Annotated in this window: 206 protein-coding genes, 1 rRNA gene and 3 pseudogenes (1 of these 210 running past the window's edge); 87 read left to right on the top strand and 123 right to left on the bottom strand. The window is 69.1% G+C overall.

What is annotated here, in order from left to right:
- Together efeU and ACWEQQ_RS24500 are read right to left on the bottom strand one after the other, a co-directional pair.
- Positions 1–917 carry the 5' end (the start) of an iron uptake transporter permease EfeU gene (gene efeU, locus ACWEQQ_RS24505; protein ID WP_452349828.1) on the bottom strand. The gene continues 1,174 nt to the left of window position 1, outside the view, so the window shows 917 of its 2,091 coding nt (coding positions 1–917); its start codon is at positions 915–917; its stop codon lies off the left edge, out of view.
- A gap of 107 nt (positions 918–1,024) precedes the next feature.
- Positions 1,025–1,528, bottom strand: coding sequence for a GtrA family protein (locus ACWEQQ_RS24500; protein WP_452342954.1), 504 nt, complete (start codon positions 1,526–1,528; stop codon positions 1,025–1,027).
- Between the two features lie 303 nt (positions 1,529–1,831).
- On the opposite strand from ACWEQQ_RS24500, the gene ACWEQQ_RS24495 reads away from it, so the two are divergent.
- Positions 1,832–4,030: a phosphocholine-specific phospholipase C gene (locus ACWEQQ_RS24495; RefSeq protein WP_452349848.1), complete on the top strand. Its 2,199-nt coding sequence runs from the start codon at positions 1,832–1,834 to the stop codon at positions 4,028–4,030.
- 49 nt (positions 4,031–4,079) lie between these two features.
- Here ACWEQQ_RS24495 and ACWEQQ_RS24490 read toward each other — a convergent pair whose 3' ends face one another.
- Complete coding sequence (locus ACWEQQ_RS24490; RefSeq protein WP_452342952.1) at positions 4,080–4,832, bottom strand: hypothetical protein; 753 nt, start codon at positions 4,830–4,832, stop codon at positions 4,080–4,082.
- Between the two features lie 6 nt (positions 4,833–4,838).
- Positions 4,839–6,287, bottom strand: a complete 1,449-nt coding sequence (locus tag ACWEQQ_RS24485) for a lipase maturation factor family protein (RefSeq protein ID WP_452342951.1) — start codon at positions 6,285–6,287, stop codon at positions 4,839–4,841.
- Positions 6,288–6,573: 286 nt separating this feature from the next.
- On the opposite strand from ACWEQQ_RS24485, the gene ACWEQQ_RS24480 reads away from it, so the two are divergent.
- Both ACWEQQ_RS24480 and ACWEQQ_RS24475 read left to right on the top strand, forming a co-directional pair.
- Positions 6,574–8,865, top strand: a complete 2,292-nt coding sequence (locus ACWEQQ_RS24480) for a sensor histidine kinase (protein ID WP_452349827.1) — start codon at positions 6,574–6,576, stop codon at positions 8,863–8,865.
- Positions 8,862–9,509, top strand: a complete 648-nt coding sequence (locus ACWEQQ_RS24475) for a response regulator (protein ID WP_452342949.1) — start codon at positions 8,862–8,864, stop codon at positions 9,507–9,509. The genes ACWEQQ_RS24480 and ACWEQQ_RS24475 overlap by 4 nt, the downstream gene beginning before the upstream one ends.
- Here the strand turns inward: ACWEQQ_RS24475 and ligD are convergent.
- Positions 9,506–10,471: a non-homologous end-joining DNA ligase gene (gene ligD, locus ACWEQQ_RS24470; protein ID WP_452342948.1), complete on the bottom strand. Its 966-nt coding sequence runs from the start codon at positions 10,469–10,471 to the stop codon at positions 9,506–9,508. The genes ACWEQQ_RS24475 and ligD overlap by 4 nt on opposite strands.
- 111 nt (positions 10,472–10,582) lie before the next feature.
- On the opposite strand from ligD, the gene ACWEQQ_RS24465 reads away from it, so the two are divergent.
- A complete protein-coding gene (locus tag ACWEQQ_RS24465) occupies positions 10,583–12,199 on the top strand; it encodes an FAD-binding protein (RefSeq protein WP_452349826.1) in 1,617 nt (538 codons plus the stop codon).
- A gap of 21 nt (positions 12,200–12,220) precedes the next feature.
- Here the strand turns inward: ACWEQQ_RS24465 and xdhC are convergent, their stop codons facing one another.
- From xdhC to ACWEQQ_RS24450, 3 genes are read right to left on the bottom strand one after another with little or no spacing between them, the layout of a single operon-like run.
- Positions 12,221–13,039, bottom strand: coding sequence for a xanthine dehydrogenase accessory protein XdhC (xdhC, locus tag ACWEQQ_RS24460; protein ID WP_452342975.1), 819 nt, complete (start codon positions 13,037–13,039; stop codon positions 12,221–12,223).
- A 1-nt stretch (position 13,040) separates the two neighbouring features.
- Positions 13,041–15,410: a xanthine dehydrogenase molybdopterin binding subunit gene (gene xdhB, locus ACWEQQ_RS24455; RefSeq protein WP_452349825.1), complete on the bottom strand. Its 2,370-nt coding sequence runs from the start codon at positions 15,408–15,410 to the stop codon at positions 13,041–13,043.
- On the bottom strand, positions 15,407–16,858 hold the full coding sequence (locus tag ACWEQQ_RS24450; protein ID WP_452349824.1) for a xanthine dehydrogenase small subunit: 1,452 nt from the start codon (positions 16,856–16,858) through the stop codon (positions 15,407–15,409). Before ACWEQQ_RS24450 ends, xdhB begins: the two co-directional genes overlap by 4 nt.
- A gap of 397 nt (positions 16,859–17,255) precedes the next feature.
- Here ACWEQQ_RS24450 and ACWEQQ_RS24445 point away from each other — a divergent pair, with 397 nt between their 5' ends.
- Positions 17,256–18,647 carry a nucleobase:cation symporter-2 family protein gene (locus ACWEQQ_RS24445; RefSeq protein WP_452342944.1) on the top strand — a complete coding sequence of 464 codons (1,392 nt, stop codon included), beginning with the start codon at positions 17,256–17,258 and terminating at the stop codon, positions 18,645–18,647.
- 4 nt (positions 18,648–18,651) lie between these two features.
- Here the strand turns inward: ACWEQQ_RS24445 and ACWEQQ_RS24440 are convergent, their stop codons facing one another.
- Entirely contained in the window at positions 18,652–19,659 is a 1,008-nt protein-coding gene (locus ACWEQQ_RS24440; protein WP_452349823.1) for a bile acid:sodium symporter family protein, read from the bottom strand.
- Positions 19,660–19,742: 83 nt separating this feature from the next.
- Here ACWEQQ_RS24440 and ACWEQQ_RS24435 point away from each other — a divergent pair, with 83 nt between their 5' ends.
- From ACWEQQ_RS24435 to ACWEQQ_RS24425, 3 genes are all read left to right on the top strand, one after another.
- Positions 19,743–20,612 carry a LysR family transcriptional regulator gene (locus tag ACWEQQ_RS24435; RefSeq protein WP_452342942.1) on the top strand — a complete coding sequence of 290 codons (870 nt, stop codon included), beginning with the start codon at positions 19,743–19,745 and terminating at the stop codon, positions 20,610–20,612.
- Between the two features lie 168 nt (positions 20,613–20,780).
- Positions 20,781–22,028 carry a glycosyltransferase 87 family protein gene (locus tag ACWEQQ_RS24430; RefSeq protein ID WP_452349822.1) on the top strand — a complete coding sequence of 416 codons (1,248 nt, stop codon included), beginning with the start codon at positions 20,781–20,783 and terminating at the stop codon, positions 22,026–22,028.
- 110 nt (positions 22,029–22,138) lie between these two features.
- Positions 22,139–22,333 (top strand): hypothetical protein, encoded by a 195-nt coding sequence (locus tag ACWEQQ_RS24425; RefSeq protein WP_452342940.1) that lies wholly within the window; start codon positions 22,139–22,141, stop codon positions 22,331–22,333.
- 21 nt (positions 22,334–22,354) lie between these two features.
- Here the strand turns inward: ACWEQQ_RS24425 and ACWEQQ_RS24420 are convergent, their stop codons facing one another.
- The gene (locus ACWEQQ_RS24420) at positions 22,355–22,693 is read right to left on the bottom strand and encodes a winged helix-turn-helix transcriptional regulator (protein WP_354841679.1); all 339 of its coding nucleotides are present in this window, start codon (positions 22,691–22,693) and stop codon (positions 22,355–22,357) included.
- A gap of 69 nt (positions 22,694–22,762) precedes the next feature.
- On the opposite strand from ACWEQQ_RS24420, the gene ACWEQQ_RS24415 reads away from it, so the two are divergent.
- Positions 22,763–23,089, top strand: a complete 327-nt coding sequence (locus ACWEQQ_RS24415; protein WP_213557582.1) for a YciI family protein — start codon at positions 22,763–22,765, stop codon at positions 23,087–23,089.
- A 7-nt stretch (positions 23,090–23,096) separates the two neighbouring features.
- The gene (locus ACWEQQ_RS24410; RefSeq protein WP_452349821.1) at positions 23,097–23,738 is read left to right on the top strand and encodes a cysteine hydrolase family protein; all 642 of its coding nucleotides are present in this window, start codon (positions 23,097–23,099) and stop codon (positions 23,736–23,738) included.
- Here the strand turns inward: ACWEQQ_RS24410 and ACWEQQ_RS24405 are convergent.
- Positions 23,722–24,996, bottom strand: coding sequence for a cytochrome P450 (locus tag ACWEQQ_RS24405; RefSeq protein ID WP_452349820.1), 1,275 nt, complete (start codon positions 24,994–24,996; stop codon positions 23,722–23,724). The genes ACWEQQ_RS24410 and ACWEQQ_RS24405 overlap by 17 nt on opposite strands.
- A gap of 154 nt (positions 24,997–25,150) precedes the next feature.
- Here ACWEQQ_RS24405 and ACWEQQ_RS24400 point away from each other — a divergent pair, with 154 nt between their 5' ends.
- Positions 25,151–25,747, top strand: a complete 597-nt coding sequence (locus tag ACWEQQ_RS24400) for a TetR/AcrR family transcriptional regulator (RefSeq protein ID WP_452349819.1) — start codon at positions 25,151–25,153, stop codon at positions 25,745–25,747.
- 163 nt (positions 25,748–25,910) lie between these two features.
- The gene (locus ACWEQQ_RS24395; RefSeq protein ID WP_452349847.1) at positions 25,911–27,383 is read left to right on the top strand and encodes an AIM24 family protein; all 1,473 of its coding nucleotides are present in this window, start codon (positions 25,911–25,913) and stop codon (positions 27,381–27,383) included.
- A 16-nt stretch (positions 27,384–27,399) separates the two neighbouring features.
- On the opposite strand, the gene ACWEQQ_RS24390 is transcribed toward ACWEQQ_RS24395, so the two are convergent.
- A complete protein-coding gene (locus tag ACWEQQ_RS24390) occupies positions 27,400–28,143 on the bottom strand; it encodes a class I SAM-dependent methyltransferase (RefSeq protein ID WP_452349818.1) in 744 nt (247 codons plus the stop codon).
- 101 nt (positions 28,144–28,244) lie between these two features.
- Here ACWEQQ_RS24390 and ACWEQQ_RS24385 point away from each other — a divergent pair, with 101 nt between their 5' ends.
- On the top strand, positions 28,245–29,051 hold the full coding sequence (locus ACWEQQ_RS24385) for a DUF1460 domain-containing protein (RefSeq protein ID WP_452349817.1): 807 nt from the start codon (positions 28,245–28,247) through the stop codon (positions 29,049–29,051).
- On the opposite strand, the gene ACWEQQ_RS24380 is transcribed toward ACWEQQ_RS24385, so the two are convergent.
- On the bottom strand, positions 29,048–29,446 hold the full coding sequence (locus ACWEQQ_RS24380; RefSeq protein ID WP_452349816.1) for an ester cyclase: 399 nt from the start codon (positions 29,444–29,446) through the stop codon (positions 29,048–29,050). The two genes, ACWEQQ_RS24385 and ACWEQQ_RS24380, sit on opposite strands and share 4 nt — an antisense overlap.
- Positions 29,447–29,570: 124 nt before the next feature.
- Here ACWEQQ_RS24380 and ACWEQQ_RS24375 point away from each other — a divergent pair, with 124 nt between their 5' ends.
- The gene (locus ACWEQQ_RS24375; RefSeq protein ID WP_452349815.1) at positions 29,571–30,185 is read left to right on the top strand and encodes a TetR/AcrR family transcriptional regulator; all 615 of its coding nucleotides are present in this window, start codon (positions 29,571–29,573) and stop codon (positions 30,183–30,185) included.
- 13 nt (positions 30,186–30,198) lie between these two features.
- Here ACWEQQ_RS24375 and ACWEQQ_RS24370 read toward each other — a convergent pair whose 3' ends face one another.
- From ACWEQQ_RS24370 to ACWEQQ_RS24355, 4 genes are read right to left on the bottom strand one after another with little or no spacing between them, the layout of a single operon-like run.
- Complete coding sequence (locus tag ACWEQQ_RS24370) at positions 30,199–30,990, bottom strand: DeoR/GlpR family DNA-binding transcription regulator (RefSeq protein ID WP_452349814.1); 792 nt, start codon at positions 30,988–30,990, stop codon at positions 30,199–30,201.
- Positions 30,987–31,811: a carbohydrate ABC transporter permease gene (locus ACWEQQ_RS24365; RefSeq protein ID WP_354841645.1), complete on the bottom strand. Its 825-nt coding sequence runs from the start codon at positions 31,809–31,811 to the stop codon at positions 30,987–30,989. The genes ACWEQQ_RS24370 and ACWEQQ_RS24365 overlap by 4 nt, the downstream gene beginning before the upstream one ends.
- A complete protein-coding gene (locus tag ACWEQQ_RS24360) occupies positions 31,808–32,644 on the bottom strand; it encodes a carbohydrate ABC transporter permease (protein WP_452349813.1) in 837 nt (278 codons plus the stop codon). Before ACWEQQ_RS24360 ends, ACWEQQ_RS24365 begins: the two co-directional genes overlap by 4 nt.
- Before the next feature lie 59 nt (positions 32,645–32,703).
- On the bottom strand, positions 32,704–33,945 hold the full coding sequence (locus ACWEQQ_RS24355; RefSeq protein WP_452349812.1) for an extracellular solute-binding protein: 1,242 nt from the start codon (positions 33,943–33,945) through the stop codon (positions 32,704–32,706).
- 158 nt (positions 33,946–34,103) lie between these two features.
- On the opposite strand from ACWEQQ_RS24355, the gene ACWEQQ_RS24350 reads away from it, so the two are divergent.
- The 6 genes from ACWEQQ_RS24350 (at position 34,104) to ACWEQQ_RS24325 (ending at position 40,671) form a co-directional block, all read left to right on the top strand.
- Positions 34,104–35,057 carry an SIS domain-containing protein gene (locus tag ACWEQQ_RS24350; protein ID WP_452349811.1) on the top strand — a complete coding sequence of 318 codons (954 nt, stop codon included), beginning with the start codon at positions 34,104–34,106 and terminating at the stop codon, positions 35,055–35,057.
- A gap of 13 nt (positions 35,058–35,070) precedes the next feature.
- On the top strand, positions 35,071–36,009 hold the full coding sequence (locus ACWEQQ_RS24345; protein WP_452349810.1) for an ROK family protein: 939 nt from the start codon (positions 35,071–35,073) through the stop codon (positions 36,007–36,009).
- Positions 36,006–37,163 carry an N-acetylglucosamine-6-phosphate deacetylase gene (locus ACWEQQ_RS24340; protein ID WP_452342926.1) on the top strand — a complete coding sequence of 386 codons (1,158 nt, stop codon included), beginning with the start codon at positions 36,006–36,008 and terminating at the stop codon, positions 37,161–37,163. Before ACWEQQ_RS24345 ends, ACWEQQ_RS24340 begins: the two co-directional genes overlap by 4 nt.
- On the top strand, positions 37,160–38,101 hold the full coding sequence (locus ACWEQQ_RS24335; protein ID WP_452349809.1) for a hexose kinase: 942 nt from the start codon (positions 37,160–37,162) through the stop codon (positions 38,099–38,101). Before ACWEQQ_RS24340 ends, ACWEQQ_RS24335 begins: the two co-directional genes overlap by 4 nt.
- Positions 38,098–38,955, top strand: coding sequence for a class II fructose-bisphosphate aldolase (locus ACWEQQ_RS24330; RefSeq protein WP_452349808.1), 858 nt, complete (start codon positions 38,098–38,100; stop codon positions 38,953–38,955). Before ACWEQQ_RS24335 ends, ACWEQQ_RS24330 begins: the two co-directional genes overlap by 4 nt.
- Positions 38,956–39,018: 63 nt before the next feature.
- Entirely contained in the window at positions 39,019–40,671 is a 1,653-nt protein-coding gene (locus ACWEQQ_RS24325; protein WP_452349807.1) for a sulfatase-like hydrolase/transferase, read from the top strand.
- On the opposite strand, the gene ACWEQQ_RS24320 is transcribed toward ACWEQQ_RS24325, so the two are convergent.
- From ACWEQQ_RS24320 to ACWEQQ_RS24300, 5 genes are all read right to left on the bottom strand, one after another.
- Complete coding sequence (locus tag ACWEQQ_RS24320) at positions 40,658–41,506, bottom strand: NmrA family NAD(P)-binding protein (protein WP_452349806.1); 849 nt, start codon at positions 41,504–41,506, stop codon at positions 40,658–40,660. The two genes, ACWEQQ_RS24325 and ACWEQQ_RS24320, sit on opposite strands and share 14 nt — an antisense overlap.
- Before the next feature lie 11 nt (positions 41,507–41,517).
- Positions 41,518–42,522: a saccharopine dehydrogenase NADP-binding domain-containing protein gene (locus tag ACWEQQ_RS24315; RefSeq protein WP_452349805.1), complete on the bottom strand. Its 1,005-nt coding sequence runs from the start codon at positions 42,520–42,522 to the stop codon at positions 41,518–41,520.
- 132 nt (positions 42,523–42,654) lie between these two features.
- Positions 42,655–43,845 (bottom strand): cytochrome P450 family protein, encoded by a 1,191-nt coding sequence (locus ACWEQQ_RS24310; protein WP_452349804.1) that lies wholly within the window; start codon positions 43,843–43,845, stop codon positions 42,655–42,657.
- Between the two features lie 20 nt (positions 43,846–43,865).
- Positions 43,866–44,597, bottom strand: coding sequence for a DJ-1/PfpI family protein (locus tag ACWEQQ_RS24305; RefSeq protein ID WP_452342919.1), 732 nt, complete (start codon positions 44,595–44,597; stop codon positions 43,866–43,868).
- Between the two features lie 15 nt (positions 44,598–44,612).
- The gene (locus tag ACWEQQ_RS24300; RefSeq protein WP_452342918.1) at positions 44,613–45,569 is read right to left on the bottom strand and encodes a GlxA family transcriptional regulator; all 957 of its coding nucleotides are present in this window, start codon (positions 45,567–45,569) and stop codon (positions 44,613–44,615) included.
- Between the two features lie 139 nt (positions 45,570–45,708).
- Between ACWEQQ_RS24300 and ACWEQQ_RS24295 the strand changes: the two genes are divergently transcribed.
- The 3 genes from ACWEQQ_RS24295 to rplL are packed head-to-tail and all read left to right on the top strand — an operon-like array spanning position 45,709 to position 46,969.
- On the top strand, positions 45,709–46,092 hold the full coding sequence (locus ACWEQQ_RS24295) for an acyl-CoA thioesterase (RefSeq protein ID WP_452349803.1): 384 nt from the start codon (positions 45,709–45,711) through the stop codon (positions 46,090–46,092).
- Positions 46,092–46,544, top strand: a complete 453-nt coding sequence (locus ACWEQQ_RS24290; RefSeq protein ID WP_452349802.1) for an acyl-CoA thioesterase — start codon at positions 46,092–46,094, stop codon at positions 46,542–46,544. The genes ACWEQQ_RS24295 and ACWEQQ_RS24290 overlap by 1 nt, the downstream gene beginning before the upstream one ends.
- Positions 46,545–46,585: 41 nt before the next feature.
- Positions 46,586–46,969, top strand: a complete 384-nt coding sequence (rplL, locus tag ACWEQQ_RS24285) for a 50S ribosomal protein L7/L12 (RefSeq protein ID WP_357001394.1) — start codon at positions 46,586–46,588, stop codon at positions 46,967–46,969.
- Positions 46,970–47,101: 132 nt separating this feature from the next.
- Here rplL and ACWEQQ_RS24280 read toward each other — a convergent pair whose 3' ends face one another.
- Positions 47,102–47,710: a MerR family transcriptional regulator gene (locus ACWEQQ_RS24280; protein ID WP_452349801.1), complete on the bottom strand. Its 609-nt coding sequence runs from the start codon at positions 47,708–47,710 to the stop codon at positions 47,102–47,104.
- A 285-nt stretch (positions 47,711–47,995) separates the two neighbouring features.
- A complete protein-coding gene (locus ACWEQQ_RS24275) occupies positions 47,996–48,157 on the bottom strand; it encodes a hypothetical protein (RefSeq protein ID WP_354841596.1) in 162 nt (53 codons plus the stop codon).
- Between the two features lie 142 nt (positions 48,158–48,299).
- On the opposite strand from ACWEQQ_RS24275, the gene ACWEQQ_RS24270 reads away from it, so the two are divergent.
- Positions 48,300–49,622 carry a hypothetical protein gene (locus tag ACWEQQ_RS24270; RefSeq protein ID WP_452349800.1) on the top strand — a complete coding sequence of 441 codons (1,323 nt, stop codon included), beginning with the start codon at positions 48,300–48,302 and terminating at the stop codon, positions 49,620–49,622.
- On the opposite strand, the gene ACWEQQ_RS24265 is transcribed toward ACWEQQ_RS24270, so the two are convergent.
- From ACWEQQ_RS24265 to ACWEQQ_RS24240, 6 genes are all read right to left on the bottom strand, one after another.
- On the bottom strand, positions 49,614–49,844 hold the full coding sequence (locus ACWEQQ_RS24265) for a hypothetical protein (RefSeq protein WP_452349799.1): 231 nt from the start codon (positions 49,842–49,844) through the stop codon (positions 49,614–49,616). The two genes, ACWEQQ_RS24270 and ACWEQQ_RS24265, sit on opposite strands and share 9 nt — an antisense overlap.
- Positions 49,841–50,350, bottom strand: a complete 510-nt coding sequence (locus ACWEQQ_RS24260) for an MsnO8 family LLM class oxidoreductase (protein WP_452349798.1) — start codon at positions 50,348–50,350, stop codon at positions 49,841–49,843. The genes ACWEQQ_RS24265 and ACWEQQ_RS24260 overlap by 4 nt, the downstream gene beginning before the upstream one ends.
- Positions 50,351–50,401: 51 nt before the next feature.
- Positions 50,402–56,446: an amino acid adenylation domain-containing protein gene (locus ACWEQQ_RS24255; RefSeq protein ID WP_452349797.1), complete on the bottom strand. Its 6,045-nt coding sequence runs from the start codon at positions 56,444–56,446 to the stop codon at positions 50,402–50,404.
- Between the two features lie 117 nt (positions 56,447–56,563).
- The gene (locus ACWEQQ_RS24250; RefSeq protein WP_452349796.1) at positions 56,564–57,757 is read right to left on the bottom strand and encodes a DUF1501 domain-containing protein; all 1,194 of its coding nucleotides are present in this window, start codon (positions 57,755–57,757) and stop codon (positions 56,564–56,566) included.
- 13 nt (positions 57,758–57,770) lie between these two features.
- Positions 57,771–59,075 carry a DUF1800 domain-containing protein gene (locus tag ACWEQQ_RS24245; RefSeq protein WP_452349795.1) on the bottom strand — a complete coding sequence of 435 codons (1,305 nt, stop codon included), beginning with the start codon at positions 59,073–59,075 and terminating at the stop codon, positions 57,771–57,773.
- A gap of 64 nt (positions 59,076–59,139) precedes the next feature.
- Positions 59,140–60,012, bottom strand: a complete 873-nt coding sequence (locus ACWEQQ_RS24240) for a class I SAM-dependent methyltransferase (RefSeq protein WP_452349794.1) — start codon at positions 60,010–60,012, stop codon at positions 59,140–59,142.
- A gap of 65 nt (positions 60,013–60,077) precedes the next feature.
- On the opposite strand from ACWEQQ_RS24240, the gene ACWEQQ_RS24235 reads away from it, so the two are divergent.
- Together ACWEQQ_RS24235 and ACWEQQ_RS24230 are read left to right on the top strand one after the other, a co-directional pair.
- A complete protein-coding gene (locus ACWEQQ_RS24235; protein WP_452349793.1) occupies positions 60,078–60,785 on the top strand; it encodes a haloacid dehalogenase type II in 708 nt (235 codons plus the stop codon).
- Positions 60,786–60,841: 56 nt separating this feature from the next.
- Positions 60,842–62,182 (top strand): TerD family protein, encoded by a 1,341-nt coding sequence (locus tag ACWEQQ_RS24230; RefSeq protein ID WP_452349792.1) that lies wholly within the window; start codon positions 60,842–60,844, stop codon positions 62,180–62,182.
- Positions 62,183–62,252: 70 nt separating this feature from the next.
- Here ACWEQQ_RS24230 and ACWEQQ_RS24225 read toward each other — a convergent pair whose 3' ends face one another.
- Entirely contained in the window at positions 62,253–63,593 is a 1,341-nt protein-coding gene (locus ACWEQQ_RS24225) for a hypothetical protein (protein ID WP_452349791.1), read from the bottom strand.
- Between the two features lie 177 nt (positions 63,594–63,770).
- Positions 63,771–64,865, bottom strand: a complete 1,095-nt coding sequence (locus ACWEQQ_RS24220) for a TerD family protein (protein ID WP_452349790.1) — start codon at positions 64,863–64,865, stop codon at positions 63,771–63,773.
- A gap of 283 nt (positions 64,866–65,148) precedes the next feature.
- Between ACWEQQ_RS24220 and ACWEQQ_RS24215 the strand changes: the two genes are divergently transcribed.
- The 3 genes from ACWEQQ_RS24215 to ACWEQQ_RS24205 all read left to right on the top strand — a co-directional run bounded on the left by ACWEQQ_RS24215 (position 65,149) and on the right by ACWEQQ_RS24205 (position 73,609).
- Positions 65,149–65,781: an N-acetyltransferase family protein gene (locus ACWEQQ_RS24215; protein ID WP_452349789.1), complete on the top strand. Its 633-nt coding sequence runs from the start codon at positions 65,149–65,151 to the stop codon at positions 65,779–65,781.
- A gap of 101 nt (positions 65,782–65,882) precedes the next feature.
- Positions 65,883–72,221, top strand: a complete 6,339-nt coding sequence (locus tag ACWEQQ_RS24210) for a beta-ketoacyl synthase N-terminal-like domain-containing protein (protein WP_452349788.1) — start codon at positions 65,883–65,885, stop codon at positions 72,219–72,221.
- Positions 72,218–73,609: an aminotransferase class I/II-fold pyridoxal phosphate-dependent enzyme gene (locus ACWEQQ_RS24205; RefSeq protein WP_452349787.1), complete on the top strand. Its 1,392-nt coding sequence runs from the start codon at positions 72,218–72,220 to the stop codon at positions 73,607–73,609. Before ACWEQQ_RS24210 ends, ACWEQQ_RS24205 begins: the two co-directional genes overlap by 4 nt.
- On the opposite strand, the gene ACWEQQ_RS24200 is transcribed toward ACWEQQ_RS24205, so the two are convergent.
- Positions 73,582–74,844, bottom strand: coding sequence for an MFS transporter (locus ACWEQQ_RS24200; RefSeq protein ID WP_452349846.1), 1,263 nt, complete (start codon positions 74,842–74,844; stop codon positions 73,582–73,584). The genes ACWEQQ_RS24205 and ACWEQQ_RS24200 overlap by 28 nt on opposite strands.
- Before the next feature lie 103 nt (positions 74,845–74,947).
- Here ACWEQQ_RS24200 and ACWEQQ_RS24195 point away from each other — a divergent pair, with 103 nt between their 5' ends.
- Complete coding sequence (locus ACWEQQ_RS24195) at positions 74,948–75,829, top strand: LysR family transcriptional regulator (protein ID WP_452349786.1); 882 nt, start codon at positions 74,948–74,950, stop codon at positions 75,827–75,829.
- Here the strand turns inward: ACWEQQ_RS24195 and ACWEQQ_RS24190 are convergent.
- Positions 75,816–78,104, bottom strand: coding sequence for a molybdopterin-dependent oxidoreductase (locus ACWEQQ_RS24190; RefSeq protein WP_452349785.1), 2,289 nt, complete (start codon positions 78,102–78,104; stop codon positions 75,816–75,818). The two genes, ACWEQQ_RS24195 and ACWEQQ_RS24190, sit on opposite strands and share 14 nt — an antisense overlap.
- Before the next feature lie 248 nt (positions 78,105–78,352).
- Here ACWEQQ_RS24190 and ACWEQQ_RS24185 point away from each other — a divergent pair, with 248 nt between their 5' ends.
- The 3 genes from ACWEQQ_RS24185 (at position 78,353) to ACWEQQ_RS24175 (ending at position 81,746) form a co-directional block, all read left to right on the top strand.
- Positions 78,353–79,030, top strand: coding sequence for a TetR/AcrR family transcriptional regulator (locus ACWEQQ_RS24185; protein ID WP_452349784.1), 678 nt, complete (start codon positions 78,353–78,355; stop codon positions 79,028–79,030).
- A gap of 2 nt (positions 79,031–79,032) precedes the next feature.
- Positions 79,033–79,893 carry a 3-hydroxyacyl-CoA dehydrogenase gene (locus ACWEQQ_RS24180; RefSeq protein WP_452349783.1) on the top strand — a complete coding sequence of 287 codons (861 nt, stop codon included), beginning with the start codon at positions 79,033–79,035 and terminating at the stop codon, positions 79,891–79,893.
- An 89-nt stretch (positions 79,894–79,982) separates the two neighbouring features.
- Positions 79,983–81,746, top strand: a complete 1,764-nt coding sequence (locus tag ACWEQQ_RS24175) for an oleate hydratase (protein ID WP_452349782.1) — start codon at positions 79,983–79,985, stop codon at positions 81,744–81,746.
- A 64-nt stretch (positions 81,747–81,810) separates the two neighbouring features.
- Here the strand turns inward: ACWEQQ_RS24175 and ACWEQQ_RS24170 are convergent, their stop codons facing one another.
- Complete coding sequence (locus tag ACWEQQ_RS24170) at positions 81,811–82,143, bottom strand: LysR substrate-binding domain-containing protein (RefSeq protein WP_452349781.1); 333 nt, start codon at positions 82,141–82,143, stop codon at positions 81,811–81,813.
- Positions 82,140–82,235, bottom strand: a complete 96-nt coding sequence (locus ACWEQQ_RS24165) for a helix-turn-helix domain-containing protein (protein ID WP_452349780.1) — start codon at positions 82,233–82,235, stop codon at positions 82,140–82,142. Before ACWEQQ_RS24165 ends, ACWEQQ_RS24170 begins: the two co-directional genes overlap by 4 nt.
- A 285-nt stretch (positions 82,236–82,520) precedes the next feature.
- Between ACWEQQ_RS24165 and ACWEQQ_RS24160 the strand changes: the two genes are divergently transcribed.
- Together ACWEQQ_RS24160 and ACWEQQ_RS24155 are read left to right on the top strand one after the other, a co-directional pair.
- On the top strand, positions 82,521–82,958 hold the full coding sequence (locus tag ACWEQQ_RS24160) for a nuclear transport factor 2 family protein (protein ID WP_452349779.1): 438 nt from the start codon (positions 82,521–82,523) through the stop codon (positions 82,956–82,958).
- Between the two features lie 76 nt (positions 82,959–83,034).
- Positions 83,035–83,814 carry an SGNH/GDSL hydrolase family protein gene (locus ACWEQQ_RS24155; protein ID WP_452342894.1) on the top strand — a complete coding sequence of 260 codons (780 nt, stop codon included), beginning with the start codon at positions 83,035–83,037 and terminating at the stop codon, positions 83,812–83,814.
- Here the strand turns inward: ACWEQQ_RS24155 and ACWEQQ_RS24150 are convergent.
- The 5 genes from ACWEQQ_RS24150 to ACWEQQ_RS24130 all read right to left on the bottom strand — a co-directional run bounded on the left by ACWEQQ_RS24150 (position 83,811) and on the right by ACWEQQ_RS24130 (position 89,932).
- Positions 83,811–84,386 (bottom strand): TerD family protein, encoded by a 576-nt coding sequence (locus ACWEQQ_RS24150; RefSeq protein WP_452349845.1) that lies wholly within the window; start codon positions 84,384–84,386, stop codon positions 83,811–83,813. The genes ACWEQQ_RS24155 and ACWEQQ_RS24150 overlap by 4 nt on opposite strands.
- Before the next feature lie 393 nt (positions 84,387–84,779).
- Positions 84,780–86,234, bottom strand: coding sequence for a dynamin family protein (locus ACWEQQ_RS24145; RefSeq protein WP_452349778.1), 1,455 nt, complete (start codon positions 86,232–86,234; stop codon positions 84,780–84,782).
- Positions 86,234–87,997: a dynamin family protein gene (locus ACWEQQ_RS24140; protein WP_452349777.1), complete on the bottom strand. Its 1,764-nt coding sequence runs from the start codon at positions 87,995–87,997 to the stop codon at positions 86,234–86,236. The genes ACWEQQ_RS24145 and ACWEQQ_RS24140 overlap by 1 nt, the downstream gene beginning before the upstream one ends.
- 82 nt (positions 87,998–88,079) lie before the next feature.
- The gene (locus ACWEQQ_RS24135) at positions 88,080–88,985 is read right to left on the bottom strand and encodes a hypothetical protein (RefSeq protein WP_452349776.1); all 906 of its coding nucleotides are present in this window, start codon (positions 88,983–88,985) and stop codon (positions 88,080–88,082) included.
- Between the two features lie 356 nt (positions 88,986–89,341).
- Complete coding sequence (locus ACWEQQ_RS24130) at positions 89,342–89,932, bottom strand: hypothetical protein (RefSeq protein WP_452349775.1); 591 nt, start codon at positions 89,930–89,932, stop codon at positions 89,342–89,344.
- On the opposite strand from ACWEQQ_RS24130, the gene ACWEQQ_RS24125 reads away from it, so the two are divergent.
- Entirely contained in the window at positions 89,916–90,683 is a 768-nt protein-coding gene (locus ACWEQQ_RS24125) for a hypothetical protein (protein ID WP_452349774.1), read from the top strand. The two genes, ACWEQQ_RS24130 and ACWEQQ_RS24125, sit on opposite strands and share 17 nt — an antisense overlap.
- A gap of 363 nt (positions 90,684–91,046) precedes the next feature.
- Positions 91,047–92,426 carry an Hsp70 family protein gene (locus ACWEQQ_RS24120; protein ID WP_452349773.1) on the top strand — a complete coding sequence of 460 codons (1,380 nt, stop codon included), beginning with the start codon at positions 91,047–91,049 and terminating at the stop codon, positions 92,424–92,426.
- Between the two features lie 23 nt (positions 92,427–92,449).
- Here ACWEQQ_RS24120 and ACWEQQ_RS24115 read toward each other — a convergent pair whose 3' ends face one another.
- Positions 92,450–94,045 (bottom strand): carboxylesterase/lipase family protein, encoded by a 1,596-nt coding sequence (locus ACWEQQ_RS24115; protein ID WP_452349772.1) that lies wholly within the window; start codon positions 94,043–94,045, stop codon positions 92,450–92,452.
- Between the two features lie 183 nt (positions 94,046–94,228).
- On the opposite strand from ACWEQQ_RS24115, the gene ACWEQQ_RS24110 reads away from it, so the two are divergent.
- The gene (locus tag ACWEQQ_RS24110; protein WP_452349771.1) at positions 94,229–95,449 is read left to right on the top strand and encodes a cytochrome P450; all 1,221 of its coding nucleotides are present in this window, start codon (positions 94,229–94,231) and stop codon (positions 95,447–95,449) included.
- Positions 95,450–95,533: 84 nt separating this feature from the next.
- A complete protein-coding gene (locus ACWEQQ_RS24105) occupies positions 95,534–95,944 on the top strand; it encodes a hypothetical protein (protein WP_452349770.1) in 411 nt (136 codons plus the stop codon).
- Between the two features lie 59 nt (positions 95,945–96,003).
- Here ACWEQQ_RS24105 and ACWEQQ_RS24100 read toward each other — a convergent pair whose 3' ends face one another.
- The gene (locus ACWEQQ_RS24100) at positions 96,004–96,465 is read right to left on the bottom strand and encodes a PaaI family thioesterase (protein ID WP_452349769.1); all 462 of its coding nucleotides are present in this window, start codon (positions 96,463–96,465) and stop codon (positions 96,004–96,006) included.
- A gap of 149 nt (positions 96,466–96,614) precedes the next feature.
- On the opposite strand from ACWEQQ_RS24100, the gene ACWEQQ_RS24095 reads away from it, so the two are divergent.
- Both ACWEQQ_RS24095 and ACWEQQ_RS24090 read left to right on the top strand, forming a co-directional pair.
- Positions 96,615–97,265: a GntR family transcriptional regulator gene (locus ACWEQQ_RS24095; RefSeq protein WP_452342885.1), complete on the top strand. Its 651-nt coding sequence runs from the start codon at positions 96,615–96,617 to the stop codon at positions 97,263–97,265.
- Complete coding sequence (locus tag ACWEQQ_RS24090) at positions 97,265–98,491, top strand: MFS transporter (protein ID WP_452349768.1); 1,227 nt, start codon at positions 97,265–97,267, stop codon at positions 98,489–98,491. The genes ACWEQQ_RS24095 and ACWEQQ_RS24090 overlap by 1 nt, the downstream gene beginning before the upstream one ends.
- 78 nt (positions 98,492–98,569) lie before the next feature.
- On the opposite strand, the gene ACWEQQ_RS24085 is transcribed toward ACWEQQ_RS24090, so the two are convergent.
- Positions 98,570–99,730 (bottom strand): acyl-CoA dehydrogenase family protein, encoded by a 1,161-nt coding sequence (locus tag ACWEQQ_RS24085; RefSeq protein ID WP_452342552.1) that lies wholly within the window; start codon positions 99,728–99,730, stop codon positions 98,570–98,572.
- Between the two features lie 5 nt (positions 99,731–99,735).
- A pseudogene (locus ACWEQQ_RS24080) lies at positions 99,736–100,070 on the bottom strand (CoA transferase); the annotation flags it as partial.
- 161 nt (positions 100,071–100,231) lie between these two features.
- On the opposite strand from ACWEQQ_RS24080, the gene ACWEQQ_RS24075 reads away from it, so the two are divergent.
- The gene (locus ACWEQQ_RS24075) at positions 100,232–100,816 is read left to right on the top strand and encodes a TetR/AcrR family transcriptional regulator (protein WP_354841517.1); all 585 of its coding nucleotides are present in this window, start codon (positions 100,232–100,234) and stop codon (positions 100,814–100,816) included.
- A gap of 29 nt (positions 100,817–100,845) precedes the next feature.
- Positions 100,846–100,983 carry a hypothetical protein gene (locus tag ACWEQQ_RS24070; protein ID WP_452349767.1) on the top strand — a complete coding sequence of 46 codons (138 nt, stop codon included), beginning with the start codon at positions 100,846–100,848 and terminating at the stop codon, positions 100,981–100,983.
- A 16-nt stretch (positions 100,984–100,999) separates the two neighbouring features.
- On the opposite strand, the gene ACWEQQ_RS24065 is transcribed toward ACWEQQ_RS24070, so the two are convergent.
- Both ACWEQQ_RS24065 and ACWEQQ_RS24060 read right to left on the bottom strand, forming a co-directional pair.
- The gene (locus ACWEQQ_RS24065) at positions 101,000–101,689 is read right to left on the bottom strand and encodes a dienelactone hydrolase family protein (RefSeq protein WP_452349766.1); all 690 of its coding nucleotides are present in this window, start codon (positions 101,687–101,689) and stop codon (positions 101,000–101,002) included.
- Positions 101,690–101,806: 117 nt separating this feature from the next.
- Positions 101,807–102,130, bottom strand: coding sequence for a rhodanese-like domain-containing protein (locus ACWEQQ_RS24060; RefSeq protein ID WP_452349765.1), 324 nt, complete (start codon positions 102,128–102,130; stop codon positions 101,807–101,809).
- A 79-nt stretch (positions 102,131–102,209) separates the two neighbouring features.
- On the opposite strand from ACWEQQ_RS24060, the gene ACWEQQ_RS24055 reads away from it, so the two are divergent.
- Both ACWEQQ_RS24055 and ACWEQQ_RS24050 read left to right on the top strand, forming a co-directional pair.
- Positions 102,210–102,683, top strand: a complete 474-nt coding sequence (locus tag ACWEQQ_RS24055) for a MarR family winged helix-turn-helix transcriptional regulator (RefSeq protein WP_452349764.1) — start codon at positions 102,210–102,212, stop codon at positions 102,681–102,683.
- Positions 102,683–103,675 carry an LLM class F420-dependent oxidoreductase gene (locus tag ACWEQQ_RS24050; protein ID WP_452349763.1) on the top strand — a complete coding sequence of 331 codons (993 nt, stop codon included), beginning with the start codon at positions 102,683–102,685 and terminating at the stop codon, positions 103,673–103,675. Before ACWEQQ_RS24055 ends, ACWEQQ_RS24050 begins: the two co-directional genes overlap by 1 nt.
- Before the next feature lie 162 nt (positions 103,676–103,837).
- On the opposite strand, the gene ACWEQQ_RS24045 is transcribed toward ACWEQQ_RS24050, so the two are convergent.
- Positions 103,838–105,151, bottom strand: a complete 1,314-nt coding sequence (locus ACWEQQ_RS24045; protein ID WP_452349762.1) for a family 1 glycosylhydrolase — start codon at positions 105,149–105,151, stop codon at positions 103,838–103,840.
- Between the two features lie 67 nt (positions 105,152–105,218).
- Here ACWEQQ_RS24045 and ACWEQQ_RS24040 point away from each other — a divergent pair, with 67 nt between their 5' ends.
- Positions 105,219–105,800: a TetR/AcrR family transcriptional regulator gene (locus ACWEQQ_RS24040; protein ID WP_452342545.1), complete on the top strand. Its 582-nt coding sequence runs from the start codon at positions 105,219–105,221 to the stop codon at positions 105,798–105,800.
- Between the two features lie 47 nt (positions 105,801–105,847).
- Here the strand turns inward: ACWEQQ_RS24040 and ACWEQQ_RS24035 are convergent, their stop codons facing one another.
- Positions 105,848–108,337 (bottom strand): aminotransferase class I/II-fold pyridoxal phosphate-dependent enzyme, encoded by a 2,490-nt coding sequence (locus ACWEQQ_RS24035; protein WP_452349761.1) that lies wholly within the window; start codon positions 108,335–108,337, stop codon positions 105,848–105,850.
- A complete protein-coding gene (locus ACWEQQ_RS24030) occupies positions 108,334–109,353 on the bottom strand; it encodes a helix-turn-helix domain-containing protein (RefSeq protein ID WP_452342543.1) in 1,020 nt (339 codons plus the stop codon). Before ACWEQQ_RS24030 ends, ACWEQQ_RS24035 begins: the two co-directional genes overlap by 4 nt.
- Before the next feature lie 342 nt (positions 109,354–109,695).
- On the opposite strand from ACWEQQ_RS24030, the gene ACWEQQ_RS24025 reads away from it, so the two are divergent.
- Positions 109,696–110,073, top strand: coding sequence for a hypothetical protein (locus ACWEQQ_RS24025; RefSeq protein ID WP_452349760.1), 378 nt, complete (start codon positions 109,696–109,698; stop codon positions 110,071–110,073).
- Positions 110,074–110,127: 54 nt separating this feature from the next.
- On the top strand, positions 110,128–110,769 hold the full coding sequence (locus ACWEQQ_RS24020) for a hypothetical protein (protein WP_452342541.1): 642 nt from the start codon (positions 110,128–110,130) through the stop codon (positions 110,767–110,769).
- Here the strand turns inward: ACWEQQ_RS24020 and ACWEQQ_RS24015 are convergent, their stop codons facing one another.
- On the bottom strand, positions 110,770–112,047 hold the full coding sequence (locus tag ACWEQQ_RS24015) for an ROK family transcriptional regulator (protein ID WP_452349759.1): 1,278 nt from the start codon (positions 112,045–112,047) through the stop codon (positions 110,770–110,772). It lies immediately after the preceding gene.
- 67 nt (positions 112,048–112,114) lie between these two features.
- On the opposite strand from ACWEQQ_RS24015, the gene ACWEQQ_RS24010 reads away from it, so the two are divergent.
- Complete coding sequence (locus tag ACWEQQ_RS24010; protein WP_452349758.1) at positions 112,115–113,674, top strand: carboxylesterase/lipase family protein; 1,560 nt, start codon at positions 112,115–112,117, stop codon at positions 113,672–113,674.
- A gap of 64 nt (positions 113,675–113,738) precedes the next feature.
- On the top strand, positions 113,739–114,437 hold the full coding sequence (locus tag ACWEQQ_RS24005) for a hypothetical protein (RefSeq protein WP_452349757.1): 699 nt from the start codon (positions 113,739–113,741) through the stop codon (positions 114,435–114,437).
- 8 nt (positions 114,438–114,445) lie between these two features.
- Here ACWEQQ_RS24005 and ACWEQQ_RS24000 read toward each other — a convergent pair whose 3' ends face one another.
- From ACWEQQ_RS24000 to ACWEQQ_RS23990, 3 genes are all read right to left on the bottom strand, one after another.
- Positions 114,446–115,498: an aminotransferase class V-fold PLP-dependent enzyme gene (locus ACWEQQ_RS24000; RefSeq protein ID WP_452342537.1), complete on the bottom strand. Its 1,053-nt coding sequence runs from the start codon at positions 115,496–115,498 to the stop codon at positions 114,446–114,448.
- Positions 115,499–115,588: 90 nt separating this feature from the next.
- Positions 115,589–117,091, bottom strand: a complete 1,503-nt coding sequence (locus ACWEQQ_RS23995) for a flavin-containing monooxygenase (protein ID WP_452349756.1) — start codon at positions 117,089–117,091, stop codon at positions 115,589–115,591.
- Positions 117,092–117,223: 132 nt separating this feature from the next.
- Positions 117,224–118,234, bottom strand: a complete 1,011-nt coding sequence (locus tag ACWEQQ_RS23990; protein ID WP_452349755.1) for an AurF N-oxygenase family protein — start codon at positions 118,232–118,234, stop codon at positions 117,224–117,226.
- 257 nt (positions 118,235–118,491) lie between these two features.
- Between ACWEQQ_RS23990 and ACWEQQ_RS23985 the strand changes: the two genes are divergently transcribed.
- Positions 118,492–119,202: a Mut7-C RNAse domain-containing protein gene (locus ACWEQQ_RS23985; protein ID WP_452342534.1), complete on the top strand. Its 711-nt coding sequence runs from the start codon at positions 118,492–118,494 to the stop codon at positions 119,200–119,202.
- 78 nt (positions 119,203–119,280) lie between these two features.
- Here the strand turns inward: ACWEQQ_RS23985 and ACWEQQ_RS23980 are convergent, their stop codons facing one another.
- The 6 genes from ACWEQQ_RS23980 to ACWEQQ_RS23955 form a co-directional block, all read right to left on the bottom strand.
- Positions 119,281–119,670 (bottom strand): MarR family winged helix-turn-helix transcriptional regulator, encoded by a 390-nt coding sequence (locus tag ACWEQQ_RS23980; RefSeq protein ID WP_452342560.1) that lies wholly within the window; start codon positions 119,668–119,670, stop codon positions 119,281–119,283.
- Between the two features lie 122 nt (positions 119,671–119,792).
- Positions 119,793–120,797 carry a pyridoxal phosphate-dependent aminotransferase gene (locus ACWEQQ_RS23975; protein ID WP_452349754.1) on the bottom strand — a complete coding sequence of 335 codons (1,005 nt, stop codon included), beginning with the start codon at positions 120,795–120,797 and terminating at the stop codon, positions 119,793–119,795.
- Between the two features lie 13 nt (positions 120,798–120,810).
- A complete protein-coding gene (locus ACWEQQ_RS23970; RefSeq protein WP_452349753.1) occupies positions 120,811–121,821 on the bottom strand; it encodes a 3-oxoacyl-ACP synthase III family protein in 1,011 nt (336 codons plus the stop codon).
- Positions 121,822–121,823: 2 nt separating this feature from the next.
- Positions 121,824–122,483 carry an SRPBCC family protein gene (locus ACWEQQ_RS23965; RefSeq protein ID WP_452349752.1) on the bottom strand — a complete coding sequence of 220 codons (660 nt, stop codon included), beginning with the start codon at positions 122,481–122,483 and terminating at the stop codon, positions 121,824–121,826.
- Positions 122,480–124,228: a thiamine pyrophosphate-binding protein gene (locus tag ACWEQQ_RS23960; RefSeq protein WP_452349751.1), complete on the bottom strand. Its 1,749-nt coding sequence runs from the start codon at positions 124,226–124,228 to the stop codon at positions 122,480–122,482. The genes ACWEQQ_RS23965 and ACWEQQ_RS23960 overlap by 4 nt, the downstream gene beginning before the upstream one ends.
- A gap of 232 nt (positions 124,229–124,460) precedes the next feature.
- Entirely contained in the window at positions 124,461–125,672 is a 1,212-nt protein-coding gene (locus ACWEQQ_RS23955) for a serine hydrolase domain-containing protein (protein WP_452349750.1), read from the bottom strand.
- A gap of 231 nt (positions 125,673–125,903) precedes the next feature.
- On the opposite strand from ACWEQQ_RS23955, the gene ACWEQQ_RS23950 reads away from it, so the two are divergent.
- Both ACWEQQ_RS23950 and ACWEQQ_RS23945 read left to right on the top strand, forming a co-directional pair.
- Complete coding sequence (locus ACWEQQ_RS23950; RefSeq protein WP_452349749.1) at positions 125,904–127,142, top strand: MFS transporter; 1,239 nt, start codon at positions 125,904–125,906, stop codon at positions 127,140–127,142.
- Positions 127,139–128,341, top strand: a complete 1,203-nt coding sequence (locus tag ACWEQQ_RS23945; RefSeq protein WP_452349748.1) for an amidohydrolase — start codon at positions 127,139–127,141, stop codon at positions 128,339–128,341. Before ACWEQQ_RS23950 ends, ACWEQQ_RS23945 begins: the two co-directional genes overlap by 4 nt.
- A gap of 29 nt (positions 128,342–128,370) precedes the next feature.
- On the opposite strand, the gene ACWEQQ_RS23940 is transcribed toward ACWEQQ_RS23945, so the two are convergent.
- The 5 genes from ACWEQQ_RS23940 to ACWEQQ_RS23920 all read right to left on the bottom strand — a co-directional run bounded on the left by ACWEQQ_RS23940 (position 128,371) and on the right by ACWEQQ_RS23920 (position 132,057).
- Positions 128,371–128,922, bottom strand: coding sequence for a GtrA family protein (locus ACWEQQ_RS23940; RefSeq protein ID WP_452349747.1), 552 nt, complete (start codon positions 128,920–128,922; stop codon positions 128,371–128,373).
- Between the two features lie 69 nt (positions 128,923–128,991).
- Complete coding sequence (locus ACWEQQ_RS23935) at positions 128,992–130,059, bottom strand: 2Fe-2S iron-sulfur cluster-binding protein (RefSeq protein WP_452349746.1); 1,068 nt, start codon at positions 130,057–130,059, stop codon at positions 128,992–128,994.
- Entirely contained in the window at positions 130,056–130,265 is a 210-nt protein-coding gene (locus tag ACWEQQ_RS23930; RefSeq protein WP_452349745.1) for a hypothetical protein, read from the bottom strand. The genes ACWEQQ_RS23935 and ACWEQQ_RS23930 overlap by 4 nt, the downstream gene beginning before the upstream one ends.
- A 9-nt stretch (positions 130,266–130,274) precedes the next feature.
- Positions 130,275–131,156, bottom strand: coding sequence for a metal-dependent hydrolase (locus ACWEQQ_RS23925; RefSeq protein WP_452349744.1), 882 nt, complete (start codon positions 131,154–131,156; stop codon positions 130,275–130,277).
- A 31-nt stretch (positions 131,157–131,187) separates the two neighbouring features.
- Complete coding sequence (locus tag ACWEQQ_RS23920) at positions 131,188–132,057, bottom strand: metal-dependent hydrolase (RefSeq protein ID WP_452349743.1); 870 nt, start codon at positions 132,055–132,057, stop codon at positions 131,188–131,190.
- A gap of 115 nt (positions 132,058–132,172) precedes the next feature.
- On the opposite strand from ACWEQQ_RS23920, the gene ACWEQQ_RS23915 reads away from it, so the two are divergent.
- Positions 132,173–132,874 carry a TetR/AcrR family transcriptional regulator gene (locus ACWEQQ_RS23915; protein ID WP_452349742.1) on the top strand — a complete coding sequence of 234 codons (702 nt, stop codon included), beginning with the start codon at positions 132,173–132,175 and terminating at the stop codon, positions 132,872–132,874.
- Here ACWEQQ_RS23915 and ACWEQQ_RS23910 read toward each other — a convergent pair.
- Positions 132,864–133,406, bottom strand: coding sequence for a TetR/AcrR family transcriptional regulator (locus tag ACWEQQ_RS23910; protein WP_452349741.1), 543 nt, complete (start codon positions 133,404–133,406; stop codon positions 132,864–132,866). The two genes, ACWEQQ_RS23915 and ACWEQQ_RS23910, sit on opposite strands and share 11 nt — an antisense overlap.
- Before the next feature lie 337 nt (positions 133,407–133,743).
- Between ACWEQQ_RS23910 and ACWEQQ_RS23905 the strand changes: the two genes are divergently transcribed.
- Positions 133,744–135,543, top strand: a complete 1,800-nt coding sequence (locus tag ACWEQQ_RS23905; protein WP_452349740.1) for an alkyl/aryl-sulfatase — start codon at positions 133,744–133,746, stop codon at positions 135,541–135,543.
- A gap of 55 nt (positions 135,544–135,598) precedes the next feature.
- Here ACWEQQ_RS23905 and ACWEQQ_RS23900 read toward each other — a convergent pair whose 3' ends face one another.
- Positions 135,599–136,246, bottom strand: coding sequence for a TetR/AcrR family transcriptional regulator (locus ACWEQQ_RS23900; protein ID WP_452349739.1), 648 nt, complete (start codon positions 136,244–136,246; stop codon positions 135,599–135,601).
- A gap of 104 nt (positions 136,247–136,350) precedes the next feature.
- Here ACWEQQ_RS23900 and ACWEQQ_RS23895 point away from each other — a divergent pair, with 104 nt between their 5' ends.
- Both ACWEQQ_RS23895 and ACWEQQ_RS23890 read left to right on the top strand, forming a co-directional pair.
- A complete protein-coding gene (locus tag ACWEQQ_RS23895) occupies positions 136,351–137,601 on the top strand; it encodes an oxygenase MpaB family protein (protein WP_452349738.1) in 1,251 nt (416 codons plus the stop codon).
- Positions 137,602–137,656: 55 nt separating this feature from the next.
- Complete coding sequence (locus ACWEQQ_RS23890) at positions 137,657–138,634, top strand: NAD(P)H-dependent flavin oxidoreductase (protein WP_452349737.1); 978 nt, start codon at positions 137,657–137,659, stop codon at positions 138,632–138,634.
- A 108-nt stretch (positions 138,635–138,742) separates the two neighbouring features.
- Here the strand turns inward: ACWEQQ_RS23890 and ACWEQQ_RS23885 are convergent, their stop codons facing one another.
- Entirely contained in the window at positions 138,743–140,470 is a 1,728-nt protein-coding gene (locus ACWEQQ_RS23885; protein ID WP_452349736.1) for a GMC oxidoreductase, read from the bottom strand.
- Positions 140,471–140,525: 55 nt separating this feature from the next.
- Positions 140,526–140,648, bottom strand: coding sequence for a hypothetical protein (locus ACWEQQ_RS23880; protein ID WP_452349735.1), 123 nt, complete (start codon positions 140,646–140,648; stop codon positions 140,526–140,528).
- A gap of 439 nt (positions 140,649–141,087) precedes the next feature.
- On the opposite strand from ACWEQQ_RS23880, the gene ACWEQQ_RS23875 reads away from it, so the two are divergent.
- Both ACWEQQ_RS23875 and ACWEQQ_RS23870 read left to right on the top strand, forming a co-directional pair.
- The gene (locus ACWEQQ_RS23875; RefSeq protein WP_452342516.1) at positions 141,088–141,243 is read left to right on the top strand and encodes a hypothetical protein; all 156 of its coding nucleotides are present in this window, start codon (positions 141,088–141,090) and stop codon (positions 141,241–141,243) included.
- 94 nt (positions 141,244–141,337) lie between these two features.
- Positions 141,338–142,399: pseudogene (locus ACWEQQ_RS23870) on the top strand (YeiH family protein); the annotation flags it as partial.
- A 52-nt stretch (positions 142,400–142,451) separates the two neighbouring features.
- Here the strand turns inward: ACWEQQ_RS23870 and ACWEQQ_RS23865 are convergent.
- Positions 142,452–143,609 (bottom strand): lipase family protein, encoded by a 1,158-nt coding sequence (locus ACWEQQ_RS23865; protein ID WP_452349734.1) that lies wholly within the window; start codon positions 143,607–143,609, stop codon positions 142,452–142,454.
- 227 nt (positions 143,610–143,836) lie between these two features.
- Between ACWEQQ_RS23865 and ACWEQQ_RS23860 the strand changes: the two genes are divergently transcribed.
- Complete coding sequence (locus ACWEQQ_RS23860) at positions 143,837–144,406, top strand: NADPH-dependent FMN reductase (protein ID WP_452342514.1); 570 nt, start codon at positions 143,837–143,839, stop codon at positions 144,404–144,406.
- A gap of 79 nt (positions 144,407–144,485) precedes the next feature.
- On the opposite strand, the gene fadD32 is transcribed toward ACWEQQ_RS23860, so the two are convergent.
- Together fadD32 and ACWEQQ_RS23850 are read right to left on the bottom strand one after the other, a co-directional pair.
- Entirely contained in the window at positions 144,486–146,363 is a 1,878-nt protein-coding gene (fadD32, locus tag ACWEQQ_RS23855) for a long-chain-fatty-acid--AMP ligase FadD32 (RefSeq protein WP_452349844.1), read from the bottom strand.
- A 167-nt stretch (positions 146,364–146,530) separates the two neighbouring features.
- Entirely contained in the window at positions 146,531–147,775 is a 1,245-nt protein-coding gene (locus tag ACWEQQ_RS23850) for a KasA/KasB family beta-ketoacyl-ACP synthase (RefSeq protein WP_452342513.1), read from the bottom strand.
- 303 nt (positions 147,776–148,078) lie between these two features.
- Between ACWEQQ_RS23850 and ACWEQQ_RS23845 the strand changes: the two genes are divergently transcribed.
- Positions 148,079–149,077 carry an acyl-ACP desaturase gene (locus tag ACWEQQ_RS23845; protein WP_452349733.1) on the top strand — a complete coding sequence of 333 codons (999 nt, stop codon included), beginning with the start codon at positions 148,079–148,081 and terminating at the stop codon, positions 149,075–149,077.
- Positions 149,078–149,159: 82 nt separating this feature from the next.
- Here ACWEQQ_RS23845 and ACWEQQ_RS23840 read toward each other — a convergent pair whose 3' ends face one another.
- The 5 genes from ACWEQQ_RS23840 to ACWEQQ_RS23820 all read right to left on the bottom strand — a co-directional run bounded on the left by ACWEQQ_RS23840 (position 149,160) and on the right by ACWEQQ_RS23820 (position 154,634).
- Positions 149,160–150,521, bottom strand: a complete 1,362-nt coding sequence (locus ACWEQQ_RS23840) for an MFS transporter (RefSeq protein WP_452349732.1) — start codon at positions 150,519–150,521, stop codon at positions 149,160–149,162.
- A 114-nt stretch (positions 150,522–150,635) separates the two neighbouring features.
- Positions 150,636–151,406 (bottom strand): ArsR/SmtB family transcription factor, encoded by a 771-nt coding sequence (locus tag ACWEQQ_RS23835; RefSeq protein WP_452349731.1) that lies wholly within the window; start codon positions 151,404–151,406, stop codon positions 150,636–150,638.
- 56 nt (positions 151,407–151,462) lie between these two features.
- On the bottom strand, positions 151,463–152,296 hold the full coding sequence (locus ACWEQQ_RS23830; RefSeq protein WP_452349730.1) for a DUF72 domain-containing protein: 834 nt from the start codon (positions 152,294–152,296) through the stop codon (positions 151,463–151,465).
- Positions 152,297–152,311: 15 nt separating this feature from the next.
- Positions 152,312–153,844, bottom strand: coding sequence for a glycerol kinase GlpK (gene glpK / locus ACWEQQ_RS23825; RefSeq protein ID WP_452349729.1), 1,533 nt, complete (start codon positions 153,842–153,844; stop codon positions 152,312–152,314).
- A gap of 25 nt (positions 153,845–153,869) precedes the next feature.
- Positions 153,870–154,634: an IclR family transcriptional regulator gene (locus tag ACWEQQ_RS23820; RefSeq protein WP_452349728.1), complete on the bottom strand. Its 765-nt coding sequence runs from the start codon at positions 154,632–154,634 to the stop codon at positions 153,870–153,872.
- Positions 154,635–154,782: 148 nt separating this feature from the next.
- Between ACWEQQ_RS23820 and glpK (ACWEQQ_RS23815) the strand changes: the two genes are divergently transcribed.
- A complete protein-coding gene (gene glpK / locus ACWEQQ_RS23815) occupies positions 154,783–156,309 on the top strand; it encodes a glycerol kinase GlpK (protein ID WP_452349727.1) in 1,527 nt (508 codons plus the stop codon).
- Between the two features lie 45 nt (positions 156,310–156,354).
- Entirely contained in the window at positions 156,355–158,031 is a 1,677-nt protein-coding gene (gene glpD, locus ACWEQQ_RS23810) for a glycerol-3-phosphate dehydrogenase (RefSeq protein WP_452342505.1), read from the top strand.
- Positions 158,032–158,243: 212 nt separating this feature from the next.
- On the opposite strand, the gene ACWEQQ_RS23805 is transcribed toward glpD, so the two are convergent.
- Complete coding sequence (locus ACWEQQ_RS23805) at positions 158,244–158,747, bottom strand: PaaI family thioesterase (RefSeq protein WP_452342504.1); 504 nt, start codon at positions 158,745–158,747, stop codon at positions 158,244–158,246.
- A 215-nt stretch (positions 158,748–158,962) separates the two neighbouring features.
- The gene (locus ACWEQQ_RS23800) at positions 158,963–161,569 is read right to left on the bottom strand and encodes an ATP-dependent Clp protease ATP-binding subunit (RefSeq protein WP_452349726.1); all 2,607 of its coding nucleotides are present in this window, start codon (positions 161,567–161,569) and stop codon (positions 158,963–158,965) included.
- A gap of 197 nt (positions 161,570–161,766) precedes the next feature.
- Between ACWEQQ_RS23800 and ACWEQQ_RS23795 the strand changes: the two genes are divergently transcribed.
- Positions 161,767–163,047: a M20 metallopeptidase family protein gene (locus ACWEQQ_RS23795; RefSeq protein ID WP_452349725.1), complete on the top strand. Its 1,281-nt coding sequence runs from the start codon at positions 161,767–161,769 to the stop codon at positions 163,045–163,047.
- A gap of 51 nt (positions 163,048–163,098) precedes the next feature.
- Here the strand turns inward: ACWEQQ_RS23795 and ACWEQQ_RS23790 are convergent, their stop codons facing one another.
- On the bottom strand, positions 163,099–163,323 hold the full coding sequence (locus tag ACWEQQ_RS23790) for a hypothetical protein (protein WP_452342501.1): 225 nt from the start codon (positions 163,321–163,323) through the stop codon (positions 163,099–163,101).
- Positions 163,324–163,596: 273 nt separating this feature from the next.
- On the opposite strand from ACWEQQ_RS23790, the gene ACWEQQ_RS23785 reads away from it, so the two are divergent.
- Positions 163,597–167,121 (top strand): BTAD domain-containing putative transcriptional regulator, encoded by a 3,525-nt coding sequence (locus ACWEQQ_RS23785; protein WP_452349724.1) that lies wholly within the window; start codon positions 163,597–163,599, stop codon positions 167,119–167,121.
- Between the two features lie 112 nt (positions 167,122–167,233).
- On the opposite strand, the gene ACWEQQ_RS23780 is transcribed toward ACWEQQ_RS23785, so the two are convergent.
- The 3 genes from ACWEQQ_RS23780 to ACWEQQ_RS23770 form a co-directional block, all read right to left on the bottom strand.
- Positions 167,234–167,581, bottom strand: coding sequence for a histone-like nucleoid-structuring protein Lsr2 (locus ACWEQQ_RS23780; RefSeq protein ID WP_040860441.1), 348 nt, complete (start codon positions 167,579–167,581; stop codon positions 167,234–167,236).
- A 135-nt stretch (positions 167,582–167,716) separates the two neighbouring features.
- Complete coding sequence (locus ACWEQQ_RS23775; protein ID WP_452349723.1) at positions 167,717–168,064, bottom strand: Rv3235 family protein; 348 nt, start codon at positions 168,062–168,064, stop codon at positions 167,717–167,719.
- 573 nt (positions 168,065–168,637) lie between these two features.
- Positions 168,638–170,134, bottom strand: a complete 1,497-nt coding sequence (locus ACWEQQ_RS23770; protein ID WP_452349722.1) for a flavin-containing monooxygenase — start codon at positions 170,132–170,134, stop codon at positions 168,638–168,640.
- Between the two features lie 70 nt (positions 170,135–170,204).
- Here ACWEQQ_RS23770 and ACWEQQ_RS23765 point away from each other — a divergent pair, with 70 nt between their 5' ends.
- On the top strand, positions 170,205–171,215 hold the full coding sequence (locus ACWEQQ_RS23765) for an AraC family transcriptional regulator (protein WP_452349721.1): 1,011 nt from the start codon (positions 170,205–170,207) through the stop codon (positions 171,213–171,215).
- 112 nt (positions 171,216–171,327) lie between these two features.
- Positions 171,328–171,555 carry a hypothetical protein gene (locus tag ACWEQQ_RS23760; protein WP_354850320.1) on the top strand — a complete coding sequence of 76 codons (228 nt, stop codon included), beginning with the start codon at positions 171,328–171,330 and terminating at the stop codon, positions 171,553–171,555.
- Here the strand turns inward: ACWEQQ_RS23760 and ACWEQQ_RS23755 are convergent.
- Positions 171,552–172,358 carry a nuclear transport factor 2 family protein gene (locus ACWEQQ_RS23755; protein ID WP_452349720.1) on the bottom strand — a complete coding sequence of 269 codons (807 nt, stop codon included), beginning with the start codon at positions 172,356–172,358 and terminating at the stop codon, positions 171,552–171,554. The genes ACWEQQ_RS23760 and ACWEQQ_RS23755 overlap by 4 nt on opposite strands.
- 57 nt (positions 172,359–172,415) lie before the next feature.
- The gene (locus ACWEQQ_RS23750) at positions 172,416–173,282 is read right to left on the bottom strand and encodes an LLM class F420-dependent oxidoreductase (protein ID WP_452349843.1); all 867 of its coding nucleotides are present in this window, start codon (positions 173,280–173,282) and stop codon (positions 172,416–172,418) included.
- Between the two features lie 129 nt (positions 173,283–173,411).
- On the opposite strand from ACWEQQ_RS23750, the gene ACWEQQ_RS23745 reads away from it, so the two are divergent.
- Together ACWEQQ_RS23745 and ACWEQQ_RS23740 are read left to right on the top strand one after the other, a co-directional pair.
- Positions 173,412–173,957: a YdcF family protein gene (locus tag ACWEQQ_RS23745; protein ID WP_452349719.1), complete on the top strand. Its 546-nt coding sequence runs from the start codon at positions 173,412–173,414 to the stop codon at positions 173,955–173,957.
- Positions 173,958–174,062: 105 nt separating this feature from the next.
- Positions 174,063–175,658, top strand: coding sequence for a GMC oxidoreductase (locus ACWEQQ_RS23740; RefSeq protein ID WP_452349718.1), 1,596 nt, complete (start codon positions 174,063–174,065; stop codon positions 175,656–175,658).
- Between the two features lie 64 nt (positions 175,659–175,722).
- Here ACWEQQ_RS23740 and ACWEQQ_RS23735 read toward each other — a convergent pair whose 3' ends face one another.
- From ACWEQQ_RS23735 to ACWEQQ_RS23690, 10 genes are read right to left on the bottom strand one after another with little or no spacing between them, the layout of a single operon-like run.
- Positions 175,723–176,304, bottom strand: coding sequence for a hypothetical protein (locus ACWEQQ_RS23735; protein ID WP_452349717.1), 582 nt, complete (start codon positions 176,302–176,304; stop codon positions 175,723–175,725).
- Positions 176,305–176,326: 22 nt separating this feature from the next.
- The gene (locus ACWEQQ_RS23730; RefSeq protein WP_452349716.1) at positions 176,327–177,283 is read right to left on the bottom strand and encodes an MlaD family protein; all 957 of its coding nucleotides are present in this window, start codon (positions 177,281–177,283) and stop codon (positions 176,327–176,329) included.
- Positions 177,280–178,449: an MlaD family protein gene (locus ACWEQQ_RS23725; RefSeq protein WP_452349715.1), complete on the bottom strand. Its 1,170-nt coding sequence runs from the start codon at positions 178,447–178,449 to the stop codon at positions 177,280–177,282. Before ACWEQQ_RS23725 ends, ACWEQQ_RS23730 begins: the two co-directional genes overlap by 4 nt.
- On the bottom strand, positions 178,446–178,772 hold the full coding sequence (locus ACWEQQ_RS23720) for a hypothetical protein (RefSeq protein WP_452349714.1): 327 nt from the start codon (positions 178,770–178,772) through the stop codon (positions 178,446–178,448). Before ACWEQQ_RS23720 ends, ACWEQQ_RS23725 begins: the two co-directional genes overlap by 4 nt.
- Positions 178,762–179,529: an MlaD family protein gene (locus ACWEQQ_RS23715; protein WP_452349713.1), complete on the bottom strand. Its 768-nt coding sequence runs from the start codon at positions 179,527–179,529 to the stop codon at positions 178,762–178,764. The genes ACWEQQ_RS23720 and ACWEQQ_RS23715 overlap by 11 nt, the downstream gene beginning before the upstream one ends.
- A complete protein-coding gene (locus tag ACWEQQ_RS23710) occupies positions 179,529–180,584 on the bottom strand; it encodes an MlaD family protein (RefSeq protein WP_452349712.1) in 1,056 nt (351 codons plus the stop codon). Before ACWEQQ_RS23710 ends, ACWEQQ_RS23715 begins: the two co-directional genes overlap by 1 nt.
- Entirely contained in the window at positions 180,572–181,564 is a 993-nt protein-coding gene (locus ACWEQQ_RS23705) for an MlaD family protein (RefSeq protein WP_452349711.1), read from the bottom strand. The genes ACWEQQ_RS23710 and ACWEQQ_RS23705 overlap by 13 nt, the downstream gene beginning before the upstream one ends.
- Before the next feature lie 56 nt (positions 181,565–181,620).
- Positions 181,621–182,649, bottom strand: coding sequence for an MlaD family protein (locus ACWEQQ_RS23700; protein WP_452349710.1), 1,029 nt, complete (start codon positions 182,647–182,649; stop codon positions 181,621–181,623).
- Positions 182,650–182,652: 3 nt separating this feature from the next.
- Positions 182,653–183,516: an ABC transporter permease gene (locus ACWEQQ_RS23695; protein WP_379387864.1), complete on the bottom strand. Its 864-nt coding sequence runs from the start codon at positions 183,514–183,516 to the stop codon at positions 182,653–182,655.
- Positions 183,516–184,352, bottom strand: coding sequence for an ABC transporter permease (locus ACWEQQ_RS23690; RefSeq protein WP_452342486.1), 837 nt, complete (start codon positions 184,350–184,352; stop codon positions 183,516–183,518). The genes ACWEQQ_RS23695 and ACWEQQ_RS23690 overlap by 1 nt, the downstream gene beginning before the upstream one ends.
- 398 nt (positions 184,353–184,750) lie before the next feature.
- Here ACWEQQ_RS23690 and ACWEQQ_RS23685 point away from each other — a divergent pair, with 398 nt between their 5' ends.
- Positions 184,751–184,966, top strand: a complete 216-nt coding sequence (locus ACWEQQ_RS23685; protein WP_452342485.1) for a nuclear transport factor 2 family protein — start codon at positions 184,751–184,753, stop codon at positions 184,964–184,966.
- Here the strand turns inward: ACWEQQ_RS23685 and ACWEQQ_RS23680 are convergent, their stop codons facing one another.
- Entirely contained in the window at positions 184,967–186,052 is a 1,086-nt protein-coding gene (locus tag ACWEQQ_RS23680; protein ID WP_452342484.1) for a calcium:proton antiporter, read from the bottom strand. It lies immediately after the preceding gene.
- A gap of 105 nt (positions 186,053–186,157) precedes the next feature.
- Between ACWEQQ_RS23680 and ACWEQQ_RS23675 the strand changes: the two genes are divergently transcribed.
- Positions 186,158–186,892 carry a VIT1/CCC1 transporter family protein gene (locus ACWEQQ_RS23675; RefSeq protein WP_452349709.1) on the top strand — a complete coding sequence of 245 codons (735 nt, stop codon included), beginning with the start codon at positions 186,158–186,160 and terminating at the stop codon, positions 186,890–186,892.
- Here ACWEQQ_RS23675 and ACWEQQ_RS23670 read toward each other — a convergent pair.
- The 3 genes from ACWEQQ_RS23670 to ACWEQQ_RS23660 all read right to left on the bottom strand — a co-directional run bounded on the left by ACWEQQ_RS23670 (position 186,889) and on the right by ACWEQQ_RS23660 (position 189,100).
- Complete coding sequence (locus ACWEQQ_RS23670) at positions 186,889–187,311, bottom strand: hypothetical protein (RefSeq protein WP_452349708.1); 423 nt, start codon at positions 187,309–187,311, stop codon at positions 186,889–186,891. The genes ACWEQQ_RS23675 and ACWEQQ_RS23670 overlap by 4 nt on opposite strands.
- A 33-nt stretch (positions 187,312–187,344) precedes the next feature.
- The gene (locus ACWEQQ_RS23665) at positions 187,345–187,899 is read right to left on the bottom strand and encodes a hypothetical protein (RefSeq protein ID WP_452349707.1); all 555 of its coding nucleotides are present in this window, start codon (positions 187,897–187,899) and stop codon (positions 187,345–187,347) included.
- Between the two features lie 157 nt (positions 187,900–188,056).
- On the bottom strand, positions 188,057–189,100 hold the full coding sequence (locus tag ACWEQQ_RS23660; RefSeq protein ID WP_452342480.1) for a zinc-dependent alcohol dehydrogenase family protein: 1,044 nt from the start codon (positions 189,098–189,100) through the stop codon (positions 188,057–188,059).
- Between the two features lie 133 nt (positions 189,101–189,233).
- Between ACWEQQ_RS23660 and ACWEQQ_RS23655 the strand changes: the two genes are divergently transcribed.
- The 3 genes from ACWEQQ_RS23655 to ACWEQQ_RS23645 all read left to right on the top strand — a co-directional run bounded on the left by ACWEQQ_RS23655 (position 189,234) and on the right by ACWEQQ_RS23645 (position 192,167).
- Complete coding sequence (locus tag ACWEQQ_RS23655) at positions 189,234–190,031, top strand: helix-turn-helix domain-containing protein (RefSeq protein ID WP_379400634.1); 798 nt, start codon at positions 189,234–189,236, stop codon at positions 190,029–190,031.
- An 85-nt stretch (positions 190,032–190,116) separates the two neighbouring features.
- A complete protein-coding gene (locus tag ACWEQQ_RS23650; RefSeq protein ID WP_452342479.1) occupies positions 190,117–190,779 on the top strand; it encodes a PadR family transcriptional regulator in 663 nt (220 codons plus the stop codon).
- Between the two features lie 188 nt (positions 190,780–190,967).
- On the top strand, positions 190,968–192,167 hold the full coding sequence (locus tag ACWEQQ_RS23645; protein WP_452349706.1) for an FAD-dependent oxidoreductase: 1,200 nt from the start codon (positions 190,968–190,970) through the stop codon (positions 192,165–192,167).
- A gap of 72 nt (positions 192,168–192,239) precedes the next feature.
- Here ACWEQQ_RS23645 and ACWEQQ_RS23640 read toward each other — a convergent pair whose 3' ends face one another.
- Together ACWEQQ_RS23640 and ACWEQQ_RS23635 are read right to left on the bottom strand one after the other, a co-directional pair.
- Complete coding sequence (locus ACWEQQ_RS23640) at positions 192,240–194,276, bottom strand: MDR family MFS transporter (protein ID WP_452349705.1); 2,037 nt, start codon at positions 194,274–194,276, stop codon at positions 192,240–192,242.
- A 97-nt stretch (positions 194,277–194,373) separates the two neighbouring features.
- On the bottom strand, positions 194,374–195,030 hold the full coding sequence (locus ACWEQQ_RS23635; protein WP_452349704.1) for a TetR/AcrR family transcriptional regulator: 657 nt from the start codon (positions 195,028–195,030) through the stop codon (positions 194,374–194,376).
- 121 nt (positions 195,031–195,151) lie between these two features.
- Between ACWEQQ_RS23635 and ACWEQQ_RS23630 the strand changes: the two genes are divergently transcribed.
- The 3 genes from ACWEQQ_RS23630 (at position 195,152) to ACWEQQ_RS23620 (ending at position 197,007) form a co-directional block, all read left to right on the top strand.
- Positions 195,152–196,027 carry an oxidoreductase gene (locus tag ACWEQQ_RS23630; protein WP_452342475.1) on the top strand — a complete coding sequence of 292 codons (876 nt, stop codon included), beginning with the start codon at positions 195,152–195,154 and terminating at the stop codon, positions 196,025–196,027.
- Positions 196,028–196,117: 90 nt separating this feature from the next.
- Positions 196,118–196,594 (top strand): transcriptional regulator, encoded by a 477-nt coding sequence (locus ACWEQQ_RS23625; RefSeq protein WP_452342474.1) that lies wholly within the window; start codon positions 196,118–196,120, stop codon positions 196,592–196,594.
- A 47-nt stretch (positions 196,595–196,641) separates the two neighbouring features.
- Positions 196,642–197,007, top strand: a complete 366-nt coding sequence (locus ACWEQQ_RS23620) for a DUF3817 domain-containing protein (RefSeq protein WP_452342556.1) — start codon at positions 196,642–196,644, stop codon at positions 197,005–197,007.
- 190 nt (positions 197,008–197,197) lie between these two features.
- Here ACWEQQ_RS23620 and ACWEQQ_RS23615 read toward each other — a convergent pair whose 3' ends face one another.
- The 10 genes from ACWEQQ_RS23615 to clpS form a co-directional block, all read right to left on the bottom strand.
- Complete coding sequence (locus ACWEQQ_RS23615; protein ID WP_452349703.1) at positions 197,198–197,806, bottom strand: non-canonical purine NTP pyrophosphatase; 609 nt, start codon at positions 197,804–197,806, stop codon at positions 197,198–197,200.
- The gene (gene rph, locus ACWEQQ_RS23610; RefSeq protein WP_452342472.1) at positions 197,803–198,573 is read right to left on the bottom strand and encodes a ribonuclease PH; all 771 of its coding nucleotides are present in this window, start codon (positions 198,571–198,573) and stop codon (positions 197,803–197,805) included. Before rph ends, ACWEQQ_RS23615 begins: the two co-directional genes overlap by 4 nt.
- Before the next feature lie 72 nt (positions 198,574–198,645).
- Entirely contained in the window at positions 198,646–199,410 is a 765-nt protein-coding gene (locus tag ACWEQQ_RS23605; protein ID WP_452342555.1) for a cyclic nucleotide-degrading phosphodiesterase, read from the bottom strand.
- A gap of 68 nt (positions 199,411–199,478) precedes the next feature.
- Positions 199,479–200,183, bottom strand: coding sequence for a rhomboid family intramembrane serine protease (locus ACWEQQ_RS23600; protein WP_452342471.1), 705 nt, complete (start codon positions 200,181–200,183; stop codon positions 199,479–199,481).
- An 88-nt stretch (positions 200,184–200,271) separates the two neighbouring features.
- Positions 200,272–201,234: a cysteine synthase gene (locus tag ACWEQQ_RS23595; RefSeq protein ID WP_433564876.1), complete on the bottom strand. Its 963-nt coding sequence runs from the start codon at positions 201,232–201,234 to the stop codon at positions 200,272–200,274.
- Between the two features lie 2 nt (positions 201,235–201,236).
- Positions 201,237–201,515 (bottom strand): MoaD/ThiS family protein, encoded by a 279-nt coding sequence (locus ACWEQQ_RS23590; RefSeq protein ID WP_452342470.1) that lies wholly within the window; start codon positions 201,513–201,515, stop codon positions 201,237–201,239.
- Positions 201,516–201,565: 50 nt separating this feature from the next.
- A complete protein-coding gene (locus tag ACWEQQ_RS23585) occupies positions 201,566–201,997 on the bottom strand; it encodes a M67 family metallopeptidase (RefSeq protein WP_354850204.1) in 432 nt (143 codons plus the stop codon).
- A gap of 115 nt (positions 201,998–202,112) precedes the next feature.
- Positions 202,113–203,180 carry a P1 family peptidase gene (locus tag ACWEQQ_RS23580; RefSeq protein WP_452349702.1) on the bottom strand — a complete coding sequence of 356 codons (1,068 nt, stop codon included), beginning with the start codon at positions 203,178–203,180 and terminating at the stop codon, positions 202,113–202,115.
- Between the two features lie 33 nt (positions 203,181–203,213).
- Entirely contained in the window at positions 203,214–203,783 is a 570-nt protein-coding gene (gene aosR / locus ACWEQQ_RS23575; protein WP_364621944.1) for an oxidative stress transcriptional regulator AosR, read from the bottom strand.
- A gap of 22 nt (positions 203,784–203,805) precedes the next feature.
- Positions 203,806–204,162: an ATP-dependent Clp protease adapter ClpS gene (clpS, locus tag ACWEQQ_RS23570; RefSeq protein ID WP_379387882.1), complete on the bottom strand. Its 357-nt coding sequence runs from the start codon at positions 204,160–204,162 to the stop codon at positions 203,806–203,808.
- Positions 204,163–204,299: 137 nt separating this feature from the next.
- On the opposite strand from clpS, the gene ACWEQQ_RS23565 reads away from it, so the two are divergent.
- Complete coding sequence (locus ACWEQQ_RS23565; protein ID WP_452349842.1) at positions 204,300–205,610, top strand: nicotinate phosphoribosyltransferase; 1,311 nt, start codon at positions 204,300–204,302, stop codon at positions 205,608–205,610.
- Here the strand turns inward: ACWEQQ_RS23565 and ACWEQQ_RS23560 are convergent.
- Positions 205,540–205,773, bottom strand: coding sequence for a hypothetical protein (locus ACWEQQ_RS23560; RefSeq protein ID WP_452349701.1), 234 nt, complete (start codon positions 205,771–205,773; stop codon positions 205,540–205,542). The genes ACWEQQ_RS23565 and ACWEQQ_RS23560 overlap by 71 nt on opposite strands.
- Before the next feature lie 157 nt (positions 205,774–205,930).
- Between ACWEQQ_RS23560 and ACWEQQ_RS23555 the strand changes: the two genes are divergently transcribed.
- Together ACWEQQ_RS23555 and ACWEQQ_RS23550 are read left to right on the top strand one after the other, a co-directional pair.
- On the top strand, positions 205,931–206,500 hold the full coding sequence (locus ACWEQQ_RS23555; RefSeq protein WP_452342468.1) for an isochorismatase family protein: 570 nt from the start codon (positions 205,931–205,933) through the stop codon (positions 206,498–206,500).
- 115 nt (positions 206,501–206,615) lie between these two features.
- Complete coding sequence (locus tag ACWEQQ_RS23550; protein WP_452349700.1) at positions 206,616–208,667, top strand: ATP-dependent DNA helicase; 2,052 nt, start codon at positions 206,616–206,618, stop codon at positions 208,665–208,667.
- Positions 208,668–208,825: 158 nt separating this feature from the next.
- On the opposite strand, the gene ACWEQQ_RS23545 is transcribed toward ACWEQQ_RS23550, so the two are convergent.
- The gene (locus ACWEQQ_RS23545) at positions 208,826–209,344 is read right to left on the bottom strand and encodes a DoxX family protein (protein ID WP_452349699.1); all 519 of its coding nucleotides are present in this window, start codon (positions 209,342–209,344) and stop codon (positions 208,826–208,828) included.
- A gap of 164 nt (positions 209,345–209,508) precedes the next feature.
- Positions 209,509–210,870, bottom strand: coding sequence for an NCS2 family permease (locus ACWEQQ_RS23540; protein ID WP_452342465.1), 1,362 nt, complete (start codon positions 210,868–210,870; stop codon positions 209,509–209,511).
- 270 nt (positions 210,871–211,140) lie between these two features.
- On the opposite strand from ACWEQQ_RS23540, the gene ACWEQQ_RS23535 reads away from it, so the two are divergent.
- Positions 211,141–213,195, top strand: a complete 2,055-nt coding sequence (locus ACWEQQ_RS23535; RefSeq protein WP_452349698.1) for an AMP-binding protein — start codon at positions 211,141–211,143, stop codon at positions 213,193–213,195.
- A gap of 3 nt (positions 213,196–213,198) precedes the next feature.
- Here ACWEQQ_RS23535 and glgP read toward each other — a convergent pair whose 3' ends face one another.
- Complete coding sequence (gene glgP / locus ACWEQQ_RS23530; protein WP_452349697.1) at positions 213,199–215,766, bottom strand: alpha-glucan family phosphorylase; 2,568 nt, start codon at positions 215,764–215,766, stop codon at positions 213,199–213,201.
- Between the two features lie 223 nt (positions 215,767–215,989).
- Between glgP and ACWEQQ_RS23525 the strand changes: the two genes are divergently transcribed.
- The 3 genes from ACWEQQ_RS23525 to glgB are packed head-to-tail and all read left to right on the top strand — an operon-like array spanning position 215,990 to position 220,843.
- On the top strand, positions 215,990–216,649 hold the full coding sequence (locus tag ACWEQQ_RS23525) for a PaaI family thioesterase (protein WP_452349696.1): 660 nt from the start codon (positions 215,990–215,992) through the stop codon (positions 216,647–216,649).
- Between the two features lie 22 nt (positions 216,650–216,671).
- Complete coding sequence (locus tag ACWEQQ_RS23520; protein WP_452349695.1) at positions 216,672–218,675, top strand: maltotransferase domain-containing protein; 2,004 nt, start codon at positions 216,672–216,674, stop codon at positions 218,673–218,675.
- Entirely contained in the window at positions 218,672–220,843 is a 2,172-nt protein-coding gene (glgB, locus tag ACWEQQ_RS23515; protein WP_452349694.1) for a 1,4-alpha-glucan branching protein GlgB, read from the top strand. The genes ACWEQQ_RS23520 and glgB overlap by 4 nt, the downstream gene beginning before the upstream one ends.
- A 50-nt stretch (positions 220,844–220,893) precedes the next feature.
- Here glgB and ACWEQQ_RS23510 read toward each other — a convergent pair whose 3' ends face one another.
- Complete coding sequence (locus ACWEQQ_RS23510; protein WP_452349693.1) at positions 220,894–221,514, bottom strand: TIGR03086 family metal-binding protein; 621 nt, start codon at positions 221,512–221,514, stop codon at positions 220,894–220,896.
- 119 nt (positions 221,515–221,633) lie between these two features.
- Here ACWEQQ_RS23510 and ACWEQQ_RS23505 point away from each other — a divergent pair.
- Positions 221,634–222,990: pseudogene (locus ACWEQQ_RS23505) on the top strand (TrpB-like pyridoxal phosphate-dependent enzyme).
- 72 nt (positions 222,991–223,062) lie between these two features.
- On the opposite strand, the gene ACWEQQ_RS23500 reads toward ACWEQQ_RS23505, so the two are convergent.
- From ACWEQQ_RS23500 to ACWEQQ_RS23490, 3 genes are all read right to left on the bottom strand, one after another.
- Entirely contained in the window at positions 223,063–223,923 is an 861-nt protein-coding gene (locus tag ACWEQQ_RS23500; RefSeq protein WP_452349841.1) for a tetratricopeptide repeat protein, read from the bottom strand.
- 58 nt (positions 223,924–223,981) lie between these two features.
- Positions 223,982–224,353, bottom strand: a complete 372-nt coding sequence (locus tag ACWEQQ_RS23495; protein ID WP_354850166.1) for a DUF3817 domain-containing protein — start codon at positions 224,351–224,353, stop codon at positions 223,982–223,984.
- Positions 224,354–224,491: 138 nt separating this feature from the next.
- Entirely contained in the window at positions 224,492–225,676 is a 1,185-nt protein-coding gene (locus ACWEQQ_RS23490; RefSeq protein WP_452349692.1) for an acetyl-CoA C-acetyltransferase, read from the bottom strand.
- Positions 225,677–225,789: 113 nt separating this feature from the next.
- Between ACWEQQ_RS23490 and mce the strand changes: the two genes are divergently transcribed.
- Entirely contained in the window at positions 225,790–226,260 is a 471-nt protein-coding gene (gene mce / locus ACWEQQ_RS23485; RefSeq protein ID WP_452349691.1) for a methylmalonyl-CoA epimerase, read from the top strand.
- An 86-nt stretch (positions 226,261–226,346) separates the two neighbouring features.
- The gene (locus ACWEQQ_RS23480; protein ID WP_354850157.1) at positions 226,347–227,318 is read left to right on the top strand and encodes a coiled-coil domain-containing protein; all 972 of its coding nucleotides are present in this window, start codon (positions 226,347–226,349) and stop codon (positions 227,316–227,318) included.
- Positions 227,319–227,531: 213 nt separating this feature from the next.
- On the opposite strand, the gene ACWEQQ_RS23475 is transcribed toward ACWEQQ_RS23480, so the two are convergent.
- The 4 genes from ACWEQQ_RS23475 to rrf form a co-directional block, all read right to left on the bottom strand.
- Positions 227,532–227,837, bottom strand: a complete 306-nt coding sequence (locus ACWEQQ_RS23475) for an ATP/GTP-binding protein (protein ID WP_364621610.1) — start codon at positions 227,835–227,837, stop codon at positions 227,532–227,534.
- Between the two features lie 10 nt (positions 227,838–227,847).
- A complete protein-coding gene (gene nucS / locus ACWEQQ_RS23470; protein WP_354850151.1) occupies positions 227,848–228,525 on the bottom strand; it encodes an endonuclease NucS in 678 nt (225 codons plus the stop codon).
- 23 nt (positions 228,526–228,548) lie between these two features.
- Positions 228,549–229,271 (bottom strand): rhomboid-like protein, encoded by a 723-nt coding sequence (locus ACWEQQ_RS23465; RefSeq protein WP_452349690.1) that lies wholly within the window; start codon positions 229,269–229,271, stop codon positions 228,549–228,551.
- A 158-nt stretch (positions 229,272–229,429) separates the two neighbouring features.
- Positions 229,430–229,505 (bottom strand): 5S ribosomal RNA (gene rrf, locus ACWEQQ_RS23460); the annotation flags it as partial.

Raw genomic sequence — 229,505 nt, 5'->3', positions numbered from 1 at the left:
CGCTCCCACCAATCCGCGTGCGCGGGTCCGGTTTCCGGCTTCTTGTCGGTGGGCTCGGTTTCCGGCTTCGTCACCGGCTCGGCCTCGGTCGCAGGGGTGCGGCCCGCCCGGACGAACAGCGGAATCACAGTGGCCAGGTACGCGATCCACGCCACCACCTGCAGCACCGTCATCTTCGGCGACAGGTTGGTGATGCCGGTGATGATCGAGACCCACCACGAGTTCGGGTCGACGTGCGCGGTCAGGTCGAACGCGATCCAGCGCGCGCCCGGCAGCCAGCCCGCCTCCTGCAGGTCACCGAGGCCGTAGGCGAGCACGCCCGCGGCGATGATGATGAGCAGCACGGCGGTCCGGTTGAAGAAGACACCGAGGTTCAGCCGCACCGCACGCCGGAACAGCAACCAGCACAGCACGATCGCGATACCCAGTCCGAGGGCCGCGCCGACCAGCGGGGCGGCTGTCGATCCGGCCGCCTTGATGGCTGTCCACACGAACAGCGTGGTCTCCAGGCCCTCGCGCCCGACGGCCAGGAACGCTGTCACCGCGAGCACACCCGCGCCCAGTCCCGCGGCCCGCGCGACCTCGCCGCGCAGCTGTCCCGACAGCGAGGCCCCGGTGCGCCGCATCCAGAAGATCATCGCGGTGACCAGGGCCACGGCCAGCACGCTCAGCACGCCTGCGACGGCGGCCCGGGCCGAACTGGTCAGTGCGGCAGTCGAATACGTCAGCACGGCGGCGAAACTCCCGGCCACCGAGATCGCGCCGAGCACGCCCAGCCAGACCGGCGTGGTCGAGACCGGGCGTCGAGGTGTGGGCAGCCGGCGCACGGCGGCCAGCAGGATGGTCACCACGAGCCCCGCCTCCAGGCCCTCCCGCAGGCAGATCAGCAGATTCGGCACAGCCTCGGCAACACTCACGGGTGCCAAGGTAAGCCATACCTATATGCCCGTCCAGCCCGCCCCCGTCCAGCCCCGCTGACTCGTCGTCGCTGGTAGCGCTGGTGGCCGGGTATCGAACACTCGCGCTAACGACGCGAGCGGCGGCTGGACAATGACCAGGTCCGGAAGACGAGCAGCCGCATCGACGCGTACATGAACAAACCCTCGCCGAGACCGCCCAGGACGCGGGCGATTCGGTAGTCGATGCCGAGGGCGGCCACACCGCTGGTCACGCCGAGGATGAACACCAGGTAGTTCACCGCGACCACCACGACATAGATGGCGACCTGCGGACCGACCGCGGCGTGCGACTCGAAGTTGAGGGTCCGATTCAGCAGATAGCTCGCGCCGAATGCCGTGCAATAGGCCACGGTCACCGCGACCGGCAGCGCCAGGCCCGCGACCCCGTGCAGGGCGGTCAGCACCACCAGATCCAGCGTGAAGGTGAACCCGCTCACCAGCAGATAGCCGACGAAGGTCGGGGCCACGAACCGGCCCAGCCCGAACGGCAGCCGCGCCACCACCCCATCGCACACCAGGTGGAACCAGCGCATCGCGCGCACCGGCCGCGCCTGTGTCTCCGTCCACACGCGACCACCGTGGCACCTCTACATGACCCCGGGGTGATCATCCGACCAACTTCTTGGGACCGATTTTTCCGCGACGGCACCCTCACCATCCGCGCTTATAGCGAAAAGCGCTGGCCAGGACACGTTTCGGACGCTGCGGACCGGCGGGCGTGCCGGTAGCGTCTGCGGCGCCGCGATGGCTGGGGACAGACGACGGATCGGAGATTTCTGATGGGGCGTGGATTCGCCAGGACAAATCGGCGAACGGTGCTCGGGTCGATGCTGGCCGCGGGCGCGGCGGGCGTGACCGGGCTGCCGGAGGGCATGGCGGAGGCACTGGCGGAACCGGGGCGCTCGGGCTCCCTGGATCAGGTCCAGCACGTGGTGATCCTCATGCAGGAGAACCGATCCTTCGATCACTACTTCGGAACCATGAGCGGCGTACGGGGTTTCGGTGACAAGCGCGCCCTGCGGCTGCCCGCCGGCGGCTACGACCCGATCCTGCAGGCGGCCATGGACACCGCCCTCGCCGGCGGGCCCGGGACCGATCTGGGGAGCGGGTCGGCGGGCACCGGGAGCGCCAGCGGGTCGGCGAGCGGTTCGGCGAGCGGTTCGGGCAGCGGGAGCAGCAGCGGGTCGGCGGGCGGCGACAACCGGGACGCGTTCCATCAGCCGGATGCGTTCAGCAGCACCGGGTTCCTGCTGCCCTGGCACGTCGACACCAGCCGGGTGGACGGGCAGGATCTCGGCGATCTGGCGCACGACTGGAACACCACGCACATGGCGTGGGCCGATGGCGCCTACCACTCCTGGATCGCGGCCAAGTCCAAGATGACCATGGGCTACTTCACCGAGGCCGACATTCCCTTCCATCGCGCACTGGCCTCCGCGTTCACCATCTGCGATCACTACTTCTGTTCGATCCAGGGACCCACCACGCCGAATCGGCTGTTCCACTGGACCGGCACCATCGACGCCGCCGGCCGAGCGGGCGGGCCCGCCGTGTCCAATCCCCCGGACTATCGGCCCGTCTACACCTGGACCACCTATCCGGAACGCCTGCAGCAGGCCGGGATCTCGTGGCAGGTGTACGCCGACTCGCACAGCGGCGGCGACTTCCTCGCCGACTTCGGCGACAATCCGCTGTGGCTGTTCCGCGCATATCACGACGCGGCGGCCTCGTCCGATCCCGCGGTCCGCCAGCTGGCCGATCGCGCCAAGGTGACCACCACCGGTATGACGCCCGCACCGGCCGGCACCGACGGCACCAATGTCGACTACGTGCTGCAGCAGTTCATTTCCGATTGCGCCGCCGGCACCCTGCCGCAGGTGTCCTGGGTGGTCGCGCCCGCCGGCTACTCCGAGCACCCCGCCTACCGTCCCGCCGACGGCGCCGCCTACATCCAGCGCGTCCTGCAGGCCCTGTGGGACAACCCGAAACTGTGGGAGTCGACGGTCCTGCTCGTCAATTACGACGAGAACGACGGCTTCTTCGACCACGTGGTGCCGCCGACCGCGCCGCCCGGCACCCCCGACGAGATCCTGCCGTCGCTGGAGATCACCGGCACCGACCTGAATTCCGGTTCGGCGACGCTCGGGCTCGCCTCGGGCTCGGCGACCATGGACACCCTGATCAGCCGGGCCGGAGCGCTGCTGGGCGGGAATTCGCCCATCGGCCTGGGACCGCGGGTACCGATGCTGGTCATCTCACCGTGGAGCCGCGGCGGCTACGTGAATTCCCAAGTGTTCGACCACACTTCGGTGCTGCGCTTCCTGGAGCAGTGGACCGGCGTCGCCGAACCCAATATCTCGGCCTGGCGGCGCGCGGTGTGCGGCGACCTCACCAGCTGCTTCGATTTCGGCAGACGCGACACCAGCATTCCCACCCTGCCCGACGCCGATGCCGAGCGCGCCCGCGCGGCCGGTCAGAAGAACCTGCCCAAGCCGGCCCCGCCCGCCCCCGCCGGGCAGCAGATGCCGGTCCAGGACGCGGGCCGCGCCAAGGCCCGGCCGCTGCCCTATCAGCCGGTCGCCTGGGTGGAGGTCGCCGGGAACGCCGCGACGGCCCGGTACGGCAACCAGGGCGCGGTGGCCATGCCGTTCCAAACCTTTGCCTACCACGACAATTCGATCCGCCAGACCGTGGTCGCCCCGGGCGGCACCGCTCAGGAGCGATTCCAGCTCGGCGGCTCCTACGACTTCGCGATCCACGCCCCCAACGGGTTCCTCGTCGAGGCCGCGGGCACCGCCGATACCGCGGCGCTCACCGCCACCGCCGCTGTCGGCGGCACCGCCGATCAGCCCACTTTCATTGTCACCGTGAGCAATTCCGGCGGTTCGGCACTGACGGTCCAGGTGAGCGGCGGTTCCCCGGCCACGATCGACGCCGGATCCAAACGCGATATCACCGCCCCGCTCGACCAGGGCTGGTACGACCTGACGGTCAGCCTCTCCGGAAACTCCAACTGGCGCAGGCACTTCGCCGGTCACCTGGAGAACGGCAGCGCGAGCAGCACCGCGTAGTCGCGGCCGCACGGCCTTCGGATCCGGACTTCCGGATCCGAGGCCGGCTTCAGGATTCGAACGCCGCGGCGCGCCAGCCCGGGAGGGCGTCGGGGTTGGCGCGCAGGTATTTGAGGGACTGCTTCATGTAGACACGGGGGTTGGTATCGAGGTGGGACGACCAGGCGGGGCGAGGGTCGCCGCGCATGACCGTCCAGCAGGCCAGGGCGTAGCCGTACATGGGCTGGGAGAGGTAGCCCAGGCGCTGGGAGCGCCAGCCGCGGCTGTTCTGCGAGAACTGGAAGGCCGCATTGGCATTGAAGACGCCGAGGCCGAGGTAGACCGTGGCCAGATCGGTGAGTTGTTCGCCGTCGTGCCGGTCCGGTGCGATGCGCTGCTCACCGAGCAGCCGCTCGTGGGCGAGTTCATGGGCGACGGTCGCCACCAGGGTGACCGGTGAGCGCAGGCGCGCCAGTTCGAGCGTCACCACCGCCCGCCCGTGCTCGAGCCGGTAGTGCCCGGCCTCGCCGCGGGCCGCGCCCTCCAGCTGCATGAGCTGGTCGGGCGGCGCCGCACCGGCCGAATCGAGTTCCACGACAATGCGATCCCGCCCCACCCCCATGTACCGGACCACCCGCTCCACGACAGCGAGCGCCTGCGATTCGGCGCCCGAGTAGGTGTCCGGGAAGTAGTCGGAGGTCGGGAGGATGACGGGGGTGCGCAACGTCCTGGTCCCGAATTGGGTGGCGCACCAGGACAGCATCTCCTCGACCCAGAGCCGTTCCACCTCCCCCACCGGGCAGCGCGGCCTGAAGAAACCCATGCCGCATTATGTCCGGGTCACGCGCGAGACGCGCGGCGAGAACATCGGCGGCGCGTATTCGCCGACCAGGGTTCGAACCCACCAGGCGTGGGTCTCCAGCAGTTCACGGGGACTGGTGAAGCGGTACTCGTAGAGCCGGGCGCGGATGTAACGGGGCGGGACGTCCGGGAAGGGATTGCGGCGCAGCAGGCGCAGGGTGGCGGGGTCGTTGCGCAGCAGGCGCTGGAGGAGGCCGTCGAACCACGGCCGGGCATAGCTGGACGAGTGGGCCGCGAACCACATGAGCCAGTCCAGGCGCAGGTGGTACGGGGCCCACTGGCGGGGCAGCCGACGGGGGTCGCCGGGCTTGCCCTTGAATTCGTATTCGCGCCAGTGGGTGTGGGCGGTGAGCGCGACTTCGTCGGTGCCCTCGACGACCACCTCGTAGCGGATGCGATCGACGACCCCGAACGCGCCGAACGTATTGATCAGATGGAAAGGATTGTAGGACTGGTTCATTCGCTGATGGCTCGACAGCATATTGCGGACCGGCAGGTAGCTGAGCACCACGGTGCAGGCCGCGAAGACGAACACCGGCACCGTGAACCAGAGCGGCGAGTCCGGCAGTGCCGGCGCCGCGGGTATCGGAAACACCGTTGCCGCCGCGGAATCGGAGACGGCGGACCAGGCGAGCACGATGACCAACCAGTTGAGGAAGGCGAAGTTGCCCGACAGCACCAGCCACAGCTGCGTGACGATGATGATGCCGGCGGCTACGCTCGCAATCGGCTGTGGCGCGAAGAGCCCGAACGGCACCACCAATTGCGCAACGTGATTGGCCCCCGCCTCGATCCGGTGCAGCGGCCGCGGCAGCTGGTGGAAGAACCAGCTCAGCGGGCCGGGCATGGGCTGGGTCTCGTGGTGGTAGTAGAGGCAGGTCAGATCCCGCCAGCAACTGTCACCGCGCAGCTTGATCAGTCCCGCCCCGAACTCCACCCGGAACACCAGCCACCGGGCCAGCCACACCACCAGCACCGGCGGGGCCACCCGGTCGTTGCCGAGGAACGCGACCAGGAAACCGGCCTCCAGCAGCAGCGACTCCCACCCGAACGAATACCAGACCTGCCCCACGTTGACGATCGACAGGTACAGCACCCACACCAGTAGCCACACCACCACGGCCGCCCACAACGGCAGCAGATCCGCGGCCCCGGCCACCAGGGCCGCCGACACCGCCGCCCCGCTCCAGGCCACGGTCGCGTAGAACCGGTCGGTGTAGTGCAGTTGAAAGACGCTCGGCGCCACCCGGAACGGCCGCCGCGCCACGAACCGCGGTACCGGCAACATGCCGTGCTCCCCGGTCAGCGCCCGGAACTGCCGGGCCGCCGCCACGAACGCGATCAGATAGATGGCCGCGATCCCGCGCTCGATCACCTGCCGCGCGAACCAGTATTCCGGTGCGATGAACCACTCCATCCCGCGCCTCCTGCGCCGGCCGTGTCACCTCGGGCACTAAGTCCGTCCACTTGGAAGCGTACTCAACCTCCGCGCGCACCGGCCCGGGTCGCTGACCCGGGCGGCCGTTGACTCCCCGCCCGCCAACGGCCGCGGGCGCAGCCGGTGTGCGGGCCGGACCCGCACACCCCGCTGCACGGTTCACTTTTCCGTAGCCGGACGGGTCTGTCTGTCGGATGTTCGACGGACACCGCGGCGTCCGCCGGGATGCCATGCTGGCTCGAATCCGGTTCGGTACCGTGACCGGGTGCTGCGCGAAGCCGACCCGACCCACGCCGCGGTCGCGCAGGAGGCGACATGGCTGGCCATCCGATTCCGGCACGCCGCTTGCCTGCTGCTCACCGTGGTGCATCTCGCCGGCGGGGCCGTCGATCCGGGCGCGGGGCGCACGGTCACCGTGCTGCTGGCGATGTGGTCGGCGGGCCGGCTGTGGGGGCGGCGCCTGGGGCCGTGGTGGACCGCGGCCGATGTCGCGGTGGTGGCGATCTACCTGCTGGGCACGGTCAGTGTGGCCGCGTCCGGCGTCGGCACCGGAGACCTCATCGATGTGAAGGTCGTGGCGGCAACGGTGATCTCGGTGGGTATCGCTGAGCGGGTGCGGATATCGGCGGCGGTGACCGTGCTGGTCCTCGCCGCGCTCTACTGGGCCAATCGCGGTACGCCCGGTCTCACGCCCTGGGGGTTCCTGTCCGATCTGGCCGTCGCCTACCTGCTGGTGGAGTGGCTGCTGGCGGTGGGGGTGCGCCGGGTGGTGCTGCGCGCGGCCACCGTGCACGACCAGACCGTGACCGCGGCCGCCGACTCTCGCATCGCCGGTGAGGTCGCCGCGGCCCGGCGGCGCTACGAGCACGAGCAGTGGGCGGTCATGCACGACACCGCCGCGGCCACCCTGCTGATGGTGGGTCAGGGCGCAGCCGCCGATCGCGAGCGCATCGCCCGCCAGGCCGCGCGCGATCTCACGGTGCTGGAGTCGGGAATCCCGCTGCCGGGCGATGATTCGCCGGCCGACCTGTCGGAATTGTTGCGCGAGTTGAGCATCGAATGCCCGGTCCCGGTCACCCTGAGCACACCGGGTCCGCTGCCGATCCGCCGGACGCTGGCGTGGACGGTGACCGCGGCCGCGCGGGAGGCGCTCACCAATATCGACCGGCACGCCCAGGCCTCGAACGTGGTGATCAGCGCCGGACCCGGGACGCTGCTGATCACCGACGACGGCATCGGATTCGCCGGCGCGCCCGGCGAGGACCGCTACGGCGTCCGGCATTCGATCATCGAGCGCCTGCGGGCCGTGGGCGGCGACGCCGAGGTCACCGGCACCCCGGGGCGCGGCACCGAGGTCCGGCTGCGTTGGCCGGTCGCCGCACCGGTTGCCGCCGAGGATCATTCGTTCGGCGCACCGGCGGCCGCCTCCGGAATCGACCGGCTCGGGCGCAGTTTCGGGTACGGCATGGTGGGCATCGCGGTCGCCGACACCCTGCTGCAGTCGACCCTCACCGCCGCCGCGGCGACGCCCCCGGCGGCAGTGAACGCGCTGCTGGTCGGGGTGAACGTGGCCTGTGCCCTGGCGGCGCTGGCGCCGCGCCGCCGCCACGAATCGGTGACGCTGGCGCTCATGGGCGTGGCGATCGCCGCCTCGCTGCTGCTCATCGTCCTGCTGCCGCCGGAGGCCGGACTGGCGGGCGCGAACTGGTCGATCGGCGCGTCCGGCTGGACCGTGGTCGCGCTGGGCTTCCGGCTGCCGCCGCGGCTGTCGCTGTCCGCGCTGAGCGTCTGGTGGGTCCTGGTGTGCGCGCTGGTCCTGGCCCGCGCGCCGGGCGTCGAAACCCTCACGGTGCTGGGGTATCACACGGCGGCCATCTTCTTCCTGCAGATGCTGACGGCCTGGTTCGCCGCCACCCTCGATCGGGCCACGCGGCAGGCCGCCGCCCTGCATCGGGAACGCCTGCGGCACCGCACCGCCGACGCGGTCGGGCGCATGACCGAGCAGGAGTGCCTGCGCCGCTATCGCGAACTGCTGACCGAATTCACCCCGCTGCTCGCGGGTCTCGCCGACGGCAGCCGGGATCCCGGAGACCCGGCCGTCCAGGCCGCCGCCCGCACCGAGTACGCCCGCCTGCGCCGCCTGTTCACCCAGCAGGACGGTCTCGGCCATCCGCTGCTGTCCGACCTGCGCACCGGTATCGACGCCGCCGAACGGCGCGGGGTGGCGGTGACCGTCGAGGCGGACGTCGACGTCGGTCGCGGCATCGGGCCCGCCGGGCGCGACCTGCCCGACGTGGTCCGCGGCCATCTGGTGGCCGCGACCCGGATCATGCTGGACGCCAGCCGTTCCCGCGCCCGGGTGGTGGTGACCGCGGACGCCGCGGGCTGTACCGTAAGCGCGCTGGGCGACTGCCCGGCCGACACGCTGGACCGCCTGTCCACGCTGTCCGGCACCGCCCTCGACGCCGCCGGGGCGGTGCACACCGAGGTGGTCACCGCAGGCGAATTGCTGTGGGCGCGACTGCATCACCGTTTCCAGGTCGAGGGGGCCCGATGATCCGTATCGCCATAGTCGACGACCACCCGCTGATCCGTGACGGCGTGCGCGGCTGGTGCGCCGCGGCCGAGCCGCGCATCGAGGTGGCGGCCGACCATCCGGATCCGGCGGCCTTCCTGGCGGCGGGCGGTCCGGATCGCGGCGACCTGGACGCCATCGTGCTGGATCTCCAATTCGACCAGCGCGCACCGGATCTGAGCGCGCTGGGCACGATCTGCGCGCGCGGTCACCGGGTGGTGGTCTATTCCCAGTACACCGAGCCCCACCTGGTCCGGGACTGCCTGGACCTGGGCGCGGTCACCTATCTGTCGAAAACCGAAGGGCGCGAACACCTCATCACCGCCCTGCACGCCGCCGCCGAGGTGCGGCCGTATCTGAGCCCGACCATGGCCCGGGCCATGAGCGCCGACGGCGACGACCGGCCGCGACTGTCCGGCCGGGAGCGCGAGGTGCTGCTGGCCTGGTTCCAGACCGAGTCCAAAGCCCTGGTCGCCCAGCAGCTCTACATCACGGTCGGCACGGTCAACACGTACCTGGAACGCATCCGCGCCAAGTACGCGGCGGTCGGGCGCACGGCCCCGACCAAGGCGGCGCTGGTGGCCCGCGCCATCCGCGACGGCCTGATCACCACCGACGAGCTCTAGTCGCCGCTGTCCTCGTCGAGGTCGACGGCGATCCGGTCGCGGTCGGCCCACTCCAGCAGCGGTTCGATGTCGAACACCGCCTCGTCGATGCCGGCGTGCAGGTCGCCGAGTTCGGCATAGCGCGCCGGCACGGTCTTCATGGTGAAGTCGCCGGGGCGCACCTCGGGAATCTCGGTCCAGCGCACCGGAGTCGACACCGTCGCCTCGGGCACGCCGCGCACCGAGTACGCCGCGGCGATGGTGTGGTCGCGCGCGTTCTGGTTGTAGTCCACGAACAGCTGCGCCGGATCGCGATCCTTGCGCCACCAGGCGGTGGTGACGTCCGCGGGCGCGCGCCGCTCCACCTCGCGGGCGAAGGCCAGCGCGGCCCGGCGCACCTCCTGGAATCCGAAGCGGGGCGCGATGCGGACGTAGACGTGTAATCCCTTGCCGCCGGACGTTTTCGGCCAGCCGACCGCACCCAGCTCGTCGAGCACCTCGTGCACGACCCCGGCCACCCGCTGTACCCGCGACCACGGGCAGTCCGGCATGGGGTCGAGGTCGATACGCCATTCGTCGGGGAGCTCGGTATCGAAGCGGCGCGAGTTCCAGGGGTGGAACTCGACCGTCGACATCTGCACCGCCCAGATCACGTCGGCGAGCTTCTCGACACAGAGCTCGTCGGCGGTGCGGCCATAGCGCGGGAAGTACAGCTGGACAGTCGGAATCCAGTCCGGCGCACCGCCGGGCAGGCGTTTCTGGTGGACCTTGCCGCCGGGCAGGCCCTTCGGGAAGCGGTGCAGCATGCACGGCCGGTCCCGCAGCGCGTTGACGATCCCGTCCCCGACGCTCAGGTAGTACTGCACCAGGTCGAGCTTGGTCGCCCCGGTCTCCGGGAAGTACACCCGATCCGGATTGGACACGCGCACCGTGTGTTCGCCCACCGGCACCTCGATCGCCGGTGCGGCTGACTTGCTGGCCACCCGTCCGACGGTAACCGGCCTTCCGGTCATCCGCGACCGGCTCGCCGCGAACCGCGCACCGAATTAGAACACGTTATAGTTCACCTCGCTGGGATTTCTTCACTCGGGAAGGTGGACGCAACGGTGCGGACCTGGGACTCTTCGGCCGATGTGGTGGTGGTCGGATACGGCGGCGCGGGTGTCGCGGCGGCGCTGGCCGCGCGGGAGTCGGGCGCCGACGTGCTCGCCCTGGACCGCTACCTGGGCGGCGGGGCGACCGCGCTGTCCGGCGGAATCGTGTACGCGGGCGGCGGCACCTGGGTGCAGCGCGCGGCCGGGGTCGAGGACGACGTGGAGAACATGCTCGCGTATCTGCGCGCCGAGGTCGGCGACACCGTGAGCGAGCGGACGCTGCGCAGGTTCTGCGAGGAGTCGCCCGCACTGATCGATTGGCTGACCGGGCACGGGGTGCCGTTCCAGCCGTCGCTGTGCCCCTTCAAGACCTCGTACCCCACCGACGACTACTACCTGTACTACTCGGGCAGCGAAAACTCCGGCGGCTTCCGCGAATTGGCGCGACCGCGGCAGCGCGGGCATCGCGCGCACGGACGCGGCGTGTCCGGCAAGAAGCTGTTCGGCCCGCTCGCCGAGTCGGCGGCGAAACACGGCGTGCGCGTTCGAACCGGTACCCGGGCAACGCGACTCGTGGTCGAGCACGGCCGGGTGGTCGGCATCGAGGCGACCACGATCAGCGGCGCGCCCGCGGCGGTGCAGCGCAGGTTCGCCGCGCTGGCCCGGATCTCGGCGAAACCCGGTGTGTACCACCAGGGTTTGCGCCAGGCCGTGCAGGCGCTGATGGCGCGCATCGAGCGTCGCTACGGGGCATCGGTGCGCATCCAGGCGCGGTCGGGGGTCATCCTCACCACCGGTGGCTTCATCGCCAATGGCGCGATGGTCGCCGAGCACGCGCCCGGCTATCCGTGGGCCGAGGGCCTGCCGCTGGGCACAGCCGGTGACGACGGCAGCGGTATCGCCATGGCCCAGGCGGCGGGCGCGGCCACCGGTCGCATGGACGCACTGTCCACCTGGCGTTTCATCGCCCCGCCGAGTGCCTACTTCGGCGCGATCGCCGTGGATGCCAACGGGCAGCGCATGATCGACGAGTCCCGCTACGGTGCGGCGCTGGGCGCGGCCATCGCCGCCAGTCCGGGGCATCGGGCCTGGCTGCTGGTCGATGCGCGGCTGGCCGCCGAGGCGCGCCGCCAGATCGGGAAGCAGTCGGTGTGGTTCCAGCGCATGCAGGCCGAGCGACTGCTGCGGTTCGGCAGCGTGACCGGCCGGACCGTCGAGGAGGTCGCGGCCCGGGCCGGTATCGACTCGGCGGCCCTGCGCAAGACCGTGGACGCGCACAATCGCGCCATCGAGCAGCAGCTGCCCGACCCCATGGGCAAGCCCGACGACATCCGCCGCCCGTTGCACGCGGGACCCTTTGCACTGCTGGATATCTCGTTCAAGTCCCGGCTGACCTACCCGATGCCCATGCTCACCCTGGGCGGGCTGCTGGTGGACGAGGAGACGGGCGCGGTCCGCACCGAATCCGGTGCGGCCATCCCGGGTCTGTTCGCGGCGGGCCGGGCCGCGGTCGGGGTGTGCTCGAATTCGTACGTGAGTGGCCTGTCCCTGGCCGACTGCGTCTTCTCGGGCCGCCGCGCCGGCACCCACAGCGTGGAGCTCGCGGCCACGCACTGACCCCGGCGGCCGGCGGCGGCGTCAGTCGGTGGTGCGTGCGCCGAGTTCGAAGGTGTGCAACAGATCCGCCGCGACGCTCACCGCGATGACGGCCGGTTCCTTCCCGGTGATATCGGCCAGCCCGATGGGAGTCTTGATGCGGCCCAGGACTTCCGGCGAATGACCGCCCTCGGTGGTGAGCCGCTTCCGGAACCGCGCCCACTTGGCCGGGGATCCGATCAGGCCTATGGTGCCGAGGTCGTCGGCGCGCAGGGCCGCATCGCAGAGGGCGGCGTCCTCGGCGTGATCATGGGTCATGATCAGGATGTGGGTGCCGGGCGGCAGCCGGTCGAGGACCTGCTCCGGCAGCAGCGGCGTGTGATGGGTATGAACCCGCGCGATGGCGTCGTCCAGTGGCGCGAGCCGTTCCCCGGTGAGCACCTCGGGCCGGGAGTCGATCAGGTGCAGGTCGACATCCTGACGGGCCAGGATGCGGGCCAGTTCCAGCCCGACATGACCGACCCCGAAGATGGCCACCGCCGGGCGTACCGGCAGCGGCTCGAGCAGCACGGTCACCGTGCCGCCGCAACATTGGACGCCGTGCTGGCCGACGACCTTGTCGTTGAGGGCGAATTCCATCAGCTCGGGTTCGGCGTGCGGTTTCGCGATCAGCTCGCGGGCGCGCTCGACGGCGACGGCCTCGACATTGCCGCCGCCGATCGAACCCCAGATATCGGACTGTCCCACCACCATTTTCGCGCCCGCCCGGCGCGGCGCGTGGCCGCGCACGGACGCCACCGTCACCAGGACGCCGGGTTCCCGCCGGTCGCGCAGGCGCGCGACCGCGGTCACCCAGGTCATGTCACGCACGGGCGGAAACGCTTTCCCCGGTGGCGAATTCGCGGGCCCGCCGGGCCGCGTCGAGGGCCCAGTACACCGCCTCCGGCGTGGCGGGCGCGCCCAGCTCGACGCTCACCCCGTCCGGTCCGAAGGCCGCGGCGGCCTGGCGCAGCGCCTCGCGCACCGAGAACGCCAGCATGAGCGGCGGCTCCCCCACCGCCTTGGACCCGTACACCACGCCCTCCTCGTGCGCGTGCTGCAGCAGGGTGACATTGAAGACCTCGGGCATCTCCGAGAAACTCGGCAGCTTGTAGGTGCTCGCCGCCTGGGTGAGCAGCCGCCCGCGGCCGGGTCCGTCACCGGTGTCCCAGCGGATGTCCTCGAGCGTCAGCCAGCCCGCGCCCTGCACGAAACCGCCCTCGATCTGGCCGATGTCGATGAGCGGGGACAGGCTGTCGCCGACATCGTGCACGATGTCGACGCGGCGGATGTGGTACGCGCCGGTGAAACCGTCCACCTCCACCTCGGCGGCGGCGGTGCCGTAGGCGAAGTACTTGAACGGCGAGCCGTGCATGGTCTTCGCGTCCCAGTGCAGGCCCTCGGTGCGGTAGAAACCGGCCGCGGACAACTGGACTCGCTGCAGATAGGCCGTCCGGCACAGGTCGTTCCATTCGACGACCGCGTCACCGGGCCCCAGGGCGCGGGCGACGCCGTCGGCGATGCGGACGTCGGAGGCATGGACTCCCAGCCGGGCCGCCGCCACCTGCAACAGGCGTTCGCGCAGTTGCTCGCAGGCGTTCTTGATGGCCGCGCCGTTCAGGTCGGCCCCCGAACTCGCCGCGGTCGCGGAGGTGTTGGGCACCTTGTCCGTTCGCGTCGGCGCGAGCCGCACCTTGTCCAGCGGGATGCCCAGTGTGGTGGCCGCCACCTGCAGCATCTTGGTGTGCAGGCCCTGCCCCATCTCGGTGCCGCCGTGATTGATCAGCACCGACCCGTCCTTGTAGATCAGCACCAGCGCCCCGGCCTGGTTGAAGGCCGTCATATTGAACGAGATGCCGAACTTGACGCCGGTGACGGCCAGCCCGCGCTTCACGTGCGGATGCGTCGCGTTGAAGGCCGCGATCTCCCGTGTGCGCGTCGCGATCTCACCGCGTTCGAGCACCTGGTCCCAGGTGGCGGTGATGCGTTCGGGGTGGCGCACCTGCTGCCCGTAGGGCGTGGTCTGCCCGGCACGGTAGAAGTTGCGGCGGCGCAGTTCCATCGGATCCAGGCCGAGCAGCGGCGCGCACCGGCCCAGCAGGTCCTCCATGACGAGCATGCCCTGCGGACCGCCGAAGCCCCGGAAGGCGGTATTGGAGGGCTTGTTGGTCTTGGCGATGCGACCGGTGAAGCGCGCGTTGGGAATCCAGTACAGGTTGTCGACATGGCAGAGCGCGCGGGCCAGCACCGGTTCCGAGAGGTCCAGGCTCCAGCCGCCGTCCGAGGTCAGGGTGGTGTCCAGGGCCTGAATGTGCCCGTGGGCGTCGAATCCGACCCGCCACTGCGCGTGGAATCCGTGCCGCTTGCCGGACATGGTCAGGTCCTGGGTTCGGTTGAGCCGCAACCGGACCGGACGCCCGGTGAGGGTCGCGCCGAGCGCCGCGATGGCCGCGAAGCCGTGCGGCTGCATCTCCTTGCCGCCGAATCCGCCGCCCATGCGCAGGCACTGCACGGTCACCTCGTGACTGTGCAGCCCGAGTACGTGGGCCACGATCTCCTGGGTCTCCGACGGATGCTGGGTGCTGGACTGCACGAACACCTGCCCGCCCTCATCGACATGCGCCAGGGCAGCATGGGTTTCGAGGTAGAAGTGTTCTTGATCGGAGAAGTGGATTTCACCGGTGAACACGTGCGCCGAGGCCGCGAACCCGGATTCCAGGTCGCCGCGCCGCACCTGGGGATGCGCACCCTGGAAGCTGCCGGCCGCCGCGGCTTCCTCGATCGTGATCAGCGAGGGCAGCGGCTCCAGCTCCACCTCGACCGCCGCCGCGCCCAGCCGCGCGGCCTCCAGCGTCTCGGCCAGCACCCAGCAGACGGCGTGGCCGTGGAAGCAGACCTCGTCGGGGAACAGCGGCTCGTCGTGCTTGACGCCGGCATCGTTGATGCCGGGCACGTCCGCCGCGGTGAGCACCCGCACCACGCCCGGCACCCGCAGCGCGGGCGCGGTGTGCAGGGCGGTGATGCGCGCGTGCGCGTGCGGCACCTGCACCGGATACGCGTGCAGCACATCCTTGGTGCGGTACACCAGGTCGTCGGTGTAGAGCGCGGCCCCGGTGACGTGCAGGGCGGCGCTCTCGTGCGGCAGCGCCACACCCACCGCGGGATTCTCGGGCCGTTGCGACAGGTGACTCATGACAGCACCCCCGCGGGTTCGGTGGTCTCGGCGAACAGTTTGCGCAGGCTCTCCCCGAGCATGGCGCTGCGATACCGCGCGCTGGCGCGGTGATCGTCGAGTGGAGTGCCCTCGTCCCGCAGGACCTGCGCGGCCGCCATCACGGTCGATTCGGTCCAGGGCCGGCCCACGAGGGCCGCCTCGGTGTCGTAGGCGCGCACCGGGGTGGCGGCCACACCACCCAGCCCGATACGCGCGGTGCGGACCAGACCATCCTCGATGTCGAGCGCGAAAGCCACTGCGACGCTGGAGATGTCGTCGAAGCGGCGCTTGGCGATCTTGTGGAAGGCGGTCACCGGCGCCAGCGGCAGTGGAATCCGGACGGACTTGATGAGCTCGTCCGGCCGCCGCACCGAGCGCCGGTAGCCGGTGAAGTAGTCGGCCAGCGCGACCTGGCGCTCGCCGTCGGCATCGGCCAGCACGACCGATGCCGCCAGCGCCAGCAGCACCGGCGGCGCGTCGCCGATGGGCGAGCCGGTGCCGAGGTTGCCACCCAGGGTGGCCGCATTGCGGATGAGCCGGGAGGCGAACTGCGGGAACAACTCCGACAGCAGTGGCACCCGCCCGGCGAGGCGGCGTTCGATCTCGGTGAGGGTGAGCGCGGCGCCCAGCTCGATCCGGTCCGCGCCGATGGTCAGCTCACGCAGTTCGGGCAGCTGATCGATGGCCAGCGTGTATTCCGCCCGCCGGCCACGGAGGTTCACCTCGACGCCCAGGTCGGTGCTGCCCGCCACCATCGTGGCGTCCGGGTGCTCGCGCAGCAGCCGGAGCGCGTCGGCGAGGGTCGCGGGCCGGACGAAACGCTGCCCACCGGAACTGAAGTCGGTCGCCACCGGTTCCGGCGGGTCGGAGACGAGCCGCCGGGCCAGTTCGTCATCGGCCTCGGGCTCACCGACCGCGAAGGCCGCATCGCGGATGGGCCGGTAGCCGGTGCACCGGCACAGATTGCCGCTGAGCGCGTGCAGATCGAAACCATTGGGACCGGTCTCGGCATGCGCGCAGTCGGGTGCGATCTCGTCGAGCGCCCGCCGATCCGGCCGGTAGTACTCCGCGGCCATGCTGCACACGAATCCCGGTGTGCAGTAACCGCATTGCGATCCGCCGCGCACCGCCATCTCGCGCTGCACCGGATGCAGCCGCGCGGGCCCGCCCAGGCCCTCGGCGGTGACGATCTCCTGCCCGTCCAGCGCGACGGCGGGCACCAGGCAGGCATTGATCGCCACCCATTCGGTCGGCTCGGCCACTCCCGGCCGGGCCACCAGCACCGAACACGCGCCGCATTCGCCTTCCGCGCAACCCTCCTTGCACCCCGTGAGCCCGAGCTCCCGGAGAAAGTCCAGCAGAGAGGTATGCGGCGCGGCGGGAGAAATCGTCGTGGTCTTCCCGTTCACCGTCATGAAAATTGCCATTGCAGGCTGCCTTCTACGTCGAGTGCACTATCCAGTGTTCGCGGATTAATTCCGCTCGTCGAGAAAGCCGTGCCTCAGCAGCCGTGCGCCACGCGGCCGGGCACCCACACCGTCCGGTGGGCGAGGCGACGCAGGTCGGAATTGGTGGACATCCGGTCGCCTCCTGCCTGTGACCACGGGTTACGAGGCCCCGAACCTACGTCGCGGCATGATATTCGGTCAACACGAGGGGCCGCGCGCCGCGAGATTCTGTAGGAAAATACGAAGGCGGCCGGGAGGCGCGCCGAACCGGCTGGACAATCGAACAATCTGCTGCGGGACAGGTATTTCCTGCGCCATCATTCGGGTCGTGGTCGCGGCCTGTTCGGGCCGTTGTTCACGCGTTCCAGGAGGCATCATGCAAATGCGCTTTTCGCGCCCCTCCCGTAAATCCGATATCGGCGTCGTCCGGCCCCGGCATCCGGTCGACGAAATCCCGCCGCCCCCACGATTGGCACTGCTGGGCCTGCAGCACCTGGCGATCATGTACGCGGGCGCGGTCGCGGTGCCGCTGCTCGTCGGCGGGGCGCTGAAACTGCCGGCCCACACCATCGGCCTGCTGGTGAATGCCGATCTGCTGGTCTCGGGCATCGTCACCATCATCCAGTCGGTCGGCATCGGCCGGATTCTCGGTGTCCGGCTGCCGGTGGTCGCGGGCGCGACCTTCACCGTGGTCTCGCCCATGATCCTGATCGCGCAGCAGTTCGGCGGCGGCGAGGCCGGGCTGCCCACCGTCTACGGCGCGATCCTGGTGTCGGGCGTGTTCGGTCTGATCATCGCCCGCTTCTTCGCCAAGGTGGTGCGGTTCTTCCCGCCGCTGGTGTCGGGCTGCGTGATCTGTGTGATCGGGCTGTCGCTGATCGGTGCCGACGCCGGGCTGATCGCCGGCGACGACCCGAAAGCGGCCGACTACGGCCAGATTTCGCATATCGCGCTGGCCGGGCTGGTGATCGCGCTGATCGTGGTGATCCACCGGTTCGCCCGCGGGCTGATCGCTCAGCTGGCCGTGCTGATCAGTGTCGTGATCGGCACGCTGGTGGCGGTGCCCATGCATCTGGTCGACATGTCGGCGGTCGGGTCCTCGGGCTGGTTCGCGATCTCGCGGCCGTTCATCTTCGGCGCCCCCGAGTTCCATCTCGGCGCGATCATCTCCATGTGCGTGGTCATGCTGGTGACCTTCACCGAGTCCACCGCCGATATGGTCGCCGTCGCCGAAATGGTCGACAAGCAGCTCGAGCCCGCGGACCTGGGACGCGGCCTGGCCGCCGACGGACTCTCCGCGGTGCTGGCCGGATTCATGAACTCCTTCCCCGACACCGCCTTCGCCGAGAATGTCGGCCTGGTCGGGCTGACCGGCGTGCGCAGCCGCTGGGTGGTCGCGGCCTGCGGCGGCATGCTGGTGGCGCTGGGGCTGGTACCCAAGGTCGGCAGTGTGGTCGCGGCACTGCCGGGTCCGGTGATCGGCGGCGCGGCCACGGTCATGTTCGCCATGGTCACCGCGGTCGGGCTGCGGGTGCTGCACAAGGTCCAGTTCGAGGGCACCAGCAATATGCTGATCATCGCGGTCACGCTGTCGGTGGCGCTGCTGCCGGCGGTGGCCCCGAACATCTACACCAAGTTCCCGGCCGACTTCCAGATGATCGCGGGCAGCCCGATCACCTCGGCCGTGATCGTGGTCTTCGTGCTCAATCTGGTCTTCAATCACTGGGGTGCGAGCAAAACCGGCACACCGGTGAACGAGGCGCACTGACCGATCACACCGGTTCCACTGCACCGCTGGGCAACTCGGCTTCCACCGGGTCCGCCCGGCGGGCATAGCGCTGGGCCAGAGCCGCGCAGGTGAAGAGCTGGATCTGGTGGAAGATCATGAGCGGCAACACGATCAGGCCGACCGGATGCCCGGCGAACAGCACCGAGGCCATCGGCAGGCCGGTGGCGAGGCTCTTCTTGGAGCCGCAGAAGGTCAGCACGATGCGGTCCGCGCGGGAGAAGCCGAGCAGGCGGCCGCCCAGCGTGGTGAGGGCCAGCACGGTGGCCAGCAGGGCCGCGCAGACCAGCACCGTGGACACCAGCACCCGGGCCGACAGATCGTGCCAGATGCCCGCTGTCACACCGGCACTGAACGCCGCGTAGACGACCAGGTAGACCGAGCCGCGATCCACCGTCTTGGTGGCGGCCGGATGGCCGAGCACCCAGCCCAGGCGGGGGCGCAGCAGCTGCCCGGCCAGGAACGGCAGCAGCAGCTGGACCACGATGGCGAGCACCGCCGACGGTGAAACATGCACGCCCGCAGCGGTATTCATGCAGGCCATCACGAGCAGCGGGGTCGCGAAGACGCCGATCAGATTCGACAGTGAGGCGCTCACCACCGCGCCGGCCACATTGCCGCGGGCCATGGAGGTGAAGGCGATGGAGGACTGCACTGTCGAGGGCACCAGGCACAGGAACAGCACACCGGTGTACAGGTCCGGGGTGAGCACGCTCGGCACCAGCACCCGCAGGGCCAGGCCCAGCAACGGGAAGATCACGAAAGTGGCTGCCAGCACTCCGGAGTGGAGTCGCCAGTGCCGTAGTCCGGCCAGGGCCTCACGGGGTTCCAGGCGGGCGCCGTAGAGCAGGAACAGCACCGCGATGGCGATCTTGGTGGCCCAGTCCAGCACCTCGGCCGCGCCCCCGCGCGCGGGCAGCAGGGCGGCCAGCGCCACGGTGGCGAGGATGCCCAGCATGAAGGAGTCGATGCGGAGTTTGGCGAGGAGCTGCACGTTTCGACGGTAGGAGCGCGGATGCCGATCGCGATAGTCGTTCGATCCGATATCTCTCATCGCGATACGTGATAATTAACCGCATGTTCGAACCCGAGCTGCTACGCACCTTCCTGGCCGTGGAGCGGGCCGGCGGCTTCACCGCCGCGGGCCGTCAGCTGGGCCTGCGCCAGTCCACCGTGAGCGGCCATATCGCCCGGTTGGAACAGGCCGCCGGGCGGGAGCTGTTCCGCCGCGACACCCGGAATCTGGCGCTCACCGCCGACGGCGCGGCCATGATCGGCTTCGCCCGCGCCATCCTCGACGCGCAGGCTCAGGCCCAGGCCTACTTCTCCGGTTCCGCCCTCACCGGCCTGGTGCGGCTGGGCGCGTCCGACGATGTGATGGCCCATGCGCTTCCCGACATCCTGGTGGAGTTCCAGCGCACCCATCCCGGTGTGGATCTCGAGCTCACCGTCGGCCTGAGCGAGACCCTCAAATCCCGCATGGCCGCAGGCGAACTCGACCTGGTCTTCGGCAAGCGACTGCCGGGCGAGCGGCACGGCACACTGCTGTGGCGGGACCGGCTGGTGTGGGCGGGGCGTTCGGCCGCAACGGAATTCGAGGATCCTGTGCCCTTGGTCACCTATCCGGAGCCGAGCCTGACCCGGCAGCAGGCGCTGCGCGCGCTCGAGCACGCGGGCCGCACCTGCCGGGTCGTATGTGTCAGCGACAGCCTGCTCGGACTGCGGGCGGCGGCCCTGGCCGGGCTCGGGGTGATCGCGCACGCGGCGGGTGTGCTGCCCGATGGGCTGGTCCCGCTCACCGACCCCCGGCTCCCCGAATTGGGGGAGCTGGATTTCGTTCTCATGCACCGCCGCACCCGGCTGGCGGACCCGGAGCAGGCGCTGGCCGACGCCATCATCGCCAATGCGCGCCGCCTATCACTCCAGACCACGCGGTCGGGCATGTGACCGCACCGTCCGCTCTGGACGGTAGGGTGCTGAGAATCCGAATTCGCGCTACGCAGAGCGCGGATCGGCCGGCCGCTGGCCGGGAGCGTCAAGGCGGGCGGGCTGAAGCGTTCGTGTTCAGCATTTCTCGAGCCCGGCAGTGTGTATCGCACATCCGAGGTGGGTTTGGTGTTGATCGGTGCAAGGACGAACGACGGTGCTGTCATTGCGGATTCCGGTGGGCCACCGCCGCCGTGGCGCAGGTCGACGCTGATCGTGCTGGCCTTCGGTGCGGCACTGTCGCTGGTGCTGATCTTCGCGACCGTGGATCCGTGGCTGGACCAGGTGGGTTTTCTGGCAGGCGGCTTCGACGTCCACGTCTACCGGGACGGCGCGTGGAAGATCTACCACGACCATCCGCTCTACACCGAGACGACGCATCGCGGCCTGTCCTACACCTACACGCCGTTCTCCACGCTGATGTTCCTGCCGATCCTGATGGTGCCGTGGGGCTACGTCACGAATTCCTGGCTGGCACTGAACATTTGCGTGCTCTACGGCTGTGTCCTGTTGTGCTGGCGGGTACTCGGCCACCGCCTCACCTGGCGGCTCGCCGGGATCAGCGCCCTGCTGGCGGCGACGGCCATGTTCCTGGAGCCGGTGCGCACCACGCTGTACTACGGCCAGATCAACCTCGTCCTGATGGCGCTGATCCTCTGGGACTTCTCGCGCCCGGAGGGCAGCCGGTTACGCGGCCTGGGCACCGGGCTGGCCGCGGGCATCAAACTGGTGCCGCTGTATTTCGTGGCGCAGTTCCTGGTGCTGCGGCAGTGGCGGGCGGCCGTGGTGGCCGCGACCACCTTCGTCATGACGATCCTGGTCGCCGGCGCCGTCCTCCCGTCCGATTCGAAGCAGTATTGGACCAGGACGTTCTTCCAGTCGGACCGCATCGCCCCCGACACCCAGCCGGCCAATCAGTCGCTGCGGGGCGCGATCGCCCACCTCTCGGGTCATCAGGTGCCGCAGTGGCTGTGGCTGCTGATCGCCGTGCCGGTCGCGGTCGGCGGCCTGCTGCTCGCGGCGGCGCTCTACAGCCGCGGCGAGAAACTGCTCACCGTCACCACCGCGGGCCTGACCTCGTGCGCGGTGTCCCCGTTCTCCTGGAACCACCACTGGGTCTGGTTCCTGCCGCTGTTCGTCTACCTGATCAACCGTGCCGCGTCGGAACCGCGTTGGTGGTCGGCGGCCGGTTTCCTCTACCTGACCACCGGCGCCTGGGCCTACCACTGGACCGATCGCTGGGTGGTGGTCGGCTGGTTCCTGTTCCCGCCGTCCTGGCCGATCGCGCAGATCCTGCTGAACTGCTATGTCATCGTCTACGTGGTCATCCTGGGCGGCCTGATCGCCTGCCTCCGGCGCTCCCCCGACCACGAATAGGCAACCGACCGGTCGGCTATTTGGCCGCATCCGTTATGGAAGAGTTGCCGAGGGTATATCCGAATCAGGCCGGGGATGGGAATCCCTCTCGCGCATACCTTTCGCGAGCGATGACCGAGGAGGACGCCATGAAGGAGCCGGTGTGCATCGATTGCTGGCGGCGTGACAACCTCACCTTCGCCCAGCGGCTGGACCCCGCCTTCATCAAGCCGGGGCCGAAATACCGGTGCGCCATGCACCGGGCGCAGTGCGAGGCGGAGGGCATCGGACCGGACCACACCGAGCGCACCGACCGCGCCGCCTGACGAACCCGGACGCGGGGCACGTCACGGCGTCTCGATGACGAGACCCGTTCGCGCGCTCCGCTTCTCACCCCACTCGTAGAGCGCGGTCAACACCGGGACCAGACTCCACCCCTCGTCGGTGAGGTCGTACTCCACCTGCGGCGGGACGGCGGGAAACACCGTGCGCCGCACCAGCCCATCGGACTCCAGCTCCCGCAACTGCTGAACCAGCATCTTCTCGCTGGTGTCCGGCATGAGCCGCCGCAACTCCCCGTACCGCCGCACTCCCTCCTTGAGGTGCGCCAGAATGACCGCCTTCCATTTGCCCCCGATCAGATCGACGGTCACCTCGACCGGGCAGTGATAGCGCTTCGCCGGCATCTCGCCTCCGGTACTTACCGAAAAGTGCGTTCTTGTAACACTGTAATCATGGGACTTTCATGAATTCCCATGAAGGTCATTACATTCGATCGATTCAAGCCCGGCGTCACGCTGGAGACCATCACCCCGTATCTGCCCGAGGAGGTCGCCAATGTGTGGCGGCTGTGGAAGGCGGGCATCGTGCGGGAGAACTATGCCCGCGCCGATGAGCCGGGGGTGGTCATCGTGTTCGAGGTCGACAGTGTCGAGGAGGCCCAGCGGTACGTGAACGACTTCCCGCTCACCAAGAAGGGGTTCCTGGAGTGGACGTATGTGCCGGTCACGGCGCCGCTGCCGATCGAGGCGCTGATGGACGCCTCGGTGGATGTCGCGGAACCCTACGACCGCACCCGGTGAGGCCGTCATGCGACAAGCCTACGGCCTGACCATTCCGCAGACCGTCGAGGACGTCTGCCACCCGGAACGCATGGCGCTGCTGATCTACGACATGCAGGTCGGCATCGTGGGGCAGCTGCCCGACGGCGAGAGCATCGTGAAGTCCTGCGTGCGGTTGCGGGATGCGGCGCGGGCGAACGGTTTCCGCGTCCTCTACACCCGCCATATGTCGATTCCGCCGGCGGCGGCGGGGATTTCGCAATTGCGTACCGCCATGGAATGGCAGCACGTGGACGATCCGGCCGACGTGCGGGCCGCATTCGCGCAGGGCTCGCCGCAGTACCAACTGGTGCCCGAGCTGTCCCCGAGTCCCGACGAGGTCGTCTTCGACAAGATCACCATGTCCGCCTTCGCCGGGACGCCGCTCGATATCGCCCTGCGGGACTTGGGAATCGGCGCGTTCGCGGTGGCGGGCATCGCCATGGAGGTCGGCATCGAACCCACGGTGCGGCACGCCACCGACCTCGGCTACCTGCCCATCGTGGTGACCGACGCCTGCGGTGCGGGCCATGCCGAGGCGGCCGAACGCTCGCTGGCCGGGCTGGCCTTCGCGGGCGGTTCCCGCACCACCGGCACCGATGCCCTGAGCGCTCTCATGAATCGCCGCTAGCGGCCAGAATCTCGGTGTAGGACAACGGGATCGCGGCCGGTCCGCGCAGCGTGACGTGTTCCCGGTACGGCGGACGCTCGCAGTCGAGCCGGGGTTCGCGCACGCGCCGCGCGAATCGAGTGAGGGCGATATCGGCCTCCAGCCGGGCCAGCGGTGCGCCCAGGCAGAAGTGCTGGCCGAGACCGAAGGCCAGGTGCCGGTTCTCGCGGGCCGGATCGAAACGGCCGGGCTCCGCGAAGACCTCCGGATCGCGGTTGGCGGCGGCGAGCAGCATGATGATCATGTCGCCTGCCGCGATCTCGATGCCCGGCAAGGTAATCGGTTCGCGGGCGATGCGCGGAACCAGTTGTACCGGCGGATCGTAGCGCAGGGTCTCCTCGATCACCGGACCCGCGAACGATCCGGCAGTGCGCAGATTCGCCAGGTGATGACGGTGATCGAGCAGTGCCAGAGTGGCATTGGCGATGAGGTTCACCGTGGTCTCGTGCCCGGCGATCAGCAGCAGCCCGCAGGTCGCGATGAGCTCCTCGTGGGACAGCGCGTCCCCGGACTCCTCGGCGGCGATGAGCGCGGACAGCAGATCGTCCCCGGGCCGCCGGCGTCGCTCACGCGCCAATTGTTCGAAGTAGGAGTGCAATTCGTTGTTGGCCCGCACCAGCTCGACCGGGTCGGGGCGGCCGGAAGTGGCGGTCCCCGACACCGGGTCGAGGGTGCGGGCCAGCATGGACGACCACTCCCGCAGACGTGGTTCGTCCTCGATCGGCACCCCGAGCAGTTCGCAGATCACCGTGATCGGCAGCGGATACGCGAGATCCGCCACCATATCCAGCCGCCCGCGCTCGGCGGCCCGATCGAGGGCGGCGTCCGCGATCGCGGTGATCCGCTGCGCCATCCCCCGCACCACCGCCGGCGTGAACGCCTTGGCCACCAGCCGCCGCAACCGCGTGTGATCGGGCGCGTCCCGGAACAGGAACGACATCGTCCCCGCCAATTGCCCGGCCTGCTCCCCCGCGAGATCGTAGGTCGGCGTCGGCCCCAGCGGCAGCGACGCATGCCGCCGTTCCACCACCGCCCCCGGATGCCGCAGCACCGCCGCGCAATCCCGATACGACGTCAGCACCACCACCGGCCCGCCCCCGAGCCGCACCGGCCCGTGCTCGCGCATGCGGTCGTACAGCGGATAGGGATCGGCCCGATTCGCCGGATCCAGCAGCCCGGCGAAGAACCCGGGAGCGGACGGGGAGTGCGCAGTGGTCATGGATACCGCCTAGAGGTCCGCCGAGCCAACAAAGCTACAGTAACTGTAGCTACACTGACTGTAGTATTTGCTCGACAGATCCAGATGTCAAGGCAGCTCCGAAGCAGAGAGGTGAATCGTGGCCGAGCGCCGAAACCGCGCCTACGCACCTCGGATGGCACCCGAGCAGCGACGGGAGCAACTCCTCGACGCGGTGCTCCGGGTCATTGTCGGGGAGGGCATTCACCGGGTGTCCATCGACTCCGTGGCCCGGGCGGCCGGGGTCAGCCGGCCGGTCGTCTACAGCCTGTTCGAGGATTCGGACGCACTGCTGCGCGCCTCACTGGACCGCGAGGAGACCGCGGCGCTCGCGGAGCTGGCGACCGCGGTGCCGCTGGCCTCCGCCGGGGATCCGGGCCGTGCCGCCACCGAGAGCCTGGAACGCTTCCTCACCGCGGTGCAGGCCGCGCCGGATCGGTGGCGGGCGGTCTTCCAGCTCGTCGATTCGAGCACTCCGACCTTCCGGCGCCGGCTGGAGCGCGCGCGGCAGGCGTTCATCGCGGCGCTGGAAACCTTCGTGCGCGAGGCGGTTCCGGCCGAGCGGCGGGCGGCGGTGGATGTGGAGCTCACCGCGCGCACCCTGTTCGCGCTGTTCTGGGAGGCGGGGCGACTGGTGCTGGCCGCGCCCGAAGCCTTTCCGCCGCAGCGTATCCGCGATTTCGCGGCGAATCTGATCCCGGCGCTCCCCGCCTTCCAGCGGCCGGGCGACTGAGCGCGGCAATACCTGGGGGAATACCCGGATGGCCATTGATTCGGACATTCAGGACACTGGAGGCTGTGAATCGCCTATTGCCCGAACAGGTCCGCGCCGCCGGTGAGGGGCCGCGGTGACGGCGCTCGCCCGCGGGGAGAACCGGCCCGCGCCCGCCGACCGGATGACGGTCACCGTAACCTGCTCCGCCGCAGTCGATGTGTCCGCGCTGCTCCTGGGCGCGAACGGGCGGGTGCGGTCGGACGGGGACTTCATCTTCTTCAACCAACCGGTCGGTCCCGGCGTGGTCTACCGGCACGGCCGCGGCGCCGGGGACATGGTGGACGTCCAGACCTCCGCCCTGCCCGCCGACGTGGATCGGGTCGCCATCACCGCCAGCCTCGACGGCAGCGGGCCCGCCACCTTCGCCGCCGCCGGGACGCTCACCGCCGCCATCGGATCCCCCGCGGGCACACTGACTTTCCCGATGAACGGTCTGACCAGCGAGGCAGCCGTCGTCTGTGTGGAGATCTACCGACGCGGCGACGCCTGGAAGGTGCGCGCGGTCGGCCAGGGCTACGACAACGGCCTGGCCGGACTGGCCGAAGCCTTCGGCGTGACCATCGATGACGATCCCGAGCCGCCGGTGCAGGCCCCGCCTGCCCCTACGCTTCCGGCGCAGGCCCTCCCGCCGCAACCTGCCGCGCCACCCCAGCAGCCGCAACCCGCGCAATACTCGCGGACACAACCCAATCCCGCCGCGCAGCCGATGCCGTTGCCGCCCACCCTGCCGGCCCAGCAATTCCAGCCGCCGGCCGCGCCGCAGCAGATGCCCATGGCCCCGCAGTCTTTCGCGCCGCCGCCCTATCCGCCCGCGGCCCCCGTCCCGAATCATTCCGCGCCACAAGGAGTTCCGTCCGTGCAGAGCGAGCTGTTCCATCCGAATCATGCCGAGGTCAGCGGTTACGGCATTCAGAAGCAGGGCAGCAAGATGATCCGGGTGGCCGTCGACGGGGAGACCCTGGCGCGGGCCGGATCGATGGTGGCCTATCAGGGCGAGCTGCACTTCAAGGCGCTCGGGTCGGGCGGGATCGGGCGGGCGATCCAGCAGCGGCTCACCGGTGAGGGCGTGCCGCTCATGCAGGTGTCCGGGCGCGGAGATCTGTTCCTGGCCAATGCCGCCTCCGATGTGCACATCGTGGACCTGGACGGCACCGACGGCCTGACCATCAATGGCGCGAACGTACTGGCCTTCGACTCCACGCTGTCCTACAACATCCAAAGGGTCCAGGGCGCGGCCGGTTACGCCAGCAATGCGGGCTTCTTCAACTGCGTCTTCACCGGTCGCGGCCGGATCGCCATCACCACCCACGGCTCCCCGGTGGTCCTGAATGTCGACCAGCCGACCTACGCCGATCCGCAGGCCGCGGTGGCCTGGTCGTCCAGCCTGCAGACCGGCATCAAGCGCAATGACTCCTTCGGTTTCAGCCGCCTGATCGGCCGCAGCACCGGCGAGGGCCTGACCCTGTCGTTCTCGGGCCGCGGCTTCGTCATCGTGCAGCCCTCCGAACTGCCGCCCGGCGGTTTCATCGGTGGCACCGGCGGCGGTCAGGAGGCCGGGCAGTCGGGCGGCATGTTCGGCGGGCTGCTCGGCTGACCTCGCCGTTCGTGGCTCAGCGCTTGACGGCCGTCACGAATTGCACTGCGCCGGAGGAATTCCGGCCGGTCACCTCGCAGCCCGCGGCGGTGAGGATATCCGGCACGACGTGGTAGCCGAGGCTGCGCGCGCCCCCGATGCCGGCCACGCCGCGGAAGAGCGGGAAGTCGAGCACCGGCGGGTGGGCCAGCGCGGTCACCGCGATCCGCCCGCCCGGCCTGGCCACCCTGGCTATCTCCGCCAGCGCGCCCTCCGCGTCGGGAAAGAAGTGCAGCGCGAAGAAGCAGGCCACGGCGTCGAAGGCGCCGTCGGCGAAGGGCAGGCGGCCCGCATCGCCGCGCACGAAACCAACCGGTCCAACCGCATTGGTGCGCGCCGCCTCCGCCAGCATCGACTCCGAGGCATCGAGCCCGACGGCCAGGCCCGAATCCCCCGCCGCCCGGCCGAAAGCCCTGGTGAACAGCCCCGGTCCGCAACCGACATCGAGTACCAGCGCGCCCTCGACGAGCCCGAGCGAGTCCACCGCCCGCTGCTTCTCCCGGCGCACGCCGACCGCATTGCGTCCCATGGCGAGCCGGAAGAACTCGCGCCAGATGGGTTCGTAGATGCGGGAGATGAGCGGCACCCGCATGGCGGCCTGCCCGATGCCCTTGACCGGAGGCGTCTCCGCCCCGAGCACATCGAGATAGCCGTGGACGACGGTAGATTCGGGGAGGAGCAGTTCCACGATGCGCTGCTGCGGCGACTGGGTCGCGATCATGCCGCGCAGCTTACGCAGGTATTCGGCGCGGCGAAAGGATTGTCTGGGACAGGAATCGGCTGTTAGGTTCGATCTGCACGTCTCGTTCCGATGGAGGGGTTTTGCGCACAGTCACCCGAATCCTGCTGATGCTGGTCACGCTGGTCTCCGCGCTGACTCTGCTGCCCTCCCAGGCCATGGCCGTCCCTGCCGACCCGGCGCTCGACGAGGCCACCTCGCAACAGCTGGACGAGCTGCTCGCCGTGCGCAACTCGATCACGGGCACCCGGACCGACGCCATCGCCCAGCTCTCCAGCCGCTTCCTCGGCACCCCCTACCGCGCGAACATGCTCATCGGCTCCGCCACCCAGCCCGAGCAGCTGGTCATCGACTTCCGCCGCGTCGACTGCTTCACCTACCTCGACTACGTGGAGGCCCTGAGCCGCTCCACCACCCGCGCCGACTTCATCCAGAACCTGGTGGCCACCCGCTACGCCGACGGCCGGGTCGAATTCACCCGCCGCAAGCACTTCTTCACCGACTGGGCCGCAGTCAACCGCATCGCCGCCACCGACATCACCCCCACCCTCACCCCCGCCGCGGTCACCGTCACCAAACACCTCAACGCGAAAGCCGAAGGCGGCAACTACCTTCCGGGCATCCCCGTGGTGGACCGCAACATCACCTACATCCCCAGCCGCTCCTTCGACAACGCCGTCATCACCGCCCTCCACACCGGCGACTATCTCGGCGCCTACACCCCCGACGCCGGCCTCGGCGTCTCCCACGTGGGCATCTTCATCACCACCCCGAACGGCCCAATGTTCCGCAACGCCTCCTCCCTGACCGCCAACAACCAGGTCGTCGACACCCCCCTGACCCAATACCTCACCACAGTCCCGGGCCTGGTCGTACTGCGCCCGAACTAGTCCCGGTCGGTCTCGACCGCTACCTCGGCCAGGGTTTCCGCGCTGTACGGCATTCCCTGTCCGAGCGCCCAGTTCTCCGCGATCCGTCCGTTGTCGAGGCGAAAGATCTCGATCATCATCGGTTCCGGGCCATCGCCCGGGACTGGGATTCCTTCGATGGACGAGCGGACGGCCACGCGGTCGCCGTCGACCAGTACATCCTCGGCAACGACACGGATGTCGGGGAATTGGGCAACAAGACTGCGCCAGGCACTCTTTCCCGCCTCGAATCCCGTGGTACCGAGCGGATGACTGAAGCAGTCCGGCGTGTGCAGGTCAGCTGCCCGGTCGAACTGCCTGGCGTTGAAGCACTCCTGCATCTGCCGCACGACGGCACCGGCGTCCTGTGTGGTCATGATTCCACCCTCCCCAGGCAGTAGATCGGAACACGATGAGCGGCAACACATTCGAATAAACGGTGCGCCGCCCCGCTTGTTCGCTCAGCATACGGGGCGGCGACCCGGTTATGCTAGGGCCGATATGTCACGCCAACCGCCCCAACGCATTCCGTCCGATGCATCGGCCACTCGAGGTAGCGATCGCGAGCTACGCGCCGATGCCCGCCGCAATCGGGAACGCGTGCTGCGGACTGCGCAGCAGCTGTTCGCGCAGGAAGGGCTCGGCATCTCGCTCGATGAAATCGCGCGGCAAGCGGGGGTGGGTCCCGGTACGGTCCATCGGCACTTTCCCACCAAAGAGGCGCTGTATCTGGCTGTCTCGATCGATCAGATCGAACAACTGGTGGCCGAGGCGGCGGTGCTGGCGACATCGGAGGACCCCGCAGCGCTATTCACGCTGTTGTCGCTGATGATGGCCAACGGCGTCGAGAATGCGACGGTCAAGAGCGCACTCGCCGCCGCCGAATTCGACCTGCGGATGGCCGCACCGCAGGTGGCGGCGGATCTCACCCGCCATGTCGGCGATCTGCTCGAGCGGGCGCAGACGGCGGGTGCGGTGCGGCAGGACGTCACGGTCGACGAGGTGATGGCATTGGTCGCGGGCGCCTTCGCCGCGATCCAGCATGCCGGCGCGCAGTCCAGCTCGGCGCGAATCGCCGGGATCATCCTCGACGGGCTACGACCCCGATCCCGCTGAGCGCCTTCGCCGCTCAGACCAGGTGGACCTCGATGCCCGCGTCGCGGATGGGGGTGAGGGCGGCGGGGGCGGCTTCGCGGTCTATGACCAGGATGTGGATGGCGTCGATGGGGCAGATGCGGGCGAGGGCGGTGCGGTCCAGTTTGTCGGCGGTGGCGACCGCGATGACGCGGTGGGCGCGGCGGACCATTTCGGCATTGATGCCCGCCTCGTCGAGGTGGCGGCATTGGGCGCCGCCCTCGGCGGAGATCGCGCCGACGCCGAGAATCACGGTGTCCAGGCGTAATTCGGCCAGGGCCAGGGCGGCCAGGGGGCCGTGGAGTTCGTAGGATTCGCGGCGGGCCAGGCCGCCGAGGCAGATGGTGCGCAGGTGGGGGCGCAGGACCAGTTCGGCGGCGATATTGAGGGCGTTGGTGACGATGGTGAGTTCGTGGTCGGTGGAGGTGGGGAGGTCGGGGCGGGCGGCCAGGGCGCGGGCCACGGCCGTGGTGGTGGTACCGCCGTTGAGGGCCACCACTTCGGCCGGATCGATCAGGGCCGCAGCGTGTTCGGCGACGCGCTGTTTGGGCTCGTCGGCGCTGCCGCGGTAACGGGCGGGGAGGTCGTAGGCGACGGCGGTGGCGACGATGCCGCCGTGGGTGCGGGTGGCCAGGCCCTGGTCGGCGAGGGCGGTGAAGTCGCGCCGGATGGTGGCGGGGGAGGCGCCGAGGCGGGCGGCGGCCTCCTCGACCGAGAGGCGGCCGGCATCGGCGACCAGTTCCAGCAGGCGATTCCAGCGCCGGGAACGGTCCGCGGGAGCGGTCATTTGACGCTGCCGGCGGTGAGGCCGGCGACCAGGCGCTTCTCGATGAGCGCGAACAGAATCACGACGGGCACGATGCCGACGGTAGAGATGGCGAACACATATTGCCAAGCCACGTCGTACTGCCCGACGAACTTGGTGAGCGCCACCGACAGCGGCTGATTCTCGGGCGTGGTGAGAATGACCAGGCTGGCGGCGAATTCGTTCCAGCACGAGACGAAGGCGAACACGGTGGCGGTGACGATGCCGGGCCACACCAGCGGGAGGCTCACCCGGGTCAGGATCTGCCAGCGGTTCAGCCCGTCCAGCTGGGCGGCCTCCTCCACCTCGACCGGCACCCCGGCGAAGAAGCTGTGCAGGATCCACACCGCGAACGACAGATTGAACGCGCCGTTCACCAGGATCATGGCCAGCCAGGTGTCGTTGATGCCCAGGGTGAAGAACTCACGCAGCAGGCCGGTCACCAGCACGGTCGGTTGCAGCATCTGGGTGACCAGTACCAGACCCAGGAACAGCGTCTTGCCCGGAAACCGCCGCCGCGCGGTGTAATACGCGGCCGGAATGGCCACCACCAGCACCAGCAGCGTCCCGAACACCGAGATCACCAGGGTGCTCACCAGATTGAACGGCAGCGGCGTCTCCGGCGTGTGCCACATGGTGGCGTAGTTGTCCGGCCGCCACTGCCGCGGCAGGTAGGTCGGCGGGATCCGCAGGATCTCCGAACGCGGCTTGAGCGACCCGAGCACCATCACCAGATACGGCAGCAGGAACACCGCCGCCAGCACCGCGCCGACAGCCGTGAGCCCCCACCGCCGCCGGGTCATCGCGCCTCCTCACCGGCGGGCCGGATCAGCTTCACATAGATCGCGATGATCACCAGGATCAGCACGAAGTTCAGCACGCTCATGGCGGCCGCCGTCGCGACCTGCTGATTCTGCCGAATCAGCTTGAAAGTCAACGTGGTCGTGGTGTCCGCCGAGAAGCCCGCGATGCTGCCGGTCAGCACCTGCAGGATCGGCAGCGAATTGAACGAGTTGATGATGTTGATGACCGTCGCCACCGCCATGGCCGGACGCAGTTGCGGCAGTGTCAGATACAGGTACCGCTGCCAGGAACTCGCCCCGTCCACGCGGCCCGCCTCGTCGATATCGGACGGAATCGATTGCAGCCCGGCCAGAATCGTGTAGGTCGTGAACGGCACGGACACGAACACCGCCACCCCGATGGCCACCAGGAACGCCGGCCCCGGCTCCTTGGTGAATCCGAAACCCCGGTCCAGCACCCCGATATCGACCAGGAACCGGTTGGCGATCCCCACATCCGGATCCAGCATGTAATCGAAGATGGTGGTCGTCATGACCACCGACGCCGCCCACGGCACCAGGATGGCCAGCCGCACCGCCGTCCGCCCCGGGAAGTCCTTGTTCAGGAACTGCGCCAGCCCCGCCGAGAGCACCAGCGTGATCACCACGACCGCCACCACCCACACCACGGTGTGCGCCAGGATCGCAGGCAGCTCGTCGATGGCGAACAGCCTGCGGAAATTGGCGAATCCGGCCGGGCCGCGGTCGGTCCCGTAGGCGCTCAGGTCGCGGGTCGAAGTCCAGATCATGTACCCGGCCGGGTACGCCACCACCGCCGCGATCAGAACCAGCACAGGGCCGATCCACGGCAACGCGCGCAGCGTGGCCGTGGATCGATGGGAGGCGACGCCCCTCAACTCGCCGCCTGCTGAATCTTCTGCAGCACCGAGGCCGGGTCGCTGCCCTGCGCGATCGTGCCCATCTGCTGCCGGATGGCGCCCTGTGCGGCACCCCATTTCGGGTTGTTGCTCGGATAGAACTTGGCGACCGGCAGGGTGGCGGCGAACGCCTTGGTGACGGGATCGTCGGTGAGCGCGGCCGCACCGCTGGTCGTGATGGGGATGAAGTGCTCGCCGCTGACGAACTTGGCGTAGACGGCCGCGGAGTAGAAGTAGCTGAGGAACTTCTTGATGGCCGCGGCCTTGGTGCCGTCCTTCTTGAAGGCCATCAGGTGGTCGGCCACACCGAGGGTGGACGGGTCGCCGGTCTTGGTCGGCGAGGGCGCGGTGGCGTACTTCAGGCTCGGATTCTTGGCGGCGATCTGGCTGATGGTCGGCGGCAGCCCCTCGATCATGCCGATCTTGCCCTGGATGAACGCGTTGATGACGTCGAGCCGGTTGGTGGCGCCCGGATTCGGTTCGGTCGCACCGGCGTCCACGATGGCCTTCATGGCCCGCACGCCTTCGAGGTTCTGCGGGGTGTCGACGGTGACCTTGTCGCCGTCGGACCAGGTGCCGCCCGCGCCGAAGGTCCAGATGGAGGTCTCGCCCTGGGCTTCCTCGCTGCCCAGCGGCAGCCCGTACCCCGAGACGCCGCCGAGCGCCTGGATCTTCTTGGCGTCGTCGGTGAGCTCCGTCCACGTCCGGGGCGGTGCGCCGATGCCCGCCTTGGCGAACAGCTCGGTGTTGTAGAACAGCGTGCGGGTGGAGGCGAAAAGCGGTAGCGCCCACTGGGTTCCGTCGATGGACGCGTTCTTCGCGAAGCCGGGCTGGATGTCGCCGATCACCGCCGGGTCGGCGATATCGGTGGCCGGGTACAGCTGGCCGTCGGTGGCGTAGGTCGAATAGGCGTCGATGTTCAGGATGTCGGGCGTGGTGCCCTTGGACTGCAGTTTGGTGCGCACCACGTCATTGATCGAATCCCAGGACTCCATCGAGAGTTTGACCTTGACATCTGGATTGGCCTGCTGGAAATCCGCGATGATGGCGTCCCACTCGGCCTTGGTCGCGTCGCTGTAGGTCGGCGCGAGGAAAGTGAGCGTATTGGGGTCCGAGTCGTCGGATTTGCTCCCGCCGAAACCGCAGGAGGACACCGTCAGCACCAGGCCGGTCAGCAGCGCCACCGAGGAAAGTGCGCCGCGCAGTGGACGTTTCACGACAAGGGCTCCTCAATCTGCACACCCTGCGACGCGAATCGCGGATGATGAATGAAGCGAACGATTCGGTATGTCCGAATCTAACGCGAAGTCTGCTCGAATGTGATCGTTTGACCGGGAAAATTGACAGGAACGATCACTGGGTTGATCCTGGGTACGTGCTGCCCGAGGCGAATCGAATCTCCGTCCCCGCAAGCCATCTGGCCGCCGGATCCCATCTCGCCCGCGAGGTGGCCACCCAGCCCGACGACTGGGTCCGCGCCGCAGCCACCGCCACCGCGCACCGCCATCTGCTGCCCGTCTCGGGCGAACGAGTGGCCGTACTCGGCTGCGGCACCTCGCTGTTCATGGCCCGCGCCTTCGCCGCACTGCGCGAATGCGCCGGGCAGGGGCTCACCGACGCCTGGCCGGCGGGTGATCCGCGACTGCGCGATCTCGCGGGGATCGGCCGCGGCTACGACCGCTATCTGGTGATCTGCCGCTCCGGCACCACCACCGAGGTGCTCGACGCCATCTCCGCACTGCCCGAGGAGATTCCGCGCACGGTCATCAGCTCCAGCCCCGCCACGCCGGTGCTGGAGCTGGCCGACCCCATCCTCATCGACGAGGTGGACGAGCGGTCGGTGGTCCAAACTCGGTTCGCCACAACGACGCTGGCGCTGCTGCGCTGGCACCTCGGTGAGGATCTGCACCCGGTGATCGCGCAGGCCCGGGCCGTGCTGGCCGACCCCGACCCTGATGCGCTGAATGTTATCCGTCATGCCGAGCAGATCACTTTCGTGGGCATGGATTTCGCTGCCGCGCTCGCCGACGAGGCCGCGCTGAAGCTGCGCGAATCCTGCCGCTCCTGGACCGAGTCCTACCTGTCCACCGAGTACCGGCACGGGCCCATCAGCATTGCCGGGCCCGGCCGCGCGGTGTGGGCGCTGGGCCCGCAGCCGCCCGGGCTCACGGACGACATCCGCGCCACCGGAGCGCATGTCGAACAGCGCGACATCGACCCCATGGCCGAGCTGGTACGGGTGCACCGGCTGTGCCTGCTGCGGGCCGCCGACCTGGGTTTGGACCCCGATCAGCCGCGCAACCTGACGCGATCGGTCATCCTGAGCTGATGGGTGTGCCGTGATGGCTGACGCAGCAACGGATCTGGTGCTCGCCGTGGACGTCGGGGGCGGCACCACCAAGGCCGAGATCACCGATGCGGGCGGCGCCGTCCGATGTGCGGCAACCATCGGGACACCGCACGGCGAGGCCGCCTTCGACGCCATCGAACGGCTCGGCCGCGAGCTGCTGGCGGTCCTGCCGCCGGGCGACCGGCAACGGGTGGCGCGGGCGGCGGTGGTCCTGCCCGGTCTGGTCGACTCCGATCGCGGCATCGCGGTGTTCAGCAGCAATCTCGGCTGGCGGAATGTGAAGGTGGGCCATCGTTTCGCCGACGGCTGGGGCCTGCCGGTGCTCATCGACCACGACGTGACCGTTGCGGGCTGGGCCGAATGGCGCTTCGGCGCGGGCCGCGGCCTCGACGATGTCTGCGTACTGATCCTGGGCACCGGCATCAGCGGCACGCTGTCGGTGGGCGGCCGCCTGGTGCGCGCCCCCGCCGGGCAGCTCGGCCTCGCGCAGGCAGGAGAATACGGGCACATCCCCGTGCGCTACCGCGACGGGCTGCCCTGCCCGTGCGGCAATACCGGCTGCGTCGAGACCGTCGCGTCGGGACCGGCCATCGCCCGCGCGTACGCCGCGAGCACCGGCCGCGAAATCACCGGCGCGGAAACAGTTTTCGGCGCGGTAGATACCGATCCGGCGGCCCGGGCGGTAATAGACGATGCCATCGACGCGCTGGCCGCGGGCCTGCTCGGTGTCGTGCACGCGAGCTGCCCCGAGCTGATCGTGCTCGGTGGCGGCCTGGCCCGCGCGGGCGCGGTCCTCACCGACGGCCTGCACGCCCGGCTCACCGCCCTGCTGCGGGTGGCGCCCGTCCCCCGGGTCACACTGGGCGAGTTCGGTATTCGGGCCGGCCTGATCGGTGCGGCCCACCTGGCGCGGACGGGTGAACTGCGATGAGCGGCCGGCGCGGACTCGAATTACGCGGCCGGGTGGTGACCCGGGCGGGGGTGCTGGAGGACGGTGTCGTCTCGATCCGGGGCGAGCGGGTGGCCACGGTGCGACCGGCCACCGAATGGGCCACGACCCACCGCGAACTACCGCCCGAATACGCGGGCACGATCGTCCCCGGCCTGGTGGACATCCACACCCACGGCGGTTTCGGCCATCGTTTCGACACCGAGGATCCGGCGGAGGCGCGCGCGGCCGCGGCGTTCCATCACCGGCACGGCTCGACCAGCGTGCTGGCCAGCCTGGTGACGGCGGCGCCCGACACCATGGTGGCCCAGGCCGCCGTGCTGCGGATGCTGGCCGCCGACGGGGCCATCGCCGGCATCCACATCGAGGGCCCGTTCCTGTCCCGGACCCGCTGCGGGGCACACGATCTCGGCTGTCTCATCGATCCCGATCCCGCGCTGATCGACCGTCTGCTGCGGGCCGCCGAGGGCAGCCTGCGGGTCATGACCCTGGCCCCGGAACGTGCCGGATTCGACACCGCCGCCAAACAATTGGCCGACAGCGGCGTGGTGGTCGCCGTCGGCCACAGCGATTCGACCTTTGCCCGCTTCCGGGCGGCGCTGGGCCCGGAGGGGTCCGCCACCCTGGTCACCCATCTCGCCAATGGCATGCCGCCGCTGCATCATCGGGCGGCCGGGCCGGTGGCGGCTGGCCTGGTCGCGGCGGCCCAGCGGCAGGCCTTCGTGGAGGTCATCGGAGACGGCGTGCACGTCGATTCCGGTTTCGGCGCACTGGTTTTCGCTGCCGCCCCCGACCGCGTGGTGCTGGTCACCGACGCCATGCAGGCCGCGGGCATGCCGGACGGACAGTACCGGCTGGGACCGCGGCCCGTCACTGTCACCGACGGCGTGGCCCGGGTGCCGGGCGGCTCGCTGGCGGGCGGCACCGCGACGCTGCTGCACTGCCTGCGCTGGGCGGTGCGCGAGTGCGGCGTCCCGCTGTACGACGCCGTCGCGGCCGTCACCTCCACCCCTGCCGACGCCGCCGGGCTGGATCAGGTCGGCGACCTGCGGCCCGGCCTGTACGCCGACGCCGTGGTGCTCGACGACGACCTGAACCTGCGGCGGGTGCTGCGGCGGGGACGGTGGCTGGCGTGATCCTCACCGTCACCATGAATCCCGCCTACGACCTGACCTACCGGCTCGAACGCCTGGAACGCGGGCGCGCCCAGCGGGTGCTGTCGGTCGAGCAGCGCCTGGGCGGCAAGGGCATCAACGTCACTCGCATCCTGTGCCAGCTCGGCAGCTGTGTGCGGGCAACGGGATTCGCCGACCACACCTTCGCCGCGGCGGCGGCCGCCGAATTCCCCGCCGACTTCGTGCCCGCCCTGCCGTGGGTCCGGCGCACCCTGGTGGTCAGCGAATCCCGCGACGGCACCGCCACCGGCCTGTGGGAGCCGGGCGCGTACGTGCACGAGCCGCACGCCGTGGACCGGCTGCTGGATCGCGTCGCTTTCCTGCTGCCCGAGCTGCGCGGGCTGGTGATCTCCGGATCGCTGCCCGGCGGGGTGGACGACGCGGTGCCCGCCGAGCTGGTGCGCACGGCCGTCGCGGCGGGCGTGCCGGCCGTGTGCGATGTCGACGGTCCGGCGCTGAAGCTCGCGGCCACCGTCCCGGGCGTCGTGCTCACCCCCAATCAGGATGAGCTGGAACGTCTCACCGGCGTGGTCGCCGAGACCCCGCGGGCCGTGGCGGCCGCCGCCGGTCCACTGCTGGCGGCCGGTGTCCGAGCCGTGGTCGCCACCCGCGGCCCGGCCGGCGTGGTCGCGGTGACGCCGTCCGGGGCCTGGTCCGCGACGCTGCCGGAACCGTTGGCGGGCAATCCGACCGGCGCGGGCGATGCCGCCGCGGCCGCGGTGATCCGCGCGCTGGCCGCCCCGGGCGAGCCGGACTGGCCCGCCCTGCTCACCGATGCCGTCGCGACCTCCGCGGCGGCCGTGGTGATTCCGGTGGCGGGCGAGATCGACCTGACGCTCCGCGACCGCCTCACCCCGGCCGTCCAGGTCACCGCTCTGATCCCGGAGTCCCACCCGTGACGCTGGTGCCGCTCCCCGAACTGCTCGCCGCCGCCCGTCCCGGCGGGCTGGGCGCGTTCAATGTCATCACCCTGGAGCACGCCCAGGCCATCGCCGCCGCGGCCGAGTCCGCGAATCGTCCTGCGGTGCTGCAGATTTCGGAGAACACCGTCCACTACCACCGGGGCCTGAAGCCGCTCGCGCACGCCTGCCTGCACCTGGCCGCCGACAGCGCCGCCGCCCTCACGGTCCACCTGGACCACGCCACCTCCCGCGAATTGATCACGCAGGCGGTGGAACTCGGCATCACCTCGGTCATGTACGACGGCTCCGACCTCGACTACGCCGCCAATGTCGAGGCCACCGCCGCCATCACCGGCTGGTGCCACGACCGGGGCGTGCACGTGGAGGCGGAGCTGGGCGCGATCGGTGGCAAGGACGGTGCCCACACCCCCGGCGTGCGCACCGATCCCGACGAGGCCGTCGCCTTCGTCTCGTCGACCGGGGTGGACGCCCTGGCCGTGGCGGTCGGCTCCGCCCACGCCATGCGCACCCGCGATGCCGTGCTGGACACCGAGCTGATCGCCGCCCTGGCCGCGAAACTGCCGGTCCCCCTGGTGCTGCACGGATCGTCGGGGGTCTCCGATGCCGGCCTGGGCGCGGCCGTCCGGCACGGCATGGCGAAGATCAATATCGCGACCCGCCTGAATATCGCACTGGCCGAATCGGTCCGGTCGACCCTCGCGACACACCCGGACCTCTCCGACCCGCGCCGATATCTGGGCCCCGGCCGGACCGCGATTCAGCACGAGGTCGAGCACTACCTGCGCGTCCTGTCCCCCGGACGGGGGATGGCGGGTCCCGCGCAGGCGTGACGATCGGCTCGCGGAACTGTCCTACGCTGCCCGGGAATCGCCACTTCGGCAGTAGGAGGCCCCTTGTTCGGCAGACGCGGATTCCTGACGGGAGCAGCGGCATCGGTGACCGCGGCGGTGGCCGCCACGGCGACCGGTCCGGCGCCCCGGGCCCGGGCCGATGTGGACCCGGGCAAACCGAACATCCTCGTCGTCATCGTCGACGAGATGCGCGCACCCGCCTGGTTCCCCGATCAGCAGACCCTGGATCAGCTGCTGCCCAACCTGGCCCGCATCCGGCACGGCAGCGTCTCGTTCGAGCAGCACTACACCGCCGCCAACGACTGCACCGCCTCCCGCGGCGCGCTGGTGACCGGGCTCTACAGCCACCAGACCGGCTGCATGGTGGTCTCGGAATCCACACTCTCCCCGCGCTTCCCGACCTGGGGCTCCATGCTGCGCGAGCAGGGCTACGAGACGACCTGGTGGGGCAAGTGGCATCTGGGCCACTACCCGGACCGCACGCCGGGCGCGCTGGACGCCTACGGGTTCGGCGGCGGCACCTACCCGTCGCCGAACGGCGCGCCGGGGCAGGGGTTGCAGGCCGATCCGAAGATCGTCGACGACTTCGTGGACTGGTTCGAGCACGATTCCGGCGGGTCGCCGTGGTGCACCACGGTGTCACTGGTGAATCCGCACGACATCCAGTACTGGCCGCGCTGGACCCGCCGGGACCAGGCCAACCTCGACCTGCCGCGCTGGATGGACCAGCTGCCCGGGAATTTCGAATCGCTGGAACAGCTTTCGGCCAAGCCACGGCTGCAGATGGCACTGGTGCAGGCGTCGGTGGTGGCGTTCGGGCTCGCGCCCTACGGCACGCCCGAGGCCACCCAGGCCTGGATCGATATGCGCAACCTGTACCTATGGCTGCAGCAGCAGGTCGACGGGCAGATCGGCCGGGTGCTCGACACGCTGTACTCGCGACCGGACGTCGCCGCCAATACGGTCATCGTGTTCACCTCCGATCACGGCGATTACGCCGGATCGCACGGGTTGCACGGCAAGGGCGGCGGCGCCTACGACGAGGCGATCCGGGTGCCGCTGTACGTACACGACCCACGCGGATACCTCAGCCCCACCGATTCCACCAGCGCCCGCACGCAACTCACCTCCAGCGTGGACCTCGCGCCCCTGCTGCTGACCATCGCCACCGGCGGCGCGGACTGGCGGGCCGTGGACCGTTACGAGCATCTGCGCGGCCGCCTGGACCTGGCTGCCCTGTGCCGCAATGCCTCCGCCGCCGGACGCCCGTGGATCGCGCACACCACCGACGAGTCCACCATCGAGGAGGCGGCGATCCTGTTCGACCACAACGCGCCCGGCCACGTGGCCATGGTGCGCACGGCCGACGCCAAGTTCGCCTCCTACTCGAAATGGCTGGACGGCCGCATCCAGATCGACGCGTCGGCCGAGCAGGAATTCGAGCTCTACGACTACTCCACCGAGAATGGCCGCCTGGAGCTCGACAATCAGGCGGCGAGCGGAAATCCGCTGCGGGACACCATGGCACAGCTGCTGGCGCAGGCCATCGACACCGAGATCCAGCAGCCGCTGCCCGGGTATCTGAAGGACGCCCAGGAGCAGGGCATCGACGACTATGTGCAGTCCAACCGCAGCATCGCCGCGCGCGCCGAGCGCCTGGGCAACTTCCTGGAGGACTTCCTCACGCCGAAGTGACGAACTCGCGCAGGGTGATCGGCGGGTGGCCGGTGAACCGCTCGATGGATTCGGTCACGCGGAAGAGCTCGTGACCGGATCCGATGGCGGCGAACATGGTCCACAGGTGGGTCAGGTGCTCGACGGCCACCGCGTCGCGGTAGACGGTCATGGCCCACTCCGACCACTCCGCCGGATCGACGTTCCGGTAGGGGACGCCGAACAATTCGGCGGCCTCGCCGACGGTCATGATCTCGCCCGCCAACCACAGCACCGGATCCACCGGGCCCTCGGTACGCAGCACGCCCGCCCCGACCCCGGCCACATCCGCGCCCGCGATGAGCGGCAGCACGGTGTCCGGCGAGCCGAGCGGCAGCGCCAGCTCGCCGCGGTCGCCGATGGCCACCCGCAGGTTCTCGTAGAACACGGCCGCGCGCAGGTGCACCGCGCCGATGCCGGCGGTGTCGAGCACCTGTTCGGCCACCCAGTGCCGCCGCATGTGCGGGGTGCCCGCCTGCGGATCGGAGCCGAGCTGTGAGGTCGCGACCACGCGCTGCAGTCCGGCCTGACGGCCGACGGCCGCGAGAACCGCGGTGGCGTCGATCATTCCGGCGGTCACCGGATAGGTGAAGTAGGCCCGGCGCACGCCCTGCAGGGCGGGTGTCACGGCGGTGATCTCGCGCAGATCGCCGACGACGACCTCCGCGCCGAGATCCTTCAGCTCGGCCGCACGGCCGTCATCGCTGTGCACGAAGACGCGCACCGGCAGGCCCGCGCGCATCAGGGTTTCGGCGACCAGTCTCCCGGTACCGCCCTGGCTTCCGCCGGCCGCGCCGGTGACGAGGATCGGTTCCATTGCTCTGCTCCTCACGCCGTCGCCGGCAACCGCAGTTCGAAGACCCCGCGCGCGGCGAGGCCGGTCAGGAAGTCCACGGCGTCGAAAGCCTCACCGGGACTGGCGACTCCGCTCTTGATGTCGCCATCGGTGAGCCGCACCGCGGCTTCCACCGAGGCCAGCGCGGCCGCCGACCACAGGTCCCGGCCGGTCAGCGTCCCGGCCGCGGAGCCGCCGGGCGCGAGAACCTGTGCGGCGATCATGAATTCGCTCGCCGCGCGGGCGGCCGCGTCCACCTGCTCACTGGCGAAGGCCTGCTCCTCCTCGAAGGTGCGCGAGGTCAGCTGCGCCTCCACCGCTCTGGCGCGGGTGTGCCGGGGCACCGTGACCGCTTCCGGGAACGGCACCGGCGCGATCATGGGCCGCGGCCCGACCGGCGGCGGGAACGCGAAGATCGCCTGTCGCGGTTCTACGAATCCGTACCGCTGTTCGCCGTCCTCGTAGCCGATGCGCTCGGTGTCGGCGAACAGCAGCCGCGCGGTCTCCACCGCGCCGTGGGTCATCATCCAGTTGGTGACGTTGTAGGCCACCGTGATCCGGTCGATGCCGGAGATCCCGCGTGCGACCGCACCGGCCAGTAGATCACCCAGTCCCCCATAGAAACTCACGCTCGGCAGCATGGTGATCCCGGCGCGCTGCGCGGGTTCGGTGAAGCTGTCGAACAGCCGCTTGACGTGGTGCACCTCCACCGCGTGATCGACATAGTGGCAACCGCCCTCGACCGCGGCGGTGGCGACCGGCAATCCGGTGGTGGCGAAGGGCCCCGCGCAGTGGATGATCACGTCGGCGGCCTCGGCCAGCGCCCGCAGTGCCGCCGGATCATCCAGCGCGGCGGGCATCACCCGCGAATAACCCAGGGCAGCCAGAGCATCCGGATCCCGCCCGGACACCACCACCTCTTTTCCCCGTGCGGTGAGATCAGCGGCGACCAGGCGACCGGTGTGACCGGTGGCTCCGTAGATGGCGTATACGGTCATGAAAGATCAACTCTCTTGACTCGACGGACAATTCGAACGTCAGTTCACGTATATAGACCGCCGCGCCGACGAAAAGTCATCGCTCGTCGCCGGGGAATTTCGATTCCCCGATCTCCGCACCCCGGAGCCAGGTCAGGAACACAGGCGCACGGGCAATCGCTTCAGGCCGTGGATCACGGCATTCGGATACCACCGCAGCTCGGAGTCGTCGACGGCCAGCGTGATGTCCGGAAAGCGTCGCAGCAGTGCGGTGAAAGCCACCCGGCCCTCGAGGCGGGCCAGAGGCGCACCGACACAGTAGTGGATGCCGTAGCCGAAGCCCAGGTGAGCGGTGCGGTCGGCCGTCGGGTCGACGCGGTGCGGATCGGTGAAGTGGCGCGGGTCGCGATTGGCGGCCGCCAGGGCGACCAGGACCATTTCACCCTCGGGAATGACGGTGCCGCCCACCCTGATCGGCTCGCTCGTGAAGCGCAGGGTGGCCATGTCGACCGGGCCGTCGAAGCGGAGGAATTCCTCGACGGCGGCGGGGATCAGTTCCGGGTCGTCGCGCAGCCGTTCCAGCCAGGGACGGTCGCGCAGCAGGGCGAGCATGCCATTGCCGACCAGGTTCACCGTGGTCTCGTGCCCGGCGACCAGGAGCAGCAGTGCCATGCCGATGAGCTCGCCCTCGTCGAGCTCGGCCTCGTCGGCGACGAGCGCCGACAGCACGTCCGCGCCTTGCTCGGCCCGCTTGCGCTGCAGCATCTTCCGCAGGAACGCCACCATCTCGTCGTGCGCCCGAGCCCGGTCCACATCCGGCTCCAGGGTGCCGACGAGAGCCTTGGTCCACTCGCGGAAGGTGCCGTGATCCTCGATGTCCACATCCAGCAGGTGACAGATCACCGCCACCGGCAGCGGCACCGCGAAGGCCTGCAGCAGATCCACCTGCTCATGCCCGGCCATGGCGTCGAGCAGATCGTTCGCCGTCCGTTCGATGACCGGCCGCAGCGCGGCCACCCGGCGCGCGGTGAACGCCTGGGAGACCGCCTTGCGCAGCCGGGTGTGGGTGGGCGGATCGGCATTGAGCATGTGCCGCAGGCCGTCGTGGGTGCGCGGCCCCGCCCAGATCCCGGCGTACTTGCGCTCGATCACCGCTTCCAGCCGGTCGATGTCCTTGCACAGCCGCGGATCCGCCAGCGCCGCGCGCGCCTCCTCGTAGCCGATGATGAGCCAGCGGTCAACGCCGTCGCCGAAATGCACCCGGTGGACCGGGCCCTGCTCGCGCCAAAGCCGGTAGTACGCATGCGGATTGGCGAAGAAGTGGTCGCCGAGCAGCTCGGTCACCCTTCCGACGGTACGGGAAGTCAGCGCTTGGCGGCGGCGCGTTCCCGCATGCGGTTGAGGGTCAGCCGCCAGAAGGTGGTGGCCAGGTCGACCGGAAGGCGGGGTGTGGCGGCGCGTTTGGTCATCTCCACTCGGGCCTTGCGCATGATCTCGGCGGGCGCCTTGTCCGGGTGACCGGTGTCGAACGGCGGGTGCGGGTCGTATTCGATGTAGAGCTGAGTTATCTGCGCGACCTGTTCCCCCGCGATCCGGCCGACCAGCCACAGCCCGAGGTCGATTCCGGCGGAAACCCCGGCGGCGGTGACGATCTTGCCGCTGTGCACGATCCGGTCGTGCGGACGCGACTCGGCCCCGAACGCGGCCAGGGCGGGCTGGGCGGCCCAGTGCGTGGTGGCGGGATGACCGCGCAGGATGTCGGCGGCGGCCAGGATCAGCGCACCGGAACAGACCGAGGTGGTCCATTGCGTGTTCGGGTGCACGGCCCGCAGCCAGTCGATGAGCTCGCGGTTGGCCATGGCCTCGGTGGTCGCGGCCTCGGATCCGCCGACCAGCACCAGATCCGGCGCGGGCGTCTCGGCGAAGGTGTGGGTCGCGCCCAGCGCCAGCACTCCGCTGTCGGAGACGATCGGGCCGACTTCATTGGAGACGAATCGCAATTCGCTGTCCGGAATCATCCGCAGCACTTCGTACGGCCCGATCGCGTCCAGCACGGTCATGCCCGGGTAGAGCACGATGGCGATCTGGAATGTCATGGGACACTCCCCCTTTCAGAATGTGGTGAACCGGGCGCGGTACTCGCCCGGCGGTATGCCCAGCTGGCGGTGGAAGATTCGGTACAGGGTCTCGGGGCTCCCGAGCCCGACGGCGGCGGCGATCCGGTCCATGGGCTGGTCGGTGGTCTCCAGCAGGCGCCGGGCCGCGGCCACGCGGACCTGCTCGACATAGCGGGCGGGGGTGGTCCCGGTCTCGCCGGCGAAGACTCGGGAGAAATGCCGGATGCTCATGCCGACCCGCTCGGCCAGCGCGGGCAGCGAGAGATCCGCCTCCGGATTCTCCTCCATCCAGACCTGCAGCGCCCGCAGCGAATTCCGCTTGGGCGGGTTGGCCGCGAGCGGCGCGCTGAACTGGCTCTGCCCGCCCGGCCGGTGCAGGTACACCACCATCCAGCGCGCCACCTCGCGCGCCAGGTCCGGCCCGTGGTCGGCGGCCACGATGGCCAGCGCCAGGTCGATGCCCGCGGTCACCCCGGCCGAGGTCCACATCGGCCCGTCGCGCACGTAGATGCGGTCGGGTTCGGTGGTGATGGCCGGGAACTGCTCGGCCAGCAGCTCGCCGCCCGCCCAGTGCGTGGTGGCGCGGCGGCCGTCCAGCAGTCCGGCCCGGGCCAGCAGGAAGGTGCCCGAGCAGACCGAGCCCACCCGATCCGAGCCGGCGGCCAGCCGCCGGATGCCGGTCACCAGATCGACGTCCCCGGCCGCGGCCCAAACGGTCAGCCCGCCCACCACGAGCAGCGTGTCCAGCGGCCCGTCCCAGGTGTCGAGCCCGTGCGCCGCGGTCACCTCGATGCCGCACGAGGAACGCACCGGACCGGCCTGCGCGGCGGCCAGTTCGACCCGGTAGCCCGGGGTCGCACCGAGCGCGGCCGCCCCGGTGAACACGTCGGCGGGCCCGGCGAGATCGGTCAGCTGGAACCCGTCGAAGACAACGATCAGCACCACCCGCATGCCTTCAGCCTGCGGTCTGCACCCCGATGGCGTCAATGACACGACTCTTGCAGATTCGGCCACCCGGCACTAGCCCGGAGGTTGCCGCCCCCAACTGGCATGAGCTGACTCACCCCGGTCCGCTTGATATGAATGCGGGGTGGCCCGACACCTTTTCCTGTGCCCCCTGCGGTGGTCCGACATGGACGCCGACGGGCATGTGCACAATGCGGCGCACCTGCGCTACCTGGAGGAATCCCGCATCGACCTGTTCTGGACGCGGGGTTTCGGCGGCGCCAATGTGGTCGCGCAGATGGACATCGACTACCTGACGCCGCTGCGCTACCGCCAGGAGCCGGTGCGGGTGGAGACCTGGGTGACCAAGATCGGCACCTCGTCGTTCGCGCTGCAGCAGGAGATCCGGGACGAGGAGGTGGTGTACTCCACAGCCGTGTGCACCATGGTCGCCTTCGACCAGGCCACCCAGAGGTCGCGCCCGCTGCCCGAGGATCAGCGCCACCTGCTGAAGGATCTGGAAGCCTGATGCACACCTACGACATCCAGCTGCGCCGCACCGACATCGACGCGCAGCAGCACCTCAACAATGTGGTGTTCGCCCAGTACCTGGACGAGGCCCGCTCGGATCTGCTGGGCCGCTACGAGTCTCTCGCGGTTGGTCACGAATCTCTGCCGGGTAGCCATGAATCTCTGGCAGGTAGACACGAACCCGGCGGCGTCCCGTGGCGGGTGGTGGTCGCCGGTCAGCGCCTGTCCTATCGCATGCCGCTGCTCTTCCGGGCCGCGCCGGTCACCGTGACCTCGATCGTGGAGCGCATCGGCACCACCTCGTTCACCCTGGCGCACGAGGTCAGCGACGCCGAATACCTGTATCTCTCCGCCACTTCCACGCTGGTCGCCGTCGACGACGGCGCGCCACGCCCGCTGACACGCGGGGAACGCGAATATCTGATGACCTTGGCGGCCCTGCACGCTTAGACTTGTTCGTATCGCCTGGTCAGCGTTGCAAGGGGTACATCATGGCCAAGATGACCATTGTCGAGTTGCTCGACGTTTTCAAAGGTATGACGCTGCTGGAGCTTTCGGAGTTCCTGAAGGCGTTCGAGGAAGAGTTCGGTGTCACCGCCGCGCCGCCTGTGGCCGTCCAGGCCGTGGCGGACGCGCCGCCGGCCGAGGCCGCGGACGAGCAGAGCGAATTCGATCTCGTCCTGGAGTCTTTCGGGGACAAGAAGATTCAGGTCATCAAGGCCATGCGGGAGATCATTCCCGGCCTCGGCCTCAAGGAGGCCAAGGACCTGGTCGAGGCGGCCCCCAAGGCGGTCCTGGAGAAGGTCGACAAGGATGCCGCCGAGGCGGCCCGGATCAGGCTCGAGGCCGCCGGGGCCCGCGCCGCCCTCCGCTGATCAATACGGTTCTGCGCTGATCAGTTCCGCGCACGGCGGCGGGCGGCTGCCTCCAGGTACGCGCCGAGTTCGGATTGCGCCGATACGGGTGTGGCCCCGGCGGGGACACCGGGGCCACACTCGCCGACGCGACTACCCTTGCGCGCCACCGGGTTCGAAGCCGGGCGGCAGGTAGCGTCGCCGCACCTCCTGCATGCGCTCGACGTCTTCGGCGCTCAATGCGGCGAAGGCGGCCTCGCGGCGCTGGAACAACTCGGCGCGCTGTTCCCCGGTGAGCTCTCGCATGCGGGCCTCGCGCTGCTGGGCGAGCCGGGTGAATTCCTCCAGTGTCATGGGCTGATTCATGGCCACCATCTCCTCGATCAATCGCAGGAACTCCAGTGCCGACGGCTCGGCCATGCGGTCGAGGCCGTCGTGCACACCGAGCAGGCGGGCGCGCAGGCGCAGGGCCTGTGCGATCCGGCGGTCGAGCACCTCGAGCTGCTGGCGGACCAGGTCCCGGGGGTCCTGATCCGGGGCATCGGCGAGTACGCCCGCGATCTCCTCGAGCGTGAACCCGAAGTCCCGCAACGCGATCACGCGATGCAGCCGCCGCACGTCCGCCGCGCCGTAGCAGCGATGCCCGCCACCGGTGCGCGAGGACGCCGTCACCAGCCCGAGCCGGTCGTAGTGATGCAGCGTCCGCACGGTCACCCCGGTCTCCCGGGCCAATTCCCCGACCCGCCAGGTCCGCTCACCCATCGCGCCTCCCTTTCGGTGTGCTCCACCCACGCTAAAACCTGACGTTGCGTTGGTTTCAAGCGTGAGCCCGGTCACAAATTCCCGATCGCGACCTGATACTTTTCTGCTATGACAGTCGATTGGGTGTCGACAGGTGGCACGCCGGGGAGCGCGCGAGCCAAACCGCCGGCCTGGCTGCGAGCCCGGATGGCGCCCGCCGGCGGCCGGCGAAATAACGAAAACGCCCGCCGCCCCGAATGATTCGAGACGGCGGGCGTCGGCCCGGTGACCTTGCGCAGCCCGGGCTCAGCGGGTGCTGTGGGCGCCCAGCGCGGCGCTGAAGATCGCGGCGCGGGCGCGCGTGGACCGCAGATTGGCCCGCTCCTGAGCGGTCAACGCCGAGCGGGAACGCTCTGCGAGGACCGAGAGCACGGTCAGCGGGTTACGAGAGAAGTTGATGAAAGCCATGACAGCCCTCCTTCCGGAGTTGCGCCGGCGCAATACCGATTGCACAAAACCTCGCGGGTTGCGAGGTACAGATCGGCAATTATGGCCCACCAGCGACCTTTTGGTCAAGTTCTGTTCACCTTCCGTTCACCTTAGGAGAACTATGCCGGATACGAGCTCTGTGGGATTGCCGCCCTTGACTCTTGGGGATGGCGAACGGGACGCGCTGCGTGAACTGGCGCGGTTCCCGCTCCTGGATGCCATCTACGGGCGGCGCTCCCGGCGCTTTCCGCTGGGCGGGAGTATCCCGGCGGGCCCGCTGGCGTTCACCAGCAAGCACGCGCCGCGCGCGCTGAGCGAGCTGGAGCGGGCGGTGGTGCTCAATACCGTCACAGGCTGGACCGGCTGGCATTTCGGGATCAGCCACCATCCCGGATACGCGCCCGCGTGGCCCAACTACAGCGGGTCGGCGACGGGACGAACCTTCGCCTCGGCGGCCGGATTCCACACCAGCGAGTTCTTCTTCACCGACGACTCCGGGACCTACTTCCTGCCGACCCGCGACGCCCCGCCGACGGCGACCTACGCCGAGGGCGACGGTGCGGCCGAGGCCCAGCTGAACGCGCTGCTGGCGCGGGTTATCCGGTTGTCGGACAAGCGCATTCACATTCCGCGCGAGGAGCCGTACCTGGAGGGCCACAACACCTGGATCGCCAATCACCCCGGCTCACTGCTGGTGATTCCGGTCGCGGATGTGGCCCAGCAGCTGCTGGCCAATATCGGGTTCTTCGTCCAGAACGGGTTCGCGCTGTACGACGACATCAACAAGCGGGAGATCCCGGGCGTCGAAAAGTACCGGGACCGTTTGCGGTTCACCGATCCGATTCCGCTCAGCTTCGTCGAGCAGTACTCGCTGACCGAGGCCACCGCGGAACTCATGGCGGCGGTGGTGAACGGCCACCTGCTGCTCGGTGCGATGGGCCTGGGCGGGTGGGCCTTCGACGGCATCGACCGGCTCACCGTGCTGGGGGCGTCCGGCGATCCGGAAGTCCCCGGCCTCGGGTTCCGCTATGACGCGGATCCGGAGTGGCCGTTCCCCAATCCCACCGGGCTGCCCGGGGTGTTCGAGGCGTTCTGCCGTCCGCACCACGAGTCCTTGGCCGCCGCGGTGGAGGCGCTGGCCGAGCGCAAGTTCGGGCCGGGCGGGCCGTACCACCCGGCGACGCCGGGGCCCTTCGCCGACACCCCGGGCGTCCGTGGCGCCGCCGCGCCGTGGGACCGACGCTTCCGCGAATTCGTCGCTCTCCAAGCGACTTACATCGACGAGACGTTCGGGAAGTTCCCGGGCACGGTGCCCACGGTCTGGATCATGAACTACCTCCAGGCCCAGCACATCGACCTGGACTTCTACGACACGCTGCTCACAGACACCGCCTACCTGTCCACCCACCGCAACCATGACGGCGTCTGGCACGGCTCACGCTGAGGCGCGCCGACCTTCCGCATCGGCGCGCAGTCCTACCGCGTTCGCGAGCCGGCGGTGCGACTCCAGGCGCGCGGTGCGGTCGTAAGTGCTGGTGTGGACCAGGAATTCGTCGGCCCCGGTGCGGCGCACCAGGCGGTCGAGGTCGGCGAGGACCTCGGATTCGGTGCCGTGGATGTGGCCGCGCAGGGCTTCCTCGAACAGCTCGCGCTGGCGATCGGTCATGGGTTCGCGCTCGATGAGCTCGGGCCCTCCGCGGGCCAGGCATGCACGCCCTGGCGGCCACCCGCGAAATAGGCCAGCAGCTCGGACAATTGGGTGTCGAAGTCCTCGGCGTCGCGCCGGTCGTGGCCGAGGGCGCGGCGCACGCCGCCGGTGAAGCCGACCGAGCGGCCCAGGCCCATATCGATACGGCCGGGATACAGCGATTCCAGGACACCGAACTGTTCGGCGACGATCAGCGGCTGATGGTTGGGCAGCATGACGCCGCCGGTGCCGACGCGGATGCGGGAGGTGGCTGCGGCGATGGCTGCGGCCAGGACCGTCGGCGCGGACCCGGCCACGCCGGGCACGCTGTGGTGTTCGGAGACCCAGAAGCGGTGGTAGCCCCACTCCTCGGCGAGCCGGGCGAACTCGACGGTCTCGCGCAGGGCCTCCGGGTGCGGTTGGTCCACGCGCACCCGGGAGCGGTCCAGGATGGAGAAGCGGATCGCCCGCGGTGCCGCAGTCATGGTCAGTGCCAACGCAGAGGGCGGGCTTTGATTCCGGGCGCGCGATCCGGGTCACAGCGGCGGCGGTGGAAGGAAGCCGGTGGCGACGTAGTAGTCGAGGTAGCGCTTCAGGGTCACCCGGTCGGCGCCGGGACAGGCGGAGTCCGGATTGCTCGGGGCCCCGGTCACCTCGGCCGAATAGTTGACGGTGAGCGCGGCCGCCCGCGCCAGCAGGTCGTCGGCTCCGGGTTGTTCGGCCGCGGTCAGCAGCGCGGTCGCGAATTCGGCCGGGTCGACGAGGTCGATCCGATAGCCCCGGCTCAGCAGTTCGTCGCGAATGGCCTTCAGGGACAGGGTCCTTCCCGGCAGCAAGCCGACGGTGCGGGGCCCCGAGGGCTCGGCTGCTGCGCCGACGATGGCCGCGGCCGCCTGGTCGACGGGCAGCATGGCGACCTCGGCGTCCGGTAGCTCGGGTGCGAGGCCGAGGACCAGCATGGCGCGCAGCATGGTCCACCAGGCGTCGTCGGTGGCGGCGGCGCCGGTGCGGGAATCGCCGGTGATCAGGCCGGGACGGTAGACGCGAGCGGGCAGGCCGCGGTCGGCGGCGGTTCGGACGAGGTGTTCGGCAACCCATTTCGTAGCGACGTAGCCCGGCAGACCGTGCGGGAGCGAGGCGTCGGTGACCGAGGCGGTCGAAACGTAGTGGACCGGCTTGCAACGACCCGTGGTGGCCAGCCGCAGAACCTCCACCGTGCCGCCGACGTTGGCGTCGCGCATGCGGGCATACGGCTCGAGGTGGTTGACCAGGGCGGCGTTGTGGTAGATCACGTCGATCCGCAGGGTCAGTTCGGTGAACTCCGCCGGGGTCAGGCCGAGCCGGGGTCGGGCGAGATCGCCGGGGACAGCGACGATTCGATGGATATCGGCGGAGATGTCGATGCCGAAGCGGGTGGCGTTCGCGGAGATCCGGTCGCGTGCGGCGGAGGCATCGCGGGCCCGTGTCAGGCAGTGGATGGTGGCGGAGGTTCGGTCGAGCAGCTCCCGCAGCAGGAAGACGCCGAGGAATCCTGTTGCGCCGGTGAGCAGAATGGCGGCGGGCTCGCCGGGGCGCGGCACGGGGAGGCCCGCGGCGGTGATCTCCGGAGCCAGGGAGGTGTCGGCCGACGGGTCGGGTTCCTCGCCGGTCGGCGCCGAGCCCGACCGCAGCGCGGCGGCGAGTTCCCGGACCTGTGGATGGGCGAAGAGGTGAGTGAGCGGCACGGGAAGGCCGAGCCGGTCGGCCAGAGCGGCGCGAACCCGGATGGCGGACAGAGAGTTTCCACCCAGGGCGAAGAAGTCGTCCTCGCGGCCGACCCGATCGATGCCCAGTTCCGCACTGAGCACATCCGCAATGGCCAGTTCTTCGGGTGTCTCGGGCGCACGGTATTCCCGCACCGGGAGTTCGGGATCGGGCAGCGCGGACCGGTCCAGTTTGCCCGTCGGTCCGAGCGGGAAGGCTTCCACCACGGTCAGCTGGGCCGGAATCAGGTAACCGGGCAGCCGCGTTCGGGCTGTCGCCAGCACGTCGGCAAGGTCGGGGTCGACCTCACCGGTGCGCAGGTATCCCACCAGCCGGTCACGGCGGATCGCCACAACGGCCTCGGCGACGGCGGGGTGCGCGCGCAGTGCGGCCTCCACCTCACCGGGTTCGATGCGCAGGCCGTGCAGCGCGAGCTGGAAGTCCGTGCGGCCCAGGTATTCCAGGCCACCGTGATGGGTACGCCGGACCAGGTCGCCGGTCCGGTACATGCGCTCCCCCACGGCGGTGAAGGGATCGGCTACGAAGTGATCCGCCGTGGTGCCGGCCTGTCCGAGGTAACCACGAGCGAGTTGAGCACCCGCGACGTAGAGCTCCCCGGGCGTGCCCACGGGCACGGGGTGCAGCCGGGAATCGAGGACGTAGGCGCGTGAATTCCAGTGCGGCGCACCGATGGACACCGGTGCGTCGCCCAAGTTCGTGACCTCGACGCCGGTCACGGAGATGGTGGCCTCGGTGGGCCCGTACAGGTTGTGCAGCCGGGCCGGTCCGGCCGCGGTGAAGCGCGCGATCAGCTCGGCGGGCAGGGCTTCACCACCGGCCCACACCACACGCAGTGCCGCGAAGGCTCCCGCGGGAGCATGGTCGAGCAGCGCGCGCAGCAGGGACGGCACGGCGAGGAAGGCCGACACCCGGTGGCGGGCCATGAGATCGGCCAGGTGCTCGGGATCGGTGCGGCCCGGACCCGACGGGATCACCAGGTGTGCGCCCACGGCAAGCGGGACAGTGGCACCGATCAGAGACGCGTCGAAGGTGGCGGGCACCAATTGGAGATAGGTATCGCGTTCGGTCAGCCGGTATTCGGCGGTGAAGAACGCGATGTAGCCGGTGAGGGCAGCATGCGAGACGCCGACGGCCTTGGGGCGGCCGGTGGACCCGGATGTGAAGATCACATAGGCGAGGTCCTGATCGCGCAGCGGCCGCAACCGGTCGGCGTCGGCCACCGGATCGGCGGAGAACTCGGACAGTTCAGCGGGATTCAGGAGATCGGCGGTCACCGTGCACACGGGCGCGGCCGCGACCAGCATGGCCTCGATCCGGTCGGCGGGCTGGCCCGGGTCGATCGGCATGAACGCACCACCGGCCTGCACGATGGCATAGAGGCATACCACCAGATCGGGGCCGGGATCCAGCGCCGCGCCGACCCTGGCACCGGGACCGACGCCCAGCCCGATCAGCTTGCGTGCCAGCCGATTCGATCGCTCGGCGAGCTCACGGTAGGTCAGTGCCACGCCGTCTCCGGTCACCGCAATCGCGTCGGGTGTCCGGTGGGCCTGGTCCGTGAACGCGTCGAACATGAACCTGTGTGGCACTGCGTGATTCGGCCCGGCCGTCGCGAAGGTCGCGAGTTCGGCGGCCTCGGTGAGGGGCAGGTCCCCGACCGACCGCTCCGGGTCGGCGGCCGCCGCGGCGAGCAGCCCGGTCAGCCGCCGGCCGAGCCGGGCGATGGTCGGATCGTCGAACAGATCGACGGCATACCGCCACGAACAGTTCAGTCCCGCAGCGCCTTCGGCATCGCGCTGCGGAACGACGGTCAGTTGCAGATCGACGGGCGAGAAGGTCTCACCGAGATCGGCCGCGGTGACCGTCAGCCCGGGCAGCCGCAGCGCCTGACCGCCGAACTCCTGGAAGGACAGGGCCACCTGGAACAGCGGGTGATGCGCCCGGCTGCGCGGCGGGTCCAGGTCGGCCACCAGCCGCTCGAAGGGCAGTTCGGCATGGGCGAGGGCGGCCAGGTCGATGTCGCGTACCCGGTCGAGCAGGCGGGCGAAGCTCTCCGCCGGGTCGATGCGGGTGCGCAGGACCAGGGTATTGACGAACATGCCGACCACATCGTCGAGTTCGGGTTCGCCGCGGCCCGCGACCGGCGCGCCCACCGCCACATCCGTGGTCCCGGCCAGCCGGGCCAGCACGACCGCCAGCGCCGCGTGCAGCAGCATGAACACCGAGACGCCGCGCGCACGGGCCAGTTGCTCCAGCGCCCGGTGCAGGGTGGCGTCCACCCGGAAGTGCTGGGCCGCACCGCGATGCGACGCCACCGGCGGGCGCGGGCGATCGGTGGGCAGGTCCAGCAGTGGGGGCAGGCCCGCCAGCGCCTCGCGCCAGTACCGCAGTCGAGTCGCCAGCAGTGAGCCGGGATCCGATGCCGCGCCCAGCAATTCGCGCTGCCAGATCGCGTAGTCGGCGTACTGCACGCGCAGTGGCGGCCAGTCGGGGGCCGTGCCGCGGGTGCGGGCGGTGTAGGCGGTCATGAGGTCGCGGGTCAGCGGGACCATGGAGAAGCCGTCCGCGGACAGATGGTGGATCACGACGGCCAGCACATGCTCGTGCTCGGCGATCCGGAACAGCCGCACACGCACCGGGACCTCGGCGGTGACGTCGAATCCTTTGCCCGCCAACGCGATCAGCTGCGGCCGCACCCCGGACTCCGCGATATCGACCGGCGCCAGATCCCACCGGACCGCGGTGGCGGGCCGGATGTCCTGATAACCGGTGCCGTGGTGCTCGGGATAGCTCGTCCGCAGCGCCTGGTGCCGGTCGAGCAGATCACGCACGGCGAGTTCCAGCGCCGCCGTGTCGAGTTCGCCGGACAGGCGCAGTGCGAACGGGATGTTGTAGGCCGCCGATCCCGGTTCCAGGCGCGCCAGGAACCACAGGCGCTGCTGTGCCGGCGACAGCGGCGCCCGGGTCGCGCGCTGCGACCGCGCGGTCAGCGGTGGCCGGTCGCCGGCGTCGAGCCCGTCGACGGCGGCCGCCAGCTCGGCCACCGTCGAATGCTCGAAGATCAACTGCACGGGCACCCGGGTGCCCCGATCCGCACCCAGGCGTCCGGCCAATCGGATGGCGAGCAGGGAGTTTCCGCCGAGCTCGAAGAAGTCGTCGGCCGCGCCGATCCGGCCCACCCCGAGCAGTTCCGTGAAGGCGGCGGCCACGGCACGCTCGGTGGCGGTCGACGACGGCCGGTACGGGCGCGTGGCGACGGTGGGCTCGGGCAGGGCGGCCCGATCCAGCTTGCCGGACGGAGTCAGCGGAACGGCGTCGATCACGGTGAGGGCGGCCGGGACGGCGTGACGTGGAAGCTGTTGCCGCGCATACTCGGCCAGGCTCGCGGTATCCACGACCGCGTCCGATGCGGGCACCACGTACGACACCACACCATCGGCCCCGCTGCGCAGGCGACGCACGAGAGTGATTGCGAAGGCCACGGATTCGTGTGCTGACAGGACGGCGTCGATCTCATCGAGCTCCACCCGGATGCCCCGGAGCTGCACCTGCGAATCGTTGCGGCCCAGGTATTGCAGCACCGGGACACCGGCACGGCCGCTGATCCACCGCACGACATCACCGGTCCGATAGAGGCGCTCCCCCTTGCCATTCGGATGCGCCACGAAGCGGGCGGCGGTCAGCCCGGGACGCTCGTGATACCCGCGTGCCAGGCCCGGCCCGGCCAGGTACAGCTCACCGGCCACCGCCGTCGGCACCGGCCGGAGCCGGGCGTCCAGGACGAGCGCGGTCACCCCGGCGATCGGTCCACCGATATCGACGGTGTCCGCGGTGGTCAGCGCGGTGCTGATGGTCGCGGCGACGGTGGTTTCGGTCGGGCCGTAGAGATTGAAGAAGGACCGTCCCGGCGACCAGCGTGCGACCAGGTCCGGCGGGCACTCCTCGCCGCCCGCGACCACCACCGCCAGGTCGGGCAGCCCGCTCGCCTCCAGGCCCGCCAGGGCGGCCGGGGTCAGGAAGGCGTGCGTCACCCGCTCGGCGCGCAGCAGGTCCGCGAGTTCGCCACCGCCGTAGCAGTCCGCGGGCGCGAGCACCATGGTCGCGCCGGCTCCGACCGCCAGCAGCAGTTCGAGCACGGCGGCGTCGAAGCTCGGGGAGGCGAAGTGCAGGGTGCGGGACTCGGCGGTGACGGCGAAGCGGCGGGACTGCTCGGCGCAGAGCCCGGCGAGGCCGGAATGCGTGACGGCCACGCCTTTCGGGGCCCCGGTCGAGCCGGAGGTGTAGATGACATACGCGATGTCCCCGCCGTGCAGGCGGCGGGTGCGTTCGGTGAAGTGCAGGGATTCCGCCGAGGCGTCGGCCACGAGCGTGGCGCAGTCGGGCGCGTCGAGTTCGAGCCAGTCGAGGGCAGCGCCGAGCCGGTCGCGGAGTGCGCCCAGGGTGAGCCCGCAACGCGCGCCCGCGTCGGCGAGCATGTGCGCCACGCGATCCGGCGGATAGCCGGGGTCGACCGGCACGAAGGCCGCCCCCGATTTGGCCACCGCCCAGACCGCGACCACCGCCTCGGGCGAACGCGGCAGCGCCAGCACCACCCGGTCGCCCGGACCCAGCCCCCGAGCCACCAGCACCCGCGCCAGGCGGGTGGATCGCTCGTCGAGCTCGGCATAGGTCAGCGACTGCGCGCCCGCGCGCAGTGCGATCCCGGACGGATCAGCCTCCGCCGCCGCGGCCAGCAGCTGGGGCAGCAGTCGGATCCGTGGGTGGCGGCGGCCATGCGGGTTTCTCGCCCGGCCCACCGCAGAAACATCGGCGCGCACCGGTCCCTACTCTCAGCCTCGATTCGCCTTCCCACACGAGCGAACTGAATACCGCGTTCCGGGCCGGTCGGCAACACTTACGGGTGTCGCGGAGCCGACATTCCGGGCACGCCGCGGTCAGGCGGACAGCAGGCCGAGGTCACGGCGACCGGAACCGACCACCGGGGTGGGGTCGGTGGCGAGGACCCGGTGCAGCAGTTCGTGATAGACGTCGCGGAAGTCGACGGTCACCTTCAGGTCGCCATTGTCGAGGTCGGTGAGGCTGGGCTCGTCGCCGTGAAAGCCGCCCGCCACCGGCGTCCCGGCCAGGAAGACGGGTCCGGCGGTGCCGTGATCGGTGCCCTGTGAAGCATTGGCGGCCACCCGGCGGCCGAACTCGCTGTAGGCCATCAGCACCACATCGCGGCCGCGCGGATGCGTGGAGAGGTCCTTCAGGAAGGCGGTGACCGCCTCGTCCAGGCGGCCCAGCAATTGCTCCTGGGTGTGCCGTTCGTCGGCGTGGGTGTCGAAGCCGCCCAGGCTGACCGAGTAGACGCGGGTGGGGACACCGGCCTTGACGCACTGGGAGACCAGGTCCAGCTGGGCGGTCAGCGGGTTCGCGGGCGTCTTCCCGGGCGACCTCAGGGACGAAAAGGTCTGCCGGACAGTCTGTTCGGCCTGGTATCCGGTGCAGACCCGGGCCCGCGCCGGGCTGTCGGAGGCGTCGGCGGCGGCCAGGCCGGACAGCGCCGCCGCGAGATCGTCGGACAGCGGCGCGGACGCTGGATCCAGCGCTGCGGCAGTGTGTTTCGCACCCAGGGCCAGCTGGGGCAGGACGGGCCCGATATTGACCGCGCGGACCGGATCGTCACCCGTCGCGTCCAGCCAGCGGCCGATCCATCCGGTCTGCACCGGCTCGTCGGGTGAGGCCGTCTGCCAGATGTCCATGGAACGGAAGTGGCTGTGGTCGGGTGCGGGATACCCGACCCCGCGCACAATGGCCAGGGTGCGGTCACGCCACAGGCCAAACAGGCCCTTCAAGGCCGGGTTGAGGCCCAGTTGGTCATCCAGGTGCAGGACTTCCTCGGGGCGGTAGGACAGCTCGGGACGGGCGTCGTGATAGGCGTTGTCCGCGTAGGGAATCACCGTGCTGATGCCGTCATTGCCGCCGTAGAGGGTGAGCACCACCAGGATTCCGGAACCGGCGGCCAGCGGGGTGGTGACGGCGCGCTGCTGCAGCTGGTCCCAGGTGATCACGGAGGCGCCGGCCACGCCGAGCGCGCCCAGCACGCCGGTGCCGACCAGGAACTGTCTGCGACTGAATTGCGGCATGGTGGTGTGGCTTTCAGCTGGTGAGGTATTCGGGCGTATTGATGGCGAGCGCGGCCAGCCGGGGCGGCTGATCGACGGCGGTCGCGAGCACGGCGGCGCTGCGGTCGGACCAGGAGCCGACGCCGAGCAGGTAGGCGGTCGCGTCCAGGCGGTCGCCCCGGCCCGCCCGCGTGATCGGCGACAGGTCGGCCTGCTTCATCAGATCCAGTGCCGCCGTGAGCCGTATCTGCGCGGCGGCACTCGACATCCAGCCCTGCCCGCGCGGCCAGCCGCCGACGGTGGGCGGATAGAAGGGCAGCTGGCCGAGTTTGCGCAGCGTCCCGGCGAGGGCGCGGGCATCGGCGTCCGCGGTCAGCGGGATCCGGAACGCCCGCACGGCGGCGATCAGCCATTCCACCGGCCCGTGGACGACGGTGTCGCGGGCAGTGGTGAATTCGGGATCGGTGCAGACGGCGGTCACCAGGGCGGACAGGTCCCGGCCGGGGCCGTAGGCGGCGGTGAGGCGGTTCAGGGCGGCATCGGAGGGGGGATCGTCGGAGGCCAGCTGCTGCCACAGTCGCCCGGCCACGAAGCGTGGGGACTCCGGGCGGGCGAGCACGGTATCGCAGAACGACCGGGCGTCCAGCGCACCCGTCACGCCCAGTACGGTTTTCGCGCCGGTGTCATGACGCTCGACATCGAAGGTGGCCGCACCGCCGGTGATGGTCCAGCCGGTCAGCGCCCGGGCCCCCTCACGGACATCGGTCTCGGTGTACCCATTGCCGTGGCCGAGCGCGAAGAGCTCCATGAACTCGCGGGACAGGTTCTCGTTGGGCGCCTTCGCGGTATTGGCGACACCGTCGAGCCAGCGCAGCATGGCCGGATCGGTGAGCATGGCGTAGGCGAGAGCGGCGAAGTCACCCGCGCCGCCGGCCCGCAGCGTCCGGTTCTGCGCGGCCATCTCGGCGGCATTGCGCACCTTGGTGGCCGAGGTGGCGAAGTGGTTGTGCCACAGCAGGGTCAGTTTCTCCCGGACCGGGACCCGGACGGCCGCCATGCGCCGCAGCCACCACCAGGTCAGCGTGTCCAGCTGACCGGTGATCTGCGCCTGGTACTGCTTGCGGGCCTCGGTCGTCGCGCCCTTGCCGAGCGGGGTGGGCGGAACCAGCTCCGGCATGGGGGTGGCCCGCGCGCCCGGATCGGCCTCGGGGTCGGCGGTCAGCGCGGCGCGCAGGTAGCCCGCCACATCCGGGACCGCGTCGATCTCGGACCCCGTCGCCCCGAACCCGGTCCGGCGCAGCACCCGCGCGGTACGCATCCACTCCGCAGACTTGCCCATGTCCCCGAGTATCGAGCGCCCGCGCGCCCGCTCAGCGGGCCCGGCGCGGAGTTTCAGGCAATCTTCAGTCCCCGACCGGCCCGCGAACCGCGTGCAGCAGCGGCGCGCGCCCCCTCCCCGGCGGCAGATCGGCCAGCGGTTCGCCGAGGTACTCCTCGAACAATCCCGACAGCGACCGCAACTCGACCGTATCGAAACCCACTGAGCGCAGCAGGTTCTCGATCTCCTCCGGTTCGAAGTAGCTCAGCCACGGCTCGTTCAGCGCCGCGATCCGCGCGGCCCGCGCCCGCACCTCCGCGCGCTCCTCGTCCGTGTTCCCCCCGCTCAGGTAGTCGAGCACCACATGCGCCGGCTGCCCCTGACCCGCGATGAACCGCAGGGTCTCCTCGATGGCGGCCCGGGTCAGGTACATGACCACACCGAGCCAGACGAACACCGCCGACCGCTCCCGATCGAACCCGGCGGCAGCCAATCCCCCTGCCAGCGTGCCGGTTTCGAAATCCACCGGAACAAAGGTGAGCGACTCCGGAATCTCGATCCCGGCCTGCGCGAGCATCTCACGCTTCCACTCCTGCGTGTCCGGATGGTCGACCTCGAACACCCGCAGACCGGGATACGGATTCCGATATCCGAACGTATCCAGCCCCGCCCCCAGAACCACCACCTGCGTGGTCCCGTCGGCCACCGCAGCGGCCACCACATCCTCGGCGAACCGAGCCCGCGCCGCCAGGAAATACCGCCGCACCCGCTGCCGCGGATCGTTCCCGCCCGGCCGATCCAGGGTCGCGGTATCCAGATCCCCGATCCGATCCGCCGTCATCCCCAGGATCCGCGCCGCCAGCGGATCGGTGAACACCCGAGGCTCCCCCGAAAGCTGGTGATGGGCCCGCGCATACGCGGTAGCCAACGCCGTCCTACTCGCCCTACCCGTCTCCATGGGCTCAGCCTAGAGCCGTCCCCGGCCGTCGGAACTATGACAAACAACTCGCCTAGTCTTCGGCTGTGGACGTATTGAGCCCGAAGGCGCTGTTGTTCGACGTACAGGGGACCGCTACCGATTTCCATTCGACCATCCGGCGGGCGGCCGAGGCCGCGCTCGCGGCTGAGCAGCCGGGAGAGGACTGGGGCGCGTTCGTGAACGAGTGGCGGGCCGCGTATTTCGCGGCGACGTCGCAGCGGCCGGAGCAGGGGCGCTGGGTGAGCGTGGCCTCGGTGTACCGGAAGACGCTGGACCCGTTGCTCGAGACGAGGGGGATCTCGATCGGGGTGCCGGAGCGGGACGAGCTGGCCCGGGCCTGGGCTCGGCTCGACCCGTGGCCGGATACGGTGGCGGGGCTGCGGCGGTTGCGGGGACGGTTCACGCTGGCGACGCTGTCGAATGCGGATGTCAGTGCCGTGGTGGAGATTTCGCGGCACGGGGAGCTGCCGTGGCATGCCGTGTTCGCGGCGGAGATGGCCGGGGTGTTCAAGCCGGATCCGCGGACCTACCGGCTCGCGGCGCGGTATCTGGGGCTGGAACCCGCCGAGATCATGATGGTGGCCAGCCACAAGTACGACATCCGGGCGGCCGGCGAGCTCGGATTCCGGACGGCGTTCGTCACGCGCCCCCTGGAGTACGGCGATCCCGAGCTCGGCGATGCGGAGTTCTCGGATGAATTCGATATCAATGCCGTGGATTTCCTCGACCTGGCCGATCAGCTCGGCTGCTGAGGGCACCCCGGTCTCCTACAGTGGCAAGTGGGCGTCTCGATACGGGAGGATCGGCCTTGTCCACAACGCTTGTGAAGGGTCAGAACGGACCGCTCACCGCGCCGGAGGTGGTGGTTTCCGTCCGGGTCGCGGCGGCCGCCGCGCTGTCCGCGCTGCTGGTGACCGAGCACGGGAAGGTGCGCTCGGACGCGGATTTCGTGTTCTACAACCAGCCGGCCGGGCCCGGGGTGCGGCTGCGGAACGGTGAGGCGGGGCAGCCCGCCGAACTGTCGGTGGCGCTGACCCAGGTGCCCGCCGACATCACCCAGATCCGGGCGGTGATCACGCTCGACGAGGCCGGGTCCACCTTCGGCCGCATCGCGCCGCCGATCGCGCTGGTCTCCGATGAGCACGGGAACTCGCTGTACGAGTACAAGATCGAGGATCTGCAGAGCGAATCGATCGTGATCGCGGTCGAGCTGTACCGGCGCTACGGCACCTGGAAGGTGCGCGCGGTCGGCCAGGGCTATGCGGGCGGCTTCGCGGCCCTGGTCACCGACCACGGGGTCACCGTCGAGGAAGCGCCGCCCGCCGAGAACCGCACCGCTCCCCCGCCCCCGCCGCCCTCCCCCACGGCCTACCCGCCGCCGGTCGAGCCGACCTATGTCACGCCGAACTCGCCGTATCCCACTCAGCCGCCGCCGAACTCGCCGTACAGCACTCAACCGCCGCCTGCACCGTATCCCGCTCAGCCCCAGCAGAATTCGGCCTATCAGGTCCCGCCGCCCCCGAACCCCGCGCCACCGGCCGGTGACGGCGGGCTCGCACGCGGGCGACCGGTGAATCTGTCCAAGGGCCAGCGCGTCACCCTGCGCAAGGACGGCGGTGTCGCGCTGACCCGGATTCGGATGGGGCTCGGCTGGGATCCCGCCCGGCAGGGCGGTCTGTTCGGGCGGCGACCGGTGAACATCGACCTGGACGCCTGGGTGGCCATGTTCGCCGACCGGCACCTGGTGGACGTGGCCTACTACGGGCAGCTGACGTCCAAGGACGGCTCCATCCGGCATTCGGGCGACAACCTGACCGGTGAGGGCGCCGCCGGAGACGACGAGGTGATCCTGGTCGACCTGAGCCGGGTGCCACGCCAGGTGAACACGCTGCTGTTCATTGTCACCTCGTATCAGGGACACACCTTCGAGCAGGTCAGCAATGCCTACTGCCGGCTGGTGGACGACACCACGCAGGCCGAGCTGGCCCGGTACGCGCTGGCGGGTGGCATGCCGTTCACGGCGATCGCCATGGCCAAGGTGTTCCGCGCGAACGGCGAGTGGGCGCTGCAGGCCATCGGAGAGGGCTTCCAGGCCAAGCATCCGGGCGAGGCCGTCCCGCAGCTGGGCCGGTTCATCACCGTCTCCTGAGAGCACAACGCCCGACGGAAACGGGGCGCGCCCGGATCGGACGCGCCCCGCCCACGAACCGAACCGGGAATCAGGCGCCGTAACGGAGCACCACGAAGTTGTCGCCCTGCGCGGAATCCTTGGTGGTCCCTGCTACCACGATCCCGCCATTCGCCTGCAGCGCCACGGCATTCCCATGATCGGCCGCCGTCCCGAGGTCGGTGCTCACCTTCCCGTTCGCACCGAAGCCGCTGTCGGGCTTGCCGTCGGAGGTGTAGCGGGCCAGCGCGATATTGTCCCCGGTGCCGGTCCCGCTGCTGGTGCCGACCGCGATGATCGTGCCGTCGTGAGCCAGCGCGACCGCGGCCGCCACATCGGACTTGCCGCCGAAGTCCGTGGTGGCCTTGCCATCGGCACCGAAACCACTGTCCGGCTTGCCATCCGGCGTGTACCGCACCACCAGGAAGTTGTCGCCCTGCACCGGATCCTTGGTGCTGCCCACCACCACGATCTTGCCGTCGGACTGCACCGCCACCGCATTGCCGTGATCCGCGGCGGTGCCCAGATCGGAGCTCACCTGACCGTTGACGCCGAACCCGGGGTCCGGCTTGCCGTCGGAGGTGTAGCGCGCGACCGCGATATTGTCACCGGTGGTGGTGCCGCTGCTGGTCCCGGCGACCACGATCTTGCCATCCGATTCCACGACAACGGATTTCGCGATATCCGACCTGCCACCGAAATCGGTCGATACCTTGCCGTCGGTGCCGAATCCGCTGTCCAGCTTGCCATCCGGCGTATACCGCAGCACCACGAAGTTGTCGCCCTGCACCTGGTCCCGCGTGCTGCCGGCCACCACGATCTTGCCGTCGGACTGCACCGCCACCGCATTGCCGTGATCGGCCGCGGTGCCCAGGTCGGCGCTCACCTGGCCGTTGACGCCGAAACCGTTGTCCAGCTTGCCATCCGTGGTGTAGCGGGCGACGGCGATATTGTCCCCGGTGGCGGTACCGTGGCTGGTGCCCACCGCGACGATCTTGCCGTCGGCCTGGAGCGCGACCGCGCTCGCCACGTCCGATTTGCCGCCGAAGTCGGTGACCACCTTGCCGCCGTTGCCGAAGGCGCTGTCCAGCTTGCCGTCCGCGGAGTACCGGACCACCGCGAAGTTGTCGCCCTGGGCCGGATCCTGGGTGCTGCCGGCGACGACGATCTTGCCATCGGGCTGCACCACAACGGCATTCGCGTGATCGGCCTGCGACCCTAGATCCGTGGTGACCTTGCCGCCGTCACCGAACCCGGTGTCCAGCGTGCCCGCGGCCACCGAACTGCCCTGCGCGCCCGTGCAGGCGGTGATGACGAGGCCGACGATGGCCAGGAAGACCAGTAGCAGCAGGGATTTCGGTGTGACTCCGAACCGTCGTGACGTACGCAACATGTGAGCTACCTCGTTTCAGCAATGGAAGGGGGTAGAGCAACACAGATTGGAACCACGAAAACTACGACAGTATGGCCGGTATCAGGATCCGGCCGGACCCGGATGAACCTGTTCACCCGCGGCACACCGGCGACTCGCCGGAAAACTCGGCCGGGCGAACCGGCCGAGGTCCGGAACTCAGAGGAACTTACCGACCTGTGACGCCGCCTCCACCGGATGTCCGGCCTGGATCGGATGACCGAGCGCCTGCACCTTCCAGATGCCGTCCTCGCGGTGCACTTTCGCCACCACCATCCCGGTGTGCGGGCCGCCCGAGCTCAGGTTGGACCGGGTGAGCTCGGCGCTGTTGGTGCCGTCGATCAAGCGCCAGAAGGCATTGCGCACCCGCTCGAAGGTGTGCCCCGCGTAGGAGGTGATGACGAAGACGATGGCGGTGACGTGCGAGCCGACCCGGGTCAGGTCGACCGTGATGACCTCGTCGTCGCCCTTGCCCTCACCGGTGAGGTTGTCGCCGGAGTGCCGGATGGCACCGTCCTTGGTCACCAGCTGGCCGTAGTACGCGGCGTCCACCAGATCGTGCCCGGCGTAGACCAGGGCCGAGGCGTCCAGATCGATCTCGACCGGTCGCGAACCCCACTTGTGCTGCACATGGACGGGATCCCAGCCCAGCCCCATCTTGACGAAGCTCAGGTCGGCGCCCTGCCGCCGCAGCGCGACGGTGTCGCCGACCCGCAGCACCGGCGCGATGACGGGCGCGGCCGAGCGCGCCGGCTGCGGCGAGGTGCTGATCGACACGCCGTGATCGGCGAGCAGTGCCGCGAAGCCGCCGGGATGGCCGAAGCCGACGGCCCGGGCATACCAGCCGTCGGCGCCGCGGTCCAGATCCACCGCCGCCACCGCCGACTCGTTGCCGAGGCCATCGATCACGTACTCGTACAACGGGATTCCGCGTTCATCGGCGATGCCGATGTGCGGTGCGGGATAGTCGCCGAGGCGGCCGTCGCGGTCGTCCAGGGTGACCACGATGCGAATGTGCGCCACCCCCTGCGGTACCGACGCCAGGCTGACGGCGACGGCGTTCTGCCCGGGCACCAGCTGGATGCCGGGGCCCGCGGGTTGGTTGTAGAAGATCAGGTCGTTGTCGTCGCGGACGGCGCCCCGATCGGTGAGAAGCAGCGCGGCCAGATCGATACCCGCGCTGAAGTGCACCGTCACGGTGATATCCGCGACGCCCAGTTCACCGGTCTGCCCTTGGGTTAGAAGTGCGGCCACGCTCCCACTTTATGGGAACCATGGGTCACTCGGACGAAACGAAGCGATATCGCTTTTACGCGCGCGAACCTTAGGACATGTCACAGCGTCAGGCCATCCCCCGGTGAAACGTTTTATGCCACAACACGAATCGGTCGCATGATCAGTAACTTACGAGTACCCTACTGGACAGTAGCCTGCGGGGCTGCCGTTCAGTAGGGGACACGCAGGCACCACTGGACACCAGCAGACTGTCCGTCATCGGGGTCGGGCACCGACGGGCATGAAAATGTAAGGGACTGTTTTGGTTCAGTCGGATGCACCGGTCGTTCGCCGCGCCACCGAAGCCGACATCGAGGACATGGTCCGGGTGCTCGCCCTGGCCTTCGAGTCCGATGACCCGATCGAGGACTACGTCTTCCCCGATCCTGTGGTCCGCCGCCGGCGCGCGCCCGGCATGCTTCGCGTTCTGATCAAACACCGCTACCTGCCCGCCGACGGCACGCTGGTGGCGGAGGTGGACGACCGGATCGTCGGCGTGTCGCTGTGGATTCCGGACGGCTACCGCAATCCGGCATGGCGAGAAGCCATTTCGGGCCCCCAGCTGCTGTGGGCCATGGGCGTCGGCGCGACCAAGCGGGGCATCGAGGTGGATGCCGCCATCGCCCGCACCGCACCCGCCGAACCGCACAACTATCTGGTCTATCTGGGCGCGGAACCCCAGGCGCAGCGGGCGGGTGTGGGCCGCGCGCTACTGGCCCGGCTCACCGCCGAATCCGACGCGCACGGGCGCGCGCTGTGCGGAATCTGCAAGGACGAGAACGTCGCCTACTACGAGGCGATCAAATTCGAGCAGGTCGGCCGGACCCGAATCGGGAGTAGTGGTCCGGACATGAACTTCCTGCTGCGTCCGCCGACGCGCGTCAGCGCCGGCTGACGTCGGCAGCGGACGCCCGGATCGTGGATCACGACCCGGGCGGCTCCGCATCGCCTCGGGGGGGATCGCCAGGTTCGTTTCTGTTTTGCCGAGGAGACGTAGTGTCTGACATTGCCATTGTCGGAATCGGGTGCCGCTACGCCGGTGGTATCGATTCACCGGAATCGTTCTGGGACTTCATCATCAACAAGGGCGACGGGGTCGTGGAGATCCCGTCCGATCGGTGGGACTACCGCCGCTTCTACGACCCGGACAAGCGCACGCCGGGCCGCATGTACACCAAGCGCGCCGCCTTCATGACCGGCGATCCGTGGGCTTTCGACCCCGAGTTCTTCGGCATCTCACCGCGGGAGGCCGCCGCCATGGACCCCCAGCAGCGGCTGGTGCTCGAGGTCGCCTGGGAGGCACTGGACGACGCGGGCATCGCCGGTCGCGTCTCGGGCGCGCCGATCGGCGTCTACGTCGGGGCCTTCACCCTCGACCAGATGGGCACATCCCTGACCAATGCGACGCTGCCCTGGGTGGACATGCACACCCCGGCCGGCGCGTCGTACACCATGATCTCCAACCGGATCGCGTACGCGCTCAACATGATCGGCCCCGCCCTGACGGTGGACACCGCGTGCTCGTCGTCGCTGGTGGCCTTCCACCTGGCCTGCCAGGCGCTGGAGAACGGCGACTGCACCGTGGCGCTGGCCGGCGGCGTCACCCTGATGCTGCAGCCCGAGACGTTCGTGTCCATGTGCAAGGGCGGCTTCCTGGCCGCCGACGGCCGCAGCAAGCCCTTCGACGCGAGCGCGGACGGCTACGGGCGCGGCGAGGGCTCGGGCATGGTGGTCCTGAAGCGGCTCGACGACGCCGAGCGCGACGGGGACCGGATCTACGCGGTGGTCAAGGCGACCGGGTCCAATCAGGACGGGCGCACCACCGCCATCACCGTGCCCAATGCCGATCTGCAGGAGGCCCTGGCGAAGTCGGTGACCGAGCGGGCGGGCATCGCGCCGCACCAGGTCACCTACGTGGAGGCGCACGGGACCGGCACGCCGGTCGGCGATCCGCTCGAGCTGCGGGCCATCGGCCGCGCCTACGGACGGGTCGCGGAGCGCACCGGACCGCTGGGCGTGGGCTCGGTGAAGGCGCAGCTCGGGCACACCGAGGCGGCCTCCGGCATCGCCAGTGTCATCAAGTCGGCGCTGGCCATCATCCATCGCACGATCGCCCCGCAGGGCTGGCTCGACGAACCCAACCCCGACATCCCCTTCGAGGAGCTCGGCCTGGCGCTGCAACTGGAGGCCCAGCCGGTCGCACCGGAGACGCGAATGACCATCGCGGTCAACGGCTTCGGATACGGCGGCACCAACGCGCACGCCATCCTCCAGGAGCACATCCCGGCGGAGGCGCCCGCCCATGAGCCCGGACACCATGGAGTGCTGCCGATTTCGGCCCGCAACGACACGGCCGCTCGCGCCCTGGCACGCGGCTTCGCCGAACTGATCGCGGCGGGCGCCGACCCCGCCCGGCTGGCCGAGGCGGCCTGGACGCGCCGCCACCATCACCCCGTGCGCGCCGGCCTGACCTTCGGTGACGATGCCGAGCTGGTGCGGGCCCTGGTGGACTTCGCCGATGGCGAGGGCCGCACCGCCAAGGTGATCACCCGCAAGGTGCCCGAGCCGGTCTTCGTCTTCACCGGCATGGGACCGCAGTGGTGGGCCATGGGCCGCCAACTGCTTACCGCCGGTGGCACTTTCGCCGCCGCCGCCGAGCGGATCGACGCCGTGTTCCGGGAGATCTCGGGCTGGTCCATCGTCGAGAAACTGCTACGGCCCGAGGAGGAATCGCGGGTCACAACGACGGCGGTCGCCCAGCCCGCCAACTTCCTGATCCAGGTGGCGCTGGTCGCGCTGCTCGACGAGCTCGGCATCCGGCCCGCCGCCGTGGTCGGCCACAGTGTCGGCGAGGTGTCGGCCGCCTACGTCACCGGGATGCTCTCGCTGCGGGACGCGCTGCTGGTCAGCTACCACCGGGCGCGGTTGCAGGCCACCACGGCCGGTTCGGGCGGCATGCTCGCCATCGGCCTGCCACAGGCCGCGGCCCTGGAGCTGATCGAGGGCGACGAGCTGGTCAGCATCGCGGCGGTCAACAGCCCGAGCGCGGTGACCCTGGCCGGCCATGAGCAGCGGCTCGACGAGATCGCCGAATCCCTCACCGAGCAGGGCATTTTCGCGCGCCGACTACAGGTCGAGGTGCCCTACCACAGCTATCTGATGGACCCCATCCTCGACGAGCTGCGCACGGAGCTGGCCGATCTGACGCTCGCCGATCCGCGAATTCCCCTGTGGTCCACCGTGACCGGGACCCGCGTCGGCGCGGGCGACTGGGATGCCGAGTACTGGTGCGCGAATGTGCGGCAGCCGGTGCGCTTCGCCGACGCCGTCACCGAGCTGGTGGGCGCGGGCAGCCGGGTGTTCCTGGAGGTCGGCCCGCATCCGGTGCTGGGAGCCAACATTCGCGAGATCCTCATCGGTGCGGGCGAGACCGGCACCACCGTCGCCACCCTCAATCGCAAGCAGGCCGACGACGAGAGCGTCCGGCAGACCGTCGCGGGCCTCTACACCGCGGGCGTGCTCGATATCGACGCCCTCTTCGGCGCGGTCGTCACCCCGCACGTGGACCTGCCGCGCTATCCGTGGCAGCGCACCCGGCTGCGCGTCGAGCTGCTGGGCGTGCAACAGCTCAAGTACGGCACCCCCGACGGCTACCGCATGCTCGGCGATCCGATGCTCGAGGACCCGACCACGGCCTGGCGCATCCAGCTCAGCGTGGGCGATCTGCCGTGGCTGGCCGACCATGTGGTGGGCGGCTCCCGGATCCTGCCCGGCGCGGCCTATCTGGACGCGGCGCTGAGCGCGGCGGCGCTGCGCACCGAGTCCACCCGGGTGGCCGTCGAGGATGTCCGCTTCCTCGCGCCGCTGGTGGTGGACGAGGGCATGGCGCCGGTGGTGGAGCTGCACGTGGAGGAATCCACGCGGCGGTTCACGATTCGCTCCCGCGAGCCCGCGAGCATCAACTGGACCATCAATGCCACCGGCCGGCTGGTCGAGGGCGTGTACGAGCCGAGCAAGGCCGACCTGCCGGCGCTCGAGGAGATGCTCGCCATCGACCCGGACGCCTATTACACCGCCTTCGCCGCACGCGGCCTGGACTACGGCCCGGCCTTCCGCCGCGCCACCGAGCTGCGGGTGTCCGGCAATACCGTGGTCGCCACCCTGGACGGCGCCATCGCCCGCGACAGCGGCCACCTCGCCCACCCGGCCGTGGTCGACGCGGCCGTGCAGTGCTTCGGCGCGGTCCTCGCCACCGCGCCGAATGCCGAACGGGGCGCTCTGGTTCCGGTCGCGGTGGAGGGGGTGCGAGTGTTCGCACCCATCCCCGACCAGGTGACCGTGGTGGCGCGGCTGCACAGTGGTGACAATCTGACCTGCGACTACGACCTGCTCGACGCCGAGCGGAACGTGGTCATGCGGATCATCGGGCTGCGGCTGGGGGCCATCAACCCGGATCGCGGTGCGCTGCAACGGCTCACGGACTACTTCTACGAAGACCGCTGGGACATGCGGGAACCCGTGGACATCAGCGCGCTGCCGTCCCCCGAGACGGCGTACACCCTGGCCATCGACCTCGCCACCGAGGCCGGTCCGCGCGCCGGATTCATCGCGGGCACGACGGCACACGGTGAGGTGCTAGCGGTCGGCGATCCGACCCGCGAGGACCTGGAAGCCGCAGTGCGCGAACGGCTTCAGCAGATCGTGGCACTGAGCGGCGTCGAGCGCACGCACGTCGTCCTGGTGGCGGGTTCGGAATACACCGACCTGGACGCGCTCTGGACGCTGCGCCGGATCGCGGTGACGATCGAGGGCTTCCTCGAGGACTGGCTGCAGCAGCGCGGCGACGAGATCCCCATGACCGGTGACGGTTCCATCCACGTCTCCCTGGTCACCGAGCGCGCCTTCGCGCACCCGGACGAGGATGCCGCGCCCGACCCGGCCCACGCCGCCCTCGCCGGCGCCCGCCGGGTGCTGCTCAATGAGCAGTCGCGGCTGCGCTGGCGGCTGATCGACGTGAATCCCGAGGTGGCCGAGGCGGACCTGGCCGCCGAGCTCGCCATCGCGGGCGCCTTCACCTACGACCATTCCGACGAGGTGGTGCTGCGCAACGGCCTGCGCTGGGTGACCGTGGTCGCGGCCACCCTGCCCGACCGGCTCGAAGCCCTGGACCGGGCCGAACCGCTCACCGATCCGGAGGCGAATTTCCGTCTGGAGCTGCCGAAGTCGCGGGTGCTGTCCCGGCTGGCGTGGCGGCGCTGCGACCGGCGCGCCCCGGGGCCGGCCGAGGTCGAGGTGCGGATCCTGGCCATCGGCCTGGGCTACAAGGACCCGCTCAAGGTCATCGGCGTGCTCGGCGAGCGCGAGATGGCGGGCACCTTCTACGGCACCGAACCCGGCATGGAGGCCGACGCCGTCGTCGTCCGCGTCGGTGCGGATGTCGACACTGTGGCCGTCGGCGACCGGGTGTTCCTGACCTCCAAGGCCATGATCTCCCGCTTCCACACCACCAACGCGGACCTGATCACCCGGGTCGCCGACAGCGCCGAGGTCGGCCAGTGCACGAGCACCGTGGCCTTCGCCACCGCCGAGCACTCGCTGCTGGAGCTGGCGCGGGTGCGGGCCGGCGATGTGGTGCTGGTGCACGGCGCGGCGGGCGGCGTCGGCTCGGCGGCGGTGCAGATCGCGAAACTGCACGGGGCCAACGTGATCGGCACCGCGAGCAGTGACGAGCGCCGGGCCCACGTCCTGTCGCAGGGCGCGGACCATGCGCTGGACTCCCGCTCGCTCAACTTCGCCGACGACGTCCTCGGTCTCACCGACGGCCGGGGCGTGGACGTGGTGATCAGCACCGCGCCCGGGGAGATCCTGCGCCGGAACTTCAAGGCGGTGGCCGAGTTCGGGCGCATCGTGGAGATCGGCAAGGCCGACATCTACACCGGCGGCGTGCTCGACCTGGGGTACTTCGACAAGAACCTCTCCTACCACTCCTTCGACCTGGACCGCATGCTCGCGTTCAAGCGTCGGCTCACCGGAGAACTCGTGCAGGGCGTGCACGAGAAGCTGGCCGCCGGGATCTACCGGTACCTGCCCTACGAGCTGTACGACACCGCCGACGTGGCCAAGGCCTTCGAGGACGTGGCCCGGTCGGCGCACTTCGGCCGCATCGCGGTGAGCCTGGAATCCGAAGCGCCGCAGGTGCGCCCGATGATTCCGGCGGTCACCGTGGATCCGGCGGCGCAGTACCTGATCACCGGCGGTTTCGGCGCCTTCGGCCTGGCCATGGGCCGCTGGCTGGTCGGGCTGGGCGCCCGGCGGCTCACCCTGCTCGGGCGCGGCGGCCCGCGGACCGAGGCCGCCCGGACCCAGCTCGCACTCTGGCAGGAACAGGGCGTCGAGGTGGTCGAGGAGCGGGTGGACGTCACCGACGCCTACGCCATGACCGCGGTGATCGCGCGGGCGCACACCGCCGACCACCCGCTGCGCGGCGTGTTCCACACCGCGGGCAGCCTCGACGACAAGCGCGTACCCGATATGAGCCGGGACAGCCTCGCCACCGTGTACCGGCCCAAGGCCGAGGGCGTGATCGCGCTCCGGCGCGGTATCGAGGCCGCCGGGGCCGACCTCGACATGTTCGTGCTGTTCTCCTCCGGCAGCGCCATTTTCGGCAGCATCGGCCAATACGCCTACACCGCGGCCAATCTCGCACTCGATGCCACCGCGGACGTGGTGGCGCGGCAGGGCGGCACCGCGCTGTCGGTCGGCTGGGGCCACATGTCCGGCGGCGGGATGGCCGAGGACGAGTACGTGTCCCGCTACCTGCGCACCGCTGGATTCGACCCGATCAGCATGGAGGAGGGCACCGAATACCTGGAGAAGGCACTGGAACTCGGCATCCACCACCATGCGTCCATCATTCCCATCGACTGGTCCCGGGTGGCCGCCACGGTGTCCTGGTATGCCATGACCGGGCGCACCGCCGAGCGCATCGCCGCCGCGGTCGAGGACAATTCGGCCGCATCACATCTGGTGGCGGCGCTGCGCGAGCTCGACGAGCAGAAGCGCGCCGACGTGGTGGCGCACATGCTGGCCGAACAGCTGGCGGTGGTCATGGGCGTCGACGCCGACTCCATCGATCTGACCGTACCGGTACCCGAACTGGGCCTGGACTCGCTGATGGCGGTGGAATTCGGTGCGCTGGTGAGCAAGACGCTCGGCGTGGACCTGATGTCGATGAAGGTCGGCCGGTCCTTCACCCTCCAGCAGGCCGGCGCCCGGGCGGCCGAACTCCTGGTCGGCGGCGACGCGGCGACCAGCGGCCAGGCGGTGCCGGCATGACCGAGTCCGCACGCGATCTGGCCCGGAAACTATTGGCGGGCAATGGGATCAAGGAGACGACGGCCACGGGCACCGCGGTGCCGCACCCGGTGTCCACCGGGATCGCACCGCCGGGCCGGACCGCGGCCGCGCGCACCCCGCGCGGTCCCGGCCGTCAGTTCGCCGATCACCCTGACGTCGCCGCGGCCGTGGTGAAGCGGGCCGCCATCGGCGCGCTCTACGGGCAGTCGGGGATGCCGAACCCGATGTTCCTGCCGCGAACCAGCCCGAACGACACCGTGATCCGGGCCCTGGACACCGACCTGGTGAACTTCAGCGCCTACAACTACCTGGGGCTGTCCAGCCACCCCCGGGTGGTGCGAGCCGCCAAGGATGCGCTCGACCAGTACGGCGCGTCCGCGGCGGCCAGCCGGATCGTCTCCGGCGAGATCCCGCTCTACGGCGAACTCGAACAGCGGCTGGCCGGGATCTACGACGTGGGCGACGCCATGGTGACCACCAGCGGCTATCTGACCAATGCCGGGGTCATCGGCTTCCTGCTGCGCGAGGGCGATGTGGCCGTCTGCGACAGCCTGATTCACGGCAGCGTGGTGTCGGGCACGCAGTGGGCGGGTTGCCGCCGGATCAACTTCCGGCACAATGACCCGGACTCGCTGCGGTCGGTGCTGAAGATGTCGCGCTCCGGATTCGACCGGGCGCTGGTGGTCATCGAAGGCCACTACTCCATGGACGGCACCGTCGGCCGCGTCGCCGAACTGGCCGCCGTCGCACGGGAATTCGACTGTGCGGTCATGGTGGACGAGGCCCATTCGCTCGGCGTCCTCGGACCCACCGGGCACGGCATTCGCGAGCACTACGGCATGGCCGGCGCGGATGTGGACATCTGGATGGGCACGCTGTCCAAGGCGCTGGGCAGCGTCGGCGGGTTCATCGCCGCCGACGCCGATCTCATCGGGGCGATGAAGTCGAGCGCGCCCGGCGTGGCCATGCTGACCGGCGGGCCCGTGCCCTCCGGCATCGCCGCGGCGCTGGCCGGGCTGGAGGTGCTGGAGGCCGAGCCGGAACGGGTCACCCGACTGTGGGGGAACGCGCGCCTGTTCGATGCCGCGCTGCGCGAGCGGGAGCTGAATCTCGGTGACTCCCAGGGCACCCCGATCCTGCCGGTGATCGTGCCGGGCGAGATCCGGGCCGGATTCGTCTCGGCCCACCTGCTCCAGCACGGCGTGTACGCCGGGGCCATTTCGGCCCCGGCGGTCCCGGTGGGCAAGGAGCGGCTCCGCTTCTTCATCACCTCGGAACACACGCGGCAGCAACTGCTCTCGACGGCGGACCTGCTCGCCGAGGCGATTGCCATGTCCGGTCAGCTGCCCGCCGACATGACGGGCTGACGCACCCCCGCGCGCTGTGGACGGAGTGCGAACACCGCCCACAGCAACAGGCCCAGCATGGTTGCGGCGACGCCGATCTCGCACACCAGCGCCCAGCCGCCCGCCTCGTAGGCCACCCCGGCGGTCACCGAACCGGCCACACCGCCCAGGAAGTAGGTGACCATGTACGCGGTCGTCAGGCGGCTGCGCGCGGCCGGATCGAGGGTGTAGATGGCGCTCTGATTGGTCAGATGCGCACCCTGGATGCCGAAGTCGAAGATCACCAGCGCGGCGATCAACGCGACCACGCTGTGCCCGCCCCAGGCCATCAGCGCCCAGCTCCCCAGCAGCACCAGCCAGGTCAGCGTGGTGACGCGGCGCAGGTGCCCGCGATCGGCCATCCGCCCGACCACCGGCGCGCCCAGCGCCCCGACCACACCCGCCAGACCGAACAGGCCGATGGTGAATTCGCCGTAGTGGTAATCACTTCCGTGCGACCCGGACAGCAGGAACGCGATGGCCGTCCACACTGCTGAGAAGCAGGCCATGAGGATGAAACCCAGCATCATGCGCTGCCGCAGCACCGCGTGCCGGTGGATCAGCCCCAGGATCGACGCCAGCACCTGCGGGTAGCTCTCACCCGTGGCCGCCCGCGGCGTGGCGGGCGCGAGCAGGTACACGCTCACCGCCATCACCACCTGCAGTCCGGCCGCCACCAGCAGCACCGCCCGCCAGCCGCCCAGCTGCGCCACCGCCCCGGACAGCACCCGCGACAACAGGATTCCCAGCAGCAGTCCGCTCATCACCGTGCCGACCACCTGCCCGCGCCGGGCCGGATCGGCCAGCGCCGAGGCCCACGGCACCACGACCTGTGCGGCCGAGGCCGCGACACCGGTGGCCACCACCCCCGCGAACAGCACCGCGAAATCGGGTGCGAAGGCCGAAACCAGCAGGGCCGCAACCGAGGCCAGCAGCAGCACCGGGACCATACGGTGGCGGCGCAGGAAGTCACCCAGCGGCACCAGCAGGGCCAGGCCGCACAGATAGCCGATCTGCGCGGCGCTGACCAGCAGGGCCGCGGTCGCGGTGGAGATGCTCAGATCCCCGGCGACCTGATGCAGCAGGGGTTGTAGATAGTAGTTGCCGGCCGCGGAGGAGCCCGCGGTCACCGCGAACACCAGCACCGTCGTCCGGGTCAGCGCTGCGCCGGGCGCTGTCGCGGTGTCGGGCGCGGGCCGGGCGGGGGCCACGGTCATCGAATCAGTCACCCGTTCATGGTGGGTGCGGCAATGGATCAACAAAAGCGATGGTTTTCGATACTGCCATCTCTGAAGTAGATGGCATCGGTAGGCTCGGAGGATGGAGTTGCGTCAGATCGAATGCTTCCTGGCCTGCTGCGACCATCGGTCCTTCACCGCCGCGGCCCGCGCCCTCAACCTGGTCCAATCGGCGGTCTCCACCAGCGTCGGCAAGCTCGAACACGAACTCGGGGTACGCCTGTTCGACCGCACGCCGCGCACCCTGGAACTCACCGAGGCGGGCCGCGCCATGGTCGCTCCCGCCCGGACGCTGCTGCGTGCCCGGCGCGACATCGTGGACGCCATCGACGCCGCCCGCGGCGAGATCTGCGGCGAGGTGGTCGTCGGCAATCTCATGAACATCCACAATTTCGACCTGGCGGGCATCATCGCCCAACTGCACCAGCGGTTTCCGGCGGTGACCCTGCAGATGCGGCAGAGCATCTCCGGCGTCGCGGGGAATGTGGCCGGGCTGCGCGACAATTCGCTCGAGCTGGCGCTGCTGGCCGGTATGAGCAGCGAATTTCCGGGCATCACCACGCATCTCATCGCCGAGGAGACCCTCGTGCTCTGCACCGGGCCGGACCATCCGCTGGCGGGGCGTCCGTTCCGGGCCGCCGACCTGGACGGCGTGCGCTACATCGACTTCCCGCCGGGCTGGGGCATCCGCACCATCGCCGACGAGCTGTTTCCGGGCCGCGTTCCCGTGATCGAGGTGGCCGACCAGGCCTTCGCACTGGAATTGGCCGCCAAGGACTTCGGGATGGTCCTCATCCCGAAGTCAGTCGCGCTGCTCTCCCCCGGCGTGCCCCACTCCGAATTCGCACCCCGGCCGCTGCCCTGGAAACTGTGGGTCGGCCATGCCGTCCAGCGCACGCCGTCCAATGCGGCTCGCACCGTGATCGATGCCCTCACGGCGGACAGCGGGCTCAGGAGCCGGTGATCGCGGGCGGGCCGGTGACGGTCAGCGGCGGGACCGGGCCGGTATGCGGCTCGATCTCCACCAGGGACAGCTGACCGGTGCAGCCCTGACTCAGGCGGGAGGTGCCGCGATCGTCGGTCAGCGCGTTCGGGTTTCCGTGACGGCAGCAGGCCGGGTCGGCCGGGTCCGGGTCGTACCAGGCGCCGGTCGACAGCTGTGCGACTCCGGGACGTACCGCGTCGCTGATATCCAGTCCGGCCAGACAGCTGCCGCGGTCATTGAAGATCCGGACGATGTCACCCGCGGCGAGGCCGCGGGCGGCGGCGTCGTCGGGATGCAGCCGGACCGGTTCGCGGCCGGAGATTTTCGTGGACTGGCTGTGCGCGCCGATATCCAGCTGACTGTGCAGCTTGGTGCGGGGCTGGTTGGCCACCAGCTGCAGCGGAAACCGCGCCGCGAGCGGGCTGCCCAGCCACTCGTCGGGCTCGAGCCAGACCGGATGTCCCGGGCAATCGTCGTAGCCGAAGCCCGCGATGGTCTCGGAGAAGATCTCGATCCGGCCGCTCGGGGTGCGGAGCGGGTGCGCCGACGGGTCGGCCCGGAAGTCCGCGAACGCGATGTGCTCCTCGGCCTCGATGGGCAGGTCTATCGACTCCCCGGCCCAGAACGAGTCGTAGTCCGGCACCTCGTGACCGCGGTCGTGCAGCCGGTCGCGCCATTCGTCGTAGAGGTGGCGCAGCCACTCCCGCGTTGTCCGGCCCTCGGTGAATTCCTTTCCAACGCCCAATCTTTCGGCTAGCTCGCCGAACATCCAGTAGTCGTCACGGGCCTCGCCGTGCGGGCGGGTCAGGGCCGGCATCGGGAACAGGAAGCGGTCGCCCTCGCCGGAGCCGTAGTCGTCGCGTTCGATCGTCATGGTCGACGGGAGCACGATGTCGGCGTGCCGGGCGGTGGCCGTCCAGAACGGATCGTGCACCACCACGGTGTCCGGACGGCCGAACGCGGTGCGCAGCCGGGCCAGGTTCTGGTGGTGATGGAAAGGATTGCCGCCGGCCCAGTAGACCAGCCGGATAGTCGGATACGTCCGGTGCTCGCCGTCGTATTCGTAAGGCGCGCCGGGGTTCAGCAGCATGTCCGCGATGCGCGCGACCGGAATGAAGTCATCGACGCCGTTGACGCCCTGGGGCAGGCGCGGCGGCGAGGTGAGTCGCACGGCCAGACCGACATTCGCGGCCGACCCGTAGCCGTGGCCGAATCCGCCTCCGGGCAAACCGATCTGGCCGAGCATGGCGGCGAGAACCACGCCGAGCCACAGCGGCTGCTCGCCGTATCGGGCGCGTTGCAGCGACCAGCTCACCGTGACCAGCGTGCGCGTGCCCGCCATCTCCCGGGCCAGCGTGCGAATCCGTTCCGCGGCAATGCCGGTGATCGGCTCGGCCCACTCCGGATCCTTCACGACGCCGTCGACCGCACCGCGCAGATAGTCGGAGAAGCGCTCGTAGCCGACGGTGTAGCCGTCCAGGAAAGCGTTGTCCGCCAACCCTTCCGCGTCCAGCACCTGGGCGAGCGCGAGCATCAGGGCGGTATCGCTGCCGGGCCGGGCGGCAATCCATTCGGCGTCCGCTTCGGCCGGAATATCGTCGCGCAGCGGCGAGACGGTGACGAACCGGCAGCCGTTCTTCCGCGCCGTCTCGATCCACCCGCGACCGTTGTGCCGCGAGACTCCGCCCGGCGACACCGCTGTGTTCTTCGGCGACAGTCCCCCGAACGAGACCACCAGCCTCGAATGCGCGGCCAGCACCGATTTCGTCGTTGCGTGCGACATGATCGTGCCCATGTCCGCGAGGATGTGCGGCAGTAACACCGTCGACGCGCCCAGGCTGTAGCTGTTGCGGTGCGAGACATACCCGCCGAGGCAGTTCAGGAAGCGGTGAACCTGACTCTGCGCGTGGTGGAATCGCCCGGCGCTGGCCCAGCCATAGGAACCGCCGTACACCGCCGTCGGTCCGAATTCGCGGTACACCCTGGACAATTCACCGGCCAGCAGATCCAGCGCGGTGTCCCAGGACACCGGCACGAACTCGTCGGCGCCGCGCGCCGCGGGTCCCGGACCGTTCTCGAGCCAGCCCTTTCGCACGTAGGGCTGTGCGATGCGCGCCGGATGATGTTGAGCCGAGGCCACATTCTCGATCAGCGGGGTGGGTTCCGGATCACCTCGCCAGGGTCGCACCGCGGTGAGCCGGTCCCCGTCGCTGCTCGCCTCGAAAACGCCCCAGTGGGTGAGATGCGTGGCCATCCGACCAACATACGCCCGGCAGACCCGGCCGGCTCGTTCGGCGACGCCCCGGTGCGGCCCGGGAACAATTACACAGCCATGCCGAAAACACTGCGCGGTAACGGATTACGCGACCGATGAGCTGTGCCGCGACTACCGGCGGGCGGCCCAGGCGGATTCGGCAGCCCAGCCGGGTTGCGCAATCGATAACTCGGAGTACGCTCATTTTCGAGTCCACTCAGTTTTTTGATTCAGGTTGGAGGTGTCCGATGGTCACACAGGCCAGTCCAGTGCACGTCGGCCGACGCCAGCGCAAGATGCACGACAAGCAGTCACGCATCTTCGAGGCCGCCGCCACCCTGTTCGCTGAGCACGGATTCGATAGAGTTACCACTCAGCAAATCTCCGATCGGGCGGATATCGCCGCTGGGACGCTGTTCCGCTACGCCGCCACCAAGGGTGAGTTGTTGCTGATGGTCTACAACGAGGAATTACGCACCGCGCTGGCGGACGGCGCCGCCGCGGCCCGCACGCAGACCGATGCGGTCGAGGCGGTGACGGCCCTGCTGCGCCCGCTCCTGCGCGCGGCCGAGCAGCGGCCCGAGAACACCATCGTCTATCAGCGTGAGCTGCTGTTCGGCTCCCCCACCGACACCTACCGCGCCGAGGGCCTGGCGCTGGTGGCCGGGCTGGAGTCCATGATCGCCGAGCGGCTCATCGCCGACGCGCGCCACCACGGGATCGGCACGCCGCCCGGCGACGAAACCGCTTCGGTGCGTTGGGAAGAGCAGGCCAGGCTGGCGGGGCGCAGCATCTTCGCGGTCCTGCACCTGGCGCTGGTGCAACCGTCCACCGGGGCGCATCCCGGCCACGACGCCATGGCGGATCTGCGGGCGCAGATCGCACAGATAATCGCTGGATTCTTCACATCCCCAGGGAGGCAATGACAATGAGCATCGACATCCGCAAGGTCACCGTGCTCGGCACCGGAGTTCTCGGTTCCCAGATCGCGTTCCAGACCGCGTTCCGCGGATACGACGTCACCGCGTACGACATCACCGACGAGGTGCTGACCGCCGCGCGCGGCCGCTTCGACAAGCTGGCCGCCACCTACCGCGAGCAGGTGCCGGGCGCGGGCGACGGCAAGGCCGAGACGACCGCGGCGGGCATCGCGCTGAGCTCCGATCTGGCCGCGGCGGTCGCCGACGCCGACCTGGTGATCGAGGCGGTTCCCGAGGTGCTCGCCATCAAGCAGGACACCTACGAGAAGCTGGGCAAGCTCGCGCCCGAGCGCACCATCTTCGCCACCAACTCCTCCACGCTGCTGCCCAGCGCCATGAAGGACTTCACCGGCCGCCCGAACCGGTTCCTGGCGCTGCACTTCGCGAATCAGGTGTGGCACTTCAACACCGCCGAGATCATGGGTACCCCCGACACCGATCCGGCCGTCTTCCAGGCCGTCGTGGACTTCGCCACCGCCATCGGCATGGTGCCCATCGAGCTGCACAAGGAGAAGGCCGGCTACGTCCTGAACTCGCTGCTGGTGCCGCTGCTGAACGCGGCCATGAACCTGGCCGAGGGCGGCTACGCCGAGCCCGAGGCGGTGGACAACACCTGGCGCATCGGCACCGGCGCGCCGGCCGGACCCTTCCAGATCCTCGACATCATCGGCCTGACCACGCCCTACAACATCATGGCCCACGGCGACGAGGACGCCCAGCGAATCGCCAAGTGGCTCAAGGAGAACTACATCGACCAGGGCAAGTTGGGCATCGCCGCCGGGGAAGGGTTCTACAAGTACACGGCGTGATTCGAGCAGGGGGTTTCAGGGGCGTCAGCCCCTGAGAGCCTCCGCGAGTTGGGTTTCCTTCCAGACCAACCTCACGGACAGGAGTTCTCATGTTCTACAGCAGTGGCAATTACGAAGCCTTCGCGCGGCCGCGCAAGCCCGCAGGCGTCGAGGAGAAGACGGCCTGGTTCGTGGGGTCGGGCCTGGCCTCGCTCTCCGGGGCGGCCTTCCTCATCCGTGATGGCCAGATGCCCGGTAGCAAGATCACCATTCTGGAAGAGCTGAAGTTGCCGGGCGGCGCACTCGACGGCATTCGGGAACCCGAGAAGGGCTTCGTCATTCGCGGTGGCCGCGAGATGGAGAACCACTTCGAGTGCCTGTGGGACCTCTTCCGGACCATCCCGTCCATGGAGGTCGAGGACGCGAGCGTGCTCGACGAGTTCTACTGGCTCAACAAGGACGACCCGAACTTCTCCCTCGAGCGCGCCACCGTCAACCGCGGTCAGAGCGCCCAGACCAAGAACCTCTTCACGCTGAACGACAAGGCGCAGCAGGACATCACCAAGATCTTCCTCGCCACCCGTGAGGAGATGGAGGGCAAGCGCATCGACGAGGTGTTCTCGAAGGACTTCTTCGAGAGCAACTTCTGGATGTACTGGCGCACCATGTTCGCCTTCGAGGAGTGGCACAGCGCACTCGAGATGAAGCTGTACCTACACCGGTTCATCCACCACATCGGCGGCCTGCCGGACTTCTCGGCCCTGAAGTTCACCAAGTACAACCAGTACGAGTCGCTGGTGCTGCCGCTCTACCGCTGGCTATTGGACCAGGGCGTCACCTTCAAGTTCGACACCACGGTCACCGATGTCGACTTCGACCTCACCGCGGATCGCAAGCAGGCCACCCGGATCCACTGGGTCTCGGACGGCGTCGAGGGCGGCGTCGATCTGGGGCCGGACGACCTGCTGCTGATGACCATCGGCTCGCTCACCGAGAACTCCGACGAGGGCGACCACCACACGCCCGCCAAGGTCGACGAGGGTCCGGCCCCAGCGTGGGATCTGTGGCGCCGAATCGCCGCCAAGGACAAGGCCTTCGGCCATCCGGACGTGTTCGGTTCGCACATTCCCGAGACCAAGTGGGAATCGGCCACCGTCACCACGCTGGATCAGCGAATCCCCGAATACATTCAGAAGATCTGCAAGCGGGATCCCTTCAGCGGCAAGGTCGTCACCGGCGGCATCGTCACCGTGAAGGACTCCAACTGGCTGATGAGCTGGACGGTCAACCGGCAGCCGCACTTCAAGCAGCAGCCCGCGGACCAGATCGTGGTCTGGGTGTACTCGCTGTTCGTCGACAAGCCCGGCGACTACGTGAAGAAGACCATGCAGGAGTGCACCGGCGAGGAGATCACCCAGGAGTGGCTGTACCACCTGGGCGTTCCCGAAGCGGACATCCCCGAGCTGGCCGCGAGCGGCGCCAAGTGCGTGCCGGTCATGATGCCCTACGTGACCGCCTTCTTCATGCCCCGCAAGGGGGGTGACCGCCCGGACGTGGTCCCGGAGGGTTCGGTCAACTTCGCCTTCATCGGCCAGTTCGCCGAGACCAGCCGCGACTGCATCTTCACCACCGAGTACTCGGTGCGCACCGGCATGGAGGCGGCGTACCGGCTGCTCGATATCGAACGCGGCGTCCCGGAGGTCTTCAACTCCACCTACGACGTCCGCACCCTGCTGGCCGCCATGAGCCGCCTCCGGGACGGCGATCCCATCGACCTCCCGGGCCCGGACCTGCTCTGGCGCGCGCTCGCGAAGCGCCTCGGCAACAACGAGATCGGCGAACTGCTCACCCAGTACGGTCTCATCGAGAAGTAGACGGTACGGATTCGGTCCGACGTGCCACCACGGCCCGGTTCCCTGGGGGACCGGGCCGTGGTCGTCAGTCCGGGCAGTCGTGCCATTCGCGCGCGGCCGCGAGCAGGCGAGCGCGCACCCGGTCCACGTGCGGGCGGACGGGACCGCCCACCCGGCGGGCCAGGAAGACGGTATTGATCGGCGCATCCTGCGGGTCCCAGAGCTTTTCGATGGCGCCCGAGGCCAATTCACGGGTGCACAGGTAGCTCGGGAGCACCGAGACGCCCGCGCCCGCCACCACCGCGGCGAGGACGGCGCGCAGGTCCGGGATCACCAGGCCGGGGTCGGCTTCCAACCGGGTGGCGAAGACGTGCCGCCAGTAGCGGCGGACGATCGGCAGATCCGGGGCGTAGGTCACCAGGGGCACCCCGCCGAAGTCATTGGCGCGCAGGCTCGCTCGAACAGCGGCCGTCCCACCTGGCGTTCCAGCGCCTGCAGCTGGGTGGTCACCGTCGGCTGCGAGAGGCCGACCTGACCCGCGGCGGCGGTGATCGACCCGGCCCGCTAGACGGCCAGGAAGGTCCGCAGCTGCGTGAGGTCCATGGAGCCATCGGCCTGCCTATGTCGCACCCGGCGAGTCTATTGGCCCGGTGATGCGCGGCCGCTGCGGGCGCGGGATCGACAGCTGTTTGATAGTCAATTTATTGAATACGTTCTACCTGGACATCGTCAGGAGTTGCGCGCTACTGTTCGAAGATAGTAGACAATGATTTGACTACAGGAAACGAGGGAATCATGCACCCCTTCCGCAAGGCCGTCGAGGCCCGTGACGAGGCGGCCATGGCGGCCCTGCTCGCCGACAATGTGGTGTTCACCAGTCCGGTCGCCTTCAAGCCCTACCCGGGCAAGGCCATCACCGCGGCCATCCTGCGCGGTGTCATGCGGGTGTTCGAGGACTTCCGCTACATCAAGGAGGTCGGCGCGGCGGACAGCAGCGATCACGCGCTGGTCTTCGAGACCACGGTCGCGGGCAAGCGCATCACCGGATGCGACTTCCTGCATTTCGACGCCGACGGCCGGATCGACGAGTTCATGGTGATGGTGCGTCCGCTCTCCGGCGCGCAGGCGCTCGCCGAGGCGATGGCCGCGCAGTTCGAGCGAATCCAGGCCGAGGCGATTGCGCAAATCGAACAGGAGGCAGCAGCGGCCGAACGCCAAGCGGCGGGCTCGTGAACGAGTCCGGCCCGCCTCCCGTGCCGGTCGATTTCCTGGGATGATCCACGAACAGTCACCGAAAGGCCGATCCGCCATGACCGATGGCAGCTTCACCCGATACGTCGCCCTGGGCGACAGTCAGACCGAGGGCGTGGGCGACGGCGACGACCTGACCGGCCTGCGCGGGTGGGCGGACCGGCTGGCCGAGCGTCTCGCCCTCACCAATCCCGAACTGCGCTATGCCAATCTGGCGGTGCGCGGCAAGCTGGCCCACCAGATCCGCGACGACCAGCTGGACGCGGCGCTGGCGCTGCGCCCGGATCTGGCCACCGTGCTGGCCGGCATGAACGATCTGCTGCGCCCGAACTTCGACCCGGACGAGATCGCCGGGCACGTCGAGGCCATGTTCGCCGCGCTCACCGCCACCGGCGCGGTGGTGGCGACGCTGACCTTTCCCGATGTGGCCGAGACGATTCCGCTGGCCCGGCCGATTCGCGGCCGGATCGCGGCGATCAACGACCGGCTGCGGTCGGCGGCCCAGCGGCACGGGGTCCTGGTGGCCGAGACCGGCCACCATGCCGTGGTGACCGATCCCCGCCTGTGGGACGCGGACCGGCTGCACGCCAGCCCGCTCGGGCACCAGCGCATCGCCGACGCCGTGGCCGAGGCCCTGCGGCTGCCCGGCGCGAACGACGCCTGGACCCGTCCGCTGATCCCGGATCTGCCCGAGCACGGGGCGCTGCGCTCGATCGCGGCCGAATTCCAGTGGGCGGCAACCGCGCTGGGGCCGTGGGTGATGCGCCGCCTGCGCGGCATCTCCTCCGGTGACCGGCGAGCGCCCAAGCGCCCGGTGCCGCTCCCGGTGCGCCTCTAGACGTTGACCCCGTAATCCCGTGCGATACCGGCCAATCCGGAGGCGTAGCCCTGCCCGATGGCCCGGAACTTCCACTCGGCGCCGTGCCGGTACAGCTCGCCGAACACCATGGCGGTCTCGGTCGAGGCGTCCTCGGTGAGGTCGAAGCGGGTCAGCTCCGACCCGGTGACGGCGTCCACGACCCGGATGTAGGCATTGCGAACCTGTCCGAAGGCCTGGCGCCGGGTCTCGGCCTCGTAGATCGATACGGGGAAGAAGATATTGGTGATGCTCGGCGGCATGGCCGCCAGATCCACGGTGATCACCTCGTCGTCGCCGTCGCCCTCACCGGTGAGGTTGTCGCCGGTGTGCTCGATGGTGAGCTCCGGGGACCGCAGGTTGTTGTAGAACACGAAATGCCCGTCCGAGACGACACGCTGATTCGGCCCGCAGGCGAGGGCACTGGCATCGAGATCGAAATCGGCTCCGGTGGTGCTGCGCACGTCCCACCCCAGGGCGACGGCCACCTTCGTCAGATTCGGCGCCTGCTTCGACAGCGAGACATTGCCGCCTTTGGCCAAACTGACACTCATCGCATTACCTTCCCTCCGCGAGCGGTACCTCCATGCCCAATCGTCCTCGCGCAGCGAGGCGGAAGCCACCTCGCTGCGCGAGAACGAGATTGCCGAATCCGCATCCAGCTGTTCGGCGATCACGGCGATCCGGCGTTGCAGGGCGAGTAGTTCGATCAGGTCCCGATTCCCCGGCGCCACTGCGCCTTCCGTGGAGTCCATCGCGCGCACCGCCTCGGCGTGCGCGTCCAGCACCGCCGCCCGCAGTCGCGCGGCCAATCCCGCCCACCGCGCCGACGGCTCGGGACCCACCCGCCCCAGCCCCGCCCGCGGCTCCCCCTTACCGAGCGTCACGCCTCGAATGTACCTGCACGGCACCGCGTGATCAGCGCCACGGACGCGCGCGGCCCGTGCTCAATTGTTCGCGGCCACAATGGCTTCACAGCTGCGGGCAGCCGCGCGGCAGGTGGCGGCGGTGCGGGGATCCAACAGCGGATTCTCCAGCTGGTTGCGCCAGTGGCGGATGGCCTGCAGGGCGACGCCGCGGCACTTGGCCGGACTCGCGTCGGGAGCGAGCCCGAGACGACGGTGCGCCGCAATGCCTTCCCCGCCCAGTACCCGGGCGGCACGGGCGCGGTCGGGCTCGCTGAGCCGATTCGAGCGAATGGTCGACAGCAACCGCAGTTCGGTGAACGTGTGGGTGTCGGCGAGACAGCGCGATACCCGGCCTGCCAGCTCCGCCGTCCCGGCCGTCCGATAGCGCGCCAGTATGTGCGCGAGCCGCGCGAGCGCGGAATGCGCGCGCAACTGTTCGTTGCGTTCGCCGAACCGGATCTCGAGGGTGCGGCGCAGCTCGCCGAGACCACCGCGGCGGATCAGTTCCGCCGACAGGGCGGGAGCATCGGGGCAGCCCGAACGAATCAATGCGACCGACAGCCGAATACCGAACAGGCCGAACGCCTCGGCCAGGCGACGACGGTCGGCGGCGAGCACGGGCAGCGGAGTCTCGGGCGCGGCGAAACGGGCGACCGAGACCAGGGCCGCCTCCAGCCCGTGCTGCGGTATCGACGCCAGGGCGCGCAGAGCCTGGAACTCGTGCTGGCGCAGGGTCTGTCCGCGCAGGGCGAGCAGACCGGAGACCGGCAGGAAGCTCTGGTGCAGGCCACGCAGCTCCGGCGCCTCGGCGAGGGTCGCGCTGAGCCGGTGGGCGTCGGCCAGCGAATCGCCGTGGCCGCCGGCGATCTCATCGGCGCGCGACAGGACGCCGAGCACGCCGAGCGGCCCGGCGCCCAGCGTCATCCGATGGTGAATGGATTGCAGCAGTTGCACATCCGCGTCCCGCAGATCGCGCATGAGGTACAGCACGGCATCGGCCTCGCACGGCCCCTCCTCGGGTGCCAGCAGGGCGAGCGTGCGTTCGGAGACATCACGTGAGTTCGAGGAGGTGCCGGGGGTGTCGATGAGCGTGTAGTCATCGAGCAGAGCGGACGGCCAGCTCACGGTCAGGCGTTCGACGGCGTCGGCGGCCACGCCCAGGTCCATGGTGAGGCGACCGTCGGTGCGCAGCACCGGTATCCGCCGGTGCTGCCCGCGGGTGACGAGATCGATGCGAGGCGCGGCCGACTGCTGGAACCAGGTGACCACCCGGGTGCACTCGGTCGCGTCGGTCGGGGCGATCTCGTCGCCGATCAGGGCATTGAGCAGGGTTGATTTGCCGGACTTCAGGGTGCCCGTCAACGCCACCCGCAAGGGTTCGTCCAGCCGCTGTTCACAGGCGGCCAGTTCGCCCGCCCACTTCGACCTCGGATCGACCTGTCCACGAGCCGCGCGGATCAGCTGCCGCGCCTCGGTGATTTCCCGCCCGGCCATCAGGCGCCACCCGGCGTCAGGGCCAGATTCCCGGCCCGGACCCGCAATTCGCGCAGCCGCTCGGCGGCGGCCCCCAGCCGCCGGATCCGTTCGGCACGCTGACCGTCGTGCAGGGTGGCGGCCTCCTGGGCCGCCATCAAGGCTTCGTTGGCCGACAGCAGCAATTCATCGGCCAGGGCGGTGAAGTGGTCGCGCAAGATGCGCTGTACTTCGCGCAGCCGCTGCTTGGATTCGTCGTTGACGTGGAAGACGACCTCGTCCATCAGCTTGGCGACCGCCACCTTGGCCTCCGCCTTCCGGCGCGCCTGCAGTGACCTGTGGTCCTCGCGGAACGTGTTGGCGCCCAACAGCACGCCCGCGCCGATGGACCACGGGTTGACCAGTGCCAGGCCGAGCAGGCTGGTGGCCAGGCCGACCATCAGCACGCCGCCGTAGGAGCCGCGCACACTGGTGATGGTGCGCTGGACGAAGCCGGCTCTGCCGCTCTCCAATGCCTCCAGCGAACCCCACTGGTCGGCGCGGATGCCCCCGTCGGCGGCGGGCAGGGACGGCCGCTGGGTGCGGCCCTCTTCGGCGAATCTCTCGGCCACCTTTGTGGCAAGATCGGCCGAAAATTTGTGCGCCAGCAGGAAATTCTCGTTGACCTGCTCGGTGATCCGGTCGTCGAGCCGCGTCGCGAAGGCATCCCAGTGCCGGGCCGGATCGGACTTCACGATCTCCTCGTCGGTCTCACGAATCAAGGCGCGCAGACGGTTTCGCAGGTCGTGGTCGACGGCGACGGTGAGTTCGGTGATGCCGTCGCCGAGCGCGTACTGCCAGTTGGCGGTGCGCTTGCGGAGCGCCTCGGCGGCGGTGCGGGCGACCCGGATACGGTCCACCAGTTCCGCGCCGCGGGCGGGATCCTGCAGAGCCTCGATCTCGGTGTTCAGGGTCAATGCAACGTGATCGGAGACGACGCGGACGTCATTGGCGAACGAGTCACGAACCACCGCGTCGGCCTGGGCGACGACATGGGTGCGCAGGAAGTCGGCCAGTTGCGGTATCCCGGATTCGACCTCGAGAGCCGGATCGGCCAGCCGGCTCGACATCATGTGCAGCTTCGCGGAGACGGGCAGAATCGGCAGGCCGAGGCCGGCATCGGTGAGGTGTTTGCGGTTCGCCTGCTGGATGTCCGCCCACCGCACATAACTGTCGATCTTGTTGATCACGCAGGCGACCATCGGGCACAGCTGGTGAATCTGTTGCAGGAGGCGGATTTCCGGCGCGGTGTATTCCTGGCTGGCGTCGGAGACGAACAGGACCGCGTCCACGGTGGGCAGCAACTCGAGCAGGGCGGCGGCCTGCCGGGAATCGGTTCCGGTCACGCCGGGGGTGTCGATCAGGACGACGCCGTCGGCGAGCAGTGACGCGAGCACGGTGACCTCGTCCGGATCGCCCGGGCCACCGGACCGGCGGGTCCGGGTTTCACCGAATTCGATGACGATCGGCCGGTGTGTGACGCGCCCCGGCCGCGCGGCGCCGGTCGGGCAGACGTCGGCCGCGACGAGCGCGTTGACCACCGAGCTGATGCCCTTCTTCGACTCCCCCGTCACGAGGATGCGCAGGCGGGCGTCGGTGATCCGCTGCCGCGCCGACATCAGGCGATTCGACAGGTCGGACCGGCCGAGACCGTCGGTCATCGACCGCAGCTCGTCCAGCAGCGCTGTCATGGGGTCGGTCGCCGCAGTGGTCTTCGCCGCGAAGACCGTGCTGATCGCGGTCACTGCCTACTCCTTCGATGCGATGGGAGGATTGCCGGTTGGTCCGCCGCGCCGGATGCGGGCGCGGCGGACCGGTCACGGTGTTTCAGTGGTGCATGTCGCCGGTGGTCGTCGGGTGCGAGGTGTCGACGGCACTGTGCGACAACGAGGTTCCGGGGTCCGAGGTCAACCCCGTCGACAGCCCGCTCCCGGATGCCGACAACCCGCTGTGATCGACCGCCCCCGAATCCGTCGCGGTGAGGTCGACCGGATGCGGCGTCGTCGTGACCGCGGTGTGGTCGGGCACCGTGGTCACGGCGGCGGGCGCGGGGGTGGCGGGCGCGGTGGTCGGTACGACGGAAGTCGTTGCCACATGCGAGGAGTCCGCCGTCACCGGCGTGGGCGCGGGGGCGGGAGTGGACCCGCCGCCGGCCAGCAGCGCATCGGCGTTGGCGCCGGCATGCGCATCCGCACCTCCGGTGGCGCTCCCGCCCAGATCAGCACCGGGCGCGGTCGCCCCGGTGGTGGGGTGCGTGCTCGGGGGCGTCGCCGTTCCAGCGCCATTGGCCGACACGCCGACCTGTCCGGTCCCGCCTCCCGACGTGGTCGGCGCAGGCGCGCCGCCGGGCGTGGCCGGGATCGTCGAATGGGCGGGGATCCCAGCCGCATCCGCGCCCGGGGTTGCCGTCTGCCCGAGCGAAGAGCTCCCGACGGCGCCCAGATCGGCGGCCGGCGCGGTGGCCGCCGGGTGCACCGAGGCGCTGGTCAGCGCGAAGGAATTCGCCACCGCGCCCGGCGTCGGCACCGCGGCCGCCTTCGACAGCGTGTCCGAAATGGGCTGTGCCGCGGCATTGGACGGCACGGCCGTCGACACCGGCGTCACCGCCACCGGCGCCACCGCATTCGCCACCGCCGCACCCGACACGGCCGCGCCCGGCACAGCGGCATTCGACACGGCCGCCGTGGAGCCCATACCAGCCGAAATCCCCTGCCCCGCATGCAGACCGCTCACACCGGAGGAATTGAACCCACCGACGCTGCCACCCACCCCGGACGCCCCGAGCGAGCCCCCCGACGACAACGACGACGACAACCCCGCTCCGTGCGATGCACCCAACTCACCGGAAACGCCGCCGCCACTCGCCCCCGAAGCTCCAACCGACAGTCCACTCCGCTCCTGCAAACCACCGCCCGCGTTCCCCTCACCCCCGCCAACCCCATTCCCCCCGAACCGCTCCCCCGCCGTTCCCGCACCCCGCTGCCCCTGATCCGGATGATGCGCCCCGTCCCCGGCATGCGCCCCAACCCCCGCAGACGCACCCGTCCCGCCCCCACCGGCCACATGCCCGCCAACATCCCCGTGCCCGCTCACACCACGGTGCCCATCTGAACCCCCGTGCGCCCCAGCCTGTCCCGTCCCACCAGGCCCACCATGCTGCCCATGCTCACCGGAACCCCCATGCCCATCCGAGCCACCACGCAGCCCCGACCCGCCATGCTCGCCAGATCCACCCTGCTCACTGGGACCACCTCGCCAACCAGGCTGCCCATGATCACCAGGTCCGCCCTGCTGACCCGACCCACCGGGCCCACCATGTCCACCGGAAGCACCGTGCTCACCCGAGCCACCACGCCAACCAGGCCGCCCATCGTCACCAGAACCACCATGCCCATCCGGACCACCATGCAGACCCGGCCCGCCATGTTCACCGGGACCACCATGTTCACCCGAGCCACCACGCCAACCAGGCTGGCCATGGTCACCGGAAGCCCCATGCCCATCCGAGCCGCCACGCAGACCCGGCCCACCGTGCTCACCGGGACCACCATGCTCACCGGGGCGGCCATGATCGTAGGCGCGATCGGGCTCACCTGGTCGGCCGTCGCCTTGGTGGTCGGGGCCGCCGGGGTTCGGGTGGCCTCCCCAGTTGGCGGGCCGGCCGTGGCCGGGGTGGTCACCGAAGCCGTCGTTGTCGCCGGATCGGTCGTGGTCGTGGGATCCGAGGTCGCCACGAGTATTTGCGGGGTTGCCGAAGGCTGGGCGGCCGAAGTCACCGCGCTCCCCGAAATCACGGTGGTCCCCAAAATCACGGTGGTTGCCGAAATCACGGTGGTTGCCGAAATCACCACGCTCACCGAAATCAGCACGTGCGTCGAAGTTGCTGTGCTCGCCGAATTCGCCGCGGGTGTGGAGACCGTCGCGGACATCGAAGTGCTCGCGCTGGTCGAACCGCTCGCTGACATCCATACGCGCGTGATCGCTCAACGTCGCACGGTCGTCGAAACGCTCCCGGTCGTCGAAGCGGGCATGGTCGTCGAATACCGGTCGGGCACTGTGGTTTTCGCCCCAGCCAGAACCCTCACGCGCACCGATTCCATCGCGCTCACCGAAGCCCTCGTGCCCCCTGAACTGCTCGCGTTCGCCAAAACCCTCGCGCCCCTGGAACTGCTCACGCTCACCGAAACCCTCACGCCCCTGGAACTGCTCACGCTCACCGAAACTCTGGTTTTCGCTGAAGCTCTCATGTTCGGCGAAGGCGGTTTGGTCCTGGAAGGCGTGGGGCTGGTGATCGGCGAGGTCCGTGTTCGCAATTCCGACATCACTGCCGTGCGGGCCGATGTCGAAACTCGCGCTCTGCGCGACCGATTCCGACTGGTCGATGGATTGCACGTCGAAGCCCGGGCCGATGGCCTCGGAATGGTCGAGTGAGATGTTCACCTCACTCGACGCCGATGATTCACCGATGTTTCCGAATTCCACGGCCGGCGATTCGTGGAATACGTCACCGCTGATTCCCATGCCGATCGGTCCGATCTGGGCCGAACCGTTTGACTCCGCGTCGACAGCCATTGCCTTTTCCTCTCGATACCGTGGGGGCGTTCCTCGTGGTCAGTTGAAGAGGAGGCTATGACTCTGATCTGGGAGAACGCTCGGAGCGGGCTGTGGATTCGAGGCAAGTGGCCCTGAGCATCCGGACAGCGCACGCACAGCCGGTACACAGCGGGTTACCAGTTCGGGTTCCTACTGTTTTCGCACGAGCGAATATCCCCGACGACGGAATGGAGCCGCAGCATGGCAGAGGCGCTGGGCATAGTCATCGGATCCGACGCATTCGTGCGCGCCTCGAACAGTAACCGGCGGAGTGCCCGAATTCCCGCCGTAATTCGTTTCGAATCCGCCGACCGCCCGGTACTCGGCACGCTGGCCGGCACCTACGCGCATTCCGACTCGAAGTGCGAATTCCGGGATTTCACCACACGGGTGGGTGATCCGATTCCCGTGGTCGCGGGCGACGGCACCGCCCGGACCGGGGCCCAACTGGTCGCCACCGCGATCGCCCTGCTGCTCGAGCCGGGATGCACCGCCGTCGTCGCGCACCCGGCGACGTGGACCGAGCAGGCCGTGCGCGAGCTCCGAGAGTCATTGGCGCAGAATCATACTCACGCAACACTCGTCAGCGAGGCCGAGTCCGCCGTCGCCGCGCTGCGGGCGTCCGGCGAGATGGATCCGGAAGCCACACTGCTGCTGTGCAATGTCGGCAAGTCGGGTATGGACGTGGCCGTGGTGACGGCGATCGGTGACAGCCTCCGAGTCGATCAGGCCGTCCACTGCCACGAATTCGGTGGTGACCTGGTGGATTCCCTGTTCGTGGCGCACGTGCTGGACCAGGTGGCCGCCGCGCACCCCGGATTCGATCCCGCCGATCGCCGCAATTGGGCCGCGCTGCGCGAGCTGCGCACCGGAGTCACGCGCGCCAAACATCAGCTGTCGAGCAATGTCTCCGCCACCATGGAGGTGAATCTGCCCGGCATCCGCGACAATCTGCGCATCGTGCGATCGGAGCTGGAGTCCGTGATCGCCGATCTGGTATGGCAGGCGGTACAGCGCATCACGCAATCACTCGACAGCGCGCTCCGAACCGGCCACGCCGTCGACTGCATCGTCCTCACCGGTGGCAGCTCGGCGATTCCGCTCCTCACCGAGAACCTCTCCGCTGCAACAGAAGTCCAGATCATCACCGCCACCGATCCGGCACACACCGTGATCCGCGGCGCCACCCTGCTCGCCGCCCGCACGCTGCGTGCCCGTCCCCGCCCCGACTCCGCGGCACGCGTCCTGCCGCCGGGCATATCGGCCGCGGCCGCCGCACCATCACCCGAGCGCGCATCCGTGCCACAGCCGAGATCCGCTGCACCCCAGCCGAAGCCGATGGTGGCGAAACGACTCCCGACCTCGCCGCCGCCCCGACCCGGAGACGCCGACGACGACCGATCACAGCCGGGACGCCGGACGTCCAGGCCCGCCCTGTGGGCGGCTGCCGTCGCCGCCGCGGTGCTGGCGGTCCTCGGTGGGGTGGTCGTCGCTTTCGACCACACGCCCGCCACCGGTCCGCACACCTCGGCCACCTCCCAGGCGCCGGGCCGCCCGACCTCGGCCGGCGGTCGCCACTGAGCCGCCTTCCATCGGCGCCCCGCCTACCGCACCAGGTCGCTCCAGAACTCGCAGCGGTGGTCGGCGTAGAAGGCATCGGAGAACTGGTTGCCGCCGGGACGGAAGGAGAGGAATGACGGTGCGGCCGTGGTGTATTGCGGGATGGCGGGCAATCCTTGCGGATCCGCGGTGCCCGCGGTGATGAAGCGGGTCCAGTAGCGGCGCATTTCGTCCTGCAGGCGCTGCTGGCCGGGGGTCATGGCGACGTGCAGGAGCGGGCCGGCCTGCACGAGGTCGAAGAGGGAGGGGAGTTCCGCGGCGTGGTAGGCGCCCATCGGGAAGGTGCTGGGCGGGGCCAGGGCGGTCCGGTCGTCGAATTCGTAGACGTAGGTGGGATTCTGGCGGCCGAAGTCGCCGAGCTGGTCGGCCATCCCGCAGACGAACTTGTCGGTCCAGGCCCGGACGAGCGCCAGCGTGGGCTGCGCGTAGTCGCCGAGGGGGTACTCCGCCATGATCCGATCGACCTGCGCCTGGTCCATGCCGCCCAACCGGGTAGCGAGCAGGGTGGGATAGTCCGCGGCGGTCATCCTGGCACCGAGCGGGATGCCGTAATCCATCCACACCCACAGCGCCATCTCGTCATGGTTGGAGCCGATGAAGGTCGGAACATGGTTCATCCCACCGGCTTTCAGCACGGCAATGGGATCGCGCGGGAGATAGTCGTTGCCGTACACCACATTCGCCGACTCGGGTGCGCGATCGACGAGCACGTCTGCCGGAAGACTGCGCAGACAGGCCGCGTCCGCTCCCGGGCATCCGGCTCCGGACGCCCAGGCATCACCCTCGGCCTCGGCGGCGGCGAGGGCCTGCCCGGCGCACAGTCCGCTCTGCATCATGGCCGCGTGGAACAGCCCGGCCGAGGAGGGCGTGGCCAGCTGCGCGCAGATCGAAACCCCGCCTGCCGATTCACCATCCACCGTCACCCGGCTCGGGTCGCCGCCGAACGCCGCGATATTGCGCTGCACCCAGCGCAGCGCGGCCTGCTGATCCATCAGCCCGTAGTCCCCCGAGCCGTCGCCCTCGTCCAGTGCCGAGGCGGCCAGGAAGCCGAACGTCCCGAGCCGGTAGTTGATGGTGACCACGATGCTGTCGCCATCGGGCTGCGACACCAGAGGCGCTGCGCCGTACATGCTTCCGGTGCCCGTCTGCAGGCCGCCGCCGTGAATCCACACCATGACCGGCAGCCTGCGGCCGTCGGCGGGCAGGGTGGGCGGCGTCCAGACGTTCAGGTAGAGGCAGTCCTCATCGGTCGAGCGCAGCCCGCCCGCGCCCGTGGCCTGCGCGCATTTCGGCCCGGCGTCGCGGGCCTCGCGGACGCCCGGCCACGGCGGCACGGGTGCGGGCGGCCGCCAGCGCAGCGCGCCCACCGGCGGTGCGGCGTAAGGGATTCCATTGAAGAGCCGGTAGTCCGGGGCGAGCACGCCGTGCAGGCTGCCGCTGTCGATGGCGACGGTGTCGGGGGCAGCCGGCAGGGCCCGCGCCACCGGTCCGTTCACCGCGAGAACCGTCACCAGCAGGGCGACCACCGAGAGCACCGCCCCGGCTCCCCATCCCATCCTCTTCCGGTCGCGCACGATCACCCGAGCCTCCTGGGCCAGCAGCGTTATCGCGTAACCGTTCGATACTAATCGGCTGTCCGGTACGGAGGCCCGGAGTCTCGAGACGCGCGCAAAACCCCTGCATACGAGTGGGTCACCGCGCGGCGGCCGTCTCACGGCGAGACGGCCGTTGACAGTCCGTACAGGGCCGGAAACCGTGGGCGCATGACCCGGACCTCACCCCACGCCCTCGACCTGTTCGACCCCGCGCACCTCGACGATCCCTATCCGCTGTACCGGCGACTGCGCGAGGAATCGCCGGTGTACCGCATCCCGGGCACCGACTTCTACCTGGTGACCTCGTGGGATCTGGTGACCGAGGCGGTGAATCGGCCCGCCGAGTTCTCCTCGCACCTCACCGGCGCGCTGCTGCGGCAGGAGGGTCGGCCGCCCGCCACCTTCGACATGGACGGCGGCGGCCAGGCCATCCACGTGCTGGCCACCGAGGACGATCCCAGCCACCAGGCACAGCGGAAACTGGTCCAGCCCTTGCTGGCCAAGCGGATTCGCGGGCTCGGACCCACCGCCGCCGAGCTGGTGGACCGGTTGTGGGCCGAGCAGCTGCACGACGATCGCATCGACTGGGCGACCGGCATGGCCGACCGGCTGCCGCTGGCGCTGGTCGCCGACATCATCGGGCTGCCGGATGCGGATGTGCCACACCTGCTCACGTGGGCCTACGACAGCACCGAGATGCTGGGCGGAGTCGTCGAGGCCGAACGCTTCGGACAGCTGGTCACCGCTGCCACCGAGCTGGCCGCCCATCTGCACACCAGGTTCGCCGCTGCCCGACAGGATCCGGGCGACGACCTGCTCGGCGTACTGGCCCGCGCCTGCACGGCCGGCGACATCACCGAGGCGGTGGCGGTGCTGATCCTGGTCCAACTCGTCGGCGCGGGCGGCGAATCCACGGCCGGGCTGATCGCCAACGCCGCGCGCCTGCTCGCCACCCGCCCCGAACTCCAGGACGAGCTGCGCCGCGAACCCGCGCTGCTGCCCGCGTTCCTCGACGAGGCGCTGCGGCTGGAATCACCCTTCCGCGGCCATCATCGGCACGTCACCTCCGATACCGCCCTGGGCGGCACCGAGATTCCCGCGGGCAGCCACGTGCTGCTGCTGTGGGGTGCGGCCAATCGGGATCCGGCCCGCTTCGAGCATCCCGACGCCATCGACCTGGACCGCCGCAGCGGGGCCAACAATCTCGCCTTCGGGCGCGGCATCCACTTCTGCATCGGCTCGGCGCTGGCCAAACTGGAGGCCACCACGGCCCTGACCGCGCTGCTGGACCGCACCACCGGATTCACCCTCGTCGAAGACGCCCCGCCGCAGAGGTTTCCGAGTATCTTCGTGCGCCGTCACCGCAACCTGCCGCTGCGCATCCGCTGATCCGCGCGGATTCTTCCGCGCGTCCGCCGCGTGCCGGCGGGTCGGTCACGGCATGATCGTCGTCGATCGGGGGGATTCACCGTCGTGACCACAGGAAAAGGGGTTCTGTTCGTGAAGACCGTGTACCTCCGCCGCATCGCCCTGGCCACGCTCGCCTGCGCCGCCTCCGGCGCCTTCGCCGCCCCCGCGTCCGCCGACGCGGCCCCGCAGCAGATCACGCTCGACTACTCCAAGGGCCGCTGCGCCCAGACCACCCTGCTGGCCCACTCGTTCACGCCGACCACGCTGGAGATCACCACCTCCAGCAACTTCACCGACGACGCCAAGATCGACATGAACGGGCAGCGCACCCCGCTGCCCGACACCTACGGCGCCCAGACCACCCGGATCGACCTGGGCACCCCGATGCCCGGGGTCATCCCCTTCGAGGTCTCCGGCTCGGAGTGGCCGGGCAGCGCCGGCACCGGCTGCAAGGGCTGGATCATCATCGCCTGACACGCCCGCGAGAACGACCGAGCCCCGGAGTTTGTCCTCCGGGGCTCGGTCGTTCCGGCTCACTTGCCGTGGGCGCGCAACTGGTACAGACCCTTGGTCTCGGCCACCACCACGCCATTGGCATCGGTCACCACGGCCTCGAGGGTGAAGTCGGCCTTGCCCTTGGCCTCGACCTCCTCGGTGATGCGCGCGATCTCCGCCTCCGACAGCGTGGCCTCGGCGCGCACATCGGTGGCGGCGGGCTTGCGGAAGAAGATGTGCAGATCCTTCACCAGGGGGAAGTACTTGGTGGTGTCGAAGCTGGCGATGGCGAGCGCGCCGCCCAGGATCTCCGCGACGGTGAACAGCACGCCGGCGTACATGACGCCGAAGTGATTGCCATTGCCCTCGACCGGCACCGTGGTGGCGGCGAAACCGGGGCGCACCTCGTCGGCACGCACCCCCATCTTGTGCGCGATCGGAATCGTGAACTCCAGACCACCGTTCACGACCTCGTTCAGCGGCGGGGCATCGTTCCCCATGCGGACCTCCTCGTCCCGGAAATAGGGCAACTTACTGACGTATTGCCAACAACGTGAATCATTATGGGTGAGAGGGTTGTGGCGCAACTCTTTCAGCCCACGGGTGAAGCCCGCCACATTCGGGCAAATCATCCCATGGCACCCCTAGTATGCAAGTTGTGTCCAAGACCTTCTCCGCCGCCGAGCGGGCCTACCGCGAAATCAAGGAACGCATCCTGAGCGGCGACCTGCCGGGCGGGGAGCTGGTCAGCGAGAACGAGATGGCCGGGGAGCTGGGCACCTCCCGCACTCCGGTCCGCGAGGCCTTCCTCCGGCTCGAGACCGAGGGCTGGATGCGGCTCTACCCCAAGCGCGGTGCGCTGGTGGTGCCGGTGCCCTCGCGCGAGGCCGAGCATGTGATCCATGCCCGCTACATCGTGGAAACCGGCGCGGTGGACGCACTCACCCGCATCGCCCGCGCGGGGCTGATCCCCCGGCTGCGCGAATCCCTGGACCGCCAGGGCGAACTCGCCGGCGCGGGCGACCTCGACGAATTCGCCATCGTGGACGCCGATTTCCATCGCGAGTACGTGGTGGCCGCCGACAATCCACTGCTCATCGGCTTCTACGACTCGCTGCGCGAGCGCCAGCGCCGGATGAACAGCGTTGCACTGCACCGGGGCGAGACCCATCCGCACCGGATCATCGAGCAGCACACCCGGCTCGCCGATCTGATCGAAGCCGCCGACGCCGCCGGTTTCGCCGAAGCACTCGCCGAGCACCTCACCGACGTGCACGGCGTGACCCTGAGAGGACTGTGATGGCGACGCTGACAGCCGTCGGCACCCGCACCACCGGTATCGGCACCCATCCCAGGGCGTGGCTCGGCGTGGCCGCGGCGATCTTCGCGATCGCCTGGGGCGGCAATGAATTCACGCCGCTGCTGGTCATGTACAAGCGGGACGGGCTGCCCGTCACCACCGTGGATCTGCTGCTGTTCGAATACGTGCTGGGCATCGTCCCCGCGCTGCTCATCGGCGGCCCGCTCTCCGACCGCTACGGCCGCCGCCCGCTCATGCGGCCCGCGCCCTTCATCGCGGCCACCGGCTCGACCCTGCTGGCCTTCGGATCCGCTTCCGTCCCCATGCTTTCCGCCGGACGCGTGCTGTGTGGCATCGCGCTGGGCCTGGCCATGGCGGTGGGCAGCAGCTGGCTCAAGGAACTCTCGCAGCCGCCGTTCACGGCCGAGACCGCCTCGGGCACCGGGGCGCGACGCTCGGCCATGAGCCTCACCGGCGGCTTCGGCGTGGGCGCGGGCGTGGCCGGAGTGCTGGCCCAGTGGGCGCCGTGGCCGGACACCCTCGCCTACCTGATCAATGTGACGCTGTGCGTGCTGGCGGCCGCGCTGCTGTTCCGCACCCCGGAAACCACTGCCCCGCAGGCGAATCCGGGTCGGCTGCTGGACGATCTGAAGGTCCCCGCCGCCGCGCACCACCGCTTCCGCACCGTGGCGCTGCCGGTGTGCCTGTGGCTGTTCACCTCGTCGGCGGCGGCCTACGCCATCATGCCGACCCTCATGATGCCCAAGGTCCACGGCGCGCCCATCGCCTTCTCGGCCCTCATCACGGTCATCACGCTGGGCTGCGGGTTCGGCATCCAGTCCGTCGCCCGCCGCATCGACCGGCCGGGCTCGCTGCGCCTGCCGGTCCTGGCGCTGAGCCTGGTGATCACCGGAATGGTGCTGGCCGCAGCGGCTTCCGCCACCCTCACCATGTGGCTGACCGTGCTGACCGCCATCGCATTGGGTATGGGCTTCGGCAGCGGCCTGGTCGCGGGCCTGCTCGAGATCGAGCGCATGGCCCGGCCCGACGACCTCGCGGGACTGACCGCGGTGTTCTACGCGGTCAGCTACCTCGGCTTCGGTGTCCCGGCCGTCATGGCGGTCTGCCACGACAGCACCGGCATCGGCTACCCGGCCATGTTCGGCGTCCTCGCCGCCGGGTGCGCGCTCTGCCTGGGCATCGTGAGCCGCGCCCGCGCAGCTTGACCCGAGCTGCACGAAACTCCGGAAAACAGTGGTGGCGGCCCGAATTCGGGCCGCCGCCACTGTCGTATCACCTCCGCGTCACAGCGAGCGGGAGATGATCTCCTTCATGATCTCGCTGGTGCCGCCGTAGATGCGGTTCACGCGCGAACCCGTGTACATGTTCGCGATCGGGTACTCCATCATGTAGCCGTAGCCGCCGAACAGCTGCAGGCACTTGTCGACCACCTTGTCGGCGGTCTCGGCGGCGAACAGCTTGGCCATGGACGCGGTCGACGGATCGTTCCTGCCGTCGATGTACTGCTGAATCGCGTAGTCCACCAGCGTCTTGATGGCCAGCGCCTCGGTCTTGACCTCGGCCAGGGTGAAGGCATTGTGCTGGAACTTGCCGATCGGGCGGCCGAACGCCTCGCGCTCCTTGGAGTAGCGCAGCGCCTCCAGCACCGCCGCCTCGGCCAGGGCCGAGCACAGGCTGGCGATGATCAGGCGCTCGCGGGCCAGCTGCTCCATCAGTTGATAGAAGCCCAGACCCTCCTGCGCGCCGAGCAGATTGGCGACCGGGACGCGCATGTCGGAGAAGAACAGCTCGCGGGTGTCCTGGGCGTGCTGGCCCATCTTCTCCAGCACCCGGCCGCGCTCGAAGCCCGGCAGATCCTTGGTCTCGGCCACGATGAGCGAGACGCCGGCCGCACCCTGGGACGGGTCGGTCTTGGCCACGATCACCAGCAGATCGCAGTGAGTGCCATTGGAGATGAATGTCTTCGAGCCGTTGATGACGTAGTGGTCGCCCGCGCGGATGGCGGTGGTGCGCACCGACTGCAGGTCCGAACCGGTGCCCGGCTCGGTCATGGCGATGGCCAGCACCAGCTCACCGCTGATGATGCCCGGCAGCCACTTCCGGCGCTGCTCCTCGTTGCCGTAGTGGTAGACGTAGTGCGACACGATCGGCGAGTGCACCGAGAAGCCGAAGCCATTGTCGTGCGCGTAGACCAGCTCCTCCTGGACCACGGCCTGCAGGCCGAAATCGCCACCCGCGCCGCCGAATTCCTCGGGCAGGTCCAGCCCGAGCAGACCGGCGTCACCGGCCTTGTTCCAGAACTCACGATCGACCATGTGCTGCTTGGTCCAGCGCTCGCGGTTGGGCGCGGACTCCTTGCGGAAGAACTCCGCCGCGTGCTTGCGCAGCTCGCGGTGCTGGTCCGTCTCCCAGGTGGGGCGGTAGTCGGGGAACAGTACGGACATCGGTGTCACTCTCCGTTGTTGCGTCGGATGCCGTTGAGCGGCAGGTCTTCCCGAGCGGCGATGGCTTCGAGCTCGGCAATGGTCTTGTCGGCGAACGCCTTCCGGAAAGCCTCGTGGGTGCCGTCGGTCCCGAAGGTCGCCAGCGCACCCAGGAAGAAGTGCGGCTCCACCGCCCCCAGCGCGATGTAGCCGTCTGCGCACTCGTAGACGGCGTAGCCGGGGAAGGCTCCGCCGGCACCGCCCCGTCCCCCATGAGCCGGTACCGCACCGCGTCGCCCGTGCGGGCCGCGGCCTCTTCCAGCGCCACCCGATACGGCTGTCCCGCACCGGTTCCCGCCCGGCGCACCCGGGCGCCAGCGCGCCGCATCGTTGGTTCCTCCATGCAGCGAACGATACAGTTGTATTGTAAGTCGGTCAATCATAACGCCAGCTCAGCGCCTGACCGGGAACCGCTACTAGTCGACGTAAAATCGGCGGACGCAATCGACGAGTTGAGGGGCGATGCTGAATCCACGAGCCACCAATGACGACCTGACCGCCAAGGCCCGCATCCGCAATGCCGCCATGGACCTGTTCGCCCAGTACGGCGACTCCCGGGTCTCGCTGCGCGCGGTGGCCGCCGAGGCCGGCGTCACCCTCGGGCTCGTCCAGCACCATTTCAAGACCAAGGACGGCCTGCGCGACGCGGTCGACAAGCTGGTCGTCGACTACTTCGCCCAGACCGTCGCCTCGATTCCCCCTACCGGCACGCACGCCGAAGTCGCGTCGGCCCGCGACGAAGCGGTCCGCCGGATGCTGCACGACAACCCGGCCGTCGTGAACTACATTCGCCGCTCCCTGCTGGAACCCTCGGAAACCCGCATCCATCTCCTGGACGCCCTCGTGGACCTGACCCGCAGCGAGGTCGCCGGCCTGCGGGAGGCCGGCCTGGCCTCCACCGACAAACCCGAATCCGCCCAGATTGTCGCCGTCCTGATCCGCCAATTCGGCGAACTCCTACTGGCCCCCATGCTCGACGCCGTCTGGGAACGCGTCTCCCCCGACAACCCCACCCGCCCGCGCCTGTCGATCACCGTCAGGGACTGAGCAGAGAGCCGCGACCGAAGGACAGCGCGATGACGGAAACCGACTGCCTGATGTCCTCGCCCCCGATGGCTCGGCGACTCCTGGAATCCATCGCCGCCGTCGACGCCGGTGATGTCGAAATGCACGAACTCATGGATATCCCGGACGAAAACGAAACCGCTGAATGATCTCGGTACTCGTCGGTCAGCGCAGGTGAGTCTCGAAGAAGGCGAAGATGCGCCGCCAGGCGTCCTCGGTGGCTTCCTCGTTGTAGCCGAGGCCCGTGACCCGGATGACCGGTTCGGCCGGGGTGAGGTTGGCGAAGGCGTGGGTGACGCCGGGGTAGGTCTTCACATCGTGGTCGATGCCATAGTCGGTCAGGACGCGTTCGAGTTTCGAGCCGCGGCCGGGATTGGCCGGGTCGAGGGCGCCGTAGCTGGCGACGATGGGGCAGGAACCGCGCAGGATGTCCTGGTAGTTGCCGCGGCCGGAGGGGTAGAAGGGGGCCGCGGCGTCGAAACCCTTGGTGGCAGCCAGGAGTGCGAACCCGCCGCCCAGGCAGAAGCCGACCACAGCCACCCGGCCGGTGCAGTTCGGATCGGCGATGAGATGGGCGCGGGCGCTGAGGATGTCGTGGACGGTGGTGCCGTTCCCATTGGACAGCAGTTCCCGGATCACGCTCGGCACGCACCGAACCCGGCCGCGCGCGAAAAGATTCGGAACGATGGCGAGATACCCGTTGTCGGCCAGGCGGCCGGCGATGGTCCGCATGTCGTCGTTGACACCCACCATGTCGTGCACCACCACGACACCGGGCCAGGGCCCGGGTCCGGCCGGAGTGGCGACATAGGCGTCGATGGCGCCGTCGGGTGTGGTCAGTTGGATCGTGCTCACCGGTGAGCCCCCTCCGTCGGAGATCGAACTAACCGGGGCATCGTAGCGCGTCTGGGACAATCTGCCGCTCCCCGCCGCGCATCGCGACGGGGGGCGGCCGAGTGCCGTTGTGCGCGATCAGCTTTCGACGGGCAGACCCGCCTCGGTCCAATCCTGGATGCCGTCGCGGTACTTGCGGACATTGGTGTAGCCCAGCCGCTCCAGCCGGGTGGCCACGTTCTGGCTGTTGGGGCAGGCGGCGTTGGAGCAATAGGTGACGATGGCCGCGTCGCGATCCGGAAGCAGGTGCGGCGCGCGGCTTTCCACCTCGGACTCGACCAGCGCGAGCGCGCCGGGGAGGTGGGCCTTGGCGTAGTACTTGCCGCCGAGGGCGTCGAGCACGATGACCGAACCGGCCTCGATCTCCTGCACGAGTTCGTCGCGTGTGATGAGTGCGGTCATGGAAGTTCCTTTCCGAGAATATGTGCGTGTGCACGCTACTACTTACGTGCGCGCGCACGCAACTGGTTATGATGGGCCGGTGTCCGCCTCCCGATCCCATCCGGCCGTCCACGCCTGGGCCGCCCTGCTGCAGGTCCACGCGAAACTCGTGCCCGAGCTCGACGCCGCCCTGCGCCGCGCCACCGGACTGCCGCTGAGCTGGTACGACGTGCTGCTGGAACTCGATGGGCCACACCGGCTCCGAATGAGCGACCTGGGTGAGCGGGTGGTGCTGAGCCGCACCCGGGTCAGCCGCCTGGTGACCGAGATGGAGTCGGACGGTTTGGTTCGGCGTGAATCCAATCCGGACGACGGCCGCTCGGCGTTCGTGAGCATTACCGATGCGGGCCGCCGCCGCTTCCGTGAGGCCGCGCCGCATTATCTGACCGGCATCGAGCAGCGCTTCGGGGGCAGACTGGATCCGGCCGAACTCGAGACCGTCGCAACGGCATTGCGCAAGGTGCTCGGCCCGGCCGAGGTGACCACACCGGATTCGAACAGAGGAGATATCTAGTGCGTTTCGGCATCTTCATCCCGCAGGGCTGGCGGCTCGACCTGGTCGGTATCGATCCCGCCGCGCAGTGGGGAGTGATGCGGGACCTGGCGCAGCGCGCGGATTCGGGGGACGTCTGGGAGTCACTGTGGGTGTACGACCACTTCCACACCGTGCCGGTCCCCACCGAGGAGGCCACCCACGAGGCGTGGTCGCTCATGTCCGCGCTGGCGGCCAGCACCACGCGTATCCGGCTGGGGCAGATGTGCACCGCCATGAGCTACCGGGACCCCGCCTACCTGGCCAAGGTCGCCGCCACCGTGGATCTCATCTCGGGCGGCCGGGTGGAAATGGGCATCGGCGGTGGGTGGTACGAGCACGAATGGCGCGCCTACGGTTACGGATTCCCCTCCGCCGGTGTGCGATTGGGCCGCCTGGACGAGGGCGTGCAGATCTTCAAGCAGGCGTGGACCACCGGCAAGGCCACTCTCGACGGCAAGCACTACCAGGTCGACGGCGCGATCGTGCGCCCGCTTCCCCTGCAGGAGGGCGGAATTCCGATCTGGATCGCGGGCGGCGGCGAGAAGGTGACGCTCCGGATCGCGGCGAAGTACGCCCAGTACACCAATTTCGCGGGCGATCCGGAGACCTTCACCCAGAAGTCGGACCTGCTGCGCGCCCACTGTGCCGCGGTCGGAACGGAATTCGACGCCATCACCCGGAGCTCCAACTTCAATACCCTCGTCGGCGCGACCGAGGCCGAGGTGCAGGACCGCCTGTCCCAGCTGGAGGCCCGCCTGACCCCCTTCGTCGGGGCCGAGGGCGCGGCCCAGCACGTGAAGGATCTCTTCCGTGACTCCCCCGCCGTCGGCACCCCCGAGCAGATCGTCGAACGGCTCTCGCGCGTCAGGGATCTCGGGCTGGGCTACTCCATCCACTACTTCCCGGAGACCGCCTACGACACCTCCGGACTGGAGCTCTTCGAGCGCGAGGTCGTCCCCGCACTGCGCTGAACCCGAAAACCGCCCGCTGACACCGATGTCCGGGTCAGCGGGCGGCATGCGGGGCATCGCCGGATCGGACCGATGGGTCGACACCCGATGCGCGGGTCGGGCCGGTCAGGGGGAAGCACCTGACACGATGTCGCACGGCCGATCCGGCGAGCCGCCGGGTGGTCAGCGGGGCAGCGTCACCGGATCGGTGCAGCTGGCGGGGGCGTCGACCAGCGAGCAGGTCTTGGGCTCGCGGGTCGGGCGGTAGTCGGCGGGGACGCCGCCCGAGCGGGTGATCTCGGTGTAGGCCGGGACCGCGTCGGTGGGGCGGCGGGTGAGGGTGGGGTCGGTCCGGACGTCCACCGTGTAGAGGCCGAATCGCGGTGTGTAGGAACCCCACTCGTAGTTGTCGGTGAGGCTCCAGTAGTTGTAGCCGATCACGTTCATGCCGTCGGCTTTGGCGCGCTGCACCCAGTAGACGGTGTCGCGCAGGTCGTCCGCCCGGGTGTACCCGTCGTCGCGCGGCTTGCCGTTCTCCGTGGGCATGCCGTTCTCGACGATATAGAGCGGCTTACCCGGGAAGGCGTGCGAATAGTGTTCCAGCGCATAGTAGATGCCGTCGGCCTGCAGCGGGTTGTGCCAGAGCTGGCTGATGTTCGCCGAACGCAGAGCATCCGGGGACAGGCCGTAGTAGTAGTCGATTCCGATGTAGTCCAGCTTGGCGGCGATCTTGCCGATGAGCGGGCCGTTCACCGCGTCCTCCGCCGACGGGAGGTAGGCGACATTGCTGGTGACCAGCGCGTCCGGCTGCACCTGGTGGATGTAGTCGTAGATGGCGTTGTGCGCCTGCGCGATCCGGTCCTGCATGATCGGCACCGCGGTCACCGGCAGCGAGCCCATCCGGACCTCGTTGATCATGTACATGGCCGGCTCGTTGAACGTGACCCAGAGCGGATTGCCCGCCGCGTAGCGGTCCACGATGGTGCGCGCGTTGGCCAGCCAGTCGTCGACCATCCCCGGCTGATTCCAGCCGCCCCGATCCGCCTCCCAGCCCGGGTACACCCAGTGGTCGAGGGTCAGCATGGGCCGCATGCCCGCCGCCTCGATGGCCCCGATCACCCTGTCGTAGAAGCGAAGTCCGTCCTCGTCCCACACGCCCGGCCGGGGCTGAACCCGCGCCCATTCGATGCCGATCCGGTACACCTTCACGCCCAGCTGTCTCGCCAGCTCGATATCGGACCCGTAGCGGTCGGCGAAGTCGATCGAATCCCCGTACGGGTCGTCGGTTTTCCCGGAGGCGGCGTAGCGGGACCAATTGCTGTCCGGCGCATGCCCTTCGGACTGGAATCCCGAGGCCGCCACGCCCCACAGGAAATCCGGGCCGAGCGGCGCGATCCGCGCGGGCGGTTCCGGCCGGGCGAAGGCCGGGGCCGCACTCGCGGTGAGGGCGGCGGCGGCCAGGACGACCGGGGCGAGGTTGCGGAGGCGGAATCGCATGGGCAAAACCGTACAGCGCTCGGTTTTGGTGGACAAGCAACTCTCAGAGTCCGCTTAAACTCGACCGATGGCGAAACGAGGCCCCTACGGGAAAGGCATCGAACGGCGGGAGCAGATCCTGGAGGCCGCGCTGCACACCATTGCCGAGCGCGGATTCCTGGCCACCTCGGTGGCCGAGCTGGCCGAGGCGGTCGGCCTGAGCCAGAGCGGGCTGCTGCACTACTTCGGCTCCAAGGAGGAGCTGTTCGTCGCGGTCCTGCGCAAACGCGACGAGATCGACGTGGCCGCCATGGGCGACCCCACGCCCGAGGCGCTCATCCAGCTCATTCGCCGTAACACCCAGGTGCCCGGCCTCATCGAGCTGTTCACCCACATGCAGGCGGCCGCCGCCGATCCGAACCACCCCGCCCACGAGTACATGCGCCTGCACTACGAACTCGGCACCGCCGGCTTCGCCGAGCTCATCCGCGGCATCCAGCGGGCGGGCGGCATCCCGGAGTCCGTCGACGCCGAGGTGATGGCCACCGCGTTCATGGCCCTGGCCGACGGCCTGCAATCGCGCTGGCTCATCGACCCGTCCATCGACATGGAGTTCTATCTCCGGCAGTGCTGGACCCGGTTCACCGGCATGACGTTCACCGCAGACTGACCGATCCACGCCGCCTCAGCGACTGCCCGCCAGCGTCAGCGCGCAGATCACAGTTCGCTCATCTCGACACCGGCGATTGCCGCACCCTGTTCCGCACCGCCCTCGAAAAAGCTTGGGACGACATCTCTTCCATCTGACCTGGGGGCCGCGCTGTACCCCAGGATCGCGGTGGCCGCGGCCGCACCGTACGCACGACTCGCGACGTCCGGACGCGCGGACGGGAAGTTCGAGCGATGCATCACGGTGACGTTGTTGGCCAGCGTCACCGTGGCGTCCACGCGGGTCACCACGCAGTTGCCGCCCGACTTGGCCGTCAGATCGACCACCACGGCACCGTTCGGCAACGCCGCCAGACCCGCCCGGTCCAGCAGCACCGGTGCCGCCGTCCCGCGCCGTCCGGCCGCACACACCACCAGATTCGGACGGACGGAACGGATGTAGTCCGCGACCCGGTCCGGATCGGGATCGAGAAGAAAGCGATTCGCGCCCCGGGCCGACGCGGTGGCGCGCTGCTCGGCTCGGCGACCGATGGCCGCCGGTGACGCGTCACCACAGCGAACCGCGGCGTCGATGGCGGCGAGCCCGGCCTGCCCACAGCCGATGATCAGCGCACGCACCGCACAATCCGGATCCTGCTCGCGTAGGCGCTCACGCCCCTCGCGGTAGGCCACCTCACCGGCGATCCGGCTCATGGCGGTCAGCGGATCGAGGTGAGCCGTCTCGAGATCCGGTGGCATGTGCTCGAAGCCCACCGACTCCACCCCGTATTGGCTCAGCCGGTGAATGGACCGGCGGCGCTTCACCGGATCCTGGAATCCGAGTAGTAGCTGCCCGGTCCGGGTCGGCATCGTATCCAGGTCGTAGGCAGGCGGTTTGACCCAGGCGACCAGGTCGGCGACGGCGAAGACGCACTCGGGTCCCGGCACCACCGAGGCGCCGGCGGCCCGATAGTCGGCGTCGTCGAACCGGGCCCACCGCCCGGCATCCTGCTCCACCACCACCTTCAGCCCGCTGCGGACCAGCGCCGTCACATCATCCGGTGTGGAGGCGACACGCAGTTCGTGGGCGGCGGTTTCGCGCAGCACGCCGACGGTGGAGACCCGCGGGGACCGAGCCGGAATCCGTCGTTCCAGCAGGGCGCCGGAATACGTCATGCCGGCGTCGATCCGCTGGAGCAGCCGCTCGATGCGGTCGAACAACTCGACGACCAGATCCGGACCCACCTCACCGGTGGCGCGCCGGGGCGTTGTCACATTGAGCCGCACGCCCATTCGATGCGATCCGGTGCGGTCCAGCGCCACGCAGTCGATGCCGGCCGCCATCAGCAGCAGGTCCTCCAGGTCCGCGCTGGATCGCACCGCCGCCGCCGACATCACCCCGGCATCGAATTCGATCGTGAGGAACATGCCGTCCCGGCTGCCCAGCGGCCGCAGCAGTTCGGTGCCGAATCCAGCATTGATCCCGGCCACCAGCCGACGCGCGGAATCCATCCGGTCCCGCAGCAGCACGCGGTTCCGGATCAGGTAGCCGTCCGAGGTGCCCTCGATCGTGGCACGGGCCAGATGCGTGGTCTCACGCTGGAAGGCGACACGTAGTCGCTCGCGTACCCGGGCCAGCCACTGCTGGTCGCCCGAACAGGCCGCACCCAGCTTGCACGGCCCGAAGGCGTTGAACGCCTTGGAATTACCGGTGATGCTGAGGACCCGGTCATACAGTCGGACCGGGCCATCGGCCGTCGGGACGACGATCGACGCAATCGGGATGTGCCCCTCGACGAGTAGGTCGAACGACATATCGCAGATCACCGGCACATCGGCGGCGACGAGCACCCGGCCGATCTCGACCAGCTGCTCGACGGTGTAGTCGGCGACCACCGGGTTGCCGGGCAGGGTCAGCAAAACGCCGCACAGGTTTCCCTGCGCCGCATGGTGTTTCAGGGTTCGCTCCAGCGATACCGGGTCGATCCGGAAGTCGCTGCCCGGGGTCACACTGCTGGTCGCCATCCGCATGCGGAACTTGGCGATGTGCCCGGCCACGCTCTTGTAGTAGCCCTCCGGGCAGACCAGGACGCCACCGGGCCGAGCCAGCGTGGCGATCGCCTCCTCCAGCAGGACGGTGCTCGAGTAGGGGCTGACGATCACCTCGCCGGGATCGATATCGACTCCCGGCATTCCGTCGATCGGTTGCGATATCCGCGCGAACAGCCGCTCGGCAGCCAACCTGCGCAGGACCGCCGGTTGCTTCTTGGCGTAGGGCGACCCGTCCCGGCCGTCGGTGAGATTTCCGCCGCCCGCCGCGCCATGACCGGCCATCACCTCGGCCCATGCGGAATTCAGGGCCGCCGTGGCGTTCCGGTCCATGGGCAGCCCGGTTTCACCGTGATACGCGTCGATGATCCCGCGATAGATCCGGCCGTTCGTCCCGGCGAACCGGCTCTCGCTGTCGAGGTAGTTCCGCGCGAGATGCTTGCGCTGGTCGGAACGGTCCGCCACGTCGACCGGGTCCAGCGGCGGCGACACCGCGAACCCTCGGCTCATCTGGGCGCGCCTTCAGATCCGGGCTGCCCGTCGCTCCACGCCTGACGCAGGGCCGCACGGAAACGGTCGCGGCAGTCCTCCTGGTCCAGGTGCTCGAACCGAATCAGTCCCGTCCGCTCCACGAGATCGTTGACGACGAGCGCCATTCCGTCCGCCCTGAGATCGCGGAGGTGCTTGAACTTGCGGTGGGCGGTCTGGACATCGTGCCAGAGTGAGGAGAACCGGCTGGAGTCACGCTCGCGACGGCGGAAATCGTAGTCGCCCGCCAGCACGTAACTGTCGTCGACGATGAGCATGCCCTGTGCGTTGGGAGCGAACTCCCGGTTCACCAGGGTGGTTTCCACGTTCGCCTTGACCTGTTGCCAGAGCTTGTCCTCATAGGGCGTCACGTTCACCACGTCGTCCAGCACATAGACACGCTGCACCGACACACCGGCTCGGGCTTTGGCGAGGATCGCCCGGTGATATTCGACGCCGACGTCGCCGCCGATCGCGCCCAGTTCGGCGGTGTGGATCGCGCAGATCCGCTGTTGCGCGCGATCCAGCACCGTCAGCCAGTCCAGGACCGTATTCCATTCCGGCACAACGACACTGCCCGAGGGAATCTGCACCAAGACCTCCTCGGCCCGGACCAGCTGGCGCTCGGCGATCTCCCGGAGCGGCACGAGTTGCTCACCCATGTCGTCGAGGTTGGACAGGCTCTGGGCGAGCGCGAGGACGCGGGCGGCCAGGTCGGGCTTCTCGGTCGAGAGGATCTCGAAGCGGATACGCAGGTCGCTGATGACACGCTCGGCCTCGGTCTCGTCGTCGAGGCCGGGCAGGCGTTCGCCCAGGGCCGCACTCAGCTTTTCGCGCTGGGAGCGGGGTGGAACGCGTCTGCCGTTCTCGATCTGTTGAATCAGACTGCGCGAGCAGCCGACCCGATCGGCCAGCGCCTCCTGGGTGAGATTGCGTTGCCGGCGGAGTCGCTTGACTGCCGCGCCGATCTGCTCGCCGTCCGAGGCCGAGCCAGACATGCTCGTCTCCCATCATGATCCGCATTGCTCAGACGTGTCACGCGAAGCCCATCCTAAGCACGATGTGTCATCTTCGCCATCGCAGATCTAGCACGAGTCTGCCGATTGTTTTACAGGTCAGGCTAAACGGGCAAAACGACCATGCCGAATATCAGCTGGGGCGCAGATCTGCGATTGGAATACGGCAACACTCAGCGCGACAGCACCCAAACCGCTTGATATCTACGATATCCAGGATACTTGTACGCCCATACGCCTATTTCTAAGCATCAGTTGCCTTTTCAGTATCGTCCTTGAGCAATTCTTCTGGCTATGTGCCATCGAAGCACTCCAGTATCCTTGGTGCTACAACCACTCTTCGAGGAGGTTCCCGACCTCATGGCCCTCGAATTCACCCCCTGGACCGTCCGCAGCGACAAGACGCCCGAGATAGCCTTTCGCACAACACCTTCCACCGACAGCTGGGTGCTCACCTGGCTCCCGGATCGATTGCTCACCCAGGAAGCGGCCTGCCGCGGCCTGGTGCTCGACGAGATCCTGAGCGATCCGAGTCCGGACGATCCCGATCAGGCGCTGGCGGTGGCCGAGCTGCTGGCCGCCGAGCTGGACCTCACCCTGCGCGAAGTCGTTGTGCTGCTGTGGGTTCGGTCCGCAGAGCGCGACCTGCGCACCGAATTCACCCCGGCGCCACCGCACCCGGCGGCGCCGGTACACAGCTGATCAGCGAATCCGCTGACCGGCACCACCTTTCGAGATCCCGGGGAGGAGATCTCCATGACCACCGATTCCACCCTCCGATGTTCGCGCTGCGGCTGGACCAATGCGCACGATGCCGGCGCCTGCCGGGGCTGCAGGCGGCCGCTCGGGCAAGTCGCGGCGGTGCCGCTGCCGACGGCCGGGTATCGGAGGTCCAGCTTGATCGGCACGATCACCTCGCCGCCGCGACCGATGGAAATGCCTGCGCTGCAGCCCCTGTGGTTCGTGGGCACCGCGGTGGCGCTGGTCGGCGAGGGAATGCTCCCGCTTTCGCGGGCGGCGATGGCGGTGACGGCGGGAGGGGTGGCCGTCACCGCCCTGCTCGTTCACCTGGCGGCCCGGCCCCGGATCGGGCCGCTGGCCCGGCTGGCCGGGCGCTGCGCGCCGGTACGCCGGTACCTCGGGATGCGGGTCGGTATCACCGATGATGCGGGGGCCCACTGGGTTCTGCATTTCCTGCCGCTGTTCGGCACCGACCTGCACCTGGGCGATCCCGCGTTCGCCGACGGCCATGAGAACCGGTTCGGGGAGTTCCGGGCGCTGACCGTCACCAATATCCGCACCGGCAACCGGCATTTCAGCCGCTGGGCGACCGGCTCGATCGCCGCCGCGACCAGCGTGGTGCTGGTCGGGCTGGTGCTCGGGACCGCCCCCGCCTGATCAGGCGCCCGCCCGGGCCGCCGCCGGTAGCGGCGGCACCACCGCGGGGTCGGAAAGAACTGCGCGGCGGGCGAAGCCGAGGGCGCCGGTGAGAATCCCGTTCTCGCCGAGGGCCGCCGGGGTGACCCGCAGGGCCAGGGCGGGCGCGAGGGCCCGGCGACCGGCGAGGCGGGATTCGATGGCCGGGATCAGCCAGCGGAACCAGTCGCTCAGCAGGCCGCCCAGGACCACTTCGTCGGCGTCGAGGAGTGCCGTGATGGACAGGATGGCGGTACTGAGGGCCCGGGCGGCGGTGTCGAGCGCGGCCACCGCGCGCGTGTCGGCCCGGCTCAGCAGGGCCAGCAGTTCAGCCTGAGCGGGCTGCGAACCCTTGCGACGCAACAGTTCCCCGAGTCCGGCGGCCTCGAACACCGCCTCCGGGCCCGCGAAGCAGACCAGGCAGCCGCGGGCGCCGCAGACGCAGGCGGGGCCGTCCATGGCGACCGGGATGTGCCCGGGTTCGCCGGCGATGCCGTGGCTGCCGGTGTGGATGCGGCCGTCGAGGACGACGCCGCCGCCGATCCCGGTGCCGGCCTCGATCAGCACCAGGCCGCGCGAATCATGCCGCAGGGCATGAAATTCGGCCAGGGCGGCCGCATTCGCGTCATTGACCACGTCGATCGCGACGACAGCCGCGGGCAGCCGGGCGGCCACCAGAGCACGCAGGCGGACCGGTTCCATCCAGCCGAAATCCGGTGCTACCACGACGGTTTGCGCCGCGTCGTCGCGCACGGGTCCGGCCATGGCGATCACGACCCGGGCGAGCACCGGCGCGGGGTACGGATCCGAATCCGTTTCGGCGGCGGCGAATCCGGGTAAGGACGCCTCGATGCGGGCGACGACGGCGGCGACGGCGTCTGCCATGGCCTCGGGCGTTCCGGGGGCCAGGTCGTGCGGCACGACTTCGCGGTGCACGACGCCGCCCGCGAGATCGGCGACGGCGACACCGAGATGTTCGGAGGTGATCTGGATCGCGGCCACGGCGGCGCGGCGCGGTTCGAGGCGGAGCGGCCGGCCGGGGCGGCCGCGGGTGCCGGAGCGGAGGACATCGTCCTCACGGAGCAGGCCGCGGTCGGTGAGATCGGCGACGAGGGCGGTGACGGAACCGTGGGCGAGTCCGGTGGCGGCGGCCACGTCGGTGCGGGGACAGGGACCGTGGTCGGCGAGGTGACGCAGGACCAGGCCCAGATTGCGGCGGCGGATGGCGGCGGCATCGGTGGGCGGGGGTGCGGGATCCACGGGTTTGAGACTAGGGTGCCAGTTAATTATTTCAAGTGTTGACGTAAATAATGGATCAGAGGTTGGCATGGCCGCGGAACAGATCGGACGACGGACCCTCCTGCTCGGGGCCGGGGCATTGGCGTTGACCGCTGCCTGCTCCAGTGGGAAATCCGGATCGGACCGGGCACGCGTGGCCGACACCGTCACCACCACCTCGGGGCCCGTCCGCGGCGAGCGCCGCGACACCGGCGTCGCCTTCCTCGGCATCCCCTTCGCCCAGCCGCCGATCGGCGATCTGCGCTTCGCCGCGCCCAAGAGCCCGATCCCCTGGCTGGAGACCCGCGACTGCACGAAGTACGGCCCCACCGCACAGATCAAGCAGCTGTCCGAGGTGACCGCCATCCCGGAGCCCTCCATCCCGGGCGACGGCATCCTCACCGTGAACGTCTTCACCCCGAACCCGGACCGGACCGCGAAACTGCCGGTGCTGGTGTGGATTCACGGCGGCGGCTTCGTGGCGGGCAGCCCCGCCAGCCCGTGGTACGACGGCGCGGCCTTCAATCGCGACGGCGTGGTGCTGGTGTCGGCCGGCTATCGGCTCGGCATCGAGGGCTTCCTGCATCTGGACGACGCCCCCGACAATCGCGGGGTCCTGGACTGGATCGCCGCGCTCACCTGGGTCCGCGACAATATCGGCGCATTCGGCGGCGACCCGGCCCGGGTGACCATCGCGGGCCAGTCCGCCGGCGGTGGCGCGGTGTGGGCGCTGATGAACACCCCGTCCGCGAAAGGCCTGTTCCGCGCGGGCATTTCGGAGTCCGGCGCGGTCACGCAACCCAATGATCGCGCCACCGCGCTGGCCATGTCCGAGCTGTTCGCCGAGCGCACCGGCATGCCCGCCACCGCCGCCGCGCTGCGCGACGTCAGCAAGGTGCGGTTGCAGGACATGGAGGACCGGCTGCGCGCACCCGGTCCGGACAGCACCGCCGCCACCCTGCTCGGCCTGGCTCCCTGGGCGGACGGCACGCTGATCCCCGCGACCAGCGCCGATGTCCTGAAATCCGGTGCGAACCAGGATATTCCGCTGATGATCGGCTTCACCGCGCAGGAGTTCAACGGCGCCTCGCTCAGCGGCGAACAGCCCCCGGTCACCGACGCCACGCTGCCGGCGGCGCTGGGCGCGCTCGGTTTCGGCGCCGCCACCACCGCCGCGTTCGGCCTCGCCTACCCGGGGATGAACGCGAATCAGCTTGCGGGACAGGCGCAGAGCGACGCCGTCATTCGCATGCCGTCCTACCGGGTGGCCGAGATGCGAGCCGGGCGCAACCAGCCGACCTGGCTCTACGAGTTCACCTGGGCCTCGAATGCGCCCAAGTACCAGGGCATGTCGTTCCACTGCCTCGATGTGCCGTTCGCCTTCGACCTGCTGGGGGCGCCGGGCGTGACCGCGGTGGCGGGCGACAATCCGCCGCAATCGCTGGCCGATGCCGTGCACCGGGCGTGGGTGTCGTTCGTCAGCAACGCGGACCCGGGTGGCGGCTGGCCCCGCTACACTCTCGACCGGCGCGAGACCATGATCTGGTCCGATGCTCCGCACGTCCAGTCCGATCCATTCGCCGCACAGCGTCCGATCTGGCTGCGCTGACCCCGGAGGCTACCGTGTAGCGAAAGCCGGAAGCCGTACGCGTCGAGTCGGATAGGTGGTAGGCATGCAGGTGAACCGCTGGATCGCACCGGTCGCGGTGGCCGTGACCCTGGGGCTGTGCGCCGCACCCGCCGCCCACGCCGAACCCGGTGACACGCAGGCCGCGCTCGGCGGCGGCTCCGGTCTGGTCCTGGGCCGCGCCACCAAATGCAGTCTGACCACCATCGGCTACGACGCCGCCGGGCGACTGGTCGGCTTCACCGCCGGCCATTGCGCCAGGACGGGGACCCTGGTGCGCGGCGAGCAGTTCCCCGATGCCGGAGTGATCGGCGTGGTTCGCGACGCCGACCCGCAACTCGACTATGCCGTCATCGAATTCGATCCGGCCGTGGTCACCCCGCTGCGTGCCGTCAACGGCAGCACCATCACCGCCCTCGCCCCGGCACCACCGGCCCTGAGTATCGTCTGCCAGAACGGCCGCACCAGTGGCCATGCCTGCGGCATCGTCTGGGCCTCCAGCCCCGTGGGCTTCCTCGAACAGGCCTGCTCCAGCTACGGCGACTCCGGCGGCCCCGTCACCAACGGCGACCAACTAGTCGGCATGATCTCCGCCCCCTTGATCAGCGACACCCGCGTCATCCGCTTCAGCTGCACCAACGCCGACAACCCGGTCCACACCCCCGTCATCGCCGTAGCCTTCGACACCATCCGCGCCGCCGTCGACGCCGGCAAGGGCGTCGGCAGCGGCTACCAGCCGATCTGACCTCCGGACTACCCGGCGAGCACGTCGAGCGCCCGGTCGATGTCCGCTTCGGTGTTGTAGAAGTGGCAGGCCAGCCGCAGTCGCCCGGCCCGCAGGGCGCCGACGATCCGCGCCTCGCGCACCCGCTCCAGGGTCTGCTCCGGCACCTCGATCGACACGATCGCCGAATTGCCCTCGGGCAGGCCGAGTCCCTTGCGCAGCCGGTCCGCCAGCGCCACATCGTGCCGGTGAATGGCGTCGATACCGACCCCTTCGATCAGCTCCAGGCTCCGCCGCTGCCCGATCCATGCGGGCCACACCGGCCCGACATCGAACCGGCGCGCGTCCTCCGCCAGCCGCAAGGGGCCGTCGTAGACGGTCTCCCAGGGGTTGTACCCCGCGTACCAGCCGGCGGCGACGGGGCTCAGATCATCCAGTGCCGCAGGCGTTCCCGCAAGGAACGCGGTGCCCTTCGGACCGAGCAGCCACTTGTAGCCGACACTCACGACCCAATCGGCCCCGGTATCGCGCACCGGCAGCCAGCCGACGGCCTGGCTCACGTCGAAGAGCACCCGCGTGCCGTGGGCACGGGCGGCGGCCACGGTCGCCGCCACATCCAGCACCGCACCGTCGGCGGACTGCACCAGGGCGGCGGCCACCACATCGTCGCCGGGCCGGATCGCGTCCGGCAGGTCCGCCAGCGGCACGACCCGCACGTTCACGTCGGTCCGGACCAGGAAAGGCCAGAGCACCGAATTGAATTCGTGCTCGGGCACCAGCACGTTGGCGCCCGGCCGGAGGCTCTGCGCCACCAGCCCGACCAGTTGCGAGACCTGCGCGCCGGCCGCCACCTGGGCCGAGTCGAACCCGGTGAGCCGTCCGAACGCGGCCCGGCACGCGTCGACGTGCGCGTCCACGCCGGGGATGTCGAACTCGCCGCGCATGCGCTGTTCCTCGGCCGCGATCACCTCCGCCACAACCGATTTCGGCAGCAGGCCATAACTGGCCGCATTCAGGTAGGTCGTCGTGGGCGCGAACTCCTCACGCACCATGGCCGGGAACGAAGGCGGAGTGGTGGTCATTCCACCATCCTGCGATCCCGCCGGCGGTGTGCGAAAGGGCCAGCGGCCGGATCACTGGCTTGATCGTGCATCCGGCGGCGCGGGAAAGGGTCAGGCGGAACGGGATTCGGCGGGGGTCGGGGTGGACTGGCGGGTGCTGCGGCGGAAGCGCAGGACGCCGTCCTCCAGCGGGGCCTTGCGGAGCATGGCGCGGTCGCGGAAGTAGTTGTTGATGACCTGCCATGGGCCGCGGGTGCCCTGGCGGGGCATGACGCCGTCGCCGCGCTGGATGTAGCCGGAGGTCAGGGCGCCGCCCATGAGGGACGCCTCGGAGCGGTCGCCCTCCTCGGGGATGGCGACGACCTCGGTGAATCCGTTGTCGCGCATGTGGTTCAGCAGGCGGCAGAAGTACTCGGCGGCCAGATCGGCCTTGAGGGTCCAGGAGGCGTTGGTGTAGCCGAGGATCACCATCATGTTCGGGACGGTCCCGAGCAGTGCGCCCTTGTAGGCCACCAGATCCCGGGTGGCGAGCGCCGCGCCGTCCACCTCCAGCTCCGCGCCGCCGAGCATCTGCACGGTGAGACCCGTTGCGCTGACGATGATGTCGGCCTCGAGCTCCTCGCCCGAGGACAGGCGGATGCCCTTCTCGGTGAAGGTCTCGATGGTGTCGGTGACGATGGACGCCTTGCCCTTGCGCAGCACCCGGAACAGATCGCCGTTGGGCACCACGCACAGGCGCTGGTCCCACGGGTTGTAGCTCGGGGTGAAGTGCTTCATGTCGATGTCGGGCCCGACCTGCGCGCGCACCGCGGCCAGCATGAGCTTGGCCGACAACTTGGGGTTGGTGCGCGAGAGCTGGTAGCTGGCCCGCTGCAGCGCGATATTGCGCGCCCGGCCCGCCCGGTACGCAATGGCGGCAGGCACTCTCGCGAACTTGAACCCGACCGCGACCGGGTCGTCGGCGGGCAGCGCGGCGATGTAGGTGGGCGAGCGCTGCAGCATGGTGACGTGCGCGGCGTCATTGCTCATGGCCGGGATGAGCGTGATGGCGGTCGCGCCGCTGCCGATCACGACCACGCGCTTACCGCGATAGTCGAGGTCCTCGGGCCAGTGCTGCGGATGCACGATCTGCCCGCCGAAGTTCTCCTCGCCGGGGAACTGCGGCCGGTAGCCCTTGTCGTAGTCGTAGTAGCCGGTGCAGCCGACCAGGAAGTTGCTGGTGTAGGTCTCGGTCTTGCCGGTGCGCTCGTCGAGCACCTCGACGGTCCACCCGCCCTCGTCGCTGGACCAGGCGGTCTTGGTGACCTTGCGACCGAAGCGAATGTGATCGGTGACGCCGTATTCGGCGGCGGTGTCCTCGATGTACTGGCGGATGTGCGGTCCGTCGGCGAGCACCTTGGTGCCGTGCCAGGGCCGGAAGCCGTAGCCGAAGGTGTACATGTCCGAGTCGGAGCGGATGCCGGGGTACTTGAACAGATCCCAGGTGCCGCCGATGGCGGTCCGGCGCTCCAGGATCAGGTAGCTGCGCCCGGTCTGCTCGCGGGTGAGATGGCAGGCCATGCCGATTCCGGACAGACCCGCCCCGATGATCAGTACGTCGACATGCCGCGTCATTGAGGTTCTCGCTTCTCGTCGCGCCCGGACATCGGCGTCCGGACGCACCGAGTATTACATGTTATTTACGGTAACGTCTACTGTCGCGGGCGGGTGGGGACCGAAGTCCCCGGTCCACGCCCGTCATCCCGGTCAGGCCGCGCGGACCTGACCCGGGCGATCCGGTTCCGATCGGTAGCGGGTGGTCGCGCCGTCGATGCCCAGCGCCTTCCACACCTGCTTGGAGACCGGATTCATCAGCCCGATCTTCTTGGCCAGCGACCGCACGTCACCGAAGAAGCCCGCGAAGGCCTCCTTGGAGTCGGGCAGCCCGAAGAAGACGTCCTTGCGGACCGAGCGCGGAATCCCGAATTCCCGGAAGAACGCGCGCGGCGGGACGAGGATGGCCCGCCCGCCGATCCACAGGACGATCGGGAAGGCCAGCGACAGCACGAATCTGTCGATCGGGTTCGCCTGCGGCACATGATGTTCCAGGAACTCGTGGGCGAAGGAGATGTGCCGGGCCTCCTCGGCGATGTGGATCGCCATGACACCGCGCATGATCGGATGAATATCCTCGCCCGCCCGCAGAATCGCCTTCTGGATGTGGTCGATCGGCTCCTCACCGGAGAGCACCGCCATGAAGAACAGGTTCGGGAAGACCGAGGCGAGCGGCGGCACCAGATAGGTGAGCTGCTTGAGGATCGGATTCATGCCCGGCACATCGATCCCGATGCGGTTCACCATCTCCTGGAACATCAGGGTGTGGTTGCACTCCTCGATGACCTCGTGGGTGCAGTACCGGAACTCCGGTGAGCCATTGGGCAGCTTGAAGGTGTGCTGCACCATGCCGCCGATGAGCAGCGTCTCGAACTGCAGCCCCACCTTGGCGATATTGGCCTGGCGCCACAGCCCGATGGCGATCTTGCGCGCCTCGGATTGCGCCTGGTACCACGGATGCCGGGCGAACATGTCGCCCGAAACCGGCAGGATCCACCGCTTGTCGTCGGTCTTCACCACGAAATCGGGGTGATCCCAGTCGATATCGGTGAACGGATCGAAATTCTTGTCGACCGAGCCCTGCGAGAGCAGCATGAGCTTCTCGGCATACTGCCGGGCGAATGCGACCGCAGGGTCGTCGGCCGTCACGGATGCTGACGACATTGTCAGAGCCTCTCGGGAAGTGACCTAAGTATCTGTTTCCCATCGTTACACCTATGCTGGCAAGGCGTCAACAAGACTCCGCAACCAGCCGGTGTGCAAACAATTGGTCAACTAACTGTTCTCACACCTTTCGACTGTGCTTCAGGCCACTGCACCAGTGAAATTGGTCTCCACTTCACGTTTCTCGCCGCCGAACCGGCCGGCCGGGATCGAAATGGAGTTGCTCGCCGGTGCCCGGTTTCTGGGATCCTGGGCTGGTGAACGCAGGGGAAATCACCGTCGAGTTCGCGCCCGAGCTGCGCGTGTTCGTCGGTCAGCGCGACGGCTCGCCGGTCCGGGTGGACGGCACCTCGACGCTGGGGCATGTGGTGGAGTCATCGGGCGTGCCGCTCACCGAGGTGGGCGCCCTGCTGGTGAACGGGGAACCGGTTGCGGCCGGTCATATTCCACGCGGCGGCGAGAGCGTCACGGTGGCGGCGGTGTCCCGTCCGCAGACCAGCCCCGAACCGCTGCGCTTCCTGCTCGACATCCACCTGGGTACCCTGGCCCGGCGGCTGCGCCTGCTGGGAATCGATGCGGCATACGAGAATCCGGATATCGGCGACGCCGCGCTGGCGGCGCGCTCCGCGGCCGAGCGCCGGGTATTGCTCTCTCGCGATCGCGGCCTGCTGCGCCGCCGCGAAATCTATTCCGGCGCTTACGTTTACAGCCATCAACCGGCGGAGCAGCTGGACGACGTGCTGTCCCGCTTCGCCCCGCGCCTGGCCCCGTGGACCCGCTGCACCTCCTGCAACGGCACGCTGCGCCCCGCCGATCGCGAGACCGTCCGCGACCAGCTGCCCGACAACACGGGTCAGACCTACGACTCCTTCGCCCAGTGCGTCGACTGCGGCCAGACCTACTGGAAGGGCGCGCACCACGCCCGGCTGGACGCCATCGTGGCGGACGCACTGGCCAAATTCGCGTGACCGAAAACACTGCCCGCGTACCCGTCGCCGATCACCGGCGTGGTGACCGGGCGGGGTCGGCGGTCCAGGGATCCGCGGTCAGCGGGCGCGGGCGGCTGCCGCGGCCGCGTCGAGCCGGGCGCCCAGGGCCTTGACCTGATCGCGCAGCGTCTCGATGTCCTCGATCGGGACGCCGACCAGGTCCACCACGGTGCGGATCATCTGTTGTGCGCCGTGCTGGAGGCCGCGGCTGGCGTCGGTGGCGTGCAGCACCACCGCCCGGCCGTCGGTGGCGCTGCGGACACTCTCGACCAGGCCGCGCGACTGCAGTCGCTGGACCAGGGGCGAGAGCGTGCCGTAGTCGAGATGCACCTGTTCACCGAGGTCCTTCATGGTGATGCCGGGCCGTTCCCACAGCGCCAGCAGCACCAGGTACTGCGGGTAGGTCAGGTTCATGTCGTCCAGGAACGGCCGGTAAGCGGCGGTCATGGATCGCGACGTGGAGTACAGCGCGAAGCACAGCTGGGCATTGAGCGACAGCAGTGCGTAGTCGATCTCCTCGTCCGCTCCGGCCCGTTGCCCGTCGGGTGCGGAAGGCGGATGTTCGTGCATTACTGCACTGTACTGCGGACCGTGGCGAGCACGGCGTCGGTGGCCGCGCGATCGCCGACCGTGATGCGGATACCGGTGGGATAGGTCTTGACGTGGATGTCCGCGCCCGCCAACGCGGTTGCCACCCGATCGGCCTCGGCGCCGGACAGGGTGAGGTAGGAGAAGTTGGCGTAGCTGTCGGGAATGCACAGGCCGAGCTCGCGCAGCCCGGCGGTGAGATGAGCGCGTTGCTCGCCCAGCACCGCCACCCGGGCCGCGATCTCGTCCTCCGCCTCGTAGCAGGCCCGCACCGCCACCTCGGCCAGCGCGGTCATGCCGAACGGCAGCTGCCAGCGGGCGACGCGCTCGATGAGCTCCGGCGCACCGAGCGCGTAACCGACCCGCAGGGCCGCGAGGCCGTAGGCCTTCGAAAAGGTGCGCAGCACGAGCAGATTCGGGTGCCGGTCCAGCAGGGCGAAGACATCGATGCGGTCCGCCTCGGCGACGAAATCCACGTAGGCCTCGTCCAGGACGACGGTGACCGCCGCCGGGATCTCGTGCAGGAAGTCCTCGAATTCCCCTGGCGGCACCAGGGTTCCGGTCGGATTGTGCGGACTGCAGACCACCAGCAGCCGGGTCCGCTCGGTCACCGCGGCGGCCAGCGCCGCCAGGTCCTGGCGGCCCGCGCCGGTGAGCGGCACCGTGACCGGCCGCCCACCCGCCATGCTGGTCAGGATGGGGAACCCGTCGAAGGTGGGCGTCGCCATGACGACTTCGGCCGCGCCGGAACCGAATTCCTGGACGATGTGCATGATCACGCCGGTCGCGCCCGCGCCCACCACGATGCGATCGGGGTCGCAGCCGAGCCGGGCGGCGATCAGCCGCGGTAGCCGCTGCGGCAGGAATTCCGGATAGCGATTGGCCGAGGCCAAAGCAGCGCTCAGCGCCTGCTGGACCGAAGGCGGCGGTCCATAGGGAATCTCGTTGAGCTGCAGCCGATGTCCGGCCGTGATCAGCGGACTCATCGCGGCCGGCCCCTCAGCGCCCGCCCCAGCGGACGGCGGCGGCCCCGGCGAAATCGCCCGCGTGCGCGAAGCCCGCGAACATCACCAGCGACCCGGCCGGCACCCGGCCCTCGTCGATCGCCCGGTCGAAGGTGACGGGAATGCCCGCGCCGAACAGGTTTCCGCAGTCGTCGAAGGTGTCCGGGTGTCGTTCGGGCGGCAGCTGCAGGGCGTCGCGCCAGTTGCGCAGGAAGGCGCGGTTGGGCTGATTGGTGACCAGCAGATCCAGCTCCTGCGCGGACACCCCGATGCGACCGCACACCGCATTCGCCACCTCGGGCACCAGCCGGTTGCCGCGCTGCAGCACCTTGGCGATCTTGGATTCGGTGAAACCCACGTGCATCTGGCCGGATCCGGCCTCCCAGTAGCGGCGCGGCGGGTCGGCGATGACGGTCATCTGCCCGGCGAACTCCGGCAGGTGCCGGGTCTCGATATCGAGGATCGGCGAAACACCGGACTTCACCAGCAGTCCCGCGCCCGCGCCGTCGCCCGGAATCGCGGCCTGCGCCTTGCCGCGCACCTGCTCCTGGGTGAAGACCTGGCCCGCGACATTCTGGATGGTCACCACCAGGGCGGAGCGCGCGTCGGAGGAGAGCAGGATCTGGCGGGCCAGCTTCATGCCGTAGACGAAGGACGCGCAGCCGCCGTTGTGCAGATCGATCAGCCACTCCGGCGCGATGCCCAGGCGGGCGGCCACGTCGCCACCGCTGCCCACGATGCCGATATCCGGCAGCTGGGTGTGCACGATGAGAACATCGATGTCGCGCAACGCATCCCGGCCCTGCCGGGCGAGGATCGGGGCTACGGCACGCTCGGCCATGTCGGCGGGCGTCTCACCCGGCGCGACGTGGTGGCGGAACTTGGGGGCCTTGAACATGATGTTGGAAGTGACCTCGTCAGGATCCGCGTACTGCGCGAAATAGTCCGCGGGGACGATGTTCTCGGGCAGGTATCCGGCAACGTCGAGCAGGCTGACAGTGCTCATGGTCAGGCCATCCATTCCGGCTTGATCGGCTGCCCGGCGGCGTGCCGGTGTTCGCAGATCGCTTTGAGATTGCGCAGTTCCAGCAGGTGCCCGGCGGCGAAGAGGTGCCAGAAGTCGCCCACCCAGACCGGGCGGCCCTGCGGCTCGGTCTCGGGATAGCCGTTGTCCTCGTAGAACGGGTGATGGCAATTGGTCCAGGTGACAACGGATCCCGGCTTGTTCAGCACGAGTTGCGCGTCCACGACCCGCATCAGGTAGATCATCCACAGGTGGTCGGCCTGGTCCCAGGCGCAGTGGTAGTCCACGGTGCGGGCGTCGGGGTTGGCGACGGTGCGGGTGTAGATACGGGTGTGCGAGCCGATCCGGTCATCCGACACCCAGATCTCGGGATCGGGGGTGCGCTCGAAACCCCGCATGCTGTAGGTCCATTCGCACAGGCTGCGAGTGTCGGCCAGGTATCCGTACACCTCGTCCGGCGGGGCGGCGATGAATTCGGTGACGGTGCAGTAGTCCCCGTAGATCTCGTCGTGCGGGTACACGGCGCGGGTCATGTCGAGAACCAGCGGCATGCCCTCCTTGAGGGCCATGGTCTCGATGCGGTACACGCCCGGGATATCCAGCTCCGGGACTTCGATCGGCGCGTCGGTGGCGGTCTCGGTCATGCGAGCGACTCCTTCAGGAAGGGGGCGAACGGTGGGATTTCGTCTGGGTCACACTGCAGTTCGATGAACGCGGGCCCCGGCGTGGCCCGCGTCTTGTCCAGTGCGTTCTCGAAGTCGGAGAGCGTGCGCGCGGTCCAGGCGGGCAGCTCGGGAAACATGGCCGCGACACCGGCCCCGATCTCCGCCGCGCGGAACCGGTTGAAGCTGTACTCGCCGGAGTAGAAGACCTGCTCCCGCGTCACGCACATGGCGTGGGCGTTGTTGTTGAACACCACGAAGGTCACCGGCACCTGGTACTCGACAGCCGTGTGCACCTCGTGGCCGTGCATGAAATACGCGCCGTCCCCGGCGATCACCACGGCCCGCCGCCCCCGCCCCAGCGCACACCCGATCCCCGCCCCGAACGAGTACCCCATCCCGCCCATGCCGAGCGCGATGAGGAACCGCCCGTCCTCGGGGACCCGCAGGTAGTGCACGACCGCGGCGCCGGTGTTCCCGGCATCCGCGACCACATCGGTGCCGGGCTCCAGCGCCGCCTCGATGGCCGCGACGGCCGGGCGATATCGCACACCCGGCCCGGACGTGGGCGGGACGGTCAGCTCGTGCGGTGTGCCGGGATTCGATTGCACACCAATCGATTCCGAGGCGACCGCCGCGTCACCGGGCAGCGCCGGGAGAATGGGCAGGACGTCTGATTCCGCCAAGGAGGCACGCAGTTCCCCCAGGGAAGCACCCAGCGGCCCTCGTGCCTCGGCATGGACCGGCACGAACGGCTGTTCCGCTCCCAGGTACACCACGCGCGGACAGCCGGCCAGCGCCGCATCCAATCCGGCTCGTGCGGTCATCGACAGCGGCGCCCCCACCAGCAGGCACAGCTCCGCCGCCGCGACGAGCCCGGCGGCATGGGGGTGCCCCATGACCCCGACGACCCCGGCGAAGCGGTCATCCCGATTCGAGAAGGCATCCTTGGCATCCGGGGTGACCAGCACCGCCGCATCCAGCACCCGCACCACCTCCGCCAGCTCGGCCCGCGCGTCGGCCGCCGCGACCTCGGGTCCGGCGATGACGACCACCCGGCTTCCGGCAGGCACATCGGCAAGCAGCGCCGCGATGTCCGCCGGCGTTTCCGGCGAGCTCGCAATCGGTTCATCCGGGCCCGCGTGAGGAGGTTCGTATCGCAGGCCGGCCGCCAGGGTGGAGCCGCTCGAGATCAGGGTGGCTTGAATGTCCTTGGGGAGCAGTAGGACTGCCGGGCCACCGGACAGTGCGGCCGCGATGGCACGGTCGAGTTCGGCGGAGATGTCCTGGGGCCGAGTGATTTTGACGCAGTGACGGGAGACCGCGCTGAAGATGCGCTCCGCGTCGAGGCGACCGGGGTGGCCGCTGGCGTCCTGGAAGGCGCCGCGACCCTCGAGGGTGGTCGGGGGCTGGCCGACCAGAGCCAGGACCGGGACGCGGGAGTCGAAGGATTCGGTGAGGGCGGCGAGGAGATTCATGGCGCCGCCGCCGGAGGTGGCCGCCACCACGCCGAGGCGGGTGGTGGCGCGGGCGTAGCCGTCCGCCATGGTGGCCGCGCCGAATTCGTGTTTGGCGATGATGCCGGTGAGGCCGGGGTGCCGGTGGAGGGCGTCGTAGAGGTCCTCGATATTGGCGCCGCCCACGCCGAAGACATGGTCGGTGTGTGCCGCGATCCGCTCGGCGATGAGGTCGGCCACGGTTCGGAATTCGGGTTTTCTCTCGAACACGATCCCCCGTTTCACAGTGCCTTGTCCGCGATACATCGCACACAAGGTATCCATTTGAAGTGAGCTCGATCAACGTGTCCCAAGTCACATCGGAGCCGGAAGTTGCTGTTGCGCAGCGTAATTAGCCACGCAAAGACCCCGCCGGGGATGCCTCGGCGGGGTCCCGGTCCGGACGCAGGGGGAGAACCGGACCACATCTGGATGGCTACCGGCGTGGGGCCGGTCTATCCAGTCAACGATCGGCGGCCTGCCGGGGTTCAGTGCGAGTACCCGATCGGCGTGTCGGCTTCCCGAAGGCCGCGCGGGCCAGGCGGAGGCAACGCCGGTCGCCATTGAGAGTGAGCCCGAGGCGGTTGGGAACGTAGGCGAAGGAGAGCCCGGTTTCCGGATCGGCGAAACCGAGCGAACCGCCCATACCGGGCGTGCCGTAGGCGCGGTGACCGGACGAACCGAACGGGAAGGTCGGACACGACTTCCGGAATCCGAGGTGGAATCGGGTCGTGGTCTTCAGCACGGCGTCGGGTGCCGGCACCGGTCCCGGGCCGGCGATGCGGGCCCGCACCTCGTCCGCGATCGGCAGCTCACCGGACAGCCCGGCCGCGTAGATCCGCGCCAGGCCGCGCGCCGAGCCGACGCCATTGCTGCCCGGCAGCTCCACCGACATGATCGCGGGTCGCACGAAGTCCTCGGGCATGCCCAGGTCCGGAACCGTCAGCGCCCGGAACAGCGGGCCCCGGCGCAGCAGCGCCGGAACCGCCTGATTCCAGGGCAGATTCCGCTCGTGGCGCAGGTCCAGCCCGGAGGTGCGGACCAGCCGGGCGATTCGCTCACCCCCGAGATCGGCATCCAGCCCGATCGTGAAATCGACGCCCAGCGGCCCGGAGATCTCCTCGGCGATGAACCGCCGGATGCTGCGCCCGGCCGGATCGGCGCGGCGCACCAGCTCATTGATGTACAGCCCGATGCTGACCGGGTGATAGCCCTGCCGTGTGCCCGGCGTCCACCCCGGCCGCTGTGCCGCCAGCACGCCGGCGACGCGATCCAGATCGAACAGATCGGCCAGGGTCATCCGGGTATCGCGCAGAATATGGAGGCCCACCTGGTGATCGATCAGCTGCCGGACGGTGACCTCGGCCTTGCCACGCGCCGCGAATTCGGGCCAGTATCGCGCGACCGGCTCGTCGTAGTCCAGCTGCCCGCGCGACACCAGCACGGCAAGCGTCAGCGCCGCAACACCTTTGGTCGAGGAGAACACCGGGGCTATGGTGTCCCGCTCCCACGGCAGCCGCCGGACCGCATCCCGCCAGCCGCCCCAGAGGTCCACCACGGGCGAGTCCCCATCGAACACCGCCACGGCCGCGCCGATCTCCCCGTGCTGGAAGTTGCGCCGGAAAGCGTCCGCAACCCGCCCGTACCCGTCGGCCACATACCCGTGAATAGTCATGTCCCTCATCGGACGCGAGACTACGACACGCCCAGCGCCACGCCGCACGCCACGGGTGCGGGCAGTGACTCGCGCCTCTCGAGCCCCGTCCAGCCAATTGCAGAGCGTTCACCAATCGCGCGATCAGGGCGTCACCGCCTCACATGGCGGCTCTCGGCAATTGCGCCGTATGCTCGGGCATCGGCACGAACGTGGCACCCAGCCACTACTCCCGCTTTTGAAGGGGCCTGGATGCCACGCACCACCCGGATAACCATCATGCTGCTGTTCGCGGCGTGGGTGGTCGATTACATCGATCGGACCGTGATCAATTTCGCGTTGCCCTCGATCGGCGACGACCTGGGTCTCGACCACACGCAACAGGGTCTGCTGGTGTCGGTGTTCTTCATCGCCTATGCGCTCATCCAGGTTCCCGGAGGTTTGCTGGCGGATCGGTTCGGGGCCTTGAAGGTCGGCATCGCAGGTTTGACGGCCTGGTCGATCTTCACCGGATTGACCGCGGTCGCCTGGTCTTTCGCGGTCCTGCTGGGCATCCGGTTCCTGTTCGGCTTGGTGCAGGGTGTTTTTCCGGCGGCCGCCATCAAGGCGCTGGCGGAACGCAGTCTGCCCGAGCAGCGGACGACCGCGGCGGGCTGGACGAACTCCTCCAACGCGGCCGGCCTGCTGCTGGCGGCGGTGATCGCGGGGGTCATGCTGCCCACGGTCGGGTGGCGGGTGATGTTCGGGGTCATCTCGGTGCTGGGGGTGGCGGTCATCCTGGCGTGGCGTCGATGGATGCCGGAACCGCTGGTGCAGGACGAGATTCCGGTCGCTAGCGCCGGCACGAGGGCCGAACGCCGCGCCGTGCTGCTCTCGCCCGCACTGATCGGCTTCGCGGTCATCTTCTTCGGCTACGACGTGCTGGTGTGGGGCGTCACCGCGTGGACGCCGACCTTCCTGCACGAGCAGCGCGGAATCTCCATGGGCGGCATCGCCATCGCCGCGGTGCCGACCACGCTGGCCGCGGCGGCCGGGGTGGTGCTGGGCGCCCGGCTCTCCGATCGGATCGGCGGGCGGCCGCGGGTGATCGTGGTGCCGGCCATGGCCTTCACCGCCGCCATGCTGTTCGCCCTGCCGCGCGCCGAGTCCTTCCCGCTGTTCGTCCTGCTGGGCACCACGATGAGCCTGGTGGCCGGGATGGCCTACATGCCCGCGTTCTCGGTGCCGCTGCGGTCGCTGCCGAGCGCCTACATCGGCGCGGCCACCGGGGTGATCATCTTCGGCGGGCAGCTGGCGGGTGTGGCGAGCCCGCTCGCCTTCGGTGTCATCACCGATCACGTCTCGTACACAACGGCTTTCGAAGCCATGGCCCTCGGACCGCTGCTGGCGTTGCTGGCGGCGGCCGTGGTCCCGCAAACCGCCGACGCGTTCCGCGCGACGCTGGCCCGCCGCGCCTCGGCGACCGTCCCGACCAAGGAGAGTCTCACATGACCGAGCACTGGCAGCAGGTCTACCGCCATCTGCACGCCCACCCGGAGCTGTCGGGCCAGGAGCACGCCACCGCCCGCCTGGTGGCCGATGAGCTGCGCGCCCTGCCCGGCTGGGAGGTGACCGAGAACGTCGGTGGCACCGGCGTTGTCGGCGTGCTGAGGAGTGGTCCCGGGCCGGTGGTATGGCTGCGCGCGGATATGGACGCGCTGCCGGTGCAGGAGGAGACCGGGCTCGACTACGCCTCCACGATCCCCGGCGTCATGCACGCGTGCGGCCACGACGTGCACGTCACGGCACTGCTCGGCACCTGCGCGGAACTGTCGGCGAATCCATTGCCCGGCACGGTGGTGGCGCTGTTCCAGCCCGCCGAGGAGACCGGCGCGGGCGCGCAGGGCATGATCAATGACGGTCTGCTGGAACGCTTTCCGCATCCGCGCATCGTGCTCGGCCAGCATGTGAGCCCGCTGCCCGCGGGCATCATCCTGAGCCGGCCCGGCACCCTGATGGCCGCCTCCGACTCGGTCCGGATCACCTTCCTGGGCAAGGGCGGCCACGCTTCTCAGCCCCACACCGCCATCGACCCGCTGCTCATGGCGGCCTCCCTGGTGGTGCGGCTGCAATCACTCACCGCCCGCCAGAGCGCCACCGCCGCCAGCCCGGTCCTCACCGCCGGCGCCCTGCACGCGGGCACCCGTCCCAACATCATCGCGGACACCTCCGAGGTCCTGCTCAGCCTGCGCACCTTCACCGACAGTTCGCGCAACCACATGGTCGAGGGCATCCAGCGCATGGCCGAGGCCGAGGCGGCCGCCGCCGGCGCACCCCAGGAACCGAAAGTCGAGTTCTACGACCACTTCCCGGTCACCGAGAACACCCCCGGCGACACCGAACGGGTCCTGGCCACCCTCACCGCCGCCGGCCTCCCCGTCATGCCCATGGACCACCCCATCACCGGCAGCGAGGATTTCGGCGCCTTCGGCACCGCGGCCCACGCCCCCTCCGTCTTCTGGCACATCGGCGGTATAGACCCCGCCCGCTTTACCGAGGACGACCAGGCCTACATGCTCACCGAGGGCGCCCTCCCACCCCGCTTCCCCTCCAACCACTCCCCCCGCTTCGCCCCCGACCCCGCGCAAGCCCTCCCCGCCGCCATCACCACCATGCTCACCGCCACCCGAGCCGAACTCACCCGCGCCTGAAAGCCGACGACAGGGAGGGTTCGGCAGGTTCAGGCCATTATCGGACCCATCAGAAAGGCCGGCCGTACGTCGCCGCCCGGCCGCGAATACCGAAGCGCGTCTCCGGATTCCGTGGAATGGTGTTCTTCGGTCTCCGCGGGGGATTCGGTGGACGGTGATCCGAAGACGAAGCCGCGCAGGGCCAGGAAGCGGAGCGCGCCGATGGCCGCGGTGAGGGCGATGACGGCGGCCGCGCGGGCGAGCGGGCTCAGGCCGGGCGCGTAGGAGTCGAGGGCGGCGAGAGCGGCCGTGCTGATCAGGAGGCCGATCACGGCCAGTCCGCCGCCTTCCCACTGGGCGGTGAACCAGGTGACGCGGCCGGCGGCGCGGAAGGTGAGGTGGCGGTGGAGTTCGTTGGCGATCACGGTGCTGAGGATCGAGCCGGCGACATTGGCGATCAGGGGACCGGTGCTGTTCAGGGTCAGGAACAGGACGAGGTAGGTGATATTGCTGGCGCCGCCGACCAGGGCGAAGCGGATCAGCTGGGCGAGGACGTGATCGCCGCGCAGGTAGCGCAGTCCGAGATCGGCGGTGGTATTCACCCGATTACCGTCGCCGGTGCGACTGACATCGACCTGACGTCGACCTGACGCGCGGCTTGCGTCGGGCACTCACTGGTCGAAGGCGATGTGGAGGTCGTCCGATTCGGGCAGGGTCTGGCAGGCGAGGGTCAGGCCCTGGGCCAGTTCCTCCTCGATCAGGGATTCGTTCATGAGCATGCGGGTGCGGCCCTGCTTGACGCTGCAGACGCAGGTGGCACAGGCCGATTCGCGGCACACGTAGGGGGCGTCGATGCCGTGGCGCAGCAGGACATCGAGGAGTTTCTCGGATCTCGGCCACGGCAGGGTGTGGGTTTCGCCGTCGATGTCGACCCGGACGGTCGCGACATCCGCGGCGGCCGTGCCCCGGGCGGTCGCCACGACCCGCGTGGGTTCGGACGCCACCGGGGTGTGGTGTTCGAACGGGTTGCCGGTGAGCGAGCGGTAGCTCTCCTGGTGGATGGCCCGGCCGGGAATGCGGAGCTGACCGAGGCCCCGCTCCACCGAGGACGCGAAACCCGCCGGGCCGCACACGTAGACGTCATGACGCCGGTAGGGACGCGCCCACAATGCGATTACGCGCGCGGACGGCAGCCCCCGCTCGGATTCGAGCCAGTGGGTCACTGTCAGCCGTCGGGGGTAACCGCGGGCCAGCTGCTGCAGCCGGTTCGCGAAGATGATCGATTCCCGGTCCCGGTTGGCGTAGAACAGCGCGATATTGCCGCGCCCGATGGCGAGCGCCGATTTGAGGATGGAGATCACGGGCGTGATGCCGCTGCCCGCCGCGCAGAGCAGCAGATCGCGGTCCCACACGCGTGGCACGAAATTGCCCGCCGGTTCGAGGACGGTGAGGATGTCGCCCGCGGAGACGTTGTCGCACAGCCAGTTCGAGCCGTAACCGCCCGGCGTCCGCTTGACCGTCACGGTGGGCCGGTCGTCGCAGTGCGGGCTGCTGGACAGGGAGTAGCAGCGGGCTACCGAGCCGGTGCGCTCGCTGGGAACGCGCAGGGTGAGGTATTGCCCCGGCGCGTAGGCGAAGCGGCGGGTCAGGTCGGTGGGTATATCGAAGATCAGCGAGACCGCGTCGGCGGTCTCGCTGATGACTTCGCGCACCTTCAACTGGTGGGCGCGTGCGTTCAACGGGGTCCTCCCCTGGCGCGCACCACGGCCCGCGCCACCAGATCCGGGCTCAGCGGCGAGAAGGGCAGCCGCTCGGCCAGTTCCGGAATCTGCGCGGTGAGCTGCTGCCCCATGCGCGCGAACCGCAGCGCCGTGGCCCGCCCGATCCCACTGCCCGCACCGGCGACGACCACCAGCTTCGGATCGACACTGTTGACGGCTCTCATATCGCCCCCTCAGCCGATGCGGTCCAGCAGTTCGCCGTCCGTGCCGAACAGCTCCCGCCGCCATCGTTCGAGCAGCGCGTTGGTGTCGATGTCGTCCGGGTGGAACCCCGGCCGCATATAGGGCCGCATCTCCTTCAGCAGCCCCTTCACAATCGGCCCGCGGTACAGCCGAATCGACTGCCGCGCCACCTGTACCGGCCGCCAACTGCGCGGATCACCGAGGATCGACGCGAGCACGCCGAGCGAGACCACCGGAATGGTGAAGACATACATCCCCGCCATCACGCCGATACGCACCATTTCGGTCCCGCCGGCGCTCCGGAACACATCGAAGGCCACCGACTTGTGCTCGAGCTCCTCGAAAGCGTGCCAGTTCAACAGATTCCAGACCTCCGGATCGCCGGGTATGTCCTGGATCTCCTGGGTGCCCAGGACCCGCTTGGCGAGCGTCGCCGTGTAGTGCTCGGCCGCAGCGGTCATCGCCAGATGCACCTGGCGCGGCACCGCGTTCTCGAGCGCGACCACACCCCTCTCCCGTAGCGCGCCGGGCGCGAAGGTGAACAGGCGGACGATGGGGAAGCCGTTCTCGATGAGCCGCTCGTTCAACCGCCGATGCTGCTGCCCGTGCACCGCCTCCTGGCCGATGAATCCGGCCACCCGCTTCTTGAGCACGGGATCGGTGATCTCACCGGAGAATTTGCGCACCGACCGGATGAAGGATTCCTCGCCCGGCGGAAAGGCCGCCGAGAGCACCGCAATCAGGTGGGTGAGGGGAATGTCGCCCTGGACGAACTGATGCGCCATCGGTTCGGGCTCGCCGAACCGGAATCGCATGCGCCGCACCTTCGGATAGGGCATGAGGGAGGTGCTGTCCTGCCGACCGATCGCCATTGGCCGGTCCTTTCTTGCCATGGGGTTGTGACTACTTCACGTGGTCGGCGAGCTGACCGTCCGCCCCGAAGAGTTCCTGCTGCCACCGGGACAGCAGAGCGGCGGTGTCGATGTCGTCGGGGTGGAAGCCGGGCCGCAGATACTTGCCCAGCTCCGGCATGAGCCCGCGGAAGATGGGGCCGGTGAACAACCGGTATGCCTCGCGCGCCACGCGGATCGGCTGCCGCCGCGCGGCCGGGTCGCGCCCGACGGCCAGCGCCAGGCTGATGTAGGTCAGCGGCAGCGTCAGCGAGTACATGGCGAGCATGACCCCGATACGGGTGCGCTCGGTGCCGCCGACCGCGCGGAACACGTCGAAGGCGACCGACTTGTGCTCGAGTTCTTCCAGCGCATGCCAATTCAGCAGATTCCACACTTCGGGATCGCCGGGAACGGCCTGGATCTCGTCACTGGACAGCACCCGCTCCGCCAGCACGGCGGTGTAGTGCTCGGCTGCCGCGGTCATGGCCAGGTGCACCTCGGGCGACACCCGCTCCTCGATCCACAGCATGCGCTCCCTGGCCCGCTCGGAGTCCAGCCAGGCGATGGGATAGCCCAGCTCGACCAGCTTTTCATTGAGTTTGCGGTGCTCCTGGCCGTGCATGGCCTCCTGCCCAACAAAACCAGTCACCCGTTTCTTGAGCATCGGATCGGTGACCCGGTCGGCCACCCGGCGCACCGAACGGATGAAGGACTCCTCCCCCGCCGGGAACCCGCCGGACATACCGGCCACGAAATGGCTGTAGACCATGTCGTTTTCGACGAAGTACTTGTCGCCGGATGCGCGCTGATCGAATCTGAACCTGATGCGGCGGGCCTTGGGATAGGCCTGCGCCGGAAGGGCATTCGCCATCTGGACCATCCTTGATGCAACGCGAAGTACCTAGTACTGCGTGTTCGATGTGATGCCCAGTGTAGGATTGTCCCAGACAGCACACAAGGGGTCTGCCGTAACGGATCGAATTACAATCTGCCCCATGGCCTCCCACCCGCGTCACCGCCCGGGCGAGAGGAAGGGCGATGCGCGCTACGACCGCTGGCACTCGCACCGCACCTCGGTCCGGGCCGAACTCATCGAGGCCACCATCCGCGCCATCGACGCCCACGGCCCGGATCTGTCCATCGACGATGTGGTGAAAACCGCTGGTATACCGCGTCCCAAGCTGTATCGCTTCTTCGGCGACAAGGTGGAACTACTGGCCGCGGTGAGCGGGACCGTCCAGCAGCTCATCGTCGAGCGGGTTACCCCGCACCTGAACCCCGCCGGACCGGTGCGCGATGGTCTGCGCACCACCCTGACCGCCTACATCGATCTGGTGGCCGAGCGCCCCAACCTGTTTCGCTTCATCGTCAGCTCACATGTGGTCGCGGCCTTCGGCGCGACCCGTCTGATCGAGGATGGCCGCCCACTGTCCGATACAGTCGCGGACTTCTTCTCCGGCGTGCTGCGCCTGCGCGGCGCGAACGGCGACCACACCCAGTTCGCGGTGGACGCCATGCTCGGCGCGATCGGCCTGGGTGTGCTGCGCTGGCTCAACGAACCGGCCATCACCGCAAAGGAACTCGCCGAGGAACTGACCGCCTTCGCCTGGGGCGCGCTCGCGGCCACCGCCGCCGCCCGCGGCCTCACCCTCGATCCGGACGCGCCGCTATTGCCGCTGCCCCAGCTCAGCGAATGAAGCGCTCCACCATCCGCCGCTCGCTGGCGGCATCGGCCAGCGGCCAGGCCAGCAGCGACAGCACCATGCGCACAATCCATTGCGCCGCTTCGTCATCCGGGGCGATCCCGGTGAGCAGGGTGGCGATGCGCCCCAGCTCCGGCGAGCTCGCGAAGGCCCCGTCGCTGCCGCCCGCCCGGGTGCCCGCGAATCCCTTGGCCAGCACCGGATCCGAGCGCACCGCCGCCACCGACGCCAGGATCGCCTCCACGATCCGGCGCGGGCCCTCGTAGCGCCGCACCGCCGCGGCCACCCGCTCCGCCACCGCGATCGCAGATTTGGCCATCACCGCGTCGAACAGTGCGGCCTTGCCGGGAAAGTGCCGATACAGTGTGGCCCGCGAACAGCCGACCGCGCTCGCCACCTCGTCCATGCCCACATGGTCGAACCCGCGCGCCTGGAACAGCTCCGACGCGACCCCGACGATCCGGTCCGCGGCGACCGACCGCCGCACGCCACCCGCCAGCCAGTCCACGCGCTGCTCGGTCACCATGCCCACTCCTCATCGATGAAGATCAGGTCTCATCCTGAGATGTGAGTCACGATTCGTCCAGGGTCAATGCGGCCGCCGCGGGCGGGCTACTGGATATCCGTTGGATAGCTGAATCTCCGCAATTGCACCAAATTCACCTTTGGCAGCCACCCGCAACAGACCTATCTCAAATTGCTGGAAGTTCACCCGTTCTATGTGAGGCTGGCGAAAGACGTGGCGTGAACAGCGTCCGCATACGGGCTCTGCAGGAACCCGAGATCTGCGGGCCGCTCACCAAGGCCGTCGACCTCGGAACCAACTGGATCGACAGTCGGAAAACCCAACAGTGAGGTGGCACATGACAGCAGCACCCGTTGATCGCACCGATTTCGACAATGCCGAGCGCGGATTCATCGCGCGACTCTCGCCCGCCGTGATTCCGGGGAAGAGCGGAGGCGTGGCCTACGACGCGGACTCCTTCGACTTCCTGCAGGCCGACGGCGCGGCCACCGTCCTCCCAAGCCTGTGGCGGCAGTCCCAGCTCACCGCGATGCACGGCCTCTACGAGGTGTGCGAGGCCGTGTATCAGGTTCGCGGCCTGGATATTTCGAACATCACGCTGATCGAATCGGACAACGGCGTCATCGTGGTCGACCCGCTCGTGAGCGCGGAGACCGCTGCCGCGGCGCTGGCGCTGTACCGCGCGAACCGCGGCGACCGCGCGGTCACCGCGGTGATCTACACCCACCCGCACGCCGATCATTTCGGCGGCGTGCTCGGTGTGGTCGATCAGGACACCACCGTGCCGATCATCGCGCCCGAGCACTTCATGGAACACGCCATCTCGGAGAACGTGTATGTCGGCACGGCCATGCTGCGCCGCGGCATGTACTACTCCGGCGCGAATCTGACGCGCGACCCGAAGGGGCTGGTCGGCATGGGCCTGGGCCCGGTCGCCTCGGCGGGTGAATTCGGGCTGCTCGCACCGACACTCGACATCACCGCCACCGGCCAGGAGGAAGTGGTCGACGGGGTGCGGATCATCTTCCAGATGACGCCCGGCACCGAGGCGCCGGCCGAGATGAACTTCCTGCTGCCCGACCGCAATGCGCTGTGCATGGCCGAGAACGCCTGCCACACCCTGCACAACATCCTCACCCTGCGCGGCGCCCAGGTCCGCGATGCCCGCATGTGGTCGCGGTACATCGCCGAGGCGATCGAGATGTTCATCGACCACACCGATGTCGTGTTCGCCTCGCACCACTGGCCGACCTGGGGCCGGGACAACATCGTGGAGTTCCTGATCCAGCAGCGCGACACCTACGCCTACCTGCACGACCAGACCGTGCGGCGAATGAACCAGGGCGAGATCGGAACCGAGATCGCCGAGGACTTCCCGCTGGCCCCGGACCTGGCCGCACAGTGGAACAACCGCGGGTACTACGGCTCCATCAGCCATGACGTGAAGGCCGTCTACCAGCGCTATCTCGGCTGGTACGACGCCAATCCGGCGCACCTGTGGCTGCACCCGCCGCAGGAGCAGGCCACCCGCTACGTGCAGCTGCTCGGCGGCGTGGACGCGACCGTCGCCAAGGTGAAGGAGTTCGTGGACCAGGGCGATCTGCGCTTCGCGGCCGAACTCGGCAGCCACGCGGTCTTCGCCGACCCGTCCCACGCCGAGGCCAAGGAGACCCTGGCGGCAGTGTTCGAGCAGCTCGGCTTCGGCTCCGAGAACGCGACCTGGCGCAACTGTTTCCTCACCGGCGCACAGGAACTCCGCCGGGGCGTCGCCCCCACGGCGATCGCCGCCAGCCAGGCGGTAGCCCTCGCCATGAGCATCACCCAGCTGTTCGACACGCTGTCGCTGAACATCGTCGGATCCCAGGCGTGGGACGAGAAGTTCAGCATCGCTTGGCATTTCACCGACAGCGGCGAGGAGTACCGGATGGAGCTGAGCCATGGCGCGCTCATCCACCATCCGGCCACCCGCAAGCGGGATGCCGATCTCGACATCACCCTCACCAAACTCGGCCTGCTGCAGCTGATGGCGACCGGAAAGTTCGACGGCCTGCAGACCAAGGGCGATACCGGGGTGTGGAAGCGGCTCACCGGCCTGCTCGACAAGGCCGATCCCAATTTCACGATCGTCGTGCCCTGACGCCCGGGAGACCACCGGACCGCCAACCGGAAGATCCGCGCCGCCGAAAAGGGACTCAGTTAGACGCCATTTCGCGTTGCACGGTGGCCGTGATCTCGGACGCGGTCAGGATCATGGCCACCAGGAAGTCGATGAGCTGGGCACGGTCGATGTCCAGCTCGTCGCGCAGCCATTCGATGAGGATCTCCAGGCCGCCGTGGGCGACCGTGCGGGCGGCGAGCTCGGCGTGCACTCCGGTGACGGCGGCGTCGCCGAGCAGTTCGCGCCCCTGATCGAGCATGACCTGGGCGACCACATCGATGAGTTCGGTACGGCGGCGGCGCAATTCGTCGGTGGTCTGCATATCGATGGCCAGCCGGCGGCGGGCGGGATGATCGGCGATGGCGGTGACGCCGGCCTCGATCACGGCCCGCAGGCGGATCCGGGTGTCGGCGGGCGCGGCGGCGATGACGCCCATGACCGCGGCGACGACCTCGGCCAGCTGCTCGTCGACCAGTTCGTACAGCAGCCGGTCGGTGTGGCTGTAGGTCTCGTAGAAGTAGCGATCATTGAGCCCGGCGCGGGCGCACAGCGCCCGCACCTTCAACCCGCCGATACCCTCCTCGGCGATCACCTCCAGCGCGACTTCGCGCAGCCGCTCGCGCCGCTGGTTCCGGCGCTCATCAGCGCTGAGACCGGCGTATCGGCCACGGGGTATGTCCACGGTTCCGCCCTGTCTGTTGCCATGCCGCAAGGTTTGGTGAAGACTATCACCAAAGTTCTGGTGACATCCTTCACCAGAATCTGAACGCACCCAGGAGGCACGCAATGACGCGTTCCGAATTGCCCGATCCGGTGATCTTCCGGGAGTTCCCGTTCAATATCGGGGTCAAGGTCCTCGCCCCCGGAGATATCCGTCCGACCCCCGAGCAGCAGGCCGCCTACCGCAAGTTCACCAAGATGGGCGACCCGCAGGCCGACGCCGTGGTCGAGATGTTCCGGCGACTGCCGACCGGGCAGGGCCGGGCCATGTTCGAGACGGCCCTGGAGCGCGGCATCGACGCGGTGCCGGACGCGCCCGCCGAGCTGAAAGCCTTTTTCGCGCACATCGATTCGGTGCCGTTCTGGCTCGACCAGGACAAGATGGACCGGGCCGCGCGGGTCAGCGGCCGGGTCGGGCCGTGGGCGACCAACCTGGCCCTGTCCATGTTCTCGCTCAATGGCGGCTACCTCGCCTCGCGGGCGGGCAAGGTGCTGGTCGGCACCGGCGGGCTGTCGGCCGAGACCATGGCGCCCCGCCGGGTCGTCGAGACCGCGACCTGGTGGATCGACGTGACCGCGCCGGGCGGACTGGAGCGGTTCGCGCCGGGATTCAAGAACACCGTGCGGGTGCGCATCATGCACGCGCAGGTGCGGGCGGGCATGAACCGGCGGCCGGACTGGGATTACGAGCAGTGGGATCAGCCGCTCAACCAGTCCCTGACCGCGGGCACGCTGATGTTGTTCTCGCTGGCCACGATTGCCGGGTGCAATGCCGTCGGGCTGCGGTTCTCGAAGAAGGAGAAGGCGGCCGTCTACCACCTGTGGCGGTATGTCGGCCACCTCATCGGGCTCGATCCCGAGATCCTGCCGGCCGACGAGACCGACACCTGGCGGCTGCTGTGGCTGCAGGCCGACTACGAATTCCTGCCCGACGAGGACTCGCGGCGGTTGTCCAAAGCGCTGGTGTCCGCGCTCGGCCCGATCTATGGGTTCGACGGGCCCGGCCTGCGTTCCCGCGCACTGCGCTGGGCGTTCACCATGTACTCGGTCTCCTACAGCCGAATCCTGCTGGGTAAGACCAACTCCGACTTCCTGGAGATGCCCTACAGCCGCGTCTTCCTGGCGACGGTGCTGGCCACGGCGGTCGTCAACGGCGTGCTGGAGGTGCCGCGCCGGGTCATTCCGGGCGCGACCCGGCTGAGCGAGCGGCTGGGCCGCCGCGCCACCGAGCGCATGATGCGGCGGGCCGCCCTCGTGAACAATCCGGACCGCAGTTACGCCCGCCACGATCGGCTGGCCGAAACCCGCGCGGCCTGAACTTCTTACCGGCGGTAACCTACGCCGGGTAACCCCTTGATGAAGGAACTGGTCAATGAGCCTGCCGCCCATCCTGTCCGAGCGCCTGCGCCTGCCCGCGGTCGCCTCCCCCATGTTCATCGTGTCCGGGCCCGAGCTGGTGATCGCCCAGTCCAAGGCGGGCATCGTGGGTTCGTTCCCGTCGCTGAACGCGCGGCCACAGTCGCTCTTCAAGGAGTGGCTGGTGCGGATCAACGAGGAGCTCGCCAAGCACGACGCCGACAATCCGGAGCAGCCGGCGGCGCCGTACGCGGTCAACCTGATCGTGCACAAGAGCAATGACCGGCTGGAGGAGGACCTGGCCACGGTCGTCGAGCACCGGGTGCCGATCGTCATCACCTCGCTGGGCGCGCGGCCCGATGTCAATGAGGCCGTGCACTCCTACGGCGGCATCGTGCTGCACGACATCATCAACAATGTGTTCGCGCACAAGGCCGTCGAACGCGGCGCCGACGGCCTGATCGCGGTGGCGGCGGGCGCGGGCGGGCACGCCGGGCCCCAGTCCCCCTTCGCGCTGACCCAGGAGATCCGGTCCTGGTTCGACGGCCCGCTGCTGCTGTCGGGGTCCATCGCGCACGGCCGCTCCATCCTGGCCGCCCAGGCCGCGGGCGCGGACCTGGCCTACATCGGCTCGGCCTTCATCGCCACCGACGAGGCCAATGCGGTGCCCGGGTACAAGCAGATGATCGTCGACTCCGGCGCGGGCGATATCGTCTACTCCAACCTCTTCACCGGCGTCCACGGCAACTACCTGCGCGGCAGCATCACCGCCGCCGGCATGGACCCCGACAACCTGGGCCAGTCCGACCCGTCCGCCATGGATTTCGGCACCGGTGAATCCGACTCCACCACGCCCGGAGCCAAGCCGTGGAAGGACATCTGGGGCTCGGGCCAGGGCATCGGCGCGGTCGACGCCGTGCGCCCGGCGGCCGACCTGGTCGAACGCCTCATCCGCGAATACGACGAGGCCAAGGCCCGCCTGCTGGCGCTCTGACCGCACCCGCTCCGCCGCCGCGAAAGGCCGGGCGCACCCGCGCCCGCCCTTTCGCCGTCGACGCTCGACGACTTTCCCGATGAGGCCATGCGATCCAGAGTCGGGGGATCAGTTGTCCGCGTGTGTCTTCACACCTTCGTTGCAGCCGACCAGTGGGAGCCGCAGGGCGGCCGGGGCGGTGGGCGGGACGACCGGGTTGCGGGGCGGAATCGGGGGTAGACGGCGGTAGGCCCCACCCACCTCCGGGCGGGGGTCGGGCTCACCCTTGTTGGGCCACAACGAGAGTGCGCGTTCGGCCTGGGCGGTGATGGTGAGCGACGGGTTGACGCCGAGGTTGGCCGAGATGGTGGAGCCGTCGATGACGTGCAGGCCCGGGTGACCGTAGAGCCGGTGGTAGGCATCGACGACGCCGGTGGCGGGCGAGTCGCCGATGGCGCAGCCGCCCAGGAAATGTCCGGTCATGGGGATCTTCAGAATGCTGGAGCTGGCGCCGATGGGGATGCCGTCGATGGCGTCCGCCACCCGGCGGGCGACCTCGTGCCCGGCGGGGACCCAGGTCGGATTGGGCTGGCCCTCACCCTGTTTGGTGGTCATGCGGCGGCCGAACAGCCCACGCTTGGTGTAGGTGGTGATGGAGTTGTCCACCGACTGCATGACCAGCAGACCGATGGTGCGCTCGGACCAATGCCGCGAATTGTGCACCCGGACCGCGTCACGTGGCCGACGGCCGGCCGCTCGCAACCAGAGCCGCCAGCGCGGGGTGTCGCCCTCGTCGTCGACCATCAGAGTGCTCATCACGCCGAAAGCATTGCTGCCCTTGCCATAGCGCACCGGCTCCACATGGGTGTCGTGGTCGGGGTGGATCGAGGACGTGATCGCCACGCCCTTGGTGTAATCCGCGTGCTCGTCACGGCTGCGCACGCCGAGCAATTCCTCGGAATTGGTGCGTGACAGATAGCCGAGCCGGTCGGAGATCCCGGTGAGCGAGCCCCTGTCCCGCAGCCGGTGCAACAGTCGCTGGGTCCCGAGCGAGGCGGCGGCGAAGATCACGTGCTCGGCGGTGAATTCGCGACGCTGCTTGCGGACCACGCGCCCGGTACGGACGGTCTCCACCGCGTAGCCGCCGCCGCTCAGCGGTCGCACATCGGTGACCGTGGTGAGCGGATGCACTGCGGCGCCGGCCTTTTCGGCCAGATACAGATAGTTCTTGACCAGCGTGTTCTTGGCATTGTGCCGGCAGCCCGTCATGCATTCACCGCAGTGGGTGCAGGTGCGCCGGTCCGGCCCGGCGCCGCCGAAGAACGGGTCCGGCACGTCCTCGCCGGGGCGGCGGCCGGGTCCGCCGAAGAAGACGCCGACCGGGGTGGGCTGGTAGGTGTCGCCGATTCCCATCCCCTCGGCCACGCCTCGCAGCACGCGATCCGCCGGGGTGGTCGCCGGATTGGCCGTGACGCCCAGCATGCGCTTGGCCTGGTCGTAATGCGGGGCGAGCTCGTCCTTCCAGTCGGTGATGTGACCCCACTGCCGGTCCGCGTAGAACTTGTCCGGCGGCTCGTAGAGGGTGTTGGCATAGACCAGCGAGCCGCCGCCGACACCCGCCCCCGCCATCACGAAGGTGTCGTTCAGCAGCGCCAGCCGCTGAATTCCGAAGCAGCCCAGGGCCGGCGCCCACAGGTACTGCCGCAGCCGCCACGAGGTCTTCGCGAACTCGTGGTCCTCGAAGCGGCGGCCGGCCTCCAGCACGCCGACGCGGTACCCCTTCTCGATCAGCCGCAAGGCGCTCACGCTGCCGCCGAAGCCGGAACCGATGACGAGGACGTCGTAGTCGAATCGCATTGCTACTCCTGGGATTCTGCGTGGGCGACCGGGGTGAGCCGGTAGTCGGCGGCGTTCAGGCGACGGGTCGCGCGGCGGTATCCGGTGACGGTGCCCGGCCAGTTGCTGGTGATGCGCCCGGCATGCCGAGGCCGCCGAAGCCGGTGCCGATGATGACGATCGACGGGCTGGTGGTCATGCGTCCCTCTCCTCACCTCGATGTGCTCGAGTCCGACGCCACGACCTGCACGTATCCCGTCATGAAAGAGCGACGGCCACAAAATCAACACTTTCGGCCATAATCTGCGCCGCCATCCCGAGGCGGTCGGCACCTCCTACCGCGCGCTGCTCGACGAGGTGCGCCGCACCCTGGCCGCGGAGATGCTGACCGCGACGCCACTGTCGGTGGACGACATCGCCATTCGGCTCGGGTACACCGAGGCCACCCCCGTTCATCCACGCGTTCAAATGCTGGACCGGCACCACACCGGCCGCCCATCGGCGCGCGCACCGCCGCGACTGAGCGGAAACAGCACGACCGAGCTGGAATCAGGCCGATTCCAACGCTGTCCGAAATCCTCCGGGCACCCCATAGTGCAGACCTGCTGTACTGCGCTTTTTCGACCTGGAGGCCCCTGGTGAACAGTCCCAATCCCGCGCCGGAGACATCCGCCGCCCGGCCGTCGTGGCCCGACGCCCTCGGACGTCTGGGTGCCGACTGGTGGTCGCTGATCGTGTCGGGCGTGGTGACCGTGCTCGCCGTGTTCGACGTGCTGCCGAAGATTCCGTGGTGACGCCGTGAGCGACATCGCCGTGAATCTCGGGAAGAACGCCGAAACCGGCTCCGGGGCAGCCGACTTCGACGAGCCCCCGGGTCCGCTCACCGTTGCCCGCCTGCTCGGCTACGTCCCGGGCATCCTGCTGCTCATCGCGGTCGGCGTGCTCGGCAAGTACGCGCAGATCTGGTGGAACGCCGCCGCCAAGCATCAGCACTGGACCGTCCCCGATATCGAATACGTGCTGTGGGCCATCCTGATCGGCCTGCTCATCACCAATACCGTTGGCCTGCACCCGATCTTCCGGCCCGGTGTCGGCACCTACGAGTTCTGGCTCAAGATCGGCATCGTGGCGCTCGGCTCGCGCTTCGTGCTCGGCGATGTCGCGAAGCTGGGCGGTGCCAGTTTCATTCAGATCCTGGTCGACATGACCGTGTCGGGCGCGATCATCCTGGCGGTGGCGCGCCGGCTGGGTCTGTCCGGCAAGCTCGGATCGCTGCTGGCCATCGGCACCGCCATCTGCGGGGTGTCGGCCATCATCGCCGGCAAGGGCGCGATCCGGGCCCGCAATTCCGATGTCGGCTACGCCATCGCGGCCATTCTCGCGCTGGGCGCGGTCGCGCTGTTCGCGCTGCCGCCGCTCGGGCACGCCATCGGGCTCAGCGATCACGAGTTCGGGCTGTGGGCGGGCCTCGCCGTGGACAACACCGCCGAGACCACCGCCACCGGCTATCTGTTCTCCGATGAGGCGGGCAAGATCGCGGTACTGGTGAAGTCCACCCGCAATGCCCTCATCGGTTTCGTGGTGCTGGGCTTCGCGGCCTACTGGGCGGCGCGCGGCGAGGCCGACGCGATCGCGCCCGGGCTGCGGGCGAAGGCGGTGTTCGTGTGGTCCAAGTTCCCGAAGTTCGTGCTGGGCTTCCTGGCCGTGTCCGCGGTGGCGACCTTCCACTGGCTGAGCAAGCAGCAGGTCACCAACCTGGCCAATGTGTCCCGCTGGGCCTTCCTGCTCACCTTCGCGGGCGTCGGGCTCAATACCAATCTTCGCGAGCTGGCCAGGACGGGCTGGCGGCCGCTGGTGGTCGCCGTGGTCGGCCTGGTGACCGTCGCGGTGGTCTCACTCGGGCTGGTGCTGTTCACCTCGCGCGTCCTGCATTGGGGTGTCGCGGGCTGAGATTCGCGGGAAAGGCCAGGATCCGTCGGTGGATCCCGGCCTTTCCCGATGATTACGCCCCGCGGAGCAGCACCGGAGCGTCGGCCTCCTCGGTGAAACGCTCGGAGAGGAACCGCATGGCAGGTCCCGCGAAGGCCATCGCGCCGCCGATGTGTTCACGTCCCCGCATGGTGTGCATGGTGACGTCCGCACCCAGCGCCTCCCACTCCTCCGCGAGGCGCACGGCCTGCGGATACGGGATGACCTGCTCGCTGGTGCCGCCGGCCACCAGAACCGGTGTGGCGGGCGCGATTCCGCCCAGCCGGTTCTCCAGCAGCCGGGCCTTGACCTCGGGCACGTCGAACGGGGGCCGGTGGCAGAAGGTCGAGACCTTCGTGGGCACGACCAGACCCGCACCGATCCCCAGCACGGCCGCGGCGGCGACATGGGTGTGGCGGAACAGCGCGGCCAGGGCGCGGCCCTGCGGCTTGAGGTGCTGCAGCACATTCAGTTCCGGATAGGCGGCCTCGATGCCGAGCACACCGTAGAAGAGCAGGAAGGCGTAGGGCGTGCCGTCCAGGAACTTCACCATGTCGACCATGTCGGCCGGCGCCGAGCCGACCACGCCGCCGGCGAGCGGCAGGTCAGGGGCATAGTCGGGCTGCAACTGCAGCGCCCAGCCCGCGGCATTGCCGCCCTCGGAGTAGCCGTAGACGCCCAGCGGGCCATCGGGATCCAGGTCCGCCTCGGGCAGCCGGCGCGCGGCGCGCATGCTGTCCAGGACAGCCGGGCCCAGGGCGCGGCCCATGACGTACGGGTGCAGACCCGGAGTGCCCAGGCCCGGATAGTCGGTGATGGCGAGCGCCCAGCCGCGGCGCAGGGCGGCGCGGAGGAAGACCGATTCGTACTCCAGCCCGAACCGCAGCTGCCAGGACGCGGCGGCGACCGTGCTCGCCAGGCCCTGCGTGCCGACGGCGTACCCGACCAGCGGGCGCGGGCCGGGTCCGCGCCACGGCGTGTTCGGCACCAGCACGGTGCCGCTGACCTGCGTCGGAGCCCCGGTGGCGGTGGTCGATGTGTACTTGATGCGCCAGGCGCGAGCAGGCAGCGGAATCCCGGGCAGCATCCGTGCGGTCATCGGTTCGGCGGCCAGCAGCCTGCCGGGTTCGAACGCACCGGGATATCCGGCACCGACCGCCGCCTCGTCGAGGCGGTTGGTGTTCGCAGTCATCGTTGCCTGCCCTTCTTGCACACACTCGCGTTATGCAGTTGTCGCACAACCGGACCTGAGGGGGCGGCGTCAGCTGTCCCGGACAGTTCGGTCGAACGGAACCATACCCACTATGAGAGATAGCGACACCTCTTGTCACAACAACTCCCATTCGGTGGGACGGCGCATAGGAGTCAACGACCCCGTGACCTCGAAATACTCCCGGCCCCAGCCATGTTGGCGCAGTTGTGACTATTCCCCGCATCCTGTTGATTTCGGGCAGCACTCGCGAGGGCTCGACGAACACCGCCGCGCTGCGCTCGATCGCCGCCGACGCCGGGTCCGACTTCGAGGCCGTCCGGTACCAGGGCCTGCTCGACCTGCCCGCTTTCATCCCCGGTGACGAGCCCGAGCCGCCCGTGGTCGAGGCCCTGCACCGGCAGCTCGCCGCGGTCGACGCGGTGCTGTTCTGCACCCCGGAATACGCGGGCATGATCCCCGGCAGCCTGAAGAACCTGCTCGAGTGGACGGTCGGCAATGCCGATCTCAGCGACAAGCCGGTCGCCTACGTGAACGTCGCCTACGAGGGCCGCGGTGAGGCCGCTGTGGCCACCCTGCGCACCGTGCTCGGCTACGTCGGAGCCGAGTTGGTCGAGGCGGCCTGCGGCCGCATCACCGTGCTCCAGAGCGGTATCGGACCGGATGGCCTGGTTGCCGATGCGGATGCCCGCGCCCGCCTGAATGCCGCCGCCCGCACCCTGGCCGCGCATGCTGCCCACCCCGCTGAGCAGCTCACCTCGGTACAACTCGACAACTGACGCATCCCCTCGACCCGAAACGCCGAGTGGCACACCTCCGGGGTCTCCCGGAGGTGTGCCACTCGCCGAGGAAAGCCGGTCAGTCGGTCTCGTCCGGGAACGCCTGCTGGCGGTGGCCGCCGCGGAGGGTGCCCTCCAGGTAGGCCGCCTTGCAGGCGCGGCGGGCGATCTTGCCGCTGGAGGTGCGCGGAATCGAGCCCGCGGGAACCAGCAGCAGGTCCCGCACGGTGACGCCGTGGCGCTTGGCGATGGCCGCCCGCACGATCTCGGTGATCGGCTCCGGATCGAGCTTGGCCGCGCCGGTACCGCGTTCGGCCACGATGACCAGTTGCTCGGAGGCGGAGGCGGGCGCGCCGGTGTCGACCGCGACCACCTCGGCCGGGAGCTGATCCCCCGCGACCGAGAAGGCCGCCACGAAACCCGGGCGCAGGGCGGTGCTGGCCTCCTGGGCGGAGTACTCCAGATCCTGCGGATAGTGGTTGCGGCCGTCCACGATCACCAGGTCCTTGACGCGGCCGGTGATGAAGAGCTCGCCGTCGTAGTACGCGCCGAAGTCGCCGGTGCGCATCCAGTTCCCGTCCGCCGCCGCACCTTCCGCGCGGCTCGCGGGCTGCCGGGAGGTGAGCCTGTTGTGGAACGTGGCAAGGCTCTCCTCCGGACGGCCCCAGTAGCCGCGGCCGATGTTCGCACCGTGCAACCAGATCTCGCCGACCTCGCCCTCGGCCTTCTCCGCGCCGGTGTCCGGGTCCACGATGGCCGCCCACTGGGACTTCGCCACGTAGCCGCAGGACACCTGGGCCACAGCGTTTTCCGCGTGCTCGTCGACCTCGACCATCTGCCCGGCATTGAGCCGGGTACGGTCCACCCAGACCGTGCGGGCCTCGTCCTCGCGCTTGGTGGCGGAGACGAACAGTGTGGCCTCGGCCATGCCGTAGCAGGGTTTGATGGCGGTCTTGGGCAGGCCGTACGGGGCGAAGGCGTCGTTGAACTTCTGCATCGAGGTCAGCGACACCGGCTCGCTGCCATTGATCAGTCCGATGACATTGGACAGGTCCAATTCCTCACCGGCCTTGGGCAATCCGCGGGCCGCGGCGTGCTCGAAGGCGAAATTCGGTGCGGCGGCGAAGATCTCGGCGCCGTCCTCCTGGGCGGCCAGCTCCTTGATCCAGCGGTAGGGCCGGCGCACGAAGGCGCTGGGCGACATGATGGTGATGTACTTGCCGCCGATGGTGGGCAGGATGACCGTCAGCAGCCCCATGTCGTGGAACAGCGGCAGCCAGGTGACGCCGCGGGCCTTCTCGGTGATGCCGATGGCATCGATCATCTGCAGCAGGTTGGTGCCGACCGCCCGGTGCGTGATCTCCACGCCGGCCGGGGTGCGGGTGGAGCCGGAGGTGTATTGCAGGTAGGCCACATCGTCCATCTGCACGTGCGGCCGTACCCAGCTCTCCCCCACGCCGTCCGGGATCGCCTCGACCGCCACGATGCGCGGACGCTGCGGCGCGGGTAGGTGTTTGAAGATCTCGCGCACCCCGGAGGCGGCCGCACCGACCGTCAGGACGGCCGCGGGCCTGCAGTTCTCGAGCACGGCGTACAGCCGGTCGGTGTGCCCCTGCTCGTCCGGATCGAACAGCGGTACCGCGATATTGCCCGCGTACACCGCGGCGTACATGGCCACGATGTAGTCGAGTCCCTGCGGCGCCAGGATGGCGACCCGGTCGCCCGGCTGCGTGACCTGCTGTAGTCGGGCGGCTACGGCGCGCAGCCGGAGGCCGAAGCGATTCCACGTGATGTCGTGGTACTCGCCGTCGCGTTCGCGTGAATAGTCGATATAGCGGTAGGCGAGCTCGTCCCCGTTGGCCGCGGCGTGCTTGTCGAGCAGGTCGACCATGGTCTGGTTGTCAGGGATCTTGATGTTGCCGTGCTCGTCCAGATAGTCATCGATGGTCTCGCCGATCATTCCCTATCCTTTTTCAACTCACAGTCGTCAGAACTGTGCAGTGACACCGAACAAAGATCGACACGAAAGCCCGAATGTAGCTGGGGGCTGGGGAACTCTAGCAGGTGCCGGAATCCCACGTCACTGCCTACGGCCGATGGAGATACCGCGTGCGGCCGGAGAGATCAGTACCGGCCGAAAGCGATGGCCACGTTGTGCCCGCCGAAACCGAAGGAGTTGTTCAGGGCGTAGTCGTAGCGACCCGGCCGGGCCTGGCCTTTCACCACATCCAGGTCGATCTCGGGGTCCTGATTCTCCAAATTCAGTGTGGCGGGGATGATTCCGTCCCGCACGCTGAGGACGGTGATGATCGACTCCAGCGCGCCGACCGCGCCGATGGAATGCCCGAGGGCGGATTTCGGCGCGTACACCGCGGGGTGATTGCCGACGGCTTGCTTGATGGCGTTCGCCTCCGCGGTATCGCCGATCGGCGTGGCGGTGGCGTGCGCATTGATATGCGTGACATCGGATTTGGACAGGCCCGCGTACTCCATGGCGCGGGACATGGCACGCGCCGCGCCGGTGCCCTCGGGGTCGGGGGCGACCAGGTGAAAGCCGTCGGAGGTGACGCCCGCGCCCATGATGCGGGCGTGGATGGTGGCGCCGCGGGCCTTGGCGTGCTCCTCGGTCTCGATGACCATGAGCGCGCCCGCCTCACCGAAAACGAAACCGTCGCGGTCCATGTCGAACGGCCGCGAGGCGCCCTTGGGGTCGTGGTTGCGGGTGCTCAGGGCGCGCATCATGGAGAACCCGGCGATGGGCAGTGCCTGGATGGAACCCTCCACACCGCCGGTGACCACCATGTCGGCATCGCCCATGACGACCATGCGCCAGGCATTGGAGATCGCCTCCGAACCGGACGAACAAGCCGAAACGGGAGTGCACACACCGGCCCTCGCGCCCAGCTCGACCCCGACGCAGGCGGCCGCGCCATTGGGCATCACGGCCTGCACGGTGTTCGGCACCACCTTGCGGTAGCCGCCGTTGACCAGCTTGTCGCGGGCGGACATGAGCATCTCCGCGCCGCCGAGACCGGTGCCGATGGAGACGCCGAGGCGATCGTGGTCCACCTCGGGGCTGCCGGCATTGGCCCACACCTCACGACCCAGCACCACCGCCATCTGCTCGACGTAGGACAGACGCCGGGCCTCGGCATTGGTGACCAGGCCGGCGGGCGAGACCTTGAGATGACCACCGATGCGGACCGGTAAGCCGAAATCGTCGAGGAAGCTGTCCTCGAGAACGTCGATCCCGCTCTCCCCGTTGAGTAGTCCCTTCCACGTCGAGTCGACGTCGCCCGCGATCGAGGTGGTCGCCGCGAGCGCGGTGACCACGACACTGGGGTACTGCCGGCGGTGGGGCGTCTGCATGTTCACTCTCCGTAGCGATGCTTCGGCGAACCAGCGTGCGATCCGCATGGCTGTCAATGACTGGTTTAGAACTAGCGAGCGAGCCCGGCCGTGAACGCATCGGCGGGGTATGAAGCCAATATTCGGCGAACTGAGCTAGATTATCCGAGGCGGAGCCGATCAGTCTCATTACGCGACACGCGGGCATCCCTTTTCGACCCCACGGATCCCCTCTCGCCGCGGCGGCGATCGCCGGATCTCCAGCGTTTCTCTCCTAACATCATTCCCCCAGCGCCGAGCCATTTCGAGGGAGGGCACAGGATCGTGGCCAGGAGTCTCACGCAGTTGGAGCTGCTCATCGAGCTGGAACCGATTGCCGAGCAGAACGTGAACCGTCACCTATCGATGGCCAAGGACTGGAACCCGCACGACTACGTGCCTTGGGATCTCGGTCGCAACTTCGCAGCTATGGCGGGTGTGGACTGGGAACCGGAGCAGTCGAAGCTCAGCGAGGTCGCCAAGGCGGCCATGGTGACCAATCTTCTCACTGAGGACAATCTGCCCAGCTATCATCGGGAAATCGCCGAGAATTTCTCCCAGGACGGGGCTTGGGGTACCTGGGTGGGCCGCTGGACGGCCGAGGAGAACCGGCACGGCATCGTGATGCGCGACTATCTGGTCGTCACCCGGGGTGTGGATCCGGTGGCGCTGGAGCAGGCGCGAATGATTCACATGACCGACGGGTACAACCCCGCGCATCTGATCAGGAAGTACTCCGATACCGAGTACATTCACGCCGATGCCGGATTCATGCATTCTGTCGCTTATGTGACATTCCAGGAATTGGCGACCCGGGTGTCCCACCGCAATACCGGCAGAGTGTGCGACGACCCCATCGCGGACCGCATGCTGCAGCGGATCGCCGCGGACGAGAACCTGCACATGCTCTTCTACCGCAATATGTGCGCCGCGGCCCTGGACCTCTCGGCCGACCAGGCCATGGACGCCATCACCAATGTCGTGGTGGGCTTCCAGATGCCCGGCCTGGGCATGCCCAACTTCCGCCGCAACGGCGTGCTGATGGCCAAGCACGGCATCTACGATCTGCGCCAGCACCTCGACGAGGTGCTGATCCCCAACCTCAAGAAGTGGAACATCTTCGAGCGCACCGACTTCGGCCCCGCCGGCGACCGGCGCCGCAACGAGCTCGGCGAATTCCTCGACAAGCTCCGCAAGGACGTGGTCCGCTTCGAGGAGCAGCGCGACCGCGCGCTCGCCCGCGAAGCCCAGCGCTCCAGCAAGCCCCCGGTCCTCGTGGGCTGAATCATCCGGTGGCACCCGGCGGAGCAGGCCCGGCCCGCCCCGCCGTGTGCCGCGTCCACCTTCAGGGACGACCCTGCCGCATTCACGGACGACCCCGTGCCGGGAGGAGCGCCCGGGCCAGGATGGCGGCGGCGAGGTAGACCGCGGCGGCGATCGCCAGCGGGATGGCGAGCGAACCGGGGGCGATCGGAATCAGCGCGCCCAGGACCGCGACACCGAGCGCCGAACCCAGCTGCCGGGCGGCATTGAACGCGGCGGCGGCCAGCCCCGCGTGCGCGGGGCCCGCAGCCGACACGGTGACATTGGTGGCGGCGGGCATGGTGTAGGCCATACCGAAACCGATGAGCAGCAAGGGGATCGCGACCACCGGATAGGGCGTCCGGGCACTGATGCACGCAAGGCCGATCAGCCCCGTCGCGCCGATGGTCAGGCCGGTGACGATGACCACGCGGGGACCGCGGCGCGCGGCATGCCGGCCGCCCAGAGCGGACGCCAGAATGCCGACGGCCATCTCGGGCAGCAGTGCCGCACCGGCCAGCGCGGGCGAATAGCCCAGGTGCCGTTGCAGGTACAGGCCGACCACGAAGAGCTCGCCGTAGAAGCCGAAGTTCTGCGCCAGGCCGATCATCGCGCCGCCGGTGAAACCACGTTCGCGACGAAGCCCTTCGGGCAGCAGCCCTTTACCCGAGCGTGCCGCCACAGATCCCAGCAGCAGCCCGGCCGACGCCGCCACGACCGCGACCGTGAGCAGCTCCGGACGTACGGGACGGGCACCGCCGAGAATCACGAAGGCGGTGACTCCCGCCATCGCGACGACGGCCGCGACGTGCCCCGACACCGGAATCCGCTGCGCCACACCGGGTACAGACGGTGCCGCCCGGTGGACCAGCACCGCCGTCACCGCGCACACCGGCACGTTGATGGCGAAAATCGCGGGCCAGCCCAGGGTTTCGGAAAGCACGCCGCCCAGCACCGGCCCGCAACTGGCCGCCATCGACCCGATCGCACCCCAGATCCCGGTGGCCCTCGCTCGCTCCGCCGCATCCGGATACGTGAACCGGATCAAGGCCAGCGAGGCTGGAATCAGCAGCGCCGCACCGATTCCCTGCACGACCCGGGCTGCCACCAGCAGCCCGACCTCCGGCGCCACCGCACACCCCACCGAGGCCACTGCGAAGAACCCCAGCCCCGCCTGGAAGCAGCGCCGAGCCCCGAACCGATCCGCCAGCCCGCCACCCAGCATGAGCAGCGCCGCGACGGTGACGGTATACCCGTCGACCACCCACTCCAGCCCCGTCACCGTCGTATGCAGCCCGACCGCCATCCGATCCAGCGCGATGTTCACGATCGTGGCATCGAGAATGACAACGAAATACCCGGCGGAAATCGCCGCCAGCGCCGGCCCACCACTTCCGGTCCGCGCCTGTTCCAGTGTTCGGGTCATGCCTTCCACCCTGGTCCCCAACAACTTCGGCCCGGACCGAACCATCCCGGCGTCGATCGACCCGGCGATGGCGTGCCTGCCGCTGTTCGTGCGGGAGGTGCGCGGCCCGGTCTTTCAGGCGCCGCGTGGAACGACCTTCGCGGGGGCTGGGGTGGCGGTTCCGGCGAAGCCGGAGCTGATGGCGGTCTTGTCGATGCCGGCTGCGCGGTCGAGTGCTGCCCAGCCGGCGGGGGTGAATGCCATTGCGCGGGGGGTGGTTCCGGGGGCGCACCAGTCTTTGTCGAGCATGCGGCGCAGCATCAGTGCGCCGAGGCCGCCGGCCAGGTGGTAGCGGCGTTCGGACCAGTCGAGGCAGACCTTGACCGGTGGGCGGCGGCCGAAATGGCGGAGATCGGTTGGGGTGATGGCCAATTCGTCGAGAAGGGGGTGGGTGTGGTCGGTGGCGGTCCAGTGCCCGCCGATCACGTTCAACAGGTCGGCGTCGTGCAGGGCGTCGAAGATCGCTACCCCGACGGCTCCGGCGAGATGGTCGTAGCAGGTGCGGGCGAGCTTCAGGTCGCGGTTGGCACGAGCGCCACGTAGCGAACGGACCGGTTGGACCGGCGAGATCAGGGCCATGGATTCCAGGACCTGGACCACCTCGGGGAGTGCGATGCGGTAGTAGCGGTGACGGCCCGCCTTCTCGACGGCCAGCCAGCCCTGATCGACCAGCTTGCCCAGGTGCTCGCTGGCCGTCGCGGCCGTCACGCCCGCCGCCCGGGCCAGTTCGCCGGCCGGCTGGGCGCGGCCGTCGGCCAGAACGGTGAGCATGCGGGCCCGGGCCGGGTCGGCCAGGAGGCGGGCGGCTCCGGAGATGTCCACATCGCCGTCTCTGATCGGTTCCATGGGTCCAGTGTCCCGCCGCCATCCTTCGGCCCGCGCCGAACGGTCCGCGGGTCCGGTCAGAACAGGGTCATGGGGTCGGTGGGGAGGGGGTCCGGCAGGGGTTCCAGGTCGGGGAGGTGGGCACGGACCTCGGCATGGAAGCGGCGGGCGAGCGTGCGGGCCGAGGCATTGTCGGGCGTGTGGATGAACACGGTCGGGGAGCGGCCTTCGCGCAGCCAGGCGACGGTGGCGTCGATCCAGGGCTGCCAGCCGGCGACGGTGGTGGCGACGTCGTCGCGGCCGTGATAGCGCACGATGGGGTATCCGGTGAGGGCGCGGGTGCGGCGCGGGTTGTTGGGCTTCTTGGAGCGAGCCTCGTACTCGGCCGGGCTGACGGGCGGGCCGTCGAACAGGACGGTCGTGTCGAACGGGATCCACTCCGCACCCGCGGCCGTCAGCACCTGTTCGAGTTGGGCCGTGGCGCGCGGGTTTTCGAAGAAGGCGGGGTGGCGCACCTCGACGGCGCAGCGGTAGTGCGACGGCAGGCCGTCGAGCAACTCGGCGAGAGCGGGCAGATTGGTGAAAGAGGCGGGCAGCTGCACCCACAGCGAGTGCAGGCGGCGGCCCAGCGGTTCGATGGCGTCCAAGAACGCCGCCATCTCGTCGTCGATGCCGGTGAGGCGGCGGTCGTGGGTGATCGTGCGGGGCAGTTTGATCACGAAGCGGAAGTCGGGATCGGTTTGGCGGGCCCAGGATTCGACGGTGCGCCGCTGCGGGACCGCGTAGAAGGTGGTGTTGCCCTCCACCGCATTGCACCAGGAGGAATAGGTGCGCAGGCGTTCTGCCGGCGGTAGCGGCTTCTCCTGCCAGTCCGGGTGTGTCCACATTGCGCAACCGACGTAGAGCCGCATACCTGCCACGTTAGGTCAACGACTTCGGCGTCGTCCGGACACCGGCTCGTTGGGCCGCAGCCAGCCGAAGGTAAGCTGCACGGCCCGCTTCCAGTTGTCGTACTCCTCGGCGCGCAGGTCCGCGTCCATACGCGGCAGCCACTGCGCCGCGACACGCCAATTGTGGCGCAGGCCCTCCAGATCCGGCCAGTAACCGACCGCCAGGCCCGCCGCGTAGGCCGCGCCCAGCGACACCGTCTCCGCCACGATCGGACGCATGACCGGTATGTCGAGCACATCGGCGATGATCTGCATGAGCAGGTTGTCCGAGGTCATCCCGCCCGCCACCCGCAGCGCCCCGGCCTGCAGTCCCGAGTCGGCATTCATGGCCTCCACCACGTCGCGCGTCTGCCAGGCCGTGGCCTCGAGCACGGCACGGGCGATGTGCCCCTTGGTGATGTACGAGGTGAGCCCGATGAGCAGCCCGCGCGCGTCACTGCGCCAGTGCGGCGCGTACAGCCCCGAGAAGGCGGGCACCAGATAGCAGCCGCCATTGTCTTCGACTGTGCCCGCGAGGGTTTCGATCTCCGGCGCACTGGCGATGAGCCCGATGTTGTCCCGCAGCCACTGCACCAGCGAGCCGGTCACCGCGATCGGCCCCTCCAGCGCGTACACCGGTTCCGGCCCCACCTGGTACCCGATGGTGGTGAGCAGTCCGTGCTCGGACCGCACCAGCTCCCGCCCGGTGTTCATGAGCAGGAATCCGCCGGTGCCGTAGGTGCATTCGGTCTCGCCGGGCGCGAAACAGGTCTGCCCGAACAGCGCCGCGTGCTGATCACCCAGCGCCGCCGCGATCCGCACCCCCGGCAGCACGCGCCGCGCCGTGCCGAATTCGCCGGTCGAGGGCTGGATCCCGGGAAGCATGGCCTTGGGAATATCGAAGAACCGCAACAGTTCTCGATCCCATTCCAGGGTGGACAGGTTCATCAGTAGCGTCCGGCCGGCATTGGAGACATCGGTGACGTGCACCCCGTGATCGGCTCCCCCGGTGAGGTTCCAGATGAGCCAGGTCTCCATGGTCCCGAACAGCACGTCGCCGCGTTCGGCCCGCTCCCGCAGTCCCGGCGTGCGATCCAGCAGCCACCGCAGCCGCGGCGCGGCGAAGTAGGTGGCCAGCGGCAGCCCGCACAGCTCACGAATCCGTTCCGCCCCGGGCGATTTCCGCAGCCGCTCGACGAGCTCCTCGGTGCGCACGTCCTGCCACACGATGGCCCGCCCGATCGGCGTCCCGGTGTGCCGGTCCCACACCACCGTGGTCTCGCGCTGATTGGCGATCCCCACCGCGGCCACCTGTTCCAGGGTGATCCCCGAATCCCGCAGTGCCGCGGGCACGATGCGCTCCACATTGCGCCAGACCTCGAGCGCGTCCTGCTCCATCCACCCCGGCCGCGGATAGTGCTGCCGGTGCTCGCGCTGCGCCACCCCGGTCAGCCGCGCCCGCTGATCGAAGAGGATGGCCCGGGTGGAGGTGGTGCCCTGGTCGATGGCGAGCACATAGCGTTGCGTCATCCGAGCCTGCTCCTGTCCGGGAAAGTCATTGCGCGCCACCGAGATCTCGGGACACCGCGGCGGCGGCGTCGCGCACCTGGGCGATGGGCGCGGACCGGAACCGCAGCTGCCCGTCGCAGAGCCGGTCGACCGGCCCGGTGATGCCGATGGCACCGACCACCAAACCACCCCGGGAGCGAATCGGCGCGGCGACGCTCGCCTCACCGGAACGGTATTCGCCGACATCCCCCGCCCAGCCGGTGCGCCGCACCTCGGAGATCGCCCGCCGCAGCTCCGCCGGATCGGTGAGGGTGCGGTGCGTGATCGCGGGCAGCCGGCCGTCGCGCGCCGCGTCGGCGAGCTCCCCGTCGTAGGCCAGCAGCACCTTGCCCAGAGCCGTTGCGTGCGAAGGCAATTCCTCTCCGACTGCCAGTTCCTGCTCGGTATTGTCGGGCCGGAAGACGTGGTGGATCACCACCACTCGCCCGTCCACCGGCGCGGCGATCCGCACCGATTCCCCACTGCGCGCGGCCAGCGCGTCGGCGCGGTTGATGGCGCGGGAGCGCAGTTCATTGGCGTCCAGGTGCCCGGACCCGAGGTCCTGCAGTGCCGGACTCAGCAGATACTTGCCCGTCACGGGATCCTGATCGACGAATCCCACCCCTTGCAGCGTCCGCAGAATGCCGTGCGCGGTCGGCTTGGCCAGCCCCAGCGCCGCGGCGATCTCCCCCACTCCCATGCGCCCGGACCCGCGCGCGAGTAGCCGCAGCATGGCCGCGGCGCGCTCGATCGACTGAATTGGACCCGGCATGCCCGTAACCTATCAGCTAACCGTTCGGCATTGTCGAACGCGCGCTCTGCCATAAGCACGTTCCACTTCGTAACGTGGAGCTCGGTCGGCCGGTATCGGCCTCACCAGGGCAAACGGACTCAATGACGAGCTTCCCGGAAGGACCGTGATGACGCAGTACGTCGGAGCCATCGATCAAGGCACGACCTCCACGCGATTCATGGTGTTCGACCACGGCGGCAATGTGGTTGCCCGCCATCAACTCGAACACGAGCAGATTCTCCCGCAGGCCGGCTGGGTGGAGCACAACCCGGACGAGATCTGGGAGCGCACCCGCACCGTCATCAAGAGCGCCCTGGCCGGAGCCGGTCTCACCGCGAGCGACCTGGCCGCCGTCGGCGTCACCAATCAGCGCGAGACCACCATCGTGTGGAACCGCCACACCGGACGCCCCTACTACAACGCCATCGTCTGGCAGGACACCCGCACCGACCGCATCGTGGGCGAGGTGGAGAAGGCCGGCCACGGCGATCTCATTCGCGAACGCGCCGGACTGCCGCCCGCGCCGTACTTCTCCGGCGGCAAGCTGAAGTGGATCCTCGACAATGTCCCCGGCGTGCGGGCGGACGCGGAGAACGGCGACGCCCTCTTCGGCACCTCCGACAGCTGGATCATCTGGAACCTCACCGGCGGCGTCCACGGCGGTGTGCACGTCACCGACCCGACCAATGCGTCGCGCACCATGCTCATGGACCTCGAAACCCTGGACTGGGACGACGAATTGCTCGCCGTGTTCGGGGTGCCGCGCGCCATGCTGCCGCGCATCGCGCCCTCGTCGAATCCCGAGGGCTTCGGCACCACCTACCCCAGCGGCCCTTTCAAAGGCGCGGTGCGGATCGCGGGCGTGCTCGGCGACCAGCAGGCCGCCACGGTCGGCCAGGTCTGCTTCCGGCCTGGCGAGGCCAAGAACACCTACGGCACAGGGAATTTCCTGATGCTGAACACCGGCACCGAGATCGTGCACTCCGAGCACGGCCTGCTGACCACGGTCGCCTATCAGTTCGGCGACGACAAGCCGGTGTACGCGCTGGAGGGCTCGATCGCCGTCACCGGCTCGGCCGTGCAGTGGCTGCGCGACCAGCTGGGCATCATCTCCGGCGCGGAAAGGGTTGAGGCCCTCGCCGGTCAGGTGCCCGACAATGGCGGCGTCTACTTCGTGCCCGCCTTCTCCGGGCTGTTCGCACCCTACTGGCGCCCGGATGCCCGCGGCGTGATCGTGGGCCTGTCCCGCTTCAGCAACAACGCCCACATCGCCAGGGCCACACTGGAATCCATCTGCTACCAGACCCGCGACGTGGTCGAGGCCATGCAGCAGGACTCCGGGGTGCGGCTCGACACCCTGCGCGTCGACGGCGGCGTCACCACCAATGAACTCGCCATGCAGATCCAGGCCGACTTCCTCGGCGTGCCGGTCTCCCGGCCGGTGGTCGCCGAGACCACCGCGCTCGGCGCCGCCTACGCGGCCGGTCTCGCGGTCGGATTCTGGCGTAGCACAGACGAACTCGTGGCCAACTGGCGCGAGGACAAGAACTGGCATCCCACCATGACCGAGGAGCAGCGACGGCGCGGCTATGCGCGCTGGGCCAAGGCCGTCTCGCGCACCCTCGACTGGGTCGACCTCGACGACGAGGACTGACCGGTGCCCCACCAGCATCGAAACACCGATAACAAGGAGTATTTCGTGTCCGCACAACTGGATCCCGCCTACCGCGCCCGGGCGATTGATTCGCTCGGCGACACCGAAATCGACGTTCTCGTGATCGGTGGTGGAGTGACCGGAGCGGGCGCCGCCCTCGACGCCGCCTCTCGCGGTCTGTCCGTCACCCTGGTCGAGGCGCGCGACTTCGCCGCCGGTACTTCCAGCCGGTCCTCCAAGCTCATCCACGGCGGCCTGCGCTACCTGGAACAGTACGACTTCGCGCTGGTCCGTGAGGCTTTGAAGGAGCGCGGCCTGCTGCTGAACAAGCTGGCCCCGCACCTGGTGCACCCGGTGTCGTTCCTGTTCCCGCTGCAGAAGCACTACGAGCGCTTCTACATCGGCGCCGGCATCGCCCTCTACGACACCATGGGCGGCGCGCGCTCGGTGCCCATGCACCGGCACCTGAGTCGTTCCGGCGCACTGGAATTGGCGCCGGCGCTCCGGGAAGACGCCATGACCGGCGCCATCCGCTACTACGACGCGCAGGTCGACGACGCCCGGTACACCATGATGATCGCCCGCACCGCGGCCCAGCACGGCGCGACCGTGCTGACCCGCACCCGGGTCACCGGGTTGCTGCGCGATGGCGAGCAGGTCGTGGGCGCGAAGGTCATGGATCTGGAAACCGGTCTGGAGCACAGCATCCGGGCCAGGACCGTGATCTCGGCGACCGGGGTGTGGACCGACGACATGATCAAGATGACCGGCGTGGACTTCCCGTTCCACGTGCGCATGTCCAAGGGCGTGCACATCATGGTCCCGCGCGAGAAGCTGGACCTGGACACCGGCATCGCCATGAAGACCGAGAAGTCCGTGCTGTTCGTCATCCCGTGGGCCGAGCACTGGATCATCGGCACCACCGACACCGACTGGTCGCTGGACAAGAACCACCCGACCGCGACCGCCGCGGATGTGCAGTACATCCTCGACCACGTCAATTCGCTACTGCGCGAACCGCTCACGCGCGCCGACATCGTCGGCACCTACGCGGGCTTGCGGCCGCTCATGACCGGCGCGTCGAAGGAGACCTCCAAGCTGTCGCGCGAGCACGCGGTGGCCGAACCGGCCCCGGGCCTGTTCGTCATCGCGGGCGGCAAGTACACCACCTACCGGGTGATGGCCGCCGATGTGGTGGACGCCGCCGCCGAGCGCCTCGGCAGCGATGTCGCGCCGTCGGTGACCGCGAACCTGCCCATCCTGGGCGCGGTCGGCTACCAGGACATGGTCGACACCATCGCCGATGTGGCGGCGCGGGCCGGGCTGCCGGTCGAGACCGTGGCGCATCTACTCGGCCGCTACGGCTCGCTGACCGCGGAGATCTTCGACCTGATCGGCGCGACTCCCGAACTGGGCCAACCGATTCCGGGCGCCGAAGACTACCTGGCCGCCGAGGCCGTCTACGCCGCCACCCACGAGGGCGCGCTGCACCTGGACGACCTGCTCACCCGCCGCACCCGCATCTCGATCGAGGTGCCCGACCGCGGCCTGCGGGCGGCGCCGGAGATCGCCCGCCTCATCGCCCCGCACCTGGGCTGGGACGACGAGCGCAGCAATGCCGAGATCAACCGCTACTTCGACCGCGTACACGCCGAACTGGCGGCCAACGAGGAGAAGGACGACGAGTCGGCCAACGCGGCCCGCATGATCGCCGTCGGCTGACGATCGGCCCGAGCATTCCGGCGCCGCACGAGTAATTCCCGCGCGGCGCCGGAGTCGTATTCATTTCCCGAAAAGCCCCGTGCCGGAATCATTTCCACCAGTAGGAACGCCGACCGAGCCGATGCCTGGGTTCCGGCACTCGGCTCCCCGGACGACGGCGCGCTCGCGGGCCTGGTCGCCCGGGAGTACCTGGAGTTCGCAGTTGCGCCGAGTCACAGCCCGATGGTGGGCATCTCCCCGAGGGTCGCACCGAGGCTCAGGAAGTGCTCGGGTGCGACCTCGACGAAAATCGCCCGCCCGGTGGCGATCACGGTGTCGCCATCGGTCAGCGTGGTGTCGATGAAGAGTTTGCGGCCCTCACGTCCGGCGAGCACGGCGGTGACCACGAAATCGCGGTGCAGGCGGGCGGGGGCACAGAAGGTGACGTCGAGTTTGACGGTGACGGCGGGCTGGCGCAGTGGGACCAGGATCGCGCCGCAGGCGTCGTCCAGGGCCGCGGCGACGATGCCGCCGTGCGCCACGCCGGGCGCGCCCTGATGCCGCTCGTCCAGTGTGAAGGTGCCGCACACGGTGTCGCCCCGACGTCCGAAGGCGATCTGCGGGGACGCCGGATTGGCGGGGCCGCAGCCGAAGCAGCCGGGGTGATGCGGCGGGAAGGGCCCGTCGGCGACGAGGTCGCCCAGAGGCAGCGGCGCGGCATCGCGATCAAGGTCCATGACCAGAAGTTAACGCATATTCAAAACTGACATGCACCCGCCCCCGGGCCAGCAGGCAGATCGACAGCAGTGGTCGGGCGCACCCGACTACGCCAAGAATTTGGCCGTGACCATGTTCGATGTGGACGCGCATGCCCGGCTACGGGAGCCCTCCACGAACGAAATGCGCCGCGCGGGATCGATTCCAGCGCGGCGTATTTCGTGTGCGTCAGTGCTCAGTGCTCGGTCGGGGACGCCTTGCCGCCCGACGCCTTCGTGCTGCGCTTGCCGTGGCCATTTCCGCTGTGCTTGGCATCCGGCTTGTCGGACTTGGCCTTGCCGCCCTTGCCGACGGTCATGACCGATTCCTCGGTGATCTCGGCGTCGGTCTTCTTCCCGCCGGTGTGGTGGATCGCCTCGATCTGCAGACCGTTGCCGTCGGCATCGATGCGCACCGTGTCGCCGGGCGCCAGCGCGCCCTCGAGCAGCTTCTTCGACAGCGCGTTGTCCAGCTGCTTCTGCACGGTCCGGCGCAGTGGCCGGGCACCGAACTCGGGCTGATATCCGTTCTCCGCCAGCCAGTCCATGGCCCGGTCCGAGACATCCAGGCCGATGTCCTGGGCATGCAGCCGCCGCTTGGTGCCGTCGAGCACCAGGCCGACGATATTGCGCAGCTGCGACCTGTCGAGCCGGTGGAAGATGATCTGCTCGTCGAGCCGGTTGAGGAACTCGGGCCGGAACTGCCTGTGCAACCGCTCCTCGAGCTGCGGCGTGATCGAGTCCAGGTCGCCGTCCTTCGCGGACAGGATCAGATCGGAGCCGATATTGCTGGTGAGAATCACGATGGTGTTCTTGAAATCCACCGTGCGGCCCTTGGCGTCGGTGACCCGGCCGTCGTCGAGCAGCTGCAGCAGCACACTGAACACGTCCGGATGGGCCTTCTCGACCTCGTCGAACAGGATCACCGAGTACGGCTGCCGGCGCACCTTGTCGGTGAGCTGGGCGGCGTCGTCGTAGCCCACGTATCCGGGCGGCGCGCCCACCAGCCGCGAGACGGTGTGCTTCTCCTGGAACTCACTCATATCGAAGCGAATGAGCCGATCCTCGTCACCGAAGACGGCCTCCGCCAGGGCTTTCGCGAGTTCGGTCTTGCCGACGCCGGTGGGGCCCAGGAACAGGAACGAGCCGATGGGCCGGTTGGGGTCCTTGAGCCCGGCGCGGGCGCGGCGCACCGCCTCGGCCACCGCGACGATGGCCTCGTCCTGGCCGACCACCCGCCGGTGCAGATCCTGTTCCAGCTTCAGCAGTTTCGCGCGTTCCTCGGTGGTGAGGTCGGCGACCGGGATGCCGGTCTGCCGCGACACCACCTCGGCGATATCGGTGATCTCGACCGTCGGGATCTCGGTGCGGTCCACCTCGTAGGCGGTCTTCTTCTCCAGCTTCGAGATCTCGGCCTTGATCCTGTTGGCCCGCTCGTAGTCCTCGCCGGCGACCGCCGCGTCCTTCTCCCGATTCAGGTGCGCCAGTTTGTCTTCCAGCTCACGCACCTTGGGATCCGGTGTGCGCGTACGCAGTCGAACCCGCGCGCCCGCCTGGTCCACCAGGTCGATGGCCTTGTCCGGCATGAAGCGGTCGGTGATGTAGCGGTCGGACAGCTCGGCCGCCGCGATCAGCGCCTCGTCCAGGTAGCGCACCTGGTGGTGCTCCTCGTACACATCGGAGAGACCGCGCAGGATCTCGATGGTGTCGGCCACCGACGGCTCGGACACCATGACCGGCTGGAAGCGACGCTCCAGGGCCGCGTCCTTCTCGATGTACTTGCGGTACTCGTCGATGGTGGTGGCGCCGATGGCGTGCAGTTCGCCGCGGGCCAGGGCGGGCTTGAGCATATTGCCCGCGTCCATGGAGCCCTCGCCACCGGCGCCCGCGCCCACGATGGTGTGCAGCTCGTCGATGAAGACCACCAGTTCGTCGGAGTGCGCGCGCACCTCGTCGAGCACCTTGGTGAGCCGCTCCTCGAATTCGCCACGATACTTGCTGCCCGCCACCATCGAGCTCACGTCCAGCGCGATGACGCGGCGATCGGTCAGGGTGGCGGGCACGTCGCCATTGACGATGCGCTGGGCCAGACCCTCCACGATCGCGGTCTTGCCGACGCCCGGATCACCGATGAGGACCGGATTGTTCTTGCGCCGCCGCGACAGGATCTCCACGGTCTGCTCGATCTCCTCGGCGCGGCCGACCACCGGATCGACCTGGCCGGCCCGGGCCTCCGCGGTGAGGTCGCGGCCGTACTCGTCGAGGGTCGGGGTGTCGGAGGGCTCCTTGGCGGTCTGGGCGGCGGGCATCTTCGCGCCCGAGAGGGCCTGGGCGGCGGGGCTGTCGTGCACGCCCGCGATGCCGAGCAGAATGTGCTCGGGCCCGATGTAGCTGCTGCCCGCTTCGGCGGCGCTGCGCTGCGAATTGCGCAGGGCCAGCTTGGCGCCGGGGCTCAGGGCCAGGGCGTGGTCCTGGCCGTGCGCGCCGACGCCACTGCCCGCGGCGGTCCGCATCTGCTTGCGCAGTTGTTCGGGGTCCCTGCCGATTTCGGCGATGATGCTCTGGGACGGCTCGATGGCGGCGGCCGCGTAGAGCAGGTGCTCGGGGGTGATCTCGGCGCTGCCCCAGTCGTGGGCGGCCTGCCGGGCGGAGTCCACGACCTGTTTGGCGCTCTCGCTCAGCAAACGGCTCAGGTCGATGCGCTGCACCGGCGGCTGGCGGGACATTCCGGATCCGAAGAATCGGTTGAAGATATCGTCGAAGGAGTCGAAGGAACCCATCGAACTGGGCCAACCCTGGGTCATGGTCACCTCGTGGCTTCGGGTGACGCTCGGAAGGACTCGGGTTCGCAACGAGCCTGCCGACGCGTCAGCTAACGGATGGCGAACTCGGGGTCCACAGTAGTAGCCTCGGCGCGGACGGCAAATGGCCGTAACGACTTTGTTTCGGATCGGTTCGGCCCTCGCCCCCGTCGTCGGAGTACCGGCCGAACGGAGTCCTGATGCCTGCGATCCACGACGAAATCGACGCCCGCGCGGCTGCGGTGGCCGGACAGGTGGTGCGCTGGCGGCGGCATCTGCACGAGCATCCGGAACTCTCCAATCGCGAGAGGAACACCGCGGCGCTGATCAGCGATCACCTGAAAGCATTGAGCCTGGACGAGGTTCGCACCGGTATCGCCGGGCACGGGGTGGTCGGCGTGCTGCGCGGCGGGCAGGCCGGCGACCGGGTGGTGGCGCTGCGCGGGGACATCGACGCACTGCCGGTGCCGGACCTGTGCGGGGTGCCCTTCGCCTCCCACGTGGTCGATCAGCAGTACCCCGGCGGGCCGTTCCCGGTGTCACACGCCTGCGGGCACGACTGCCACACCGCCATGCTCATGGGCGCGGCCACTGTCCTGGCCGACGTCCGCGAAAAGCTGCCGGGCACCGTGCTTTTCGTGTTCCAGCCTGCCGAGGAGGGCCCGCCGGTGAACGAAAAGGGCGGTGCGCGTGAGATGCTCGCCGAGGGCGCACTCGACGATCCCGCGCCGACGATGGCGTTCGGATTCCACGTCACCCCATATCCCAAGGGCTACATCGGATATCGGGTCGGGAACCAGTTCGGGGCGTCCTGCCTGACCAGGATCACCCTCACCGGCCTGCAGGTGCACGGGTCCACGCCGTGGATGGGCATCGACCCGATGCCGGCGGCCGGAGCGATCCTGACGGGCATCGGGCAGCTCTACCGGCAGGTCAGCGCCTTCGACCCGGTCACGGTGAGCATCGGGCACGTCGAGGACGTCGGGCGGTTCAATATCATCGGCCAGACCGTGACGCTGTGGGGCACCATTCGCTGCGCGGCGGAGCACGACATGAGCGAGGTGCAGACGCGGCTGCGGACGCTCGCCACGAACACCGCGGCCGCCTACAACTGTTCGGCCGCAGTGGATTTCCTGCAGGATGTGCCCGCCGTGCACAACGAGCAGGCGTGGATGGAGGCCGGGCTGCCCACCTTCCGCCGGGTGGCCGGGGACGACCAGGTGGTGCCGACGGGGGCCACGCTCGGATACGACGACGTCTCGGAGTTCGTCAACAGATATGGCGGGCTGTACGTGACGCTGGGCGTACAGGACACGCAGCTCGACGCCGCGGGCCTGCCGACGCCGATGCCCGGCGGGCGCGGGCTCCTCATGAACCACAACCCGCACTTCTACGCCGACGACGACACCCTCGTCACCGGCGTGCGGCTGCACGCACAGGTGGCCTACGACCATCTGAGCGGCGCGCTGGTACCCGAATAGTTTGTGCCACAGCCGATTTCCGCGCCGCGATCACCCTCGCGGCGGAAACCGTCAGCGCCCGGCGACGACCGGCATGAACGGCGCGTAGTCGCGAACGTGGCCCTCGGTCCAATCCCAGAGGGACTTCGGGTCCACGGACACTCCGCGCTGCAGAATCAGCCGCCAGCCATCGTCCTGCTTCTCCCAGATATCGCCGTCGCGGTCCACGTACATGCCGGTGCTCTCGGGCTCGATGCCGGTCTCTCCCAGGCCCCTGGGGAAATCCACTGGCTTCATCACACCAACCACCCCTTAACTTCAAGGTTGCTTCCAGTCAGAAGTATTCTTCCCGCCCACTCTTGCGATCCACTTCCGGCCGGGTTGTGTGACGCATTCGCACCGTTAGCATTGGAAACGGAATTCCGTACCACACGGTCTTCTTTATGGCCGCGACCCGCCGATAACTATCCGACAACCATTCGGCTACCTTTTGGCATCTCCAAGTTTTTGAGGGATAGTGCTCTTCTTGCGGCGAATGACCAGTTCGCTTCCGGTCGCAGGAGGACACCGATGGCAGGCGCGGAGCTGAGAGTGCTCGGCCCCCTGCAGCTGTCCGTCGACGGTCGCGACACGCCCCTGGGCACCCCCATGCAGCGCGCCGTGCTGGGCCGCCTCATCGTCGCGCACGGCCAGGTCGTGAGCAGCGAACGGCTGATCGACGACCTGTGGTCCGGGCATCCGCCGCCCAAGGCCACCGCGGTGTTGCAGGTGCACATCCACAATCTGCGGCGACTGTTCGAACCCCAGCGCCCGCGGCGTGCGCCCTCCCGCTTCATCGTGTCCGAGTCGTCCGGTTATGCCCTGAAGATCCCCGAGAACGCCGTGGACGCATGGCATTTCGAACAGCAGCTGCGGACCTATCAGGAACTGGTCAGCAACCCCGAGATCCACACCGACCCCACCGAGCGCAATGCCCTGCTGGAGGCCGCTCTCTCGCTCTGGCACGGTCCCGCGCTGGAGGCCTTCGCCGAGGCCGATTGGGCCGTCGCCGAGGCCGACCGGCTCACCGATCTCTACCTCACCGCTGTCGAACTCAATGCCCGCACCGAATTGGAACTGGGCCGCTCCGGCGAAGTGGTCCGCGAACTCCGCCAGCTCTTCGAGGACAATCCCGGCCGCGAGGAAATCGTCCGCCTGCTCGCCCTGGCGCAATACCAGCTGGGCCAGCAGCTCGAGGCGCTCACCACCATCCGGCGCTCCCGCGAATTCCTCGGCGGCCTATTCGGCGTGGATCCCTCCCCCGCGTTACGCCAACTCGAAATAGCGATTCTCAATCACTCCGCCGGCCTCGCCCAGACCCCGCCCCTACCGGCTCACGACCGCCGCTCCACCGGCTCCGCCGCACCCCCTGCCACCACGAGCAGGGCCGCTCCCGCGCCGGTCTCCAGCCCGGGCATCGAGACCGCGAAAGCCAGCGCCGCCCCCGGGGCTGCCGACGGGTTCCATTGCGCTACCGGCTATCTCACCGAGTTGTCGGAGCTGCTGCACGCCGCCGAGGCGGCGCGGGCCGGGCAGTTGCGGGTCGCCTGGGTCGCCGGAGAGGCGGGAATCGGCAAGACCGTGCTGGCGGAGGCCACCCTCGCCACGCTGTCCACCGCGGGCTGGACCGCGGTGACGGGAACCTGCCCGGAGATCGACGGCGCGCCCGCGGCGTGGGCCTGGACCGAGATCAGCACCGCCCTCGACATGAACGAGCCGAACCGGGCTGCGGCTGGGCAGCTTTCGGAGAGCGCGGCCGGCCCGGTCACGCCGGCCGCGGACGTGTTCACGCTGGCGCGGGTCATCGCGGAAAAATGCAGGCGCGCGGCCGGTTCCGCGCCGGTGGCGCTGCTACTGGAGGACGTGCAGCGGGCCGATCCGGAGACCTTGCAGGTATTGCGGCAGGTGGTGAGCTGGCTGCGGGATGAGCCGGTATTCGTGCTGGTCACGATGCGGCGATCGGAGGCGGCGCAAGGGCCGCACAATACGGTCGCGGCGCTGGCGCAGCATACGGGCGCCTGGCTGGAGCTCAATGGACTGGACGCGGAGGGGACGCGGCGAGCCGCGGCGGCTGCCGGGCTGCCGGGGATCGAGGCCGAGGCGCTGGAACAGCTGCACCGGCGGACGGGCGGGAATCCGCTGTTCGTCCGGGAGGTGGCGAAAGCGGCTGCCGCACAGGGGAGTTTGGACGAGGTGCCCGATTCGATCCGGGAGCTGATCGAGGATCGGGTGGCGCAGCTGCCCGACGGGGTGGCCGAAGTGCTGCGGCAGCTGTCCATCTGGGGTGAGAGCGTCGATCTGGCGATCCTCAGTGCGGCGGCGGGGCTGGCCGAGGACACCGTGATCGATCTGGTCGCGGCGGCCGAGGCGGCCGGACTGGTGGGCTCCGGGAGCGGCGGGAGTATCCGGTTCGAGCACGGGCTGATTCGCGATGCCGTGTATCTGGGCATACCGCCGCTGCGCCGGGGCCGGATGCACTGGGCCGCACTGGAGCTGCTGGAACAGCGTGCCGACACCTATCCGGCGGTGGCGCGGGACCCGGATGTGCTGGCCCGGCACGCCCTCACCGGCGCGACCGCCGAAACCGCCTCGCGCGCCATCGAATACGTGGAGCGGGCGGCCGAGCGTCGCACCAGCCGCGGGATGCGCAGTGCCGGTGTGCGGCTGCTGCGGTCGGCGGTGGACCTGCACCGGCTGGCGCGCCACGACGCCGACCACGCGCCCGCCGGCGACCGCATCGCACTGCTGCGCACCCGCTGCGCGCTGGTCACGGCGCTGGCCTACGACAATCGGCATCGGGAGGCCCGCGTGGAACGCGACCGGGCCCTCACCCTCGCCGAGCAGCTGGGCGATCCCGACCTGGTGGTCCGGGCGCTGACCTGCTGGCGCGCCCCGATCATCTGGGCGATTCGCAACTGGCGCAAGCCCGATCAGCACATGCGGCGGGCGCTGGCGGGCGCCCTGACCCGGTACGACATCGGCGCGTCCACCCTGGCCCTGCTGGTGAGCGAGACCCCAGGGCCCGCGGCGTCGACCCACGACGACTCGAATGTAATTGCGGCACAGGCCGATTCGAACGACGTCGCAGATGCTGATCTGGTGCGCCTGCTGGTCGCGGCGACCTTCGAGACGGGACTGGTGGAGTCGGCCGCCGGGCGGCGACTGGCGCGGCTGGCCCTGGAGACGGCACGGCGCACCGGCGATCCCGAATTACTGTGTGCCGCCATCAATGCGGTGACCTATCTCGCATTCGGGTACGACGCGGAGTTCTCGGCACTGGTCGACGAACTGGAGGGGCTGGCGACCGCCGCCGGACTGGCCGAGTACCGGGCGCTGGCGCATTATCTGGGATATCGGGCCGCAGTGGCCCGGGCGGATCTGCGGGAGGCCGGGCGGCGGGCGACGGCCGCGGTGGAGTTCGCCGACGAGGGCCAGTTGCAGCCGCTGCTGGATATGGTCAGCTGTTTCGCCGGGACCATGGAACTGCTGCGCGGGAACATCGACGCGGCCGACGAGCTGTACCAGCGGTTCACCACCCGCACCCGGCTTTCCGGCGTCGCCAATCACGCGGAGGCGGAGTTGTTCTGCGCGCTCTCGACCGCATGGGCGCGGGGTGAACTGGGGAGCCTGACGGACCGGCTCGCGAACGCCCATGCGGCCCTGCCCGCGGCGGCCGCCCCGGCCTACACGCTCGCGCTGCTGCAGAGCGGACAGCGCGAGCGCGCACGCGGCGTGTACGAGGACTCGGATCCGATTGCGGCGGGCTTCTATCCGGTCCTCATGTCGGCATTGCGGGCGGTCGCCGCCATCCAGCTCGGCGACACTCCAGCAATTCAGCGGCTCTACGAATACCTGGCGCCGCACAGCGGCACCCTGATCGGCCTCGAAACCGGGATGACCGAGTTCGGCCCGATGGACTCGATCCTGGCGGCGCTGGCCGCCGCCCAGGGCGATGCCGAGGCGGCCGCTGCGCATCGCGACCGCGCGGAACGCCTGCTGGAAAGGATTCGAGCCGAACTTCCCGAGTGCGGCGCCGTACTACTGCGCGCGGCTTGACGCACGAGAAATCCGGATCGAGCCATTGGCCTGAAATGTCCTCCCCGCGCTTAGAGCCGATGCCCGCAGGCTTCGGCTCCCAGCGAATTCCCAGCGCCGTGATTTGCGCTGGTTAATTCTTGGCGCGCTGGTAAGCGTCGACGATCTCGGCCGGGATACGGCCGCGCGAGGAAACCTGGTGCCCCTGAGCGCGCGCCCATTCGCGGATCGCGGTGCTCTCCTCGCGGTCCACCGCCGGACGGGTGCGGCCGCCCGCGGCCACCTTGCCGGTCCGCTTGGAACGACCGACCTTGCGGGCCTTATCGGTCCACGGTTCCAGGGCCTCCCGCAGCTTGCCGGCGTTCTTGTTCGACAGGTCGATCTCGAAGTCGTTGCCGTCGATCGAGAAAAAGACGGTCTCGTCGGCCTTCGATTCGCCGTCGTAGTCGTCAACCAGAGTTACGGTGACTTTCTTCGCCATGGACTGCCCTTCCACGTGTGAGGTGCCGCTATTCGCCGAAATGTTAATGCCGCGCGATGCAGGATTCAAACCAGGCGCGAATCGAATTAGGGGCGACCAGACTATTCTGCTATTACCGCAGAGACCGTCCGGTCTTCAGCACACCCGGAATGCGGCCAAGCGCCACCCGGAACGACCGTGGACAATGCGGGCGGCGAGCGCGAAACGCCGCGCGCCGCGATCGTAACCCGCGCAAACTTCCGCCTGCCCCGGCCCGGCCATGATCACATCCACCCTGGTGAGGGTGGCGGTGCCGAGCTGCCGACCGGGTAGCCGTCCCGCCCCCGTCAGGGTGCGCACCGCGGCTACCACCGCCGGCTCGGCGAGCGGCCCCAGTTGCCTCACCGGACGGCGGCCGTCCAGCACCTCGAGCGCCAGCCGCAGCACCGCACCGGCGAATTGCCTTGCCGCAGTGTTGCATTCATCACCACCCCAGGCTTTCACAGCATGCGAAGAACGCAGAAGCCGTTGCAGGCCGACCGATCCGGGCGCAGCAGAGACCGATCGGCGATCCACTCGATTCCGGCATCCGGGCGATCGGCCCGCGGTGGCGGACGGCCACTGAGCGGGCTGCGGCACCCGGCGGCCCACCTCCGGCGCGTGGCGGTCCGCCCTCGGCACCTGGCGGACCGGCTCCGGCTTGCCGCGACACTGTTCCAGCGGTGGCTCGAATCGTGGTGCGGGCAGCAGGAATCCGCCCGCCGCTGTCCTCGACTCCATCGCTGTCCCCGAGTCCGTCGCTGCCCGCGACTCGACCGCCGCTCTCGTCTCGACTCCTCCCATGGCGCGAAAGCATGGCAGCCCAGCCGAACGCAGGCGGCCGAAATCAGGGTTTCGCACCCCTCGGCTACTTCAGCAGCGCGAGCCGCCCCAGCAGGTCGGTGGGCAGGTAGAGCAACCGGCTGGTGGTCCACAGCTGCCCGGACTGCGGGTCGTACTGATCGGGGTGGATGTCATGGCGGCCCTGCTGGCCAGCAGGCCCGAGAGCGAACCGGAGGCACTGCGGCGGAACCGAATTCAGTGGACCGGCTCGAGCACCTCGGCCGCCGCGACCGGCCGCAGCGTCTTGCCGAGGTCGGTGCGCAGGACCATGGCGGTGTCCAGCAGGTAGTTCTGCCGCACCTGCCACGGATGCCGATCACCCTGGCGCGGGAAGTCGCCGATCGAGCGCTGGACGTACCCGGAGGCCAGATCCAGCAGTGGCCGCTCCTGCAGGGTGCGCTGCGGCTGCGGGACCACCGCACGGTAGCCGTTGCGGTCCATGTACCCCAGCACCTTGCAGACCAGTCGCGAGGTGAGGTCGGCGCGCAGCGTCCAGGAGGCGTTGGTGTAGCCGATGCACACCGCGAAGTTGGGCACGCCGGTCAGCATGGTGCCCTGCCAGACGAACTGCTCGGACAGCTCCACCGGTGCCCCGTCGACCATCAGGTCGACGCCGCCGAAGGCGAGCAGCTGCAGGCCGGTGGCGGTGACCACCACATCGGCCTCGAGCACCTTGCCCGACTTCAGCCGGATGCCCTCGGGCACAAAGGTTTCGATGTGATCGGTGACCACCTCGGCCTTGCCCTTGCGCATGGCCTTGAAGAAGTCGGCGTTGGGCACCGCGCACAGGCGCTGATCCCACGGGTTGTATTCGGGCGTGAAGTGCTCGGCGACCAGCTTCTCGTCCTTAAGGATTCGGGTGGTGAGCCCGGTGAGCAGCTTGCGGGCGGCCGCGGGCCGACGCCGGCAGTACTGGTAGAAGCCGATGTTGAACAGGATGTTCTTGGTGCGGATGAGCCGGTGCGCCAGGTTCGGCGGCAGCAGTTCGCGCATCCGGTCGGCCACCTTGTCGCGGCCGGGGACGGCGGAGATCCAGGTGGGGCTGCGCTGCAGCATGGTCACCAGTTCGGCCTGCTCGGCCATGGCCGGGACCAGGGTGACCGCGGTCGCGCCGCTGCCGATGACCACCACGCGCTTGCCGGTGTAGTCGAAGTCCTCGGGCCAGAACTGGGGGTGCACCACGGTGCCGGCGAAGTCGGCGATGCCCGGGAACTCGGGCTCATGGCCGTGGTCGTAGTTGTAATAGCCGGAGCAGGAGTAGAGGAAGCCGCAGGTGAGCGTGCCGCGCTCGACACCCTCGGAGGTCCGCCGCTCGACAGTGAGCGTCCACCGCGACTCGCCGCTGTCCCATTCCGCGCCAACGACTTTGGTGCCGTACCGGATGTGCTTGTCGATGCCGTTCTCGGTGGCCGCGTCGGTGATGTAGCGCAGGATGGCCGGCCCGTCGGCGATCGACTTGGCGTCACGCCAGGGCTTGAACGGGTAGCCGAGGGTGAACATGTCGCTGTCGGAGCGGATGCCCGGGTAACGGAACAGGTCCCAGGTGCCGCCGAGCGCGTCGCGCGCCTCGAGGATGGCGTAGCTGCGGCCGGGCTGCTCGGCCTGCAGGCGATACGCCGCGCCGATGCCGGAGAGCCCGGCTCCGACGATGACGACGTCGAGGTGTTCGGCGAGAGGTTGCGCGGCGTTCATGACTTCCAGTCTGTTGCGCCCGCCATCCGGTTTCTTGACTCTGCACGACAAGTATTTGATCCTTGACGACATGTCGGTGATCAGATCCGCCGGGCTGCGGGGTTTCCGCGCGACCGTGGCCGAGCTCGGCGGGGACGCCGAGGAGCTGGCCGCCGCCTGCGGACTGCCGCTCGCCGCCCTGGACACCGACGATCTACTGGTCCCCGACCATGCGGTCGGGGCGGTGCTGGAGCTGGCGGCCCATCGGCTCGACTGCCCGGATCTGGGGCTGCGGATGGCGTCGCGGCAGGACCTGGACATGCTCGGCCCGCTGGCGCTGGCCATCCGGAATGCCACCACCCTGGCCGCGGTGCTCGACTGCACCTCGCGGTACCTGTTCGTGCACGCCCGCTCGCTCAGTCTGACCATGGCACCCGACCCGTACGGCGATCGCGGCGTCATCGCCCTGCGCTACGGCGCCACCGCACCCGGCCTGCCCACCCCCGTCCAGGGCACCGATCTCGGATTGGCCTTCGTACACAGGACGATTCAGCGCCTGGCCGAGGACCGCTACGGGCTGCGCTCGGTGGAGGTCCCCTACCGGCCCGCCGCCCCGATCCAGGCGTACGAGGAATTCTTCGGCGCGCCAGTGCGAATCGAGCGTCCGGCCGCTCTGCTGCGGATACCGGCCGCGCTCGGTAATCGGCAACTCTCCGGCGGCGACGAGAACCTGCACCGGATGGCGATGGCCTTCCTGGCCCAGCAGTCCGGCGGCGCGGCCACGGCGATCGCGCCGCGCGTGCGGACCACCCTGCAGAAGCTGCTCGGCACCGCCGCACCCGAAATCGATGCCGTGGCACGGCTGCTCACCATCCATCCGCGCACCCTGCAGCGACGGCTGGCCGCCGAGGGCACCAGCTTCGCGGCGATTCTCGACGAGGTCCGGCGCACCGAGGCGCGACGCTACCTGACCACGACGGATATGCCGATGGGCCAGGTGGCCTCGCTCATCGGTTTGTCGGAACAGTCGGTATTCACACGTTGTTGCCAGCGCTGGTGGGGTGCAACGCCGACCGCGGTACGCAAGGGCAAAGCGGGCTGACCACACCGGATGTCAACGGGAGGCCGCCGAGTTTCGATGGGCCCATTGGCAAATCACGCACGGCGAGTCGCTCACGACACGCGCTCGATTTGCGAGTCGTCGCGTGTCGATCATGGTCAATCGGCGCTCCCGCCCCCAGGATGTCCTGATGATCGCCGAATGCCCCTCCTGCGCTTGGCCCTCTCCCACGGCTGTCTCCTCCCACCGCGGGGTGCAGTATCTGCGCTGCGTGTGCGGCCAGTGGCTGATCAGCGTGCACGGGAAGGTGGTCGGCGCGGCCGGGGGCACCACGTTCAGCGGGAACAATCCCCTGGCGGAGATCGCCGGGATCCGGGATTAGCTCGCCGGCACGAAGATTCGCGCCGACTCGATGCGCAACCCACGGTCGGCGAAGTCCAGCTCAGCGATACCGCGGCCCTCACGGGTCTCCACCGACACCGTCACCGAGTGCCCGGCGGCAATGGCCTTGCTCCAGCGCAGGCCCTTCACCCGGGTGGTGAAGTCCTCCAGCGACATCGCGCCGTCCCCACCCCACTCCAGGCGCGGGACCGGAGCCAGAACCGCACGGGCACTGGACGAATCACCGGCGGCCACGGCATCCAGCAGCTGCCCGGCGGCCCGCTTGCCCGCCGCGCCGACACCGCGCAGGCCGGACATGAAGCCCATCGCCCCGCCGATGCCCTGATTGCCGAGCAGCTGCGGGCCCAGCTTGGCGCCCGCCAGCAGACCCTGCGTGCCCGATCCCAGCAGCTGGCCGATCATGCCCGCCAGCTCCCAATGTGCGCGCAGGGCACGGATTTTCAGCGCGCCGTCCACTTCGGCCAGGTCATAGCGGAGGTGCATGGGCACGTGCAGGGTGACCCCGGTGGACATGGTGGTGGCAATGGTGAGATCACGGAAGACCGTCATGCCACACACCACGTCACCGGTCACGTCGAAGACGATGCCGTTGGGCGCGATGAAGGTGTCGTAGAAGCGTTCGATGGCCGCGCGCCCGATGTGCGGGCGTGAGCCGACCGGGTCCTCGACGCTGCCGTTGTCGGCGAAAAGGCCCACCCAGGCAGCCTTGTCGTGCGCGCCGACCGCCCGCGGTGACGCTTCGACGGTCGCCAATAGTTCGGCGGCGGTGGGATTCGCGGGCACAGTGTCCTCCAGATGTTGGCAAGCGCGCGCGATGATACCGAACGCCCCGGCCCCGGACTAGATGGTCGCCAAGCGCGGGAGCAGGCGTTCGGCGAATTCGGTCACGAAGGCGATGGGATCGCCATCGGGCATGAAGTCCAGCTCGGTGATGCCCAGGGCGGCGAGCTGCTCGACATCCCGCAGCACCTGGTCCGGATTGCCGAGGGCATCGGACACATAGACCCCGGTCTTGCGGATGGCGTCGTAGTCGCGGCCCTCGGCCTCGCAGTGCGCGCGCAGCACGGCCAGCTTGGCGGCGACCTCCTCGGGGCTGCTCGCGAAGAGATTGCAGGCGTCCGCGTAGCGGGCCACCAGCAGCAGCGTCTTGCGCTCACCGCCGCCGCCGATCCGGATGGGCGGGCGCGGCCGGCTCAAAGGCGCTGGCACACAGAGGGTCTCGGCCAGCTGGTAGTGCTCGCCCTTGTACGGCCCATTGTCGGGGCTCCACATCTGCAGGCAGATCTGCAGTGTCTCCTCGAGCCGTTCGAACCGCTCGGCCATCGGGACGACCGGTACGCCGAGCCCGCGCTGCTCCCGCTCGTACCAGGACGCGCCGATGCCCAGTTCGGCCCGGCCGCCCGAGAGCACGTCGAGGGTGGTGACGATCTTGGCGAGCAGGCCGGGATACCGGTACATCACCCCGGTCACCAGCAGTCCCAGCCGCATGCGCTCGGTCAGCGCCGCCAGGTAGCCGAGGGTGGTGTAGCCCTCCAGCATGGGTTCCTCGGCGCTGCCGCGAAGCTCCATCTGGAAGTAGTGGTCCATGACCGTGAACTGCGCGAATCCGGCCTGTTCGGCAATGCGGGCGGTATGCGCCAGCGTCGACGCGATCCGGTCGGTCGCGGCGGGGTGCGAGTAGTTCCAGTAGTGCAGGCCCAGCTCCATGGCGAACTCCTCCGTTGGGGACGACATGCCTGTGTTTCGTGCTGCGTGATGCCATGCGTTCGTGCGCAATACAGTCTGCCCCACGATCACGCCGGGAAGGTCGACGGCGGGATCGGTACCGTCGGAGGCGTGCCTGCTCTCCGGAGGGTCATCGCAGGGGTCGTCACCGTCACGGCGCTGATCGTCGCTCTCGCGTTCGCGGGGCTGCCGGTGTTCGTGCACCCGCAGGTGGATCCGCTGCGCCGGGCCGACGCCATCGTGGTGCTCGGCGGGACGGCTTACGCGCGCTACGACGTCGGGCTGCGGCTCGCCGAGCAGGGCTATGCGCCCGAGCTGCTGATCTCGCGATCCACCGGCCAGAACGACCCGGTGATGGACCGCTACTGCGACGGCGGGTTCGCCTTCACGGTCTCCTGCTTCGTGCCGAATCCGTGGACCACCCAGGGCGAGGCCGAGGAAATCCGCCGGCGGGCCCAGGCCGGGCACTGGCAGCACATCATCGTGGTGACCTATACACCGCACGTCTCGCGCGCGCGATACATCGTGGGGAAGTGTTTTTCCGGCCAGATCACCATGGTCGCCAGCCCCAGCGATTCGGGGCTGTTGTTCTGGTCGTGGATGTATGTGCGGCAGTCGGCGGGTTATGTGCGCGCGTTTCTGCAACGCGGATGCTGAGCCGAAAGATGGGCCACGGCCGCGCAATTGAACGGTTACGATGAGGTCCGGGCAAAGGGAAACGCGTCCGTCGCGGGGGTGGATGCGGGTGCGGGAGGATTTCCGGTGCGTATCGACGACCTTCGTGCCGTGCGGGACAGCGAGCTGACGGCCGACCTGTGCATTATCGGGTCCGGACCGGCGGGTCTGACCCTGGCTGCCGAACTCGCGGGAAGTTCGCTACGGGTGCTGGTGCTGGAGAGCGGCGGGCGCGAACTCGCCCCCGGCACCGATGCGCTCAATGACATCGAGAATATCGGCGCGGCGCGGGCCCAGCCGTATCGCAATGCCCGCAATCGCATTCTGGGCGGCAGTTCGCACACCTGGAGCGGACGCTGCGCACCGCTGGACGAACTGGATTTCGCGGCCCGCGCCTGGGTCCCGTTCTCCGGCTGGCCGATCGGATTCACCGAGGTCCAACCGTATCTGGATCGGGCGGCGGGACATCTGGGACTGGGGTACGGGGCCGGGTTCACCGGCGACCGGTTCTGGGAGCTGGCCGACCGGATTCCGGCCCATCCGGAGGTGGACCGGCGCTGGCTGCGGCCCTACTTCTGGCAGATCAGCAAGGACCCGGCGGATCCGTTCGACTCCAAGCGATTCGGCGTCCACGCCGGGGAAATCTCTGCGGCCAATGTTCGAATTCTACTGAATGCCACCGTTTCCCATATCGACACTGATCCGGACGGCAGCCGGGTCGAGGCATTACGGGTGGTGGATTCCGACGAAAATACCCGTGTGGTGCGTGCGACGCGAATTGTGCTGGCCGCCGGAGGAATCGAAAACGCGCGCCTGCTGCTCGCGTCGAATCGCATTGTGCCGGAGGGTATCGGTAATCGTCACGACGTGGTGGGCCGGTATCTGCTGGATCATCGTTGCGGCGTGGTGGGCGCGCTCGACCCGCACACCTCGGCCGCCGCGCGTGACCGATTCGGCAAATACGTGGTGAAAACCCGCGGCGGTAAGCACACCTTCCTGCACGGGCTGGCACTGTCGCCGGAAATCCAGGCCGACGAGGGACTCCTCAACTGCGCCCTGTGGATTCAGGAGGTGCCCGCCGAGGACGACCCCTGGGAGTCGGTGAAGAACCTGTTGCGCGGGCACCTGAACCTGCACGACGCCCGCACCGTCGTCGGCCATCCCGGCCTGCTGCTCTCCGGGGCCAAACGCCGTCTCATCGACCACACCGGCCTGCCGCGCAAGCTCGAACACGTGGAACTGCGCTGCATGGTGGAGCAGACCCCGGATCCGCGCAGCCGGATCACATTGAGCGACACCGTGGATCGCCTGGGCATGCCGCATCCGCGCATCGACTGGCAGGTCAGCGCCCAGGAGGACGCCACCGTCCGCCGCGCCGCCGCCCTGGTCGCCGGCGAGTTCGCCCGCCTCGGCTATCCCCCGCCCGCCCTGGACGAATGGGTCCGCGAGGCCAGTGATCTCCCGGTCCGGCTGACCGACTGGGCGCATCCCACCGGCGCGACCCGCATGTCGGCGGACCCGCGCACCGGCGTCGTGGACGGCGACTGCCGCGTGCACGGCATCAGCAACCTCTATATCGCCGGCAGCTCGGTCTTCCCCACCAACGGCCACGCCAACCCCACCCTGACCATCGTCGCGCTGGCCGTGCGGCTGGCCGACACGCTGCGCGGCGCTGCCGCCTGACGGGTACACCGAAAGGCCCGCCGAGCTCGAAAGCTGCGGCGGGCCAGAGTTTTCCGGCGCGCGATTACTGCTTGGGCAGCGGGAGGTCGATGCCGCCGACGTCGGTGACCTTCCAGTCGCTCCCGGGGTCGACGCTCACCGTGTAGTAGATGGTGGTCAGGACGCCGTCCGGGTTCTGCGCATTGGTGGAGTTGACGTTCAGATAGACGTTCACCTTGTAGCCGCCGTTGTCGCGATTGGTGACCTGCGAGCTGAGCAGGGTCGGGCTCGAGGTCCACTTCAGCGGAACCAGGATCTCCTGCAGCTTCGAGGAGGTGGCATCGAACTTGCTCGCCAGCGCCGGGGTGGTGTTGGACTTGAGGCGAGCGGTCCAGGCGTTGAAGTCGGAGAAGTTGAGGTTGGCCGCGCCCATGGCGTAGTCGGAGGCCACCTGCTCGGCGTGCTTGTCGTTCGCGGCCTGGGCGTCGCGGTCCTTCAGGTCCCCGCGCGCGGACTGCCACAGCACGGTGACCGTCACCAGCGCGCCGACGAGCAGCACCGCGGCGACCGCGGTCACCAGCGTCGAGACCTTCAGCTGCACCGTCTTGCCCGGGGCCGGCGCCGGATCCGGGTCGACCGGCTGCTTCGATTCGGTGTCCTGAGACATGGTCTCCTCCTTGCTGATACTGCTACTTCACGCCGACCTGCACGCGCACGGCACCGTCACCGGTGGACGCGAGCGCCTGCGAGATCAAGCTGCTGATATTGAGCTGAGGCCCGGCGGTGCGTGCCGCGTCGGCGAGCGGCTGCAATTGGGGCGCGAGGGTCTTCAATTCGGGTCCGGCCTGCTGCAGCCACTCGGTCAGCTTGGCCAGGAAGGGCGCCAATCCGTTGCCGGAGACATATGCCTGCGGCCCGGGGGCACGGTCGACCAGTCTACCGACGGCATTGATGAGCTCCTCGAGCGACTGCTCGAACTGCACGAACGCCGGTGCCGCGGCCGCCGTGGCCTCGCCCATGCCATCGATATTCGAGGCCGCCACCTGGAAGCTGTTGAGTAGCTGAGCAATCTTGGGTTCCCGGCTCATGATCGCGGCGGCCAGTAGATCACCGGCACGGGTCAGGTTCGGCATGGCCGAAGCCGTGTCGTGGAAGGCCGCTCCCAACGTGCTCGCCAGCGAAGCCGCGACCTTCGGGTCGAGCTGGTTCATGACCTTGTTGACCAGTCGCGACACCTCGGGAATGGACAGTGGCGACTTCACCGCGGCGGCATCCAGGCGCTGGCCGTCCCTCAGGTACGGCCCGCCCGCGGTGCGGGGCCGGAATTCCACGAACGGCTCGCCCAGCGCGGACAGCTGCTCGATGGTGACGTTACTGTCGGTGGGCAGCCTGCGGTCCCCGTCGATGCGGAAGCCCACCTCGACGCCGCGGGCGGTGGAGTCCACCGACGTGATCCTGCCGACCCGCATGCCGGTGAGCAGGATGGGCGAACCCACGCTCAGCCCACCGGAATTCGCCATCACCATGGACCCGTCGGTGTGGTGCGCGAACGGATCCGCCCGCACCACGCCGAAGGTCAGATAGCTCGCGCCCACCACGGTGACGGCCGCGATGCCGCCCAGCGACGCCAGCGAACCCCACTTCATCGCACCGCTCCGATCATGCGCAGCCCGGCCAGAATGTTGGTGACCTGATCGTCTCGGGAGACCGAATCCGCTCGGATGCCGGTGATGTTCACCTTGGGCCCGTTCTCGACGAACGGAATCAGCTTGTCCCGCAGCAGCGAGGTCAGCAGCGACAGGTTCGACGGCACCGACAGGTCCAGCGGCCGTCCCGAAAGCGCCAGCGGTGCAAAGGATTGCGTCACCGGATCCAGTGCGGTGGCCAGCGGGGCCAGCCACACCAGCGACTGCCCGAGCTGGCCGAGCACGGCGAAGATCCGGGTGACGCCCGCGAGCGAGCCGGTGATCCCGGTCATGGCGTCCACCGACTCCTGGCTGAGCTCGTGGTCCAGGAAGTCCGCGCGATCGTGCAGCACCTGGGCGTTGACACCCAGACCGTCGAGCAGCTTGTCGACCTGGTCCAGATTGGCCGCCAGATCCACCGCGTTCCCGGCCGCGTTCTGCGCGATCCGCTTGGTCTCCTCGGGATCGCGGGGCAGCACCGCATTGAAGTGGTTGATGATGTCCTGCAACTGATTCACGGCCCCGCCCTGGGTGAAGGCGGCCAGCGCGGCCATGGTGTCCTCGAGCTGCACCGGCGGGCGGGTGTGGTCCTCGGTGATGGTGCCGCCGTCCTTCAGCAGCGACCCGAAACCGTCCGGCGGCGTGGTCAGCGCCAGATGGATGTCACCCAGCACCGTGTTCTGCCGCAGCTCGGCCACCGTCGTGACCGGCAGCTGCACCTTGGACGAGATGTCCGCGTCCACCACGACATAGCCGCCGCGCCCGCCCGCGTGCGCCGAATCCACCACGCGCACAACGCCGACCGAACCGACCTGCGCGCCATTGGCGATGACCTTGGCCTTCGCGGGCAGATTCAGCACATTGCCGAACTCGATGTGAATCCGGTAGGTGGGCCCCGAAATCGTGGTGCCCGGCACCGGCACCGAGGACGGATCGAAGGCACAGCCCCCCGCCCCGGCGAACAACCCGGCAGCCAGCACAGCGGCTCCCGCACGCCTGGCCGCACGTCCCCGCGGACGCTGGTCGGAGCCTGCCCCCTGCGCAGGCCTCGACCATGCCGAGCCGCCCGCTCCCGCACCGGAGCCGGGCCGGGTGGCGACGACGATCTCCCAGCGTCCGAACCTCATCGCACACCTGCCATTCCGAGCACCAACGGGACCAGCGGGACGTTCACCATGCCGTTGGCGGCGTCGGTGCAGCTGCCCGGGGTGACGGCATTGACGGCGGCGCAGACCTGTTCGGCCTGCGGGGCCGGCAGGGCCGCGCGCGGAGAGCCGTAGGTGATGCCGCTGCCCATGACGTTCTGGGCCGCATTGGTCAGCACCGGGAGTTTCAGCATGACCTCGGAGAGCGAGCCGACATTGGCGCGCAGCAGTCGGACCAGCGGCAGGGTGTCGTCGAGACCGCGCATTATCGGGTCGCCCGCGATGGTGACCAGATCATTGAGCATGGGCAGCACCGCACCGAGCCGGTCGATGAGTTGCGCACCGGGACCGAGCAATTCGGTGCTCGCATTGTTCAGGGCGGGGGCCAGCCGCAGCAGCACTGGAGCGCAGGTCGCCCCAGTGCTGCTCGACCTTCGCACCGACCGCGGCGAAGGCGTCGAAGATGCCCGCCAGGTGCCCGATGTCGGCGTCCGGCTGGGCGAGCGCCGAACCCAGCTTCTTGACGATCTCGTTGATCTGCGGGCCCGCGCCCTGGGTGGCCGAGTCCAGCGCGGACAGCCCGTGCGCCAGCGCATCCGGGGCCTGCGCCTGCTGCAGTTGCGCGGACAGATCGGCCAGCGCCGTCAGTGTCTCGGTAATGCTCTTGGGCGTCAGGGTTTTGGTGATGCACTGCGACGAATCCCAGTGCGCCAGATCCTTGCCACTGTTGAGTACCGCCAGATTGCGGTCGGCCACAATCGAATCCGAGACCGTGGTGGCGGCGGCGTCCGCGTACACGGGGTACTTCGCGTCGACGGAGAACTTCACCTTGACCTTGGCGCCGTCCGAATCGATGGAATCGACGGTGCCGACCGGGATTCCGCGCATGGTCACCTTGTTGCCCGCGTACAGACCGACCGCGTCGGGCATGACGGCGCAGTAGGAGACTGTCTTCTTCATCGGGTTGAACCACAGCAGGTACCCGACCACCGCCAGCAGTACCACCAGCACCGCACCGGCGACCGACATGAACGCCTGCGATCCGAGCATCCGCTTGAACATCAGCAGTCCTTCCCCGGCACCGGAATGCACACCTGCGGCTGCGCCACAGGCTGCTGCGACAGGGCGACGGTCTGCTGCGACTGGTCGATCTGCACACCGCCGTCCGGAATCACCAGGTCCGACAGCTTCTTCTGCAGGTCCTGCGCGGCGGTCAGGGTCGGAGTGAACTTCTGGCCGAGCTGTTCGAGCTGGGTGATGGCGTCGGTCAGCTTGGGCTTCAGATCCGACCAGGTGGGTTCCGCACCGCCGAGCCGGCCGAGCACATCGCTGAGCAGCCGGATGGCCTCGGCCATCTCGGCATGCTTGTCGTCGAGCACGGTGACCAGCAGGTTGGCATTGTCCATGAGCCGGCCCAGATCGGATTTCGCGCCGTCGTACATACGCACGTACTCGTCGGCCACGGCCACCGCATTGGACACCTGGCCGCGCTGCTTGTCCAGCGCGTCCACATAGGTGTCGACCGTGGCCAGCGTGGTGCGCAGGGTGTCGGGTGAGCCGTCGATCGAACTGCCCAGTGCCGCAAGGTTCTTGTTCAGCGTCGAGCCGTCGATCTTGGAGAGCGGGGCGGCCGCGTCCTGGAAGGTCTCGATCAGGCTGTAGGGCAGGCGCACCCGGTCCGCCGGAATGGCCGCCGAGCCCAGCGGCTTGCTCCCGGCCGGGAACACCGCCACATAGTGGCCGCCGACAATGGTCAGCATGCGAATGTCGAGGGAGGTCTGATCACCCAGGAACACATCGGATTTCACCGTGAAGCGCATGACGACCCTGTCCGGCTTCAATTCCAGCGACTTCACCTCGCCGACCGAGATGCCGGCGATGCGCACGTCGTCGCCCGCCTTCACCGACTGCGCCTCGGACAGTTCCGCGGTGTAGGTGTGCTTGCCGAACGGGATCACGTACAGCGCACCGGCCGCGGTCAGGCCCAGCACCACCAGCACCGCGCCGATGATGCCCTTGCGCAGGTGCCGCTTCTGCTTGGTGGCGTCGTCGACCACCCGATCGTCACGTTTCAAACCGAGCCCGCTCGAGAAGCGGGGCAATGTCATCCGTTGCATATCGCCACCTGCTGTCCCGACACGAGCACCCTGACCACCGCTGGCACATCGGCGGTTCCCTTGCTGCACACCGGCTTCCAGCCGCTCGGACTGGTCGGCAGGGCCGCGTCGGCCGCCCCCAGCACCGCGGGCAGGCGGCCGAAGGCGTCCACCGCCTCCTTGGCATCGGGGAAGATCCTGCGGATCAGCGCGTCCACATCGGACCCGCTGTCGATCCCCAATGAGCGCAGCAGATTGTCGATGGGCCGCAGCACCGAGGGCGCGGTGACCGCGAATTGCGCCAGGCCGCCGATGTTCTGCTGCAACGCCTCGAAGATGTCGGAGAGCTGCTTCAGCAGCGGCACCAGGTAGTGCACGCGCCCGCCCAGCCGGTCCGACAGATCCGACATGTTGTGGATCAGGGTCGAGATCACCTGCTGCCGGTTGTCCACGTACGACGCCAGTTTCCCGATCGCGTCCATGGCCGGGCCGATCCCGCTGCCGTCGCCCTCGATCAGGGCCACCATGCTGGCGCTGAACTGGTTGATGGCCTCCGGGGAAATGGTCTGCAGCACCGGCTTCAGGCCGTTGAACAGCTGCGTCACATCGAACGACGGCACGGTGTGGTCCTCGCCGATGCGCGCGCCCGCCGGAATCCGGTTGCCCGGCTGCGGCTGCTGCTGCAGATCGAGGTACCGCTGGCCGGTCAGATTCTGGTAGCGGATGGCCAGCTTGGAGTTGTCGTAGACGGGCGCATCGGTCTTGACCGACAACTGCACCCGCGCCTTCGCACCCTCGAGACCGATCTGCTTCACCTTGCCGACCTGCACACCGAACATGCGCACGTCGTCACCGACCTTCAAACCGTTGGCGTCGGTGAAGATGGCATCGTGGGTCTCGGTCTTCCCCGACACCGGGCGCTGAATGGCGGTGAGCACCAACATGAGCACCACCACGATGACGCCCGCGAACAAGGCCAGCCGCCAGGCCGCAGATTTCACTCGCCCACCCGTCGCCCCACCGCCACCCCCGATGGAATCGCTGCGCGATGCACGCCTCATTTGGCCCCTCCCAACAGCGGCACCGCGATGGCCGGCACACCCTTCAGGTCGACCTCCACATTCAGCACCGGCCCCTGCCCGGTGTCCGGCATGGCCGCGCGCAAACGCTCCAGCAGCAGACGCAATTCGGCCGCGGACTGCTGCGGCTGCGGCACCATCTGCGCGAGTGCGGTCAGCACCGGGACCAGCATGTCGGTGGTGCCGGAAAGCTGATTCCCGGCCTGGGTGAAGGTCGTCGCCAGCGCCGGCAGCAGCTGACCGGTGACCGTCGCGACGTCCTTGTCATAGGCGGCGCGGTCGGTCTGCAGCCGCTGCATACTGCGGATCAGATCCACCACCTGCACGGTCGCGCCCGCGAACCGTCCGCCGCCGTCGAAGGCCGGGCCGAGGTTGCCGACCAGCTCCGACATCGGCATCTTCTGGTTGTCGGTAATGGTGCGCTGCGCGGTGATGAGCGCCTGGGCCAGCGGCATGAGCGCCTGGGTATCGGCCGCGGCCTGTGCGATCACCGACGCCATCTGCGGGGTCAGCACCGAACCGCCCACCTGCGAGGCGCTGCGCAGCAGCGAGCCCATGGTGGCGTCGTAGACCGCGGCGGCGCGGCTGCCGGTGAAGTCCAGCACCGTGCCCGAGCGCAGCGGGGAACCGCCCGCGCCCCTGCGCAATTCGATCTCGCTGATGCCGAAGAGGTTGGCCGGGGCGTAATCCACCTGCAGGCTGTCGTCCAGCCCGAACAGCTCGGCATCGTCGAGCCGCAGCGAAATCTGCTGTGTCCCGTGCTGATCCGGCGCGATCTCGGTGACCTTGCCGATCACCACGCCATTGGCCCGCACGTCGGTGCCGACCAGCACACCGTCACCGATCTGCTCGGTGCGCAGTGAAATCGGCACTCCGGCCTCGGTTTTCTGTGACCGGTACAGCGCCCAGCCCGCCACCACGGCCACCACCAGCGCCAGCGCGACGGTGCCGACCGTCATCGCCCGCTTGCGATCGACGGCCACACCCGGCATTCCGTAATTCGGCATCCCCTACCCCGTGAACGTAATCGCCGAGTTGAAGCCCCACAGGGACAGCGACAGCACCATGTCCATGGCCACGATGGCCACCGAACTCGCGCGCACCGCCTTACCCGAGGCGATACCCACACCCTCCGGCCCGCCGGTCGCGAAAAAGCCGAAGTAGCAGTGGATCAGGATCACCACCACCGCGAACACGGCCACCTTGACCACCGCGGCGATCACGTCGAACCCGGACACGAACTGGAAGAAGTAATGGTCGTACACACCGGCAGACGCCCCGTGCACCAGCGTGATCAGCCCGCGGCAGGCCGCGTAGGACAGGATCAGCGCGATCAGGAAGGTCGGCACGATGGCGACCGCGCCCGCGAGCACGCGGGTGGTCACCACGAAGGGAACCGAACGCAGACCGAGGGATTCGATGGCGTCGATCTCCTCGGAGATACGCATCGACCCGATCTCGGCGGTCATGCGGCAGCCCGCCTGCGCGGCGAACCCGATGGCCGCCACGATCGGCGCCAGCTCCCGGGTGGTGGCGTAGGCCGACACCAGGCCGGACACCGGGCCCATGCCCAGCATGTCCAGCGTGGTGAACGACTCCACCGCCACCGACGCGCCCATGACCAGGCCGAGCACGATCATCATCGGCACGGTCCCGCCGCCCACGATGACCGAGCCGCGGCCCCAGGTCATATCCGAGATGGCCCGCATGGTCTCGCTGCGATACCGCTTCAGCGTCAACGGAATCGACGACAGTACCTGCCAGACGAAGGCCAGCGTGAAGCCCAGGTTCTCCACCCGGCGCAGGATCAGGCCACGGCGGCGATAGGCGCGCGCGGCCCAGCCCAGCCCCTTGGGCACATAGGTTGCCGACATCAGGCCAGCCTCGTGGGCAGGAAGAGATCGGTGATCTGGGTGGCGACCAGATTGACGGTCACGATCGACACCACCGACAGCACCACCGCGGCGTTCACGGCGTCGGCGACACCCCGCGGGCCGCCCTTCGCCTCGAGCCCGCGCTGGCAGGCGATGATCACCACGAGGAAGCCGAAGATCACGGCCTTCAACAGCGACACCCATACATCGGCGGTGCTGGTGAAGGCTCCGAAGGTGGACCAGTACGAGCCCGGTGTCACGCCCTGCCCGCCGATGGCGACGCCGTAGCCGGCCAGCACGCCCACGAAGATGATGAGCACGTTCAGCAGCGGCGCGACGAAGACCATGGCCACCAGGCGCGGGATCACCAGCCGGTGAATCGGGCTGATGCCCATGGTGTTCAGCGCGTCGATCTCCTCGCGAATGGTGCGCGCGCCCAGATCCGCCGCCAGTGCCGCGGCGCCCGCGCCGCCCAGCAGGAAGCCGGTGGCCAAAGGCGCGCCCTGTTTGATGACGCCCAGGCCGCCGGTCGCGCCCAGCAGTGAATCCGCGCCCAGGGTGTGAATCAGATTGCCCACCTGGACCGAAACGATGACGCCGAACGGAATCGCGATGAGCACGGCCGGAATCGCGGTCACGGTAATGAGCCGCCAGGCCTGGAGAATGGCTTCTTTCCATTGGAATTGGCGGCGCGCGATATCGGTGACGGTGCCGACCACCGCTTCCTCGGCAATTCCGACCGCGCGACCGAAGGTGCGCAGCGACGCCACCGAGGTGCTGGAGAAGTTGTCACGCACGATGCGCACGGCGGACCGATCATGGACGGCCCGGGTCATCGCAGGACTGCTTCTTCGAGACGCCGGAACCGACGTGTGGTGGCGAGCTTCAAATTTCTTCTCCGTGATCGGCAACACTGCCTGCCATCAAAGCTAATGGTTACCCGGAGTTACAACAAATCGGCCCGAGGTGTGATCGGAACCTCTAAGTTACCTACCGGTACGTCCGGGGTCGGTCCCGGTCAGCGGGACGAATGGCCATGTGACCTGCAGTTCTAGAACGCGTTATCAGAGCAGATCGGCTATAACTATGACGCCGAGCACACCCCGAGCGAACCCCCGGCGGGGCGGTTTCGCGGCCCTCTGCCATACCTGAAGCCGAATCGAGTGATCTCGCAGCAACCTCCGATTCACATCGAACGCACGCGTAACCCCGACAGTGCGTGTTCACTGTCGCTGTGGACAACACGGTGTCGGCGGTCCTGCACACGATCGAAGCCGGCGACTGGGCGGAATTCGCGAAACTGGTGCACCCCTATGTGCATTGGACCGAGGACGGCGTCACCACCCGCGGACGAACCCGCGTCATGGCGCTGCTGTCCCGGCACGATGCCACCAATCCCGCGACGTCCTACGAACTGCGCGACGGCCAGATCTATCGCTGGAACTCCTGATTACGGACTGACCGCCAGAAAAACGAAGGCCGAGAACAACACCAGGTGCACACAGCCCTGGAGCAGGGTCGCGCGTCCGGGCACCACGGTGAGCGCGCCGACCACCACGGTCAATGCCAGTAGCACCATCTGGGTCGCGCCCAGGCCGAGCATGAGCGGGCCCGCGATCCAGACCGAGGCGAGCGCAATGGCCGGAATGGTCAGGCCGATACTGGCCATGGCCGAACCCAGCGCCAGATTCAGCGAGATCTGCACCCGGTCGCGGCGCGCAGTACGTACGGCCGCAATGGTTTCGGGCAGCAGCACCAGCATCGCGATCACCACACCGACCGCGGACTGCGGCAGCCCGGCCGCGGCGATACCGGATTCGATATTCGGTGTGTCCACCTTCGCCAGCCCGACCACGCCGATCAGGGCAATCAGCAGCAAACCCAGACTCAGCAACGCCTGCCCGCGGGTGGGCGGCTCCTCGTGCTCATCGTCGACCTCCGCGATCCCCTCGACGGGCAGGAAGTCGTCCGGATGCCGGACCGTCTGCACCATGACGAAGACGCCGTAGAGAACCAGCGACGCCACGGCCGCGAAGGCCAGCTGCGAGGTCGAGAACACCGGGCCGGGTTCGCTGGTGGTGAAGGTCGGCAGCACGAGGCTCAGCGTCGCGAGTGTCGCGACCGTGGCCAGCGCCGCGCCGGTGCCCTCGGCATTGAACACCGCCACCCGCCGCCGCAGCGCGCCCACCAGCAGCGAAAGGCCGAAAATGCCATTGCACGTGATCATTACGGCGGCGAAGACGGTGTCGCGGGCCAGCGAGGCGGACTTCTCCGGACTGGACACCATGAGCGTGACGATCAGCCCGACCTCGATGATGGTCACCGCCACCGCGAGGATCAGCGATCCGAACGGTTCGCCCACCCGGTGCGCGACCGTCTCCGCGTGGTGCACCGCGGCCAGCACCGCGCCGATCAGCACGGCTCCCACCAGTACCGCCGGGACCGGGCCCAACTGCCGGCCCCAGGCCACCACCAGCACCGCGGCGCCCAGCACCGGGAGGATGGCCGACCAGTACCGCCTGCAGAAACCCACCATGACCCCATCGTTGCAGCAAACCGTCCGCACACCCCGGAAATGGGAGCCATGCCTCCCCCGAACGCGTTACCGCATGAGTACGTCCCGGTGAATTAGGCTGCCCACGTGGACGACACCGGAGCCGCCGACGCGGCGCTACCGCACCCGCACGAGCCGCACGACGAGGGCCTCGCCGCCCGCCTCAACTGGTTGCGGGCCGGCGTGCTGGGCGCCAATGACGGCATCGTCTCCACCGCCGGCCTGGTGGTCGGTGTCGCCGCCGCGTCCACCGACTCCAGCGCCATCCTCACCGCGGGCGTCGCGGGTCTGGCCGCCGGCGCCATCTCCATGGCGGTCGGCGAATACGTCTCGGTCAGCACCCAGCGCGACTCCGAGCGCGCCCTGCTGTCCAAGGAGAAAAGGGAGCTGGCCGAGGAGCCGGAATACGAACTGGCCGAGCTGACCCAGATCTACCGGGCCAAGGGACTGTCCGCCGAGACCGCCCGCCGGGTGGCCCAGGAACTCACCGCACACGACGCCTTCGCCGCCCACGCCGAGGCCGAATTGGGTTTGGACCCACACGAACTCACCAATCCGTGGCAGGCCGCGCTGTCGTCGGCCGTCTCCTTCACCATCGGCGCCATCCTGCCGATCCTGGCCATCCTGCTGCCCCCGACCACGTGGCGCATCCCCGTCTGTTTCGCCGCCGTGCTGGTGGCGCTGGCCCTGACCGGGTCGGTGAGCGCCCGGCTCGGTGGCAGCAATCCACGCCGCGCCGTGCTCCGGGTGGTCATCGGCGGTGCGCTGGCCATGGCCGTCACCTACGGAATCGGGCAGCTGGCAGGGGTTTCCGGACTCTAGCCGGAGGGCCGGCCCGAATCCTCCGGCGGCGCGAGCGGATTCGCCGGCCCGCCGCCCGGGCCCACCGGCGCCGGGATATTCACCGGATGCGGTGCGACCGGCGCTGGAATCACCACTGACGGAGCCGGATCCGGGGCCGGTTTCGGAGCGGACGGAACCTGTTCGGCGGGAGGGGCATTGGGCGGGCGCGGGGCGGGCGCGACTTTGGGCGGATGCGGAGCGGGTGCGAAATGGTCGTGACGCGGTCGGGGGACATTCACGATCGAGGTATCGGCGATCGGGCGATCACCGGACGAGGTGAACCAGATGCCCGCCCCGACGGCCATCGCCATGAGGACGGCGGCCAGGACCATGCGGACCAGCCGCCGGGGGTCGATATCGCCTTGGTCGCGCCGGATCTCGTCTGCCGTGCCCAGCATGGCTGTCCTCCTTCGGATTCCGGGCCGCGCCGGCTAGGGAGCGGGCGGGGGCGGGGGTGGCACCAGGAACGGGAGGATCGGGGCCAGAATGTCCGGCAGTGCGGGGGCCGGTGGTGGAGGCGGCGCCACCGGAGCGGGTGCGGGCGGCTCGGGAGCCACCTGGACGGGCGCGGGCGGAGGGACGTATTGCTCGGTTTGCGGAGCGGGAGCGGGAGCGGGGGCAGGCGCGGGCGCCGGGGCGGGCGTGGGATTCTGCGCTGCGGCCGGGGCGGGCGGTGGTGGTGGTGACGGAGCGGCGGAGGTGGCGGACGGGGGCGCCTGGGGCTGCGCCTTGACCGACACCGGGGCGGTGGACGTGGAAGCCGGTGGGGTGTCCGGTGTTTCGGCGCCGCCGGGTCTGTCGAGCGCGGCCCACATGGTGCCGCCGATGAGGGCGACGATCACGCTGAACGAGAGGACCAGGAGGCCGCCGAGTACCTTGGCGGGCATCGTCCCCACCGCGGTCAGACCGGGGGTCCCGTCATTCGCTGCGGCGGCGGGTTCCTCCCCCGCCGCACCGGGTCTCTCGCGTACCGCGCCCACCGCCATCGGGGAACTCCTTCGGCTCGAAGCACACGCTCGTAGATCCGAAATGCTTCTCCTTCAAGGCACGGTACACATATTTGCTGACTATCTGAACCGGCTACAAGGTAAGGAAATAATCCCAGGTAGATATCTATTCGAACCGATTGCCGGTAAGTTGCGCTCAATCCAGGGTGAGCACCACCTTGCCGAACAGGTCACCGGTCTCGAAGTATTCGAACGCCTCGACCGCCCGCTCGAACGGATACACCCGATCGATCACCGGCCGCATCCCGTGCTCGGCCATCGTGCGGTTCATGAACTCCAGATCCGCCCGGCTGCCCACCGCGATGCGGCGCAGGCCGGCGTACTTGCCGCCCAGCGGATCGGCGGGCTGCTGCCCCGGCTCGGCCGGGAAGGCCCCGATCAGCACGACCTCGCCGTTGTAGGCCGTGGCCGCAAGGGATTTCGCCAGCGTCCGCTTGCCCACCGCCTCCACCACGCGCTCTACGCCCAGGCCGTCGGTGAGCTCCAGCACCACCCGCTCCCAGTCCGGGGTCGCGGTCCGGTCCACCACCTCGTCCGCGCCCAGCTTGCGCAGGCGCTCACCCTTCTCCGGCGACGAGGTGAGGGAGATGACCTGCGCGCCCAGCATTTTCGCGTGCTGCACCGCGAAGAGGCCGACCGGACCCGAGCCGACCGTGAGCACGGTGTCGCCCGGGCCGACCGGCACCGGCTTGGTCACCGCGGCCCAGGCCACCAGACCCGCGCAGGTGAGGGCGGCGGCTTCCGCGTCGGTGAGATACGACGGCACCTGCACCACCGAGTCCTCTTCCAGCAGTACGTAGGTCGCGAGCCAGCCGTCGTGGGTCGCGCCGTACTGCTCACCGCTCAGCGCCTGGGTCTGCGGGCCGTCGTTCCAGCCGACGAAGTAGGTGCCCATCACCCGGTCGCCCAGCGCCGCACGCGTCACGCCCGCACCCAGGCCGATCACCTCACCGACGCCGTCCACCAGCGGCACCACGCCCGGCCGGGCCGGCACCGGGTAGGTGCCCTCCATCAGCATGATGTCGCGCCGGTTCAGGGCGGCGGCGCGCACCCGCACCAGCACCTGGTGCGGTCCGGGGATCGGCGCTACCTGCACCGCCGTGCTCAATCCGGCCAGGCCGCGCAGCGGATCCAGGTGGTAGGCAACACCATTCGGGTTCTGATCATGTCCATCGCTCATGGCTCCGAGTCTGTGCCGCGCCGGCCGCCACCGCGATTCCCTCCAGGGAATGATCAAGGCGCGGCTTCCCTGCCAGTGTGACGATTCCCTGGAGGGAATCGCGACGCGACACCGCCTCGAGCACAGTGGAGGTATGACGACCATGGCCCCGGCCACGACCACACCGTTCGCCCAGCAGCTCCGCGGCTGGCGGACACGGCGGCGGTTGAGTCAGCTCGATCTGGCCATCGCCGCCGAGACCAGCCAGCGGTATCTGAGCTTCCTGGAGCAGGGGCGCTCGCAGCCGGGACGGATCATGGTGGTCCGCCTGGCCGAGGTGCTGGGACTGTCCCTGCGGGAGCGCAACGCAATGCTGCTGGCGGCGGGCTATGCGCCGATCTTTCCCGAATCCTCGCTGGACGCACCGGAACTCGACGCGGTCCGGCATGCGCTCGACACCATCCTGCAGGGGCATCTGCCGTATCCGGCCGTGGTGACCCGGCCGTTCGGCGTGCTGGTGGCGGCCAATCCCGGATTCGAGCTGCTGACCGAGGGCTGTGCGCCGGAACTGCTGGAGCCCCCGATCAATGTGCTGCGGCTGGCCCTGCACCCGGACGGGCTGGGCCGGCGGGTGGAGAACCTGCCGGAGTGGGGGCGGCACGTCACCGACAGCCTCCGCAATCGCGCGGGCCGCAGCCCCGATCCCGCGCTGGACGCGCTCATCGCCGAACTCGACGGCTATCTGCCGCCGGTGGAGCCGGGCCCGGGGCATCTGGGTTTCGCGGTACCGCTGCGGCTGCGGTCCGAGGCGGGCGAGCTGCGGCTCATCACGACGGTCACCTCGTTCGCGACAGCCACCGACATCACCCTGTCCGAGCTGCACCTCGAGGCGTTCCTGCCCGCCGACCAGGCCACCTCCGACCACCTGCGCGCCCGCTTCGCCCACGCGTAGACGCCGATCGGAGCTCGGTTCCGGCCGAATGCTTGCCGCCGAATACTCGTAGACGTATATTCGTAAACGAGTAAGGGGGTGCCGGATGGCCCGCAAGCGCAAGGTCGCGAATCTGATGGGGCTGGCGGTGCTGTCCGCCGTCGTCGTCAAACCCATGCATCGCTACGAGATCGCCGCGCAGTTGCGGGCATGGGGCAAGGACAACGACATGAGCGTCAAGTGGGGCTCGCTCTACACGGTCGTGGACAACCTCGCCAAGCACGGCTTCCTCGAGATCGCGGGCAGCGAACGCGACGGCGCCCGGCCGGAACGGACCATCTACCGGATCACCGACGCCGGGCGCGCCGAACTCACCGACTGGACCAGGGAACTCATCGCCGACCCCGAGCCCGAGAAGCGCCGCTTCATGGCCGGGCTGTCGGTCGCCTCGGTGCTGCCGCCCGACGAGGTCGTCGACCTGCTCACCCAGCGAATCACCAAGCTGGATCGGACCATTGCCGAGAACCGCTCCCAATTGGCCGCCCTGGACGGCACGGTGCCGCGGCTGTTCCTGATCGAAGAGGACTACGAGCTGGCCATGCTGGCGGCGGAGTCCGAATGGGCACGCGCACTGCGCGATTCACTCGCCGACGGCAGCTTCCCGGACGTGGAGGGCTGGCGGGCCTGGCATCGCGACGGCGTCATGCCCACAGACATCGCAGAGCTGGCGGAAGGGGGAGCCGACACACCGCAGTCCCAGCACGACTGATCCACATGGACCGGGCCCCGGCGAGGGTGCTGCAACACCGCCGCCGAAGCCCGGGAACACACCGTCTCGAACCGCGTCCGTGCAGGCGAACCCGGCGCCGAGTTTGGCAACTACAGGATAACTGGGTTCTCCACGCGCGGGACGGTTCGGGGTTTCGACACCCTGCGAACACTTCTCGGGAGAGAACCATGTCCATTCGTTCCGCACTCGTCATCGGCGGCGGCATCTCGGGCCCCGTCACCGCCACCGCGCTGCACAAGTCCGGTATCGACGTCACCGTCTTCGAGGCCTATCCGGGTCCCGCCTACGGCATCGGCTCCAACCTGGCGCTCGCGCCCAACGGCGTGGCCGCGCTCGACATCGTCGGAGCCGGCGACGCGGTGCGCGCCCACGCGGTGCCGATCAGCAGATCCTCGATGTCGGTCAACGGCAAGCGATTCGAGCTGCCCGGCATGACCGATATCGAGCCGCTGCGGGTGATCGACCGCGCCGACCTGCACCGGGTACTGCACGACAGTGCCGTCGCCGCCGGGGTGCGCTTCGAGTACGACAAGCGGCTCATCGAGGTGGAGGAGCACGCGGGCGGGGTGACCGCCATCTTCGCCGACGGCAGCAGCGCGACCGCGGATGTCCTCATCGGCGCGGACGGAATCCGCTCCACCGTGCGCACCCTGGTCGATCCGAAGGCCCCCGGGCCGACGTACCTGCGCATGCTCAGCTTCGGCGCGTACACCGACTGCCCGATCGAGCTGGAATCGGGCATGATGACCTTCGCCTTCGGCCGGCGCGCCTATTACCTGTACTGGGCCATGCCCGACGGGCGGGTCTCGTGGGGCGCGAATCTGCCCAGCGAGCAGTACTACTCGCTGACCGAGGCCCGGGCCGTCCCCGCCGAGCGGTGGCTGCGCACGCTGCGCGAAACCTACGCCGGGGAGGATCCGGGCGAGCAGCTGGCCCGCAGCACCACCCCGGCGCAGCTGGCCGTGATCGGCGCACTGCACATCATGCCGCCGGTGCCGCACTGGCACCGGGGCCGGCTGGTACTCACCGGCGACGCCATCCACGCGCCCAGCAACACCTCCGGGCAGGGGGCCTCGCTGGCCATCGAGAGCGGGATCGAGCTGGCCCGGTGCCTGCGCGATATCGACGATCCGGCGCGGGCTTTCGCCACCTACGAGGCGCTGCGGCGGCCGCGGGTGGAGGGGGTCGCGGCCCGCGTCGCCCGAATGAACCAGACCAAGGCCGCCGGGCCCGTCGCCCGCAAGGCCATGCAGCTGATGATGCCGCTGCTGTTCAAGCGGATGGATCCGGAGAAGCTGCTGGGCGGTGAGCAGCGCTTCCGGATCGACTGGGACGCCACCGTGCGGCCCGCCACCGTGCCGGTCTGATCGTCGAGCGGCCCGGCCATCGAAAACCGATGCCCCGCTGTGGATTCCGCGGCGGGGCAGCGGAAGCCACGGTCAGCGCACCGGCAGGACGTCCGGGCGGTCGGCCTCGTCGAGCAGCTTGGTGGCGATATTGTCGATGGCCTGATCCAGCAGGACCCGATCGGCGGCATCGGTGGAATCCCAATCGGTGAGCTCGGTTTCGAGCCAGCGCTTCCACGCGCCGCGCACCCGGTCCACCTCCTGCACGCCCTTGTCGGTGAGTGCGAGCTGGTCACCGTCACGGCGCAGCAGACCCTCGCGTTCGGCCTTGTCGTATACCGGGCCGATCAATTCCACCGGGATCCAATGGGTTCGGGCGATGTCGTCGATGGTCGCCGTCCCCCGCAGGCGGTTGTACATGCGCACCTGACCCAGCGCCCACGCCTCGTCGCGGCCCAGCGAACTGCCCGCCGCCGCCAGGATTCCCGGATCCGGCACGCCATTGTCGCGCTGCTTGCTCAGCACCCGCGCGACGCAACGCTCGAGTTGCACCAATCGATCGGCGGAGTCCGGCACGGAGAACTGCTCCCCCACATCGGTGGCCTCGGCCCGCGCGCTGTCGCGGAGTGTCACCTGCTTCAGGAAGAACGCCACCACGACACCGAGCAGCGCCACCGGCACCACCCAGCGGAAGACGAAGTCGATGGAGTCCGCGTAGGCGTGAATGATGGGTGCGGACTGCTGTTTCGGCAGATCCCGCAGCACCGCCGGATTCTGCGCCGCCTGCGGCGGGACCCGCGCCTCGATCAGCGCCGCCTCCAGATTCGGGCGCAGCTTGTTCGTGTACAGGGTGCCGAACACGGTGGTGCCGAACGCGCTGCCGATGGTGCGGAAGAAGGTGACGCCGGAGGTGGCGGTCCCCAGATCCGAGTACGGGACGCTGTTCTGCACGGCGATGGTCAGCACCTGCATGGCCAGACCGACACCCAGACCGAGGATCAGCATGTACACCGACATGACCCAGAAGCTGGTGTTCGCCCCCATCGTCGACATCAGGTACAGCCCCAGCGCCATCACCGCGCAGCCGATGATCGGGAAAGCCTTGTAGTGCCCGGTCTTTCCGACGATATTGCCGGACAGGATCGACGTGAAGAACAACCCGACCACCAGCGGCAGCGTGCGTACTCCGGACGCGGTCGCCGAAACACCCTGCACGTATTGCAGATACGCGGGCAGGTAGGTCATGGCGCCCAGCAGCGCGAAACCGACGATGAAGCTCAGGATCGAGCACACCGTGAACACGTTGCTGCGGAACAGGTGCATGGGCAGCATGGGTTCGGGGGCCCGGAACTCCGCGGCCACGAAGGTCGCCATGAGCACCACCGCGGCCGCGAACAGGCCGATGATGGTGGGCGAGCCCCACGCGTATTCCTGCCCGCCCCACTCCAATCCGAGGATCAGGCAGGCGACGCCGACCGCGATCAGCGCGATGCCGAGGTAGTCCACGATCGGTTTGACGACCGCCCTGGTCATCGGGATGGTGCGGGCCGCCAGCGCGATCATGACGATGGCCAGGGGGACATTCACGTAGAAACACCAGCGCCAGCTCAGGTGGTCGGTGAACAGCCCGCCCAGTGTCGGCCCGATGACGGTGGTGATGCCGAAGACCGCGCCCAGCGCGCCTTGGTACTTGCCGCGTTCGCGCAGCGGGATGACATCGGCGATGAGGGCCATCGAGGTGACCATGAGCCCGCCCGCGCCCAGCCCCTGCACCGCGCGCGCCACGATGAGCAGCGTCATGCCGTTCGCGAGCCCGGCGACCATCGAGCCGACGATGAAGACGGCGCCGCTGATCTGGAACACCAGCTTGCGGCCGAACAGGTCGCCGAACTTGCCGGACAGGGCGGTCGCGATGGCCTCGGCCACCAGGTAGGCGGTGACCACCCAGGCCATGTGCCCGGCCCCGCCCAGATCCGCCACGATGGTCGGCAGCGCGGTGGAGACGATGGTGGAATCCAGCGCGGCCATGAGCATGCCGAGCGCGACGGTTCCGAAGATGACATTTCTGCGGGCCCGGCTCAGCGGACGAGGCGGGGCAGGCTTCTCGGCGGTGGCGCTGGCACCGGTCATCGGCCCAGTATGTGCCGCTCACCAGCCACTCTGCGGCAACGACACGGCGCCTCGGCCATTCCAGCAGAGCGACCGATCAGTTCGTATGCGGCACCGGTCAGTTCGCGCGCACCGCGTACCCGCCGAGCGCGGGCCCGAGGGTGTCGAAGGCCGCGGCCACCTGCTCGCCCAGCACAGCGGCGATGGCGTCGTTCGACTCCCCCGCGACCGTGCGCCGCAGCACCTCCTCGAACAGGGTGCGATGCACGCCGCCCAGCAGTGCGGCCGCGAGCCGGGCGGTGAAATCATCTGCGGCGCAACCGGTTTCCAGCGCCAGCACCTCGGCCAGCCGCCGCTCCCGGTCCTCGTGGAACTCCCGCAGCCGCGCCACCAGCGCGGGGCTGCCGGTGATCAGGGCGGCGAAGTCCGGCCCGGAGAAGCCGGCGAGCACGGCATCCTTGTCCGCGACCGCGGCCAGATACACCCGCCGCAGCGCGGCCAGCGCCGACTCGCCGGCCCGCCGCTCGCGCACCGTGTCCGCCGGACCCGCGACGAAGGCGTCGTGAATATCCAGCACCAGGTCTTCCTTGCGCGGGAAGTAGTTGGTCACGGTCATCTTGGCCACCTCCGCCGCCTCGGCGATCTCGGCGATGGTGACATTGTCGTAGCCGCGGTCCAGGAACAGCCGGGTGGCGGTGTTCGAGATGTTCTGTCTGGTCTGCAGCTTCTTGCGCTCGCGCAGGCCCAGCGGCGCGGCGGTGGGCGGGGATGCCATGAAACCATTATCATCACCATTTTATGACTGTCACAAGTTTGCCCCGGCCCGCAAGGGCTATCGCCGGAACTTACTCTGAAGTAAGGTCGAACAAACGACTCGAATTGTGAGGTCAGCAGCCATGGCATGGAAGCCCAGCGAAATCCCGGACCAGACCGGACGCACCTTCGTGATCACCGGCGCCAACGGCGGGCTCGGCGAGCAGACCACCAAGGTGCTCGCGGGCAAGGGCGCCACCGTCATCATGGCCTGCCGCAATGCAGCCAAGGCCCAGGAGGTGGCCGACCGCATCGAGGGTGACGTGCGGGTGGCGAGCCTGGACCTGGCCAGCCTCGACTCGGTGCGGCAGTTCGCCGAGGGCACAGGCGAATTCGACGTGCTCATCAATAACGCGGGCCTGATGAACATCCCGTTCTCCCGCACCAGGGACGGCTTCGAAACCCAGTGGGGCGTCAACCATCTCGGCCACTTCGCCCTGACCGGGCTGCTGCTGGACCGGATCGGCGACCGGGTGGTCACCCTGGCCTCCATCGCCCACAAGCAGACGCCCAAGCTGTGGATCGACGACCTCAACTACGAGCACCGCCGCTACCAGCGCAATCTCGCCTACGCGCAGGCCAAGCTGTCGAACCTGATGTTCGCCCGCGAACTGCAGCGGCGGCTGACCGAGGCCGGTTCGGCCAAGCGCTCCTACGCGGTGCACCCGGGCGTCTCGGCGACCGACCTGTTCGCCCACACCGAAACCGTCCTCGACAAGATCTCGAAGCCGTTCATCCGGATCGTGGGCCAGTCCCCGTACCACGCGGCCTACTCCTCGCTGTTCGCCGCGACCAAGACCGACGCCGACCCGACCGTCTATTGGGGTCCCACCCGCTGGTTCGGCAGCCAGGGCCCGGTCGAGCCCTCGCCGTCCAGCAAGATCTCGCAGGATCCGGAACTGCTGCGCCGGCTCTGGACCGAGTCCGAGCGTCTGACCGGGGTCACCTACAAGTTCTGAGCCTCGTGCCCGGGGCCCGTCGCATGATCCGGTGCGGCGGGCCCTGCTGTTACCCACCTCCTACTACGCAGTGCGTAGTCCCCAGGTACCGTGGAGTGCGTGTCCGCTCCCCATCGCCGCCCGGCTCTGATCGTGTTCGTGGTCGTGGCGTTCGCGGCATGCCTGGGGCTGGGCTACTGGCAGTGGACCCGTTTCGAGTCCGGCGGCGGCACCTATCAGAATCTCGGCTACGCGCTGCAATGGCCGTTGTTCGCCGGATTCGTGGTGTGGGCCTATGTCCGATTCGTGCGCCTGGAGCAGGAAGCCGAGCAGGACGACGCTCCGGTGTCCGAACCGGATGCCGCCTCCACGCCGGCCGGCGCCCCCGCCGACCGGCCGCGCCGGCCGAAACCCACGGCGCCGCGCGAAATCCCGGCGGGCCTGCTGCCGGAGCGCCCGAAAGCCGCCCGGGACGAGGATCCCGAGCTCGCCGAATACAACAGGTACCTGGCCGATCTGCACGCCCGCGACATGGACGACAGGGTTCGTGACGCCGGTCTGCACCACACCGAGAGGAGCGCCGGTTGAGCACCCGCGACAACTCCGCACCATCCCCCGTCGCCGGTGACACCACGCTGGCACCCCGCCCACTCGGCGCCGCCGCGCCCGCGAAGATCCGCGGCGCGCTGACCCGCTACCGCGCCCTGGCCTACATCACCGGTGTCTGGCTGCTGGTGCTGTGCGGTGAGATGGTCTACAAGTACCTCATCCTCGACGACAGCAGCACCGCCCCGCACTGGCTGTTCTACATCGGCCAGGTGCACGGCATCTTCTACATGATCTACCTGGTCTTCACCATCGACCTCGGCATCAAGGCCCGCTGGAAGCCCGCCACCACGGCCCTGACCTGCATCGCGGGCACGATTCCGTTCCTGTCCTTCGTCTTCGAGCACTACCGCACCCGCGAGGTCAGAGCTCTCACCGCCTCTCCGGGACTCTAGCGGGGGGCTCGGGAGGCGTTGACTGTCGCGCACCCGTGCCGGCGGTCGGGTGCCGAAACCATCTCGGACGTACCCGGGGAGTTACCCCGAACGGCACGAGATCACTTGCCGACCTCTCGATCGAGCTACACGCGAATGTCCGAACGGGGTTCGGGACCAGGTCCCGAACCCCGTTCGCGTCCACGGGAATTCAGTTGCCGGCGAGGGCAGCCAGCGCCGGGAGGAGCTGACGCAGAGCGCGGCCGCGGTGCGAGGCGGCATCCTTCTCGGCCGGGGTGAGCTGGGCGGAGGAGACGTCGCCGCCGTCCGGGAAGAACAGCGGGTCGTAGCCGAAACCGCCGTCGCCCACCGGCTTCCGGCCGATCACACCCGGCCATTCGCCGCGCACGACCTCCTCGACGCCGTCGGCGACCAGGGCGCAGGCGGAGACGAAGCGGGCGCCGCGGCGCTCGTCGGGGACGTCGCCGAGCTGGGCCAGCAGCAGTGTGTTGTTGGCCCCGTCATTGCCGTGGGTACCGGACCAGCGCGCCGACAGCACGCCGGGCATGCCATTGAGCGCATCCACCTCGAGACCGGAATCGTCTGCGACGCAAGGCAATCCGGTGGCTGCGAAACCGTCACGGGCCTTGGCGACGGCATTGCCCTCGAAGGTGGCGGCGGTCTCGGGGGCCTCGTCGTAGGGCGGCACGTCGTTCAGCCCGACGACCTCGATGCCCGCGATACCGGCCTCATCCAGGATGCGGCGCAGCTCGTTCAGCTTCTTGGCATTGCGGCTGGCGACCAGGACGCGGCGGGTCATCGCTTCTTGGACTCTCCGGGCTCCGGCAGTACGCCCGGGTAGGGCAGCGCGAGGGCGGCCTTCTGCACCACGAACAGCTGCTCACAGCCCGCCAGCGCGGAGTCGAGCAGCTTGTCCAGGGTGGAGCGCGGGAAGGTGGCGCCCTCGCCGGTGCCCTGGATCTCCACCAGGGTGCCGGTGTCGGTGGCGACCACGTTCATGTCGACCTCGGCGCGCGAATCCTCCTCGTACGGCAGGTCGAGCCGCACCCGGCCGTCGACCACGCCGACGCTCACCGCGGCGATGGCGCAGGAGATCGGTTGCGGGTCGGCCAGTTTCCCGGCCGCCCCCAGGTAGGTGATGGCGTCCGAGAGCGCGACGTACGCGCCGGTGATGGCGGCGGTGCGGGTGCCGCCGTCGGCCTGCAGCACATCACAGTCCACCGCGATGGTGTTCTCGCCGATGGCCGACAGGTCGATGCAGGCGCGCAGCGAACGGCCGATCAGTCGCGAGATCTCCTGGGTGCGGCCACCGACCTTGCCCTTCACCGACTCTCGTCCCGAGCGGGTGTGCGTCGCGGCGGGCAGCATGGCGTATTCGGCCGTCAGCCAGCCCAATCCGGACTCGCGCCGCCACGGCGGCACCCCGTCGGTGACGCTCGCGGTGCACATCACCCGCGTCTGCCCGAACTCCACCAGCACGGACCCCGCCGGGTGCGTGGTGAAACCGCGGGTGATCCGTACGTCGCGGAGTTCGTCATCCGCCCTGCCATCGGCTCGTTTCGACACGGCCCTCAGCGTAGTGGCCCATGATCCGCTGTCGCCCGCGCCCCGCTGAATAGCGTCGGCGCGTGGCGAAGATCAGATGTCGAAGACCTCGCCCGGGGAGACCGCGTGCACGGGACCGCTGAAAACCGCCTTGGCTTCGGCGATGACGTCCTCGCGGGAGGTCCACGGGGGAATGTGGGTGAGGAGAAGTTCGCCGACACCGGCCTGGGCGGCGATCAGGCCCGCCTCGTGGCCGGAGAGGTGGATGCCCGGCGGGCGGTTGGCCGGGTCGTGGGTCCAGGAGGCCTCGGAGAGCAGAACGTCTGCGCCGCTGGCCAACTCGAAGACCTCGTCGCACAGGGCGGTGTCGCCGGTGTAGACGAGGGTGCGGCCGGCGGCGGTGGAGATGCGCAGGCCGTAGGACTCCGGCGGGTGGTACATGCGGCGGGCCTCGACGGTGTGGCCGGGGCCGAAGGGCGACGGAACGTCCGCCTGCCAGACCCGCATGTCGATCACGTCGGACCAGTCGTCGGTCTCGCCGCCGATCTCCGCCGAGGCGTTGCCGATTCGCAGCGCGCTGTCGGTGGGGCCGTAGACGACGGCCTTACCCGTGGGCGGATTGGGGTGGTAGCGGCGCCACACCAGCAGGCCCGGCAAATCCAGGCAGTGGTCGGCGTGCAGGTGGGTCAGGAAGATGTCGACCTCACCCGGATCCAGGTGGCGCTGCAGCGCGCCGAGTACCCCGGGGCCGAAATCGATGACGGTCGGTGTCATATCCGGGCCGGTCAGCAGGTAACCCGACGCCGGGGAATCCGGGCCGGACACGCTGCCCGAGCACCCGAGGACGGTGAGGCGCATTCCCCCATGCTGCCACGCTGCATTCTCACTCAAGGAGGGATCCCCCAAATCGCCGACCGCGTCCAGCGTCACCCCTGCGACGCGAGACGGCCGGCGTCAGCCCCACGACGATGACGACGTTCATTCCCAGAGAGTACCCATCCGGCAACCACTCCACCTATCGCCCCGAAAAGATGTCCTTGCCAAGAGATTTCCGGGTTGCCGGGCAGAACGCCCCACAGGATCGAACCGTAGAGCACCGCCACCGCGACTCCGACCGCGATCTGCAACACATTTCGCGCGAACCAGCCCCAGCAGATCAGATATGTGAGCCAGCCGAACACCAGCACCGAGGCGCCGACCGACACACTGTGCGGCGGCGCCGTGAACCACTGGCCCACCCCGGCGATCACCCAGATGATGGCCGTCGCCGTCAGCCCCCGCCCGATCCCGGTCAGCAGGGTGAGCAGCCCGAGCACGATCACCGGCAGCGTGTTCCCGAACAGATGCCCCCAATTGGCATGCAGCACAGGCGCGAACAGAATGCCGGCCAGCCCGTCCTCGCTGCGCGGCTTCACCCCCGCCTGATCCAGCTCGTTGTTCGTGAGGCTGTTGACCCCCTCCACGAGATACAGCAACGCTGTGAATCCCAGGGTCAGCGCAATGGCGCGCTGCCACAGCAACTTCAGAGCACCATTCCCGTCCGACCCGCCCGCCGGCTTCGCCAGCTGCCCCCGCAACCGCGCGATCCGATCCGGATCGAACGACGCGCCCATCCCGCTCCCGCCGCTCATAGCAAGACCTCCTAGCCGCCCTGCCCCGAGCCTACCGCCGCACCGAGTCGGACCGCCTCGGGGAAATCCCCGAGGCGCCGGGGCCGAGTCAGGCCCAGAGCTGGCCGTCGAGCTTCTCCTCGGCCTCTTCGAGGGTGCCGTCGTAGGCGCCGGTGGAGAGATATTTCCAGCCGCCGTCGGCGACGATGAAGGCGATGTCGGCGCGCTTGCCGGCCTGCTGGGCCTTCTTGGCGACGCCGAGGGCGGCGTGCAGGATGGCGCCGGTGGAGATGCCCGCGAAAATGCCCTCTTCGAGGATCAATTCGCGGGTGCGGCGGACGGCGTCGTAGGGGCCGACCGAGAAGCGGGAGGTCAGGACGGACTCGTCGTAGAGCTCGGGGACGAAGCCCTCCTCGAGATTGCGCAGGCCGTAGACCAGTTCGCCGTAGCGCGGCTCGGCGGCGACGATGTCGATGCCGGGGACCTTTTCACGCAGGAAGCGGCCGGTGCCCATGAGCGTGCCGGTGGTGCCCAGACCCGCCACGAAGTGCGTGATCTCGGGCAGGTCGGCGAGGATCTCGGGGCCGGTGGTCTCGTAGTGCGCCAGCGAGTTGGCCGGATTGCCGTACTGGTAGAGCATCACCCAGTCCGGATTCTCCGCGGCGATCTGCTTGGCCAGCGCCACAGCCTGATTGGAGCCGCCCTCGGCCGGGGAGTCGATGATCTCGGCGCCGAACATGGTGAGCAGCTGCCGCCGCTCCACCGAGGTGTTCTCCGGCATCACGCACACCAGGCGATAGCCCTTGAGCTTGGCCGCCATGGCCAGCGAGATACCGGTATTGCCGCTGGTGGGTTCGAGAATCGTGCAGCCGGGCGTGAGCCGCCCGTCGGCCTCGGCCTGCTCGATCATGCGCAGCGCCGGGCGGTCCTTGATGGATCCGGTCGGGTTGCGGTCCTCGAGCTTGGCCCACAGCCGCACGTGCTCGTCACCGTCCCACTGCGGGGACAGGTTCTTCAACCCCACCAGCGGGGTGTTGCCCAGTGTCGCGATCAGCGACTCGTAGCGCGCCACGATTAGCGCGCGCCGCCGGCGACCGCCGGGAGGATGGTGACGGTGCCGTGCTCGGGCACCTCGGCCTCGAGCCCGCCGCTGAAGCGGACATCCTCGTCGTCGACATAGATGTTGACGTAGCGGTTGAGCTTGCCGTCCTTGAGCAGCTTCGCCTCCAGGCCCGGGTAGTTGGCCTCCAGGTCGGCGATGAGGGCGGCCAGGGTCGCGCCCTGGGCCTGAACCCGCTTCTCGCCCTTGGTGATCGGGCGCATGATGGTCGGGATGGACACGGTGACCGGCATGAGGGGGACTCCTTGTGTTGTTCCGGCGGGCGGGATGCGGTGAAAGTCGTTCAGGCGTCGGCGGATTCGCTATAAGCGGCGACGATTTCGACGGGCTCCTCGGTGACCTCGCCCTCGAGGATCCGATAGCTGCGCAGGTCGTGCCGCTCCGGATCGCGGGTGGAGATCAGCACGTAGTGGGCATTGGGCTCGGACGCGAAGGCGATGTCGGTGCGGCTCGGGTACGCCTCGGTGGCGGTGTGCGAGTGGTAGATGACCACCGGCTCCTCGTCGGCGGCATCCATCTCCCGCCACAGCCGCAGCTGCTCACCCGAGTCGAACTCGTAGAAGGTGGGCGAGCGCGCGGCATTGATCATGGGGATGAACCGCTCGGGCCGATCGGAGCCCTCGGGACCGGCGATGACACCGCACGCCTCGTCGGGGTGGTCGGCGCGCGCGTGCGCGACCATCGCCTCCACGAGGTCGGCCCTGATCACCAGCACAGTCGCATCCTTCCGCTCGACGCCCGCGGCCGAACGGCCGAAACGCTGTCGTCAACAGGTGAGACTAGGCGGCTATTCCCGATGAACCCGGTCACACCCCGGCGCCCCGCACCCGTCACGGCGGCGACCCGAACAGGTCACGGTAGGCGGGGATGCCCGCCACCGAGGTCGCCGACAGGATCGCGTCCACGATCGCGCGCTCCACGCAGACCGCCGCCGCCGTGCACAGCTGGTCCAGGATCAGCAGATCAGCGGGGAAGGCCGGAGGCATCGGAAGCGCCGGCGGCTGCGCGGCGGTGCCGGTGGACAGCGCGAACAGGGTGTCGCCGTCCAGCGGCGAATGCGCCGGCCGGATGGCCCGGGCCAGTCCGTCGTGCGCGGTCGCGGCCAGCCGCTTGCAGGCCGCGGGATCCAGCGCCGCGTCGGTCGCGACCACGCCGATGGTGGTGTTGAGCACGGTTCCCTTCACCGCGAGGGCATTCGCGGCCGCCAGCTGTTCGGCGGTGGCCGGGCGCAATCCGAAATGCTCCGGGCCGTCGGTGCCCGCGCCCCACGGCAATCCGGTGCGCGGGTCGAAGACCGAGCCGACCGGATTGGCCACGATCACCGCGCCGACGGTGATGCCCGCCGCCGGGCCGTCGGTGAAACGCACACTGGCCGTGCCGATCCCGCCCTTGATCGACCCCGCCCGCGCGCCCACGCCCGCACCGACCGACCCGCGCTCGAACGCCGGGTCCGCGGCCTCCGCCGCCAGGAAACCGAAATCGGCGTCGGGCCGAATGTTCCACGCCCCCACCGGAAGATCGAAGATGACCGCCGCGGGCACGATCGGCACCACGCGGGACGGGTCGGCCGGATCCATCGGGATGCCCTCCCGGTGCTCCTCCAGCCAGCGCATGACGCCGTCGGCCGCGGCCAGCCCGTAGGCGCTGCCGCCGGTGAGCAGGATCGCATTCACCTGCCGCACAGTGTTTCCCGGGTCCAGCAGGTCGGTCTCGCGGGTGCCCGGACCGCCGCCCCGCACGTCCACCGCAGCCACGGCCCCGTCCGGCACCCGCGCCACCGTGCAGCCGGTGGCCGCGCCCGACCCGAGGGTGGCGTTCGCATCCAGCACGTGGTGCTGACCGACCAGGACGCCGTCGACGTCGGTGATCGAATTACGTGGTCCCGCACCACTGTTCACGGCAGTTCCTCCTCGGTGGCCACGTCCGCTGCCCTAGGGCGCGAGCGCCTGGATCAGTGAGTCCTGCATCCAGGTGAGCCAGTGGTAGACCTCGAGGCTCGGCCCCCGCGGATCGTCGTCCGGGAAATGGTCGGGCGTGTCGGTGGTGATGTCCAGAGCCGTGCCGAGGGCCAGCCGCACGTCGTTGAGCGCGGTGAGCCAGGCGTGCGCCTGTTCCTGGCTGATGATGATCTTGCCGCCCTGCGGCGGCAGCGTTTCCAGGATGACCAGCCCGGCAGCCACCTTGGACTCGATGATCTCCGGCTCGTGCAGGCTGCGCAGGGCGCTGTTGAGGCCGGCGCGCTCGGCGTCGGGGGAACCCGGTTCGGGGCGATGGAAGTCCGGCAGCAGCCGGGCCAGCCGCGGATCATCGGGCGGCTCGGTGTTGCCCGTCTGTAGCCCGGTCAGCTCCGCGAGGTCGTCCTCGGGCGCCGAACGGGCCCGATCGGTGAGCAGTCCGGTGACGGCCCCGACCAGCGAACGCAATACCTCCGCCTCGTGGGCGTCCATTTCCGAACGCAGTTTCGGCCCGCCCAGGGAGGTCTTTCTGCTCCACTTCCGCACGGGGTTACCGTAGTCGTCCTGTTCACTCGTCACGTTGCATGGTGGCCCACAGCCCGGCCGCGTGCAGCCGTTGGACGTCGTGCTCCATCTTGTCGCGCGAGCCGGCGGACACCACGGCCTTGCCATCGTTGTGGACCTTCAACATCAGCTCGGTTGCCTTGCCTTTGCTGTAGCCGAAGAGCTTCTGGAAGATGTAGGTCACGTAGTGCATGAGGTTGACCGGATCGTCCCATACGACGGTCACCCACGGCCGGTCCTCGGCCTCCAGAATCTCGGAATATTCAATGGCCTCCGGTGTCGCCTGTGCCGCCGACATAGTCACGTTGACGCCCGCCGGACCGGCGGCGACCCGGACAACGTCCTGATTACACAGACCCATAACAACCAGGGTACGACCTGAGAACACAGAAACAACAGCCCGCGCGACACGCCGTCCCGACGTGGACGTGAGATCGATGCCCGGGCGTGGCGCACGGTCGGTGGTACGGCCGTCGATGTGCTTAGAGTGTTCCCGTGATGATCGCGGACGGACTGACCAGTACGGCCTTGCTGACCGACCAGTACGAGCTCACCATGCTGTCGGCAGCGCTGGCCGACGGTTCGGCCCAGCGGCAGTGCACCTTCGAAGTATTCGCTCGCAGGTTGCCGAACGGCCGGCGCTACGGTGTGGTCGCGGGGACCGGGCGGTTGCTGACGGCCCTGAGCGAATTCCGTTTCGGCGAACCCGAACTCGCGGTCGCCGGGCGTTTCCTGGACAACCGCACCCTGGAGTGGCTGCGCGACTACCGCTTCCGCGGCGACATCGACGGCTACCGCGAGGGCGAGCTCTACTTCCCCGGCTCACCGATCGTCACGGTGCGCGGCACCTTCGCCGAATGCGTGCTGCTGGAAACCCTCATCCTGTCCATCTACAACCACGACAGCGCCATCGCCGCCGCGGCCGCCCGCATGGTGAGCGCCGCCGGCGGCCGCCGCATGATCGAAATGGGTTCGCGCCGAACACACGAACTCGCCGCCCCCGCCAGCGCCCGCGCCGCCTACCTGGCCGGTTTCGACGCCACCTCCAATCTGGAGGCGGCCCGCAGCTACGGTGTCCCCAGCGGCGGCACCAGCGCACACGCCTTCACCCTGCTGCACAGCGGCGCGGACGGCGCGCACGAGGCGGCCGCCTTCCGCAGCCAGGTCGAGGCACTGGGCGTGGGCACCACGCTGCTCGTCGACACCTTCGACATCACCCGCGGGGTGGCCGCCGCCATCGAGGTGGCCGGGCCCGAATTGGGCGGTGTACGCATCGATTCCGGTGATCTGGGTGTGCTGGCCCGGCAGGTGCGCGAGCAGCTCGACGCGCTGGGCGCGGTGCGCACCCGCATCGTGGTGTCCGGTGACCTGGACGAATACGCCATCGCCGCGCTGCGCGCCGAACCGGTCGACGTCTACGGCGTCGGCACCTCGCTGGTCACCGGCTCCGGCGCGCCGACCGCGGGCATGGTCTACAAGCTGGTCGAGGTGGAGGGCATCCCGGTGGCGAAACGCAGCTCCCACAAGGAGTCTCGCGGCGGCACCAAGCGCGCGGTCCGGCTGGCGCGGCGCACCGGCACCATCGTCGAGGAAATCGTCTACCCCGCCGCCGCGGCCCGCCCCGACCCGGACGGCTTCGACATCCGCGACGTCCAGGTCCCGCTGGTCCGGAACGGCGAGGTGCTGACCGGCCAGCCCACCCTGGCGCAGAGCCGGGAGCTGGTGGCCAAGAGCCTGATCAGCCTTCCCTGGGAGGGCCTGAAGCTGTCGGCTGGCGAACCCGCGATTCCGACGACGTTTCTGAGCTGACCCGCCACCACAGCCCCGCCGCGATCACCGCGGCGGGCGCGGCGAACAGGGCCGTGCGCACCAGCGCGCCCAGCAAGTCATCGGCCTCGAACGAGATCTCGTGCCACGCCAGATTCGCCACCACACTGGCGAGCTCGAACGCCACGAAGAACCGCAGGGCCATCAGTGCGGCACTTTTCATCATTTCCCCCGTTACATTTCGTCTCGGCCCACGATGGAGCGACCGATGCTGCCGTGGACCGGCCGGGCGCCGGGCGGCACAATGCAATACGAGCGGCGCGCCGTTGTGGTTCAGCCGCCGATTCCCGGGAGGTCCGCGCATGAGCCGAGCCCTGATCGTCGTCGACGTCCAGAACGATTTCTGTGAAGGCGGATCACTGGCCGTCGCGGGCGGCGCGGCCGTGGCCGAGCGCATCACCGAATACCTGGGCGTCTCCGACTACACCGCCATCGTCGCCACCCGCGACTTCCACATCGACCCGGGCGCGCACTTCTCCGAGCAGCCCGACTACGTCGACACCTGGCCCCCGCACTGCCGCGTCGGCACCCCCGGCGCCGACTTCCATCCCAGCCTGAACACCGGGCCCATCCAGGAGATCTTCTCCAAAGGCGCTTACACCGCGGCCTATTCGGGCTTCGAGGGCACCGCCACCGACGGCTCGACCACCCTCGCCGACTGGCTGCGCGCCCACGCCATCGACGCCGTCGACGTCTGCGGCATCGCCACCGACCACTGCGTCCGCGCCACCGCCCTGGATGCCCGCGCCGCAGGCTTCGACACCCGGGTCCTCCTCGGCCTCACCGCCGCCGTCTCCCCCGTGACCCTGGCCACCGCCCTGGACAAACTTCGTGCCTCCGGCGTCGAACTGGCCGGAACACTGGAGAACTGACCCAGTACCCGGGCGGGTGCGAAGTCCTGCCCCTGATCGGCGGAAATCGGTCCTGCTGGGCGGCCCGCAGAGGTTTGCGCGAGGGTTGTCGGGGCGGCGCAGTAATCTGGCCGCCGTGCCCGAACTGCCTCCCGTCCCGAAGCTGTTGGCCACCGCTGTGCAGGCGTTGGGGGGTAGGGAGCGCAAGGGGCAGCAGACGATGTCGGCGGCTGTCGCGCACGCCATCGACACCGGCGAGCATCTGGCGGTGCAGGCGGGGACGGGTACCGGGAAGTCCCTGGCGTATCTGGTGCCGAGCCTGCGACACGCGGTGCGGACCGGGCGGACCGTGGTGGTGTCGACCGCGACCATCGCGTTGCAGCGGCAGCTGGTGGACCGGGATCTGCCGCGGCTGGCCGATGCGCTCGCGACGCCGCTGGGTCGGGTGCCGCAGTTCGCGATTCTCAAGGGGCGCAACAACTATCTGTGCCTGAACAAGATCAACAGCGCGATTCCGGAGGAGCCGGAGGCCGAACTCTTCGACGCCTTCGCCATTTCCAAGCTGGGCCGCGAGGTGCAGCGGCTGAACGAGTGGGTGTCCGACACCGAGACCGGCGACCGCGACGAGCTCGCCCCCGGCGTCAGCGATCGAGCCTGGCGGCAGGTCAGCGTGAGCTCCCGGGAATGCCTGGGCAAGTCGCGCTGCCCGTTCGGGCAGGACTGCTTCGCCGAGAAGGCCCGCGCCGAATCCGGGCAGGCCGACGTGGTGGTCACCAACCACGCACTGCTGGCCATCGACGCCATCAGCGGCATCCAGGTGCTGCCCGAACACGATGTGGTGGTCGTCGACGAGGCACACGAGCTGGTGGACCGGGTGACCGGTGTGGCCACCGCCGAACTGTCCACCGCGGCCATCAGCGCCGCGGCCAAGCGATGCACGAAACTCATCGACGAGCAGGAGGTGGACCGGCTCGAGGGTGCGGCCGAGGCCTGGCACGAGCTGCTCGACGACCTGCAGCCCGGACGCTGGGACCGGATGCCGGACGGCGCGGCCCCCGTGCTCGCGCTCATCCGCGACGCGGCCTGGAACGCGCGCACCGCCCTGGCGCCGCAGGGCGGAAGTTCCGCCACCGGCGACCCGGAATCCGCGGCGGCCCGCAATCAGGCGCTGGCGGCCGTCGAGGAGGTGCACGACGCGGCGGTGCGGGTGCTGACCACCTTCGAGGAGTCCGATCCCGCCGCGCACCGCGATGTCATCTGGCTGGCGTCGGAGGATGTGCGCGGAGTCGCGCGCCGCACGCTGCACATGGCCCCGCTGTCGGTGGGCGGGCTGCTGCGCAGCCGCCTGTTCGGCACGGCCACCGTGGTTCTCACCTCGGCGACGCTGCAGATCGGCGGTTCGTTCGACAATCTGGCGGTGACCTGGGGCCTGCCGCCGCAGTCCTCGGCGACCGTGGACCCGGCACTGGCCACCGGCGCCGAGGCCCCGTCGGACGAGAAGACGCTGCGCTGGAATTCGGTCGACGTGGGTTCGCCCTTCGACCACGCCAAGTCCGGAATCCTTTATGTGGCAAAGCATTTGCCCGCGCCGGGACGGGACGGGCTGCCGCAGTCGTACCTGGACGAGATCGAACGCCTCATCCGCGCGGCGGGCGGGCGCACCCTCGGGCTGTTCTCGTCCATGCGAGCGGCCAAGGCTGCCACCGAAATTCTGCGGGAGCGTCTCGACACCCCCATCCTGTGCCAGGGTGACGACGCCACCGGCGCCCTTGTCCGGAAATTCGCCGAGGACCCGGAAATCTCCCTCTTCGGGACACTTTCACTGTGGCAGGGCGTGGACGTTCCCGGCCCGTCGCTGAGTCTGGTGATCCTGGACCGGATTCCGTTCCCGCGCCCGGACGACCCGCTGCTGGTGGCGCGTCAGCGCGCGGTGGAATCGCGAGGTGGCAATGGATTCCTGTCGGTCGCGGCCAATCATGCGGCACTGCTGCTGGCACAGGGAACGGGCCGTTTGCTGCGCAGTGTGGACGATCGCGGCGTTATCGCAATTCTGGATTCGAGACTGGCGACGGCGCGCTATGGCGGTTATCTCCGAGCATCATTACCACCATATTGGGAAACATCCGATCCCCAAGTTGTGACAAAAGCTCTCGAAAGACTGACAAATAGTGTCGCGCAAATGAAATGAGCTTGTGAGAACAGTCACAGGGGTGGTCCCTACTTCCGATCAGAAGTAAATTGGCTTTCGATACTCCGGTGAACCCCCAATTCCCACATCGGATGTGTCCGTCGTCCCCGCGCCAAGCCCTGCACGCGGCGCGGGGACACCGAAACTTTCTTCCCGTCCTACTTCACCGCGAGGGTGACGAGCGCGGCCACCACACCCAGCGCGACCGCCCCGGCGCCCCAGACCAGACCCTGGCGCTGCCACGGGCGGCCGGAGTCCAGCGACAGCCGGCCCGGCCCCGCGAAGGCGAAGGCGGCGGCTGCCACGGCGTACACCGCCGGCAGCTCCCACATCGCGAATCCGCCACCCCAGGTGGCGTGCACGGCATTGATCATGGTGCCCAGCGCGATGGCGCCGGCCAGCGGCGTCAGCAGGCCCAGCATCAGCAGTAGCCCGCCGGTGAGCTCGCTCAGGCCGGCCAGGGTGGCGAAGAACTTGCCCGGGTCGTAGCCCATGCCCTGGAAGCCCTGCGCGGTCGCGTCCAGGCCGTAGCCATTGAACCAGCCGAACAGCTTCTGCGCGCCGTGCACGGCCAGTCCGCCGCCGAAGCCCAGCCGGGCGACCAGCAGGCCGATATCGGTGCCGCCGAGGCCGTTCGAGGCGGTGGCTCGGGCGGTGGCGTTCACGGTTGCGGTCATGTCGGGGGTCCTCGTCTCTCGGGTCTGTACGGCTCGGCGGCGATCCTATCCGGACCGTGGTCCGTTTTGCAGCCTACAGCAGGCCCCCAACGAGACCGGGCGCGAGGCTATTCCGCCTCGCGCCCCCGGAAAGGGATTTCAGGGCCGGCCCCTGAGAGTCGGCTCTACTTGGCCAGGTACCAGAAGTAGTAGAGGAACACGGCCATCAGCGCCCACATGACCGGATGCACCTCGCGCGCACGCTTCTTGGCCACCATGACGATCGGGTAGAACAGCAGACCCATGGCGATGCCGTTCGCGATCGAGTAGGTCAGCGGCATCATGATCACGGTGATGAACGCCGGGACCGCGTATTCCAGCCTGTTCCACTCGATTTCGCCCAGCGCCCGGGACATGAGCACGCCGACCACGATGAGCGCGGGCGCGGTCACGGCCGACACATCGGCGAAGGTGGCGAAGATCGGGAAGAAGAACAGGGCGATCAGGAACCAACCGGCCGTGGTGACCGCGGTGAGGCCGGTGCGGCCGCCCGCCGAGACACCCGCGGTGGATTCGACATACGCGGTGGTCGAGGAGGTGCCGATGATCGCGCCCGCGGCGGTGCCGACCGAGTCGGCGGCCAGCGCCTGGCCCGCGCGGTCCAGTTTGCCGTCCTTGGTGAGCAGCCCGGCCTGGTTGGCGACGCCGATCAAGGTGCCGGAAGCGTCGAAGAAGTCGACGAACAGCATGGTCAGCACGACGACCACCATTTTCCCGGTGAAGGCGTCGGGCAGGTGGATGATGGCTTGACCGAAGGTCTGATCCAGCCCGTGCGGCATGGCGGCGACCGAATTCGGCAGCTGCACCAGGCCGGTGACGATGCCTACCACGGTGGTGCAGAGGATGCCGTAGAGCACCGCGCCGTGCCAGCCGAGCGTCAGGAAGACGACGGTCACGACCAGGCCGAAGAGCGCCAGCAGGGTGGTGCCGTGATGGAAATTGCCCAGGTGCACGAGCGTGGCCGGGTCGGAGGTGACGATGCCCGCGCTCTTGAGACCCAGGAACGCCACGAAAAGGCCGATGCCAGCGCCGACCGCGAGCTTCATCTGCATGGGGATGGCTTCGATGATCTTCTCGCGCACCTTGGTGACAGCGAGGACGAAGAACACCACACCGGAGATGAGGGTGCCCGAAAGTGCTTGCTGCCACGGGATTCCCATGTGCAGGACGACCGTGTAGGCGAAGAAGGCGTTGAGGCCCATGCCCGGCGCGAGCGCGACCGGATACTTGGCCCACAGGCCCATGACCAGGGTGCCGAAGATGGCGGCGACGGCGGTCGCGGTGAAGACGGCCTGGAACGGCATGCCCTTGTCACCGAGGTCGCCGTGGTCGCCCAGGATCCGCGGGTTCACGGCGAGCACATACGACATGGCGAGGAACGTGATGGTTCCCGCCATGACCTCGCGCTTGAAGGTGGATCCGTGTTCGCTGATGCCGAAGTACGCGTCGACGCGCCCCTTGGTACGCGTGAGGACGTCGGTGGTCATGTGGGGTGTCTCCAGTCGGCGGGAGGGTAGAAGGCTGCCGTGGGCACCGTACTGGTCCGGATGGCACGATCTGTCACTGACCCCGCGAATTGTGGGCAATCACACCTGCCTGAGCGTTGTATTTCCGGTGCCGCCAGCGCAATTTGTCGGCTATTTAAATAACTACCGGCCGGTAATTTGAGAGTCTTGACCCCTATTGCCTGGAACGTTACAAATACGTATTCCGCCGGAGGTGTTCAGGGGAACCGGCCAGGCAGAAGTAGTACGCCAGTGGTAACCGATGTCATCGACGCGGTCGCGGACTTCGCGATCGACCGCCAAGCGATCTGGGATGTCCTGGTCGACCCGCAGACCTACCCCCGGCTATTTCCTGGAATCGGCGCATGCGAACAACTCGACACCGTCGATACGCATCCCACGCTGAATATGCGCGTCGGCGGCAATGGCATCGAAATCCGGGTGCTGCGAGTGCAACTGCACCTCACCCGCGCGGGCGAGAGCTTCGAGCTGCACTGCCCCGAACAGGGCAGCTTCGCGACCGTGCGCCTGCGCGGCGACACCCAGCACACCCGGATCCACGTCACCTACTTCAAGGCCGGGCTGGTGCATCCGCTGCCCGCGCAGCTGCCGAACTCGGCGGTGGTGGCCTGGACGGTGGCCGGGCTCCGGCGGGTCGGCGACCTGGTCCAGGGCACGCCGTCCTCGCTCATCGTCAATGGCGAGGATTCGCGGATGCGGCTGCAGGCCGGGGTGGTCAAGCGGATGGTGGCCTCCGGCGTGGTGCGCACCTACCGGCCGGATGTGGGTCTGCGGCAGATCGGCGGACTGGCCAAGTGGGGCTTCAGCCTGGCCGGCGGCTACGCGGCGGGGGCCGCGCACTCGCCCCAGCGGCCGGCCGTCATCGACGACCGGTATTCCAGCACCTTCGACCAATTGCACTCGCGCACTAGCGCTCTGGCGGGAGCCTTCGCCGCGCTGGGGTTCGGGCCCGGCACCGCGATCGGGCTGTTGTGCCGCAATCACACCGGCATGGTCGAGTGCATGGTGGCGGCGGGCAAGTCGGGGGCGGACGCGGTGCTGCTCAATACCGGGCTGCCCGCCCGGCAGGTCGAGGAGATCGTGGAGCGGCATCGGCTGTCGGCGCTGTTCGCGGACAGTGAATTCGAGCATCTGGTCCGGTATCTGCCCACCGAGCTGCCGCGCTTCACCACCGACGACGCCGCAGCGGATCCCGGGCGCACCACCATCGAGGAACTCATCGCCATGCGCCAGGAGCCGCCGCGCAAGCCGCCGCGGCCGGGCCGGCTGGTGGTGCTCACCTCGGGGACCAGCGGCATGCCGAAGGGCGCGCGGCGGCCGCATCCCAAGGGTTTCGGGACCGTGGCGGCGCTGCTGTCGCGAATTCCGTTCGGCACCAACGAGACCATGTTCATTCCGGCCCCGCTGTTCCACACCTGGGGGCTGGGGGCCCTGCAGATCTCCACGGCCGTCCGGGCGACGGTGCTGCTGGGTGACCGCTTCGACGCCGAGGACTGCCTGCGCCGCATCGCCGAGCTCAAGGTGACGGCGTTGATCGTGGTGCCGATCATGGTGAACCGGATCCTGGACCTGCCCACGGATGTTCGCGCCCGCTACGACCTGTCGAGCCTGCGCATCGTGGCCAGCTGCGGGGCGCCGCTGGCCGGCGCGACGGTGCTGGCGTTCCTCGATGCCTTCGGCGAGATCCTCTACAACGTGTACGGCTCCACCGAGGTGTCGTGGGCCTCCATCGCCGATCCGGCGGATCTGCGCGTGTCCCCCACCACCGCGGGGCGACCGCCGCTGGGCACGAAACTCGCGGTGCTGGGCCCGGATCGGCGTCCGGTGCCGGTGGGGGCGACCGGGCGCATCTTCGTCGGCAATCACATGCTGTTCGACGGCTACACCGACGCCACCCCGCCCGACGAGGCCGACGGCATGCTCGATACCGGCGACATCGGCTACCTGGACGCGTCCGGCAAGCTGTTCGTGGCCGGCCGCGACGACGAGATGATCATCTCCGGCGGCGAGAACGTCTTCCCGCGCGCCGTCGAGGAGGCCCTCTCCCATCTGCCGCAGGTGAGCGAGGTCGCCGTGGTGGGCGTCCCGGATCACGAATTCGGCCAGCGCCTGGCCGCTTTCGTGGTCAAACGCCCCGGCTCCGGCCTCGACTCCGACATGGTCCGCAACTACATCCGCCACCGCGTCAGCCGCTTCTCCGTCCCCCGCGACGTCACGTTCCTGGATGCGTTGCCCCGCAACCCCACCGGGAAGATTCTCAAACGGACGCTGATCGCGCCCACCTGATCGTCAGGGGCTGGGCGTGGCGATCAGGCCGAGTTCGGCGTCCGTGGCGAGGAGCGGGTGGTGCGGCAGGATGCGGATCGTGTATCCGACCGCACCGGACAGCGGGACCGGCGTCTGGATGGTGAAAATGTCGGTGCCGGAATCGGTTCCGGCATGGCGCATGGGGAAGGTGTGGACGTCGGTCAGGTCGTCGGTGGGTGAGACCCGGCCGAGCACGGCCTGCACGCTGACGTCGGCGGGGGTCAGGCCGCCGAGGTCGATGCGGGCGCGCAGATCCAGATCCGCGCCGATGACCGGGGTGTCGGGCAGGCCGGAGCTGTCCACCTGCAGGACTTTGACCGTGGGCCAGGCGGATTCGACGCGGCGGCGGTACACCGACAGGTCCTGTGCGCCCTTGAAGTCGTTGGCGGACACCGCTTCATAGGCCGCGGCGGCGGGCGTGTAGTAGTCGACGGCGTAGTCGCGGACCATGCGGGAGGCCAGCACCTTCGGGCCCAGCGTCCGCAAGGTGTGGCGGACCATTTCCATCCAGCGGGCCGGCAGGTCGTCGTGATCGCGGTCGTAGAAGCGCGGCAGCACAGCGCGTTCCAGCAGGTCGTAGAGGGCCGACGCCTCCAGGTCGTCGCGGCGATGCTCGTCGCGGACGCCGTCGGCGGTGGGGATGGACCAGCCGTTCTCGCCGTCGTACATCTCGTCCCACCAGCCGTCGCGGACGGACAGGTTGAGACCGCCGTTGAGGGCCGACTTCATACCGGAGGTGCCGCAGGCCTCGAGCGGGCGCAGCGGATTGTTGAGCCAGACGTCGCAGCCCCAGTACAGGTAGCGGGCCATGGACATGTCGTAGTCGGGCAGGAAGACGATGCGGTGGCGCACGGCCGGATCGTCGGCGAAGCGGACCACCTGCTGGATGAGCGCCTTGCCGCCCTCGTCGGCCGGATGGGATTTGCCGGCGACCACCAGCTGCACCGGATGCTCCGGATGGAGCAGCATGGCGCGCAGGCGTTCCGGATCGCGCAGCATCAGGGTGAGGCGCTTGTAGGTGGGGACGCGCCGGGCGAAGCCGACGGTCAGCACGTCCGGGTCGAAAACCTCGTCGATCCAGCCGAGTTCGGCGCTGGCGGCGCCGCGTTCGAGCCACGAGTTGCGCAGCCGGCGGCGCACCTCGTCGACCAGGATGCCGCGCAGCGCATTCCGGGTGGACCACAGTTCACGCAGGTCCACATCGCACAGCCGCTCCCAGCCGCGGGCCTCCTCGACCAGTTCATCGCCGATGAGTTCGCGGGCCTTGTCGATCCATTCGCGCGCGGCCCAGGTGGGGGCGTGCACGCCATTGGTGACCGAGCCGATCGGGACCTCGCTCGCGTCGAAGCCCGGCCACAGCGGCGCGAACATGGCGCGACTGACCTCGCCGTGCAGCTTCGACACGCCGTTGGCGCGCTGGGCCAGGCGCAGGCCGAGGTGGGCCATGTTGAACACCGACGGATCGGCCTCCCGCCCCATGGCCAGGATGCGGTCCACGGAAACGCCCGGCAGCACCGGTGATTCCCGTTCGCCGTGCGCGCCGCCGAAGTACCGGCGCACCAGGGAGCCGGCGAACCGGTCGATGCCCGCGGGGACCGGGGTGTGGGTGGTGAAGACGGTGCCGGCGCGGACCGCGGCCAACGCGGAGTCGAAATCCATTCCGGCGGCCATGAATTCGCGGATGCGCTCGATGCCGAGGAATCCGGCGTGGCCCTCGTTCATGTGGAAGACGTCGGGATCGGGCAGGCCGTTGGCGCGGGTGTAGGCGCGCACCGCCCGGACGCCGCCGATGCCGGCCAGGATCTCCTGCTTGATGCGGTGGTCCTGATCGCCGCCGTAGAGCCGGTCGGTGACGGCCCGCAGTTCCGGGTCGTTGTCGGCGATATCGGAGTCCAGGAGCAGCAGGGGAATCCGGCCCACCTGGGCGATCCACACCCGGGCCCGCAGCACCCGCCCCTCGGGCATGGCCACGTGCACGAGCACCGGCGCGCCGCCGTCAGTGAGCAGCCGGAGCGGTAGTCCCATCGGGTCCAGGGCCGGATAGTGCTCGGCCTGCCAGCCGTCGGCGGTCAGGGACTGCCGGAAATAGCCGGAGCGGTACAGCAATCCGACGCCGATGAGCGGCAGGCCCATATCCGAGGCGGCCTTGAGGTGGTCGCCCGCCAGAATCCCGAGCCCGCCCGAATAGTTGGGCAGCACCTCGGTGACGCCGAACTCCATGGAGAAGTAGGCGATCCCCCGCGGCCCGCGCTGCTGCTTCTGGAACCAGCGCGGGCGGTCCAGATAATCCTGCAGATCGGCCGCCGCGGCATCGACCCGCCGCACGTAGGTCTCGTCCCCGGCCAGCTCGTCGAGCCGGGCCGCGGGTACCTCCCCCAACATCCGAACGGGATCGTGCCCGACCTCGGTCCACAGCCGGGGATCCAGCTCCGCGAAAACATCCTGGGTAGGCCCGTGCCACGACCAGCGCAAATTGGTCGCCAGCTCGGTCAATGCGGACAACCGCTCCGGCAGATGGGCACGAACGGTGAATCGACGCAATGCCTTCACAGTGCTTATTCTGCCCTCCGCTTCGCTGGGGGCCGGTTCGCGGCCCCCAGGTCTCGATTCTTTCCCTCCTCCGCTCCTCCGCTTCGCTCCCCCGCTCCAAGGCGGAGGTCTATTCCAGCCGCGGTCCAGAATCGAGACGGCCGCGAACCTCTGCGCGCATCTGATGCTGGTCAGAACATCCCCCGCGCGGAGCATCCCGTCGGCAACCGATAACGTGTTTCACATGAGCGAGCAGCAGATCGAGGCGGTCGAGGGACAGCCCACCCAGGAGCATCACGAGGGCGGGTTCCGGCCGATCCGAGAACTGGGCCGCGACAACACCAGGGGTGGAGCGCACTACGGGGAGTTCATCGACGAGGTGCGCGGGCTGATGGACCGGGTGCGGCTGGCCGACCCGTCCGACGCGCTGGCGCTGGATGTGATCGCCACTCTGAAGGAGCTCAACGACAAGCTCGACGCGGCGGTCGTCGACGAATGGGACGCGCCGGCGTGGCATCGCAACGACCTGCCCGCGCGCGGCAACATCACGCTGCCGCCGTTCGAGGTCGACGCCGCGAGCGAGGACGGGGTGCGGGCCCGCATCACCTTCCGCACCTTCCACCTGGGCGGCAACGGCGCGGCCCACGGCGGCCACATCGCCCTCGGCTTCGACGACCTGCTCGGCATGACGGCGGCGCTGTACACCAGGCAGGCCACCCGCACCGCCTACCTGCACGTCGACTACCGGTCCATCACGCCGCTGAATACCGAGCTGGTGCTGCGCGGCTGGGTGGAGCGGCAGGAGGGCCGCAAGGTGTTCGTGCGCGCCACCCTGCACGACGGCGACCGGCTGTGTGCCGAGGCCCACGGCCTGTTCGTGCTCCTCAAGCCGGGCCAGCAGTAGCCACTCCGGTAAGTTCGAGGGCGTGACCGGCCGCATCGCCATCGATGACACCGCCCCCGTGATTCCCGGCGGCCGGCCGACCAAGGCCGTGGTCGGCGAGGTCGTCCCGGTGCGAGCGGTGGTCTGGCGCGAAGGCCACGAGGCGGTCGCCGCCACGCTGGCGGTGCAGGCCCCGGGTTCGGCACGCACGCACCGCATTCGCATGAGCCCGGAGTACGAGCCGGACGTGTTCAACGCGGTGTTCACCCCGACCATGCCCGGGCGCTGGACCTTTCGGATCGAGGGCTGGAGCGATCCCCTCGCCACCTGGCGGTCCGGGGTCGAGGCCAAGCTCGCCGTCGGGCAGAGCGCCGTCGATCTGGCCAATGATCTGGAGACCGGGGCCCGGCTGCTGGAGCGGGCCGCGCTCGCGGTCCCGAAGCGGCAGTGGGAGATCCTGCGCGCCGCGGCCGCCGCGCTGCGCAGCGACGCGCAACTGCCCGCCCGGGTCGCCGCCGCCTTCGGCGCCGAGGTCGGCGAGATCCTGCGGGCAACACCGTTGCGGGAGTTCGTGACTCACGGACCATTGCACACCGTGCAGGTGGAGCGGCAGCGGGCGCTGGTCGGGGCGTGGTACGAATTCTTCCCGCGGTCGACCGGCGGCCGGGACGCCGAGGGCCGCCCCGTGCACGGCACCTTCGCCACCGCCGCCAAGGATCTGCCCCGCATTGCCGCGATGGGCTTCGACGTGGTGTACCTGCCGCCGATCCACCCCATCGGCACAGTGAATCGCAAGGGGCCCAACAACTCCCTGACCGCGGGACCCGCGGATGTCGGCTCGCCGTGGGCCATCGGCTCGGCGGAGGGCGGGCACGACGCCATCCACCCGCTGCTGGGCACCGAGGCCGACTTCCTCGACTTCGTCGCGGCCGCACGGGAATTGGATATGGAGGTGGCGCTGGACCTGGCGCTGCAGTGCGCGCCCGACCATCCGTGGGTGGCGGCGCATCCGGAGTGGTTCACCACGCTGCCCGACGGCACCATCGCGTACGCGGAGAATCCGCCGAAGAAGTATCAGGACATCTATCCGATCAATTTCGACGACGAGCCCGACGGGCTCTACGCCGAGGTGCTGCGGGTGGTGCGGCATTGGATCGGCCTGGGCGTCACCGTGTTCCGGGTCGACAATCCGCACACCAAACCGGCGGACTTCTGGGAATGGCTGATCGCCGAGGTGCACCGCAAGAATCCGGAGATCATCTTCCTGTCGGAGGCCTTCACCCGTCCCGCGCGCATGTACGGTCTGGCGCGGCGCGGATTCAGCCAGTCCTACACGTATTTCACCTGGCGCACCCACAAACACGACCTCGAGGAATTCGGCCGGGAATTGGCCGCCAAGGCCGATGAGGCCCGGGCCAACCTGTTCGTGAACACCCCCGACACCCTGCACGAGAGCCTGCAGTACGGCGGGCCCGGCATGTTCGCGATTCGCGCGGTGCTGGCCGCGACGCTCGGGGCCACCTGGGGCGTGTACTCGGGCTTCGAGCTGTACGAGCACCAGGCGGTGCAGCCGGGCAGCGAGGAGTACCTGGACTCCGAGAAATACCAGCTGCGGCCACGCCGTTTCGCCGAGGCGGCCGCGCGCGGGGAATCCCTGGAGCCGTGGCTGACCCGGCTCAACGAGATCCGGCGCGCGCATCCCGCGCTGCAGCAGGTGCGCTGCATCCACTTCCATTACGTGGACAACGATGCGCTGCTGGCGTTCTCGAAGTTCGACCCCACCACCGGCGACGCGGTGCTCGTGGTGGTGAACCTGAACCCGTTCGGCGCCGAGCAGGGCATGGTCTCGCTCGACCTGCCCGCCATCGGCCGCGAATGGCACGACCGGCCGACGGTGTACGACGAGGTCACCGGCGAGGAATACCACTGGGGCCAGAGCAATTACGTGCGTCTGGACCCGGCCCGGGTGGCAGCCCACATTCTCGTGCTGCCGCCGGTGCCGGCCGCCGCGCGCACCGAGCTCGCCCATCGCCGATCGTTCCGATGAATCGGCGCGACCTTCTGCTGCTGGCGGCGGGCACGCACCCCGATCCGCACACGGTGCTGGGGGCGCATCCGCATCCCGACGGGACGGTCATCCGGGTGCTGCGGCCGCACGCGGAGACGGTCGCGGCCCGGATCGGCGGCGTGGATCATCCACTGGCACACCGCGAGCAAGGCGTGTTCGAGGCCGTGGTGCCGTTCCCGCAGCTGTGGGACTACCGCCTGGTCACCTCCTATCCGGGCGGGCGCACGGTGGTGGACGCGGACGGGTACCGCTTCCTGCCCACCCTCGGCGACATCGATCTGCACCTGCTCGGCGAGGGCCGGCACGAGCGGCTCTGGGAGGTGCTGGGCGCGCACCCGAAGCGCTACCCCGCCCTCGACGGCGAGGTGTCCGGCACGGCCTTCGCGGTGTGGGCCCCCAATGCGCGGGGGGTGGCGGTGATCGGGGATTTCGACGGATGGAGCGGAAACACCGCCCCCATGCGGAAACTCGGCGATTCCGGGGTGTGGGAGCTGTTCCTGCCCGGCATCGAGGCCGGGGCGCTGTACAAGTACCGCGTGCACGGGGCGGACGGACGCATCGCCGACCACGCCGATCCGATGGCCTACGCCAGCGAGGTCCCGCCCGCGACCGCGTCGGTCGTCACCGCGAGCGAATTCACCTGGGGCGACGCCGAATGGCTGCGGGCGCGGGCCCGCACCGATCCGCTGCGCGCGCCGGTCAGCGTCTACGAGGTGCATCTGGGTTCGTGGCGGCCGGGGCTCGGGTATCGCGAGATCGCCGAGCAGCTGGCGGAATACGTGCTCGCCCAGGGCTTCACGCATGTCGAGCTGCTGCCGGTGGCCGAGCATCCCTTCGGCGGCTCCTGGGGTTACCAGGTCACCTCCTATTACGCGCCGACCGCCCGCTTCGGCTCCCCCGACGACTTCCGGTTCCTGGTGGATCACCTGCACCGCAGCGGAATCGGCGTCATCCTCGACTGGGTGCCCGCGCACTTCCCGCGGGACGAGTGGGCGCTGGCCAGATTCGACGGCACCGCCCTCTACGAACACGCCGACCCGCGCCGCGGCGAGCAACTCGACTGGGGTACCTACGTTTTCAACTTCGGCCGCCACGAGGTGCGCAACTTCCTGGTCGCCAACGCGCTGTACTGGATCGAGGAGTTCCACATCGACGGCCTGCGCGTGGACGCCGTGGCCTCGATGCTCTACCTGGACTACTCCCGCCCCGACTGGGAGCCGAACATCCACGGCGGCCGCGAGAATCTGGAGGCCGTCGCCTTCCTGCAGGAAATGAACGCGACCGTGCACAAGCACCATCCGGGCGTGCTGACGGTGGCCGAGGAGTCCACCACCTGGCCGGGGGTCACCCGCGCCACCGAGGTCGGCGGCCTGGGCTTCACCATGAAATGGAATATGGGCTGGATGCACGACACGCTCGGGTATCTCGCCCACGACCCGGTGTACCGGACCTGGCACCACAACGAGGTCACCTTCTCGCTGACCTATGCCTGGAGCGAGAACTACCTGCTGCCCATCAGCCACGACGAGGTGGTCTACGGCAAGGGGACGCTGTGGACCCGGATGCCCGGCGACGATTTCACCAGGGCGAGCGGGGTCCGCGCGCTGCTGGCCTACATGTGGGCGCATCCGGGCAAGCAGCTGTTGTTCATGGGCCAGGAATTCGGCCAGTTCCGGGAGTGGGACCACGATCGCGGACTGGATTGGCACGAGCTGGAAAACCCTCTGCACCAGGGCATTCAGCGGCTGGTAGGGGACCTCAACCGGCGGTATGCCGCCAATCCCGCACTGTGGAGCCAGGATACGTCGCCGGGCGGCTACTCCTGGATCGACGCCGACGACCGCGACAACAATGTGCTCTCGTTCCTGCGGTACGGCACCGACGGATCCATTCTCGCCTGCGTCTACAACTTCTCGGGCCGTCAGCTCGGCGACTATCGCATCGGATTGCCCGGGCCCGAACCGGATTCGTGGTACGAGGTGCTGAACACCGACGCCATCGCCTATGGCGGCAGCGGCACGGGCAATGCCGGCGCGATCGCCGCCGAGCCCGTGCCCTGGCACGGCCGCCCGGTGTCGGCCGCCCTGACCCTCGCGCCGAACAGCGCCCTCTGGTTGTCGAAGACGCCACCGGCCGGCACCGGGTAGGACGACCGGTTCCCACCGGACGGGAGTGCGGAACGGAGGCCTCCCCCCGATCACTCCGGCCAGCCGGGCGCGCGGCCCAGCACAGCCAGGATCCGATCCAGCCCGGACGTCTCCGGCACGGCGACCTCGGGCGCGAACGACGAGCCCGGCAGTTCCCGCTCCGGACCGCGCGGCACCGCCTCGGCCACCGGCAGCCCCGCGCTCAGCAGGTCCGCGTCGAATTCCACGGTCTGTCCGAGCGCCCGCGCCACATCCCAGGCGTGCACGATGTAGTCGATGAAGTGGAAGCTGATGGCCAGCGGCGCGGGAATCACGATGCCGTCGCGGACCTCCGGCAGTGGGAACTGCCGTTCCAGCACGCCCGGCTCGGCGAAGGCGGCCAGCACGTGCTCGGCCGCCGCCCGGTACTCACCGATCGGATCGTCGCCGAGCGGCTGCGGCTTCCACAGCGCGAGGTCGCTCTCGCCACGGGCGGCGGCCGCGAAGCCGTAGTGCTGAACGATCATGTGCTCCAGCAGGTCTCGCAGTGTCCAGCCTGCGCAGGGCGTGGGTGCGTCCAGATCGGCGGGGGTGAGTCCCGCCACCACCTCGATGCTGGTGCGCACCGCGCGGGCGTCCAGCGCCAGCAGTTCGGTTCCCGAGGCCAGCAATTCTTCGTATGTGCCTATCATACGCACCAGCTTACTAATTTCCGCGCGACTGCGACAGAGACAATCCGGCGAATTCCACACCAACGGGTCCGCTGCGAGAGCAGTCTGGACAGACAGCCGTTTCGAGCCGGGAGGGTCCCGTGGACGAGCGCACCAAGATCACGCTGGACGAATCCGAGATCCCGAGGCGTTGGTACAACGTCATCCCGGACCTGGCCGCACCACCGCCGCCCACACTGCACCCCGGTACCGGACAGCCGGTCGGGCCCGAGGATCTGGCCCCGCTGTTCCCGATGGAGCTCATCCGGCAGGAGGTGAGCGGCGACCGCTACCTCGACATTCCGGACGAGGTCGTCGACGTCTACCGGCTCTGGCGGCCGACGCCACTGTTCCGGGCGCGACGGCTGGAGCAGGCGCTCGGCACCCCGGCCCGGATCTACTACAAGTACGAGGGTGTCTCCCCGGCCGGCTCACACGAATACCGCTGTGCCGCAGGCGTTCTACAACGCCGCCGAGGGCACCCGGCGACTGACCACCGAGACCGGCGCGGGCCAGTGGGGCAGCGCGCTCGCCTTCGCCTGTGCGCAGTACGGCATCGACTGCGAGGTGTGGATGGTGCGCGCCTCCTACGACCAGAAACCGCACCGGCGCACGCTCATGCAGACCTGGGGCGCGACCGTGCACGCCAGCCCCTCGCCGATCACCGCCGCGGGCGCGAAAATCCTTGCCGACCATCCGGATTCACCCGGCAGCCTGGGCATCGCCATCAGCGAGGCGGTGGAGGTGGCCGCGGCCGATCCGGCAACCCGCTACGCGCTGGGCAGCGTGCTCAATCATGTACTGCTGCACCAGACCGTGATCGGGGAGGAGGCGCTGAAACAGTTCGCCGCGGCGGGTGAACGCCCGCCCGATCTGATCATCGGCTGCACCGGCGGCGGCTCCAACTTCGCGGGACTGTTCCTGCCCTTCCTGCGCGAAAAGCTCGCGGGCCGAGCCGATCCGGTGATCCGGGCCGTCGAGCCCGCCGCGTGCCCGTCGTTCACGCGCGGCATCTACGCCTACGACTTCGGCGACACCGCCGGCTTCACCCCACTGATGAAGATGCACACCCTGGGCCACGACTTCATCCCCGATCCGGTACATGCGGGCGGGCTGCGATATCACGGCATGTCGCCGCTGCTGTCGCACATGTACGAGCTCGGATTGTTCGAGGCGGTGGCGAAGCAGCAGCGCGAATGCTTTGCCGCGGCGGTCACTTTCGCGAAGGCCGAGGGCATTCTTCCGGCTCCCGAACCCTCCCACGCGCTGGCGGCCGTCATCGAAGAGGCGAAGCGCTGCACCGAATCCGGTGAAGAGAAGGTCCTGCTGACCGCCCTGTGCGGCCACGGCCACTTCGACATGACCGCCTACGAGCGCTACCTCGCAGGCGAAATCCCCGACTTCGAACTCCCCCAGCCCCGTATCGACGCCGCGCTCGCCGGCCTCCCCACCGTCTGAACGAGATCAGGGAGCCCTCGCTGCGGGATTTCGTCCGAATCCCCGCGGTGAGAGCTCCCTGATCTCCAGTCGTCAGTACAGGGCGGCAGCGAGCTTGCGGCGGGCGGCGACCACGATGGGCTCGGCGGGGTCGAAGAGTTCGAAGAGTTCGAGCAGGTGGGTGCGGGCCTTGGTGCGGTCGTCGCCGGCGGTGCGCTTGACCTGGGCAACGAGGCGGTCGAAGGCGGCCTCCGGCTGCTGGTTGAACATTTCCAGGTCGGCCGCGGCGATGGCGGCGTCCAGATCGGCCGGGTCGGCGTCGGACTTGGCGACGGCGGCGGGGTCGAGATCCTGTACGCGGGAAAGGAATTGGACCTGACGCAGGGCGGCCTTGGCCTCCGCGTTGTTCGGCTCGGCGGCCAGGATGGCCTCGTACGCGGCGATCGCATTGTCGAATTCGCCGCGCTCCAAGGCCTCTTCGGCGGCGACGAAGCGGGGATCCTCGGGAGCCTCGGGCTCGGCCTCGGCGGCCTCCGCGCCGACGCCGGGGAGCTTGCCGCGCACGGCGTCCACCACGGCGGCGATCCACTGGGTCACCTGCTCCTCCGGCTGATTGCCGGTGAAGTCGGCGAGCGGCTGGCCCGCGGCCACGGCGACCACGGTCGGAATGCCCTGCACGCCGAAGGCCTGCGCGATGCGCATATTGGCCTCGGCCTCGACGGTGGCCAGATCCCAGTCACCACCACTCTGGCCGACCAGCTGCTCCAGCAGCTTCACCAGCTCGATACTCCCGGGGCTGCGCTGCGAGTACAGCGCCACCACCACCGGCACCTGAGTGGAGCGCCGTAGCACTCGATCCTCGAAATTGGCCTCGGTGACGGCATGGTCGCCCGGGACATCTCCCGCGGCGGCGGCCGGTTGCTTGAGAGCGGACAGGTCCACCGCGCCCGACATGGCGGCGGCTGCGGCGGCGGAGGGACGGCGTGCAGGTCGAGTCACGACATCCAGTTTGTCACGACCGTGCGGCGGCGGGTGCCGCGGCTTGGCTCAGTTCACCCAGCTGACCGGAGTTGATCGCCCACCGCTCGAAGAACACGGACGTGAACGGGACCACCGACGACAGCAGCGCCAGACCCGTGGTCTTGCCCGGCCATTCGAACTCGCGCGAGGCCAGCAGGCAGTTGATGGCGTAGGCCAGGAACACGATGCCGTGCAGCATGCCGAACACCATCACCGGCCACTTGATCGGCTGATCGGCGATCCCCAGCGCATCCGCGCGCTTCAGGGCCGAGCCGATGAACAGCAGCACCCACGAGGGCACCTCGAGCAGGCCGAAGAAACGCACGCGCTTAGCGACCGTGGACAGGTCGAACAGATCACCCATGGCAACCATTCTGCCCGATGCCTACGACGCCCTGTAGTGGACCTGGTCACATCTGGGACGGGCGCGCTGGATTCCTGGTATGAGAACCGGAACAGCCCCGGCTCACGAGCCGGGGCTGTTCCACATGAGCAGTTGTCCCTACCGCACGCGGACGATGAGGGCGTCGCCCTGGCCGCCGCCACCGCAGAGCGCGGCCGCGCCGACACCGCCGCCGCGGCGCTGCAGCTCGAGCGCCAGGTGCAGCACGATACGGGCGCCGGACATGCCGAGCGGGTGGCCGATGGAGATGGCGCCGCCATTGACATTGACCTTCTCCGGGTCGATGCCGAGCTTGCGGGTGGAGGCGATGCCGACCGCCGCGAACGCCTCGTTGATCTCGACCAGATCCAGCTCGGCGGGCGAAATGCCTTCCTTGGCACAGGCTTTGGCGATGGCGTTGGCGGGCTGGTCCTGCAGGGTGGAGTCGGGGCCGGCCACGACGCCGGCCGCGCCGATCTCGGCGATCCAGCTCAGACCCAGCTCCTCGGCCTTGGCCTTGGACATGACGACCACCGCGGCCGCGCCGTCGGAGATCTGCGAGGCGGAACCGGCGGTGATGGTGCCGTCCTTGCGGAAGGCCGGGCGCAGCTTGCCCAGCGACTCGGCCGTGGTGTCGGCGCGGATGCCCTCGTCCTCGGCGAACTGGATCGGGTCGCCCTTGCGCTGCGGGATCGAGACCGGGGTGACCTCGTCGGTGAAGAGGCCGTTCTTCCAGGCGGCCGCGGCCTTCTGGTGCGAGGCGGCGGCGAAGGCGTCCTGCTCCTCGCGGCTGATGGCGTCGGCGTCGTTGCGCTGCTCGGTGAGCGCGCCCATGGCCTGATCGGTGAAGATGTCGTGCAGGCCGTCGTAGGCCATGCTGTCGCGCAGGTTGACGTCGCCGTACTTGTAGCCCTCGCGGCTCTTCTCCAGCAGGTGCGGGGCGTTGGTCATGGACTCCTGGCCGCCGGCCACCACGATCTCGTACTCGCCGGCCCGAATCAGCTGGTCCGCCAGCGCAATTGCATTGATACCGGACAGGCACACCTTGTTGACGGTGAGCGCCGGGACATCCATCGGAATACCGGCGGCGACTGCGGCCTGCCGGGCCGGGATCTGGCCCGCGCCCGCGGTGAGCACCTGGCCCATGATCACGTAGTCGACCTGCTCGGGCGCCACCCCGCCCTTCTCCAGCGCCGCCTTGATGGCGAACCCGCCCAGGTCGGAGCCACTGAAGCCCTTCAGGGATCCGAGCAGCCGGCCCACCGGGGTGCGCGCGCCGGAGACGATGACGGAGGTGGTGGTCACGATGAGCCTCGCTTACGTCGTTTGGTGACTGCTCCGCCAACCATCGGAGCCGTACTCAAAGGTAACGTGCGGCGCTCCGGCATCCTTCCGAGGGGCGCGCTACCGTCACTGGTGTGAGCAACACAGAGAACACCGGATTCATCCCGTCGGAATACGTCACCGCCGTCGATCACGTCGGAATCGCTGTGCCAGATCTCGATTCGGCGGTGGCCTGGTACCGGGACAATCTCGGCATGGTGGAGACGCATCGCGAGATCAACGAGGCGCAGGGCGTGCACGAGGCGATGCTGTCCGTGCCCGGCACTCCGGCCGGCGCGGTCGCTCTGCAGTTGCTGGCTCCGCTCAACGAGGAGTCGACGATCGCGAAGTTCATCGACCGAAACGGGCCTGGCCTGCAGCAGCTCGCGTATCGTGTCACCGATGTCGAGGCTGTTTCCGCGCAACTGCGGGAACGTGGCTTGCGTTTGCTGTACGCAGAGCCGCGCGGCGGCACCGCTGGTTCCCGCATCAATTTCATCCACCCGAAGGATGCTGGCGGTGTGCTGGTGGAACTCGTCGAACCGGCGGCGAAAACTACCCACTAGTACCGTGTTCCGCCCTCCTAAAGAGGGCGTAACAACATTCGCGGTCGGGTCACCATTGGGTGTCGTCAGGCTGTAGTTTGTGGGTCATGTCGTCCACTGAGCCCGATCGTAATCGCTTCGTCGCGCTGCCCTTTACCGTTGTGCGGAAGGGCTATGACCGTGACGAGGTGCGTAACTACTTCGACCGTTTCGATGCCGAGCTGAGGGTCACCGCCACCGACCGCGATGCCGCCGCAGCCCAGGCCCGCAACCTGGCGGCCCAGCTCGAGGATGCCCGGGACGAGATCGACGAGCTCCGTAAGGAGGTCGACCGGCTCTCGGTGCCGCCGACCACCGCCGAAGGCATGTCCGATCGCATCTCCCGCATGCTGCGTCTGGCCTCGGATGAGGCCTCCGAGGTCCGCGCCCAGGCGCAGGCCGAGGCCGCCGAGATGATCTCGATTGCCGAGCAGCAGGCCACCGAAATGCGTGGGAAGTACGAATCGCTCCTCTCCGAGACCAAGGAGAAGCGCGAAGCGCTCGAAATCGAGTTCGAGCAGACTCTCGCGAACGCCCGCTCCGAGTCCGCCAAGATCGTCGAAGCCGCCAATGCCGAGGCCGACCGCCTCACCAAGGAGTCCGAGGCCAAGCGCAAGGCCACGCAGCAGGACTTCGAGGTCACCATGGCGGAGCGGCGCACCAAGCTGACCCGCGCCATGGAGGAGCTGGAGGCCACCTCGCGCGCCGAGGCCGCCCAGCGCATCAAGGACGCCACCGACGAGGCCAACCGCCTCATCACCTCGGCGACCAACACCGCGGATCGAAAGATCGCGCACGCCAAGGAACTTGCCGAGGAGATGCGTGTGCTCCGCGGCCGCGTCCTGGCCCAGCTGCTCGGCATCCGCGGCCAGCTCGACTCGGTCCCGGCCATGCTCGCCGCCGTCAACCGCGAGAGCGAACTGCTCGACGGCGCACCGGAACAGCGCTCCATCCAGAAGGGCGGCCGCAAGGCCATCGCCGACGCTCGCGAAGAGGACGAGATCGTCGACGAGCGCGAGAACGCTGACGTCTCCAGCTAATTCACCGACCGGGCGACAACCCGCATCCGTTCGAAGGCCGCTTCCCCCGGAGGGGAAGCGGCCTTCCTTATGCAAACCCGCTGGAGCCGTTGACGATCAGGACCCGCTGTCCGTGAACGCGACCGTCACCGACGATTGCGGGCAGGATCTGCGATACCGCAACCGCCCCGAACGCACTGAGCGCCAGCACGATTCGTTTGTGCCTCCCGGGGCTCAGGACCAGCGGCGGGTGATGGTGCGGGTGTTGCGGCCGTTCCAGCAGCCGGTGTGCCAGTGACGGCGATCGTCTTCGCCGCCGTGGACTGCCCAGGCGACGATGTGCGGTGTGCCCGGTGGGATGACGTGGTCGCAGCCGGGGCAGCGGTAGGGCTTGGTGGCGCGGGTGCCGGGGACCGTGCGGACGATGAAGGTCTCGTCGGTCCCGGGACCGTGTTCGGTGCGGCCGAAGACGTCGCCCAGGGGGCGCGGGTCCGAGTGGGATCGCGCCGAGTCCTTGGGGCGGGGTTTCCGGCGGGGCATGGTATCGAGGTTAGAACAGCCGGAACTCGCTGGAGTCGGTGCCGCGCAGGGCATCGTAATCCAGTGTGAGGCAGCGGATGCCGCGGTCGGCGGCAAGGGTCTTGGCCTGCGGCTTGATCTGCTGGGCGGCGAAGACGCCCGCGACGGGAGCCAGCAGCGGGTCGCGATTGAGGAGTTCGAGGTAGCGGGTGAGCTGTTCGACGCCGTCGATCTCACCGCGGCGTTTGATCTCCACCGCCACCGTCGCGCCGTCGGCGTCCCGGCACAGGATGTCGACCGGGCCGATGGCGGTCATGTACTCGCGGCGGATCAAGGTGTAACCGGGACCGAGGGTTTCGATGTGCTCGGCGAGCAATTCCTGCAGGTGTGCCTCGACGCCGTCCTTCACCAGCCCGGGATCGACGCCCAGCTCGTGCTTGGAATCCAGCTCGATGTCCTCGACGGTGATGCGCAGTTCCTCACCGGCCTTGTTGGACACCACCCACAGTTGGGTTGTCTCGGAATCGGTTTCCCGTTCCTCCAGCCAGCACGGCGGACTCATCCAGTTGAGGGGCTTGTAGGAGCCGCCATCGGAATGGACCAGCACCGAACCGTCGGCCTTCATCATGAGCAGACGACGGGCCATGGGCAGATGGGCGGTCAGACGGCCAACGTAATCGACCTGGCAACGAGCAATCACAAGGCGCACCGGTCGAGTCTAGTGACCGGGCATCAGCCCAGCAGCATCAGGCAGGCAAAAACGGAACCGCCCGCCAGCAACAGGTATTCCGGTACGTTCAACGGCCGCACCGCCCCGCCCTGCCGGCGGATCGTCAACCGCCCGATGCCCAGACCCAGGCACAGCGCCAGGAAGTGACCCACATTGGTGAAGGTGTGCCAGAGCACCACCCCGCCCAGCGCGAACGCCAGCCAGGTACTCGCCCACACCCACCGGCGATGCGGTGGCAGCACCGCCACCAGCGCACCCACCACGGCCATCGCGCCGTAGCTGACGCCGACGTCCTCGGCCATCGCGATACTGCCCGGCACCAGCTGCGACTGCACCGCCACCCACAGGCCCACCGCCACCAGCACGGTCGCGCCCACATGGCCGACGAAGAAGGTGTGCACCAGCTTCACGGTCCCGAAGCGCCGCTCCGCCAGAGCGAGCAGGCAGGCCAGCATCGGCACGATCAGGAACACCGTCGCCGCGCCCTCACCCACCAGGAAGGCGCTCGAGAACAGCGTGCCGAGGCGGCCCTCGGTCAGATTGTTCAGGTTCGTGCTGGCATGCAACACGATTCGCGACTCCCGCGGCGCGCTGACCATGGTCAGGGCCACGGCCCCCAGCAGCAGCAGACCCACATAGCTGTAGGTGGCGGGCAGCCACAGAGCAGCCCAGCGGAACCGCCGGGCCTGGTCGGCCGGCCGCAGTGGCGCGAGCTGGTGAATCATACTGTCGATCATTGTCTTCCCGGCCCCATCAGAACTGATTGTTCGCTGGGAGCCTGCTGTGTATCCGTACCCTATCCATATGTACCCGGGATACGCGCAGGTACCCCTGGATACGCAGAAGGCCCCGACCAAATTGGTCGGGGCCTTCGCGAAGGATGTTCCGGCGGTGTCCTACTCTCCCACACCCTGTCGAGTGCAGTACCATCGGCGCAGGTGGCCTTAGCTTCCGGGTTC

This window comes from Nocardia sp. NPDC004123 (assembly GCF_053603795.1).
The sequence above is the reverse complement of the archived record's forward strand: the minus strand, read 5'-3'. Positions and strand labels throughout refer to the sequence as shown.

Coding starts and splice junctions, on each gene's coding strand:
- ACWEQQ_RS24495 (WP_452349848.1), top strand. CDS start 1,832: ATGGCGGAGGCACTGGCGGAACCGGGGCGCTCGGGCTCCCTGGATCAG.
- ACWEQQ_RS24490 (WP_452342952.1), bottom strand. CDS start 4,832: ATGGGTTTCTTCAGGCCGCGCTGCCCGGTGGGGGAGGTGGAACGGCTC.
- ACWEQQ_RS24485 (WP_452342951.1), bottom strand. CDS start 6,287: ATGGAGTGGTTCATCGCACCGGAATACTGGTTCGCGCGGCAGGTGATC.
- ACWEQQ_RS24475 (WP_452342949.1), top strand. CDS start 8,862: ATGATCCGTATCGCCATAGTCGACGACCACCCGCTGATCCGTGACGGC.
- xdhC (WP_452342975.1), bottom strand. CDS start 13,039: ATGACCTGGGTGACCGCGGTCGCGCGCCTGCGCGACCGGCGGGAACCC.
- xdhB (WP_452349825.1), bottom strand. CDS start 15,410: ATGAGTCACCTGTCGCAACGGCCCGAGAATCCCGCGGTGGGTGTGGCG.
- ACWEQQ_RS24450 (WP_452349824.1), bottom strand. CDS start 16,858: ATGGCAATTTTCATGACGGTGAACGGGAAGACCACGACGATTTCTCCC.
- ACWEQQ_RS24445 (WP_452342944.1), top strand. CDS start 17,256: ATGCAAATGCGCTTTTCGCGCCCCTCCCGTAAATCCGATATCGGCGTC.
- ACWEQQ_RS24435 (WP_452342942.1), top strand. CDS start 19,743: ATGTTCGAACCCGAGCTGCTACGCACCTTCCTGGCCGTGGAGCGGGCC.
- ACWEQQ_RS24425 (WP_452342940.1), top strand. CDS start 22,139: ATGACCGAGGAGGACGCCATGAAGGAGCCGGTGTGCATCGATTGCTGG.
- ACWEQQ_RS24420 (WP_354841679.1), bottom strand. CDS start 22,693: ATGCCGGCGAAGCGCTATCACTGCCCGGTCGAGGTGACCGTCGATCTG.
- ACWEQQ_RS24415 (WP_213557582.1), top strand. CDS start 22,763: ATGAAGGTCATTACATTCGATCGATTCAAGCCCGGCGTCACGCTGGAG.
- ACWEQQ_RS24410 (WP_452349821.1), top strand. CDS start 23,097: ATGCGACAAGCCTACGGCCTGACCATTCCGCAGACCGTCGAGGACGTC.
- ACWEQQ_RS24405 (WP_452349820.1), bottom strand. CDS start 24,996: ATGACCACTGCGCACTCCCCGTCCGCTCCCGGGTTCTTCGCCGGGCTG.
- ACWEQQ_RS24400 (WP_452349819.1), top strand. CDS start 25,151: ATGGCACCCGAGCAGCGACGGGAGCAACTCCTCGACGCGGTGCTCCGG.
- ACWEQQ_RS24395 (WP_452349847.1), top strand. CDS start 25,911: ATGACGGTCACCGTAACCTGCTCCGCCGCAGTCGATGTGTCCGCGCTG.
- ACWEQQ_RS24390 (WP_452349818.1), bottom strand. CDS start 28,143: ATGATCGCGACCCAGTCGCCGCAGCAGCGCATCGTGGAACTGCTCCTC.
- ACWEQQ_RS24380 (WP_452349816.1), bottom strand. CDS start 29,446: ATGACCACACAGGACGCCGGTGCCGTCGTGCGGCAGATGCAGGAGTGC.
- ACWEQQ_RS24375 (WP_452349815.1), top strand. CDS start 29,571: ATGTCACGCCAACCGCCCCAACGCATTCCGTCCGATGCATCGGCCACT.
- ACWEQQ_RS24370 (WP_452349814.1), bottom strand. CDS start 30,990: ATGACCGCTCCCGCGGACCGTTCCCGGCGCTGGAATCGCCTGCTGGAA.
- ACWEQQ_RS24365 (WP_354841645.1), bottom strand. CDS start 31,811: ATGACCCGGCGGCGGTGGGGGCTCACGGCTGTCGGCGCGGTGCTGGCG.
- ACWEQQ_RS24345 (WP_452349810.1), top strand. CDS start 35,071: ATGGCTGACGCAGCAACGGATCTGGTGCTCGCCGTGGACGTCGGGGGC.
- ACWEQQ_RS24340 (WP_452342926.1), top strand. CDS start 36,006: ATGAGCGGCCGGCGCGGACTCGAATTACGCGGCCGGGTGGTGACCCGG.
- ACWEQQ_RS24320 (WP_452349806.1), bottom strand. CDS start 41,506: ATGGAACCGATCCTCGTCACCGGCGCGGCCGGCGGAAGCCAGGGCGGT.
- ACWEQQ_RS24315 (WP_452349805.1), bottom strand. CDS start 42,522: ATGACCGTATACGCCATCTACGGAGCCACCGGTCACACCGGTCGCCTG.
- ACWEQQ_RS24305 (WP_452342919.1), bottom strand. CDS start 44,597: ATGACATTCCAGATCGCCATCGTGCTCTACCCGGGCATGACCGTGCTG.
- ACWEQQ_RS24300 (WP_452342918.1), bottom strand. CDS start 45,569: ATGCGGGTGGTGCTGATCGTTGTCTTCGACGGGTTCCAGCTGACCGAT.
- ACWEQQ_RS24290 (WP_452349802.1), top strand. CDS start 46,092: ATGCACACCTACGACATCCAGCTGCGCCGCACCGACATCGACGCGCAG.
- rplL (WP_357001394.1), top strand. CDS start 46,586: ATGGCCAAGATGACCATTGTCGAGTTGCTCGACGTTTTCAAAGGTATG.
- ACWEQQ_RS24280 (WP_452349801.1), bottom strand. CDS start 47,710: ATGGGTGAGCGGACCTGGCGGGTCGGGGAATTGGCCCGGGAGACCGGG.
- ACWEQQ_RS24275 (WP_354841596.1), bottom strand. CDS start 48,157: ATGGCTTTCATCAACTTCTCTCGTAACCCGCTGACCGTGCTCTCGGTC.
- ACWEQQ_RS24270 (WP_452349800.1), top strand. CDS start 48,300: ATGCCGGATACGAGCTCTGTGGGATTGCCGCCCTTGACTCTTGGGGAT.
- ACWEQQ_RS24265 (WP_452349799.1), bottom strand. CDS start 49,844: ATGACCGATCGCCAGCGCGAGCTGTTCGAGGAAGCCCTGCGCGGCCAC.
- ACWEQQ_RS24260 (WP_452349798.1), bottom strand. CDS start 50,350: ATGACTGCGGCACCGCGGGCGATCCGCTTCTCCATCCTGGACCGCTCC.
- ACWEQQ_RS24250 (WP_452349796.1), bottom strand. CDS start 57,757: ATGCCGCAATTCAGTCGCAGACAGTTCCTGGTCGGCACCGGCGTGCTG.
- ACWEQQ_RS24245 (WP_452349795.1), bottom strand. CDS start 59,075: ATGGGCAAGTCTGCGGAGTGGATGCGTACCGCGCGGGTGCTGCGCCGG.
- ACWEQQ_RS24240 (WP_452349794.1), bottom strand. CDS start 60,012: ATGGAGACGGGTAGGGCGAGTAGGACGGCGTTGGCTACCGCGTATGCG.
- ACWEQQ_RS24225 (WP_452349791.1), bottom strand. CDS start 63,593: ATGTTGCGTACGTCACGACGGTTCGGAGTCACACCGAAATCCCTGCTG.
- ACWEQQ_RS24205 (WP_452349787.1), top strand. CDS start 72,218: ATGACCGAGTCCGCACGCGATCTGGCCCGGAAACTATTGGCGGGCAAT.
- ACWEQQ_RS24200 (WP_452349846.1), bottom strand. CDS start 74,844: ATGACCGTGGCCCCCGCCCGGCCCGCGCCCGACACCGCGACAGCGCCC.
- ACWEQQ_RS24195 (WP_452349786.1), top strand. CDS start 74,948: ATGGAGTTGCGTCAGATCGAATGCTTCCTGGCCTGCTGCGACCATCGG.
- ACWEQQ_RS24190 (WP_452349785.1), bottom strand. CDS start 78,104: ATGGCCACGCATCTCACCCACTGGGGCGTTTTCGAGGCGAGCAGCGAC.
- ACWEQQ_RS24185 (WP_452349784.1), top strand. CDS start 78,353: ATGGTCACACAGGCCAGTCCAGTGCACGTCGGCCGACGCCAGCGCAAG.
- ACWEQQ_RS24180 (WP_452349783.1), top strand. CDS start 79,033: ATGAGCATCGACATCCGCAAGGTCACCGTGCTCGGCACCGGAGTTCTC.
- ACWEQQ_RS24175 (WP_452349782.1), top strand. CDS start 79,983: ATGTTCTACAGCAGTGGCAATTACGAAGCCTTCGCGCGGCCGCGCAAG.
- ACWEQQ_RS24160 (WP_452349779.1), top strand. CDS start 82,521: ATGCACCCCTTCCGCAAGGCCGTCGAGGCCCGTGACGAGGCGGCCATG.
- ACWEQQ_RS24155 (WP_452342894.1), top strand. CDS start 83,035: ATGACCGATGGCAGCTTCACCCGATACGTCGCCCTGGGCGACAGTCAG.
- ACWEQQ_RS24150 (WP_452349845.1), bottom strand. CDS start 84,386: ATGAGTGTCAGTTTGGCCAAAGGCGGCAATGTCTCGCTGTCGAAGCAG.
- ACWEQQ_RS24145 (WP_452349778.1), bottom strand. CDS start 86,234: ATGGCCGGGCGGGAAATCACCGAGGCGCGGCAGCTGATCCGCGCGGCT.
- ACWEQQ_RS24120 (WP_452349773.1), top strand. CDS start 91,047: ATGGCAGAGGCGCTGGGCATAGTCATCGGATCCGACGCATTCGTGCGC.
- ACWEQQ_RS24110 (WP_452349771.1), top strand. CDS start 94,229: ATGACCCGGACCTCACCCCACGCCCTCGACCTGTTCGACCCCGCGCAC.
- ACWEQQ_RS24100 (WP_452349769.1), bottom strand. CDS start 96,465: ATGGGGAACGATGCCCCGCCGCTGAACGAGGTCGTGAACGGTGGTCTG.
- ACWEQQ_RS24095 (WP_452342885.1), top strand. CDS start 96,615: ATGCAAGTTGTGTCCAAGACCTTCTCCGCCGCCGAGCGGGCCTACCGC.
- ACWEQQ_RS24090 (WP_452349768.1), top strand. CDS start 97,265: ATGGCGACGCTGACAGCCGTCGGCACCCGCACCACCGGTATCGGCACC.
- ACWEQQ_RS24085 (WP_452342552.1), bottom strand. CDS start 99,730: ATGTCCGTACTGTTCCCCGACTACCGCCCCACCTGGGAGACGGACCAG.
- ACWEQQ_RS24075 (WP_354841517.1), top strand. CDS start 100,232: ATGCTGAATCCACGAGCCACCAATGACGACCTGACCGCCAAGGCCCGC.
- ACWEQQ_RS24070 (WP_452349767.1), top strand. CDS start 100,846: ATGACGGAAACCGACTGCCTGATGTCCTCGCCCCCGATGGCTCGGCGA.
- ACWEQQ_RS24060 (WP_452349765.1), bottom strand. CDS start 102,130: ATGACCGCACTCATCACACGCGACGAACTCGTGCAGGAGATCGAGGCC.
- ACWEQQ_RS24045 (WP_452349762.1), bottom strand. CDS start 105,151: ATGCGATTCCGCCTCCGCAACCTCGCCCCGGTCGTCCTGGCCGCCGCC.
- ACWEQQ_RS24040 (WP_452342545.1), top strand. CDS start 105,219: ATGGCGAAACGAGGCCCCTACGGGAAAGGCATCGAACGGCGGGAGCAG.
- ACWEQQ_RS24035 (WP_452349761.1), bottom strand. CDS start 108,337: ATGAGCCGAGGGTTCGCGGTGTCGCCGCCGCTGGACCCGGTCGACGTG.
- ACWEQQ_RS24030 (WP_452342543.1), bottom strand. CDS start 109,353: ATGTCTGGCTCGGCCTCGGACGGCGAGCAGATCGGCGCGGCAGTCAAG.
- ACWEQQ_RS24020 (WP_452342541.1), top strand. CDS start 110,128: ATGACCACCGATTCCACCCTCCGATGTTCGCGCTGCGGCTGGACCAAT.
- ACWEQQ_RS24010 (WP_452349758.1), top strand. CDS start 112,115: ATGGCCGCGGAACAGATCGGACGACGGACCCTCCTGCTCGGGGCCGGG.
- ACWEQQ_RS24005 (WP_452349757.1), top strand. CDS start 113,739: ATGCAGGTGAACCGCTGGATCGCACCGGTCGCGGTGGCCGTGACCCTG.
- ACWEQQ_RS24000 (WP_452342537.1), bottom strand. CDS start 115,498: ATGACCACCACTCCGCCTTCGTTCCCGGCCATGGTGCGTGAGGAGTTC.
- ACWEQQ_RS23995 (WP_452349756.1), bottom strand. CDS start 117,091: ATGACGCGGCATGTCGACGTACTGATCATCGGGGCGGGTCTGTCCGGA.
- ACWEQQ_RS23990 (WP_452349755.1), bottom strand. CDS start 118,234: ATGTCGTCAGCATCCGTGACGGCCGACGACCCTGCGGTCGCATTCGCC.
- ACWEQQ_RS23980 (WP_452342560.1), bottom strand. CDS start 119,670: ATGACCGCCGCTTACCGGCCGTTCCTGGACGACATGAACCTGACCTAC.
- ACWEQQ_RS23975 (WP_452349754.1), bottom strand. CDS start 120,797: ATGAGTCCGCTGATCACGGCCGGACATCGGCTGCAGCTCAACGAGATT.
- ACWEQQ_RS23970 (WP_452349753.1), bottom strand. CDS start 121,821: ATGAGCACTGTCAGCCTGCTCGACGTTGCCGGATACCTGCCCGAGAAC.
- ACWEQQ_RS23965 (WP_452349752.1), bottom strand. CDS start 122,483: ATGACCGAGACCGCCACCGACGCGCCGATCGAAGTCCCGGAGCTGGAT.
- ACWEQQ_RS23955 (WP_452349750.1), bottom strand. CDS start 125,672: ATGACTATTCACGGGTATGTGGCCGACGGGTACGGGCGGGTTGCGGAC.
- ACWEQQ_RS23950 (WP_452349749.1), top strand. CDS start 125,904: ATGCCACGCACCACCCGGATAACCATCATGCTGCTGTTCGCGGCGTGG.
- ACWEQQ_RS23945 (WP_452349748.1), top strand. CDS start 127,139: ATGACCGAGCACTGGCAGCAGGTCTACCGCCATCTGCACGCCCACCCG.
- ACWEQQ_RS23930 (WP_452349745.1), bottom strand. CDS start 130,265: ATGAGAGCCGTCAACAGTGTCGATCCGAAGCTGGTGGTCGTCGCCGGT.
- ACWEQQ_RS23925 (WP_452349744.1), bottom strand. CDS start 131,156: ATGGCGATCGGTCGGCAGGACAGCACCTCCCTCATGCCCTATCCGAAG.
- ACWEQQ_RS23920 (WP_452349743.1), bottom strand. CDS start 132,057: ATGGTCCAGATGGCGAATGCCCTTCCGGCGCAGGCCTATCCCAAGGCC.
- ACWEQQ_RS23915 (WP_452349742.1), top strand. CDS start 132,173: ATGGCCTCCCACCCGCGTCACCGCCCGGGCGAGAGGAAGGGCGATGCG.
- ACWEQQ_RS23910 (WP_452349741.1), bottom strand. CDS start 133,406: ATGGTGACCGAGCAGCGCGTGGACTGGCTGGCGGGTGGCGTGCGGCGG.
- ACWEQQ_RS23905 (WP_452349740.1), top strand. CDS start 133,744: ATGACAGCAGCACCCGTTGATCGCACCGATTTCGACAATGCCGAGCGC.
- ACWEQQ_RS23895 (WP_452349738.1), top strand. CDS start 136,351: ATGACGCGTTCCGAATTGCCCGATCCGGTGATCTTCCGGGAGTTCCCG.
- ACWEQQ_RS23890 (WP_452349737.1), top strand. CDS start 137,657: ATGAGCCTGCCGCCCATCCTGTCCGAGCGCCTGCGCCTGCCCGCGGTC.
- ACWEQQ_RS23885 (WP_452349736.1), bottom strand. CDS start 140,470: ATGCGATTCGACTACGACGTCCTCGTCATCGGTTCCGGCTTCGGCGGC.
- ACWEQQ_RS23880 (WP_452349735.1), bottom strand. CDS start 140,648: ATGACCACCAGCCCGTCGATCGTCATCATCGGCACCGGCTTCGGCGGC.
- ACWEQQ_RS23865 (WP_452349734.1), bottom strand. CDS start 143,609: ATGACTGCGAACACCAACCGCCTCGACGAGGCGGCGGTCGGTGCCGGA.
- ACWEQQ_RS23850 (WP_452342513.1), bottom strand. CDS start 147,775: ATGCAGACGCCCCACCGCCGGCAGTACCCCAGTGTCGTGGTCACCGCG.
- ACWEQQ_RS23840 (WP_452349732.1), bottom strand. CDS start 150,521: ATGACCCGAACACTGGAACAGGCGCGGACCGGAAGTGGTGGGCCGGCG.
- ACWEQQ_RS23835 (WP_452349731.1), bottom strand. CDS start 151,406: ATGGAACCGATCAGAGACGGCGATGTGGACATCTCCGGAGCCGCCCGC.
- ACWEQQ_RS23830 (WP_452349730.1), bottom strand. CDS start 152,296: ATGCGGCTCTACGTCGGTTGCGCAATGTGGACACACCCGGACTGGCAG.
- glpK (WP_452349729.1), bottom strand. CDS start 153,844: ATGACGCAACGCTATGTGCTCGCCATCGACCAGGGCACCACCTCCACC.
- ACWEQQ_RS23820 (WP_452349728.1), bottom strand. CDS start 154,634: ATGCCGGGTCCAATTCAGTCGATCGAGCGCGCCGCGGCCATGCTGCGG.
- glpK (WP_452349727.1), top strand. CDS start 154,783: ATGACGCAGTACGTCGGAGCCATCGATCAAGGCACGACCTCCACGCGA.
- ACWEQQ_RS23805 (WP_452342504.1), bottom strand. CDS start 158,747: ATGGACCTTGATCGCGATGCCGCGCCGCTGCCTCTGGGCGACCTCGTC.
- ACWEQQ_RS23800 (WP_452349726.1), bottom strand. CDS start 161,569: ATGACCCAGGGTTGGCCCAGTTCGATGGGTTCCTTCGACTCCTTCGAC.
- ACWEQQ_RS23795 (WP_452349725.1), top strand. CDS start 161,767: ATGCCTGCGATCCACGACGAAATCGACGCCCGCGCGGCTGCGGTGGCC.
- ACWEQQ_RS23790 (WP_452342501.1), bottom strand. CDS start 163,323: ATGAAGCCAGTGGATTTCCCCAGGGGCCTGGGAGAGACCGGCATCGAG.
- ACWEQQ_RS23785 (WP_452349724.1), top strand. CDS start 163,597: ATGGCAGGCGCGGAGCTGAGAGTGCTCGGCCCCCTGCAGCTGTCCGTC.
- ACWEQQ_RS23780 (WP_040860441.1), bottom strand. CDS start 167,581: ATGGCGAAGAAAGTCACCGTAACTCTGGTTGACGACTACGACGGCGAA.
- ACWEQQ_RS23770 (WP_452349722.1), bottom strand. CDS start 170,134: ATGAACGCCGCGCAACCTCTCGCCGAACACCTCGACGTCGTCATCGTC.
- ACWEQQ_RS23765 (WP_452349721.1), top strand. CDS start 170,205: ATGTCGGTGATCAGATCCGCCGGGCTGCGGGGTTTCCGCGCGACCGTG.
- ACWEQQ_RS23760 (WP_354850320.1), top strand. CDS start 171,328: ATGGTCAATCGGCGCTCCCGCCCCCAGGATGTCCTGATGATCGCCGAA.
- ACWEQQ_RS23750 (WP_452349843.1), bottom strand. CDS start 173,282: ATGGAGCTGGGCCTGCACTACTGGAACTACTCGCACCCCGCCGCGACC.
- ACWEQQ_RS23735 (WP_452349717.1), bottom strand. CDS start 176,304: ATGTCTCAGGACACCGAATCGAAGCAGCCGGTCGACCCGGATCCGGCG.
- ACWEQQ_RS23730 (WP_452349716.1), bottom strand. CDS start 177,283: ATGAAGTGGGGTTCGCTGGCGTCGCTGGGCGGCATCGCGGCCGTCACC.
- ACWEQQ_RS23725 (WP_452349715.1), bottom strand. CDS start 178,449: ATGAGGTTCGGACGCTGGGAGATCGTCGTCGCCACCCGGCCCGGCTCC.
- ACWEQQ_RS23720 (WP_452349714.1), bottom strand. CDS start 178,772: ATGCTCAATGATCTGGTCACCATCGCGGGCGACCCGATAATGCGCGGT.
- ACWEQQ_RS23715 (WP_452349713.1), bottom strand. CDS start 179,529: ATGTTCAAGCGGATGCTCGGATCGCAGGCGTTCATGTCGGTCGCCGGT.
- ACWEQQ_RS23710 (WP_452349712.1), bottom strand. CDS start 180,584: ATGCAACGGATGACATTGCCCCGCTTCTCGAGCGGGCTCGGTTTGAAA.
- ACWEQQ_RS23700 (WP_452349710.1), bottom strand. CDS start 182,649: ATGCCGAATTACGGAATGCCGGGTGTGGCCGTCGATCGCAAGCGGGCG.
- ACWEQQ_RS23695 (WP_379387864.1), bottom strand. CDS start 183,516: ATGTCGGCAACCTATGTGCCCAAGGGGCTGGGCTGGGCCGCGCGCGCC.
- ACWEQQ_RS23690 (WP_452342486.1), bottom strand. CDS start 184,352: ATGACCCGGGCCGTCCATGATCGGTCCGCCGTGCGCATCGTGCGTGAC.
- ACWEQQ_RS23680 (WP_452342484.1), bottom strand. CDS start 186,052: ATGGTGGGTTTCTGCAGGCGGTACTGGTCGGCCATCCTCCCGGTGCTG.
- ACWEQQ_RS23670 (WP_452349708.1), bottom strand. CDS start 187,311: ATGCTGGGCACGGCAGACGAGATCCGGCGCGACCAAGGCGATATCGAC.
- ACWEQQ_RS23665 (WP_452349707.1), bottom strand. CDS start 187,899: ATGGCGGTGGGCGCGGTACGCGAGAGACCCGGTGCGGCGGGGGAGGAA.
- ACWEQQ_RS23660 (WP_452342480.1), bottom strand. CDS start 189,100: ATGAGCGATGGACATGATCAGAACCCGAATGGTGTTGCCTACCACCTG.
- ACWEQQ_RS23655 (WP_379400634.1), top strand. CDS start 189,234: ATGACGACCATGGCCCCGGCCACGACCACACCGTTCGCCCAGCAGCTC.
- ACWEQQ_RS23650 (WP_452342479.1), top strand. CDS start 190,117: ATGGCCCGCAAGCGCAAGGTCGCGAATCTGATGGGGCTGGCGGTGCTG.
- ACWEQQ_RS23645 (WP_452349706.1), top strand. CDS start 190,968: ATGTCCATTCGTTCCGCACTCGTCATCGGCGGCGGCATCTCGGGCCCC.
- ACWEQQ_RS23640 (WP_452349705.1), bottom strand. CDS start 194,276: ATGACCGGTGCCAGCGCCACCGCCGAGAAGCCTGCCCCGCCTCGTCCG.
- ACWEQQ_RS23635 (WP_452349704.1), bottom strand. CDS start 195,030: ATGGCATCCCCGCCCACCGCCGCGCCGCTGGGCCTGCGCGAGCGCAAG.
- ACWEQQ_RS23630 (WP_452342475.1), top strand. CDS start 195,152: ATGGCATGGAAGCCCAGCGAAATCCCGGACCAGACCGGACGCACCTTC.
- ACWEQQ_RS23615 (WP_452349703.1), bottom strand. CDS start 197,806: ATGACCCGCCGCGTCCTGGTCGCCAGCCGCAATGCCAAGAAGCTGAAC.
- ACWEQQ_RS23605 (WP_452342555.1), bottom strand. CDS start 199,410: ATGCGCCTCACCGTCCTCGGGTGCTCGGGCAGCGTGTCCGGCCCGGAT.
- ACWEQQ_RS23600 (WP_452342471.1), bottom strand. CDS start 200,183: ATGAGCGGCGGGAGCGGGATGGGCGCGTCGTTCGATCCGGATCGGATC.
- ACWEQQ_RS23590 (WP_452342470.1), bottom strand. CDS start 201,515: ATGCCGGTCACCGTGTCCATCCCGACCATCATGCGCCCGATCACCAAG.
- clpS (WP_379387882.1), bottom strand. CDS start 204,162: ATGGGTCTGTGTAATCAGGACGTTGTCCGGGTCGCCGCCGGTCCGGCG.
- ACWEQQ_RS23565 (WP_452349842.1), top strand. CDS start 204,300: ATGATCGCGGACGGACTGACCAGTACGGCCTTGCTGACCGACCAGTAC.
- ACWEQQ_RS23560 (WP_452349701.1), bottom strand. CDS start 205,773: ATGGCCCTGCGGTTCTTCGTGGCGTTCGAGCTCGCCAGTGTGGTGGCG.
- ACWEQQ_RS23555 (WP_452342468.1), top strand. CDS start 205,931: ATGAGCCGAGCCCTGATCGTCGTCGACGTCCAGAACGATTTCTGTGAA.
- ACWEQQ_RS23545 (WP_452349699.1), bottom strand. CDS start 209,344: ATGACCGCAACCGTGAACGCCACCGCCCGAGCCACCGCCTCGAACGGC.
- ACWEQQ_RS23540 (WP_452342465.1), bottom strand. CDS start 210,870: ATGACCACCGACGTCCTCACGCGTACCAAGGGGCGCGTCGACGCGTAC.
- ACWEQQ_RS23525 (WP_452349696.1), top strand. CDS start 215,990: ATGAGCGAGCAGCAGATCGAGGCGGTCGAGGGACAGCCCACCCAGGAG.
- glgB (WP_452349694.1), top strand. CDS start 218,672: ATGAATCGGCGCGACCTTCTGCTGCTGGCGGCGGGCACGCACCCCGAT.
- ACWEQQ_RS23510 (WP_452349693.1), bottom strand. CDS start 221,514: ATGATAGGCACATACGAAGAATTGCTGGCCTCGGGAACCGAACTGCTG.
- ACWEQQ_RS23500 (WP_452349841.1), bottom strand. CDS start 223,923: ATGTCGGGCGCGGTGGACCTGTCCGCTCTCAAGCAACCGGCCGCCGCC.
- ACWEQQ_RS23495 (WP_354850166.1), bottom strand. CDS start 224,353: ATGGGTGATCTGTTCGACCTGTCCACGGTCGCTAAGCGCGTGCGTTTC.
- ACWEQQ_RS23480 (WP_354850157.1), top strand. CDS start 226,347: ATGTCGTCCACTGAGCCCGATCGTAATCGCTTCGTCGCGCTGCCCTTT.
- ACWEQQ_RS23475 (WP_364621610.1), bottom strand. CDS start 227,837: ATGCCCCGCCGGAAACCCCGCCCCAAGGACTCGGCGCGATCCCACTCG.
- ACWEQQ_RS23465 (WP_452349690.1), bottom strand. CDS start 229,271: ATGATTCACCAGCTCGCGCCACTGCGGCCGGCCGACCAGGCCCGGCGG.